The sequence below is a fragment of the Brevibacillus sp. FSL K6-6036 genome (assembly GCF_037964015.1).
Lineage (GTDB): Bacteria > Bacillota > Bacilli > Brevibacillales > Brevibacillaceae > Brevibacillus > Brevibacillus borstelensis.
Genome location: NZ_CP150173.1, coordinates 2338186 through 2568871, shown reverse-complemented (window position 1 = coordinate 2568871; position 230686 = coordinate 2338186). Strand labels below are relative to the sequence as shown.

At 51.6% G+C, this 230686-nt stretch carries 213 protein-coding genes, 4 tRNA genes and 1 pseudogene (1 of these 218 cut by a window edge); 47 read left to right on the top strand and 171 right to left on the bottom strand.

Annotation, left to right across the window (positions count from 1 at the left end):
- The 5 genes from NST37_RS12825 to NST37_RS12805 form a co-directional block, all read right to left on the bottom strand.
- A protein-coding gene (locus tag NST37_RS12825) for a putative 2-aminoethylphosphonate ABC transporter permease subunit (protein ID WP_339186747.1) crosses the window boundary here: on the bottom strand, positions 1-1326 show its 5' portion. Its footprint begins 375 nt before the window's first position; the window shows 1326 of its 1701 coding nt (coding positions 1-1326); the start codon lies at positions 1324-1326; its stop codon lies beyond the left edge, outside the window.
- The gene (locus tag NST37_RS12820; RefSeq protein WP_003386777.1) at positions 1323-2387 is read right to left on the bottom strand and encodes a putative 2-aminoethylphosphonate ABC transporter ATP-binding protein; all 1065 of its coding nucleotides are present in this window, start codon (positions 2385-2387) and stop codon (positions 1323-1325) included. The genes NST37_RS12825 and NST37_RS12820 overlap by 4 nt, the downstream gene beginning before the upstream one ends.
- Before the next feature lie 55 nt (positions 2388-2442).
- Positions 2443-3501: a putative 2-aminoethylphosphonate ABC transporter substrate-binding protein gene (locus NST37_RS12815; protein ID WP_031933028.1), complete on the bottom strand. Its 1059-nt coding sequence runs from the start codon at positions 3499-3501 to the stop codon at positions 2443-2445.
- 245 nt (positions 3502-3746) lie between these two features.
- Positions 3747-4745, bottom strand: a complete 999-nt coding sequence (locus NST37_RS12810; RefSeq protein ID WP_024984853.1) for a histidinol phosphate phosphatase domain-containing protein — start codon at positions 4743-4745, stop codon at positions 3747-3749.
- Between the two features lie 530 nt (positions 4746-5275).
- Complete coding sequence (locus NST37_RS12805) at positions 5276-5752, bottom strand: hypothetical protein (RefSeq protein WP_024984852.1); 477 nt, start codon at positions 5750-5752, stop codon at positions 5276-5278.
- 119 nt (positions 5753-5871) lie between these two features.
- Here NST37_RS12805 and NST37_RS12800 point away from each other — a divergent pair, with 119 nt between their 5' ends.
- Both NST37_RS12800 and NST37_RS12795 read left to right on the top strand, forming a co-directional pair.
- The gene (locus tag NST37_RS12800) at positions 5872-7008 is read left to right on the top strand and encodes a zinc-dependent alcohol dehydrogenase (protein ID WP_024984851.1); all 1137 of its coding nucleotides are present in this window, start codon (positions 5872-5874) and stop codon (positions 7006-7008) included.
- Between the two features lie 139 nt (positions 7009-7147).
- Entirely contained in the window at positions 7148-7357 is a 210-nt protein-coding gene (locus NST37_RS12795) for a CDGSH iron-sulfur domain-containing protein (RefSeq protein ID WP_327956167.1), read from the top strand.
- A gap of 6 nt (positions 7358-7363) precedes the next feature.
- Here the strand turns inward: NST37_RS12795 and NST37_RS12790 are convergent, their stop codons facing one another.
- From NST37_RS12790 to NST37_RS12775, 4 genes are all read right to left on the bottom strand, one after another.
- The gene (locus NST37_RS12790) at positions 7364-7927 is read right to left on the bottom strand and encodes an AAA family ATPase (protein WP_003386783.1); all 564 of its coding nucleotides are present in this window, start codon (positions 7925-7927) and stop codon (positions 7364-7366) included.
- A gap of 136 nt (positions 7928-8063) precedes the next feature.
- Entirely contained in the window at positions 8064-8855 is a 792-nt protein-coding gene (locus NST37_RS12785; RefSeq protein WP_003386784.1) for an AraC family transcriptional regulator, read from the bottom strand.
- A 315-nt stretch (positions 8856-9170) separates the two neighbouring features.
- A complete protein-coding gene (locus NST37_RS12780) occupies positions 9171-10085 on the bottom strand; it encodes an NADP-dependent oxidoreductase (protein WP_003386785.1) in 915 nt (304 codons plus the stop codon).
- 71 nt (positions 10086-10156) lie between these two features.
- The gene (locus NST37_RS12775) at positions 10157-11506 is read right to left on the bottom strand and encodes an MFS transporter (protein ID WP_227277986.1); all 1350 of its coding nucleotides are present in this window, start codon (positions 11504-11506) and stop codon (positions 10157-10159) included.
- Between the two features lie 232 nt (positions 11507-11738).
- Between NST37_RS12775 and NST37_RS12770 the strand changes: the two are divergent.
- Positions 11739-12689: pseudogene (locus tag NST37_RS12770) on the top strand (LysR family transcriptional regulator).
- Positions 12690-12761: 72 nt separating this feature from the next.
- Here NST37_RS12770 and NST37_RS12765 read toward each other — a convergent pair.
- Together NST37_RS12765 and NST37_RS12760 are read right to left on the bottom strand one after the other, a co-directional pair.
- Entirely contained in the window at positions 12762-13121 is a 360-nt protein-coding gene (locus NST37_RS12765) for a Lin0512 family protein (RefSeq protein WP_003386788.1), read from the bottom strand.
- A gap of 69 nt (positions 13122-13190) precedes the next feature.
- Positions 13191-14567: an MATE family efflux transporter gene (locus NST37_RS12760; protein ID WP_003386789.1), complete on the bottom strand. Its 1377-nt coding sequence runs from the start codon at positions 14565-14567 to the stop codon at positions 13191-13193.
- A 523-nt stretch (positions 14568-15090) separates the two neighbouring features.
- On the opposite strand from NST37_RS12760, the gene NST37_RS12755 reads away from it, so the two are divergent.
- The gene (locus tag NST37_RS12755; protein ID WP_003386791.1) at positions 15091-15321 is read left to right on the top strand and encodes a helix-turn-helix transcriptional regulator; all 231 of its coding nucleotides are present in this window, start codon (positions 15091-15093) and stop codon (positions 15319-15321) included.
- A gap of 39 nt (positions 15322-15360) precedes the next feature.
- Positions 15361-16332 carry a transcriptional regulator gene (locus NST37_RS12750; RefSeq protein ID WP_339186744.1) on the top strand — a complete coding sequence of 324 codons (972 nt, stop codon included), beginning with the start codon at positions 15361-15363 and terminating at the stop codon, positions 16330-16332.
- 333 nt (positions 16333-16665) lie between these two features.
- Here NST37_RS12750 and NST37_RS12745 read toward each other — a convergent pair whose 3' ends face one another.
- The 3 genes from NST37_RS12745 to NST37_RS12735 all read right to left on the bottom strand — a co-directional run bounded on the left by NST37_RS12745 (position 16666) and on the right by NST37_RS12735 (position 18832).
- Entirely contained in the window at positions 16666-17511 is an 846-nt protein-coding gene (locus tag NST37_RS12745; protein WP_339186787.1) for a nucleotidyltransferase domain-containing protein, read from the bottom strand.
- A 111-nt stretch (positions 17512-17622) separates the two neighbouring features.
- Positions 17623-17823 (bottom strand): hypothetical protein, encoded by a 201-nt coding sequence (locus NST37_RS12740; RefSeq protein WP_003386797.1) that lies wholly within the window; start codon positions 17821-17823, stop codon positions 17623-17625.
- Positions 17824-17911: 88 nt separating this feature from the next.
- Positions 17912-18832 (bottom strand): aldo/keto reductase, encoded by a 921-nt coding sequence (locus tag NST37_RS12735; RefSeq protein WP_339186743.1) that lies wholly within the window; start codon positions 18830-18832, stop codon positions 17912-17914.
- Between the two features lie 128 nt (positions 18833-18960).
- Here NST37_RS12735 and NST37_RS12730 point away from each other — a divergent pair, with 128 nt between their 5' ends.
- On the top strand, positions 18961-19185 hold the full coding sequence (locus NST37_RS12730) for a hypothetical protein (protein ID WP_003386801.1): 225 nt from the start codon (positions 18961-18963) through the stop codon (positions 19183-19185).
- 6 nt (positions 19186-19191) lie between these two features.
- Here NST37_RS12730 and NST37_RS12725 read toward each other — a convergent pair whose 3' ends face one another.
- From NST37_RS12725 to NST37_RS12710, 4 genes are all read right to left on the bottom strand, one after another.
- Entirely contained in the window at positions 19192-20319 is a 1128-nt protein-coding gene (locus NST37_RS12725; RefSeq protein ID WP_339186741.1) for a GerAB/ArcD/ProY family transporter, read from the bottom strand.
- Positions 20320-20339: 20 nt separating this feature from the next.
- Positions 20340-21566, bottom strand: coding sequence for a Ger(x)C family spore germination protein (locus tag NST37_RS12720; RefSeq protein WP_122958539.1), 1227 nt, complete (start codon positions 21564-21566; stop codon positions 20340-20342).
- Positions 21556-23190, bottom strand: coding sequence for a spore germination protein (locus tag NST37_RS12715; RefSeq protein ID WP_243014753.1), 1635 nt, complete (start codon positions 23188-23190; stop codon positions 21556-21558). Before NST37_RS12715 ends, NST37_RS12720 begins: the two co-directional genes overlap by 11 nt.
- A gap of 303 nt (positions 23191-23493) precedes the next feature.
- Positions 23494-23862 carry a sigma factor gene (locus NST37_RS12710; RefSeq protein WP_052259727.1) on the bottom strand — a complete coding sequence of 123 codons (369 nt, stop codon included), beginning with the start codon at positions 23860-23862 and terminating at the stop codon, positions 23494-23496.
- A 241-nt stretch (positions 23863-24103) separates the two neighbouring features.
- On the opposite strand from NST37_RS12710, the gene NST37_RS12705 reads away from it, so the two are divergent.
- From NST37_RS12705 to NST37_RS12695, 3 genes are all read left to right on the top strand, one after another.
- Positions 24104-25045 (top strand): MBL fold metallo-hydrolase, encoded by a 942-nt coding sequence (locus tag NST37_RS12705; protein WP_122958537.1) that lies wholly within the window; start codon positions 24104-24106, stop codon positions 25043-25045.
- A 119-nt stretch (positions 25046-25164) separates the two neighbouring features.
- Positions 25165-25767 carry a TetR/AcrR family transcriptional regulator gene (locus NST37_RS12700; RefSeq protein WP_024984841.1) on the top strand — a complete coding sequence of 201 codons (603 nt, stop codon included), beginning with the start codon at positions 25165-25167 and terminating at the stop codon, positions 25765-25767.
- Between the two features lie 19 nt (positions 25768-25786).
- Entirely contained in the window at positions 25787-26128 is a 342-nt protein-coding gene (locus tag NST37_RS12695) for a DoxX family protein (RefSeq protein WP_171506558.1), read from the top strand.
- 175 nt (positions 26129-26303) lie between these two features.
- Here NST37_RS12695 and NST37_RS12690 read toward each other — a convergent pair whose 3' ends face one another.
- On the bottom strand, positions 26304-28643 hold the full coding sequence (locus tag NST37_RS12690; protein WP_039071431.1) for an S-layer homology domain-containing protein: 2340 nt from the start codon (positions 28641-28643) through the stop codon (positions 26304-26306).
- A gap of 263 nt (positions 28644-28906) precedes the next feature.
- A complete protein-coding gene (infC, locus tag NST37_RS12685) occupies positions 28907-29392 on the bottom strand; it encodes a translation initiation factor IF-3 (protein ID WP_031933039.1) in 486 nt (161 codons plus the stop codon).
- A 182-nt stretch (positions 29393-29574) separates the two neighbouring features.
- On the opposite strand from infC, the gene NST37_RS12680 reads away from it, so the two are divergent.
- The 3 genes from NST37_RS12680 to NST37_RS12670 are packed head-to-tail and all read left to right on the top strand — an operon-like array spanning position 29575 to position 34341.
- On the top strand, positions 29575-31182 hold the full coding sequence (locus tag NST37_RS12680; RefSeq protein WP_339186739.1) for an SWIM zinc finger family protein: 1608 nt from the start codon (positions 29575-29577) through the stop codon (positions 31180-31182).
- Entirely contained in the window at positions 31179-34091 is a 2913-nt protein-coding gene (locus NST37_RS12675) for a DEAD/DEAH box helicase (RefSeq protein WP_339186737.1), read from the top strand. The genes NST37_RS12680 and NST37_RS12675 overlap by 4 nt, the downstream gene beginning before the upstream one ends.
- Before the next feature lie 7 nt (positions 34092-34098).
- Entirely contained in the window at positions 34099-34341 is a 243-nt protein-coding gene (locus NST37_RS12670) for a hypothetical protein (RefSeq protein WP_339186735.1), read from the top strand.
- A gap of 292 nt (positions 34342-34633) precedes the next feature.
- Here the strand turns inward: NST37_RS12670 and NST37_RS12665 are convergent, their stop codons facing one another.
- From NST37_RS12665 to NST37_RS12645, 5 genes are all read right to left on the bottom strand, one after another.
- Positions 34634-34834 carry a DUF1801 domain-containing protein gene (locus NST37_RS12665; protein WP_003386816.1) on the bottom strand — a complete coding sequence of 67 codons (201 nt, stop codon included), beginning with the start codon at positions 34832-34834 and terminating at the stop codon, positions 34634-34636.
- Positions 34835-34932: 98 nt separating this feature from the next.
- On the bottom strand, positions 34933-35793 hold the full coding sequence (locus NST37_RS12660) for a DNA/RNA non-specific endonuclease (RefSeq protein WP_031933043.1): 861 nt from the start codon (positions 35791-35793) through the stop codon (positions 34933-34935).
- A gap of 197 nt (positions 35794-35990) precedes the next feature.
- The gene (locus NST37_RS12655) at positions 35991-37340 is read right to left on the bottom strand and encodes a serine hydroxymethyltransferase (RefSeq protein ID WP_339186733.1); all 1350 of its coding nucleotides are present in this window, start codon (positions 37338-37340) and stop codon (positions 35991-35993) included.
- 173 nt (positions 37341-37513) lie between these two features.
- A complete protein-coding gene (locus NST37_RS12650) occupies positions 37514-38164 on the bottom strand; it encodes a GntR family transcriptional regulator (RefSeq protein WP_024984733.1) in 651 nt (216 codons plus the stop codon).
- A gap of 90 nt (positions 38165-38254) precedes the next feature.
- Complete coding sequence (locus NST37_RS12645) at positions 38255-39136, bottom strand: YitT family protein (RefSeq protein WP_024984734.1); 882 nt, start codon at positions 39134-39136, stop codon at positions 38255-38257.
- 282 nt (positions 39137-39418) lie between these two features.
- Here NST37_RS12645 and mqnC point away from each other — a divergent pair, with 282 nt between their 5' ends.
- The 3 genes from mqnC (at position 39419) to NST37_RS12630 (ending at position 42160) form a co-directional block, all read left to right on the top strand.
- Positions 39419-40552 carry a cyclic dehypoxanthinyl futalosine synthase gene (gene mqnC / locus NST37_RS12640; protein WP_003386821.1) on the top strand — a complete coding sequence of 378 codons (1134 nt, stop codon included), beginning with the start codon at positions 39419-39421 and terminating at the stop codon, positions 40550-40552.
- A gap of 14 nt (positions 40553-40566) precedes the next feature.
- Positions 40567-40866, top strand: coding sequence for a hypothetical protein (locus NST37_RS12635; RefSeq protein WP_003386822.1), 300 nt, complete (start codon positions 40567-40569; stop codon positions 40864-40866).
- Positions 40867-41077: 211 nt separating this feature from the next.
- Entirely contained in the window at positions 41078-42160 is a 1083-nt protein-coding gene (locus tag NST37_RS12630; RefSeq protein ID WP_039071440.1) for a nitric oxide synthase oxygenase, read from the top strand.
- A gap of 94 nt (positions 42161-42254) precedes the next feature.
- On the opposite strand, the gene NST37_RS12625 is transcribed toward NST37_RS12630, so the two are convergent.
- The 14 genes from NST37_RS12625 to NST37_RS12560 form a co-directional block, all read right to left on the bottom strand.
- Positions 42255-43760 (bottom strand): aldehyde dehydrogenase family protein, encoded by a 1506-nt coding sequence (locus NST37_RS12625; RefSeq protein ID WP_024984736.1) that lies wholly within the window; start codon positions 43758-43760, stop codon positions 42255-42257.
- A gap of 4 nt (positions 43761-43764) precedes the next feature.
- Positions 43765-44337 (bottom strand): hypothetical protein, encoded by a 573-nt coding sequence (locus NST37_RS12620; RefSeq protein ID WP_327956127.1) that lies wholly within the window; start codon positions 44335-44337, stop codon positions 43765-43767.
- A gap of 18 nt (positions 44338-44355) precedes the next feature.
- On the bottom strand, positions 44356-45780 hold the full coding sequence (locus NST37_RS12615; protein WP_024984738.1) for an APC family permease: 1425 nt from the start codon (positions 45778-45780) through the stop codon (positions 44356-44358).
- Between the two features lie 37 nt (positions 45781-45817).
- Complete coding sequence (locus NST37_RS12610) at positions 45818-46978, bottom strand: iron-containing alcohol dehydrogenase (RefSeq protein WP_003386828.1); 1161 nt, start codon at positions 46976-46978, stop codon at positions 45818-45820.
- A gap of 251 nt (positions 46979-47229) precedes the next feature.
- Entirely contained in the window at positions 47230-47706 is a 477-nt protein-coding gene (locus NST37_RS12605) for a DinB family protein (protein ID WP_172920304.1), read from the bottom strand.
- 121 nt (positions 47707-47827) lie between these two features.
- Positions 47828-49201 carry an LLM class flavin-dependent oxidoreductase gene (locus NST37_RS12600; protein ID WP_031933340.1) on the bottom strand — a complete coding sequence of 458 codons (1374 nt, stop codon included), beginning with the start codon at positions 49199-49201 and terminating at the stop codon, positions 47828-47830.
- 26 nt (positions 49202-49227) lie between these two features.
- The gene (locus tag NST37_RS12595; RefSeq protein ID WP_311068471.1) at positions 49228-50421 is read right to left on the bottom strand and encodes an amidohydrolase; all 1194 of its coding nucleotides are present in this window, start codon (positions 50419-50421) and stop codon (positions 49228-49230) included.
- A 2-nt stretch (positions 50422-50423) separates the two neighbouring features.
- Positions 50424-50948: a GNAT family N-acetyltransferase gene (locus NST37_RS12590; RefSeq protein WP_003386832.1), complete on the bottom strand. Its 525-nt coding sequence runs from the start codon at positions 50946-50948 to the stop codon at positions 50424-50426.
- 21 nt (positions 50949-50969) lie between these two features.
- Positions 50970-51722 carry an amino acid ABC transporter ATP-binding protein gene (locus NST37_RS12585; RefSeq protein WP_172920306.1) on the bottom strand — a complete coding sequence of 251 codons (753 nt, stop codon included), beginning with the start codon at positions 51720-51722 and terminating at the stop codon, positions 50970-50972.
- A complete protein-coding gene (locus tag NST37_RS12580) occupies positions 51719-52429 on the bottom strand; it encodes an amino acid ABC transporter permease (RefSeq protein WP_339186729.1) in 711 nt (236 codons plus the stop codon). Before NST37_RS12580 ends, NST37_RS12585 begins: the two co-directional genes overlap by 4 nt.
- Positions 52430-52456: 27 nt before the next feature.
- A complete protein-coding gene (locus NST37_RS12575) occupies positions 52457-53158 on the bottom strand; it encodes an amino acid ABC transporter permease (RefSeq protein ID WP_024984746.1) in 702 nt (233 codons plus the stop codon).
- Positions 53159-53191: 33 nt separating this feature from the next.
- The gene (locus NST37_RS12570) at positions 53192-54013 is read right to left on the bottom strand and encodes an amino acid ABC transporter substrate-binding protein (protein WP_003386838.1); all 822 of its coding nucleotides are present in this window, start codon (positions 54011-54013) and stop codon (positions 53192-53194) included.
- A gap of 41 nt (positions 54014-54054) precedes the next feature.
- Positions 54055-55083 carry an LLM class flavin-dependent oxidoreductase gene (locus NST37_RS12565; RefSeq protein ID WP_003386839.1) on the bottom strand — a complete coding sequence of 343 codons (1029 nt, stop codon included), beginning with the start codon at positions 55081-55083 and terminating at the stop codon, positions 54055-54057.
- A gap of 129 nt (positions 55084-55212) precedes the next feature.
- The gene (locus tag NST37_RS12560) at positions 55213-56136 is read right to left on the bottom strand and encodes a LysR family transcriptional regulator (RefSeq protein ID WP_003386840.1); all 924 of its coding nucleotides are present in this window, start codon (positions 56134-56136) and stop codon (positions 55213-55215) included.
- Between the two features lie 301 nt (positions 56137-56437).
- Here NST37_RS12560 and NST37_RS12555 point away from each other — a divergent pair, with 301 nt between their 5' ends.
- Both NST37_RS12555 and NST37_RS12550 read left to right on the top strand, forming a co-directional pair.
- Positions 56438-56917, top strand: coding sequence for a MarR family transcriptional regulator (locus NST37_RS12555; protein WP_003386841.1), 480 nt, complete (start codon positions 56438-56440; stop codon positions 56915-56917).
- Positions 56918-56934: 17 nt separating this feature from the next.
- Complete coding sequence (locus NST37_RS12550; RefSeq protein WP_035989194.1) at positions 56935-58158, top strand: multidrug effflux MFS transporter; 1224 nt, start codon at positions 56935-56937, stop codon at positions 58156-58158.
- Between the two features lie 275 nt (positions 58159-58433).
- Here the strand turns inward: NST37_RS12550 and NST37_RS12545 are convergent, their stop codons facing one another.
- On the bottom strand, positions 58434-59276 hold the full coding sequence (locus NST37_RS12545; RefSeq protein WP_003386845.1) for an aldo/keto reductase: 843 nt from the start codon (positions 59274-59276) through the stop codon (positions 58434-58436).
- A 39-nt stretch (positions 59277-59315) separates the two neighbouring features.
- Complete coding sequence (locus NST37_RS12540; RefSeq protein ID WP_327956119.1) at positions 59316-60512, bottom strand: MFS transporter; 1197 nt, start codon at positions 60510-60512, stop codon at positions 59316-59318.
- Between the two features lie 200 nt (positions 60513-60712).
- Between NST37_RS12540 and NST37_RS12535 the strand changes: the two genes are divergently transcribed.
- The gene (locus tag NST37_RS12535) at positions 60713-61084 is read left to right on the top strand and encodes a helix-turn-helix domain-containing protein (protein ID WP_003386848.1); all 372 of its coding nucleotides are present in this window, start codon (positions 60713-60715) and stop codon (positions 61082-61084) included.
- A gap of 164 nt (positions 61085-61248) precedes the next feature.
- On the opposite strand, the gene NST37_RS12530 is transcribed toward NST37_RS12535, so the two are convergent.
- Genes NST37_RS12530 through NST37_RS12520 form a run of 3 tightly spaced genes read right to left on the bottom strand, consistent with a single transcriptional unit; the run spans position 61249 to position 66074 of the window.
- Positions 61249-62484 (bottom strand): efflux RND transporter periplasmic adaptor subunit, encoded by a 1236-nt coding sequence (locus NST37_RS12530; RefSeq protein WP_024984751.1) that lies wholly within the window; start codon positions 62482-62484, stop codon positions 61249-61251.
- A 25-nt stretch (positions 62485-62509) separates the two neighbouring features.
- On the bottom strand, positions 62510-65638 hold the full coding sequence (locus tag NST37_RS12525; protein WP_031933333.1) for an efflux RND transporter permease subunit: 3129 nt from the start codon (positions 65636-65638) through the stop codon (positions 62510-62512).
- A gap of 19 nt (positions 65639-65657) precedes the next feature.
- Positions 65658-66074, bottom strand: coding sequence for a MarR family transcriptional regulator (locus NST37_RS12520; protein ID WP_003386851.1), 417 nt, complete (start codon positions 66072-66074; stop codon positions 65658-65660).
- Positions 66075-66249: 175 nt separating this feature from the next.
- Between NST37_RS12520 and NST37_RS12515 the strand changes: the two genes are divergently transcribed.
- The 3 genes from NST37_RS12515 (at position 66250) to NST37_RS12505 (ending at position 69728) form a co-directional block, all read left to right on the top strand.
- On the top strand, positions 66250-67461 hold the full coding sequence (locus tag NST37_RS12515) for a sensor histidine kinase (RefSeq protein WP_003386852.1): 1212 nt from the start codon (positions 66250-66252) through the stop codon (positions 67459-67461).
- A 12-nt stretch (positions 67462-67473) separates the two neighbouring features.
- Complete coding sequence (locus NST37_RS12510; RefSeq protein ID WP_024984753.1) at positions 67474-68166, top strand: response regulator transcription factor; 693 nt, start codon at positions 67474-67476, stop codon at positions 68164-68166.
- A gap of 335 nt (positions 68167-68501) precedes the next feature.
- Complete coding sequence (locus NST37_RS12505) at positions 68502-69728, top strand: MFS transporter (RefSeq protein WP_024984754.1); 1227 nt, start codon at positions 68502-68504, stop codon at positions 69726-69728.
- 156 nt (positions 69729-69884) lie between these two features.
- Here the strand turns inward: NST37_RS12505 and NST37_RS12500 are convergent, their stop codons facing one another.
- Entirely contained in the window at positions 69885-71621 is a 1737-nt protein-coding gene (locus NST37_RS12500; protein ID WP_003386855.1) for an amidohydrolase, read from the bottom strand.
- Positions 71622-71842: 221 nt separating this feature from the next.
- Positions 71843-73216 (bottom strand): sugar phosphate nucleotidyltransferase, encoded by a 1374-nt coding sequence (locus NST37_RS12495; RefSeq protein ID WP_339186784.1) that lies wholly within the window; start codon positions 73214-73216, stop codon positions 71843-71845.
- A gap of 242 nt (positions 73217-73458) precedes the next feature.
- Here NST37_RS12495 and NST37_RS12490 point away from each other — a divergent pair, with 242 nt between their 5' ends.
- Positions 73459-75195 carry a phospho-sugar mutase gene (locus NST37_RS12490; RefSeq protein ID WP_227277742.1) on the top strand — a complete coding sequence of 579 codons (1737 nt, stop codon included), beginning with the start codon at positions 73459-73461 and terminating at the stop codon, positions 75193-75195.
- A gap of 37 nt (positions 75196-75232) precedes the next feature.
- Entirely contained in the window at positions 75233-76444 is a 1212-nt protein-coding gene (locus NST37_RS12485; protein ID WP_024984758.1) for a glycosyltransferase family 4 protein, read from the top strand.
- Between the two features lie 181 nt (positions 76445-76625).
- Here NST37_RS12485 and NST37_RS12480 read toward each other — a convergent pair whose 3' ends face one another.
- The 9 genes from NST37_RS12480 to NST37_RS12440 form a co-directional block, all read right to left on the bottom strand.
- On the bottom strand, positions 76626-77405 hold the full coding sequence (locus NST37_RS12480) for a carboxypeptidase-like regulatory domain-containing protein (RefSeq protein WP_024984759.1): 780 nt from the start codon (positions 77403-77405) through the stop codon (positions 76626-76628).
- Positions 77406-77422: 17 nt separating this feature from the next.
- Positions 77423-78466, bottom strand: a complete 1044-nt coding sequence (locus NST37_RS12475; protein WP_024984760.1) for a glycosyltransferase family 4 protein — start codon at positions 78464-78466, stop codon at positions 77423-77425.
- Complete coding sequence (locus NST37_RS12470; protein WP_227277733.1) at positions 78463-79479, bottom strand: glycosyltransferase family A protein; 1017 nt, start codon at positions 79477-79479, stop codon at positions 78463-78465. Before NST37_RS12470 ends, NST37_RS12475 begins: the two co-directional genes overlap by 4 nt.
- Before the next feature lie 143 nt (positions 79480-79622).
- Positions 79623-81629 (bottom strand): glycosyltransferase, encoded by a 2007-nt coding sequence (locus tag NST37_RS12465; RefSeq protein WP_172920314.1) that lies wholly within the window; start codon positions 81627-81629, stop codon positions 79623-79625.
- A gap of 262 nt (positions 81630-81891) precedes the next feature.
- On the bottom strand, positions 81892-83385 hold the full coding sequence (locus NST37_RS12460; RefSeq protein ID WP_339186723.1) for a glycosyltransferase family 4 protein: 1494 nt from the start codon (positions 83383-83385) through the stop codon (positions 81892-81894).
- Complete coding sequence (locus tag NST37_RS12455) at positions 83382-84572, bottom strand: glycosyltransferase family 4 protein (protein WP_031933324.1); 1191 nt, start codon at positions 84570-84572, stop codon at positions 83382-83384. The genes NST37_RS12460 and NST37_RS12455 overlap by 4 nt, the downstream gene beginning before the upstream one ends.
- Entirely contained in the window at positions 84573-85418 is an 846-nt protein-coding gene (gene rfbD / locus NST37_RS12450; RefSeq protein WP_024984765.1) for a dTDP-4-dehydrorhamnose reductase, read from the bottom strand. It lies immediately after the preceding gene.
- A gap of 50 nt (positions 85419-85468) precedes the next feature.
- Entirely contained in the window at positions 85469-86443 is a 975-nt protein-coding gene (gene rfbB, locus NST37_RS12445; protein WP_031933322.1) for a dTDP-glucose 4,6-dehydratase, read from the bottom strand.
- A 43-nt stretch (positions 86444-86486) separates the two neighbouring features.
- On the bottom strand, positions 86487-86942 hold the full coding sequence (locus tag NST37_RS12440; RefSeq protein WP_003386871.1) for a dTDP-4-dehydrorhamnose 3,5-epimerase family protein: 456 nt from the start codon (positions 86940-86942) through the stop codon (positions 86487-86489).
- Between the two features lie 306 nt (positions 86943-87248).
- Between NST37_RS12440 and NST37_RS12435 the strand changes: the two genes are divergently transcribed.
- Positions 87249-88034 (top strand): hypothetical protein, encoded by a 786-nt coding sequence (locus tag NST37_RS12435; protein ID WP_003386872.1) that lies wholly within the window; start codon positions 87249-87251, stop codon positions 88032-88034.
- Between the two features lie 64 nt (positions 88035-88098).
- On the opposite strand, the gene NST37_RS12430 is transcribed toward NST37_RS12435, so the two are convergent.
- The 3 genes from NST37_RS12430 to NST37_RS12420 are packed head-to-tail and all read right to left on the bottom strand — an operon-like array spanning position 88099 to position 90000.
- Positions 88099-88701: an FkbM family methyltransferase gene (locus tag NST37_RS12430; RefSeq protein WP_228006726.1), complete on the bottom strand. Its 603-nt coding sequence runs from the start codon at positions 88699-88701 to the stop codon at positions 88099-88101.
- A gap of 11 nt (positions 88702-88712) precedes the next feature.
- Complete coding sequence (locus tag NST37_RS12425) at positions 88713-88868, bottom strand: hypothetical protein (protein ID WP_227277727.1); 156 nt, start codon at positions 88866-88868, stop codon at positions 88713-88715.
- A gap of 16 nt (positions 88869-88884) precedes the next feature.
- A complete protein-coding gene (locus NST37_RS12420) occupies positions 88885-90000 on the bottom strand; it encodes a hypothetical protein (protein ID WP_024984767.1) in 1116 nt (371 codons plus the stop codon).
- Positions 90001-90222: 222 nt separating this feature from the next.
- Between NST37_RS12420 and NST37_RS12415 the strand changes: the two genes are divergently transcribed.
- Positions 90223-91350 carry a glycosyltransferase gene (locus tag NST37_RS12415; protein WP_024984768.1) on the top strand — a complete coding sequence of 376 codons (1128 nt, stop codon included), beginning with the start codon at positions 90223-90225 and terminating at the stop codon, positions 91348-91350.
- 38 nt (positions 91351-91388) lie between these two features.
- The gene (locus NST37_RS12410) at positions 91389-93629 is read left to right on the top strand and encodes a glycosyltransferase (RefSeq protein WP_031933319.1); all 2241 of its coding nucleotides are present in this window, start codon (positions 91389-91391) and stop codon (positions 93627-93629) included.
- Positions 93630-94011: 382 nt separating this feature from the next.
- Here NST37_RS12410 and NST37_RS12405 read toward each other — a convergent pair whose 3' ends face one another.
- A complete protein-coding gene (locus NST37_RS12405; protein ID WP_003386877.1) occupies positions 94012-94971 on the bottom strand; it encodes a GDP-mannose 4,6-dehydratase in 960 nt (319 codons plus the stop codon).
- A gap of 265 nt (positions 94972-95236) precedes the next feature.
- On the opposite strand from NST37_RS12405, the gene NST37_RS12400 reads away from it, so the two are divergent.
- Positions 95237-96277: a glycosyltransferase gene (locus tag NST37_RS12400; protein ID WP_024984772.1), complete on the top strand. Its 1041-nt coding sequence runs from the start codon at positions 95237-95239 to the stop codon at positions 96275-96277.
- On the opposite strand, the gene NST37_RS12395 is transcribed toward NST37_RS12400, so the two are convergent.
- Positions 96217-96957, bottom strand: a complete 741-nt coding sequence (locus tag NST37_RS12395; RefSeq protein WP_194246930.1) for a sugar phosphate nucleotidyltransferase — start codon at positions 96955-96957, stop codon at positions 96217-96219. The genes NST37_RS12400 and NST37_RS12395 overlap by 61 nt on opposite strands.
- Positions 96958-97232: 275 nt before the next feature.
- Positions 97233-98333, bottom strand: a complete 1101-nt coding sequence (locus NST37_RS12390; protein ID WP_339186721.1) for an inositol-3-phosphate synthase — start codon at positions 98331-98333, stop codon at positions 97233-97235.
- Between the two features lie 195 nt (positions 98334-98528).
- Between NST37_RS12390 and NST37_RS12385 the strand changes: the two genes are divergently transcribed.
- Positions 98529-98774, top strand: a complete 246-nt coding sequence (locus NST37_RS12385) for a cold-shock protein (protein ID WP_051567420.1) — start codon at positions 98529-98531, stop codon at positions 98772-98774.
- An 81-nt stretch (positions 98775-98855) separates the two neighbouring features.
- On the opposite strand, the gene cobU is transcribed toward NST37_RS12385, so the two are convergent.
- From cobU to NST37_RS12230, 31 genes are all read right to left on the bottom strand, one after another.
- Positions 98856-99437 (bottom strand): bifunctional adenosylcobinamide kinase/adenosylcobinamide-phosphate guanylyltransferase, encoded by a 582-nt coding sequence (gene cobU / locus NST37_RS12380; protein WP_003386884.1) that lies wholly within the window; start codon positions 99435-99437, stop codon positions 98856-98858.
- A 42-nt stretch (positions 99438-99479) separates the two neighbouring features.
- Positions 99480-100262 (bottom strand): ABC transporter ATP-binding protein, encoded by a 783-nt coding sequence (locus NST37_RS12375; RefSeq protein WP_003386885.1) that lies wholly within the window; start codon positions 100260-100262, stop codon positions 99480-99482.
- Complete coding sequence (locus tag NST37_RS12370; protein WP_339186719.1) at positions 100259-101305, bottom strand: iron ABC transporter permease; 1047 nt, start codon at positions 101303-101305, stop codon at positions 100259-100261. Before NST37_RS12370 ends, NST37_RS12375 begins: the two co-directional genes overlap by 4 nt.
- Before the next feature lies 1 nt (position 101306).
- Positions 101307-102296 carry an ABC transporter substrate-binding protein gene (locus NST37_RS12365; protein WP_003386887.1) on the bottom strand — a complete coding sequence of 330 codons (990 nt, stop codon included), beginning with the start codon at positions 102294-102296 and terminating at the stop codon, positions 101307-101309.
- A 407-nt stretch (positions 102297-102703) separates the two neighbouring features.
- Positions 102704-103576 (bottom strand): ethanolamine ammonia-lyase subunit EutC, encoded by an 873-nt coding sequence (eutC, locus tag NST37_RS12360; protein WP_003386888.1) that lies wholly within the window; start codon positions 103574-103576, stop codon positions 102704-102706.
- A gap of 21 nt (positions 103577-103597) precedes the next feature.
- Positions 103598-104959 (bottom strand): ethanolamine ammonia-lyase subunit EutB, encoded by a 1362-nt coding sequence (locus NST37_RS12355; RefSeq protein WP_003386889.1) that lies wholly within the window; start codon positions 104957-104959, stop codon positions 103598-103600.
- 151 nt (positions 104960-105110) lie between these two features.
- Positions 105111-105497, bottom strand: a complete 387-nt coding sequence (locus tag NST37_RS12350; protein ID WP_024984775.1) for a response regulator — start codon at positions 105495-105497, stop codon at positions 105111-105113.
- 226 nt (positions 105498-105723) lie between these two features.
- The gene (locus NST37_RS12345) at positions 105724-106698 is read right to left on the bottom strand and encodes a biotin-dependent carboxyltransferase family protein (RefSeq protein ID WP_024984776.1); all 975 of its coding nucleotides are present in this window, start codon (positions 106696-106698) and stop codon (positions 105724-105726) included.
- Between the two features lies 1 nt (position 106699).
- Positions 106700-107587, bottom strand: coding sequence for a carboxyltransferase domain-containing protein (locus NST37_RS12340; RefSeq protein WP_339186717.1), 888 nt, complete (start codon positions 107585-107587; stop codon positions 106700-106702).
- 14 nt (positions 107588-107601) lie between these two features.
- Entirely contained in the window at positions 107602-109596 is a 1995-nt protein-coding gene (locus tag NST37_RS12335) for a sigma 54-interacting transcriptional regulator (RefSeq protein WP_327956104.1), read from the bottom strand.
- 261 nt (positions 109597-109857) lie between these two features.
- Positions 109858-110625 (bottom strand): 5-oxoprolinase subunit PxpA, encoded by a 768-nt coding sequence (locus NST37_RS12330; RefSeq protein ID WP_003386896.1) that lies wholly within the window; start codon positions 110623-110625, stop codon positions 109858-109860.
- Positions 110626-110695: 70 nt separating this feature from the next.
- A complete protein-coding gene (locus NST37_RS12325) occupies positions 110696-110950 on the bottom strand; it encodes an acetyl-CoA carboxylase (RefSeq protein ID WP_339186714.1) in 255 nt (84 codons plus the stop codon).
- 25 nt (positions 110951-110975) lie between these two features.
- A complete protein-coding gene (locus NST37_RS12320; RefSeq protein WP_003386898.1) occupies positions 110976-111944 on the bottom strand; it encodes a biotin-dependent carboxyltransferase family protein in 969 nt (322 codons plus the stop codon).
- Positions 111937-112824, bottom strand: coding sequence for a carboxyltransferase domain-containing protein (locus NST37_RS12315; protein WP_003386899.1), 888 nt, complete (start codon positions 112822-112824; stop codon positions 111937-111939). The genes NST37_RS12320 and NST37_RS12315 overlap by 8 nt, the downstream gene beginning before the upstream one ends.
- The gene (locus NST37_RS12310; protein ID WP_327927086.1) at positions 112784-113479 is read right to left on the bottom strand and encodes a nucleotidyltransferase family protein; all 696 of its coding nucleotides are present in this window, start codon (positions 113477-113479) and stop codon (positions 112784-112786) included. Before NST37_RS12310 ends, NST37_RS12315 begins: the two co-directional genes overlap by 41 nt.
- 52 nt (positions 113480-113531) lie before the next feature.
- Positions 113532-114722, bottom strand: a complete 1191-nt coding sequence (locus NST37_RS12305; RefSeq protein ID WP_339186713.1) for an XdhC/CoxI family protein — start codon at positions 114720-114722, stop codon at positions 113532-113534.
- A 4-nt stretch (positions 114723-114726) separates the two neighbouring features.
- Positions 114727-116010 (bottom strand): VWA domain-containing protein, encoded by a 1284-nt coding sequence (locus tag NST37_RS12300; protein ID WP_339186711.1) that lies wholly within the window; start codon positions 116008-116010, stop codon positions 114727-114729.
- Positions 115997-116881 carry a MoxR family ATPase gene (locus NST37_RS12295; protein WP_003386905.1) on the bottom strand — a complete coding sequence of 295 codons (885 nt, stop codon included), beginning with the start codon at positions 116879-116881 and terminating at the stop codon, positions 115997-115999. The genes NST37_RS12300 and NST37_RS12295 overlap by 14 nt, the downstream gene beginning before the upstream one ends.
- The gene (locus NST37_RS12290; protein WP_339186709.1) at positions 116878-117750 is read right to left on the bottom strand and encodes a xanthine dehydrogenase family protein subunit M; all 873 of its coding nucleotides are present in this window, start codon (positions 117748-117750) and stop codon (positions 116878-116880) included. The genes NST37_RS12295 and NST37_RS12290 overlap by 4 nt, the downstream gene beginning before the upstream one ends.
- A complete protein-coding gene (locus NST37_RS12285) occupies positions 117747-120095 on the bottom strand; it encodes a xanthine dehydrogenase family protein molybdopterin-binding subunit (RefSeq protein ID WP_171506229.1) in 2349 nt (782 codons plus the stop codon). Before NST37_RS12285 ends, NST37_RS12290 begins: the two co-directional genes overlap by 4 nt.
- A 3-nt stretch (positions 120096-120098) precedes the next feature.
- Positions 120099-120626 carry a (2Fe-2S)-binding protein gene (locus tag NST37_RS12280; protein ID WP_003386909.1) on the bottom strand — a complete coding sequence of 176 codons (528 nt, stop codon included), beginning with the start codon at positions 120624-120626 and terminating at the stop codon, positions 120099-120101.
- A 26-nt stretch (positions 120627-120652) separates the two neighbouring features.
- Positions 120653-121105: a carbon monoxide dehydrogenase subunit G gene (locus NST37_RS12275; protein WP_339186707.1), complete on the bottom strand. Its 453-nt coding sequence runs from the start codon at positions 121103-121105 to the stop codon at positions 120653-120655.
- Between the two features lie 541 nt (positions 121106-121646).
- Complete coding sequence (locus NST37_RS12270; RefSeq protein WP_003386911.1) at positions 121647-122027, bottom strand: MaoC/PaaZ C-terminal domain-containing protein; 381 nt, start codon at positions 122025-122027, stop codon at positions 121647-121649.
- 16 nt (positions 122028-122043) lie between these two features.
- Complete coding sequence (locus NST37_RS12265) at positions 122044-122442, bottom strand: MaoC family dehydratase N-terminal domain-containing protein (RefSeq protein ID WP_024984786.1); 399 nt, start codon at positions 122440-122442, stop codon at positions 122044-122046.
- Positions 122443-122598: 156 nt separating this feature from the next.
- Positions 122599-123300, bottom strand: a complete 702-nt coding sequence (locus NST37_RS12260; RefSeq protein ID WP_003386913.1) for a response regulator transcription factor — start codon at positions 123298-123300, stop codon at positions 122599-122601.
- A gap of 63 nt (positions 123301-123363) precedes the next feature.
- The gene (locus NST37_RS12255; protein WP_339186706.1) at positions 123364-125016 is read right to left on the bottom strand and encodes a multicopper oxidase domain-containing protein; all 1653 of its coding nucleotides are present in this window, start codon (positions 125014-125016) and stop codon (positions 123364-123366) included.
- Positions 125017-125074: 58 nt separating this feature from the next.
- Positions 125075-125653, bottom strand: a complete 579-nt coding sequence (locus NST37_RS12250; protein WP_003386915.1) for a VTT domain-containing protein — start codon at positions 125651-125653, stop codon at positions 125075-125077.
- Positions 125654-126106: 453 nt separating this feature from the next.
- The gene (locus NST37_RS12245) at positions 126107-126502 is read right to left on the bottom strand and encodes a DUF2294 domain-containing protein (RefSeq protein ID WP_003386916.1); all 396 of its coding nucleotides are present in this window, start codon (positions 126500-126502) and stop codon (positions 126107-126109) included.
- 28 nt (positions 126503-126530) lie between these two features.
- Positions 126531-127010, bottom strand: coding sequence for a DUF1641 domain-containing protein (locus NST37_RS12240; protein ID WP_003386917.1), 480 nt, complete (start codon positions 127008-127010; stop codon positions 126531-126533).
- On the bottom strand, positions 127010-129967 hold the full coding sequence (fdhF, locus tag NST37_RS12235) for a formate dehydrogenase subunit alpha (RefSeq protein WP_339186704.1): 2958 nt from the start codon (positions 129965-129967) through the stop codon (positions 127010-127012). The genes NST37_RS12240 and fdhF overlap by 1 nt, the downstream gene beginning before the upstream one ends.
- A 210-nt stretch (positions 129968-130177) precedes the next feature.
- Positions 130178-130477, bottom strand: coding sequence for a hypothetical protein (locus NST37_RS12230; protein ID WP_161785224.1), 300 nt, complete (start codon positions 130475-130477; stop codon positions 130178-130180).
- Here NST37_RS12230 and NST37_RS12225 point away from each other — a divergent pair.
- Positions 130467-130805, top strand: coding sequence for a histidine triad nucleotide-binding protein (locus NST37_RS12225; RefSeq protein ID WP_327985838.1), 339 nt, complete (start codon positions 130467-130469; stop codon positions 130803-130805). The genes NST37_RS12230 and NST37_RS12225 overlap by 11 nt on opposite strands.
- Positions 130806-130856: 51 nt before the next feature.
- Here the strand turns inward: NST37_RS12225 and NST37_RS12220 are convergent, their stop codons facing one another.
- A complete protein-coding gene (locus NST37_RS12220; RefSeq protein ID WP_122958610.1) occupies positions 130857-131846 on the bottom strand; it encodes a YpdA family putative bacillithiol disulfide reductase in 990 nt (329 codons plus the stop codon).
- Positions 131847-132094: 248 nt separating this feature from the next.
- On the opposite strand from NST37_RS12220, the gene NST37_RS12215 reads away from it, so the two are divergent.
- A complete protein-coding gene (locus NST37_RS12215; protein WP_172920452.1) occupies positions 132095-133687 on the top strand; it encodes an S-layer homology domain-containing protein in 1593 nt (530 codons plus the stop codon).
- Positions 133688-133762: 75 nt separating this feature from the next.
- Here the strand turns inward: NST37_RS12215 and NST37_RS12210 are convergent, their stop codons facing one another.
- From NST37_RS12210 to NST37_RS12195, 4 genes are all read right to left on the bottom strand, one after another.
- On the bottom strand, positions 133763-134725 hold the full coding sequence (locus NST37_RS12210) for an L-threonine 3-dehydrogenase (protein WP_003386922.1): 963 nt from the start codon (positions 134723-134725) through the stop codon (positions 133763-133765).
- Positions 134722-135915, bottom strand: coding sequence for a glycine C-acetyltransferase (locus tag NST37_RS12205; RefSeq protein ID WP_024984336.1), 1194 nt, complete (start codon positions 135913-135915; stop codon positions 134722-134724). The genes NST37_RS12210 and NST37_RS12205 overlap by 4 nt, the downstream gene beginning before the upstream one ends.
- A 361-nt stretch (positions 135916-136276) precedes the next feature.
- Complete coding sequence (locus tag NST37_RS12200; protein WP_024984335.1) at positions 136277-136654, bottom strand: (2Fe-2S) ferredoxin domain-containing protein; 378 nt, start codon at positions 136652-136654, stop codon at positions 136277-136279.
- 44 nt (positions 136655-136698) lie between these two features.
- A complete protein-coding gene (locus NST37_RS12195) occupies positions 136699-138045 on the bottom strand; it encodes an ATP-binding protein (protein WP_031933310.1) in 1347 nt (448 codons plus the stop codon).
- 223 nt (positions 138046-138268) lie between these two features.
- On the opposite strand from NST37_RS12195, the gene NST37_RS12190 reads away from it, so the two are divergent.
- The 4 genes from NST37_RS12190 to NST37_RS12175 all read left to right on the top strand — a co-directional run bounded on the left by NST37_RS12190 (position 138269) and on the right by NST37_RS12175 (position 140014).
- On the top strand, positions 138269-138475 hold the full coding sequence (locus tag NST37_RS12190) for a helix-turn-helix transcriptional regulator (protein ID WP_003386927.1): 207 nt from the start codon (positions 138269-138271) through the stop codon (positions 138473-138475).
- Positions 138472-138771, top strand: coding sequence for a hypothetical protein (locus tag NST37_RS12185; RefSeq protein ID WP_327956095.1), 300 nt, complete (start codon positions 138472-138474; stop codon positions 138769-138771). The genes NST37_RS12190 and NST37_RS12185 overlap by 4 nt, the downstream gene beginning before the upstream one ends.
- Positions 138772-138883: 112 nt before the next feature.
- On the top strand, positions 138884-139654 hold the full coding sequence (locus tag NST37_RS12180) for an aminoglycoside adenylyltransferase domain-containing protein (RefSeq protein WP_051925611.1): 771 nt from the start codon (positions 138884-138886) through the stop codon (positions 139652-139654).
- A gap of 33 nt (positions 139655-139687) precedes the next feature.
- The gene (locus NST37_RS12175; RefSeq protein ID WP_003386930.1) at positions 139688-140014 is read left to right on the top strand and encodes a hypothetical protein; all 327 of its coding nucleotides are present in this window, start codon (positions 139688-139690) and stop codon (positions 140012-140014) included.
- A 29-nt stretch (positions 140015-140043) separates the two neighbouring features.
- On the opposite strand, the gene NST37_RS12170 is transcribed toward NST37_RS12175, so the two are convergent.
- A complete protein-coding gene (locus NST37_RS12170; protein WP_264484516.1) occupies positions 140044-140175 on the bottom strand; it encodes a hypothetical protein in 132 nt (43 codons plus the stop codon).
- Positions 140176-140368: 193 nt separating this feature from the next.
- Between NST37_RS12170 and xerS the strand changes: the two genes are divergently transcribed.
- Entirely contained in the window at positions 140369-141481 is a 1113-nt protein-coding gene (gene xerS / locus NST37_RS12165) for a tyrosine recombinase XerS (RefSeq protein WP_003386931.1), read from the top strand.
- 150 nt (positions 141482-141631) lie between these two features.
- Here xerS and NST37_RS12160 read toward each other — a convergent pair whose 3' ends face one another.
- From NST37_RS12160 to NST37_RS12105, 12 genes are all read right to left on the bottom strand, one after another.
- Complete coding sequence (locus tag NST37_RS12160; protein WP_003386932.1) at positions 141632-142420, bottom strand: transglycosylase domain-containing protein; 789 nt, start codon at positions 142418-142420, stop codon at positions 141632-141634.
- A 162-nt stretch (positions 142421-142582) separates the two neighbouring features.
- A complete protein-coding gene (locus NST37_RS12155) occupies positions 142583-144169 on the bottom strand; it encodes an acyl--CoA ligase (protein WP_003386933.1) in 1587 nt (528 codons plus the stop codon).
- 81 nt (positions 144170-144250) lie between these two features.
- The gene (locus tag NST37_RS12150; protein ID WP_039071131.1) at positions 144251-144964 is read right to left on the bottom strand and encodes a hypothetical protein; all 714 of its coding nucleotides are present in this window, start codon (positions 144962-144964) and stop codon (positions 144251-144253) included.
- Positions 144964-145503 (bottom strand): TlpA disulfide reductase family protein, encoded by a 540-nt coding sequence (locus tag NST37_RS12145; protein ID WP_003386935.1) that lies wholly within the window; start codon positions 145501-145503, stop codon positions 144964-144966. The genes NST37_RS12150 and NST37_RS12145 overlap by 1 nt, the downstream gene beginning before the upstream one ends.
- Positions 145504-145698: 195 nt before the next feature.
- Positions 145699-146613, bottom strand: coding sequence for a C40 family peptidase (locus NST37_RS12140; RefSeq protein ID WP_003386936.1), 915 nt, complete (start codon positions 146611-146613; stop codon positions 145699-145701).
- Between the two features lie 260 nt (positions 146614-146873).
- Positions 146874-147500 (bottom strand): fumarylacetoacetate hydrolase family protein, encoded by a 627-nt coding sequence (locus NST37_RS12135; RefSeq protein WP_003386938.1) that lies wholly within the window; start codon positions 147498-147500, stop codon positions 146874-146876.
- 58 nt (positions 147501-147558) lie between these two features.
- Positions 147559-148101, bottom strand: coding sequence for a hypothetical protein (locus tag NST37_RS12130; RefSeq protein ID WP_003386939.1), 543 nt, complete (start codon positions 148099-148101; stop codon positions 147559-147561).
- Positions 148102-148291: 190 nt separating this feature from the next.
- Positions 148292-148888 (bottom strand): VanW family protein, encoded by a 597-nt coding sequence (locus NST37_RS12125; RefSeq protein ID WP_024985058.1) that lies wholly within the window; start codon positions 148886-148888, stop codon positions 148292-148294.
- A gap of 226 nt (positions 148889-149114) precedes the next feature.
- Entirely contained in the window at positions 149115-149741 is a 627-nt protein-coding gene (locus tag NST37_RS12120) for a DsbA family oxidoreductase (protein ID WP_024985057.1), read from the bottom strand.
- 119 nt (positions 149742-149860) lie between these two features.
- Positions 149861-150592, bottom strand: coding sequence for an ABC transporter permease (locus NST37_RS12115; protein WP_339186700.1), 732 nt, complete (start codon positions 150590-150592; stop codon positions 149861-149863).
- Between the two features lie 11 nt (positions 150593-150603).
- Positions 150604-151353, bottom strand: coding sequence for an ABC transporter permease (locus NST37_RS12110; RefSeq protein ID WP_339167947.1), 750 nt, complete (start codon positions 151351-151353; stop codon positions 150604-150606).
- A complete protein-coding gene (locus tag NST37_RS12105; RefSeq protein ID WP_039071133.1) occupies positions 151353-152264 on the bottom strand; it encodes an ABC transporter ATP-binding protein in 912 nt (303 codons plus the stop codon). Before NST37_RS12105 ends, NST37_RS12110 begins: the two co-directional genes overlap by 1 nt.
- A gap of 175 nt (positions 152265-152439) precedes the next feature.
- Here NST37_RS12105 and NST37_RS12100 point away from each other — a divergent pair, with 175 nt between their 5' ends.
- Together NST37_RS12100 and NST37_RS12095 are read left to right on the top strand one after the other, a co-directional pair.
- Positions 152440-153156, top strand: coding sequence for a response regulator transcription factor (locus tag NST37_RS12100; RefSeq protein WP_003386945.1), 717 nt, complete (start codon positions 152440-152442; stop codon positions 153154-153156).
- Positions 153153-154544 carry a HAMP domain-containing sensor histidine kinase gene (locus NST37_RS12095; protein WP_122958577.1) on the top strand — a complete coding sequence of 464 codons (1392 nt, stop codon included), beginning with the start codon at positions 153153-153155 and terminating at the stop codon, positions 154542-154544. The genes NST37_RS12100 and NST37_RS12095 overlap by 4 nt, the downstream gene beginning before the upstream one ends.
- 255 nt (positions 154545-154799) lie before the next feature.
- Here NST37_RS12095 and NST37_RS12090 read toward each other — a convergent pair whose 3' ends face one another.
- From NST37_RS12090 to NST37_RS12065, 6 genes are all read right to left on the bottom strand, one after another.
- The gene (locus tag NST37_RS12090; RefSeq protein WP_339186698.1) at positions 154800-155741 is read right to left on the bottom strand and encodes an aminoglycoside phosphotransferase family protein; all 942 of its coding nucleotides are present in this window, start codon (positions 155739-155741) and stop codon (positions 154800-154802) included.
- A gap of 227 nt (positions 155742-155968) precedes the next feature.
- A tRNA-Leu gene (locus tag NST37_RS12085) sits at positions 155969-156055 on the bottom strand.
- 715 nt (positions 156056-156770) lie between these two features.
- Entirely contained in the window at positions 156771-157688 is a 918-nt protein-coding gene (locus NST37_RS12080) for an NAD(P)/FAD-dependent oxidoreductase (RefSeq protein WP_122958575.1), read from the bottom strand.
- 321 nt (positions 157689-158009) lie between these two features.
- Positions 158010-158093 (bottom strand) — tRNA-Leu (locus NST37_RS12075).
- Between the two features lie 19 nt (positions 158094-158112).
- Positions 158113-158188 (bottom strand) — tRNA-Thr (locus NST37_RS12070).
- A gap of 62 nt (positions 158189-158250) precedes the next feature.
- Positions 158251-158327 (bottom strand) — tRNA-Asp (locus NST37_RS12065).
- Positions 158328-158508: 181 nt separating this feature from the next.
- On the opposite strand from NST37_RS12065, the gene NST37_RS12060 reads away from it, so the two are divergent.
- Positions 158509-159432 (top strand): C40 family peptidase, encoded by a 924-nt coding sequence (locus NST37_RS12060; RefSeq protein ID WP_243014010.1) that lies wholly within the window; start codon positions 158509-158511, stop codon positions 159430-159432.
- 137 nt (positions 159433-159569) lie between these two features.
- On the opposite strand, the gene NST37_RS12055 is transcribed toward NST37_RS12060, so the two are convergent.
- Positions 159570-160151, bottom strand: coding sequence for a LysE family transporter (locus NST37_RS12055; protein ID WP_003386953.1), 582 nt, complete (start codon positions 160149-160151; stop codon positions 159570-159572).
- 108 nt (positions 160152-160259) lie between these two features.
- Here NST37_RS12055 and NST37_RS12050 point away from each other — a divergent pair, with 108 nt between their 5' ends.
- Positions 160260-160814 carry an XRE family transcriptional regulator gene (locus tag NST37_RS12050; RefSeq protein WP_003386954.1) on the top strand — a complete coding sequence of 185 codons (555 nt, stop codon included), beginning with the start codon at positions 160260-160262 and terminating at the stop codon, positions 160812-160814.
- 223 nt (positions 160815-161037) lie between these two features.
- Here NST37_RS12050 and NST37_RS12045 read toward each other — a convergent pair whose 3' ends face one another.
- From NST37_RS12045 to NST37_RS11925, 25 genes are all read right to left on the bottom strand, one after another.
- On the bottom strand, positions 161038-162396 hold the full coding sequence (locus NST37_RS12045; protein WP_003386956.1) for a nucleotide sugar dehydrogenase: 1359 nt from the start codon (positions 162394-162396) through the stop codon (positions 161038-161040).
- 25 nt (positions 162397-162421) lie between these two features.
- Positions 162422-163246, bottom strand: coding sequence for a response regulator (locus NST37_RS12040; protein WP_003386957.1), 825 nt, complete (start codon positions 163244-163246; stop codon positions 162422-162424).
- Positions 163247-163270: 24 nt separating this feature from the next.
- Positions 163271-164686, bottom strand: coding sequence for a glycosyltransferase (locus NST37_RS12035; RefSeq protein ID WP_339186696.1), 1416 nt, complete (start codon positions 164684-164686; stop codon positions 163271-163273).
- A gap of 19 nt (positions 164687-164705) precedes the next feature.
- Positions 164706-165869, bottom strand: coding sequence for a HEAT repeat domain-containing protein (locus NST37_RS12030; protein ID WP_024985046.1), 1164 nt, complete (start codon positions 165867-165869; stop codon positions 164706-164708).
- 26 nt (positions 165870-165895) lie between these two features.
- Positions 165896-168115, bottom strand: coding sequence for a hypothetical protein (locus NST37_RS12025; RefSeq protein ID WP_339186694.1), 2220 nt, complete (start codon positions 168113-168115; stop codon positions 165896-165898).
- Between the two features lie 319 nt (positions 168116-168434).
- Positions 168435-168674, bottom strand: coding sequence for a hypothetical protein (locus NST37_RS12020; protein ID WP_003386963.1), 240 nt, complete (start codon positions 168672-168674; stop codon positions 168435-168437).
- 127 nt (positions 168675-168801) lie between these two features.
- On the bottom strand, positions 168802-170583 hold the full coding sequence (locus NST37_RS12015) for a M3 family oligoendopeptidase (RefSeq protein WP_031933293.1): 1782 nt from the start codon (positions 170581-170583) through the stop codon (positions 168802-168804).
- A 165-nt stretch (positions 170584-170748) separates the two neighbouring features.
- A complete protein-coding gene (locus tag NST37_RS12010) occupies positions 170749-171966 on the bottom strand; it encodes a M20 family metallopeptidase (protein ID WP_339186782.1) in 1218 nt (405 codons plus the stop codon).
- Positions 171967-171989: 23 nt separating this feature from the next.
- Positions 171990-172949 carry a P1 family peptidase gene (locus NST37_RS12005; protein WP_024985044.1) on the bottom strand — a complete coding sequence of 320 codons (960 nt, stop codon included), beginning with the start codon at positions 172947-172949 and terminating at the stop codon, positions 171990-171992.
- Positions 172949-173509 carry an ECF transporter S component gene (locus NST37_RS12000; protein ID WP_003386967.1) on the bottom strand — a complete coding sequence of 187 codons (561 nt, stop codon included), beginning with the start codon at positions 173507-173509 and terminating at the stop codon, positions 172949-172951. The genes NST37_RS12005 and NST37_RS12000 overlap by 1 nt, the downstream gene beginning before the upstream one ends.
- A gap of 125 nt (positions 173510-173634) precedes the next feature.
- Complete coding sequence (locus NST37_RS11995; protein ID WP_003386968.1) at positions 173635-174471, bottom strand: energy-coupling factor transporter transmembrane component T; 837 nt, start codon at positions 174469-174471, stop codon at positions 173635-173637.
- 15 nt (positions 174472-174486) lie between these two features.
- Complete coding sequence (locus NST37_RS11990; RefSeq protein WP_003386969.1) at positions 174487-175347, bottom strand: energy-coupling factor transporter ATPase; 861 nt, start codon at positions 175345-175347, stop codon at positions 174487-174489.
- The gene (locus NST37_RS11985; RefSeq protein ID WP_031933288.1) at positions 175344-176213 is read right to left on the bottom strand and encodes an energy-coupling factor transporter ATPase; all 870 of its coding nucleotides are present in this window, start codon (positions 176211-176213) and stop codon (positions 175344-175346) included. Before NST37_RS11985 ends, NST37_RS11990 begins: the two co-directional genes overlap by 4 nt.
- Positions 176214-176233: 20 nt before the next feature.
- Positions 176234-176992, bottom strand: coding sequence for an SDR family oxidoreductase (locus tag NST37_RS11980; protein ID WP_039071141.1), 759 nt, complete (start codon positions 176990-176992; stop codon positions 176234-176236).
- Between the two features lie 13 nt (positions 176993-177005).
- Complete coding sequence (locus NST37_RS11975; protein ID WP_031933286.1) at positions 177006-178451, bottom strand: aldehyde dehydrogenase family protein; 1446 nt, start codon at positions 178449-178451, stop codon at positions 177006-177008.
- A gap of 3 nt (positions 178452-178454) precedes the next feature.
- Entirely contained in the window at positions 178455-179531 is a 1077-nt protein-coding gene (locus NST37_RS11970; RefSeq protein WP_339167931.1) for a tartrate dehydrogenase, read from the bottom strand.
- A gap of 208 nt (positions 179532-179739) precedes the next feature.
- Complete coding sequence (locus NST37_RS11965) at positions 179740-181050, bottom strand: sigma-54-dependent Fis family transcriptional regulator (RefSeq protein ID WP_024985040.1); 1311 nt, start codon at positions 181048-181050, stop codon at positions 179740-179742.
- Positions 181047-181292, bottom strand: a complete 246-nt coding sequence (locus tag NST37_RS11960; RefSeq protein ID WP_003386977.1) for a hypothetical protein — start codon at positions 181290-181292, stop codon at positions 181047-181049. Before NST37_RS11960 ends, NST37_RS11965 begins: the two co-directional genes overlap by 4 nt.
- Positions 181293-181388: 96 nt before the next feature.
- Positions 181389-182060 (bottom strand): hypothetical protein, encoded by a 672-nt coding sequence (locus NST37_RS11955; RefSeq protein ID WP_024985039.1) that lies wholly within the window; start codon positions 182058-182060, stop codon positions 181389-181391.
- 24 nt (positions 182061-182084) lie between these two features.
- Positions 182085-182774, bottom strand: coding sequence for a GNAT family N-acetyltransferase (locus NST37_RS11950; protein ID WP_327956084.1), 690 nt, complete (start codon positions 182772-182774; stop codon positions 182085-182087).
- Positions 182775-182784: 10 nt separating this feature from the next.
- Positions 182785-183642, bottom strand: coding sequence for a carbon-nitrogen hydrolase family protein (locus NST37_RS11945; protein WP_003386980.1), 858 nt, complete (start codon positions 183640-183642; stop codon positions 182785-182787).
- A 250-nt stretch (positions 183643-183892) separates the two neighbouring features.
- Positions 183893-185152, bottom strand: coding sequence for a M20 family metallo-hydrolase (locus NST37_RS11940; protein ID WP_339167928.1), 1260 nt, complete (start codon positions 185150-185152; stop codon positions 183893-183895).
- Between the two features lie 75 nt (positions 185153-185227).
- Positions 185228-186844, bottom strand: coding sequence for an amidohydrolase (locus NST37_RS11935; RefSeq protein ID WP_327956082.1), 1617 nt, complete (start codon positions 186842-186844; stop codon positions 185228-185230).
- 22 nt (positions 186845-186866) lie between these two features.
- A complete protein-coding gene (locus NST37_RS11930; protein WP_003386983.1) occupies positions 186867-188363 on the bottom strand; it encodes a sodium:solute symporter in 1497 nt (498 codons plus the stop codon).
- Positions 188360-188560, bottom strand: a complete 201-nt coding sequence (locus tag NST37_RS11925) for a DUF3311 domain-containing protein (protein ID WP_003386984.1) — start codon at positions 188558-188560, stop codon at positions 188360-188362. Before NST37_RS11925 ends, NST37_RS11930 begins: the two co-directional genes overlap by 4 nt.
- 158 nt (positions 188561-188718) lie before the next feature.
- Between NST37_RS11925 and NST37_RS11920 the strand changes: the two genes are divergently transcribed.
- The 3 genes from NST37_RS11920 to NST37_RS11910 all read left to right on the top strand — a co-directional run bounded on the left by NST37_RS11920 (position 188719) and on the right by NST37_RS11910 (position 191689).
- Positions 188719-190356, top strand: coding sequence for a PucR family transcriptional regulator ligand-binding domain-containing protein (locus NST37_RS11920; protein ID WP_003386985.1), 1638 nt, complete (start codon positions 188719-188721; stop codon positions 190354-190356).
- A gap of 182 nt (positions 190357-190538) precedes the next feature.
- Positions 190539-190865 (top strand): helix-turn-helix domain-containing protein, encoded by a 327-nt coding sequence (locus NST37_RS11915; protein ID WP_024985204.1) that lies wholly within the window; start codon positions 190539-190541, stop codon positions 190863-190865.
- Positions 190805-191689, top strand: a complete 885-nt coding sequence (locus tag NST37_RS11910; RefSeq protein WP_155808033.1) for an IS3 family transposase — start codon at positions 190805-190807, stop codon at positions 191687-191689. The genes NST37_RS11915 and NST37_RS11910 overlap by 61 nt, the downstream gene beginning before the upstream one ends.
- Positions 191690-191769: 80 nt before the next feature.
- Here the strand turns inward: NST37_RS11910 and NST37_RS11905 are convergent, their stop codons facing one another.
- From NST37_RS11905 to NST37_RS11880, 6 genes are all read right to left on the bottom strand, one after another.
- On the bottom strand, positions 191770-193383 hold the full coding sequence (locus NST37_RS11905) for an ATP-binding cassette domain-containing protein (protein ID WP_003386987.1): 1614 nt from the start codon (positions 193381-193383) through the stop codon (positions 191770-191772).
- Between the two features lie 509 nt (positions 193384-193892).
- A complete protein-coding gene (locus tag NST37_RS11900) occupies positions 193893-194969 on the bottom strand; it encodes a sulfate ABC transporter ATP-binding protein (protein WP_327926287.1) in 1077 nt (358 codons plus the stop codon).
- Positions 194966-195829: a sulfate ABC transporter permease subunit CysW gene (cysW, locus tag NST37_RS11895; protein ID WP_003386990.1), complete on the bottom strand. Its 864-nt coding sequence runs from the start codon at positions 195827-195829 to the stop codon at positions 194966-194968. Before cysW ends, NST37_RS11900 begins: the two co-directional genes overlap by 4 nt.
- A 12-nt stretch (positions 195830-195841) precedes the next feature.
- A complete protein-coding gene (gene cysT / locus NST37_RS11890; RefSeq protein WP_339186691.1) occupies positions 195842-196678 on the bottom strand; it encodes a sulfate ABC transporter permease subunit CysT in 837 nt (278 codons plus the stop codon).
- Positions 196679-196766: 88 nt separating this feature from the next.
- The gene (locus NST37_RS11885; RefSeq protein WP_003386992.1) at positions 196767-197825 is read right to left on the bottom strand and encodes a sulfate ABC transporter substrate-binding protein; all 1059 of its coding nucleotides are present in this window, start codon (positions 197823-197825) and stop codon (positions 196767-196769) included.
- Positions 197826-198065: 240 nt separating this feature from the next.
- On the bottom strand, positions 198066-198731 hold the full coding sequence (locus NST37_RS11880; RefSeq protein ID WP_052259746.1) for an MOSC domain-containing protein: 666 nt from the start codon (positions 198729-198731) through the stop codon (positions 198066-198068).
- A gap of 114 nt (positions 198732-198845) precedes the next feature.
- On the opposite strand from NST37_RS11880, the gene NST37_RS11875 reads away from it, so the two are divergent.
- Entirely contained in the window at positions 198846-199148 is a 303-nt protein-coding gene (locus NST37_RS11875) for a hypothetical protein (protein ID WP_003386994.1), read from the top strand.
- Between the two features lie 101 nt (positions 199149-199249).
- Here NST37_RS11875 and NST37_RS11870 read toward each other — a convergent pair whose 3' ends face one another.
- The 4 genes from NST37_RS11870 to NST37_RS11855 form a co-directional block, all read right to left on the bottom strand.
- Positions 199250-199783, bottom strand: coding sequence for a deoxyuridine 5'-triphosphate nucleotidohydrolase (locus NST37_RS11870; protein ID WP_024985031.1), 534 nt, complete (start codon positions 199781-199783; stop codon positions 199250-199252).
- A gap of 31 nt (positions 199784-199814) precedes the next feature.
- Positions 199815-200846 carry a ribonucleotide-diphosphate reductase subunit beta gene (locus tag NST37_RS11865; RefSeq protein WP_003386996.1) on the bottom strand — a complete coding sequence of 344 codons (1032 nt, stop codon included), beginning with the start codon at positions 200844-200846 and terminating at the stop codon, positions 199815-199817.
- 81 nt (positions 200847-200927) lie between these two features.
- Positions 200928-203177 (bottom strand): ribonucleoside-diphosphate reductase subunit alpha, encoded by a 2250-nt coding sequence (locus NST37_RS11860; RefSeq protein ID WP_172921110.1) that lies wholly within the window; start codon positions 203175-203177, stop codon positions 200928-200930.
- 329 nt (positions 203178-203506) lie between these two features.
- Positions 203507-204148, bottom strand: a complete 642-nt coding sequence (locus NST37_RS11855) for a hypothetical protein (RefSeq protein WP_003386999.1) — start codon at positions 204146-204148, stop codon at positions 203507-203509.
- A gap of 276 nt (positions 204149-204424) precedes the next feature.
- Between NST37_RS11855 and NST37_RS11850 the strand changes: the two genes are divergently transcribed.
- Entirely contained in the window at positions 204425-205366 is a 942-nt protein-coding gene (locus tag NST37_RS11850; protein WP_024985028.1) for a rhodanese-related sulfurtransferase, read from the top strand.
- Between the two features lie 145 nt (positions 205367-205511).
- Complete coding sequence (locus tag NST37_RS11845; protein WP_031933281.1) at positions 205512-206960, top strand: amidase family protein; 1449 nt, start codon at positions 205512-205514, stop codon at positions 206958-206960.
- 101 nt (positions 206961-207061) lie between these two features.
- On the opposite strand, the gene NST37_RS11840 is transcribed toward NST37_RS11845, so the two are convergent.
- The 5 genes from NST37_RS11840 to NST37_RS11820 form a co-directional block, all read right to left on the bottom strand.
- Positions 207062-207511 (bottom strand): hypothetical protein, encoded by a 450-nt coding sequence (locus NST37_RS11840; protein ID WP_024985026.1) that lies wholly within the window; start codon positions 207509-207511, stop codon positions 207062-207064.
- Positions 207512-207800: 289 nt separating this feature from the next.
- On the bottom strand, positions 207801-208892 hold the full coding sequence (locus NST37_RS11835; RefSeq protein WP_003387003.1) for a YheC/YheD family protein: 1092 nt from the start codon (positions 208890-208892) through the stop codon (positions 207801-207803).
- 41 nt (positions 208893-208933) lie between these two features.
- Positions 208934-209860: an RluA family pseudouridine synthase gene (locus NST37_RS11830; protein WP_024985024.1), complete on the bottom strand. Its 927-nt coding sequence runs from the start codon at positions 209858-209860 to the stop codon at positions 208934-208936.
- Positions 209861-209897: 37 nt separating this feature from the next.
- Entirely contained in the window at positions 209898-210239 is a 342-nt protein-coding gene (locus NST37_RS11825; protein WP_003387005.1) for a thioredoxin family protein, read from the bottom strand.
- Positions 210240-210325: 86 nt separating this feature from the next.
- Positions 210326-211213: a LysR family transcriptional regulator gene (locus tag NST37_RS11820; RefSeq protein WP_003387006.1), complete on the bottom strand. Its 888-nt coding sequence runs from the start codon at positions 211211-211213 to the stop codon at positions 210326-210328.
- Between the two features lie 114 nt (positions 211214-211327).
- On the opposite strand from NST37_RS11820, the gene leuC reads away from it, so the two are divergent.
- Together leuC and leuD are read left to right on the top strand one after the other, a co-directional pair.
- Complete coding sequence (gene leuC, locus NST37_RS11815) at positions 211328-212758, top strand: 3-isopropylmalate dehydratase large subunit (RefSeq protein ID WP_339186689.1); 1431 nt, start codon at positions 211328-211330, stop codon at positions 212756-212758.
- Complete coding sequence (leuD, locus tag NST37_RS11810) at positions 212755-213345, top strand: 3-isopropylmalate dehydratase small subunit (protein ID WP_251237750.1); 591 nt, start codon at positions 212755-212757, stop codon at positions 213343-213345. Before leuC ends, leuD begins: the two co-directional genes overlap by 4 nt.
- Before the next feature lie 113 nt (positions 213346-213458).
- On the opposite strand, the gene NST37_RS11805 is transcribed toward leuD, so the two are convergent.
- From NST37_RS11805 to NST37_RS11740, 14 genes are all read right to left on the bottom strand, one after another.
- Positions 213459-215117: an AMP-binding protein gene (locus NST37_RS11805; protein WP_003387009.1), complete on the bottom strand. Its 1659-nt coding sequence runs from the start codon at positions 215115-215117 to the stop codon at positions 213459-213461.
- A 120-nt stretch (positions 215118-215237) separates the two neighbouring features.
- Positions 215238-215711 (bottom strand): hypothetical protein, encoded by a 474-nt coding sequence (locus NST37_RS11800; RefSeq protein WP_003387011.1) that lies wholly within the window; start codon positions 215709-215711, stop codon positions 215238-215240.
- An 84-nt stretch (positions 215712-215795) separates the two neighbouring features.
- Entirely contained in the window at positions 215796-216287 is a 492-nt protein-coding gene (locus tag NST37_RS11795) for a YajQ family cyclic di-GMP-binding protein (protein ID WP_003387012.1), read from the bottom strand.
- Positions 216288-216330: 43 nt separating this feature from the next.
- Positions 216331-217119 carry an SDR family oxidoreductase gene (locus tag NST37_RS11790; protein ID WP_003387013.1) on the bottom strand — a complete coding sequence of 263 codons (789 nt, stop codon included), beginning with the start codon at positions 217117-217119 and terminating at the stop codon, positions 216331-216333.
- Positions 217120-217318: 199 nt separating this feature from the next.
- A complete protein-coding gene (locus NST37_RS11785; protein ID WP_003387014.1) occupies positions 217319-220402 on the bottom strand; it encodes an efflux RND transporter permease subunit in 3084 nt (1027 codons plus the stop codon).
- A gap of 2 nt (positions 220403-220404) precedes the next feature.
- Complete coding sequence (locus NST37_RS11780) at positions 220405-221628, bottom strand: efflux RND transporter periplasmic adaptor subunit (protein WP_003387015.1); 1224 nt, start codon at positions 221626-221628, stop codon at positions 220405-220407.
- 276 nt (positions 221629-221904) lie between these two features.
- On the bottom strand, positions 221905-223716 hold the full coding sequence (gene pepF / locus NST37_RS11775) for an oligoendopeptidase F (protein ID WP_339186687.1): 1812 nt from the start codon (positions 223714-223716) through the stop codon (positions 221905-221907).
- 123 nt (positions 223717-223839) lie between these two features.
- Positions 223840-225129 (bottom strand): UDP-glucose/GDP-mannose dehydrogenase family protein, encoded by a 1290-nt coding sequence (locus NST37_RS11770; RefSeq protein ID WP_339186685.1) that lies wholly within the window; start codon positions 225127-225129, stop codon positions 223840-223842.
- A 9-nt stretch (positions 225130-225138) separates the two neighbouring features.
- Positions 225139-226215 (bottom strand): glycosyltransferase, encoded by a 1077-nt coding sequence (locus NST37_RS11765; RefSeq protein ID WP_327926306.1) that lies wholly within the window; start codon positions 226213-226215, stop codon positions 225139-225141.
- Between the two features lie 15 nt (positions 226216-226230).
- The gene (locus NST37_RS11760) at positions 226231-227181 is read right to left on the bottom strand and encodes an NAD-dependent epimerase/dehydratase family protein (protein ID WP_327926307.1); all 951 of its coding nucleotides are present in this window, start codon (positions 227179-227181) and stop codon (positions 226231-226233) included.
- A complete protein-coding gene (locus NST37_RS11755; protein ID WP_003387022.1) occupies positions 227178-228002 on the bottom strand; it encodes a glycosyltransferase family 2 protein in 825 nt (274 codons plus the stop codon). Before NST37_RS11755 ends, NST37_RS11760 begins: the two co-directional genes overlap by 4 nt.
- A complete protein-coding gene (locus NST37_RS11750) occupies positions 227999-229045 on the bottom strand; it encodes a glucose-1-phosphate thymidylyltransferase (RefSeq protein ID WP_003387024.1) in 1047 nt (348 codons plus the stop codon). Before NST37_RS11750 ends, NST37_RS11755 begins: the two co-directional genes overlap by 4 nt.
- A 125-nt stretch (positions 229046-229170) precedes the next feature.
- Entirely contained in the window at positions 229171-230349 is a 1179-nt protein-coding gene (locus NST37_RS11745) for a glycosyltransferase family 4 protein (RefSeq protein ID WP_031933277.1), read from the bottom strand.
- The gene (locus NST37_RS11740; RefSeq protein WP_024985019.1) at positions 230330-230653 is read right to left on the bottom strand and encodes a hypothetical protein; all 324 of its coding nucleotides are present in this window, start codon (positions 230651-230653) and stop codon (positions 230330-230332) included. Before NST37_RS11740 ends, NST37_RS11745 begins: the two co-directional genes overlap by 20 nt.
- Between the last annotated feature and the right edge of the window lie 33 nt (positions 230654-230686).

Here is a 230686-nt window from a genome sequence, read left to right as displayed (position 1 = left end):
CGCGTAGAAGTGGACGATATTCGCGATTACGAGGATGAGCACAGTGCCGTAAATCCAGTTCAACGGGTTGTCAGGATGGTTGAAGAAGAAAATGTACGCAAGCCCGATCACCAGCCCGGGCAGGGCGAGCGGCAGGATGGAGAGAAAGTACCCTACCTGGCGCATCCCCTTGAGAAACCGCGTTTTCTCGATGATATAAGCGTTGACAAAGGTGATCACCGTTCCCGCCACCGCACTGTAGAAGGCGACGAGCAAGCTGTTCCAAAATGGCTGCATTCCCTCCCCTGCTACTTTTGTAAAGTCGAAGTGGGTAAGCGTCATGCTCAGATCATAGGGCCAGACCTTTACAAGCGAAGCGAAGACGACCGTACCGAGCATGATGAAGATCGAAGCTGTAATCAGTGAGCAGTAGGCAAAGAAAGCATGATCCCGCCACCTTCTCGGTGTGATCTTGTACGGCGTGGACTTGGCTGTGACGGCTGAGTTTTGCTTCCTCTCCACGACCCGGTCGACGATAAATGCGAGAATCGCAGGCAAGATCAGGATAATCCCCACAGTGGCCCCCATCGTCGTATTTTGTTGGCCAATCACCTGCTTGTAGATGTCCGTGGCCAGCACGTTGAATTGACCGCCCACCACTTTCGGAGCGCCGAAGTCGGTAAAGCTCAAGGTAAAACAGACGAAGATCGCACTGACCAGACCGTACTTGACATTCGGCAGGGTCACCGTTAAAAACTGGCGGAGACGGCTCGCCCCCATCGTCTCCGCCGCCTCGTACAAATTGTAGTCGGCAAATGCCAGCGAAACGGCCATGATCAGGTAGGCCTGCGGAAACGTATAGATTACTTCCGAGATAATAATCCCGAGCGGTCCGTACAGCTCCATCTCAAAGCCGGGCAAGAGTCCGAAAAATCCCGTCGTGAGAATTCCCTGGTTGCCAAACAGATAGGTAAGTGCGATCCCGTGCATCATCGTCGGAGCAAACAGCGGCAGCATCGCGGCATAGCGAAAAAATGTCTTGCCTCTCATGTCAGTCCGCGTCAGGGCAAATGCGTACAGAAAAGCCATAGCCACAGAAATGATCGTCGTGATCCCGGACACGTACAAGGTGTTGGTAAACGACTGGACAAGAGCAGGTGTGGCAAAGTAATGGACAAAGTTGGAGAAGCCGATGTATTGGCCGCTCTCGTCGAGAAATGCTCGGCTGAACAAATCGCCCAGCGGCATCAGGACGCTGATGAACAGGACGATCACGATGCCTGTGATCAGAATTTTCTGAATCAACTCATCCCTGCCCATCTTCTGGCGGACGGTTCTTGTGCTCATCGCTGGTCACTCCCCGTCTTTTTCGCCACGGCTGCCTGATCAAACGAGATCAGACTTTCGATCGGCATTTCGAAAGCGACCCGCTTATCCCGGCTGAGCCCCAGACGGTGTGTTTGGCCCACAGGAAGGTCCATCGTGACGAGGTGGGGAAGAATGCCGTCCTGCTCGCTTGTGAGCTGCAGTGTGACACGGTAAAAGGAGCCGCGAAATTCCATGTCTTGGACGATGGCCTTCTGGCTGTACTCCGCTTCGGGTTCCATCAGGTGAATGTTTTCCGGGCGAATGGCCAGAAGGCGGTCCTCTCCTTTTGCATGACCGGAAAAAACGGACGGTTCCAAAAAGTTGATGGCTCCTACGAAATCCGCAACGAACGGGCTGTTCGGCTTTTGATATACCTCCTGGGGAGTTCCTACCTGAACCACTTCCGCGTTGTTCATCACGACGATCCGGTCAGCCATCGTCAACGCTTCTTCCTGATCATGCGTCACCATGATCGTCGTAATGCCGATTTTTTCATGCAGATTCCTCAGTTCCCGGCGCAATTTGAGGCGAACCTTGGCATCCAAAGCCGAAAGCGGCTCATCCAGGAGCAGAAAGTCCGGGGACAGGGCGATGGCCCGGGCCAAAGCGACACGCTGCTGCTGGCCACCGGACAGTTGGGAGGGATACTTGTCGCGAATATGCTCCAGATCGATCAGCGCCAATACTTCCTGCACTTTTTCCTGCACTTCTTTTTTGGAAAGCTTTTTGGCCTGAAGTCCATAGGCGATATTTTGAGCCGCCGTCAGGTTGGGAAACAGGGCGTATGACTGAAACATCATGCCAAAGTTGCGCTTTGCCGGGGGGAGGGCTGTAATGTCTCGGCCACCTACGAATATCCGGCCATCCGTTGGCTGCTCCAACCCTGCCAAAATACGGAGCAGTGTGGTTTTCCCGCATCCGCTTGGTCCGAGCAGGCAGATAAACTCGTTCTTTTTGATGTCGATGTCGATGGACGTGAGCGCTACAAACTTGCCGAACGTTTTCCTGATTCCCTTGATGGAAAGATATGGATTTGCCATACGTTCCTCCCTTCCTCCATTTCACTGGATTCGAAGCTTGCAACCACGAATAGCGTTAGTTTTTCGGCTCGCTCTTTGTGCTGAATCGTTTATCCCACTCTGCCAGGATCTTTGGCCGTTCTTTGGCCACTTTGCTTAAATCGTTCTGGATGAGCTGTGATTTGGGATCTTTCGTATAGCCCTCCGGAATCGTCCCGCCAGCGCTGCTAAGCGTAATGATGGCAAAGTTTTTATTGTATTCCTTCATGGCTTCATCCGTAATGGCCCAGTCGAGAAACAGCTTGGCTTCCGGCTTGATCTGTTTCTTTTTGACGAGGGCGTTGGCCTCTACATCCCAGCCAGCGCCTTCTTCGGGGAAGACGACTTCAAGCGGAGCCCCTTTTTTCTTTTCGGTAATGCCCCGGTATCCGAAAGAGATCCCGATCGGATATTCACCGGCTGCAGCCATCTTCGCGGGCTTGGACCCGGAATGTGTATAGAGGGCGATGTTTTCGTGCAATTTGTCCATGTACTTCCAGGCTTCTTCCTCTCCCCAGAGCTGGATCCAGGCTGAGACCGTAAAGAATCCGGTGCCCGAAGAGGACGGGTTGGGCATGACGATCATCCCTTTGTACTCTGGTTTGATCAGATCACGATATGTTTTTGGGATGGGCAGATTGTGTTTTTCCAGTTCCTTGGTATTGACGACAAAGGCGGTCTCAAAGGCATCGATGCCGACCCAGTGCGCCGGCTCTTTCGAATCTCTAAATTCCGGCAATATCCGCTCAATGCCTTTTGGCGAATACGGTTCCAGTACGCCTTGGAATTCTGCTCCCAAAAGCTCAGTCGCAGCTGTACCCCACACCACATCCGCTTGCGGATTGTCTTTCTCCGCAATCAGCTTGGCTACAATGACCCCGGTAGAATCCCTGACGATATTTAGCTTGATCTCCGGGTGTGCTTTTTTGAAGGCGTCCACGTAGGCTTTTAGCTGGTCGTCTTCAAGTGCAGTGTAAACGGTAAGCTCAGATGAGCCCCCCTTGCCCCCGGCAGCCGGACTGGAGGATTGTCCGCAACCTGCGAGAACCGATAACAGCAGAACACCAGTCAAAAATGCGCTATACCATTTTTTCATCCCAAATCCCTCCCCTTTGTTCCCTCTCCTGGCTCCCCTTCCAATCTGCATCGGTTAAGACAAGACCAATTACACATAAATTGATTTGTTTTCCCGTTTTTTAGTTGTTTTTCGTTTTTATTATATAGTGAATTGACTGAAGATTTCAAAATGTTTTTTTATAAAAAAAGAGCCGAGCTCCTTTGCTCCACTCTTTTCTTACACTTGAAATGATTCTTCTGTATGTGTGATTGCGGTACTTCTTGTTACTGAAGTGCTGCCTCACGGCGGACGCGTTTTTCAAATGTGACGATCTCCGTGTACCCTGCCGCTTTCAGCGCTTTGCGGGCTTCTGGCAAAAAGCTGCCCAAATGGTCGGGGAAATGGGCGTCAGAGGATGTTGTGATCGGAACGCCCTGCTCACGCAAAACTCGCAGAAAGCTCGGGCTCGGGCACATTTCTTTTACGGGGTAGCGATAGAACAGACCCGTGTTGATCTCTGTGGCTGTATCGTGCTGCCGCAGCAGTTGGGCAATGCGCTGATAGTACGGGAGAAGCTGCTCTTCTTCCGGCCGGTGGCCAAATACCTTGAGATTGTCCAAATGCGCGATGATGTCGAACAGTCCGGATGAGATCGCCTCCTCCACTGTCTGAAACACATCGCGATAAAGCAGCCTCAAGTCTGTCTCCGCAAACCGTGACTGTGTATCCGGATTGTCAAACCCCCAGCCGCCGACAAAATGGACAGAGCCGATGACATGATCCCAGGGATATTGCCTAATCAATGGGGCAAGCACAGCTTCTCCGCCGGAAAAATAGTCCGCTTCGATGCCTAGCCGCAAATCGATGCCGTCGGACTCCCAGATCGGTTTTTGCTCCTGAATAAAGGAGACGAACGCATCGATTGAGGTGCAGCAGACCTGATCCAGCCAAAGCTTCTGCATGCGTCCCAGCTCATCGTCTCCGAGATTTATGTTTGCTTCAAAGTAGGGCTTGAATTCCTTGAAGCGGTAGAGATGATCCACGATTCCAACGTGTGAGAGACCCAATTCTTTGGCCCGCTTACGGTACAAGTCGAGCCATACACGCGAGTAGGCTCCTTGCTTGATTCGCCTGTTCATCTGGTCCGACAGATCTTCCATCCATTCCAGCGCATGTTTTTGGCCAGCCGTTTGACGAAATGAAAGCAAAGCCTCTGCCGTCCGGGTCCACCAACGAAGGGAGTACGGCCCCTCCTCCAAATGGACATGATAGTCTACGTACATGGCATTTTCCCCTCCCGCTTTTGTTCGCCACAGTAATTCACTTGTTGGTTTGTGTGTTTTGTTATTGTTTGTTGGATTATGTTGCTTTTGTCTGTTGGTGACTATTATACGGGGAGGAAATAGGGATGTACAATTGATTTTTCAAGTGAGCAGAAATGAGCCAGGATCTTTCCTCTATTGACTGCTTGCTCAGATGATCTTCTTTCCGCCGGACTTTCGCTGCTTCGTTTTATCTGCAGGATGGCAATCTTTCATAAACCGATTCCGTGAATGTGGAGGTGTATCTACGGGGAATGCATTGCCCGTTTTTCCGAATACACAAGAAAGCAGCCGACTGTCAAGTAAGCTCGTTTGTCCCTATGGCTCCTAATGATCAATCTCATGCTGTCTCAATTCCAACGGTGGTCCCGTCATACCTACTCGGCGTAAGGATGCAGTTGATTTGACTGTTACCAAGCAAAAATATGCAAAAAGAAAACGCTGTTTTCCAGGTGGAAACAGCGTTTTTATGGTCGATCTTCTGTTGTGAGCTATTGCAGTTTAAAGCCTTCTTCTAACAAATACCGTTTCGCCTCTTTATGCGACTCGAAGGCCTCCTCCAGGTTTGGACCTGCATAAACATTCCATAGCTCATCTTCCTGTACGAGCTGCAGGGTCTGCCCGTTTGGACCCACCCAAGTTTCGCGCGTCTGTTCCTGAGCTGCATCTGTGCTTGCTTTTGGCTCTGGTTTACGGGACAAGTAATCGATTGAAGCTTGAATAATGGCTCGCAGTTCATCCGCAGAATAATCGCGAATGTTCACCATGCCCTTTGGGTCTGTCGCTTTTTTGGGCAAATGTCCGGCATATACAAAGCCATTGCCGTTCGGATGCAGGTTTTGCACGACGATTTTCTTGTCATGGAGACTCTCTTCGAAATGAAAGTTGAAACGGCCAAGCGACACCGGTTTCTTATGTAATTGCGGAAACGATTCGATAATCGCCAGTTTTTCTTCAAAAGTAAGCATGAATTCCTCCGTGATCCTAATGTCATTTCATATTGCACGATTATATCACAAGCGTTTGTTGGATAGCCAATGGGAATAGCGCCATTCCGTCAGGGGATAATACACACGGGAGGTGAATCATGAAAGCTGTTACGTATCAAGGGTTCAAAGATGTCAAGGTAAAAGAGGTCAACGATCCTAAAATTGAAAAGCCGGACGATATCATTGTCAGGCTGACATCCACTGCAATCTGCGGCTCTGATTTGCATTTGATTCACGGCATGATACCCAACATGCCCGAGGACTTTATCATCGGTCACGAACCAATGGGGATTGTCGAGGAAGCGGGTCCGAATGTCACCAAGGTTAAAAAGGGCGACCGTGTGATTATCCCTTTTAATATCAGCTGCGGCGAATGCTTCTATTGCAAAAACCAGTTGGAAAGTCAATGCGACAATTCCAACCCTCACGGCGAAACGGGCGCATTTTTCGGCTATTCGGAAACGGCCGGCGGGTATGCAGGTGGACAAGCAGAGTTCTTGCGTGTCCCCTACGCCAATTTTGTCCCTTTTCGCATCCCGGATGACTGCGAGATTGAAGATGAGAAACTCGTGTTGATGTCCGATGCCATGGCTACAGCTTACTGGAGTGTAGACAATGCAGGCGTGAAAAAGGGAGATACGGTAATCGTTCTCGGATGCGGGCCAGTAGGTTTGCTTACCCAAAAATTTGCCTGGCTCAAAGGGGCAAAAAGAGTGATCGCCGTTGACTATATCGACTACCGTTTGCAGCATGCCAAGCGAACCAATCAAGTCGAGATTGTCAACTTTGAGGCAGAAGAAAATATCGGCAATCATTTGAAGGAAATGACCAAAGGCGGAGCGGACGTCGTCATCGACTGTGTAGGAATGGACGGGAAAATGACGCCTTTGGAAATGATAGCGACAGGTCTCAAGCTGCAAGGCGGTGCCATGGGCGCCATCGTCATCGCAACCCAGGCTGTTCGCAAAGGCGGCACCATTCAGATTACGGGTGTGTACGGGATGAGATACAATGCTTTCCCGCTCGGCGACATTTTTCAACGGAATGTGAATCTCAGAACCGGACAAGCCCCTATCATTCACTACATGCCGCATTTGTACAACTTGATTGCGGAAGGAAAAGTCGATCCCGGAGACATCGTGACACATGTTTTGCCGCTGGATCAAGCAGAACACGGCTATGAGATCTTCGACACAAAGACGGATGGCTGCATTAAAGTCGTACTAAAGCCATAAGAGGATTTCCTCTGGCTGATTATAATCGATCGATCCCTTTATTTAAAAAGGGTCTGCTGGTGTAAACCGGAAAACAAATTCCGAGATGACAAGCTTGGCCGGAACAATACTCACGATCATCCTTCCGAGGTGATGAAATCTGGAAAACGAGAAAGTCACGATAAAAATCAACGATAACGGCTCCATCCGCGTCAACGGCAATGTTGACCTGGTAGATGCGCTCGGCGGCCGGTTTGAGGCAGGCTCCACGTTTTCACTTTGCCGCTGCGGTCATTCAGAGAAAAAGCCTTTCTGTGACGGGACGCATAAAAAAATCGGATTCGAGAGCGCGCCGCGGGCGGGAGGATGACTCCTGCTAGTATGGACTGTCTGTTTCTTCGATGATTCCTTGGGCCCACACCCTCCCCCATATTTCATCGAGGGTTTGCGCTGCGGTTTGGTTGGTGGTATCCAGCCACAGACCGATCTTGGGTGTCTCTTCCCGCAAGCGCCGATCAAGCTCGTCTGCCGTCCAAAGTCCGTACCCTGTTTTTGGGCGACTCTTCTCCCTCTCCATTACGGCTTCGGGACGGGGAGCCAGAACGATTACATACAAAGGCCTGCTTTGAATCCTCGTCACCGTTTCAGCGAGGAAGGAACCGATTATGACATCTTGCAAAACGACGGTAAATCCCGCACGGTAGTATCGATCAGCGGTCGAAGCCGCTATTTCATGCCGCAAGCTGAGCTGCCGGACGGACTCTTGGGATGTCTCCGGCAGCATTTCTTCTCTTCCGTTGACGATCATCTTCCGAAACGCATCTCCCCGCAGGTGGACACTCTTTTCGAATTTCTCCGCAAGCATTTGTGCGATCGTTGATTTTCCTGCAGCCATGACTCCCGTTATGAGAAATATTCCGTTTCTGTTTTCTTTTTGCATCTTGTATCCCCCTTATCTGACCGCTGCCGTTATTCCCGATCCGAATTATTTCACGCTCGTCAGAACAAGCCGGATAAAATCGATAAGCGTCTTCTCTGGAAACAGCTAAGCAAGAATGATGACCAGACAGGTCTTCTCAATTATTCTTTTGTGCAACCCGAGTAAGAAAACGATCCATCAACACGGGTAAGGAAATCAGGATGGGAGGATCGTCCAGGCGTGGCGGATGCAGCATAACCTGCTGATGCGGGACGATGGAATGAGGCCCTACAATGATCGGCTTTTTGGAGCGAGTTCGCAGGGTTGTCTGAGGCAGCAGGAAATCCACTGCTTGCGTCCCCCACGAAACGGAAGTAGCCATCAAGTAGTAGACACCCGGCTTGACGTTGGTAAAACAAAAATGACCTAAGGAAGAAAGCAGCGTTCCATACAAGGGGAGTCCTTCTGGAATGGGCTTGGCGAATAGGCCGATCAGAATGATTCCTTCGAATGGAATCTCCGCTTCGACCGTCCCCTCAATTTTAAAATATTGTTCTGATGCAGAATGCCACGCAGGCCAATGGTTAAGCTGCTGCAAAGCGCGGAGATGATCGTCGGCTTGCAGCGTCGAATTCCGGAAATCGGATGGCGTCATCCCTACCCGTTCCGTAAATCGGGTCGTAAAGGTCCCCAAGCTCTGTTGTCCAATTTCCAATGCAATATCGCGAATGCTGAGATTCGTACGCAGCAGCAAATCTTTCGCTCTTTGCAAGCGGTGGGATGAAACATAGTACAGCGGAGAAAGCCCGACTCTTTCCTTAAAAATGCGCGAAAAATGGTACGGACTATATCCTGCATATCCCGCCAGTTTGGATAGCGGAAGTGGATCATAAATATTTTCATGAATGTATTCGATCACTCCGTCGATTTCCGGATACCGGTCCGTCACCGATGCTGCACTTCCTTCCTTTTTGCAATAAAATAAGATGTTATGTACGTGAAACAAAAAGAGACTGAAGATTATGATATCAACCAAAACAAGAACAATCGTTCGCTCTCATTCTACCATATTTTTCTTGTGCATGGAATAGCTGAATCAGGTTGAACCTATGAAAATTCAGAAAAAAATCTCGGCAGTTGGCGACTAGCACCCTGCTGCGCCGCAACCTGTGCAACTGGAGGCATATGTCCGCACGTCAAAGCAAAAAAGCCCTGAAATCAATGCTGATTCCAGGACTTCCCCCATTATCCGGGCTATTGTCGCTTACTTTCCGACGGTAATGACAACCTTTCCGCGGACGTGTCCCGTTTCGACTTCGCGATGAGCCTCTGCCGCTTGCTCCAGCGAAAAAGATTTCCAAATATGGACGGCCAGCTCCCCTCGGGAATACAATGCAACGAGCTCCTGAAGCCGGGCGACAGACCGCTGGCTGCGAATGCTGCGGACGCCGAGCTGTTCCGCCCTGTCAAAATCGACGATCGTCGCGATCCGCTCCTTGTTTTCGACCAGATCTACTGAAACGGAAAGGGCCTCACCTCCCACAGCATCGAGCGAGGCATCTATGCCGCCGGGTGCGAGGGCTTTTACCCGTTCGAGAAGTCCCTCTCCGTAAGCAACAGGAATGGCCCCCAGAGAACGAAGGTACTCGTGATTGCGAGGGCTGGCAGTTCCGATGACTGTCGCTCCCCGGGCCCGGGCCACTTGCACCGCAAAGGTACCTACACCGCCTGCAGCTGCGTGAATCAGAACGGTATCTCCTGGTCCCACCCGTAATTCCTCCATTGCAGTGTGGGCCGTTTGCCCGGAAGCCGAGATCACACCTGCTGCTTCCCAAGGCATATTTTTTGGTTTTGCCGTGATCTGTTCGACATTGACGGCCACCATCTCTGCATAGCAAGACAATAGGGACCAGCCGAGTACCTCGTCACCGACGGAGTAGCCTGTTACGTTTTCCCCGACCTGATCGATCACACCAGCGAACTCGTTGCCGAGAATCTGCGGGAAGCTGACCGGAAAAAATCCATTACCCCAACCACTCCGTATGGAACAATCGAACGGCTGGACGCCCGCGGCTTTAACCCGCACTCTCACCTGTCCGGGACCCGCCTGGGGATCAGAAAATTCCATTACTTGCAAAACTTCCGGTGGACCATACGACGAAAATGCTGCTGCTTTCATGATCTTCATCCTCTCTTTGCCTTTCTTGCTCTACGATTGTGTTGCGTTCACGGGTACACGAATTCCCGTCATCAGGCATCCGCATGAAGCTTTCCTGCCTGACTCGTTTTTCTCATCAATGTGAAGTAAATCGACACCATGGCGATGTACAGACACGCCAAGACAAAATAGATGCTGCTGTAGACAGATGCCTCGCCGGATAAAGGGGCAACGATCACGTTACCGGCGGAGCCGCTCCCCAGATCGACGATTTTGCTGTAAACACTTGCAAAAACAGCTCCAGCGATAAAGTTCAAGAGAGACATCATTCCCATGCCGACCCCAACCTGATCCTTAGGCAGCAGTTTGGAGGTCGTATTGGATAGTGCAATTAAAATGAACGTCTGGCCCACATTGCCGAAGATGAGAATGACGGCGATAAGGACCGGGGAGAACCCGGCAAAGAATGACAGCAGGACAAAGCAGATAAAGAGCAATGCCGTAGCCGTATAGAACAAAAAGGGATTTCCTTTTGAATCTGCCAGCTTCCCGCCAGTCCTTCCCAGAATGGCCGCCGAGATAGCGGCCGGCACCATGACAAAACCGACGACTCCGGGAGCGAGTTGATTCAGTTGGGACAGCATCTGCGGGCTTAGAAAAGGAAGCGCGTAGCCGATTCCGCTTGCCAGAAAAGCAAGCACGAGCATGAGCGAGTAGCTTTTGTTTGCAAACAGTCTCGGTTGGACAAAAGGCTCGGTTGAACGATGGATGTGAAGCAAAAACAAGGCAAGCAAGATGGCTCCAGCCAATGCGAGCATCCATCCTCCATTCGTAACAGCCAAAAGCACCAGAGCCACCGTTCCTGCCAGCAAACCAGCGCCGATCCAATCCAGTTTGCCTTTCCGTCCGGGCTCATCGTCCAAATACTTTCGATAAAACGGGAGCGTAATAAGGGTGAGAAGAGGGATACAGAACAGCCACCGCCAATGGACAAAGCTAGCAACGAACGCCGCTACAATTGGCGCAAGCGCCCCACCCAGCGCAAGTCCCGTAGCAGATATGCCCAGAGCGCGTCCCCTGCTCTCCGGTGGAAAATAGCGGATCGGTATGATCATGCCTGTTGCCGGAATAACCGAAGCCCCTACTGCCTGTAAAATCCGTCCAAGCAGAACCATCCAAAATGCTTGTGCGGCCAGACCGATCATCGAGCCAACTGCAAAGGCTGCCAGTCCAAAGGTGAGCAAGCTTTTCAGCCTGTATGTGTCCGCCAGTTTGCCATACGTGACGCTTCCGATCGCATAAATCAGCATGTACGAGACCGACACCCAGCTGACCTGCGCGAAGGAAAGTTGAAAATCAGATCTGATCTCAGGCAGAACGATATTGAACATAGTCGCGCTCATCACTGAGATGACGAGCGTGACAGCCAATAGTCGAATCAATTTTTCTCCCGCTTGATGTACATCAATCTTGTTTATGGGTAAACTCCCCTTTCTTTCAGATTGTTCTGATGTGCGTCACCTTTGTGTGTCCTCTACATGCACGGTTTCACCAGGTTGTTTCACTGTTGTCGTCTCGCACGATTTATTCTACAATCGATACTATAGAAATAAAAATATTTATTAATATATCTCTACATATACTGGGGGATATGAATCCGGGGTGATAGATGATATGGAACTGCTGCAGCTGCACTACTTTCGGACAGTTGCCAGACTTGAGCATATGACGAAGGCAGCCCAAGAGCTGCGCATTGCATAGCCTGCCCTCAGCAAGACGATTTCACGGCTTGAAGAGGATCTCGGCGTTCCGTTGTTCGACCGTCAAGGCAGACAAATCCGCCTCAATATGTTCGGTCAGGCATTTTTGAAAAAGGTGGAAACGGCGCTGACTGCACTGGAAGAAGGGCGCAGAGAGGTGGCCGATATGGCGGGGATGGAGCGCGGCAGCATTTATGTAGCGACTCCTACCTTGCATCGCTTGTCTGAGCCGCTAGGTGCTTTTCTGGCTCTGCACCCAAACGTGAATTTTCGGATCACACAAGCTTCTCTGGAGGAAATGTCGCGTCTTATGGAAAACGGCGATGTCGATTTTTGTTTTACTGCCGTTCCTATTGAAGGTGCGGGCATTCATCAATTGCCCGTACTGAAGGAGGAGGTGTTTTTGGCGGTGCCTCCTGGGCATCGGTTGGCTTCCAGAAAAAGCGTATCGTTGAGCGAGGTGGCCCATGATCCATTTGTCGGGTACAAGGAGAGCTATCCTTTTCGGAAAATGAATGATGAGTTCTGTCTTCAGGCAGGGTTCAAACCCAATGTCGTCTGCGAGGTTGATGAGCCATCCGCGATCAGCAGCCTTGTTCAGGCAGGACTCGGCATCGCTTTTGTGGGCGCATGCAAAACCGACAAGAAATCTCCATTGATCAAGCTGGATATTGAAAGCCCGGTTTGTCAGCGAACGTACCAGCTTGCGTGGCATGAAAAGCGCTATCTCTCCAAGGCAGCTAAGAAGTTCCGGGAGTTTGTCGTGAAATATTTTACCGATATGCAGCAAGGAGCAGCTGCACCTCCCGTTTTGCAGGAAGTTGCCGCTTCACAGGCAACAAATAAAAAGAACCCGGCGGTATAACGCATCACCGGGTTCTTCCTTTCCCTTCCAAATAGGAAAATGGTTTTTCCTTGTAAGGCTGCAGGCAGCCGCTCAATAGCCTACTTCCACAGAAGCGATGACCACATAAGCGAGATCATTTTTATCCTCCTTGTCAGCAAGGACGACACCGCTGCTCGTGAGCATGCCTCCCTCGACAACGTCAAAGGTGACTTCGCCGTATGGCAATTCTGCACGAACGGCAGCCAAATCCAGCTTGTCCATGTCAGCCGGCACAGCGAGTCTGACGTTTACTTTCATCATGTTGATGTCATGATTCGGCAATACAGATCGCAGACCCGGCATCGAGTTGTGGTGGATTGCATTTTGCACCGCTCTCACGGCTGCTTTTGTCACGTTTTGGCCGTGCAAATCAACCCCCATCCCGATCTCGATAAACATTACTTTATCCATAACAGGTTCACTCCTCTATCAAACTTCGGTCGCCATCTCTATCTTACCATCTTTTCACGGTCAGCCGCTTTACGCAGATGGATGCACCAAAGACTTTTGTTCCCACGCTCTGCTTCTCCAGCGGAAAAACATGATGATTCCGCGCATCCACTCATCTGCCGCAATCGCCAGCCAGATTCCCGCCAAGCCCAGATCGAGCGAAAATGCGAGATAATAGCCGAGCGGCAGGCTCATGCAGACCATCGACAGCAGCCCCATATAAACCGGAAATTTGGCATCCCCTGCCGCGCGCAAGGAATTGATCAGGATCAGGTTGAACGTCCTGCCGGATTCCAGCAGTATGCTAAGCAAAAGGATCTGCGTCGCCAGAGCGATTATCTCCCGATCTTCCGTAAAGAGCTCGATGATCGGCACTCGGAAAAGGATAATGACAATATTAACGGCAATGGTTAAAAACAGGCCCCAGCGCAAGCTTCGCCACACCCGCTTATACGCTTCCTCGGTCCGCCCGGCTCCGACCATGCGGCCTGTGATAATCGCCGTCCCCATCCCGATAGCCAAGCTAAACAGATAGATGAACGTAGAGATGTTCATGACATATTGCCGTGATGCCATCTCGACAGCCCCGAGGAGTGTCGCGTAATAAAGAAACACCGTCTGACACGCATTGTAGGTTACCTGCTCAAACGCGGAGGGAATGCCGATCCGCAAGATTTTTTTGATGTATTCCATGGAAAAGCTGAAGTAATCCCGGACCGCGATCTTGACTTCCATCAGACGGTATAGCAGCCAGAAAAAGATAAAGAGGGAGATGAGCCGGCTTACAACGGTTGAGATCGCTGCACCTTCCACTCCCAGCTCTGGAAAGCCGAGATGGCCAAAAATCAACAGGTAATTTCCGATGACGTGAATGACATTCATCCCCAAGGATACAAGCATCGACTCTTTTGTATAGCCATACGTCCGTATAATGCTGGCCAGCGTATTGATGACTGCTTGCAGAAAAAGCCCGCCACCGACAATCGTAATGTAGGTTTGCGCGTAATGCAAAATCTCCCCCTGCAGATTGACAGACTGGAGCAGGGATTTTCCAAACAGGATGAAACAGGTGCTGATCACAACGCCGATCATCAGGTTCAATGTGACGGCAATGGCGGAAATTCTCGCCGCATCTTCCCGTCTGTTTGAGCCGATATACTGGGCAATCACGATGGAAGCTCCGTTTCCGATAACCTCCATGATCAAGATGGCGATAAAAATATATTGATTGGCCGCTCCAACCGCCGAAACGGCATTGTCCGAGACCTCGCTCAACATGAAGGTGTCGGCACTGCCCATGAGCATGAATAAAAACAATTCCAAAAAGATGGGCCAGGTCAATACAAAGAGATTGAAGTCTTTTGGAGTCGTCTGCTTGGTTGCAGCCTTGGTTGCGATTGATTTCATGATCGTACCTTTCTAACCCTTTGTCTGAGGCGACACCGCATGATGCAGGTGTTGACCAGCGGCTTTTTGAGTTGTTCTCGCATTCTTATTAAGGACAAAATGAACTGATCTACCTAGATGAAACTGTTCTTTCTTTGCAGAGATCATCTCCTTGTCTAACAGCATTGCAAATTTTAACAGCACTAACTTTTTTGCAAAACTTATTGTAAGCCAGTCCAAGAAATTAATAAATAGTTTAGCGGCGAATAAGATGATTTGCCTGCAGATATGGAATGAAAGGGCAACAAAAAGCCGGCTTAGCTCCTGTAGAGAGCTGCCGACCGCACAGGCTATCTTTCGCATGAGGTTTTTAAGCTTCTCTTTGGATTTGCTCTTTTTAACAATCCCCCTTGGTTCATCCAGAGGATTTTTTCTCTGCCATAATCGGATTTACCGAACAAAAACAGCTGATCGACAAGTATTTACAATGTTTACCATACATGGTAAGGTTTAATTGTAAATGAGTTTGATAGGTGGTGTGGAAATGTCTTTGTTATCACTTGGAGATTTGATCAACCAGTATCGGGAGAAGGCAAATATTACTTTGAGTCAATTGGCAGAATTATCAGGCGTAAGTAAGACTGTCCTTGCTAAAATTGAGAAGGGAGAAACAAAGCAACCAGCCTTTACTACCTGGAAGAAACTCAGCGGTGTTCTAGAGCTTCCCTATCCATTTATTATTAGTTCTTTCATTGAGACTGCGGACAATCCGTAAACATTAAAGCTGCTACTAGAAGAATCCATCCAAAACCAATTGGAAACTTTAGCCCAAAAGAGCGCCCAAGCTTTATTTAATTCCCCCAAAATAGATACCTTTATTGCTCTGGATTTTGTTCTCCAGCGATCAACTACTTTAGATAATGCCAAAATGAAGTTACTGCTATTAGAGACCATCATTAATTATTCAAGGAGTCATGGAATACCTCTATACCTTGCCAAAGCATTACTAGATAGATACTTACTAGAGCGAGATGATTTTGTTCGCCTTGAAGAAACTTACCAGCGTGGAATAGAATTAACACATTATACTGAGCATCTAGATCCGCACGACTACGTTCAATTCTATTATCGTATGGGAATACATGCCTACGCACTACAGAGATACGACGAATGCATAAACTTTTGCAAAATTGCCTTTGATACAGATAATCATATGAAGGCCGAAGCTTTAACTGCGGTCATCGGCTCCTACCTGTATTTAGACGATACAACTTTGGCAGAGGTTTACCTGAAAGAATACAAAAACAGTCAATTTGCTGATTTCAAACAAGACCATATACAAGCAATGATCTATTCAAAGAAGGGTCAGTATGATAAATCAATCAGTCTATACAAAGAATTGCTCCATTCTGTAGATAAGGAACGTCGAATATCTATTGTAGTCGATCTCATAGAGGATTGCTTGCGCCTCGGAGACACAAATACAGTAAACGAAATAATTGCTTCCGAGGCTACTTTCTTCCCTTCTGTTCCCATCAAGAATCCAAGACGTATTGAAAAGATGGCAAAATATTTAAGACTTAAGGGATTTTATAATTTCTCGATTGATAAGTTTGACGAAGGAATCAATCACACATTGGTTAGTGCAACTCATTTCAAACAAATTGGTCAATACAAAGAGGCAATGAATTGTGTCGGATTTGTACTGAAGTCAATTGAGGAAAGCGAAAGAAGTATTCCATCTGAGATCATAGAAAAAATCTCAGATATATGCAATCATAGTTAATAAAACAGGAGGAGTTTTTTATGCAAAAGTTCTTAACGCTGTTGTGTTCAGTTCTGCTTTTGGGATTTTTTGCTTTATCCTCTGATATTGAGCAAACATTAATTAAGGCTCCATCTGTCATCATGTCCGTAGATCCTGAATGGTAATTTTTCATTAACATGTAAGAATGGGCTACCTCAAAATAGACACCCTATTTGAGAAGTAGCCCATTTTTTTAATAAAAACCAATCAGAACCGTTTAACGGAAGAATGTGTTAGCACCCAATACCACTCCAAATTCTTGGGCGAGTACTACCATACGCATGGTGCTTTCTGCTCAAATAGCGGGTACTGTTAGCTGCCTAATAGCTGCTCCACTTCAGCTACCAGCTCCCGAAGCTGCTCTACCCCTCTTCTCGTGCTTGCCTCCTCTACAGACAACAAGGTAATGACCTGATCGATCCTGGCCTTGTAGTCCTTTGGCTTGACAGAAAAACGGTCGATCATCATTGCAGCCTTTTTCTCATTGATGCAATATTCTTCATTCTTGGCAAATAATACTTGGTTCAAGCATGCAATCGTCCGAAAGCAGCAGCCAGCCACGTAGGTCACATCATCTTTGTCAACGTTTTTATCAGCGAACATCAGAGAGAACGATGCTTCAAACATGAAATACCCGATCATTGCCTGCTGCAACGCTTTTGGATACGGCTTGGTTTTCGCTTGCAAAGCGGCTAGTCTCTTGGCCGGATCGCATAAAATCCGGCAGATCGACAGCTCGCCCATATACATCACATTCAAATAAGCATGTGGATGCCCGGTTTGGTAATTCGCGGTGACAGAACCTGACAGGCAATCATCGATTACTTGCGAGACCCTGTTCACATCGCGAAAGATAAAGTCCACATGGTACCCTTGAACGACCAGCCATCCTCCGCCGTTTACCCACAGACCCCAAGCGCCCAGAGGTGTGATGATGTTTTCTCTGTGCTCGTCATCCAGCTTCGTGGCGATTTTTCCGATCTCGGCTGCGTCAAAACCACCGGCTTCGTCATAATAAATGCCGATGTCGATGTCGGAAGTGGGGCGATGAGTCCCTCTAGCTCTGGACCCGCCTAATACGATTCCTACTACGCCAGGTACGCCTTGCAAATGTTTCGCAACATCTTCTATGATTTTTTGTACGGTCAAAAAGCTCATCTCCATTTTTTGAATCTGATCATCTACCGTTATTTGTCCATTTTTTCACCCTCCGCTGATACGGCAACCTGGCCATGCCATACCTTTATTGTTTGATCGCATGAGGCGCTGCTATATGTGATGTGTAAATAAATAGGACAAGAAGAAATAAGCGCTGATTGCGGCTCCGCCCATGAAAAGAACTCCGCTTTTCGTCTTCTTCTGAAACAGATGAAGAAAGCCAAAGCAGAAAAGAACTCCCGTTACACTAAAATACGCGATGCCCACCCAGAACACATTCCACGGCAAAAGAGACAAATCTACCGTACCCAAAAAAACACCACCTTGTTTCTACTTTTCTCTCGCTTGAAAAACAGTTTTGTTTTATTGCTTGCAAACGGGAATGGCATTGGTTTTCCAATCACGCCTTCCACGCTTGTGGATGGTCCTCGTTCACCAGCTCTGCCGCTTTGGCGTTCGCTTCCACCTGAGATGGACTCTTGCATCCCGGAATCACCGCAGTGACGGCAGGATGCTTCAAGCACCAGGCCAAAGCCCACTGTGCCATGTCCGTACCCGCAGGCACTTCGTTTTGCTTGATCTCTTCGGCCTGCTGCAGCAAAGAGCGAACGCGCTCCTGGTCGTGATTATGGCGTACGTCATTTTCGGCAAAGACGGAACCCGGCTTGTACTTGCCGCTCAGATAGCCGCTTGCCAGCGGGACGCGAGCCAGTACACCCAGGTCATTCTCCATGCACGCGGGGAAAACCTGCTCCTCAGGGGTACGATCCAACCGATTGTAGACGACCTGTATTGTCTTGGCGGTTACCTTCGGGGCCGATCCTGTCTGATGAATGTTGTCATTCTTGGCGATGGAGAGGCCGAGATGGCGAATCTTCCCTGCTTGCACCTGTTTGTCCAGCACCGTCCATAGCTCGTCATTGTCAAAGGCTTCATCGGGACCGGAGTGGAACTGATACAGATCGATATAGTCGGTCTGCAGCGCCAGAAGTGACGCGTCCAGCTGTTTCAATACATCGTCTGCACTGTAGTTGTTCGTCCGTGTAAACTTGTCGTGGAAGTGATGGCCGAACTTGGTCGCTACCACCCAGTCTTCCCGTCGATCCTTTTTCAGGAAGCCGCCGATCAACCGCTCCGACAAGTGATCGCCGTAGCACTCCGCTGTGTCGATCAGATTGATGCCCAGTTCCTTGGCTCTGTGCAGGATTCGATCCGCTTCCTCCTGGGAGAAATCCATACCCCATTCGCCGCCGAATTGCCATGTCCCGATGCCGACTACTGACACCTTCAACTCTGTTTTTCCCAATCTGCGATATTTCACGAGAAGCCCTCCTCTATCTTTGCTAAATTGCTCTGAGCCCCGGACTGTCTCCCTGCATGCTTGCGGGAATAATCCGTGGTGATTGGCAGAAAATACGCGTAATGTCTCTTCCACAAGAGGTGGACTCCATGAAAAGCTTGTTGATCTTTCTTTTCCTGACAATCCTGTCTCTGCTATTTGCAATGGCAATGGATGTTTTGATCGGCCTGGGTGCTCCGGCATCCTTGCAAAATCTGGCAAACCTGTTCTGGATCATGTCTCCCGCTGAATATATCCTCGTCATTTTCCTATTGATCGTGATTGTCTTTCACTTTGCGCACACCTTCAAGCATGCAAAAGAAACGAAGCGATAAATCGCCTTACCTCTGCTGTTCAGTGGAAAGGCCACTTTCCCCGCGATTGCCGAGAAGTCTGCGAATAAAGGAACCAACCAACAAAAACAGCGGAATGACGGTCACGAATAACTCAAGCGTATATTTCAAATAAAAGTCCCCTTCTACAGAATGCTCGGCATGACTGCCGGCGATATTCATGGAGGAGAACAGGATGATTACCCCGATCGGGAGGATCAGGCTGCGAAGCTTATCCACCTTGAACAGATCGGCAGCACCGATGACCGCCGAATAATAAAAGATGGAGATTTTAAAGAAATTGACGATGATCAGGGTAAAGACGACAAGCGCGTCCAGTCTTTGCAGGAAATTGGCAATATCCACCTTGCTGAGAGTGATCAGCAAGGGAAAGGTTGAACGCTGGACGAGGTCAGCGCCAAGAACGGAAATCTCCAGAGCGGTTATCAGGCTTAAAATGATCCCGCTTACAATCAACCCCGTCATCCCCGCCCGTCTGGCACGCCCCGGCTTTGCCAGATAGGGAAGAATCATGGCAAAGCAGATGATCTGTCCGAACGGAAAGGTGTAGGTTTGCGACACGACAGCCTGAAAGATGGGTTCCCATCCGTTCTCCAGAACTGGCTGAAGAAGCGTAAACTGGACGATCCCCGAAAATATCACCAGCAGGATGCCGACACAGACCAATATCATCACAATGCCGAAAAACACTTCCCCGGTTCTGGCCAATACCTCAAACCCTTTGTGCAGCACGTACGTAATGGCAGCAAGCATAAGAAAATGCAGCAGGAACAAAGGGGTCTCATCATACACAGAGTTAAACAGCAAATCGCCGATGTCACGTGTAATTCGAGCCGACCCATAAATGAAAAAGGCGACGTACAACAAGGAAATGGGCCACCCAAGGACATTTCCGAGGATTTTTCGTATGTAGCCTGTCAAAGGAATGGCAGGATATTGCCGATACAAATACAAGTATACCTGAAAAATAAGCAAACCGGCTATCAGCCCTGCCAAAATGGCGAGCCATGCATCTTGTCCCGCATCGGCTCCCAAGGGGATAACCAGTGAACTGCCTAATTCAAATAATACAATCAAGCAAAACAATTGTCTTGGACTGATTCTGATTTTTTCCATGTGGGATGCCCACCCCCGCTTCATTCATTCCTGACTTTCTTGTCTCGCTTTAGTAAATATGGTTCAGTGATCATCCCTGGCTGGCGGATAAACGCTTTCACCTTCACCTCCACTGGCAGTTGGGAAAAGCGGTCTGGCCAGTCCAGCTTTAAATGCCCCCATGCCTTCGGGTCTGCCCGGCGGATTACTTCTCCAAATCCAAAAATATCTGTTTTGTACTGTTGGGCTGCTTTCACGGCCGACATGATCTGAAGCATCGTTTTATCTTCCAGCTTGTTTGCCAGTTCGTAAATGACCGCTGGACTGGACAAATGAATGGCGCATTTGACATCTGCAATGCTGGCTTCTTCCGTTATCGTTACGGTGATTTGCGGCTTTCCTTGAACCACCTTTCCTTGGATATCCGTCTTGGAACGGGTAATCTCGATTCCGACTTGATCCTTTTTTCCATCGCAATCGACCATCAAAACGGAGCTTTTTAAACTGCCGTGAAGCCAATTCACACCGCGTGCTTGCTCTCCTTCCAGCCAACCCACCAGCTTCCCGGTTCTAAATGCCCCGATCCCGCCGATCTTCTCGATAACATCCGGCTTGGTCAATTGGATATTTTCCACACGCTGGCCGGCTCGCGGATTTCCAAGGAGCTCGACCGCGCTTATCATCGGTTCTCTCCCTGGGTTTCCAATAGCCCGGATTACATCATCGAACTCGATTTTGATGCTTTCTCCCCACAGCTCTTCGGAAAATTCCAATGCGCCTACCCCTGCTGTTGCTGGAATCTTTTCCATCGGTGTGACGATTGCCAGGACTTCTTGGGCAGTTCTGCCCTTGGCAATAACCAAGCGGGCCGTCAAACGGATTTCATTGGACCGCTCAAAAGAGTCTAACACCCCGTTGATGCCTTGGCGGGCTAGCTGTTCGCCAATCATGATGTAGCGAACATGGGAGAAAAAAAGCCGTCGCGGTGCTTTTTGCGAGGCTTTTCGAGCGGCCTCAAAAAGGGTTTCCCCCGTTTCCGTATAAACGGTGACTGGCCCCATGTTTTCGTCCCCTTGCCCAACCGTTCCCGAAATCACGGCGGAAGGGTTGACCACTTGAAAAGAAAAGACGTGCTCATTCTGATTCTTTCCCTTGTCCAATCCAATCGCGGTAACGATGGCCAGCGTACCAAGCTCCCGATTATTCCAGCAGCCTGTCAAAAGCAGAAGGGCCATGCACAAGATCATCAGCAGGCTTCTACTCCTCATGGCGCTCCCCCTCCGGCCTGTTATTCTGCTTTTTCAACATCGAGTGTCCGCTTGGCTCCATCTTTTTGATGTTCTTTTTGTTTATCGCTTTCGTGCGGGTGGCAAGCATCCAGAGGGGCAGCCGGACGAGCGCATCCTTTTGGTCATCCATCTGAAACGGGGCATAGGGGCTCAAATACGGAATGCCAAACGAGCGCAGACTGCTCAAATGCGCAACGAGAACAATCATAGCCAGTGTCAATGTGTAAAAGCCAAAAGTCGCCGCCAGGATCATCAGAACAAAACGGATGAGCCGTGCCGACACAGCAAGATTGTACGCAGGCGTGGAAAAGCTGGCGATTCCCGTAATGGAGACGACAATGACCATCGCGGGCGAGACAATCCCTGCCTGTACCGCTGCCTGCCCCAGGACGAGGGCGCCAACGATGGACACCGCCTGGCCCACCGCCCGCGGCATGCGGATGCCGGCCTCTCGCAATATCTCAAAGCTCAGCTCCATCAGCAGCGCTTCGACCAGCGCCGGAAACGGCACACCTTCGCGGGTAGCGGCCAGGCTGAACAGCAGTGGAGTCGGAATCATCTCCTGGTGGAAGGTGATAGCGGCGATATAGATGGACGGCGCCAGCAGGGATATCAAGAAGCTTGCATAGCGGAGCAAGCGGATAAAGCTGCTGATGTCATAGCGTTGGGCGTAGTCGTCCGATGCAACGAAAAACTGGGTGAACAATGCGGGTACCAACAATACAAACGGGGTCCCGTCTACGATGATGGCCACCCTCCCATCCAGAAGGTAGCGCGATACCAGATCGGGACGTTCGGTATTGTACACAGTGGGAAACGGCGTCATCGTCTGATCCTCGATGAGCTGCTCAATATTCCCCGCCTGCAGAATCCCGTCCACTTTTATGCCGGTCAGCCGCTGTCGTACTTCTTCTACAATTTGGTCACTTACAATCCCGTTCATGTACATAATAGCCACATCGGTATGGGTGATTTCTCCGATCCGATACATCTCCAACCAGAGATTCGGGCTTTTTATCCGTCTGCGTATGAGTGAAATATTCGTCGATATGGATTCATTAAAACTATCCTTCGGTCCCCGGATCGACAGTTCGGTCGTAGGCTTTTCGATGCCTCTCCATTCTCCGCCAGACGTGTTGCAGCCGATAGCCACCGGGAAGTGATCAATAAAAATAATTGTGTTCCCGTCCATAACGGTGTTCATGACTTCATTCCAATTTTCAACCGTGTCGACTTCTCCGACCGGCAAGGCGTGATTTCGGAGAAAATGAAAGACCTGCTCTCCGGATGCTTCGGAGAGGCGCCCCCTATCTTTGGAGAGCATCAGCGGCTGGATGACAAATTCGTTTAGCTGGGGCTGATCTACCAGACCCTCGTTATAAATGGCCGCAACCCGAATTTGCGGATTGCTCCCCAATTCAAACTGACGCACTTTCAAATCAGGGCTGTTTCCTGTTTCTTCCCGAAACCTTTTGATGTTGATGTCAAGGTCTGTGTCTAACGGGCGGTGACCGTCATCTATGGCGGAACCTTGATGGTTCTCGTCTCTGTTTCGGTTGCTGCTAGTCCTTGTCTTTTGAGTAAACTTCCTGATGAACTTCATCTTCAACACCTATATCCCCATCGTAGTATGTAAATTATTTGCAATCTATCAGGGGGATATGCACTTGAAAGACTCGCCCGACTTCCTGCAAAACAAGAAACAAGACGAAGCAGCTTCAGCTTCGTCTTGTTTCGGTTCGGCTTCGTCTTTTCTTGCCTTTGTTATCTCAGTTGATCTGCTATGGACAGCAAATCCGCTTTGGTAACATTCTTGGATGTTGAAGTAATGGTGTAGAGTACAGCGGCCCCGTCTTTTTGCTGAGTCCAGTTGAGTGCATGGGCCTCTTTTGATTCAATGAGGAAATTATTTGCAATTTTTGTGCCGCAGAAAAAGTGATTCCGAATCTGGGCTCGGCTCAGGCAGCTCCATGAGCTTGCCTCGTTCATACAATCGAAATTTGCGCCATAGCTTCCGGTTCCAGTTGCGTACCTGTCGGATAACAACACCGGTTATCCAGGATCGGAACGGTTTATCAAAGTCGTACCGGTACAGCGATTTAAACACTTCTACGTAGACCTCACTGACGACATCAGCTGCATCCTGCTTGTTGTTGACAAGCAGCGAAACGGTCCCGTACACATAGTCCTTGCTGTGTGCGTAGATTTTGCGAAAAGCGTCCTTGTTGCCGCTTCTCGTACTGCGGATACACTCATGCAATTCTGTTTCTGTCATAGGCGGCCGGCCCCCTAGTGCTTATTTCACTACATATTGGTTCCGACATCCGAAAAGGTTCGGTTATCAGTTCAAAGCAAATATAAACAAGACTCGAAAGAGGTATGTATCATCTATAAGAATTTACACTGCCTGGCACAATCACGAAAATACTGCGGCTAAAAAATGCACATCGATCTCTTTACTTCAAAGTTGGGTCGTTGCTATAGTGATTACGATGCTAAGCAAAAGGAGTTTTGGCATGCTACCTACATTGTTATCGTGGCTGGGCGGGGCGCTCGCTGTGCTCTTCGTCATCCTGCTGGCTTATATCGGGTACCGCTATTGGTACCACATGGGCCGGCTTCCGAAACCCCCATCCCGGTCTATCCGGAATAAACCGATGCCCGCAACCTGGAAAGATGAAGAGGTTACGTTTACCTGGGTGGGACACTCAACCATTCTAATCAATCTTTTTGGCACAAAAATTCTGACTGATCCCGTGCTTGGGGAAAAATTGGGGCTTCGCATCGCGGGGATTCACTTTGGGCCGAAGCGTTATACGCCACCCGCTCTGAGCTCTGCGGAAATCGGAGATGTGGACATTATTTTGATCTCTCACGCTCACATGGATCACGTCGATCTGCCCAGCTTGCGGGAGCTGGCTCGTCCATCCATCCATGTCATCACTGCAAAAAACACCAGCAGACTGATTGCCCGCATGCCTTTTGGTTCGTATGAAGAAATTGCTCCGCATGAAACCGTACGTACTGCCAGCGGAGTGAAGATTACGGCTATCCCTGTCCGGCACTGGGGCAACCGCTTTCCATGGAATAAAGATTATGGCTATAACGGCTACATCATTGAAAAAAACGGGGTACGCATCCTCTATCCGGGAGACACGGCCTACACATCATTTGAGGAACTTCCTCGTGCTTTTGGAAGCATTGACATTGCCTTTATGCCGATAGGTGCCTATAAGCCCGATGCATATCAAGCTGCCCACTGTACTCCGGAGCAAGCTTGGGAGATGTTTAAACAGAGCGGAGCCAAATGGCTCGTTCCCATCCATTGGAATACGTTCGTTCTCTCCCAGGAGCCTGTTGAGGAACCTATTCAACGGCTGCTTGCGGCAGCTAGCGATGAAAAAGACCGCATCGTCATTGAGGAACAAGGCGAAACATTTGTCCTTCCAGTCTCTTAAGCTGGAAGGGCTTTTTCTTTTTCCCCTCTATCTTCTTGACTGGAAGTTGATTCCTTTGTTACATTACTCGTAAGTAACATTACTTTTGAGTATCTTTTTGTGGAGGAGGATTGGCTATTGTGGTTCGTGAAAAGGGGTGGAAAGGGAAGGAAAGTCGGAAGCGGCTGCTGGAAGCTGCTGCGGAAGAATTTGCATTGCGGGGATTCCACGAGACAAAAATCAGTACGATCGTAAAGCAGGCGGGATTGACCCAGCCATCTTTTTACCTCTACTTCGCCAGTAAAGAAGCCATTTTCGATGAAATCATCCATGACTTTCGGTCTGGTCTGGGCGAGCTTACGGCGTCCATCCGTCTGGAACCAGGGATCGAGCCGGAGCATTTGCTGCAGCGGATCGTACAGGCGCTGGAAATGGTTTTCAGCTTCCTCGTCCGCAATCCGCATATGACTCGAATCGGGCTCTTCCTTGCTCCGCAAGCGGAACAGATCAAAGAAGATCTGACTTCTCTCCTGCTTGAAAACTTGCGTGCCGAGCAGGAAGCGGGTTACTTTCGGGCCGATGTGGAGATGGCGACGGTCGCGGAATGTCTGCTCGGGATGATTGAGCGATTGACGGTTACACACCTGTTGCCGGGTAAACAAACGCCAGCACGATTGGCGAAGCAGGTCGTCGATGTTCTCATGTACGGCATGCTGCCCCGGGAGTCAAAGGCCAAAGAATAACATAATGGAGGAATAACCGGTGGGACTGATTATCATGCAAGCCGTATTGTCGCTGTTTCTTTTGTCAGGGGGTATCATCAAGCTCGCACGCGTTCCGTTTCAAGTCGAGCATTGGAGCCATTATCACTATCCTCTCTGGTTCATGTCCGTTGTCGGCATTCTTGAGATCGTGGGAGCGCTGGCGCTGATTGGCGGAATATGGAACCGGTATTTGGCCATTGGCTCCGGGGTACTCTTTGTCGTTCTTATGGCGGGGGCGATCCACGCCCATCTGTTTCGAGCAGAGCAGCCGATTGTCACCATCCTGCCGGCGGCAATCTGCCTGATTCTATCTGTCATCGTTATCAGCTCAAGGCTCTGAGGATTCACCACAAGACAGCAGCTATAATAACCGTAGACCATTTACGCTTCCCTTGCTTTCATGAGGCAGTCGTACAACGTAAAAAAGATTCAGGATCGACTCAAAAAATGAGCCCGATCCTGAATCTTTTTGATTTCCCCTATATTCTGTTCCCTGCTGAACGGAAGGCTACCCGTTATCGCTTGTTTACAACGATCAGATAAACATGGCCGTCCGCATTCGTCCACAAGTCGACTTTATCGGAAGACTTCACTTCGTCCTCATCCATATCAGAACCGTCGTAGTATTTCACTTTTGCGTCCTTCGACAGCTTGATGCTCGTGGAGACGTTGTTGAAGAAGACGTATTTATCTCCGTTTACACGGGCTTCAATTCCAATGAACTTTTCTTCTTCCTTGGTCAGAGTGCCTTGTACAACGGCTTTCGTCACTTCGCCTTCACGGTTCATTGTCAGTGTAACCAACTCAAATTGGTCGACATCATCTACCGTATCCGCGTTCAGGACCTTGTATGTCTTGCCGTTTACTTCGATCTCGGCCGATTTGGTCGAGCCGTTTTCATTCACCACTTCTACAGAATCGACTACGCCGCTGAGTGTTTTGGCAGCACCAGTCACCGCTTTTACCTTGCCGTCGTTGTTCAGTACGAGTGTATACTCTTTGTCGTTGGTGTCTGCATTGTCATCAATCGATACTCCGGAAAGAAGCTCATAATCCTTGCCGTTCACCGTAATGGTTTTACCCGATTTCTCGGTTACATAGCCCACTACCGTCTGCTTCTCAGCAGTCAGCTCGACGATATCATTGGTTCCCAGATTGTATTTCCAACTGACGATCCGGTAATCATTCAACTGGTCGGCCTTGATTGTTGTTGCGGAGACCGAGTTTCCGTCGATAGTCAGCTTCGCGTTTGCCAAGATGTCGTAGGTTTTGCCGTCAACCTTGATCGTCGCCAGTTTCGTCTGACCTTCATATGCTGTCGTATCGTCTACCAGCTTGCCTTCCGAGACGCCTACGCCCTGCTCCACTTTGATCAAATTTCCGTCCTGGTCAAAGGTGAGAACGGCAACGCTGTTGTTTTTCAGATCATCCAATTCCGATACCTTGTCCTCGTCGACATAGAGCTTCGTATCTTGAAGAACTTCGTATTCATACCCGTCAAAGCTGATCACGTTGTCATCCGCATCGACCTTGATCGTTTGTGTCGTGCTCAGCTTCGTGTAGGTGACAGCAGACGCTTTTCCGTCAACATCCAGTGTCAGCTCAACGAGGTCCCCTTTGGCAATGTCAGCGAACGATCCCGTTGCTTCCTTGGCCAGCGGATGAGTTTTCCCCTTGATGACAGCATTTGCGGTCAATTCATACGTTTGATCGCCGACTTGAATCTCTTTCTTCGCTTTTGTGCCGCTAACGGTCGAGGTCTTTTTCACGAGACCGCTCGTTGCGTTATCCGAAATGGTAATGGAGGCTACCTTTCCGTCCTCATCCATAACGGCCACGAATTTCTTGCCGATGTGAGAGCGGGAAACCGTTACGCCGCTTTCTACTTCCAGGATGATCTCTTTCCCGTTTACGATCGCCTTGAATTGTTTTTCGTCCCCAACCGCGCTGGAGAAGTTCAGGCCTGTTTTCACGATGCCTTCGACGATATTGGTGTCAGCAGTCACTACGTTCAGGAAAGCGATTTTTCCGTTTTTCACGATGTACTCGACTTTGGCTCCTGCCACGATGCTGCCGAATACTTGCGCATTGTCAGCGATCGTCACTTCTGTTTTTTGTCCGGTCAGCTTCAGTTTTTTTGTAGATTTGTCGTAGGAATCGACAGTTCCTTTTACGACAGGAAGCTTCTGGACCGTGCCTTTTGCATTTCCGTTCTTGTCGTAATAAGCGCCATTGGCGTAAACAGGCGTCTCCATGAAGAAGTCGGTGAACTTGGCTACGACATCACGTCTTGCTGCTGCAGTCGGTTCGTCCTTTGAATCGTAAATGCCCGCCTTGTTGGCTTCGAGCAGATAGGGATAGTACCATTGTCCGGTAGTCGAAGCCGGTACGCTGATTTTCAAGCCTTGTACATAAACGGTCAAAGCTTCTGCGACTTTCACGGTATTGTTCGGTTTAAATGTGCCGTCCGGGTACCCTTTGATAATTCCCTGCGAAACGGCAAGATTTATGTAGCCTGTTGCCCAGTGATCCGCCGGCAGGTCTTTAAACGCTGTTTTTCCTTGCATCAGCTTGGCTTGCTCGTCGGTGTATCCCATTGCCAACACGGCAATTTTGGCAAACTCTGCACGAGTAACCTCTTTTTCGGGCTTGAATGTGCCATCCGTATAGCCTTTCAGGACTCCGGCATAATTCAGCTTCAGGATCGCTCCTTTATAAGCATTCGATGCAATATCGGACAATGGAAGAGCAGTTGCGGCCAAACCGGTATTCGACACCGCCAAAAGCCCGGCCATAACAGCGCCTGCCAGTCCTTTTTTTACTGTTTTTGTCGATAAAACTTTGAAATGATGCAAAATAACTCCCCCATTACTCATTTTGATTTTTGATTTTTTTCGGGATGCATGATGTTTGCGGTCACGAATCGTCCTGTTTTTTTTCTGTCACTTTCGTAAATTTTGGTCATATACGATTCTGTCAGAAATAGTCTATACGCTTCATGAGCAGGTGAATACTTGACGATGGATTGTCGAGAAAAGTTGCAAGGGAATGGATGGTAAAGAAAAAGTGCGCTGTTCAAGGCTAACTGACAATATACGACAACAAACTATACAATTTCTCAACAAGGAAAAAGCACGGCAACCACTTGCTTCCCGCTCACCTGGATGCCCTTTTCCTGTCTCCCGCAATGACCCAACTCTTTGACAAGCTGCTCGATCAATTCTTTTGCCTGCTGTGTCTCTTTTTTCTCCAAACGAACGCATAGCTGTACGGCATCTCCGGAGTGCAGGATTCGCTCCGCCTGCCTTTTTTTCGTATCGTAATCGTGCTGTTCAATATATGCACTAAGACGAATTTCCTTTGTTTTATGGCCTTGCGCCGCTTTGCGCTCCTTTTTCTTTTCCTGGACGCGCTGTTGTTGATACTCATCCCGACTGACAAGCTTGCATGGCGGCGGACTTGTAGCCAGTGACAGACAAATCAGATCGACATTCAGCTCCTTGGCCATACGCAATGCTTCTTTGGTAGAAACGATGCCCAGATTTTCTCCCTGAAGTCCGGTCAGCTCCACTTCGGAGGCTTTGATTTTTTCATTCATCAGCATATCGCTGCACCGTCCTCTTTCGATTTCGTTCCTTCCCATTTTCTTATACTTTCCTAAATAGTCAAGGCACGCAGCATGGTTTCGATGATGCCTCATACGGTTTGTGAAACGATCCGTTTTTGTTTCTGCGGCCGTTTTCGGTATAATGGAGGGATGACACTTGGCACGGAGGCATCGACTACATGTTGCAAAGAGAGTTAACGCGGGAACAAGTCAAGCAACTGGGCGAACAAATCCTCGTTAACATGGAGGAACACATCGTGGAGCAAGGATATCAGTACTTTACCGATGGCATGGTGTTTAACGTTCAGGCGGAAGATGGCGCACATCTCCGCAGCGATGTGCAGGGATCTGCGGTTTACCATGTGGAAATTGACCTGAATGCCTTTGCAAACAGCACCTGTACCTGTTCGTATGCCCGCTATTGCAAGCACATCGCCGCTACCTTTTTTCAAGCATACAGTGTGTTTGATAATCCCCGAGCCTTTATGAACGTACTGCACAAGCCGCGGAGCACTGTGTTTTCTCCCGCCATGCTTGTTCCTGCCTATAAAAAAATCGTAAAATCCGGGGCAAATCCGACTCCCTCCGCTTCGCTAGGCGCTTCCCTGCGCCCAGAAAGCAAGGTAAGCGATTGGTGGAGCTTCCTGGAGAAATGGACACGGAATCTCCCGCTGGCCATGGAAACAGCGCGCCCGTCTTCGGAGTTGTTTTCCAGCTATGAAAACGTCCTGGGAGTTACAAGCTCCTGGCCGGAAGAGCTGGCACAGCTATTTTCTGTTCACGCCAACCTGTTTCATTTGCTGAAGCTGCAAACGTTCGTAAAAGACGTGCGCTCCTCCTACTGGGCTTCCGACTTGACGCAAACGGCTGACAGGCTTGTCGAGCAGCTGGAGGCTGCCCTCTTTTATCTGGATCCAGAGAGCTTGCGGAAGCATTTCTCCTCCCACCTGGAAGAGACACACGAGAAAAGCAAGGAATGGAAGCATTGCGATTCTGCCACGATTTACTGGATACAAGCATATCGCCTCCTGTGGTGGTACCTATTGAACACCCCTGCTTGGATACAAGAGGAAATGGATGAGCTGGACCGCCTGATCAAGAACCCCGTCCTGACCGACGCCGAGCGTGAAAGGTTTTCGATCCTGCAAGCGCATTTTTTGGTTATGAAAGGGGAAGACGAAGCAGCTCTCCGGATATGGAATGGATCGCAGTCGCTTGCTTTGTCCTTCTATCTGCCTTACATGAAAGCTTTTGCGCGGCATGAAGAATGGGAACGCTTCTTGTACTGGGTCGATAGGCTGGAAACCTTGATCGGGACAGCGGATGGACCCGAATACCGCCTGGTTGCTGCCGTCTGGCGGGAAGCGATGGAACGGCTGGGCAGATCGGCCGACTCCGGCGCGATGCTGAAGCGTTTTTTGCCGGCAAGCCTGACCGACTACTGCGCCTACTTGTTTGAAAACCGGCAGTACAAGCAATATCTGGATGTACTCATGACGTACCAAAGCGCTCTGGAACAGATGAATCAGCAGCAAGCCAAGATCATTGAGGACCAAAAGCCCCTTCTTCTCCTGCCGCTGTTGATCCGTGAGATCAATCAACAGATCGGGTCGCGAAATCGCTCGGGTTATCGGGAAGCGGCGAAACTGCTGAAAAAAGTTCGGGCCAGTTATCAGAAAGCCGATCAGCTTGACGTTTGGGAGCGTTTCATACAAGGGCTGGCAACCAAGTATAGCCGTTTGCGGGCATTTCAAGAGGAGCTAAAGAGAGGGAATCTGATTTCATGAATGTTACTTTGCATATGTTTCTCACCGGAGGACTCTTGCCGGACGGTCGTTTTTTCCTCAAGGCTGAGGACTGCATGGGCAATCCCGTGCATCCGGAGCGGGCGGCAGCCTGTCTGTTCGCCTGGGATGAACACTCTTTTTATGGAACGTTTATCGAAAAAACAGATCAGGTCATCCTGCTGGAGCCGCTGGAGGCTCTCCGGTTTCTCGTGTCACCGGGGTGGCTTGAGCACGTTACCTTTACGCTGAGTGAAGACTTGGCCGGTTACCGGACAGCCGCCGGGACGATCATGGATGCCCTTGCAGCCGGCAACTTCCTACCGAGCTTTTCCGATTGGCAGAATGGCCGCTATGGCTGGAAGCTGGCTGATCCGCGTGAACCGCTGCCAGCCTCAGGAGAACGCTTGCTTTCTCTCGTTATAAACGATCTTCTCTCCCAGAGGGGCGGGGTACGGCATGCCTGGAACGGACTGCTGAGACAGTTTCCTGCGCTCGATGTGCTGGGAGAAGACATGTCGCCCCATCTGGGGGAATCGGAATGGCTGCAAACGATTGGACTTGTCCCCGACAATACTCCTTTCCGCACCTGCTTGCAGCTGCTCGAACCGAAGGGTGACGAGGCTGACTGGTCTCTCAAGCTTCTTTTGCAGGATCGGGATTTGCCCGACCGTGTCTTCGAGCTATTGTCGGAAGACCTGGAGGGCCAACTCGCGGTATTCCCGTTGACGCTCGGAAACCAAGACGAGACCGCCCCGACTGGTAACGCCATCATGACGACCGACATGCCGGACGATTGGCGAGAGTATCGCCACCGTCTGAGTCGCGACATCGAGAAGTGCAAGGAAATTCTCCCATGGATGGACAAAGGAGCAAATGACACCCCTCTTTCTGCCCGATTGTCCAATGAGCAGGCCTGGACGTTTCTGACAGAACACAGTTTGCATCTGGTGCAAGCAGGAATCCACGTCTTCCTGCCCGTTTGGTGGGAGCAGGTCAAGCGGACCAAACCTCGGGTGAAAATAAAAGTGTCGGCGCATTCTTCGGGAAGAAGCCCGTCCTTTTTTGGCATCAATCAAGTCATGGATTTTGAATGGAAGCTTGCGCTCGGTCCGCTCGAGCTGAGCGAAGCGGAATTTCGCCGATTGCTGGACCAGAAACAGCGTTTGCTGAAGGTCCAGGGACAGTGGGTGCAATTGACTCCCGCGCTGTTTGCGCAAATGCAGGAGACATTGAAGGGAACGACAGGAAAGAATGGGCTCACGCTGCGCGAGGTCATGAAGCTCTATCTGGCCGGCACAGAGGAGCCATCCGACCCGTCATGGGAGGAATGGGACCGGCCATCTGCCCTTCCCGTCGAGGTTGAGCTGAACCGGCATCTCTTTCAGTTCATGGCGAAGCTCCAGGATACAAAGCGCATACCGCTGATCGAGCAGCCAGCCGGTTTTCAGGGAGAGCTGCGCAACTATCAACGGGAGGGCAGTTCGTGGCTGCTCTTTTTGCGGCAGTTTGGGCTGGGAGCCTGTCTCGCGGACGATATGGGTCTGGGGAAGACAATCCAGTTCATTACCTATCTGCTCTTCCTGAAGGAAACCGAATCACGGCAAAGCCCTTCCCTGCTGATCTGCCCGACCTCAGTGATCGGCAACTGGCAGAAAGAGCTCCAAAGGTTCGCCCCGTCTCTTTCTGTTTATGTGCACTACGGTACGGCTCGGCATAAAAATGAGGCATTTGTCCAGGCGGCACAGGAAGCTGACCTGGTGATCACCTCCTATTCCCTTTCCCATCTGGATGAACAGGAGCTCGCTTCTCTTGGCTGGAGCACCATTTGTCTGGACGAAGCGCAGCACATCAAGAACGCCCAGACCAAACAGGCGACATCCATCCGCAGCTTGCGTGCCGGACATCGCATCGCTTTGACCGGTACACCGATCGAAAACCGTTTGACGGAGCTTTGGTCGATTTTCGATTTTTTGAATCCAGGCTACCTGGGTAGTTTGCGCGATTTTTCGCAGCGTTTTGTCCATCCTATCGAGCGTGATCAAGATCAGACATTGGTTCAGCAGGTACAGCGGCTCATCCAGCCGTTTTTGCTGCGGCGCGTAAAAACGGACCCGCATATCCAACTGGACCTGCCTGCATTAAATGAAGGAAAAGAGTACGTCACACTGACCGCTGAGCAAGGCGCGCTGTACGAGACAACGATCCAGTCGATGTTTGACCGGCTCGACCAGGCTTCGCCGATGCAGCGGCGCGGGCTGATTCTGACGACGCTTACCCGGTTAAAGCAGCTTTGCGATCACCCCGGACTGATCGACAATGGACTCGGCGCGCCGGATGAGAAGACGCGCTCTCCGAAAATCGAGCGCTTGCTTGAGCTGATCAGCGACATTCGGCAGAAAGGCGAACGCAGCCTCATCTTTACCCAGTACATCGAGATGGGCAAGCTGCTGCAGCGCGTCCTCGAAAGAGAAGGCTATGGCCCCGTCCTGTTTTTAAACGGCTCTACCCCAAAGGAACAGCGGGACTGGATGATCTCTCGCTTTCAAGATACCGCCTTGCCTGACTCGGAGCGTGCTTCGATCTTCCTCCTTTCCCTGCGGGCAGGCGGAACCGGCCTGAACTTGACGGAAGCCAACCACGTCTTTCACATCGACCGTTGGTGGAATCCCGCCGTCGAAAAACAGGCGACGGACCGGGCGTACCGGATCGGTCAGCAGCGCAATGTGCAGGTCTATAAATTTATCTCTCTCGGGACGATCGAGGAGAAGATCGACGAAATGATGGAAAGAAAGCTGAGCCTCAGCGAGCAGATTGTCGGCAACGGCGAAAACTGGATAACCGAGCTGTCCACGCAGGAGCTTCGGGAGCTGTTTCTGCTCCGCAGCGAGTGGCTTGATCTGAAAGGATAGGTGACCCATGGTCAATGCATCTGGAAAACAGCTCTCGACTGAGATCGAGCCGGGTATTTCGCTTTCTGCGAATACGGGCGGATCGCCTTCAGTCGGCAAGGACCAAAATGGCATGCTTCAGTCTGGTCAAGAGCAGGAGCGGGCAGAGGTTCCTGTCGACCGTTCCGGACACAAACGTGAACAGGCAGAGCTTCCGGAAGCATGGCTCCGGTTTTTCGAGGAAGTCAGAAAGAGAGTTGCGGAGAAGTGATAGTACACACCCACCCTCGCCCGCCCCAAACTGGATAAGGCTTTCCGTCAAGCTTGTTTCTCCGGCTGAACCTAATACAAGGAGGACATAGTACCAGCAAAGCTGCCGCCATCTGAAAAGCAGATGGTATCGTAGCGGCATTTGGGAGCCCGACAACAGATACTGCCGGCATACGTGCAAAAACAGATCACTTGATGGAACATAGATGCCATTACGTGATCTGTTTTATTATGTTGGGCTATTTTACTTTTGTTCTCCGTTAGTTGAGCGACATTAGATTACCCTGTTTATCCTATTCCCGCCAAAAGGTTGAACAGCCTGCCTTATCCAAGATATTAATAAATGTGCCGTGATCGGTAAACATAGGCTGATTCCACTTCATTGCTGGCGTTAAATTTGGAAATGTTGCAGCTACCCAAGCCAAAACCGCTTCTGTTCGGGCCCGATGTTGCGGGTTGTCTATGCGGGCTAAAAAATCCTGAAAAACTTCCATGTTGTTCCTCCAAAAAATAATGTATTCATGCAGGGATATTACTCAAACCCACGTTAAACCAGCTACTTGTCGCCAGCGACAGCGGAACCTGGCTTTTTTCATTCCGGTTCTCGGCCAAAGACAATGTCTGACGGCTGTTGAATCCGGTGCTGCTCCGGAATATTGATGGGCCCCGCCGCGGGAGAGAGTCGCTTCCAAAAATAGAGCGGATTTGCCTCGTACAAGCTGTGCATGAACAACAGCTCCGTCTCTTTTGTAATGACAGCGAGCGGTACCTGGTACGTCTCCAAGCGCTCGTACTCACAGGAATCATGCAAACGATCCGGCCTTTGCCTGATGACAAATGACAGGCTCGTCAGCTTTTGCCTGACGGTAAAAAATACGCACTTCCAAAAACCGAAAGGAATTTTGATCTGACATCCCGGCTCGCCGTGGACGCCGCAGTACTCTTCATCTTCCTCCTTGCAAATCGGTCCTGTGAAGACAAGCATTTTCTTTTCGTTTTCCAAACCGTCCAGCACCCAATCCTCCAGGCAATTCCATATTCCGGTATTGAAGTGGTGGTACTGCAGGGCGATATTGGCATAGCAAAATGAATCGTAATTGGCTTTTTCCGCCTCGCGCCGATCCCCCCAGCACACGTCTTTTCTTCGGGTCAGATGCCCTTTGTCAAAATCATTTTGGGCGTAATATTCGTGGCCCGCCTGATTCTCCTCGCCGATCCGCGGATCAAAGTGCCAAGACTTGTTATCCCTCGGAATCTGCACCATCCTGCTTTCATCCACGCAGGCTGCTGAATAAATGGCGCATTTGCGTCTCTGATTCATAACAATCGAAAAATGCGTAAAATCATACACTTTTCCATTATGCAGTGCATCCTGTGCCGTTTTGCCGATTAACAACGGCAAGGGAACCTCGTGTTTTTCTCCCAGAAAAAAAGGATCGTAGCCGGTACTCATTTCGTCCTCTCCTCCTTCTGATCACGAGAATGGTAAACCGCGGGCGGCCTTGTTCTGATTATACCTTCGTTTCCTTGTGATTTTTGTCGGTTTGTGGAACCTGCTCGCATGTAGCAAAACAAAAAGAAGCCTTCCGGCAACAGCCAGAAGGCTTCCTATTTTCCATTCGGTCCAGACTGCATTTTCCTTAGCGCTGTCTACTGTCCATCAAAGCAGTAGTGGATCTTCTGATAGGCGGAACGCATCTCGACAACGCGCTTGCGCGTAACCTCGAGCGGCTCTCTTTTTTCCAGTACAGTCACAATCAGTTCGGCGATCGACTCCATTTCCGCCTCCTTCATGCCCAATCGGGTCACCTCGGTCGTCCCGATCCGCAAGCCGCTTGGATGATTCCAATCTGTCGGTTTGTCGCAGGGAATCAAATTTTTGTTGGTGATGATATTGGCTTTGGCCAATTCCTGCGCGACCTCAAGACCGCCGCCAAAAGCGCGGACATCAAGGATGATCTGATGGGTTCGCGTGAATCCTTTATGTGCTCCGAGGACCGTGATGCCCCGCTCGCTCAATGCTTTTCCCAGTGCCTGCGCGTTGCTCACGATTTGAGCCATGTATTCCTTGCCAAAAGCCAAAAACTCGGCTGCTGCGGCAGCCAGTGCCGCGACGCGATTGACCTGATGCGTGGCAGCCAGTGCCGGAAAGACAGCATCTGTGATTGGCTTTGTGAGCTCGGGATCATCCCAGACGATAATGCCGCTTTGCGGTCCGCTAAAGGTTTTTCCGGCAGAGCCTGTCAGGACGCACGCGCCTTCTTTCAGCGGGTTCTGGAATTGCCCTCCGGCGATCAAGCCGAGCTGATGAGCGCCATCAAAAAAGATTTTGCCGCCCCATTCCGAGACGATGTCCGCCATTTCCCGGATCGGAAACGGGAACAGCGTCATCGAGGCACCTAATGCAACGAGGCGCGGCTGTACTTGTCTGGCTGCCTGGGCAAACGCCTCCAAATCGACTTCCAGCTCAACCGGGTCCATCGGAACATCGTGAATGTGCAGACCGCGAATACCTGCCGGACCATCGATCCGATTGCTTGAGTGCCCGCCGAACGGCTGTGCAATCGTCATGACAGGATCGCCGGGCTTCGTCAGAGCCGCGTATACCGTCATGTTTCCGAGCATGCTGGCTACGAGCCGATGGTCTGCGTACTTGCACTGGAAGACCTCTTTCAAGAGCTCCACGCACAGTGCCTCGATCTCGTCGATGTACTTCGTGCCGGCGAACCAACGTTCCGTCGGGCCGATATGTCCTTCCGCTGCACGGGTACCCACCTCTGATGCCAAGAGCCTGCGGACAGTCGGGCTGGTCGGCGCTTCGGGCGCAAGCAAATTCAGACATTCCTCCCCTCTCCAGACAGCATTTCTTTCCACCGCTTGTATCACTTCCGTCTGCATCACCCGCGGTGAAGAACAGCGATCCAATACATCGCGGGCCCATTTCAGCACGCTTGCGTCATGGACTTCAAAAGCTTGTGCAGGAGTCTGGTTGGCAGCCATCCACAATCCCTCTTTTCCCTGATCGAGAAACGATCGTTTTGATTTTCACAGTATAGGCTTCTCTCCATGTATAAAACCAATATATCGGATATCGGTTTTATGTTCAATGTTTTTTTCAGAAATAACTGAAAATAAAAAGAAAAAAGCTCCCGACCGTCATCTGTCGGGAGCCCTTACGATTCACGCGTAAGTATTCTTCCTAAGCTCAGCCAATTTTCCTCCATTAAATGGGCGGCTGCACTCACTTCTCGCGATTTACACGCTTGGATGATCGCGGCGTGCTGTTCTACCGAGGTCAGCCCTTCCAGAGAACCAAACTTGGCAAATTCCAGCCGTCTGATTTTGGGAATGATCCGCTCCAGCGCCAGTTCGATTTCCCGGTTTCCGGAAGCGTCCAGGACGATTTGATGAAAAGCGTCATCCGCCTCAACCGCTCGGGTCATATCCTGTACATCGAGAGCCTGCTGGAGCTTGCGGTTTTCCCTTTCCATCGCAGCAAACTCGTTGTCTGTCAACAAAGGCACCGCCAGGCGTGCAGCCAGAGCGTGCAAGGTAGCCACGACTGTAAAAGCGTGCTTCGCCTCCTTCATATCGATCGGAGTGATTCGGGTCAGCGATCCTGGCGACGATTCGACGAGTCCCTCGTCTTCCAGCCTTTTCAAGGCTTCACGCACAGGTGTCCGGCTCACGCCAAATGTCGCCGCCAAATCGCTGTCCTTGATTCGCTGCCCAGGCTCCAGCTCCAATGTAATGATGGCTTTTTTCAGATGTTCGTAAATTTGATCTCGCAGCACGGGTCGGTCCAATGGTTTTATCGTTTTCATGAAACCAATATATCGGAGCCGAGGATTGGTGTCAACCAGATGTATCCAGTCATTTGGAACCGGTGTCAGCATGTCGGACTGTGTGCGGTATCAGTGGATGTTCTTTTTCTTGAACCGCCCTCCCCTGACATCGTGAATGTTTCCGATCGCGAGAAACGCGGAGGAATCGATTTCTTCCACGATGGACTTGAGTTTTGCTTCCTCCAGCCTGGTGATGACGCAAAAAATGACCTTCTTGTACTCGCCCGAATACCCGCCCTCGCCTTCCAGGTAGGTAACTCCCCGCCCTAACCGCGCTGTCAATGCATCTCCGATCTCAGTGTACTCCTCGCTGATAATCCAGACGGACCGGGATTGATCCAGGCCTTCAATGGTAATGTCAATCATTTTGAAGGCAATGTAGTAGGCGATCAGCGAATACATCGCTTTATCCCACCCGAAGATAAAGCCGGCGCTCCCCAGGATAAAGATGTTGAAGACCATGACGATCTCTCCGACAGAAAACGGAGACTGCTTCGTAATCAAAATGGCAACGATTTCGGTCCCATCCAGGGAGCCGCCTGCACGTATGACCATCCCGATCCCGATTCCCAGGATAATCCCGCCAAATACAGCAGACAGCAGCAGATCGTGGGTCAGTACAGGGACCGGTATGAGAAAGGCCGTCCCAACCGACATGACCAGTACGCCGATCAAGGTGGAGATGGCAAAGGTCTTCCCGATCTGTTTGTACCCGATAAACAAGAAGGGAAGATTGAGCAGAAACAGGAAAATCCCGAGCTTGATGCCGGTCAGGTGAGAAAGCATAATCGAAATGCCCGTAATTCCGCCATCAATGATGTTATTTGGCACTAAAAAAATTTCCAAGGCTACGGAAACGAGAATTGCGCCCAAGCAGATGAAAAAAGCGCGTATCAGTAAATCCTTTGCGCGCCTGCGTTTGTGAATGACTTTCGGTTTGGCAGCTTCCATCTTCACCCTCCTCTTCCATCCAGTATGCCCAAGAGACTTATTTCCAAGTGACGATGAAAGCGTCTTGGCTCCATTTCTTTTCCCGTTGTCTCCATATCTACAATTTTTCAGTCTCGATTAAAAGGCGGAGGCGTTATAATGGAGTTTGAGGAAGTGACTGCAGCACCTTGACATCCGGCCATCAAATACGGGATGACGAATTTCAAGTTGTATGGTAGGATAAGTCGATTTAAGAAATTCGGAAGGATTCAAATCTGAAAGGAATTAAAGGAGGCCTGCGAAATGCAGACAGTGGACCGCGTTCTGGACAAAGCGCTGCGTGGCGATCGCATTGGGCTTGAGGAATGTATCACACTTTTGGAATCAGACGAAATCGAAAAAATGGGACATGTCGCCAACGAACTGAAGAAACGGCGGCATCCTGACCCGATCGTTACGTTCAACATTGGACGAAACATCAACTACACCAACGTTTGTGACGTATACTGCCGTTTTTGCGCCTTTTACCGGCCTCCGGGCTCCAAAGAAGGCTACGTGCTTTCGGATGAGACGATCCTGCAAAAAATTCAGGAGACCGTAGACGTGGGCGGAGATGAAATTTTGATGCAGGGTGGCGTCAACCCTGATCTTCCGTTCCAATATTATTTGGACCTGCTGCGCAAAATCAAACAACGCTTCCCGCAAATCATCATGCACTCCTTCTCGCCAGCGGAAATTCAAAAAATGAAACAGCTTTCCGGCCTGTCTCTGGAAGAAGTGCTTCGCCAGCTCCATGAAGCAGGACTCGATTCCCTGCCGGGTGGCGGCGGCGAGATCCTCGATGACCGCACGCGCAAGAAAATCAGCCGGCTCAAAGGCTCCTGGACAGACTGGATGGATGTCATGAAAGCCGCCCACAAGATCGGCATGAATACGACCGCGACGATGGTCTACGGCTTCGGCGAATCGATGGAAGAGCGCGCGTTACATATGCTGCGCGTACGTGATGCCCAGGACGAATGCAAAGCCAACGGATATTCTTCGAAAGGCTTTACCGCATTCATCGTCTGGCCGTTCCAGCCGGAGAACACCAATCTCCAGCGGGAAAAATCCAAACCGGAAGAGTACTTGAAAATGGTCGCAATCAACCGGATCATGCTGGATAATATCGACAACCTTCAAGCCTCCTGGGTCACGATGGGACCAGAAATCGGCAAGCTGGCCCTGTCCTACGGCGTCAACGATTTTGGCAGCACAATGATCGAGGAAAACGTCGTGTCCGCCGCAGGTACGACGCATAAGGTAAATATCGATCTGATCCTTCGCCTGATCCGCGAGACCGGGAATATTCCGGCGCAGCGCAACACACGCTACGAAATACTGCGTGTTTTCCACGAGAACGAAAAAGTGGACCGCGATTTTGTAATGCAAAACTAAAAGGATGACGCTGCATGGCATTTGGGATTTCCAGGGAAGAATTGAACGAGTGGAAACAGTCAGTTTCCCGGGGCGAGATTGCCTTTATCACGCATTATTGGCATGATCCCCGTTTTCCTGGCATCAGGACGGTGACCAAGGTCGGTTGTTCGGACAGGCAGCGGTTGACAGATTGGTGTGTAGCCAACGGCCTGAACCCTGTTTATATCCACGACCGTCCCCCTTTCCCCCACTTCGACCTTATGGGACCGAAGCAAAAGGAAATACTGGAAAAGGAAAACCAGTGGGAGCAAGTCACCCGTTTTCGTTTGTAAGAAGGCAAGTCTATAAAGTGAAAAGCAGACTCTTCGCTTGATATCAGGCTGAGAGTCTGCTTTCTTTATCACCGAAAGTGTCAAAAAAAGTTCGGACAACGTTCATGCTCTCTTCATTTGTGGTCGGCTTATTCCCGTGCTATCCTAAAGCTTGATTGAAAACGCTTGGACGGTACACGAAACTTTTTTTCAAGCACAAGGGGTGAGAACCATCGCGCATCAATTAGCAGAAGAAGCCCGGACGTTTATCCAGGAATGCTACTCGTTCTTGGGTAAACCCGATACAGAAAGGGAAGCACGTATACAGGAGATTGCGAGAGAAATTCAAGAAACCGGCTCTTATGAACATACATATGAAGAGCTTCACTACGGTGTAAAAGCGGCATGGCGGAACAGCAATCGCTGCATCGGCAGATTGTTTTGGAATACGATCCACCTCTTCGATGCCAGAAGCGCGTCTACGGAAGAAGAAATCCGCGATGCCCTCTACCGCCATATCGAGTATGCCACCAACAACGGAAAAATCAGGCCTGCGATCACTGTATTCCGCCCCGCAAGCAACAAGCAGCAGCAAATACGAATATGGAACCACCAGCTCATCCGGTATGCGGGCTTTGAGACGGCTGAAGGCGTGATCGGAGACCCTCATTCCGTTCCGTTTACAAAGGCTTGTCTGGAATTAGGCTGGGAAGCAAAGCGGCAGCCTTATGAAATCCTGCCGCTCGTGATCCAGATCGGGGATCGGACTCCCGCATGGTTCGAGATTCCGAAACAGCTCATTTTGGAGGTTCCCATCAAGCATCCCGAGTATTCCTGGTTTGAGGAGCTGGCCCTGCAATGGTATGCGGTGCCGATCATCTCGGAGATGCGCCTCGAGGTGGGCGGCATTCACTACTCCGCTGCCCCTTTCAACGGCTGGTATATGGAGACCGAGATCGGGGCGCGCAATTTTGCGGACGAGGATCGGTTCAATCTCCTCCCGACAGTGGCTGCTTACATGAAGTTGGACACTTCGACCAACACGTCCTTTTGGAAAGACAAGGCGCTGCTTGAGTTGAACGTAGCCGTCCATCATTCCTATAAAGAAGCAGGCGTGAGCATCGTGGACCATCATACAGCTGCCCAACAGTTCAAGCTGTTTGAACAGCAGGAGCAGGCGTCCGGACGTGCGGTCACAGGAGATTGGACATGGCTTATTCCCCCTGTTTCTCCGGCAACGACTCACATTTTTCACAAGCTGTACGACAATACGTGGCATACGCCAAACTTCTTCTATCAGGAGAAGCCGTACTAGCTTACTAGAAGACAATTCGTATTAAAGGAAAAGCCGTACTAGCTTAGAAAAAAAATCGGCCTTGTCGCCAGGGCCGATTTGCTCGTATTGCTGCTTATCTTTTCTGGAACCACCCGCTCGGTTCTACTTGCAAATTGACATTGATTTGCTTGATCTCCAAATACTCTTCAAAGCCGTACGTACCCAGCTCGCGCCCGATCCCGCTCTGTTTGTATCCGCCCCACGGCGCTTCGTTGTAGGTGGGATGGTACGTGTTGATCCAGGTAATCCCGGCCCGCAGCTTGCGAATGACCCGGTGCGCTTTGGCAACATCCGAGGTGAACACTGCCCCGGCCAGTCCGTACCGAGTGCCGTTTGCCAGCTCGATCGCCTCTTCCTCGGCAGTAAAGGTCTGGATGACCAATACGGGGCCGAAAATCTCCTCTTGCACGATCCTCATGTCAGGAGTCGTATTGGTGAAGATCGTCGGTTCGACAAAGAATCCCCGGTCCAACCCGTTTTCCATCAGTCGACGGCCCCCGCAAAGCAGAGTGGCCCCTTCCTTTATTCCCGTCTCGATATAGGAGAGAACGCGATTCATATGCTCTTCGGTGATGAGTGGCCCCATCTCCGTCTCTTCGTCCGTTCCCGGCCCCACTTTGATCGTCTTGGCCCGGGCAACCAATTCCTCGACAAAGCGGTCGTAGATGCTTGCCTCCAGCAGCAGCCGCGAGCCCGCGGAGCATACCTCGCCCTGATTGGCAAAGATCGCGTAGAGCGCATAGTCTACAGCCGTTTCAAAATCCGCGTCGGCAAACACGATATTGGGGGATTTCCCGCCAAGCTCCAGCCCCACTTTTTTGATCGTATCCGCAGCCGCCTTCATGATTTTGATGCCCGTATCCGTTCCGCCGGTGAATGCAACCTTGTCCACGAGCGGATTTTCCGCCAGCTCCGCACCGACCGTTTCCCCTGCTCCGAGCACGAGATTGATCACGCCCGGCGGAAAACCGACTTGATCGATGATTTCGAACAGCCGGATCAAGGAAAGCGGCGTTTGCTCCGCAGGCTTGATCACGATGGCGCAGCCGGCGGCAATCGCGGGTGCGATTTTTTGCGTTGCCATGACCAGCGGGTAGTTCCATGGAATAATCTGCCCGACAACACCGATCGGCTCGCGGACGACCATCGACTGCATCTCGTCCGGAACTTCGTAGGTGATCCCGTGAGGCTTCGTGCAAAGTCCGGCGTAGTAGCGGAATTGATTGACCGCGTCGCTCACGTCATAGCGGGACTCGCGGAGAGGCTTGCCGTTGTTCAGCGTATCCAGTGAGGCGAACTCTTCCACGCGCTGTTCCAGCAGATCGGCGATCTTATGCAGAAGCGCCGCCCTGTCACGCGCCTTGCTCTCTTGCCACCCGTCCTTGTCAAAAGCCCGCCGCGCTGCCTGTACCGCCTTTCTCGCATCGTCTCTTGTCCCTTCGGTGACGAGACCGATCACCTCCCCGTTGGCCGGGTTGATGACTTCTCTCGTCTGATTGTCTGAACCCAATACCCATTGTCCGTCGATGTACATCTTCTGAACGGTTCGCGGATCAGTCAAAAACGAATTTGCAGCCATCTGTTTACACACCTCTTTCTTCCTTTTTGATCAGCTTTGCCAGACGTTTGATCAAGCTCATCGTATCTTGAATTTCTTGAGGTTTTGGCTTGCGGGCATATTTCACAGGGGGGAGCAGAATCCAGATGAAGTCGCCGTAATTGGGACGCATCTCGACCCTCCAGCGCTGTTCCCGGCTACTGTAACGAAGCTCGAGCAGCTCATAGTCGATCGAATTGCAGAGCTCCTTGATGCGCTTGTCCTGATTGAGCCATTCAACGAGAGGGGCATGTGATTTCGAGAAAAAGCGGACTTGCCTGCCCGTTTTCATTTTACCAGAAAATTCGCATTTTATAACCAAATCTTCTTCAGGTCCCTTGTCGTGCAGTGTCCACATCCATGTGTAAATATAGACTCTCCCCATCCACTTGTTGATGATCTTGTAGGAAGCGCTCAGCTCCTCCACTCCGATTCTGGAACCATCCAGTTGTATGCGGCCGTTGCTGACATTCCCGATCGGCGCGTAAGATTGAAACTCGCCAGCAATCAGGTCTAGGGTTTTGAATGCGCGGTGGTCGATGACTGTATACAGCCCCATCCAGGTGTTCAGCTCCTTTTACGATGAAAGTTTTGCGTCACTTTCATGGCCGCCAATCGCTGTATCCAGCTCGCTTCTTTTGCGAATCCCGTCGTATACCTTTTCCAGTGGAACCGGTTCAAACAGTTTTTGACCCGTTGCCTTCAGGTAGATGATCCCAAACAAGATGATCGCAGCGATGACGTAAAGTGAAATCGTGAGGACGCGCGGGTCCTGATACTGCGTGTAGATCATGTACATGCAGGCGATGATGCCGACGATCTGCGGAATCGGGTAAAGCGGCGTTTTAAAAGGCCGTACAGCATCAGGATACTTGATCCGCAAGACGATGACGTCAATCTGTGTGATCATGTACGACATCAGCCAGGTGCCGCATGCCACAGCAATCATCATCGTGACAAAATCAATGTTGGCATTATTGACGAACGCATAAACAAGGACGATCAGAATCAGACCGACGACGAAAAAGATGCCGTACCAGGGCGTGCGTGTTTTCGGATGAAGCCAGGCGAATACCTTGGGCAGCAAGCCTTCCTTGGACAAGCCGTACAGCATGCGGGGTACCGCCACGAGATAGGTGTCACAGGTGGTCACGGCTGCCAGGATCGAGACGATACTCATAATGACAAGACCGGGCTTGCCCAGCATGGCCTCGGCACCGGCTACATGCGGAATCGTGGATTGTGCGAGCACATCCAGCGCGATGTACTTGGTGACGCCAAGACCAAAGAACAGGTCGACCAGCCAGATGGTGAAGCATCCGAACAGCATGGCGATCGGAATCGTTCTTCCTGGATTTTTTACCTCTTCAGCCAGCGGCGCAACAAATTCCATCCCGATGAAAAGCCAGATGGCAAGTCCCAGCGTCCCTGCCTGCTCCTGCCAGCTCAACGGCGAGAAGGGCGGCTGCACGGCCAAGGGCTCCATCGTGCCGATGCCAGTAAGTCCCCACAGCCCCAGTACGCCTAGAAGCGTCATCATGCCGATGGCCAGTACGGACTGTACTTTCCCGAACACGGCGACCCCCATCAGATTGACCAGAACGAGAAAGATCAATATCACAGAGACGCACACATACCAAGGTATCCCCGTCAGCGCCTCCAGAGATTGTCCGCCCACGATCATGTTTGTTCCTCCATCGGTGCCGACAAGCACGATATATCCTGCCAGTACAGCAAACAAGGCGGGGAGCTTGCCCAGTGCGGGGAGCGTGTACTCCCCGACCATTCCCGCTCCGGGGATCATTGCCGCCATTTCCGAGTAGGACAATGCTACGCATAAAATCACGATCAGCGCTCCAAAGGCGACTATGCTGTACGCAGGGCCGCTCACGCCGTAGCCATTTCCGAGCGCCACCATCGCAGTCCCGGAAACGACAAGTCCTACCGAAGCGGAATAAGCGGCCCAGAAGCCGAGCGTGCGATTCAATTTTAATTCACTCATAGGCAATCATCCTTCTCATCCGATTTTTGTGCAAATACTATCCCTCGTAAGCCATACGGAAAAGGCGCAAGTAATCTTCCTTCGTCGCTGGACGCGGGTTGCTCGGAGCCGACACATTCTGCGTCGCCGCTTCTGCCAGATACAAAAAGTCGTCCGGATTCACATTTCCCAGGTCCTTCATTTTCGGAATGTGCACGGTCTCAGCAAGCTTCTTCAACAGCCGGACACCCTCTCGCGCCGTCTCCTCTGCCGATCGATCTCCTCTCACCGCTCCGAGGCGTTCAGCCACGACGGCATGCTTCTCGGGATCTGCAGGGATGTTGTATTCAAATACGAACGGCAGGAGCATCGAGTTGGCCACTCCATGTGGCGTGTCATACAATCCGCCGAGAGCCTCCGCCATGCAGTGGACGCCGCCGACATCGGAGTTGCCGAAAGCGATCCCGGCGATCAAGCTTGCTGCCAGCATTTGTTTGCGCGCCTCCAGATTGGTTCCGTCAGCCACTGCGATCGGGAGATACCGGACGATCTGATCGATCGCATACAGGGCCAGCGCATCCGTGATCGGCTCAGAAATGTTGCACGTATAGGCTTCAATCGCATGCGTCAAGGCATCCATACCCGTCGATGCCGTCACATGCGAAGGAAGTGTGACTGTAAGCTCTGGGTCCAACAGTGCAATCCTGGGTGCCAGCCGCGTGTCCAAAATATTCATTTTCAGCTTTGTTTCCGTGTCCGTAATGACCGAGAAGAATGTAACTTCACTGCCGGTACCGGCGGTTGTAGGGATGCAGAGCAGTGGAGTGATCGGCTCTTGAAGCACATTCAGCCCGTACCAATCGCTGATCTGTCCCCCGTGTGTAAGCAGTGTCCCGACCGCTTTGGCTGTGTCCATGGAACTGCCTCCGCCCAGTCCGATCAGGACGTCCACGCCAGCCTCCCGGGCGATTCGATAGGCTTCCATGCAATCCACATCGCGCGGATTCGGCTTGACCTGATCAAAAACGGCGTATGCAACCGCATTTGCTTCCAACATTTCTGTAACCGTTTTCAAAATACCGGATTTGACAATCCCTTGATCGGTAACGACTAACGCCTTCGTGCCTCCCAATTCTCGAATGCATCTTCCCAATTCCTTGATTTTCCCATTCCCAAATTCGATACGTGTCGGCAAATTGAATTGAAAATCCCAGATCATCCTATTATCACACCCTTTTGAATATTCAAAAATTATCACTTTCTAGAAGACTATCATACTTCAGCGACCATTCCCGCGCATGTTATATAGTAAATAAAAGTGGGACGAACATTTCATACATTTTGTAAGTTGGCTCATTCTGTTCTAAACGATACAGGGCTCCGCAAGAAAAAAGAACCGGGAAGCTTTCCTGCCCCGGCTCCTGTCATCATCCTGTATTATCGCTCCATTTCGTTTGTGTTCTCTACCGTTCATTTGTCCTCTGCCAAGGCTTGCTTGATCCGATCAATCTGCGCCAGATGCAATTGCACATGGGCAATAAATGCCTGAACAACATCGGCCAGTCTTACAGTCTTCCCGTTTACCTGACCCCCGCTCTTCTGCCAATCATCCTCAGAAAGTCTGCCAAACAGCTCACTATTATAGGAAAGCAACGCTTGGTATACACGCAGAATCTCCGCAACTGATCCTTCATTCGCCTTCGTATTGCTTACCCACGCATCTTGCGAAAAGCCGGGCAGCCGCGCTGTTGATCCGGAGAGAATTTCCCTGATTCGAAAGGATACGACGAGGTTATGGTCGGCCAGGTGGGACAGCACTTCGGTAATGCTCCATTTTTCAGGCGACTCCTTCCATCTCAGCCCGTCTTCGGTCAACCCTTCAATCGCTTGCTTCAGTTGCTCGTATATTGCGAGGTAATGACGTATATCGATTTTTGTGAGGCTCACATTGCTCCCTCCTTATGAAAGGCATGGATAACCGTTACATACGTGACTTGTCTTTTCGCTCCTTGTCCGTCTGAATTCGGTGAGAAGCCGTTCGCCCAATACGGGTTTGATCGGTTTATAACTACTGTTTGCTCGCCTCCAGCTCTGGTGCTCTGCTTTTTTCAGAAGCAGTGCTTTGTCCCGAACGATAGCGGTTAGGAGGTACGGGAATCCCCAGATTTCCCCGCAATGTATCATGCTCGTACTCTGTGCGGAACAAGCCGCGCTGCTGCAGGATCGGCACGACGAGCTCCACAAAGTCATCAAGACCGACCGGCACGACCGCGCTGCCGATCATGAAGCCGTCCGCCGCTCCTGCCTCGAACCACTCCTGAATCTCATCGGCTACCTGCTCGGGCGTACCGATGAAGCCTTTTCGGGGGGTGGTCACGCGAAGGGCCAACTGGCGTAGCGTCAGGTTTTCCTCCCTGGCCATCCGCTTGATCCAATCCGTCGTGCTTTTGAAGCCTTCGCTGCCCAATTCGCCCAGATCGGGAAGCGGTTCGTCGAGCGGAAACTGGGAAAAATCAAAGTGGTCAAAGAATCTGCCCAGATAATTGAGCGCATCGTCAATATGCACCAGTCCCGCAATCTGCTCGTACTTGCGCTCGGCTTCCTCCTGTGTGTGCCCGATAATCGGGGCAATCCCCGGAAAAATGAGAATCTCTTCAGGAGCCCTGCCATAGCGGGCGGCTCTTGCCTTTACGTCCTGGTAGAAGCGCTTGGCTGCCTCGATGTTGTCGTGATTGGTAAAAACGGCATCGGCTTCTTTTGCTGCCAGCTCTTTGCCTGCTTCGGAGGAGCCCGCTTGAAAGATGACCGGCTGTCCCTGCCTGGACCTGCCGATATTGAGCGGTCCCTGGACAGAGAAAAATTCTCCTGTGTGATTCAGCCGATGCATCTTTTCCGGATGGAAAAAGACACCCGTTTGTTTGTCGCGGACAAAAGCGTCATCTTCCCACGAATCCCACAGTCCTTTGGTTACCTGGAGAAACTCATGGGCAATGCGGTAACGCAGCTCATGCGACGGATGTGCAGGCTTGCTGTAGTTCAGAGCGGAGCCTTCCAATGGAGAGGTGACCGCGTTCCACCCTGCGCGACCGTTGCTGATCAGGTCGATGGAGGCGAACTGTCTTGCCACGGTAAAGGGTTCGCTGTAAGACGTCGAGAGTGTCCCGACCAGCCCGATATGAGTGCTGAAACCAGCCAATGCTGCGAGCAGGGTGATCGGCTCGAACCGGTTTAAAAAATTGGGGTGGGATTTTTCCGTAATGTATAGCCCATCCGCCACGAAGACAAGATCGAACTTTCCTTCCTCCGCCTTTCTCACCAGTCTTTTGTAAAAGGCAAGGTTTACGCTGGCATCCGCGACGGCATCCGGATGTCTCCATGCAGCTACGTGCCCGCCCGGTCCATGCAGCATCGTGCCTAGCTTCAACTGTCTTTTTTGCGTCATTGTCTATTTCCTCCCCTTTCGATCAGTCAAGCGTACCGTTCCAATTGCAGCTCGTTGTCCGTCTCCCACCGCTCCAGCGCATGGATGGCAGCCAGTGCAAACAGAGCGGCACCCGGCGACAAGGCGTCTTCATTTACAGTAAATTTCGGATGATGCCACTCTTCGCTCCCGCTGGTCCCAATCCAAGCGAAGCTGCCTGGCACGACTTGTTGATAATGGGCAAAATCTTCACCGCCTGCCGAAGGCTTTGCCTCCACGACGTTCAGGCGCAGTGCCTCCGCTGCACTGTGAAACACTTCTGTCGCCGCCGGGTGATTGTCTACTGACGGTGTTCCCGCGAACCATTCCAGTTCGGCCCGGGCTCCGAAGCCTGCTGCAATTCCGGTCGCGATCCGCTCAAGCAGCTCCGGTATTTTCTGCCGCACCTGCGGATGAAACGTGCGAACAGTACCGTCCAAAGCTGCTGTATCGGGTATGACATTCCACGACGTGCCGGCGTGAAATTGGCAGACGCTGACAACCGCGCTTTCAAAAGGGCTGATGCTCCGGCTTACAGCCGTTTGCAATCCCCCGACGATCGCGCTTGCGGCCACGATCGGGTCAATGGCCGCATCCGGCACCGCGGCATGGCCCGCTTTTCCGGAAACCGTGATGTTGAAGCCGTCCACACTCGCCATCAGCGGTCCGCTTAGAAGTCCAATGGTCCCGACCGGCAAGTCCGGTTTATTGTGCATCCCGAAAATGGCGCTCACGCCTTCCAATGCTCCTGCTTCGATCATTGCTTTGGCCCCTGTGCCCTTTTCCTCTGCCGGCTGAAACAGCAAGCGAACGCGTCCAGGCAGCTTGGCCGCGTGTTTTTGCAGTAAAAGAGCAGCTCCCAAAATCACAGAGGTGTGGAAGTCGTGGCCGCACGCGTGCATCCTTCCCTTGACCAAAGAAGCGTAGGGCAGCCCGCTCTCCTCCTGAATCGGCAAGGCATCAATATCTGCCCGAAGCGCTACGGTGGGTCCCGGCGCAGCTCCTGTAATCTCTGCCAATACGCCTACCGGAATCGCCAGCGGCAATATGCTGATCCCGGCCTCTGTGAGCGTGTCGCGAATTTTCCTCGTCGTCCGGTGCTCCTCCCAGGACAGCTCCGGATAGCTGTGGAGCTCTCGCCTGATCTCGACGAGCTTGCTATGGTATTCCGCTGCTTCTCTGAGCAGATCTTCGGCTGTAATCGTCAAATGGACACCTCCTCATTGTGCGTTTCGCTTGCGGCAGTCGGGCTGTGAATGAGCCGTTTTTGCAAAAACACAAGCTTGTCATCATGACCCAAATCCCGCTCATAAAACGGGGTATATCCGTTTCTTTCGTACATCGACAACAGCCATGGGTGCTTTCTGGATGTCGCCAGCGTTACACAAGGGGCATGCAGCGTATCGCGGACAACCGTTTCTTCCACATACCTGAGCAGCCTTGAGCCGATGCCCTGGTTTTTGCAGTCAGGGTCTACCGCAAACCAGTACAAAAAGGGATATTCCGTCACCTCTACCAAGGAACGCAAAGAGATTGTCGCGAGCAGCCTGCCCTCCCTCTCCAGAACAAAGCATGTATGCTCGGACAGGTTTTCGAGGATCATCTCCATATCTGCGTGGACAGCGGTAAACTCGATTTCCAGCTCCCGGATGGTTTGATACGCTCTTTTGATCAGCTCCAGAAGCTTCTCCGCGTCCTTTACTGTCGCCAGACGAAACTGGTCGCTCATGCAAAACACCTCCCAAACGATTCAGATCACATAGCTCCATTCTGGAGTGATCCGCCTTACGAACTGTTTGGTCCGCTCTTCTTTCGGATTTGAAAAAATCTCATTCGGTGGGCCTTCCTCAACGATCACCCCGCCGTCCATGAACACGATATGGTTGGCCACTTCTCTGGCAAATCCCATCTCATGGGTGACTACGATCATCGTCACGCCTTCCCGCGCGATCTTTTTGATAACCGCCAGAACCTCGCCCACCAGCTCCGGGTCCAGAGCGGACGTCGGCTCGTCAAACAAGATCACCTCCGGACTCAAAGCCAGTGCACGAGCGATCCCGACACGCTGCTGCTGTCCGCCGGAGAGCTGGCTGGGATAGTGATGAATCTTGTCAGACAACCCCACTTTTTCCAGGACGTCGAGGCTTTTTTGCTTTGCTTCTTCTTTCGGTAGCTTTTGTGCGACGACGAGGCCTTCCATCACATTTTCCAGAGCTGTCTTGTGCTTGAACAGGTTGTAATGCTGAAACACCATCGCCGTTTTTCTGCGGAGCTTCAAAACGTTCTGTTTGCCCGGCTGCTTGCAATCGACGGTGAAGCCGCTGATCGTCACCTGACCGTCTGACGGCCGCTCCAAAAAATTGACGCAGCGCAACAGTGTTGTTTTTCCCGAACCGCTTGGCCCGAGGATGACTACAACATCCCCTTTGTTTACCGTCAGGTCGATGCCTTTCAGCACCTCATGGCTTCCGTATGACTTGCGGATATTTTGCAGTTGAATCATGCGATACCTCCCCGGTTGTACGCTGTAACACGCTTTTCCAGAAAAGCGGTGATCCTCTCAGCGATAATGGTCATCCCCCAGTAGATCAACGCGGCCGCGATGAAAGTCTCCAGAAACTTCAGATTGACGGAGGCGACGACGTTCGCCTTTCCCAGCAGTTCCATCTGCGAGACGGTGAATGCGAATGTGGAAGTGTGCAAAAATCCGATAAACAGATTGCACAAATTCGGCAAAATGATCCCGATCGCTTGCGGCAAAACAATCCTCCACAGCGCTTGGCGGGTGCTCATCCCGACGGCGTAAGCCGCTTCGACCTGGCCTTGGTTGACCGACAAAATACCGGAGCGGATAATCTCCGACATGTAGGCACCTGCCGTCAACGAAAAGGCCGTCAGCACAAAAACCAGAATCGGAATCGAAGCGGTGTCAATACCCCATCCGAATTGATCGGAAAGCTTGGCGATCAAAAGCGGCAGGGCAAAGTAAATGATCAGCACATGCAGCACAACAGGCGTTCCTCGCAGAAAGGAAACGTAAAAATCGGCGATCCGGTGGAGAAACCGCACCTTGTAGATACGCATCAGTGCCGTGACCACGCCAATCCCGAACCCGATGATCAGCGGAATGACCGTGATGACGAGCGTGAGCGGCAGAGCCGTTACAATTTCGAAGAAGCACGTAATGATAAACGGAATGTCAATTGTCATCTGATACGCCCTTTCCGCAAAATGATGTCAGGCGCTTGCCCACTTTCTCTCATGCCTCTGCAGCCTCCGCTCTGCGCGGGCAAAGCCTTTTTCCAGTACGATTACGACGAGATAATAAATGATCGCCAGCCCGATATACACTTCGAGCGCATGCGCCGTTGCCGAGATCAGTGTCTGCCCCCGCCCCATCATATCCATCACGCCGATGCTGAAAGCAAGCGATGTGTCCTTGAGAAACCCGATGACGGAATTGGCAAAGTTGGGAAAAGCGATCATCCCCGCTTGCGGCAAAACGATTCGTACGAACGCCTGCCTACCCGTCAAGCCTGCAGCGTACGCCGCTTCTATTTGTCCACGGTCCACACTGTTGACTGCAGCGCGGATCGTCTCCGAGAAAAAGGCAGCACTGCTCAAGGAATACGTCGCAATGACGAAAAACAAAGGGTTTGCCCGCGAAACGTCCAGATGAAACAGTTGCAAAAACGCCGGGAGCCCGTAAAAGACGAGAAACAACTGGATCAATACCGGCGTTCCCCGGATAAAGGAAACGTAAATCGCTGCGAGCTGGCTGAGTACCGGCACGTTGTACAACCGGGGCAGCGCGATCAAAAGAGCCAGCCATAAGCCAAAGAAAAGTGCTGCGACGAGGATGAACAGCGTCACCGGCAAATACGCCAGCAGCTTGGGGAGAAACTCAAAGATTAATGCCGGGTCAAATGCTTTGCCCATGGCGTTTGCCTCCCTCGCGACGAAAAGACTCCATTACTGCTCAACGGTGTAGTCACCGCCCAGCCATTCTGTGCTTAATTTCGCCAGCGTTCCGTCTGCCTTGATTTCCCGCAAGGCTTCATCGATTCGCTGCTTCAGCTCCGTCGCGTCTTTTCGCAAAATGTAATAGACTTTCGAATTCGAAAGCGGCTCCCCGACCGTTTTCAACTGGGCATCCACCGATTTATTGAGAAAATCGATGGCAAACTGGGTGCTGATGGTTGCGTCGACCCGCCCCGATTTGATCTGGGCATTGGCATCCTCGCCCGTGCCGGTGTAGACGATGTTGATCGGATTGCCATGCTCTTTGTTCCACTTCTCAGCGAGCACCGCGGCATTGCTCGTCGCAGTCACGATCAGCTTTTTCCCCTTCAAATCCTCGATGGAGCGTACCTCGTTGTTGTCCTGGCGAACGACAACCTTGTTGGGAAAAATATTGTAAGCCTCATCGTTGAACAAGAACTTGGCCTTTCTTTCTTCATTTACTTCCATCTGATGGGCGATCAGATCGATCTTGCTTGTCTCCAGGCTGAGCAGGAGGTTTTTGAACTCAAAGGTTTTCAATTCAAATTCGTAGTCTGGAAGCCGCCTGTCGATCTCTCTGATCAGCTCGACATCATAGCCGGTCAGCTTGCCATTTTCATCAATAAAGCAGATGTTCGGAAATGAAGTGCCCGTACCCACCACAACCGTTTTGACGCCGGAAGCCGCGCTCGCCAGACTTCCCCCTGCCCCTTGGGTTACCGGGCCGGGAGAGCAACCGGATGCAACCAGGAAGGTGCCGATCAACAAAGATAACAACGCTGTTTTTTTCATAACATTCCCTCCATTTGATTTGTGGACAAAGGCGGAGTCCCCTACCGGCTTGGTATCGACTCGTCCGCGAATGCTTCCTTTACTTGCACATACGAGTCGAGACGCCTGTGGAAATCCTTGAGCGGCACGGTGATGATCAGTTCGTCGACCTGATAGACGCGCTGAAGCTCCAGCAGCTTATTGCGAACGGTATTTTGTGAACCGGCAATGATATTTGCCTCCTTTACCTCGATCCTGTACTTTTCCCCGGATTGTACACCGAAAGCTTCGGCTGCCTCTATGCTGTTCACAGTCAACGTTCTCCCGCCTTCGAGATGGATCTTGACATTCTTGTATTCCGAAGCCCATTCCCTGGCTTCCCGATCAGTCGCCGCTACGATCACCGACAGCGCCAGAATGGCTTCTCTTTTGGCAGCCTCGGCAGGAGATTTTGCGGAAAACCGTTCTCGGTAACGGATAAAGGCAGCGCGTATCACGGCCTCATCCCCGTTGATAAACTGGGCAAAGACGTAAGGCAAGCCAGCCTGTGCGGCCAATTCGGCACTGGAGGTGCTTGTTCCGAGCAAATAGATGGGAGCCGGGGTTTGCGGGATCGGCGTCGCACGCAAGCCAAACAGCCGATGCGTCTCTTCAATCCTGTTATGCAGATAGGCATCCAGCTCCTTGAGCTTTTCCTCCAGCGGCTTTGATGTTCCGCCCTCTTGCTGCAGGGCCCTCGTGGATAAAGGGAGTCCGCCCGGCGCACGGCCAATGCCCAAATCGATGCGCCCCGGGGCCAACGCTGCCAGCACGTTGAAATTTTCAGCGACTTTATAGGGACTGTAATGCTGAAGCATCACTCCTCCGGAACCGAGCCGGATACGCTTTGTCTTGGCTGCCAAATATGCAAGCAACACTTCGGGCGAAGAGCCGACGACGTCGTCAGAATTGTGGTGCTCCGACACCCAAAACCGATGGTAGCCGAGCTCCTCCGCTGTTTGGGCCAAGGTGATGGTATGAAGAAACGCTTCTTCTGCCGACTCCCCCTTGCCAATCTGGCTTTGATCCAAAATACTTAACCGAATGCTCATGGTCGCTCCCTCCTCGCAGGCAAGCTGAACGTCAACTTTTATTATTCCGATTTGTTTAATCGGGATTTGTTGTAAAAAAATGTACCACCGCCTCCTCGCACAGTCAATCGGCTGGGTAATCAGCTTTTTCTATTCATGAATAGAGAAGTTCAATCGTGATTCATGGAAGCTGCTTTTCCAGTCGATTTCTTTCCTCAGAGACAAAAATGTGTTCCAGATTTCGCCGCCCTCCCCTTTGCGTGCGATCACATTCGTTCGCAAGGTTAACGAGGTAAGAGCTGGTATCGCAATCGGGCAAAGCTGCTTTTCCCGTACTTCCCTTCTCGCGCATGATTCGGGCAAAAAACCGATCCCCAGTCCTTTGCATATGCATTTTTTCGCGGCCTCTACATTGTCTATGTACAGATCGATGGACGGTAGTCGGGACAAGGACTCAAACAGTCGGTGAAGCTTGATCCAGTCAAGCGAGCCGCATTCAAAAAAGACCAAAGAGTAATTCCCTGCTTCTTCTATCGTGACATTATCCTGCTCCCATAACGGATGGCCTGGATACACAAAGAGACGAATCGGGTCTTCATAAAACATGACCGAATCAATCCGCGGATGTGTGATGTTTCGCACCAGTCCCAGGTCGATTTCGTTTTCCGTCACCTTTTGCAAAATCGCTTCGGATGGTCCTGTCACCAGCTTGATCTGAAGCTCGGGGTATTTTTTTCTCAAGACCGGCAAGATTTCCGGGATCAAGTAATGGGATACCGATGCTGTGCAGCCGAGGCGTATTTCCTTTATTCCCGCGCCAGTTGTCTGAAGCTGCTGTTTTCCTTTTTTATACGATTGCAGTATCTGCTGCGCATACGGAAGAAACTGCCTCCCTTTTTCCGTCAGGGTGAATTTCCTGCCTTCCCGGTGAAACAGCTTGGTGTCCAGTTCACGCTCAAGCGATTGAATCCGGGCCGTGATGGATGGCTGCGACAAGAACAAGGCATCTGCTGCTTTGTTAAAGCTGTTAAAGTGGACGACGTAAACAAAAGCTTCCAGATTTTCGATATTCATCTGTCTCTCTCCTCGTATTCCAGGCTGACTGCTGTTCTTTGCCTTCTCGCGGGCCCCACTAAAAAAAAGAGACAGAATCCCCCTGAAAGGTATTCCTGTCTCTAGTGGTCTAGTCGACATGTAGTTCTCTTATCGGAATAGTTTGGATTATTTTACGTACTTTCTCAGCTTTTGTCAATGCTTCTGGAGTGCCGTTTTGTCCTCTTTTTTCCCCCAGCAAGCAGCTTGTTCATCCATTGACAAAAAAGAGGCAAAGCTTTACACTCATTTTCATTAGTCGGCTAAACGAAGGGGGATCTTCATGGCTTTTGACTACTCCACTGCCCTAACCCATCTGATGAGCCATGTGATGAAGCTGTACCGTCACAATGTCGACCTCTTGATTCAAGCCTACGATGTTTACCCCGGTCAGCCGCCGCTGCTCATCCGTCTGGCGGAAGAGGACGGCCAGATTCAGCAGGAGCTTGCCCGCAAGCTAAACATCAAGCCAGCCACGATGACCGTCATGGTCAACCGGATGGTCAAGACAGGACTGGTGGAGCGCAGAAATGACCCCCACGATCAGCGAGTGTCCAGGGTCTTTCTCACCGAAAAAGGACGCCAAGCAGAGAAAGCGGTAAAAGAAGCGTTGCAAGAGATCGAAGAAAAGTGCTTCGCACACTTTACCCCGGAAGAAAAGGAGCTGTTCCGCCGCTTGCTGCAGCAAATGCATAAAGATTTGGAGGATGTACAGTCGTCGAAGCGTTCATCGACGGAAATTTGCACAGAAAGGTTTGAATGATACTTGTGAGTGATCCAATGATTTCGTACAACCGTACAACCGAAAAAGCGATTGGCACCAGCCGTTTGATGATGGTTCTTGTGCTCGGTTCTTTAACCGCTTTTGGACCTTTGTCTCTCGATATGTACCTGCCGTCGCTGCCAAAGATCGCCGAAGAATTGCAAACGAGCACTTCTTTGGTCCAATTAAGCCTGACATCCTGCCTGCTCGGCCTTTCTGCGGGACAGCTTTTGGCAGGACCGCTCAGCGATGTACAGGGCAGGCGCAAGCCGCTTTTGATCGGTCTGATCGTCTACATTGTCACCTCTTTGCTGTGTGCCCTTATGCCTTCGATTTGGGGCTTCGTCGCGCTCCGGTTCATTCAAGGGGTTGCCGGAGCCGCCGGCATCGTGATTGCACGGGCGATGGTTCGGGACATGTACTCCGGGACAGAAATGACGAAATTCTCCTCGATGCTGATGCTCGTCAACGGTGCTGCTCCGATTCTGGCCCCTATTTTTGGCGGCCAACTCCTGGAGGTAACGTCTTGGCGGGGTGTATTCATTGTACTTGGAGCAATCGGGGTCCTGATGCTGGTCGCGGTCTTGCTGAAGCTGCCTGAGACTCTGCCCGCAGAACGCCGCGCACCCGGCGGCTTGACACAGACGCTCTCCACCTTCCGCGGCCTGCTCACCGACCGGAACTTCATGGGCTACGCGCTGTCCTCGGGTCTCGTGTCGGCGGCGATGTTTGCTTACATTTCCGGTTCGCCCTTTGTGATTCAAAATATTTACGGGGCTTCGCCGCAAATGTTCAGCTTGTTCTTTGCCATAAATGGCCTGGGGATCATTATCGCCGGACAAATTACCGGAAAGCTTGCCGGACGCGTCAGTGAGAAAAAGCTGCTGATCATCGGACTGGGGATCGCTGTGTTCGGCGGCATCTCGCTCTTGGCCATGATCCTCATCGGCGCTGGACTTGCAGCTGTCCTGCCGCCGCTATTCCTCGTCGTATCCAGCGTCGGTATCGTCAGTACGACTGCTTTTTCACTGGCGATGCAAAACCAGGCCAAAGCGGCAGGCAGCGCCTCTGCGCTGATCGGCCTGCTCTCCTTTGTTTCCGGCGGCATCGTCGCCCCTCTCGTCGGGATCGGCGGCAGCGGCACAGCCGTACCGATGGGTGTCGTCATCGCGCTTGCCGAAATTGGAGCAATCCTGTGCTACCTTTTGATGATCAAGCGTAAAGAAACGACCGTGGATTGAACGCCATTTTCAAAAAACGCAGAGATCGGGTAACATGCAGGGCTGGATTCCTGCTGAAACCTCACCATGTGATACCGCACGTGTGCGGGGGAGGCGGCTCCATCCACCCACTGCTTCGCTCGGAACACGCAAAAAAGGGACCTCACCTCTTACCAGGCTGAACCAGGTAGAGGCAAGGTCCCTTTTCGCTGTTATAATGAAAAGAAAAAGACCGGTCCTAAACCGATTATGAAAGGAGCCCTCTTGCGATAGTCAACAAGAGGGCTTTCGGTCTATTAAAAGTCAAAGTTATCCGGATCCGGACCGACTCTGAGATTTTGATTCAAGCTGTCGATTCGCTCCATCTCTTCGCTCGTCAGCTCAAAATCGAATACCGTAGCGTTTTCGACGATTCGCTGCGCCTTTGTCGATTTGGGGATCGTAACCACTCCGTTTTGCAGGTCCCAGCGCAAAATGATCTGGGCAACCGATTTGCCGTGCTTTGTTGCGATCTCCTGCAGGACTGGATTATCCAACAATTGCCCCTGCATGAGCGGCGACCACGCTTCCAACTGAATGCCGTGCTTCTGGCAATACGCCTGAAGTTCTTTTTGGGTCAAGCGCGGATGGTACTCCACCTGGTTCACCATCGGTTTGATTTCTGCATCCTTCATCAAGTCTTCGAGGTGATGGATTTGGAAGTTGCTGACCCCGATCGCTTTGACCCGCCCTTCTTTGTAAAGCGTCTCTAGTGCCCGCCATGCCTCTTTGTATTTGCCCGCTACAGGCCAATGTATCAAGTACAGATCAAGATAGTCCAGCCCCAGCTTGTCCAGGCTTGCCTGGTAGGCGGCGATTGTCGATTCATATCCCAGATCGGCATTCCAAACCTTTGAGGTGATGAACAGCTCCTCCCTTGCGATGCGAGCTTCTTTCATCCCTTCACGGATCCCTTCTCCGACTCCTGCTTCATTTTCGTAAATCGCTGCAGTATCGACACTCCGGTACCCATGAACGATAGCGGTTTTTACGGCATTCACCAATTCCGGCCCTTCTTCTACCTTAAATACTCCCAAGCCGAGCCAAGGCATTTTTACCCCGTTATGCAATGTTGTTGTATCTTGTAAATGTTTTGCCATGATGAAAGTCCTCCTGACTATGTGAAACGGAAATGATGATTATGCGCGTTGCTCTCTTTGATCCCTTTGCTCCAATGCCCGACTCCAGCCGGACAAGACGACAGCCGCCAGTACCATGAAGCCGCCGATCCATGAGGTATGAATGAGACCGATGGAATCGGTAATGACCCCGCCGAGATAGGAGCCGATGGCGATACCTGCATTAAAGGCGGCGATATTGATCGCTGAGGCGACATCTACAGCACTGGGGACAAAACGCTCTGCCAGCATGACGACGTACACTTGCAGACCAGGCACGTTCATAAAGGCGAACAGTCCCATCAGAAAGATCGTAATCAAGCCAGCTACTTTGAACGGTGCGGTGAACGCCAAAAGAAAAAGGACTGCCGCTTGCACGATAAACATATAAAACAAGGCCACAATCGGCTTTCGATTCGCTACTTTTCCGCCAATTACGTTTCCGACTGCAATCGCGATGCCGTACAAAAGCAAGATGACCGCGACCGTTTCAGCTTTAAACCCTGTTATATCCTGAAGCAGTGGAGACAAATAAGTGAAGACGACGAACGTGCCCCCATACCCCAACGCGGTAATCAAGAATACCAGCAGCAACCGCCCATTTGTAACGAGCTTGAGCTGATCGCCAAATTTTGTGCGAATCCCTTTTGCCAAATTGCGAGGAACCAGGATGCCGTTCGCAATCAAGGCGATAGCCCCTACCGCAACAATCGCTACAAAGGCAAGCCGCCACCCGAACTGTTGACCGATAAAGGTTCCGATCGGCACTCCAGTAACGGTAGCCACCGTAAGGCCTGTAAACATGATCGAGATCGCGCTGGCTCTGCGATCCTCCGGCACCAAATTGGCGGCGATGGTAGACCCGATTGACATAAATACACCGTGCGCGAAGGCGGACAAAACACGGGCTATCAGCAGAATGCTTACGCTGGTCGCACTGGCTGCAATGCTGTTCCCCGCGATAAAGACGACCATGATCCATAGCAAAAGTGTTTTCCGGTTCATGGTGGAAGTCAGTGATGTCAGGATTGGCGCGCCGACCGTGACCCCAAGTGCATAGAGGGAAACGGTCAGCCCGGCTGTCGTGACAGAGATGTGTAAATCTTGAGCGATCAACGGCAGTAATCCCACGCTGATAAATTCTGTGGTTCCTATCGCGAATGCACTCACTGCCAATGCCAGCAATGCCCACATATTACGCTTATGATCCAAAGGCATGGTTCCTCCTCCTGTTTGTGTCTATTTCTAGGGCCCTAGTTGCCAACAGACTATCTAAATAAAAAAGTATAGTGATTTTCCGCCGGCAAATGCTATTATGGGAGTTATAAGTCAAAAAGAAAAGAACGCACTTTTTTGTGTCATAGGTACTCAAAAGTATGATAGGCACTTTTTGGTGCCTGTTTTCAGGAGGTAGCACCATGCAAAAGAAGAAGTACAACATCGCTGTCGAAGCAACGCTCGAAGTCATCGGAGGCAAATGGAAATGCGTCATCCTCTGCCATTTGACCCACGGCAAAAAGAGGACGAGCGAATTGAAACGGCTGATGCCAGCCATTACCCAAAAAATGCTGACACAACAATTGCGCGAGCTGGAGGAAGACGGGGTCATAAACCGAATTGTGTACAACCAAGTCCCGCCCAGGGTCGAATATGAGCTCAGCGAGTATGGGTGGAGCTTGAAAGGAATACTGGACTCCCTTTGTGCCTGGGGAGAAAGACATATTACCAAAGTATACGGAGATAAATTTGCTGTCCTGGAGGAAAGCATCTTAAATGAACAACTGAAATAAACGCTGTTGAGCGGAGGGCTCCTTCGTTATTTTGTTCCAAACCGCTTGATCCAAACCGACACAAAAAAAGAGCTGTGCCGCAGCCTCCTGCGATTGCACAGCTCTTTTCTGTCTTGTCAGCCTTCCCGGGAAGGTCCGTACAGGCCCATCCCGAAATGCCTTTATTACTGAATGATCGATACTTTTTTACCGTCTTGCAGCAATGTCTGTCCTTTGACGACTACCTTATCTCCCTCGGCCAAACCGGATTTAATCACGATCTGGTCGCTCGTTTCTTCACCAGTAGTGACTTCCACCTGCTTGGCGACTTCATCCTCGATACGGAATACAAATTTTTTGCCCTCTCGTTCAAACACGGCTTTGCGCGGAACGATCAGCTCCTCTTCCTTGCCGGAGACTTGACCTGCAAACGTAACGTTCACGACCATGTCCGCCTTCAGCTCGTTGGAAGGGTTCGGGATCGAAATTTCGATCGGATACGCCTTGAGCTGTGAATTCATCACAGGGCTCACCGCCGATACTTTTGCTTCCACTTCTTTGCCGAGAATCGGGATGTTTACCTTTACGGCCGTACCCACTTTGACTTTTGTGATGTCTTGTTCAGAAAGATTCGCTTTGACCAAGAGCGGGTTTGTGTTGACGATGACGACAACGGGAGTTCCCTGCGAAGCAATCTGTCCAACCGCTCCGTTTACGCTCGAAACAAAGCCGCTGATCGGCGCTGTCACGACTGCATTCGCCAGCTGCTCTCTAGCATTTTGCAAAGCGACCGCTGCTTGGTTCACGGATGCTTCCGATACTTGCAGGGTTGTTTTTTGCTTGGTTGTTTCCAACGTTTGCTTAGCGTTTTCATATGCAGTCTGTGCATTCATCAGACTTGTGTTTGCTTGCTCGAACTGCTGGGATGAGATAGCCCCTTGATCAAACAGTTGTTTCATCCGTTGCTGGTTCAGCTGGGCATCCGTCAGTGCTTGTTCAGCTTGTTTCAAGCTGTTTTGTGCCTGTACCAGGCTTTGATCCGTACTGCTTCCCGACTGCTTGAGATTCGCCAGTGCCACTTTATACGCTGCTTCCTGCTGGGCGACTGTATTGGCGAGATCCGTCTCGTCCAGTTTAAACAAGACTTCTCCCTTTTTAACAGGCTGACCCAGCTTTACCGGGAGGCTTGTAATTTTCCCGCTGACTTTGGGACTGATCTGTATTTCCTCGCTTGGAGCCAATTTGGCTGAAATTCCCGCTTCGCTGCTGACGACTCCTTTTTTCACCTGTTCAATCTGTACGGGAGTCGCCGCTTCTTCTGCCTGCGTATCTGACGGAGCAGCTGCTTCCGGCTGGGAGCAGCCAGCTACGAGCAATGCCACGGATAGCGCTAAAATAATGGGTTGTTTTCTCACGTTCACATTTCCCTCCTTATCCCACATGCACTTACGATTCGATGACTGGAACGCTTTGTTTTTGTTTCCGCTTCTCTCTTTTCCGGTTGCGTCTGTCGCGCAGTTTCTTGCCGAAATCATCGAACAATGTCGTGACAACAGGCACCAGCACCAATGTAATCAACGTGGAGAAGCTCAGACCAAAAATAACGGTGATGGCCATCGGCGCTTGAGACTCACTACCGGAACCCGTTGCGAAGGCAAGCGGTCCAATCGCAAGGATCGTGGTCATGGTCGTCATCAAAATCGGACGAAGACGAATCGGACCTGCTTCCAGAATCGCTTCGTGCAGGGAATGCCCTTTCGCACGCAGTTGATTCACGTAGTCGATCAATACGATCGCGTTGTTCACGACGAGACCGATCAAAAGAATGTAACCGATCAATACGGATACGCTGAGCGGTGTCGCTGTCACCAGCAATCCGAGAAGTACCCCGGTAACTGTCGGCGGTACCGAGAACATAATGATAAACGGCGTGTAGAAGGATTCAAACTGCCCCGCCATAACCATGTACACGAGTACGACTGACAGGATAATTGCCAGTCCGAGGCTAGCAAAGGACTCAGCCATGTCCTCCGATTGACCGCCAAAATCAACTTTATATCCATCCGGCAGCGTGAGCTTCGACAGCTTCGCCTGAATGTCTCGCGTCACCGAATTCAGATCGCGCCCGGCCAGATCGCTCGTAATCTTGATCTCGCGAGACAGATTGGAACGATTGATCGCCAGCGGAACCTCTACCTTGGAAATCGTCGCTACAGAGGAAAGCGCGACTTGCGCTCCGCCCGGCGCTGAAATCCGCAGGTTTTTCAGATAGTTGATATCTTCTTGGTAAGATTCAGGAAGTTTGATCTTTACATCGATTTCATCGTCGCCTGTACGATATTTCGTTACAGTCTGTCCTTGGAAAGACGTACGGACGCTGGACAGGATTTGCCCCGTAGTAAGTCCATACATACTAGCTTTCTCGGCATCCACCAGCACTTCGTATTCCTGCAGCGTATCTTCCATACTTGTCGCTACGTTGGCTGTACCCGGGATACTCTTGATTTGTTCCTTGATGATGCCGCCGATGTCTTGCAAGACAGCCAGATCATCACCACGGAGGGTAAGTTCTACCGGGGAGCCTGTCGCGAAGCCTTGCGAGGAGCTTACGGTAATTTCAGCTCCAGGTATCGACGCCACTTGTTTTTGCAGGTCGATGGCGATATCGCTCGACGAACGAGTCCGCTCGGTCACATCGACAAGCAGCAATGTCACTGACGCCCGGTTTGATGTTGCAGTGGCTGCAATCGGCGAACCGCTGCTGCCGATCGAGGTAGACAAGGTTTTCAGTTCCGGTACTTTCGAGGCGATTTCTTCGATTTGTTTGGCAACCTTCTCTGTTTCCTCTACAATCGTGCCGTTCGGCATCTTAATGGAAATGGACACCTGTCCTTCATCCATGGCCGGCATGAACTCTGCTCCGATCATCGGCGTCAACAGCAGAGAGCCGATCATCGTACCGATGGTCACGAAAAGAACGGTTTTCCGGTGGCCCAGGGACCATTTCAAAAGGCCGCGATAGCCGTTTTCCACTCTCTTGAATCCGATATTGAACCATTTGACAGGGTTGACGCCCCGGTACCCTTTCATATCACCATGATGCGGCACTTTTTTCAAGATGCGCGAGCTCATCATCGGCACCAGCATGAGCGAGAACACCAGTGCGGCGATATGGGAGTATACGACAGTCAGCGCCAATGGACCGAACAATTCAGAAGCGATTCCTTCCGTCATGGCAATCGGAAGGAATACGCAAATTTGCGCCAAAGCGGACGCCATTACGGCGTTTCCGACTTCTTTGGAACCGACCAGTGCGGCCTCCATCATGCTCTTGCCTTTTTCCCGCTGTCGGAAAATATTTTCCAAAATAACAACCGCAAAGTCAATCAATGAACCAAGTCCGAGAGTCAAACCGGACAGGGAGATCAGGTTGATCGTCTGTCCTGTCATGTACATCAACAGGAAGGTCGCGACGATCGAAACAGGAAGAACGATCGTGGCAATCAACATCGATTGAAAACTTCCGAGGAAGAAGAACAGCATGATGATCCCGATACCGCCACCCAGCAAAGCGTGCTCAGCAGTGGTGTAAATGGAGTCCTTGATATAGGTTGACGTATCCATCGTATTTGTGACGACGATGTTCTCCGGCAGATCCTTCTTCAGCTTCTCCATTTCTTTTTTTACGGCATCAGCGACTTCGATCGTATTGCCCCCTGATGCTTTCGTAATGGACAGGCCCAGGCTTGGCTGCCCGTTTACGTAGTTCAACTGCGTGATCGATTCCAGTGTATCTTCGACAGTCGCAATGTCTTTTAACCGGATCGAGCTGCTTCCTACCGGGATGGGTGTCATGGCGATCTGATCGACACTCGCGAACTCGCCTTGCACCCGGATGTTCATTTTGCCGTCGCCTTCACGGACAGAACCGGCAGTACCCGAGATGTTGTTGCTTCCGATGGCTTGTTGAATCTGTTCAAGCGTCAGTCCGTATGCAGACAGCTTCGCCGGGTCCAATGTCACATCGACAACCCGGCCCTGACCGCCGCCAATCGATACGGAAGCGACGCCATCAATCCGCTCCAGTCGGGATTGAATGACATCTTCGGCGATTTTCTTCAACTGGTTTACATCTTGTTCGCCAGTCAGCGCGTAGGTAAGGATCGGCTGACTGTTCGGATCAATTCTAAGTACCCGCGGAGCATGTGCCGAATCCGGCAATATCCCCCGCACCTGGTCTACCTTATCCCGCATATTCAGGGTCGCCTGGTCCAGATCTGTTCCCCAGTTGAAGAACAAAATGACCTGGGAAGCCCCCTGCATGGAGACCGATGAAATGCTGTCCAGGTCCGCTACCGTACCCAGCGCATTTTCTATCGGCTTGGTCACCAGCTTTTCTACTTCGCTTGGCGAACCTCCGTCTACAGAGGTAACGACCACAGCTACCGGAAAGTTCAGCTCCGGCATCAGGTCGATGGCCAAACGAGGCAGAGACACGAATCCAAAAATAATCATGGCGACCGTCAGCATGATCATCGTGACGGGTCGCTTAATCGAAAGTGCAGATAGGTTCACATCCACTCACCTCTTCCAGTCAACTAGTAGCTCTTTTTTTATAGGTGTACATCTCGTGAAGGACATGGAGTGATGAGATGATCTGAGCAGTTTTTCCTTCGAGTGTCCCTACGTATGATTCGTCAGATTCCACCTCTTCCCCCTTGGTTATGCGCAAAGTCGGAGAAACCCATACGATCCGGCGATCGTTTCCGTCTCTCAACCGTTTCACCAAATCTTCTCGCTCCAATCGGTTTACAAGCCCTGACGTGGTGCTGTAGGGAAGTTCGACCGCTTTGCTGATCTCGCCGATTGTTTTCGGTCCATCCTTGATTTGTTCCAAAATGAGAACCTGTTGCCAAGTCAGGTCTTGTGTATCGAGTTCTTCTTCTGAAATGGAAGAAAACACGGCATTCGCTTCACGCAACAGCTTTGCCAACTGAATCAGTTCCTTCATTCCTAGCCTCCCTTATCAAACCAGCAACGTACAACATCCTTTCTCTGGATGTAATTGTCACAACGTATATTGTAAACATAGGACTTCCGTATGTGATCTATCGACGGATTGATTATAGATTCGAGCAGGTCTATCTACAGATAGATGACACACGTGGTAGAATGGAAGCAAGAAAATGAAAATGTGTGGAAAGAAGGGTGTCGCTTTGTTTAAACGAATACTGGAAGCCTTGCAAAAGCGATACTTTACCGTTTGGTTTCTGGCTTTGATTGTCCTGATTTTAGTCCCGAATTCATATATGCATGAAACTCCGACCCAATTCGCTTTTTCGTTTGCCATTCTGGTCTGTCACTTCTGGCTGTTCTGGACGCCAAAGAGCCTGTGGACCCCTTTGCGCACCGAATGCGTTACGTTGTTGATCGGTTTGGTTACAATCATCAAAGCGCTCGCCGGAGGTTCGGAGACGATTGGGCTATTGTTCCCCCTTGTCATTTTTGTCGGCGTCAGAATGGAAGAAAAACGGGCCCTGATCTACGCCACCGGTCTTGGGTTGATCGGACTATTGCTTTTGATCAAGGACCACTCGTTCTTCTCGCCGCATTTGGTCCCCTTCGCGCTCACCTTTATTGGCTGCTATGTCGGAGCAAAAGGGTACCGGGTCCAGTTCGATGCCTATGAGCAAAACCAGCTTCATCTGGAGCAGCTTCAAAAGGCCCATGCCCAACTGAAAGAAGCCCATAACGAGCTGCAGGAGGCTGCCGTCCATACGATGCAGGTGGCCGTCCTGGAAGAACGCACGAGGATTGCCCGCGATCTCCACGATCAGTTGGGGCATTCCCTCACATCTCTGATCGTCCAGCTTCACGCCTTGCAATTCATGCTGAAAAATGGGCCTAGCGACGCACAGGAAGCGGTACGAAACATGCTTTATGTAGCCAAGCATAGTCTGGAAGACATTCGCGGATCTGTTCACACGCTGGCGAGTGACCAGTCTTCCCTTGGTTTGGCTCCGCTGCGGGCGTTCCTTTCCCAAACGGAGAAAAACACCGGGCTGCGCTGCAAATTGGTTGCAGACGATCCCGAGCTTGGGTTGACACAAACCATTTCCATCGCTTTTTACCGAATCTTGCAGGAAGCGGTTACAAATACGCTGCGCCACTCCGAGGCAGGTCAATTGGACGTAATCGTTACCCAGGATGATACCCACTGCTATATGTGCATCCGTGACGATGGAAAGCTGACACCTGGTGAAACCATTGCACCGGGATTTGGACTATCAAGCATGAAAGAACGTGTGACGGAGCTGAATGGCTCCCTCTCCTACACCGCGGTTGAACCACATGGGTTTGAAATCAAAGTGGTGATTCCGTACCAGGATATCGCTTAGGAAGGGATAACGATGGTGCAAACAGAGAACGAAGGTGCAAAAAAAATCAAAGTGTTGCTTGTCGATGATCAGACGATGATCCGACAAGGCTTGGGCTATGTCATCCAGATGCAGCCGGATATGGAAGTCGTCGGCGAAGCGGCAGACGGCGAAGAAGCGATAGAAAAAGCGGCAGCTTGCCAGCCCGATGTCATTTTGATGGATGTGCAGATGCCCAAGTGCTCCGGAATCGAAGCAACACGCCAAATCTTGAAGCAATCGCCCCGCATCAAGGTGTTGATTCTCACTACCTTCGACATCCAGAATTACGTAGTGGATGGGATTCGCGCGGGCGCTGTCGGGTATATGCTAAAGGATGCCGATTCCCAGGAGATGCTCGAACTGATTCGCAGCGCTTATCAGGGAGCTGTCCTTTTTCATACCGGTACGGCTGCCAAGGCGTTGGCAGAATTGCTCCGCAGTCAAGAGCCGGTTGCGGCAGAGCCGACTGAAAAAGGGTATGTCCTATTGGAAGACTTGACGGAAAGAGAATTGGACGTCCTTCAGCAGCTTGCGTATGGTTTCCGCAACGACCAGATTGCCCAAAACCTGTTTATTTCGGAAGGAACCGTCAAGACGCACGTCCATCGGATTTTGCAAAAAATGGGCGTTGAAGATCGTACCCAAGCCGTTGCCCTGGCACTCCGGCACAAGCTTGTAAAATAAGTGAGCTCCAATTCATCCCCCCTTGTCTGCGTTTTACAATCGCGCTGCAGATGTGAAGCCGGTCATCCTGTTTCGGGTTTCCGGCTTTTTTGTCTTCTTTCGCTTCACCCAATATGGATATACGAACAACTTGCAAAAAGATTTCACTCTATCGAGAGTTTTCTGCCGCAAAGTGCATCTTTCAGAAATCTGCCAGTGTGAGTGCGGATGAAAATCTGTTATTAAGCTTTTGCAATAGGCCTATGTATTTTCTTGATAACTCTCCACGATAAAGGAGTGTTAAAATGAACATATTGTGAACGTTGTTCTTTCTATTGAAAAGGTTGTGTTGCAGCATGTCTTTCTCGTGGAAACGGAATCTAGTCGTCTTGTGGATCGGCGTCTTCTTTTGCAGCGCTGCCTATTCCATCTCCATCCCTTTTTTGCCGATCTTTCTCCATACCTCGCTGGGGGTTAATGAGCATCTGGAAGCATGGTCGGGCATTTCTTTCGGGATTACGTTTCTGGCCAGTGCGTTAATATCTCCCTATTGGGGATCTCTGTCTGACAAGTACGGGAGAAAACCCATGTTGATTCGGTCGGGTTACAGCTTGGCCGTTTTGTATTTTCTCAACTATTTGGTGACGGACCCTTATTCGTTCCTGGCACTTCGAGTCCTGCAGGGGCTTTTGGCCGGATTTGTGCCTGCCTCGATTGCACTTGTCGCGACGAATACGCCAGACAAGCATGTCGGCTACGCTCTTGGCATCATGGCTACTTCCGGTGCTACCGGCGGGATCATCGGGCCACTTATCGGGGGCTTTGTCAGCCATCTGTGGGGAAACCGGGAAGCGTTCCTTTTCTCCGCTGTAGTCGTCTTGATCGCGGCATTAATTGCCACATTTTTCGTAAAAGAAACGAATTTCAACCGGTCCGGCGAGCGTTCGCATGTTGCAGACGATATTCGTCTCGCGATGGCTAACCGCTCCTTTGTCACCATTCTCGGCCTGGCCATGGTCGTAACGATCTCCGTCATGCTTCTGGAGCCGCTGCTCACCGTCTACGTCCTGCAGCTCGGGGCATCTCAGCAAGATGCTTCGCTCAGCTCGGGCATCATCTTTTCCGCGGTCGGAATCGCCACGGTGCTGGCCGCTCCGCAATGGGGCAAGATCGGCAACAAGATCGGCTACTCGAAGATTCTCTTTATCGGCTTGTTGGGCGGCGGAATCGGGAACCTGCTTCAGTACTTTTTCACCAGCCTGTACGGCTTTGGCATCCTGCGCTTTGTTTACGGGTTGTTTTTCGCGGCCGTCTATCCGTCTTTGAATGCGCTGATCGTGAAAGTAACAGACCCTGAATTCCGCGGCAGAGCATTTAGCCTCAATCAATCCTCTACACAGCTCGCCAACATGATCGGTCCTGTGCTGGGAGGCTTTTTGGGAGGCTGGATTCCCATCCGGACGGTATTTATTATCAACGGGATCGCATTGTTGGTCATTGCCGTACTGATGAAAACAAAATTTGCGATCCAGGCCCCCGCCAAAGAAAGCAGGGACGTAAAGGCAGATCATTCGACTGCTTGATGATTGCCACCGGCAAAAGATCACCGTTCTATAAGGTCTATCGCACTCTGAATGTTGATTGAAGGTAAAAAATGCTGCCCGTTCCAGCAGATTCGTCTACTGGAAGAGCAGCTTTTTTTTGCTTAAAGCCAATTCATTCCCTATTCACTATTCCCTTTACTTGAACGCCTCGTTTCGATACACTTCTTTGCCTTCAAACAGCGTCCAGAGAATGTTCGTTTTCTTGATCTCCGTTGCCGGAATCGCAAACAGGTTTTTGTCCAGAACGACCAGGTCTGCCTTCTTGCCCACTTCGATAGAACCGGTAATGTCCTCTACAAAATTGGCGTAAGCCCCGTCAATCGTAAAGCTGGCAATCATGTCGGCCAGTGTGGCGCGTTCATCCGGGTTGGCAATATCTTTGGGGTCCGTTTTGCCCTCTTCAATCCGGGTGATGCCTTGTTGAATGCCGTGCAGCGGATTAAACTCCTGGGTCACAATGTAGTCGCTGCCGGAAGCCATCACGATGCCTGCGTTGATCATGCTTTTCATCGGGTACTCCTCTTCGGCCCGCTCCCGGCCCAAATACGGGACCTCGATTTCTTCAAAGAACCCGGGCTCCTTCAAGAACCAGTAAGGCTGCGGGATTCCGATGACGCCCAGCTTTTTAAAGCGCTCCATATCTTTTGGATTGAACAATTGCAAATGAACAATGGAAGGACGAGCATCCCGCTGTCCGTTCTTTTTCTCCGCATATTCGAATCCGTCGAGAGTAATTCTCGTCGCTGCATCGCCGATCGAGTGGACGTGCAGCTGGAAGCCGGCTTTATCGACAGCCGCCGCCGTCTCGTTGTACACTTCCGGGTCCCAGATCAGCTGGCCCCTCGTATGCTTGTGCTTGTACGGCTCTTCCAGATAGCCGGTAGCACCCTCTACGACGCCGTCCATGAATATTTTCACCGCGTTGATCTGAAAATGAGGGCCTTTGTTCTCTTCGCGCAGCTTGATGAACTCTTTCACCTGCTCCGGACCCTTCGCCGGGTCTGCAGTAATGGCGTTGCGGAAGCGGACAGTCAGCTTGTCTTCCTCAGAGAGCTGCTTGTACGCCTCGAGCACGTTTGGATAGCGCAGCATGTCCGGATCGCGCGCTGTCGTGACCCCACGCTCGGCGGCCAGCTTCTGATATTCCAAAATTCCGTTCATATACTGCTCGACTGAAAGACCCGGAATTTTCTTCAGCACGAGGTCCATCGCCTTTTCGCGCAGTGTTCCTGAAGCCTCTCCAGTAGCCGGATCGCGCTCGATCAGACCTCCGTCCGGATTCGGCGTGCTTTTTGTGATTCCCGCCACTTCCAATGCCTTGGAGTTTACCCACAGAGAATGACCATCATCCGATGTGAGTGCGATCGGGATGTCTTTGGATACTTCATCCAGCGCCTCTTTACGCGGTCCAATTCCGGTGGCAGCCGAGTTCGTCCAGCCCCGCCCCTGGATCGCGGTTTCCTCTGGATACTTCTTCACAAATTCCTTGACAGCTTTCACGTATTCTTCGATCGACCCCAGTTCAAACAGATCGACTGTGTAAATCATGCCGGTCGTCTTGCTGGCATGGGTATGGCTGTCGATGAAGCCCGGCAGAACCATCTTCCCCTTTACATCCACCACTTTAGTCTGTGCCCCGGCGTACGCTTTTGCTCCTTCGTTGGTACCGACATAAACGATGGTATCTCCCTTGACTGCGACCGCTTCGGCCCAGTTCCGGTTCCGGTCTACCGTATAGACGGCACCGTTTTGCAGGATCATGTCAGCCGGCTGGACAGCAGATTTTGTCTGGACAACCGGTTGGGCATGTCCGATCGACGGCACCAGCAGGGATGCCAGCAGCAATGCACCTGCCGCTTTCTTTGCAAACATGCTACTCCTCCTTTTTCTGTCTGACTTATGCAGAATAATAAATGATTGCGACGGACAAATAAGCTTTTGCGTATATGTACGTTCCGCTCATCCATCATAAGGTACAATGGCGATGTTTGGCAATTCATATAGGAAAGAAAACGACATAAGTTTGGAAAGATTCATGAAAAAGCGCCCCCTGTCCTCTGGCATGGCGGCGCCTGTCTCATGATCGCTTTCTGTCATTGCCTCAAGGAGTCCAAGAGATCATCCCACGACATGAATAGGCGGACGATGTCTTCTTCGACAAGTCTTGTGCCCATTTGAATCTCGATAATCTCCAACTCTTCGATTGCCTTGATTGCATGTTTGGCATGGACAGGAATTCTGACGACATCGCCTGCCTTTACCCGAATCAACCGGTCATTCAATACGAATTCACCGATACCGGCTACAATCGTCCATACCTCACTGCGCATCTGGTGATATTGATAGCTGAGGTTTTTTCCTGCGTATAAACACAAGCGCTTGGTCAAGATGTCTGTTCCATCCGTCCTTGTTTGATAATCGAGGACTCGATACCATCCCCATCGCCGTTCCTCAAACATCGGTCTTTGGTCTATCTTTTTCACCAGATCCTTCACTCGGTGGCTTTCCGATTTTTCCGATACCAGTATGCCGTCAGGGCTTGCCGCTACAACGACATTCGGCACTCCCACTACCGCTATCGGGATATCCAATTCATTCACGACATGTGTATTGCTGCTATCGTCGCTAATGATGCCTTTTCCGATCACTTTTGTTTGAATATCCGCCGTCAGTGTATCCCACGTGCCCAAATCCCGCCAGGTGCCATGATACGGGATCGCTACAACCCGATCTGCTTTTTCAACTACTTCATAGTCAAAGCTTATTTTTGGCAATTGGTCGTATTTCTCCACAAGCTCATCAAACTCAACCGGCAGCTTTTTTTCTTCCAGCAATTGAATGAGGTAGCCTAACCGAAATGAAAAAACACCGCAATTCCACAATGCATTTTGCCGAAGAAGCTTGGCTGCCTCATCTTTAGACGGTTTTTCCGTAAAGGAATCAACAGGGATATAGCCTTCGGAGGTTTTTAGGGTATTTTGAACCGGAATAATATAACCGTACTTTTCGGATGGGGAGGTGGGCTGCACCCCGATTAATGCAATATCTGCGTCGGATTGTCGTATCGTGTCCTCCAACTCCTTGACTTTATCAAAAAATTGATAATCCGTATAAGGATCGACTGGCATGACGACGATCACTTCATTCAGGTCTACGCCCTGCTTCGAATAGAAATACGTTGCTGCCAAGGCTATAGCCGGATACGTGTCTCGACGCTCCGGTTCAATGATAAGAGGCACATTGCTCCCCAACTGGGAGGTAATCATGTCCACCTGCGTTTTGCTTGTCGATATATAGGCTGAATGGTCTATTTTTTTCGTCTTCAGTTGTTTCCATATCCTCTGTATCATCGACTCCATCTCGTCATCGGGAGTTCGTATCGTTTTTAGGAACTGTTTTGATCTGGATTCGTTGGAAAGCGGCCACAGTCGTTTCCCTGTTCCTCCTGAAAGCAAAACGAGCCTCAACGGAAAGCACCTCTCTTCTGTCTGATCCTGATGTACACATGTAATATCCATATGATCACTCGCCGGAAAAGGTATGTGTGTATCGACCAGATTAAGAGTGGAAAACCGACAACGGGCTCGTCCAAAGCCAATCTGCACATGAATATTGTGGCACTGTCTCCGGTTGCCATTTATACCGCCGCTCATACTATGTTTTATACTCGCAGATGTGTGCGAATCGATGTGGAGGTTTTCGGCTCATGATCAATTGGAGAGAGCGATATAATCGCTGGATGAATTACCCCGATCTGGACGAAAGACTACGCGAAGAGTTACAGCGCGCAAAGGATAATGAACCACTTCTAGAGGACCTCTTTTATGCCGATCTGGAATTCGGTACGGGAGGGATGCGGGCGGAAATGGGACCTGGCCCCAATCGGATGAACGTGTATACGGTGCGAAAAATTTCCGAAGGGCTGGCCCGCTTTATCGCAGAGTCTGGCCAACAGGCGAAGGCGCAGGGCGTAGTGATTGCCTATGACTCCAGAAACAAATCGTCTGATTTTGCGATTGAATCCGCAAAGGTGATAGGAAGGCACGGCATCCGTGTTTATTTGTTTGATCGGCTCTGTCCAACCCCCCTTCTGTCTTTTGCGGTGCGCCACCTGCATGCGTTCGCGGGAATCGTTATCACCGCGAGCCATAATCCGCCCGAGTATAACGGCTATAAAATTTACGGCAGCGACGGTGTCCAAATCACGCCGGCGACCGCCGAACAAATCATGGCAAAGGTAAACGAGGTAACAGACGAACTGTCCGTAGAAAGTGGTGATGAAGCATCATTGAGGCAGAGCGGCCTATTGGTGCAGATTCATGATGATATCCTGGAAGCATATGTCGAGCGACTGCAGACGATCAGGCTGAACCCTGAACCATCGGGTACTTCGCAGGTAAACATCGTTTTTACCCCTTTACATGGAACAGCATACGAACCCATCAGGCTCGTTCTGAGCCGGTTCGGCTACAATCAGGTCACTGTCGTTACCGAGCAAGCGAATCCGGACCCGCATTTCACCAATGCAGCATCGCTCAATCCGGAAGAGCCGCACGCATTCGAGCTGGCGCTGCAATACGGTAAACGGACAAACGCTGATCTGATCCTGGCAACCGATCCAGATGCGGACCGCATCGGTGTCGCAGTCAAAAAAGGTCCGCAGGGATATACGATACTGTCCGGCAATCAAATCGGTGCCCTTTTACTGGACTATCTCCTATCCGAGCGAAAAAGAAAAGGGCTTCTGCCAGATAACGGCACCATCGTCAAAACCATTGTCACATCCGAATTCGCCCGAGCAATCGCGGCCGATTACGGTGTAGATACGGTGGATACGCTGACGGGCTTCAAGTATATCGGAGAGAAGATCAGCATGTACGAGAGATCGGGTCAGTACACGTTTCTGTTCGGATTCGAAGAAAGCAGCGGCTATTTGATTGGCGACTTTGTCAGGGATAAAGACGGCATCCAAACGGCTCTGATGTTAGCAGACATGTGCGCTTTTCATAAGTCATCGGGAAAGTCCATATACGACGGACTGATCGAACTGTACAAGAGATACGGATTTTACAGCGAAGACTTGTATTCCTTATCCCTCAAAGGGAAGGCGGGAGTCGAGAAAATCAGGGCCACCCTGTCTTTTTTTCGCCAGCAAGGTTTTACCGAGGTTGCCGGCAAAAAAGTTATGGTCGTGGAAGATTTTCTGGCAGGCACTTGTAGAGAAATGGTCAACGGCACCAGTACCGCGATTCCCTTGCCGGCATCCGATGTGTTGAAGTACCGGCTAGATGACGAGTCGTGGTTTTGCCTGCGGCCCTCCGGTACCGAACCAAAACTAAAAGTATATCTGGGGACGAAAGGTGTCACTTCGGAAGAAAGCAGTCAAAAGCTTCGAGCATTGAAGAATTTTGTGCTTGAGCAGTTCAACGCGCTCGGGCTCATATGAGTACGCTGTACAAATAAAGCGCAGCGGAGGCTTATTCATGAACATTTTACTCGCTACGTACTGGATACTCCCCCACGTAGGAGGGGTAGACACGTATTTACGTACTTTAAAGCAAGGATTGGAAGAACGCGGCCATCAAGTAGATTTGCTTGGCCATCATCCGGACATGAGTCGGGTGCACTTGCTGGACGACAAAAAAAGCGTGGAAAAAAAACCGATTCACCTTCCTGTTTATGATATTTTGATGGATTATTTTGACCGGGAGTTTCCGCTTCTCGATCACTGGGCGCGGTACCGCCTTATCGAGCGGCATGTATTTGAGATGGCCACTGTCATGCTCGAACTGAATCAGTATGATCTGGTTCATACGCAGGACATCATCTCCACGCGGGCTCTATCTCGTGTCATTCCCAAACACATTCCGCATGTCGCAACGATTCACGGCATGATTCACGATGAGTTTGTTTTAACCGGGGAGATCGATCAGGCGGACTCGATGCGCTGGAAGTACAGCTATTTGGAAGAAAAACTGGGATGCTCCTCCGCAGATGCCACGATTCTCCCGACCGAATGGCTTCGCAGGGAATTCACAAACCGCTTCTCTGTGGCTCCGGAAAAGCTGACGGTCGTTCCCTATGGATTACAGGCAGAAGCGATAGCCCAACAGACGGACGCAATCCAGCACATCCCCCGGTCAGACGGCAAACAAGTCATTATTTGTCCCGCCAGGCTGGTTCCGTACAAAGGGCAGCGGTATTTGATCGAGGCTTTGGCAAAATTGGCTCGCGTCCGCGATGACTTCGTTTGCCAATTTGCCGGGGAAGGCCCGGACCGAACGGAGCTGGAAGCGTTGGTCGGACAGCACAACCTGGACCATCATATTGAATTTTTGGGCAACCGATCCGATATCTTTCATCTGCTCAAACAGGCGAGTATTTTCGTGCTTCCCTCCCTTGTCGAAAATCACTCCCTGGCGATCATGGAAGCGCAAATTATCGGTTTGCCCATCGTAACCACCCGTGTGGGAGGAAATGCGGAGCTCGTCTCGCATCACCATACGGGCTTGCTGGTCGAACCCCAAAACAGTGATGAGCTGTTTCAAGCGCTTCTGATGCTGATGAATAACAAAACTCTTCGGGAAAAGCTCTCGCACGATGCCAGGAGGTGGGCCAGAAAATACTGGCGGCACGATTTCATGGTGAACCGGACACTGGAGGTATACGAACAGGTACGCCTGCACAAAAAATAAGCCCCCTCTCCGTATGTATGTATGTATGGATGCCTTCTCTCTCTGTTGAGGGATGGCCTAAACAATGAGCATCCCGTCCACTTTTGAAAGTGAAACGGGATGCTCGTTTGTTTATGGTTCCAATTTGGCCCAAGCCGTCGACATTTCGCAAATTTCCCCTTCGGCCTGGCATTTCACCTTTTTACTGAAGCGGCAATACGGGTATGTGTATCACCATGCCGTCCCCGTTCAATGCGACGCGGATTTGCTGTTCGCCATACTGATACGATCTGCCTACAACTATATAATTTCCGTCAGACAGTTCGTCAAACTGATAGTGTCCGTGTTCGTCGACAGCCGTTGCGGTTATGAGCTGTTTTCTCTCATTCAGCAAGAGAACGTATGATAACGCTGCAGGCGCCCCTGAAAATTTATCGTATACGATTCCTTTGATAGAAGCAGAGGAGCACTCTCTCGGCTTCCCCGGTTCCTTTAATTCACGCAGCATATCCTCATCGGGCACTTTGTAATCGGGGGGCAATGCATAAGCGACCTCATCCCAAGTTTCCTCATCCAGAAAATAAACCTTTTTCGACGGCGTGAACGAAAACAAGTGATGATACGGCTCCATTAAATCTGCTACCCCAGTGAGCTTCACTTCATCCAACAGAAATGAAAGCTGCCGTACGTCTTCGTTCAACCCCACCTCCTGTGGAACAAACACATCGCTGGCCACGATCTCCAAAACACCTTTCATCATCGCCGGAAGCAACACGGTGATTGAGAATTTTTCCGTCGGATTGATTTCCTCATGAAGCAACTGGCCATTGACGTAAAAGGAGAGCGTGAGATTTTCCGGATATTCGTGGCGCCGCCCGCAAATCGTCAGAGACGCAGCTTCTTTTATATTTTTCAATGGTAAAACGAGGCGCTTTGATACCCACCCATCCTGATAGCGGTCCGTAAATACCATGTTTGTCATTCCCATCCCCCCGCTGTTTACCCAATCAACTTCTCGATCACGGAATCCCAACCAAGCTCCATATCTTCAATCAAACGCAGTCCGTTCATCCCCATCGTTTGCGCGCTCCGCTTGTTTGAGAACAAATAGTCGAGCTTTTCCGCAACAGCTTTCGGATCGGGCTCCAGCACGAAGCCGTTATCGCCATTCCTTACAAACTCGAGCGGACCGCCAGCGTCGACGTGCGTAATGACGGGTTTGCCGGACAGAAACGACTCCAGCGTGACATAGCCGTAATCTTCCTGGTACGGTCCGTAATAAACTGCCAACGCGTTCGCATAGTACTTTCTTTTCTCTTCTTCGGAGATCCAGCCGAGAAAGTGCACCCTGTCTTGCAATCCGTATGTTTCCACAGCGGATTTCATTTTGTTGATAAAGGTTTCCTTTCCTCTGCCGGCGATCACAACCTTGACTTGTGTTTTGGTATAGCGCAGGGCTTCGATCAGTACCTGCTGCCGTTTTAATTCTTCCAATCGGGAGGGACAAAAGATATAGTTTCCTATCTCTCCCGTGTAGAAGTGTTCGCATCCGAACGGAGGGTGGTAGAGAGGCATCGATTCAATCCCGTTGTACGTACGCAGCCTCTCTGACACAGTCGCCGAGATCGTGTATGTTTTGGCGCATGCAGAAAGGGCATGGCTGTCTTCCTCGACGATCATCTTTCGCAAGCGGTCGCCGCCCTCCATTTTGTCCAGACCATCGAAACCGGTTCCCCACAGCTCGTATGCTTCGCGATGCTGATGCAGCAGCCATAACACTTTGTTGTCGTGCCGGGCATAGTAGATCGGAAATTTCAGGGCAATCATCAGGTCGATCGGTCTCCCCTTCATTTCCGACAAGTCGATCAAGCGGGACATACGGATGCTGTTTTCCAGACTCTCAGCCGGATACCACTTGAAGGGGATGGTCACGACCTCCGCCTCGTGTCCCCTGAGAATAAGCTGCATTTTTAAATTGTTGGCCAATATCTCTGCTCCCCCGTATTCAAATGGCACTTGAACGGAGGCAATGGCAATCCTCATCGATCCACCTCATTTTTTGAGCAAGCGTTCATTGTTGGCCCCGGATTTTTTTCCAGCGAAAAAAACCTCCGCAAAAAATGCGGGAGCTTGTCGTGTCTGCAGCCAAAATAAGCGCCCAACCTTCTGGCGATATGCCACCGCCAGCGAAAATAAACCCAGTAATACTTTTCGTGCCGACGATAGTCGGTCTCGGAAAAAATGAATTGCGCTTCGGCTCTGGCTATTCGATAACAGGCGGGAATCAAGGTTGCAAGCGAAACATCTTCGGTGTAGCCGAAAGCCATATGCATCCCCCGCAATTCATCAAAGAAACGCTGAAAATAGCGAAAAAACGAGGAGTAACTATGGGAATGGATGACTGCCGCCTTTGGCATATATACCTTTTTCCAGCCATTGACGATGATGTCTCTGCCCATTACTTGGTCTTCCGTGTATATCACATCGCGAAATCGGATAGCAGCCCACGCCTCTTTCCTTAAAGCCGAATTGACATTTGAGTTAAATCCGTACCAGAGCGGATTCTGGTGATAGAGAGCCCGACCTTCAGGGGTATCCTCCACATATTGCACGAGAGGCTCATCCGACTTGGAAAACATTTCGAAATGGAGCATCAAATCGCGCCGTGTAAAGGGATCGCATTCAGGTCTGGCAATCTGCTTGCCAAACACACAGCCGACTCTGGGGTCGAGGCTAAAACCCCTGATCATCTCCTCCAGCCAAAACTCATCGGCCGGGGTTGCGTCTTGCGTCAAAAAAACAAGGTATTGCCCGCGGGACAATTCGGCCCCGTAGTTCCGTGTTTTTCCATGTCCGAACTGTTTCTTGTCAATGGGATAAAACCGGACGGGATATGACATCAGCACGTCGACTGTTCCGTCCGATGAGCCGGAATCAATGGCAATCACTTCAAAAGGAAAGCTTGTTTGCTGCCGATAGATCGCGCGAAGAACTTCATCGATATACCGGATACCGTTATACGTCAGAAGAATAATGGAAACATCGACCTGCCCCATTTCCATCCCCCCTTCTGTCCTCCCCGTCGCTCATCTGGTGCTGCGACACTTTTTCGCCACGTGAAACCGCGCTTTCCATCCACCCCATCTGACTCCATCCGGAGAAGCTGAGACGAGACCTGTGAGCGATCGTCACCCGCGATTCATCCGCTCGCTCCTTGCACCTCTCGTATATCCAGAATCTGCTGGTGAAACAGCCTCGCGTTGTATTCGGTTTCTACAAATTTCAGGCCGTTGGTTCTAAGGCGCTCCCATATCAGACTATCTGTGTAGCAAGCGATGATTTTATCTGCATAGTCCCGAGGATCCCTTCCGATCAGCACCGTATCTTCCGTTAAACCGAGCTGATCCGCGATGAGAGGGGACACAACAGCCGGGACGCCGTATGACATGCTTTCCAGCAATTTCAAGGGTATTCCGGCAGCAAATCTGGTAGGCACGACAAACACTTTGCTGTGATTGTAATATGGCTGCAGATCAGGGACGGTCCCGGTGACCTTGATGTGATCGGAAGCCAGGTTTTTGATCGAATCCAGCAGATTTGTGCCGGTGAGCCACAGATTGACTCCCAATTCCTTGAAGACGAGCGGATAGACTTCGTTTACAAAATAAAGTGCCGCATCCTCATTCGGCGATCCTGGCGTGAAGCTTCCGACAAATAGCAAATCTTGACGTTGTGAAAATGGATTGGGCGTTGGCTGGACTTCGATACGGTGGCCCAGCACCTGGACCTGCTTCACACCGAGACTTTGAATGGTTTTCCTTTCCCGTTCAGATACCGAAATCACCTTGTCTGCCAGGGCCATCAATTGCATTTCCTCCAGAATCAGGCTTTGTACGGTTTCTTCAGTCAGTGGGATGCCCAGCGCAGTTTGCCGGCCGATTTCCCTGTGGAAAAAGAGAGCTTCCGCATCGTACACGATCTGGGGTTTGGGGTTGGTGTTTTGCATGATGCCGGCAATTTCCCGCATGTTGTGCGGTCTGCTGACCAGCACCTGGTCATACGCATCCTTTCTTTCTTCCCAGAAGTCACGGAAGTTTATCTGTTGATCGCCCGTGTTGTAAATGACTTCGATTCCCATTTGTTGCAACTGTTCCGTGTAGGGCTGCACTGACTCCGAAAATTGCAAAGGAAACAGCGTCACGGAAACATTCGCGTCGGCCAGCCCCTGCAACAGCATCCAGCTTCGCGGATATCCGCAGCCAAGCGCAGGGATTGGAATCCGGTCATCGACTACGAGCACCTTCCATTTTTTGTCCCGCTGATGTTCTCTGGCCCGGATGCTCGCACCGGCTCCGGGTAAATGGTAATCCTGCAGCCGGTGATTCCATCGCCCGGCAAATACTTCCCTGTGTTTGGCCTGAAGCAGCATGGCCTGTTCCGGGGAACTGCTTCCAAATTCATAGTGAATGACGACAGCAGCAGGTTGATACATAATCCGATAACCGAGCTCCCGCAGCTTCATGCACAAATCTGTTTCTTCGTAGTATCCTGGGTGGTAACGCTCGTCAAACATCCCCGCTTCCATAAATACGTCTTTTTTGAGAAACAAACAAACACCGGAGCAATAATCGACCTCGCGCACATACGAATACTCCGGTTTGAAAGGTTGATCTCCCCGACCGTATCCCGCACAAGAGCCGTCTCGCCAAATGATACTGCCCGCCTCCTGGAGTTGTCCGTCGGGGAAGATGACTTTGGCCCCTACGGCTCCGCAATGTTTTGTCGTTTCCGCAGTCCGGAGCAGCGTAGACAGCAATGCAGGAGTGATCTGTGTATCGTTGTTAAGAAAAAGCAGCCATTTCCCGCGCGCAGCGGCAGCTCCCTGATTGCATCCCTTCACAAAGCCCTCATTCTGCTCATTGCGGATGATAGCTGCCTGGTGGGTCCTTTTCAAAAGGTGGACTGTTTCGTCACTTGAGCCATTATCGACGATGACAACCTCATAAGGGACATCAGCGTGGGCTTTTATCGTTTCGAGGCATTGGAACGTATACGCAGCTTTGTTGTAAGCGACCAGAATGATAGAGACAACTGGCTGTTCCCAGTTCGGATACTGCAGCGTCGAGCTGGGATTGGCAAGAAAAACGCCCAGTTTTACCTTCAGGAAAGTGGCAAGCTGTTCTTGAAGCTGACTTCTTTCATTCATTTTTTTGCCTCCGGGTGGTTACCTCCATGTTGTCGTCACGTTTGTATCAGGACAGGCCGAATAGCCATCATTACACAGTGAACCACTTATGCTTACATCTATTTTTATGAAACAAGTGACCTGATGGAAACTGGCCATTCCGACCAAAAACGCGCCTTTCACGCGGTGAACATGCTTCTTGCAAGCCGAAGCCTTTTGTGTGAACACTTGAAGGCTGCCAGGTGTTTCTGTGCGATCAAACAGAGGGGAAATGCCCCTCTTTTCATTCCGTCAATGTTTTTATAAAGGCCGGATCCGGTATCGAATAGTCGGGCGGTACCCTCTTGAGCACGTTGCTCCATTGCGCAGCATCAAATTTTGCCGGATCGATGTCGAAGGAGAAAATACTCTCTGCCTTCCCGGAGCGATCTATTCTCTTGGAGACCAAACCGTGCTTGCCAGACAAATCCGGCTGCTCCCGCCGCTCTTCCGATCCGTGCTTTTTTCTCTCGATTGCCTGAACATATATCCCTATCGTCTTTTCAAACATGGTTTTGGAAGAGAAACGGATTCGAGCCCGTCCGGCAGCGTTCATACCCAGTGTGAAACGCAATTCCTGATTGGTTAGCAGCCGAATCAGGCTTTCGGCCAGTTGGACGCTGTTGCCCGTCTGGAAGATCAGGCCTGTTTCTTCGTGGCAGACTACCTCGGGAATCCCCCCGGCATCAGATGCGACACATGGTTTTCCTGCCACTTGCGCTTCCATCAGCGTATACGGGTGCATATCCTGTATCGACGCCAGCGCGACGATATCCGATAATTTCAGTAGAGCCTCGACATCATATCGATCCCCGAAGAAAACGAGATGATCCCATACCCCTGATTTTTTCGCTTGCATCTCCAGCTCATCTCTCAACTTTCCGTCCCCGATAAGCCAGCAGACGAAGTTGCTCTCCCTTTCCTTTACGATGCGCAAAGCCTCGATCAATGTCTTATGATCCTTTTCCGGAACGAGCCGCGCAGGACAAGCGATAATCAATCTCCCTCCCGCCTGCTGATTTGCAGTCAAAGGCGGGTACGGTTCAAAGTCGAAACGGGTTAAAAACGGGGGCAAATCCAGTGCATAAGGGAGTACGGTGAGTTTGTCTGGATGGACGCCGTATTCGCCCCCCAGTATCTTCTTTTGCCATCTGGTCGGTACAATCGTCGCATCGGAGGACATGTGACCGACATACTCTTCGGCTGCGGCATACTTCCATTTCAGGCTTTCCTTGCTTGCGATTGCTCCTGAATGGATATATTCCGTTGCAAGGATGCCGTGAATGGTCGCGACGAGGGGGATATGGTGCGGCTTCGCACGAGACAGGGCGCGTGTGGACAGGATGTCTTGGGTGTGTATCACATCGTAATTCTGGAGATCGAGCAAGGCAGCCGATACTTCAAACGTGTATCGCTCGACTTCCCGCCAGCGAATGGCGGGGTCGGTGCCAGGAAGATGCCTTTCAAAATACTGAAACATCTGATGGTCAATGACATCCTTAATCGTCAAGCGCTTTTCGTGACTGTTCGTCGTTTTATCGATTTCACGCCCGGTCAGGCTCCGTCCAAACTCATCTCGGATGTGACTGTACTTGTAAATGGTTCGCATGTCCTGATGATGGGCGAGAATGTCGACGTGATGTCCATTTTCCTCAAGCTCTTTTTTTAGCGTATCTATGTAGCGATTTACTCCGCCAACGTGAGGAAAAGGAAAATAGGAAGCAAGCAGAATTTTCAAACAGGACCCCTCCCGCCTTGTTGACTGATCATCGCGTTGACCAGCCTCTTGAAGTTGTCATAATGATACAATTCAACAGCCCGTTGTCTCCCCTGCTGCCCCATAGCCGCCCGTATATCCGGTTCGTCGATCAATTTCTGTATCGCGGCGCCAAGCGAAGCGGTATCTCCTTTGTCGATCAACATTCCTGTCTTCCCGTCGATGACGATTTCCTTCAGACCGCCTGATTTGTAGGCGACAATACAGATTGAAAGTGCCATTGCCTCCAGAGCGACGTTGGGAAACGCTTCTTCGACGAGACTCGGGACGACGACCATATCGACTGCGAGCAGCAAATCCGAAATATCCGGAAGCGCACCCAGATAGTGATATTCGACCGCCTCCATCCATTTTGCTTCTTCCTGGCACATTCGAAAGTAATCGTCGTCTCCTATGTTTCCCGCCGCCAACAATACGATTTTCTCCTGGCTTTTGAGAGAACGGCAGGCTCTGATCAGCTCAATCAGTCCCTTTCCGGCATAGATAGAGCCAAACCATCCGATCACGGCATCTGAATCAGTCCAGCTCAAGGTCTGACGGACCACTTTTCTTCTCTCCCTCACAAACAAATGATCAAGAATGACAACCCCGTAGGGAAGCAGATCAATCTGCCGTTGTCCTGCTGACGCCAGAGACTGTGCTATGATCGCGGATGGAACGAGGATTCGATCGCCATGACCGTGGATCAAAGCCAAAAGAGGCAATGTCTCCGGCTTGCTCGGGACGGTTTCGTGAATATACCACCAAACGGGAATCTTCCTTTTTTGGGCGATGACCAACGGAAATGCGTTTATGGCACTGTTGGCAATGATCAGGCTCGGGGATATCTCAGCAATCGCTTGATCGAGCAAACTCCCTTCTGCTCTCATCTGAAGCATGCCGATCTCATCTCCCAAACGACCGGGACTGTAAATGAAACTCCACAATAAAGGAAAGGGGATGATGCGCGATTCCATCCCCATCTGATCCGCCCGCACTACGGACAGTCCAGGTCCCGGACTTATCCAGACTACCTTCAGCCGCATCTCCAGAAGTGCAGCGCCAAGCATAAGCAGTACTTTTTCCGCCCCTGTTACGATCTCCGGGTGTGCATGATGGCTGATAAGCATGACCACCCGTTCACTTGCAGACGGTGCGCTGATGTTCATTTAAATGCTCCTTAGCTCATCAATAAATTGGGTTAATGCGGTTCTCCAATGTCGCAAGGTCGAGAACCCGTTCAAGCGTATGGCCATGTGGTCAAGAACGGAGTATGCAGGCCTTGCGGCGGGGAGGAGAAATTTTGCCGTGTCAACCGGACGTACGGTTACCCCCAATCCCGCGGCAGCAAATATCGCTTTTGCCCATTCATATCTGGAACAAGCTCCCGTATTGGAAACGTGATAAATGCCATATTTCTCGCTCTCCAGCAGCTCTTTTATAAACCAGGCCAATTCCGGCGCATAGGTCGGAGAGCCCACTTGGTCGCAAACAACGTCGATCTCCGTGCGCGTTTCAGCCAACCGCAACATGTTCTTTACAAAGTTGCTCCCATGTCTGCCGTATACCCAGGAGGTCCGTACGATGAAATATTTGTCTGATAAAGTTTTTACCATGTCCTCGCCAGCCAGCTTCGATTTGCCATATACGTTCACAGGATTTACAAAGTCGTACTCCCGGTATGGCTTAGTACTGCGGCCGTCAAATACGTAATCCGTGCTGATATACATCATCTTTGCCCCTGCCTGCTGAGCGGCTACCGTCATATTTCGCGTTCCGTACGCATTCACGAGAAATGCGCGGTCTTGATCGGCTTCTGCTTGATCGACATGGGTGTAGGCAGCCGTGTGTACGACGATCTCTGGCCGTGCTTCCTGTACGATGTCCCGAGCTTTGGACAAATCGGTAACATCCAGTTCGTTGCGGGTGCAGCCAATCACCTGGTGATGAGCGGAAAGAACCTTGACCAACTCACGACCCAATTGGCCGTTTGCACCTGTCACCAAGATTTTCATGCTTCCCACCCTGTTTCCGGAAACCCGGGTTTTTAGACGCATGTCCATGATCAAAGCCTGTTTTTGTACCAAAGCACTGTCTCTCGGAGCGCAGTTGCAAATTCATAGACGGGGCGCCATCCGAGTTCCCTGCGTATCTTATCGGCATTGATCGCATACCGGCGGTCATGTCCGGGCCGATCCTCGACAAATTCAATGAGACTCTCCGGTTTTTGCAATACCGCCAAAATTTTTCGGACAATCTCGCTATTCTTATGTTCGTTGTTGCCGCCGATATTGTAAATTTCCCCTGGCCTTCCCGAATGAATGACGAGGTCTACAGCCGAACAGTGGTCTGCCACGTGCAGCCAGTCCCGCACGTGTCCGCCGTCGCCGTAGATCGGAAGCTTTTTGCCCAGCAAAGCATTCGTTGTCATAAGCGGAATCAGTTTTTCCGGATGCTGATAAGGACCGAAGTTGTTGGAACAGCGTGTAATATTGACGGGCAACCCGTATGTTTCATGATAGGCGCGGACCAACAGATCGGCTCCTGCTTTGCTGGCCGAATAAGGGTTGTTTGGAGAAAGCGGCGATTCCTCCGTAAAACATCCTGTGTCTCCCAGTGAACCGTACACCTCGTCGGTCGATATTTGCACGAATTTTTTCACCTTGTATGTGCGGGCTGACTCCAGCAGTACGTGGGTTCCGACCAGATTCGTCCGGATAAAGACCCCGGGATCGGCTATGCTGCGGTCCACGTGGGATTCAGCAGCAAAGTTCACAATGACGTCAACAGGAGCCGGTGCAGTCGTTCCATATGCCTCGCTTTTGCCGGACACCAGTGCATCTACCAATCGCGAGTCGCAAATATTTCCCTGTACAAATGCATAGTGTGGATGGGACTCGACATCCTTCAGTTTTTCCCTGCTCCCCGCATACGTCAGGAGATCCAGATTGACAATCTGATAATGAGGGTATTTCTCGATCATATACCGGATAAAGTTGCTACCGATAAAGCCCGCTCCTCCTGTTATGAGCAGCCTCATCTTCTCCCTCCTTATGGCAGCTTCTCTCTATGGAAAAAGCCCGTCACCTGAACTTGGTGGACCAGTCAAAACCGATTACGGGATCGTCGAAAGCAATCCGGTATTCGTCAGGTTGTTCCGGATTGTATGATCGATTGGTCACATAAAGGATCATCGCAGGTTCATTGCCGAGCACGCGATAGCCATGGGCGACCTCACGGGGAATAAACAGAGAAATCGGGTTGTGTTCGCCCATGTAGTACACCTCCGTTTGCTGAAAGGATGGAGAATGTTCACGCAGATCATGCAGTACCACTTGGGCGTTCCCCTTCGGAAAAAACCAGATATCGTCTTGCTGCTTATGGTAATGGAACGCTTTGATGACACCGGGATAGCTAAGCGAAGCGGATAGCTGACCAAAGCTGGCAAGCCACCCGTCATCATCACGCAGCATTTCCATGAAATAACCCCGATCGTCGCAATGCTTGATTAGCTTCTTCGTTTTCACACCTTCGATCAAAGGAATCCTCCCTTCTTGCCTCTGATCTGATGAAGAATCCTTTCTTTCATGTTTATCTTCTTACTTTATGCTATGTAGTGATGATGGAAAACGCTCTTGAATGCTTCGGACAAAAACGACCTAATCCCTCAAGAGGCCATCGGGATTCACGTCTAGCTACCGGTGTTATAAAGCCGTCATTTCCCCTTTTCCCTGTTCTTAAGGAGTGATATAGTCTCAAACCCCTATAACTTTTCCTGCCTGTCGGCATATAGTAAACGAGTAGTTTTTCCATCACCAATCACCAGTAAAGGGGCGATTTGCATCGTGCTGAAGTCTCAAATGTGCAAACAGCAAGACTTTGATACTCCCTGGTTCCGTCAAGCCTGTGAAAGGCTGAAGGAACCGTTTCGCTATCACAGAAAGCTGTGGGAGTTTTGCTACATTTATCAAGCCTTGCTCGAGCGGGGAATATTGGCTCCCGGTAAAAAAGGGCTCGGATTTGGCGTCGGAACAGAACCATTGATTCCGTTATTTGCCTCGCACGGTTGCGAAATCGTGGCAACTGACCTTGACTATGACAGTGCTCTCACCCAGGGATGGGTCCAGACTGACCAGCATTTCAGCAGTATGGAAAAAATAAACGAACGAGGGATATGCGATCCGGTTCAGTTTCAGAATCTGGTGACATTCAAAACGCTGAACATGAACGAAATCGGGCCCGAGTATTACAACCAGTACGATTTCACCTGGTCTTCCTGCTCGTTCGAGCATGTCGGTTCGATTGAACTGGGCAAGCAATTTATTCTGAACCAAATGAATTGCTTGAAGCCGGGCGGTGTCGCGGTTCATACGACAGAATTCAATCTCTCCTCGAACGACGATACTATCGAAAGCGGCATCACTGTTATTTTTCGCTTGCAGGACATCGAATGGATGGTGGAGGCACTGCGGGCACAGGGACATTCCATCGAGATCGATTATTCAGTAGGTACCGGAGAGATCGAATCGTATGTCGATGTGCCTCCCTACTCAAATGACTTGCATCTCAGACTGCTATTGGGACAATACGTCTCCACCTCTATCGGGCTGATCATTAAAAAGGCGGAGTAAATTTGAGAAACACCGTGCGATAGAATACCGCACGGTGTTTCTGCTTTCTGTGGCTTTCTCGGGCTCACCTGAATAGTAATAAATCTAGGTGCTCAACCGCACTATGGGCGGCAAGCTCTGCTATGTTCGTCTCAACGATTCTACCGTCATCATGCAGAATATGGAAACGGAAGCCGCGATCCGTGAACCGTCTCAGAACTGACATGGGCTCATAGCTCACAGGCCATATTTTCGGGCAATACTCCATAAAGATGAGGATCCCGGGATTGTGGTCAATGACTTCACATAAACTGTCCATAATAAGCGGTTCTGAACCGTCAATATCAATTTTAATGACATCTGCCTTCAGATTGGGCAAGTAATCAGTCAAAATGCCTTTCTCTACAGTCATGCATGTATTTCCAGTCATTTCTCCAAGGCCTTGGAATTCGATGCTTGTTCCTCCCTCGCCGGACGTACAGATCTCGGTTTGTCCTCTGCTATCGGATAACATCACTTTATTTAATTTTACACGGCCATACATGCCGTTGATCGAAACGCTTTTCAAAAAATTCTTATGGTGAAACGGATTCGGCTCAAAGGAATACACACTCCCGGTCGGGCCGACAAGCATCCCTGCCAACAGCGAGTAGTAGCCGTGATGGGCTCCGATATCAACCACTGTCATACCTGGTTTGATCACCACATAAAAGCATTGGTCAACCATTCTTCCCAGTAGCCCACTAGCATGATGACGACGTTCACCGGATCGCGGCTATCCAAAAACATGTATGGTCCATTCTTCAACCTCGTTACTACCGTATGGTCTCCCAGATAAATATGAGATCGCTCCAAATAAAACACCCCTCAATTATAGTTGTGACAGGAACATGTTGGGAATGCGAATCGTACAACTTGTGGGATCGTGTTTATGCAAGCGGACTTCCACATTTTTTTCCTCATGGTTCAAATAAATCAGATCCCTAATCACGGAGGATTTGGACAGTCTCCTCTCCCACAGTACTTTCTTGCCCGAGTCTGACATAATATACAGCGTGAATTCCCCTTCTCCTTTCATTTCAATACATACTTCAAATCGATATACCTGACGTGGCAAGTTTATAAATGGCCCGTAGAAAGCGAGGCCAGGTTGATCCACTACGAACCACCCGTTCAGATCGTATGGAAACAATTTGTAAAAAGGAGTGTAATAGTAGTTTGGGATATTAACCGGCGAACGGTAGTGCAACGGCTCTGGCCGACCTTGAATGACAGCTCTCGTTTCTGCCACTTTGTCCAGTTCGATCACGGCAATTCCGTTCGCAAACGGGAACGGACTTTGAAAATACGTGTTTTCCAGCTCCCGCTCCTCACATTGAATCCAGACTTGCTGGCAAATTGTTACGGATGTATCAGCATCCAGTTTTTTTAAAAAACTCATCGATAACGCTTCCCGCGGGATGCCGTATTTGTCAACGAGAAGAGCCACGTATTCACTGCTGAATTGTATCAACCACCCCATGTCCATCAGCTTACCAAAGGGAACGGTAATCAACGCTTTTCCCCCCGGATGAAGCAAGTTATAAATTTTCAAGATCGCTTTCAGCGGTGCTTCCCGGTCACCAGAGCTGTGTTCTCCATACGCATTTTGCCCGATATGCTCTACTGTAGAGATCGATACGATCGCGTCGTATTTTTCGTTAAAATCCATCAAATCGACGTTCATGATTCCAGGTCCCTTTTCAAATTTGTCTAGAACGTCAATCTCGCCGATCTCTGGATGTTGGGAGAGCAGTGGAGCATAATTCGACAAGACGTTGCCTACCTCGAGAATTCGCTTCTCCTTTCCTATCCGTTTAAGAAAATCAATAGCGATTGGGACTTCAACCGCTCTTTCGGAAAAGTTCTGAAAGTGGATTGGATTGTACGTAAGCTGCTTGTTCTGGTAAATGAAAAAAGGCAGGGTGTCATGTCCGATAATCCCCATTAGGCGTCCCCCCTTCCAAACATTAAGACTCTAGGAAGCATCGCTGTAATATATGCACGGTCTGAAATCAAGGTTTTACGCAACCATCACGGATAGCGAGCCTGATTGCAAGCCTTAATTTTTGCCATTTTGATACACGTACCCAACACACTCCCTGTCCGTCCTTTATATACTTGTTAATAACGCAATTGCTAGCGACTGACAAAGGGGATGTAGTTGTACATGAAGTATACAGGGGTGTACTGGATCGGCCCTGTTTATGACATGGGGGGATATGGAAATGTATCGCGAAATTATTTGCGGGCGCTAGAGACGATAGGGATTCCCGTTTATATTGACGCTTATGGTCCCAAGCACGCGGAAATCGGCGAAACGACCATGCGCTGGTTGGAAAATTTGTCCACTGACCAGATCGGCAACAGGGTCGTGTTGATCCGACACGGGTTACCCGACATTTTTCGACTTTCTTACCAAGTCCCCCACGTTGTCAAAAACATCGGCATCACACTTTTTGAAACCGATCGTCTACCCGAAGGCTGGGCATCCTCGATCAATCTGATGGATGAAGTCTGGGTTCCGTCGCGGTTTAATTTCAACACGTTTACCCGTAGTGGCGTAGCCCCTTCAAAGTTGAGGGTGGTACCTTACCCCATCGAAGTAACCAAGTACTTTCCGGGACGCCCCTACACCAAGTTTGCTCCGGCACCCTCGGTTGGATCGTTTACCTTTTTATATGTATTCGGGTTCGACTTTCGAAAGGGATACGATCTTTTGATCGAGGCTTTCTGCAAAGAATTTTCGTCCAAAGAAAACGTCTCCTTGATCTTGAAAGTATACATTCACAGCGGGCAGTCACCCGAGTTTGTCCGCAAGGAAATCTCGTCTTATATTCCTAAGAAGCGCAATAAAAACCAGATTGTCCTCCTGATCGAAGCGGTTAGTGCGGACCAACTCATCGACTTGTACCAAAGCTGTGACGTTTACATCTCAATGGATCGCGCTTGCGGATGGGGCATGCCCATCATGGAGGCGATGGCACTTGGCAAACCGGCGATTGCCCTAAATTGGGGCGGATCCACACAGTTTATGAATGATGCAAACAGCTTTCTGATCGAAACGGAGAAGAAGCTGGTGCCCGTTAACCAAAAGCTCCAAGACGCAAGGCCCGAATACTACTTGAATCATCAATGGGCGGACGTCGACGTGGGGAAAGTGCGAAAGGTGATGCGAGAAGCTTATGTCAACAAAGACAGATGCAGGCAGCTTGCCACAAAAGCCGCCTTGGATATGCATCTCCATTACTCCCCCGCCTCCATCGGCAAAGTCATAAAAGAGTTGTTTCATCAATAAAAACGAAACCTGCATTCTACAGAAGAGAGTGATCAAAGGTGAACATTGCGTTCGATATGACATTTTCACAAAATGTGAGCAATGTAAGAGGAATCGGTCGATATTCCAAAAGCTTGCTGGAGCATATCGCCCTTCAAAGTGGAGACCATTCTTTTTTTTATTTTTATCCGGACCTGAGCGTCAGTCACGAACAGCTAAGGGAGCAACTGCAGCTTTTTATCAGGCAAAATAAAATCGATCTGTTCCATATTTTGAGTCCGTTTGAATGGACCAATTTTGCCATGATGAACAGAGAATGGTATGGAAAAACGAGGGTTGCCGCTACTCTCTACGACATGATCCCTTGGATTTACCAGCATATCTATTTATCGAATCCGCAATACCGCGAATTTTATCGAAATGTATTGGAATTCGTAAAATCCTGCGATATCATTTTTGCGATATCGGAGGCTACCAAGCAGGATGCTGTCAAGCTTGCAGGCATGGATCCTGAAAAAATCCATGTAGTCATGGGAGGCATGAACGAACAGTTTACATGCATTCCTAACTGTAACCAAATGGAGGTCAACTCCCGTTACGGCATCAGAAAGCCGTATGTCATGTGTACAAGCGGCATGGATTTTCGAAAAAATACAGACAAGTTGATAGAGGGCTTTGCCAAGGCAAACCAAGCGTTACACTTTTCCTATCAACTCGTGCTGTGCTGCGATGTTTCTCCTACTGACGTCGAACATTTGAAGAAGGTCGCGCAGAATGCCGGCACGGCCGACGACTTGATTATCACCGGTTATGTGCCCGACAGTGATTTAGTCAAGCTTTACAATGGGGCCGCTCTGTTTGCCTTTCCCTCTTTGTACGAAGGCTTCGGCTTGCCTGTACTGGAGGCGATGGCTTGCGGCGTGCCTGTGGTCACTTCCAACAATTCATCGCTGGCCGAGATTGCGGGCGATGCTGCTTATCTAATCAATCCGCACAGCACAGACGAAATCGCGTCCGGAATCTACAAGATGCTAACAAGCCCGGACCTGCAAATCGAATACCGCAAAAAAGGCTTTGTTCGAGCAGAGCAATTCCAATGGAGCGAAGTTGCACGCAAAGTAATGGATGGGTACCAGCTCGTTGTCCGTAAAAAAATCGCAATCTTTTCACCTCTCCCACCGATTCACTCCGGAATCGCCAATTATATGGCAAGTATCCTTCCATCCCTGCTGAAAAACTACGATTGCGATCTGTATATCGACGATGGCTACACACCCGAGCTTTCAGATACTGCACGTACAGCAAATGTTTATCATCATCGCATGTTCCCGGAAAAAGCGGATGAATACGATGCGATTTTGTATCAGATGGGAAACAGTTTTTACCATGCGTATATCATCCCGTATCTGAGGAAATACCATGGGGTGGTCGTGCTTCACGACCTGAATTTGCACGGGCTTGGCCAGTGGTGGGCGCTTGATAAAAATGATCTGGACACTTACCTCACCATGATCAAAGAAGAAGCAAAAGACGGTGACGATTCCCTGCTCCGTGCTGTCCTGAGCGGAAATATGGGAAGTCAATTTGATCATATCATCAATAAGTTTTATATAAACGGAGCAAAGTCGGTCGTGGTCCATAATCGCTATTGTTACGACGCTCTGGTCAATGACGGGGTCGAATCCGTAATTATGGCCCGTCTCCCCGCCAGTATGCCTTTCCAATCGCCAAAGAATCGCAACAACCGGTTCGTTTTTGCCAGTTTCGGCTTTTCCGGCCCGCACAAGCGTCTGGAGTCAGCTATCCGCTGCATCAAAATGCTTGTGAGCAAAGGGCATGACAACGTAGAATACCGAATTGTCGGAAGCTTTGACTCCGATTACGCCAATACCTTGAAAAGTCTGGTCACATCGCTCAAGCTGCAATCGCACGTGACCTTCCTCGGTTACTTGCCAAATGAGGAGTACTATCAGCAGTTATCCCAAGCAGATGCCGTCATCAATTTGCGCTATCCTACTTGCGGCGAGTCCTCCGCTACATTGCTGGATACGCTAAGCCTGGGGATTCCATCGATCGTCTCCGATATCGGATCCTTTCGCGAGATTTCCGACGAGGTGGTCCTCAAGGTACCGTCGCCCCTGCCTGACGACCAGCCACTGTTTGCCGCAATGCTGAAGCTCTATCAAGACCCAGACCTCCGCCAAGGGATGTCACGGAAAGCCAAAGAGTACGTATCGAGGTGCCATTCTGTCGAACAGTATATCGAACAACTGAACAAAGCGATTGAAGCCTCCTCCTGAATATAGCAAGGCCCCAAGCAGGTAGCTTGTATAAGCAGAAGGACCCCGGTCCCCGCCGAACAGTAAACCCGTTTGGATGCATCAACCATCGCCGCTTTATTGCAAATAGGCGGGAGAACCAAAGTGAAACTGACGATGCTTGTTGTGCGGAACCGCCTTTTCAGAGGCGGTTTTTTTGCATCCCGATGCTCTCGGCTTTGATCAGCAGGCGGAAACGAACCAGGTAAGTTTTTGCGGGGCGATTGTTCCTTTTGAGGGCACAAGCCCTGTCGCTCCTGATGTCCCTGTCGCTTCTCATCCGCCTATCAACAAAAAAAGAGAGGGAAATTCTCCCCCCCCTACTTCTGTTTTCCCATCCAATTTTTCGATCAGCATTTCGCGGTCATACGCGGGCACGCCAGTAATCGAGCAGATCTTTCAAGGTTTGCTCAAAAGGAATTTCCGGTTTCCATCCCGTTTGTTGATGAAACTTGTCGTAATTCCCAAGCAGGATTTCAACGTCAGATGGCCTCATTCTGCTTGGGTCTGGCGTAATGGTAATGGCTGCCTGGCTCAGTGAAAGAAGCTTATTCAACATTTCCTCAATCGTGTAGGTAACTCCCGACGCGATGTTGTACACCTCGCCCGGGACACCTTTTTCCACGGCCAGCCAGTAGGCTCTGACGACATCTCTGACATCCGTGAAGTCCCTTTTCGCCTGAAGATTGCCAACGTACAGAACAGGAGGTTTGATCCCCTTCTCGATCTCTGCAATTTGCTTGGCAAAGTTGGAAGTCACAAACGCTTCGCCTCGACGCGGGCCTGTATGATTGAAGGTTCGGGTACGTATCGTTTTGAGACCGTAGCTCTGGTAATACTGATAGCCCAAATAATCCTGCCCTACTTTGCTTACGGCATAAGGGCTTAGTGGACGGAGCGGGTTATCCTCCTTAATCGGGACTTCATGCGCATATACTTGCCCGTACTCTTCACTGGAACAAGCGATTTGAACGGTGCAATCCAGTTGATGCTTTAGTATAGCCTCAAAAAGGTTCACTTGACCAATTTGATTGACGATTAACGTTTCCGCCGGTGCATTCCATGACGTCGGTACAAAACTTTGAGCGGCCAGATGAAAAATGTAATCGGGTTTAACCGCTTTGATCATCTCATCAACGGAGCGCGGGTCTTTCAACTCACATTCGACCATATGGATGTCATCCTGGATATGCTTGATGTGATCCATTCTGCTCCTGAGTCGATAGGTACCGTATACTTCCATATCCTTTTTGTTCGCTAACAACCATTCTGCGAGGTGGCTTCCGGCAAATCCGGTGATTCCGGTGATTAGAGCTTTTGGCATCGTGTTCCTCCCTGATCCTCAGTCAAATTATTTGGGCCATGCTGGCGGTGTTCTGGGCTGGCATGATCCCCTTTGATGTACGGTCCCCCATGAAGGGACAGAACTCATGCAGGTTGCAGCATTGGTATTGAAATATTCCACACACCCGCAATTTATGACGAACGGGACTTCTTCGCCCCTACAATCGTCAGAAACTGTTGGAAAAGCGTACTAGCTCCATTCATATGCTGTTAGAAGCGGCAAAACAATGAGTAAGAGGATCGTGATGTCTATGCAAATTGCGTTTTATTACGATTCGTCATTTGATTGGAACGACAATGATCTTGAAAATAAAGGGGTCGGTGGATCTCAATCGACGCTTATCAGAATGACTCGAGAACTGGCAAAGCGCCACGAGGTGACTGTTTTCAACAGCACAACCAAAGAGGGCCGATACAACGGCGTCACCTACCGCAACTATCAAACGTATAGGAGCGACCAATTCTGGGATGTGTTTGTCAGTTACAGATGCGCATTGCCCAGTAGCGGAGTAAATGCGGCATGCAAGCTTCACTGGTGCATCGATCCCGGTGACAATACGGTCGAAAAAGACCTTCCCTTTATTGACAAAGTCATCACCATCAGTCCATTCCATACGAAAATGATGAGCAATATTTTTCACATCGACAAAAGCAAGATATACGAGGCCCGCCTCGGGATACAGACAGAAGACTACTGGGATTGCCTCCCGAAAACAAAAAACAAACTCATATTCTGTTCAGCTCCTGACCGCGGATTGAGGCATGTTCCGCAGATTTTTTCCCTGATCAAAAAAAAGATACCTGATGTATCGCTCGTCATCACCATGGATTACAGCTTATGGGGATTCAAGCCTGAAACAGAACCGTATCGCGAATTGTTTAAGGGAATGGAGGGCGTTACCTATTTGGGAAAAGTCTCGCAGCAGCAATTGGTCCATGAGCAAAAAACAAGCATGATTCATATATACCCCTGCGACGGTCCCTATGAGATGTTTTGCTTGGCTTCCATGGAGTGCCAGGCAGCAGGAACACCGACCATCGCGACCAATCAGGGCGCCCTTTCCACTACAGTCCAAGACGGCAAGACCGGGAAATTGATTTATACATTGCCTGATTATGATTCATGCTTCTATCAGACATTCGCGGATACGGTGACTACGCTCTTGAGTGATCCCATCGAGTGGCAGAGAATGAGCACGTATGCGAGAGAAAGAGCATTTGTCCACTATTCATTAAAGGGCCTGGTGCTGGAGCTGGAAAAAAGGTTCACGGATTGGAGCCGTTGATTCACACGGTGATAGGACTGCAGCGTCCCTGCGTCCTCCCACCAGCCGGGCAAGATATGATAGGTGGCTTCTCCCGCGGAAATAAAGAGGTTATTCACATCTGTTATTTCCAGCTCTCCTTTCGAGGAGGGATGGATTTTCTCGATGATGTCAAATACGTCTGGTCGGTACATGTAAATGCCGGTTACCGCAAATGGAGATTTCGGGTTGACCGGCTTTTCTTCGATCGCTATTAAACGCTGTCCCTCGAATTCTGCAACGCCAAAATGTTGGGGATCAGCTACTTCCGCCAACAGGAGGTGCGCTTTTTCCCGCCCCTTGGCAAATTGATGGATAAAAGGGGCCAACTCGGCTTGAAACAGGTTGTCACCGAGATGGACGACAAAGGGGGAATCGCCCACGAATTCTTTTCCCAGGCTGACTGCTTCCGCTATGCCACCCGGCCGGTCTTGAACACGGTAGGTGAAACGGACCTGAAACTCGTTTCCGCTCCCGAGAAGCCGCGAAAAATAGCCCAAATCTTCTTTTCCCGTAATGATCAAGATGTCGGTGATACCCGCTTGCCTTAATTTGTAGATGGGATGGAAGATCATAGGGAATGTTCCGACCGGCAGTAAATGTTTATTGACAACATTCGTTAGCGGGTACAGCCGGGTTCCTTTTCCTCCAGCGAGTATCATGCCTTTCACGGATCTCCTCCTCCTTCCCCGAAAACACCGCTTTGCCTTCCTGTTTTCACTTGCCAGCGCTCTTGTATAAATGCCAACTGCCCGTCCAGAATCGTGACACCTATAGTTGGCACGTAATGGCACACCTGACTGTAGGCAAAAGTCTTGCGTGATTCCCTGTTATCTTTTTCATCATATTAAGCCTGCTCCGGATTGGAAACGGCGACTGTCCTTTGTCTGCATCAATCAAAATGCCCCTCCGGTAATTGGCTGGAGAGGCATTTTCACTAACGGTCTTCTTTCCCCTCGATGAAAGCTTCCAAAAGGCTGCGGGCTGCTTCGTCTGTATACTGCACGAGCGGATGTTTCATCGTATAGGCGGCGACAGAGGTCAATGCCCCCGCTATCCCGCGGTCTAACGCCAGTTTGCAGCAGCGGATCAGATCGATCACAACCCCTGCGCTGTTTGGCGAATCTTCGACCGAAAGTTTCAATTCCACACTGATTTTGTTTCCCCCGAACTGGGTTCCTTCCATCCGGACATAACAGACTTTATTATCCTGAAGCCAGCTTATATAGTCGCTGGGACCGATATAGATATCTTCCTCATGGAGAGGCGTTTCCAATTGGGATTGGACCGCTTCGGTTTTTGACACTCGTTTCATTGTCACCCGATCGCGATTTAGCATATTTAAAAAGTCGGTGTTGCCTCCGATATTGATTTGGTACGTATGGTCAATCTTGACACCTCGTTCGGCAAAAAGCCTCGTCAGGACGCGATGGATAATGGTGGCCCCTACCTGGGACTTGATATCATCGCCAATAATCGGAAGCCCGGCTTTTTCAAATTTCTCCACCCAAACAGGGTCCGATCCGATAAAGACTGGTATACAGTTGATAAAACCTGCACCTGCCTCAAGCGCTGCCTCTGCATAGAATTTGCTGGCTTCCAAACTCCCGACCGGAAGAAAGTTGATGACCATCTCCGCACCGCTGGATTTCAGTTCCTCGACAACATCACACGCGGGCTCGTTTGACAAGTGAAACCGTTTTTCCATCGGATACATGTGCATGTGCTGAGACATGCCGTCGAGGAGATGGCCCATTTTGACCATAACGGGTGATTGGTCGATTTCTCGCACAAACACATTGGTGCAGTTGGGAGGAGCGAAAACAGCTTCGTGCAGAGGTTTTCCCACCTTGCGACTATCGACATCAAATGCTGCGACAACCTCTATATCTCCAGGGAGATACCCGCCGATCGAGCGGTGGATCAACCCCTCATCTTCTCCGATGCTCCTGTGCTTGTAATAGGTAATCCCCTGCAACAGAGCAGAGGCACAGTTTCCGACCCCGACTATCGCGACTTTTATTCCAGGCACATTCATTCCTCCCTTATTTCTCAACCATCCATGTGGTTCTCCGAATTTACGCCGTACGATAACTATTGCAGTTTATGCAAGCTTTCCGCCGAAGTGAACCACGCTGTATTTACCATTTTTCCTGAATAAAATACAGAGATTGTCATATAGTATAGGGAGTACTAGAACACCACCGGAGAAAGATTAGAAATCGACCGGAAAATGAGTGTTTCAAGCTGCATTGCTACGGAAACAAGCTGGAGGTGTTTGCAGTTGTATTCAAAAAGAAATCAGGAGCCCGTGGTGGAAGAGGAAACGGCCATTTGGACCTGCAGCAAGGATGATTGCTCTTGCTGGATGAGGGAAAATCTAACCTTTGAAAAAGAGCCGACCTGCCCCATCTGCAGTTCCTCGATGATGAGAGATATGAGAATGCTTCCTCCGCTTACCTGGAACGTGTTCAAATAAGGTACAGGAAAAAGGCCTACCCGTTTTTTCAGGTAGGCCTTTCGCCTTCAAAAAATACATGCCGCTCCATCTAAATGGTGGCTATTGACAGCCCGTATCGAAGCGATACGCCCGGCTTTTTATCTCGATCGGGATTCCTGCTGTGACCAAAAATACTTGGTCACTGATGCTGGCTACCTGCTGATTAAGAATACCCGCCAAATCTCGAAACTGTCTCCCCAGCAAATGGTCCGGGACGACGCCGTACCCTACCTCATTGGACACGAGCAAGACCGTACCGGGGAAGGTCTTTACTGTGTCCGTCAATTCTCCGATCAGGCGAGTGACGTTCTCCACCGGCCGTTCGTGCTCATACCGAAGCAGCCAATTTGACAGCCAAAGCGTCAGACAATCTACGAGTATCACTGTTTCCCGGTTAATAATAGGAGGCTCGCCCTTCCATTTGTCCAAAAGGCCGCACAAATCGAACGGCTCTTCCACTGTCAGCCACGGAAATGCTGAGCGCGCTCTCTCCGCCCGATGCTGCTCAATCCTCTGCCGCATCTCTTCATCGCCAATCGTGGCGGTTGCTACGTACAACGCACTCTGCCCCAGATGGGCTGCATAGCTCGCCGCAAACCTGCTCTTTCCGCTTCTGACGCCTCCGGTTATCAATGAAATCATCGTACAGCCTCCTTGTCTGAAAAAAGCAGACGCCGGCTCGATTTATGAATCTTTTGCAGATCGGAGCAGCATCTGGGGCAAATGATGGAACGGGTGGTCGAGAATGATAGGTCTGATCCCGTAAACCTCATAAATCAAGTCCTCGCGAAGCAGCTCGCCGGGTTTTCCTACCCCGATCTGCCGTCCCTTGTCCAGCAGGAGAATCCGGTCACAGTACAGAGAAGCCAGATTCAGATCATGCAGTACCGCAACTACTGTTGCCTGCTCCGCCCTTTGCCAACGGTGAACGGTGTCCATCAACTGGATTTGATAGCCGATATCCAGGAAGGTGGTCGGCTCATCCAGCAGCAGCAGCTCTGGCTCTTGAGCCATCACCTTGGCCAGTCCGACGCGCTGTTTTTCCCCGCCGCTCAATTTTTCCAATGTCCGATGCTGCAATTCCGTCAGACCCAGCGTCTGCAAAATGCCATCAATCAGCGGAGCCGAGTCTCCCCGTTCCGTCCCAAGCCAGCTTTGATACGGAAACCTGCCCATTTCCACGACCTCTCTTACACTGAACCCGATAGAGGGCAACGGCTCCTGCTGCAGGACAGCCAGCCACGCAGCCAAGTCCTTGCGCTGATGCGCTTCGGCCTGTTTTCCCCTCAGCCAGATTTGTCCGCGATCAGCCGCCTCCACGGCAGACAGAAGCTTTAGAAGGGTAGACTTGCCGCTCCCGTTTGGACCGATAATCCCGAAAAACTCGCCCGGCTTCACTTCAAAGGCGATGTCCTGCAGCACGGACTTGCCGTTGTATGACTTCCACACATCCACGACGCGAATCAAGCTTCTCCCTCCTTTCCGGCACGCTGTTTTTTCCGCAGCAAATAAGCGAAGAAAGGTGTACCCAGAAAAGCCGTCACGACGCCCAACGGTATTTCTGTCGGGCTGAGCAGCTTACGGGCCAGAGTATCGGCCCACAGTACGTAGATTCCCCCGTAGAGCGCTGACATAGGCAGCAGCAGGCGGTAATCAGGTCCGGCCATCAGTCTCACCAGATGCGGTACAACCAGTCCGACAAATCCGATAATTCCCGATACGGATACCGCTACGGCTGTCAGCAGGGTCGACACTGTGAGTACAACCAGCTTCGTACGGTCCACTTGCACACCGAGATGCGCCGCTTGCCTCTCGCCGAGAGCGAACAAATTTAACGTCCGTCCATACCCCATCAGAATGATAAGACCGAGAAACAGACAGGGAAGCAATACGACCGAGAAAGACCACCCGCGGAAAGCCAGGCTTCCCATCAGCCAAAAGACGATCTCATTGACGACCTGGTCAGACAGGGAGACGAGAAAGGAGACAATCGACCCGAGAAACGCCTGAGCAACGACACCTGACAAGATCAGCGTTTCAATATGTATTTTGCCTTGTGAATGCGCCAGCCTGATTACCAGCCACAAGCTGATCAGACCCGTCGTAAAGGCAGCGAGCGGAACGGACCACTGACCGAGCAAGCTGAACTGCCATCCAAATAAAATAAGCGTCGCCGCTCCGATCGCAGAGCCGGATGCGACCCCGAGCGTGTACGGATCAGCCAGCGGATTGCGCAATATCCCTTGAAAGCCCGCCCCGGCCAATGAAAGGCAAGCCCCCACCAATACAGCCAGCAGAACGCGGGGAAAACGAACCTTCATGACGATTTGCTCGGCAGACTCCGGCCATTGGACAGTTATCAATGTCCCAATTCCCGGCAGCTTATGCAGGAGAATGCCCCAGACCTGTGTGAGCGGCAGTTCTGCCGAGCCCAGCGAAAGACTCATGCCGACAGACAGAAAGAGGAGCAGTACACCTGCCCCTCCGAACAACAGGAAGCGTGCTTTCATTTTATTTCAACCGCTCCGGATAAATGGCTTTGGCCATTTCGTACAATCCCTGTGTGATGCGCGGACCTGGTCGGGACAGAATATTATGGTCCAAGCCGATCACCTGGTTGTCCCGGATCGCTTTGATTTTGTCCCAGCCGCTTCTTTTCCGAATGGTTTGGTCCAACGTTTCGCCTGTCTTTTCATCTGTGAAGCCTTGCGCAAACAAGATCACATCCGGATCTTCCTTCACAATTTTTTCTTCGCTGACCGGGTTCCAGCCCTGGGTGTCGGAGGCGATGTTGATGCCTCCTGCCATCGTGATCAACTCGTCCAGGAACTCGCCCTTCCCGACTGTCCACCCTGCTGAAAACTCCAAATACACCTTCTTCTTTTCTTCCGGCTTCAAATCTTTGACAGCGTCTGTCACCTTGCCGATATCGGCTTTCATCCGGGAAACCAGTTCTTCCGCTTGAACTTGATGATCTGTAATTTGTCCCAAAAGCAAAATGTTTTCCATGATATCCTGAACCACTTTCGGACGCAGCGTAATGACCTGCAGGTCCAGGGACCGCAATTTTGTGACGACATCCTCTTTCATGGAAATACCGCCAACGACGAGATCCGGGCTTTGTGCGAGGATCGCTTCTTCATTAGGCGAGAGAACCCCGCCCACCTTCGGCTTCGATTTTGCCTCCTCGGGGTAGTCGTCGTAATCGGAAACAGCGACGACCTTATCGCCGAGCCCAAGCGCAAACAGGATTTCCGTCTCAGCTGGCGAGGCAGAGACGATCCGCTCCGGCGCCTTGGCAAAAGTCAGCTCTTGACCGGTAGAATCCTTTATTGTCAAGGGATAGCTTGTTGCTTTTTCGCTCTTTGCCTCTGTACTTTGAGAAGGTGGTTGTTGTGTGGATGCTTGCTCGGATTGTTTCGCCGGTTGGCTACCCTCCCCACATCCCGCCAGGCTGATCGCCACGAACAGTGAAAACAGGAGAAACATGCAGCGTTTCATACGAATCTTCCCTTCTTTCAAGAAATACGAGGAAACCGGTCGCTCAACCCTGTATCCCGCAGCCCGGACGCAGCGAAACGCCCTTTGTTCCTAAGTGGAAAACAGAGGGCACGTACATCAGGGCGCCTATCATTATATCATTGCGACCATGAAAAAAGAAACATATCTCCGCTCTTGTCCGCAGCAGAGGCATGCTTCTTTCCTCATTTTCCTCTGTCATTTGGTTTCGGGTCGGTTTGCTTCTGCAACCGCCCTTCCGCATCCAGTTGGTTCATTCGTTCTGTCAATTCAACTGTTCTGTCAATTCTTCTGTTCAGTCATTTCATCTATTTCGTCTTTTTCACCCGCTCAGTCATTTCATCTGGTTCATCTTCTCATCTGTCTCAGCCCCAGTGGCTCGCCCCAGCTTATCTTGATCTCAACCTGGCAAGAGTCACGCCGCTTGCCTGATAACGCAGAATATCATCGAGCAGCTCTGCCAGATAGGCCCCAGCCTCGATCGGCGGCGTCCCCCCTCGATGGATATTGGAAATAACCGTCCGGTCAGATTCCACTGTCTGTGCACTTGGCTGATAGATCATATAAGCGCTAAGGCTCTCCGCGGTAGCAAGTCCAGGTCTCTCGCCGATCAGCGATATGACCGCCTTGCACTTGACGATAGAGGCGATCTGATCCTGTACCCAGACCCGTCCCCGTTTTACAAATACAGGTTTTCCCGTGCTAATGTTGCGCAAAGCCAAACCTTGCAGGAGGGCGGGAAGCAGATCGGGAATATTCGCTTCGATCGCCGATGTGCTGAGTCCATCGGATACGACGATTTGCACATCCTTTCCTTTATCCCCGTTCTGCTCCAGCCATCGCACGGATTCATCGGATAGTCTGCGCCCCGATTCCAGATTCATGAGGTATTCCTGCATATCGGCAGATTTCGTCTGCAAGATGGGCAGACCCAACTCACGCAGAAGATCTTCGCCGATATCCTTCGTCACCGCGTCTCGGGCTGCTGCCTGATCAATCCGAAATTGCAGGTAGCTCCGCGTTTTCATTCTCGTTCCCGCGCGGCCGATCCCGATACGTGCAGGTGTCCGACTCATCGCTCTTTCCAGCGACTCCCGGTCCTTCGGCTTCTCGACCCCCATTTCTTTGTCCTCCGGAAAGTATATGGGATCACTTGAATGAGCCCCCGCCTGAAGTGGCTCTTTTTTTGCCGACGAGGAACTCTGCTTTGCCAGCTCAACCAACACGCGATCGACAAGCTCATCAAGATTAACCTGCTTCATGTTTCTTCGCCTCCCGCCACTCTAATCAAAAATCGTCAGATCTCCTGCATACTCAGTCAACCTGCCGTCCTCCATGATCCCCATCTTTTCCAGCCATTGTTCAAATTCCCGCAACGGCCTCAGCCCGAGTATTTCCCGCAGGCTCGCGTCATCGTGATAGCTCGTATCCTGGTAGCTGAGCATGACGTCATCTCCCCCGGGCACGCCCATGTAAAAATTCGCCCCTGCCAAAGCAGTCAACATGCCGGCAATTTCCTGATCATTTTGGTCTGCGTACATGTGATTCGTATAGGTGGGAGCGATGCCCATCGGCAGTCCGTGCATTTTCCCCATAAACAAGTCCTCCAGATCCGCCCGGATCATCTGCCTGCCGTCATACAGCGTCTCCGGACCGATAAAGCCGGAAACGTTATTCACCATAAACGGCTTCCAGTGCCTGCAAAAACCATAGGTTCGAGATTCCAATGTCTGCATATCGACTCCTTCGTGTGAATCCAAAGATACCTCAGACCCTTGCCCTGTTTCAAAATACATCACATTGGGACCGGTCGCCGTTCCGTAGCGAAGCATCAGCTCCATGCCCTCGTCCAAAATTTCTTTGGAGACACCGAAGGCCTCATTTGCCTTTTGCGAACCGGCCAGGCTTTGAAACATCAGCGAGATAGGAGCGCCGTTCCGGAGAGCCTGCATCTGCGTAGTAATGTGAGCCAGTACGCAGTTTTGCGTCGGGATTTGCCAGCGTTGAATGAATTCATGCGACATGACGAGCAGCTTGGTAACGCTTTCAACCGAATCGTTATTCGGATTGATTCCGATGACTGCATCGCCTGATCCGTAGGAGAGCCCCTCTTTGATCGAGGCGAGGATGCCTTCCGGGTCGTCGATCGGATGATTGGGCTGACAGCGGAAGGCAAGGCGCCCCGGCTCTCCAATCAATGTGTTGCAATAGGCCTGGTACCTCATCTTTTGAGAAGCCATGACCAGATCAATGCTGGACATCAGCTTGGCTACCGCCGCTATCATCTCGCTGGTAAGTCCGCGGCTAAGCCTGGTCAGCTCTGGCATGCGGGCTTTTCGAGACAAAATGTAATCGCGCAGTTCACCCACTGTCCAATGCTTGATTTCATTGTAGACGGACAAATTGAGATCGTCGTAAATAATGCGTGTGACCTCATCGTCTTCATAGGCAATAACGGGATTTTCATAGATGTCAGATAGCAGCATCTCGCTCAACACTACTTTGGCTGCCATCCTCTCCAGGGCCGACTGGGCGCCGATCCTGCTCATTTGGTCACCCGACTTCTCCTCGCTTGCTTTGGCCAAAACATCTTTGACAGATGAAAATTGATAGTGCTGCTTCCGGATTACGCAAGACAACTTCATATCTCGTTCCTCCCTCGCTTGACTGGCAAGCGGTCTTTATTCATGGGCAGTACAAAAAGAAAAAGCGCCTTGAATACAGGACAACATGGTTGTCCCCACTCAAAGCGCCGTCGCTTTTCCAATATCAACTTTACGGTTCGCAGGTGAATGCTCACGCCTCTGCCTGTCTGTGACGATCAATCATCATCTCTACAGCAGGCAGCAGCTCTTCTTCGGAAACCGGCTTGACCAGATAGCCGCAAACGCCGGCCCTCTCTGCCTCGACGAGCATTTCTCTTTGGCTGTAGGCCGTGAGAAGCAGAACAGCCGAGTTTGAGGTGTCCCGAATTATTTTCGTCGCCTTCAGGCCGTCCATGATCGGCATTTTTACGTCCATAATAATGAGATTGGGCTTCCACTTTTGCGTCAATTCGATCGCTTCTTTACCATTTCTGCCTTCCGCTACAACGTCATAGCCTACTTCTTGCAGCATTTCCCGGATATCCATCCGGGTGATCGGCTCATCGTCGATGACCAGTATTTTGTAGCGCTGACGCAATTCTCCTCCCCCTTTACATGAGATGGATCGTGGCCGCCCATTTTCCGTCCTTCTCCCCGAGACTTTGACGCCATTGTCGCCATCACGGTTTGCAGACGGCTGTTGCCATGAAAGACTGCCGAAATGCGTAGGGCAAGAAGCACCTAAATAATAGTTGGAATAATCATATTATACCGATTATTCATGTCGTCCGCCAGTCCTAATGTCCTCTGGCAAAAACGTGGTTTTAACGGAGCAGCTCTTGCACGGCCAAAATTTTTCGCTTTTTGGACAACCTCGCTTCGATTGCCTGGTCCACGGTGACTGCCAAAAAACGCGTTTTCGTATTGGGCCTGGATTGGGCGATCAAGTCGAGATCAGCATTGATGGCCGTTCCGATCGTGACAAAGCCCCCTCCTGTTGTCGCATCGCGCAAAAGCAGGATCAATTCTTTTTCGTTTGGCACCATGATCGCGCCAATAGGGTAGACGATATCGACGACATTGGATGAGTTGTTTCCCGCTCCAAACGGCGGATCGAACGGTTTGAACGATACGGTGGCCCCTGTATATCGGTAGGCGATATTATTTGACTCCAGCCCCACCTGCCACTCCGAGTTGAGAAATGTTTTTATCCCTTCATCACTCAAGCGGTAGCTGGATAAGCCCACCACCACCCGGATGTCCATCTCATTCGAAAATGCAGGGATGTATTCGTCGGGAATTCGCCGGCCAACCTGGTGAAAAACGCCGGGCAAAGGCTCTCCGATCTGCACCTCGTCGCCCGCCTGCAGCTTTCTGCCGTGAAAGCCGCCTAATTGACTAAGCACATAGGTCGACTTGCAGCCGAGGACATCCGGCACTTGAATGCCTCCGGATACGCATAGATAGGTTTTGACTCCCTGCGTGGTCATCCGAAATGCGAGCATATCTCCTTCCTGGATCACCAGCGATTCCCACATCGGCACCGGCTGCTCATTGAGCCTCACCTCGCATGGAGCTCCCGTTATGGCGATTACCGTCCTTTTGCAAAATTCAATCACCGGACCGAGCAGCGTAATTTCCAAGGCGGCGTAATCATGCGGATTCCCCAGCAAAATATTGCCCAGTACATAGGAGTATTTGTCAGCGGCTCCCGAAGGCGGCACCCCCAGATGATAAAACTCCTTTCTGCCCATATCCTGAACCAGTGTCTGCAAGCCGCCATCCCTGATCCGCAGCATATTAAAAGTCCTCCATTACTTGCTTGATGTACGCTTCTCTTTTCGCGAAGTATTCCTCCGGGGAAAAATCGACGTATTTCATCCGGTAACGGTACGTCCCGGCTTCTACTTGCGAAAGAATCTGCTTGTACTCCCGCTCTTCAACCGGGTGATGCTTCCAGATGTCACCGGGCCTGGCCAGGAAAACCGAGTCGCGCAAATCCTCAAGCTTGCCTGACTGATCAAAGACTGGCACCGCGGCCATTCCGATCAGCTGGTAGCTGCCCGGAGCGGACAGCGGATAAATCACCGTAAAGGCTCCTCCGAGGCCGACAGCTCTTCCGGGCCTATCCGTCCGCGGACTTGCGTATTTGGGTGTCTGGATGATCTGATCCTTCCTGAGGCCCAGCGGGTACTCCCATGCGGTTCCCGGAATAAAGCCCATCATCGAGATTAAGTATGGACTGCGGGAATGCGCCTCGATAAAGGCTTCCTTTTCCTTGAAGCCGTTCAGCTTCATCACGAGCTCAAAGTTGCTGATGTTTTCTTTGATGATGTTGCGCTCTTGAAAGCGTCTGCTGTACTCCCTCGTGATCGGATCGTCGTACCAGATTGGAATCTCGACGATACGGACTTCGAGATTCAAAGCGGCAGGGTTGCTTTTGGTCATGTCGATTTCCTTTAAATAATCGAGCAAATTCGCTGCCGGGATCACTTCCGGATCAAAACGGATCAGGTACGAAGAATTGGATGGGCAGATGTCAAGAATGCCCGGGATTTGCCTTCTTCGCAGCTCGCTCGTGATCGCCAGTGCTTTGAAGTTGCTCTCTTCGCTCATGTCTCGGGAAATTTCCGCATAGATGTATTCATCTCCGCCAAAGTCGAATCTCGTCTCGGGCAGTGTGAACATCGTCACCCCTCCTTTCAGGAAAGCAGCTTTTGCATCCGTCTGCTCAAGGTCGCGGGGCTGACGCCCAGAATCTGGGCGACCTTGGCAGCGGTCCCGTACTTTTGCAAGGCGAGACTGATCAGCTGCGTCTCTACTTCCTCGACCGCCTCTTTCAAAGGAATAATCTCACGGACGATCGGTTTTTTCTCCTGATCGCGCGGCTTGCTTTCGTACAGGTTGGACAGCACATCGCGGGCACTGATATGCTCCTCCCTCGCCGTCACCACCAGACGCTCGATCATGTTCTGCAGCTCCCGAACATTCCCGGGCCAGTGGTATCCCTCCAGGACATGCAGCGCTTCCTTGGTCAATACCTTGTCCAGCTTGTACATTTGGTTGTAAACCTGCAAAAAATGGACGGACAACGGAATGATGTCCAGAGTACGCTGGCGAAGGGGCGGAATATCGATGGGAATGACGTTCAAGCGGTAGTACAAGTCTTCGCGGAATAAATTTTTCCGTACCAGCTCGTGAATATTTTGGTTCGTGGCCGCAATCACTCTCACATCGATGGAAATTGTCCGGGTGCCGCCGACCCGCATCATCTCTCTTTCCTGCAGGACACGCAAGAGCTTTACCTGCATGTTGTAAGGCAACTCGGTTACTTCATCCAAAAAGATGCTTCCTTTGTGAGCAAGCTCAAACAGTCCCGGCTTTCCCCGCTGGTCTGCGCCAGTAAACGCTCCTTTTTCGTAACCAAACAGCTCGCTTTCCATCAAGGTTTCCGGTATCGCGCCGCAATTTACCCGAATGAACGGCTCGTTGTGTCTGTGACTGTACTCGTGGATGGCTTTGGCAAAGACCTCCTTGCCGACACCGGACTCGCCGGACAACAGCACGGTCGAATCCACTTTGGCGATATGCCTGCACTCGTCAACCAACCGTTCCATGACTTGCGAGCGAAAGATGAGCTTGCGCTGACCGTCATGTTTCTGTGTCAATAGCTGGTCCAGCTCCTGCTTGTATTCCTCTGATTGCTTTTTGGCCATTTCCAGCTCGGCGCGCAGCTCGTGAATGCTCGTAATGTCCTCCGACAGAATCACGATTTTCTCGATTTTGTCTCCGTGAAAGACTGGCGTCGCCACCGACCAGACTTTTTTCCCGTTTTTCGCCTCCTGGATCAGCGACAAACGCTTCTTTTGGGCAAGGCACAAATCGGTGATGTTGGGAGAAAAGGCGCCTTCCTTTTCCAGCTCATAGACGTTTTTCCCGATCAGTTTTTCTGCTGGCTCCTGCTGCCAAAACCCTTGCAAAAAAGTACCCGCCACGCGAATGATGGTTCCTGCCCGATTGACGACGGTAATCTGCTTGTTCGTCGATGAATACACAGCTTTCAAGTCATCGTTGAAATTGCGGAGAAACTCGAGCTCGTTGACGGCATCCCCGAGCTTCTCCCGATTGGAGAAGAGGTGAACGATCCCGATAATCTTGTCGTTTTCATACAACGGGGAAATATTGCCGCTTGTCCGTTTAAAATTGATCGAGCACTCGACCATTACCATTTGTTTCCCGGTCAGCACTTCATCGAGATCTCTTTCGACCGTGATCAGCGTTTTATAGTTGCGATAGAGAAGGACGTGTTTGGGAAGGCCGAGGATTTGTTCCGCAGTTTCATTCATGAAAGTGATTTCAAAATCGGAATCGGTCGTGATAATTCCGATCCCGGAGCTGTCAAAGATGCGGTTTACCTGCTGGAGCTTGTATACATTCAACAGATTCTTTGTATCCCTGGCTGTCGTATAGCCCGTAATCGCTCCGGATTCATTAACCCCGAGTACGACAGAGATGTTGTGATAAAACGAAATGGCCCCTTCTTCCGGCACCTTCACCATATCAGCCCGATACGCAATTTTCCCTTGCAACGACTGTTGGCTCTGCAGTTGTTTCAACAGAGAATCCTTGTCCACATACCCGATGATCTCATCGTTTTCGCTGCTGACGAAAAGCAGCTCTCCCTTTTGTTCTTCCATGGCGAGTATCGCCTCTTGCAAAGTCCGGTCTTTCGAAATTGGTGCGGAAACCTTTTGTAAAACATCTTTCCAAACGAGCACAAGGACCCCTCCGGACGATTATTTTTACTTTTCCGACTTTTCACTCATTTTACATTTTACCACACCTTCTCCGTTCTTTCACTTTTGAAATATGCTGTCCAACATAGAAAAAGCTGACCGGTTCTTCCTCCGATCAGCTTCCTGCCCCATGAAAAGATATCGACCTTCTGAAATCGTTCTTTAATGAAACAGCAAATCCCGTACCGGTGTCACTTCAATCCCGGCCTGTTCAAACGCCGCACGAATTTCCTTGATCAGATCGATTGCACCAGGCGTGTCGCCGTGGATACAGATCGTGTCAGCCTTGATTTCAGCATCCTCGCCATCCGGCGTCAGGACCCGGCCTTCTGTGACCATGCGGACGACGCGACGGGCCATTCCCTCCTTGTCTGTAATCGAAGGCCCCCGGCGAGTGAGAACAATGGAGCCATTGGCTGTGTGCTCCCGATCGGCGTACACCTCCCGGGCGATTGGCATGCCCATCTGCCGTCCCACTTCCTCCACTGCCGAACCGTTTAACGCAAAGACAATCATCTTTTCGGAGAGAGCGGCCAGACCTTCCAGAATAGCTCTGGCAATCTGCTCATCTTCCATCGCCATCATGAACAGGGCGCCGTGGGGTTTGCAATGCTGCAGCTCAGTCTTTGTCCATGCAGCGAATTCTCGCAGGGCTCCGGTTTGATACATGACGTAATCGCGGATTTCCTCCGGTGTGCATTTCATATATCTTCGCCCAAAACCCATCAAGTCTGGAAACCCGGGGTGAGCGCCAATCCCGACTCCGTTCGCCTTGGCAAGCTCCACAGTCCGTCTCATGACGTGCGGATCGCCGGCGTGAAAGCCGCAGGCAATATTTGCCGAGGAGATGTACTTCATCATTTCTTCATCTTGTCCAAGCTGATAGAGACCAAAGCTCTCTCCCATGTCGCAATTGAGGTCTACTCTCATCTACGATAGATCCCCCTTTCCCACGTTCTATATCCCGCTCAGAAAACAAGCCTATGGGTCCGCATTCCGATCAAGACGCCTGGCTTTTTACCAGAACAAGCTCCTGGCCGGCATCGACGATTGTTTCGTTCTCGACCACGAACTGCTCAATGAGGACATCCTCTTCCGCCTTGATCTCGTAAAAGTTTTTCATGACCTCGATCAATCCGACGACATCTCCTGCTTTGATGACATCCCCTTCCTTGGCGTAATCGGGCAATTCGGGGCTCGGCTTGCGGTAAAACACACCGGGAAGCGGGGAAAGAATCGCTTTTTTATCACTCATGACAAGTCCTCCTTTTTGTTCATTATCAGATCGCATCGGCAATTTTCATTAACTGGTCGCGGAGATTTCGTCTTGCACCTATCGCTTCTTCCAGCGTAACGGAAACAAATTTTACCTTTTCATTTGTCTTGATCTGCGCCATCCGGTTCAAGTCAGCACTGATCACTGTGGCAATGGTCGCATATCCGCCGCCGGTAACCGCATCATGCAGAAGCACGATCGGCTCTACCCCGTCCGGCACTTGAATCGACCCGATCGGATAGCCCAGGTCCGTCACGTTGGAAGGGTTGCTGCCTGCCCCGAACGGCTGCTGCCGCTCGACAAACTTCAGGCGCTCTCCCTTGTGCCGATACCCGATCCGGTTGGCTTCCGGCGTAACCGTCCACTCGCTTTCCAGAAAGACCGCCTTGCTCTCTTCTGTCAAACGATAGCTGCAGAGTCCGACGACGACGCGGATCTCATGTGTTTTCTGAAACACCGGGATGAGGGAAGGATCAATCCTCGTTCCTACCGGCACCTTTTTTTCATGCATATCTCCCACCGCAAGCTCATCGCCTTCCGCGAGCGCACGGCCCTGAAAGCCGCCGATCCCGATCAAGGTGTAGGTAGAGCGGGAATTCATCACAACCGGCACGTCAATGCCGCCTTCCACGGCGAGGTATGTTCTCGCTCCCGACTGTACAAAGTCAAACGACAGCGTATCTCCTTCCTGCACTTCGAGCGTTTCCCACATCGCCACCGGCTGTCCGTTGATTTTGGGCGGGATATTTCCGCCTGTGATACTGATTCGCAGTTTTCGTCCAAACTGCAGGACCGGACCGAGGTACGTGATTTCCAAAGCGGCTGCATTCCGCTGATTACCGACCAGCAGATTGCCAACCGTGTAAGAGAACTTATCCATGGCGCCGGATGGTGGCATGCCGATCTCATAGAGGCCGATGCGCCCCTGATCCTGTACGGTCGTTTGCAAGCCAGGCTTGATTACCTTAATCATGGTACAACCTCCTCAGCACCATTTCCGAGAATGCGTCCGGGTCTTCCAAAACCTCTTGCGGGGTAAAGGAAAAGTCTTTTTTCCGGTAGACAAAGGTACCATTCTCCACTTCGCTGCGGATCTGGTCGTACTCTTCCCGCGTAATACTCCTGTAACGGAAAATGTCCCCTTGCTGCGGGAACACCATCGAGTCACGGAAGTCCGGCAGCGTTTGTTCCTTTTGATAAATCGGCGCAGGGGCAATCCCGTACATCTGATACCCGCCTGCTCCCTGCACCGGGTAGATCACGGCAAACGCTCCGCCAAAGCCAAACGTGCGCTCCGGCGTAAACGTGCGCGGACGAACGTATTTCGGCACCTCGATCTGCTTTTCCCGGGCGACCATCTGGAAACACCAGGGCAGACCGGGGACAAATCCGATCATGGAGACCAGAAAGGGAGCGCTCGTGATCGCCTCGATAAACGCTTCTTTACTGTCGTAGCCGTTCACTCGGGCGGAATATTCCAGATCAGTCGATTCCGGGTCCTGGTGCCGATCGCGAAAACGCATGACCGCTTCATGTGTCCACGGGTCTTCGAACAGCACGGGAACATCCACCAATCGGGAAGCAATCGTAATGTGGTCCAGATCGGCCATCTTTTGCTCGATATCCTTCAGCTCCTTGATCAGCTCCTCCGGATGCAGCACGTCTGGATCGACGCGCACCATATAGGAGGCATTCGCCGGACAAATATCTACAATCCCGGGAAGCTCGCGCTGCTTCAACTCCCTGGTGATGGCCATACCTTTAAAATTCGCCTCCAGACTCATCTCCTCGGAAAGCTGGACAAAGACAAATTCATCCCCGCCGTATTCGTATCGCGTCTGCAACTGATTCATCGGTTTCTTCACCCCCATGTAAATTCGCGTGCTTCTCATTATTCAATGCCGCTATTTTGACCGCTCGCTCATACGCTTCCGGCGTGTCGATGTCAAAGCAAATACCCGGGTCATCGACCTGCACCGGAACACGTCTGATTTGTTCCCCAAGCCTCTGCCCGATCCGATCGCCTGGCCCAACCGACTCCAGCCCATTTTCCAGGTGTCCAAAAAATACCGGGTGTCCAGGGGTATCTCCGAAGTATGGCTGAACCATGAATGGATCAGGGGCCTGCTGCAGCTGCTCCTGACCACACTCTATGATCGTGCGGACCGTCTCTTCCCGAAGAAAAGGAGTGTCTGCCAGAAACACCATGGCTGCCGGATGTGTACCGGTCACTTGCCTGAGTCCAAGAGCCAGTGATGTTCCCTGCCCCGCTTGATAGTCACGGTTGATCAGCCACTGAAACCTGTCGTCTGCGATGTGAATCTTCTCCTGAATCAAGTCCGCCCGATGCCCGATTACGGTAAAAATACGGGCAAAGGGAAAGTCCGCCACTTGATGGATCACATGTTCAAGCAGAAACATACCCGAGAGAGGGAGCAATTGTTTTGGCCTGCCCATCCGGGAGGACGAGCCGGCAGCCAAAATGACCGCGTCGATTTGGATGTTCACAAATAACCTCCTGCCTGTATCAGGCTTGACTTTCCGACATATCCGGCCATACCTAGGAAGGCTGGTGAATTCTCTCTTTTCCGCGCAAAAAATGGCCCTGGTGTCCGTTGTGGACGGCCAGTACTTCGGTGACGATGCTCAGTGCGATCTCTTCCGCGGTTTCCGCTCCGATGTCCAGGCCGACAGGGTTGTGCAGGCGCGCAAGCCGTTCCTCCCGAAGAAGATCGCCACGCCCCTCAATCATTTTCAATATTCTGTCACATCGGCTTCTCGGACCAAGAACCCCGATGTACGGCGCTTCCGTTTGCAGGGAAAAGCGGAGAGCTTCGATGTCCCGTTCCAGATGGTGATTCATGATGATGATATAGCTGCGATTCCCAATCTTTAACCGCTCAAATCCGTTTTTGTCATCTGTCAACAGGCGTGTCGTTCCAGGAAATCTGTCTTCCGTATTGTACGCCGGACGCGGGTCGACCACCGTCGTACGAAATCCTGCGGCAACGCTTGTTTTTGCGAGTGGTACGGCATCATGCCCTGCCCCGAAAATAATCACTTCCGCAGGCGGAATATACACGTCTGCAAAAACTACAGCTTCCCGTTCTTCCGAGAAAGGAACGCGGAGCGAAGCAGACTTCGGATTTTTTTGGAGGAAAAGCTGCCTGGCTTTGGCAGTCACGAGCCGGTCCAATGACAAATCGCCGGTACTTCCAATACTCTCTCCCGCCTCAGGCACGAACAGCCGAAAAGGCGCTGGTGTCTGGCCGCTTCCAACCGTGTCCAATCGGGTAAAGAGAATTCCTGCGCGTTCATCCTCTATGGCAGACAGCCACGCGTCATAAACGGAATCGCCGTGCGTAGGCACATCCTGATTTCCAAAGCTGCCCTCCGCTGATGCTTGCCGCTCATCGCTTACAGAGCAGGCATGCAGCAGCGGTTCAATGTAGATCTCTACCGTACCGGGACACCCAAGTCCCAAGCCCCAGACCAGGTCTTCGTCCATGACATACGTTTTTACAGTTGGCGCCCCCGTCTCCAGCACTTGTTTGGCTACTTCCGCCACATCAGCTTCGAGGCAGCCGCCCGAAATCATGCCTGTGCACTTCCCCTCCTCATCGACAAGCATTTTGGCTCCCTCACGGCGATAAGCCGATCCTTTGACATGTACGACTGTTGCCATCGCGTATCGCTTCCCGGAAGTTTTCGCTTCCTTTATCATGTTTATGATCCATGCATGATCTCTCATGTACTCACCTCCAAAGACGAATGGTCTTGGCCAATGTACGATACGAGCCAAGATCTCGTGCAGATGCGAAGATATCGATGTAGGGCAGGGCCGTACGCATCCCGCGGGCAATCGGCTCATAGCCGGGCACATCTAGCAGCGGATTTAGCCAGATCACACATGCAGCTTTTGTGGAGATGGTTTTCATGGCTTCCTCAAGCCTGCTCCCATCGCCGGTATCCAAACCGTCGCTTGCGATTAGCACTACTGTATCTTTTCTAAGCAGGCGACCGCCGTATAACCGAACAAAGGTATGGAGAGATTCACCGATGCGGGTTCCGCTCCCCCATTCCGCCGACTCTGCGATGACGGTAGGGGGTGAGGTTTTGGCCGTATTGGCCGTATTGGCCGTATTGGCAGTTTTAGCAGTTTTACCTGTTTGACCTGTTTGGCCCGTTTGATCAGCTTGCCTCGCATGCCGGAGCGCTCTGCTGATCCGCCGCAGCTTCGTGGAAAAAAGAAAGACCTCTACCTGACGCGAACGGGCAGACAAGGCATAGGCAAATTGCAGGAACGTTTCTGCAAAACCGCTCATGGACCTGCTTCCGTCGCAAAAGAGCAAGAAATTGGCTTCTCGCGGCTTCCTCTTTTTCCAAGAAAGGAGGAGCGGCTCTCCTCCCGTCTGCAAACCACTGCGAATGGTACGGCGAAAATCGAGCAGCGCGCCGCGAAGCTGGCGTCGCCACGCCCTCCTTTGCCTCAACCGGAATTCCGCGATGAGTTGCTTGGCACCTTCCTCCATCAGAGGATTTCGCTTTGTCGGGATGCGCACGAGCACTTGTTTCCTTGCTTCCCAGGGCGCTGTCGGAATGACGTGTCTTCCGACCTGCCTTGTGCTTTCGGCCTCCAGCTCCTGATCAACTGGCCTCCAAACGGCATCAGCCAAGTCTGGTTGCCGTTCCTCGGACCGGGCAGAAGCTTCAGGCGGGGAAGACTGCTCTTTTTGCGATTTTCGCTTTGCCATTTCAGGAGATGGCTTTCTGTCCTCCCGGATGGCTTCTTCATGGAAGTACCGCTCGTACTCCTCGTCGAATATCTGCTGCTCCTCCGGGCTCGAACAGAGATTGAGGCGCAGTCCGTAGCGAAACAGGGCTTCATCGGAAATATCCAGCACAGCTAACGATTGGAGCGCATCGGCCGTTTGCTGCGGGCTGACAAGTACGCCTCTTCCCCGCAATATCCGGGAAAAACAAATCAGATGGTGCGACAAACTATTTTGTGCCAGGCAATTGGCATCACCGTTTTTCAACAAGCAACCTCCCCGAACGCAGCTGCTCCTCCACCGTTTCCCAATCGTCGCGGTCTTTGACAAAGCACCCCATCGTCGCTTGCACGACAGATGGATCGAGCTCGCTGCGATGCAGCTTGATCAGCGCCTGAGCCCAGTCGAGGCTTTCCGCTACGCCCGGCACCTTCTGCAGCGGGAGTGCTCTCAGATTTGCCATCATGAGCGAAATCTGCTCTGCCAAGCGCTGGCTTATATCGGGCAGCCTCACCCGCAAAATCTCCGCTTCTTTCTGCATATCCGGATACGCCAGCCATTGATAGAGGCATCTGCGCCGCAGGGCATCACTCAGCTCACGGGTCCTGTTCGAGGTGAGAATGACATAGGGACGATGCACCGCCCGGATTGTCCCCAGCTCGGGAATCGTGACCTGAAACTCGGCCAAGGCTTCCAGCAAAAACGCTTCGAATGACTCATCGGCACGATCGATCTCATCGATCAAGAGGACGGGAGCCCGGTTTTCATCCGTCAAAGCTTCAAGGATGGGCCTTTTCAACAGGAAAGCCGGGCCAAAAATTTCCTCCTCACGCTCTTCGGCCGTCCGCCCGCTATCCTCGCCGAGCTTGATGCGAATGAGCTGCCTCTGATAATTCCATTCGTATAAAGCGGATTGGCTGTCCATCCCCTCGTAGCATTGCAAACGGATCAGCCGCGTGTGTAAAACGCGAGACAACGTCTTGGCTATTTCTGTTTTGCCCACACCGGCCGGTCCTTCTACCAGCAGCGGTTTGCCGAGACAAAGAACGAGGCGGAGAGCCGTCGCAACAGACGTATCCGTCACGTAACCGTGCTGGTAGAAGTCGCGTTCGATGAGAGCGAAATCGTATCCGCTCATGCCGTTCCTTCCGGCAAGAGAATTTGCTCCAAGGCCCGTTCGGTATAGACACGGCACAGATGCCTGCGGTATTCCTCCGATGCAAACAGGTCTCCGCCGATATCCCCCTCGTCGGCAGCATGGGCGGCAGCTTGTTGAATCAGCTCCCTCGAAGGCCTTTGACCGAGCAAACGCTCCTCCACACTGATCGCTCTGTACGCTACATCGCCGACACCATTGATTCCGACACGTGCATGGTTGATCCTCCCGTCAGGATCAGTCCCCACGACGGCGCAGACGCCAACCACGGCGTATCCGGAGGCTGGATGCGCGTATTTCAGATAGACGCTCTTTGCATCAGACGGCGGAATCAGAAAGGAGACAGAAGTCACCAGGCTGGTCTCCGGCAGAGCTGTCACCAACGGTCCCAGAAAAAATCCGTCCAGCTCGAGCAATTCTTTTCCGTCCTCGCTCTGTACCTCCAGCATGGCATCCAACGCCAGAGCCACTCCCGGCAGATCGGCAGCCGGGTCGGCATGGGCCAGATTTCCGCCCACGGTGCCGCGATGTCTGACTTGCAAATCTCCAATCACACGCGCCGCATCGGCCAGCACCGGCATGGTTTCTCTTATGAGCGGGCTTGTGTGAAGCTGGTGGTGGGTAGTCAAAGCTCCGACGACCAGGCGGTTCCCCTCCCGCCGAATTCCTTGCAGCTCGCCAATCTTGCTGATGTCGATCAGAGTGCCGGGTGCGGTCAAACGGAATTTGAGCAGCGGGATCAAGCTGTGTCCGCCTGCAAGCAGCTTCGCTTCCCCATTGCTTTGCTGCAGCAAGCGAATCGCATCCTCTACGGTGTCAGCCCGAACATAATCGAATGTAGTCGGTATCATATGCCTTCCCTCCTGTTCTGCATCGCTTTCCATACCTTTTCCGGCGTCAGCGGCATATCCAGGTCATCGACGCCGAAGGGCTGCAGCGCGTCCATCACTGCGTTGACGACGGCAGGTGGAGCGGCAGTCGTCCCTGTTTCCCCGATTCCTTTGGCGCCGAGCGGATTGACGGGTGAAGGCGTTTCGGTAAAATGCCACTCTACTCTGGGGAAGAATCGCGCTTTTGGCATGGTGTAATCCATGAATGTTCCGGATAGCAGCTGGCCATTTTCGCTGTATACGGCTCCTTCCCAGAGCGCCTGACCGATTCCCTGAACGACCCCGCCATGGACCTGGCCTTCGGCTAGAAGCGGGTTGATTACCTTGCCGACATCATCCACCGCGACATATTTCCTGAGCGCTACCTCTCCGGTATCCTTGTCTACCTCGACGACGCAGATGTGTGCGCCAAACGGGTATACGAAGTTGGACGGATCGAAGAAAGACTGCGCCTCGAGCGAAGGCTCCACATCATCCGGCAAATTCCAGGCGAAATTGGCTGAGCGGGCAATTTCCTGGAACGTCTTCTCTCGCCCGGGCACTCCCTTTACGGAAAAGACGCCGCCAGCAAAATCAATATCCTCGGTTGCGACCTCCAGCTCGTGCGCCGCAATCCGTTTCGCCTTTGCCACGACTCTGTCTGCCGCGATGGCTACCGCTGCGCCTCCGACCGCTGTCGTCCGCGAGCCGTAGGTTCCCCAACCCATCGAAATGCTCTGGGTATCGCCGTGAACAAGCTCGATGTCCTCGATCGGGACACCCAATTTATCCGAGACGATCTGCGCGAAAGAGGTAGCTGTCCCCTGTCCGTGCGGAGACGTGCCCGTATAGACGGTAACCTTGCCGGTCGGATGGACGCGGACCGTGCTGTTTTCCCACACCCCGCCCTGAAAGCCGATCGCTCCGGCAACCTTTGAGGGGCCAAAGCCGCACAGCTCCACATAGGTGGAAAAGCCGATGCCGATCAGTTTGCCCTGTGCCCGCAGCTCCTCCTGTTCTTTTCGCAGCGCCTCGTAATCCACCGCCTCCAAAGCTTTTTCAAGGGTTAATTCGTAGTTTCCGCTGTCGTACAACAAGCCCATTGCAGTCGTATAGGGGAAGGATTCCTTTGGAATTAAATTTTTGCGTCTGACCTCCAGCGGGTCCATTCCCACTTTTCGGGCAAACAGATCCACGATTCGCTCAATCTGGAAGGTCGCCTCGGGTTTTCCGGCACCGCGATACGCATCCGTCGGTGTCGTATTGGTATAAACGCCGTACGTTACGACTGCTGCCTGCGGAATGTGGTAGGCTCCAGTAATCATCAGGCCGAAGTCAATCGTCGGACAGCCCCCTCCAAATGTCGAGAGATAAGCCCCCAGATTGGCGGTGTTTTTGACCCGCAGAGCGGTAAAGGTGCCGTCCTTTTTCCCGGCCAGCTCCACCTCGATAACCTCGTCTCTGGCATGGGTAGTCGCCATGAAGTGCTCCCGGCGCTCCTCCACCCATTTCACCGGCCGTCTCAATTCTCTGGCTGCATGGCCGACGACCGCTTCCTCCGTGTACGTCGCGATCTTGGCTCCAAAACCTCCGCCTACATCAGGTGCTACGATGCGAAGCTTGCTTTCCGGAATGCCGAGGACTCCCGAGTAAATCATTCGATGAATATGCGGGTTTTGCGAGGTGCACCAGATCGTCATCTCGCCGCTGCCAGGGTTGAACTGCGCCACTGCCGCCCTCGTTTCCATCGGGTTGGGGATCACCCGCTGGTTGTACAGCCGTTGCCGGACGACCACCTCCGCTTGTTCAAACGCCTCATCCGGCACCTCTCCCGCTTTCCACAAGAGAGCCAGGTTTTGCGGCACATCGTCGTGGACGAGCGGCGCTCCTTCCTGGAGGGCCTTTTCCTGATGGGTAACGGCTGGCAACTCCTCGTAGTCTACGGAAATCAGGTCGAGAGCATCACGCGCTATGTACCGATCCTCGGCGACAACGACCGCTACAGCCTCACCCGCATAAAGCACCTTTTCCAACGCCAGCGGACTTCTGTCCTTTGCTTTCAAATCTGCACCGGGCACATACCACATGGTCGGGACTGGTTTCACTTTGCCGATCAGGTCGGCACCGGTAAATACGGCGATAACACCCGGGTACTGTTTCGCTGTTTCAGTGTCGATGCGGACAATTTTGGCGTGCGCAAACGGACTGCGCAGAAAGGCGGCGTGGAGCATTCCCGGCAGCTTCATATCGTCGGTAAACATGCCGTTGCCAGTCAGCAGGCGAGGATCTTCTTTTCTCTTTACAGGGGTCCCGATCATATTTGCCATCGCTCAGCGTCCCTCCCCGACCGGCATCGTGTCAGAAACGTTTCCGCTCTCTTGCAGCTTGGCCATCTCGGCTGCTGCATGCAGGACCGCATCCACAATGAACTGATAGCCTGTACAGCGGCAAATCACGCCTTCCAATGCCTCACGCACCTCTTCTTCCGTAGGGGCAGGATGCTCCTGCAGCAAGCTCACCATCGCCATCATCACGCCCGGCGTACAGAAGCCGCATTGCAGCCCGTGCTTTTCCCAGAAGCCCTGCTGGATCGGGTGCAAATGCTCGACATCTCCAAGACCCTCTACTGTCGTAATGCTCGCTCCATCCGCTTGAACCGCAAGCATGGTGCACGACTTTACGGCCTCGCCGTTCACCAGCACGGTACAAGCTCCGCATTGACTCGTGTCACACCCGATGTGCGTACCGGTCAGATTCAGAGTTTCACGCAGGAAATGCACCAACAGCATCCGCGGCTCTACCTCCGCGGTTCGTTCCACTTCATTGACCGTGAGTGTGACTTTACAAGACTTGTTCATGCAGACACCTCCTCAGGTACATTCGTTTACGAGTGGGAAAACATTTGACCCATTTCTTTTTCCGCTGTCTTGAAAAATTGTCCAATCACCAGCTTCGCCACGCCGCCCATTACCCGTTGACCGACAGACGCCAGCACGCCCGTCACCTGAACTTCAGCCGTACAGGTCAGCTTTACCCCCGTATCCTCCTCTTCCAATTTCATTTCTGCAGCGGCGTCGATTTCTCCAGGAGCTCCCTTTCCCTTTACAAACAGGCGGTAAAAAAACGGCTCCTCCTGATCGGCTTGCCTTACCTGTCCCGTAAACATCCCCTTGACCGGCCCGACACTGATTCCCATTTCCGCATGGTAAACATTTTCTTCCACCTGGGAAAAGGCTTGGCAGCCGGGGATGGCTTTCTTCAACACCTCCTCGTCCTGAATTCCCTTCCATACTGCGTCCAAAGGCAAACCGAAATGATGGGTATAGGCAATTTTCAATCGTTCCTCCCCCTTTTCGAGCCATATTTGTCCTGCCAACGTCCAAATAAAAGGGAGGCAGGCTTTTCTTTTCTAAATGGCAATCGCAATTATCGTGCCAGTTGAAATTCGTCGAAATATTAGGAAAAGTATACACATAAAGGGGCGCGCATCTTTCAATTTTGATAGGTCGCGTTTCATTTATGAAAGGTGAGAACGGAGCGTGTGAGCGGAGTTTTTTTCTTTATTGTTTCGTGATGCAACAGGAAGAAATACCACGGGAGGTCAAGTGTGAAGAAATAACCTGGTGATGGCGATAAATGCGGAAGAGCCTTTGGCGAAGGACAGGAAGTTAACTTAATATTTTTATGGTCAACTTTTTTCATGAAGGATATGGAAGAAGTAACGCATCCTGTTAAAATGGCTTCTGCCCGCTCTGTCTCCCTAAAGCAAAAAAAGACGCCGGAGAGCCGCATTGCTTGCCCCACCGGTGTCTGCGTGATTAAGGAAACTGCCAGATTTTCGTATTCTGAAAGTCGACTAACAGCTTGAATGATACGCTTTATTTTTTGACTTCAAACTTGGCGCTAGCCTTTACCTCTCCCTGCTCATTGGCCGCCTGGGCTTCACACTGCCAGGCGTCGGCAGTCTCACCCACGACCTTTCCGGTGACAACAATCCGCTCGCCAGGCCGTGTCATCGACCGAAAGCGAGTTGAGAAGCGGAGCAGGTTTTCGACGCCGCACCACTTGCCGATCGCGTGACCGATAAATCCTTTGATCATCATGCCGTGGGCAATTACCCCGTCCAAGCCAACCTCTTCGGCATAGGGAACGACGGTATGGATAGGATTAAAGTCGCCAGAGGCACCGGCATAGCGTACTAGCTGCGTATGCGTAATTTCCCCCTTCTCCAAAGGTGGAAATTCAAAGCCGATTTGCATATAGTTTCCCTCCTCTTTACGATCTCTCGATAATGGTAGATCGGCTGATCAATACCAGCTCGCCGCGCTGATTTTTGTACTTGTTTTCCACAACGACGAAATTCATGCCGGCTCTGGTATAAGCGTCGATGACCTCGCCCTCGCATGTAATCTGGTCGCCTACGGCCATGGCGCCTACGTATTCGTACTCCTGTCCGGCATGCAGCACCTTTGCCATGTTCAGCTGGAGAACGTCCTCCATCGGTCTTTTGCTGCCCCAAAATTCAATGACAGTCGCAAATGTCGGCGGAATGCGCTTGCCTGTCTCGTAGTCTGGATTGTCGTCGCCCAGTGCCTGTGCAAATTCCCGTATCTTACCCGCCTCGATCGTAAAGGTGAACGGTTCCAGCCGCATTCCTTTCCGGGATTCATTCATCTCTATTCCCTCTTTTCCCTCAAAAATCAACAGTGCTGAGAGCAGGTGCATGTCTTTTTCCTTAAAAAGGATTCGACTCGCGCTGTTGTTCTCCCTCTAAAATGCCCACTGAAAGGTTTGAGAACGTATGTAAGCAGTACTGCCTATCGCAAGCTTTCAGGAGGAACGTGCCTCGAGATTGGGATCTTCAAAACGGTAGCCGATGCCATACACGGTTTTAATAAATGCGGGCTCTTTCGGATCGTCTTCCACTTTGTGTCTGAGATTTTTGACATGCGTATCGATTGTTCGGTCATACCCTTCAAAGTCCATCCCCAGCACTTCCTTGACCAGCTCCTCCCTCGTCCAGGTCCGCCCGGGGTGACGGATCAGCGTGATCAGCAAGCGGTATTCATTCGGCGTCAATTCCACCATCTGGCCCTTTTTCCAGACGCTTTTGTCGCCATGTGAAATCGTCAAATCGCCGAATTGCACACGGTCACAGAGGGATTGGTAATCGCCGGCTCTCCTCAGAATCGCCCGTATGCGGGCCACGAGTTCGCGGGGGCTAAACGGCTTCACCAGGTAATCATCCGCTCCCAGCTCCAGTCCAGTGATCCGGTCTGGCTCTCCGCTTTTTGCCGTAAGCATCAAAATCGGAACCCGTGATTCCCGGCGAATTCGCTCGCACACCTCTTCTCCGCTCATGTCCGGAAGCATCAAATCCAGCAAAACCAGATCGATTCCGGTGGAATGTGTCCACTCCAGCGCCTCTGTTCCCGACGCCGCCGTGACGACATGATAACCTTCCTTTTGCAAGTAGGAAGAGAGGATTTCGACAATTTGCGGTTCATCATCCACGATCAGTATGGTTGACACGCCAACTCATCTCCGTCTTCAAAAATAGAAAAAAGATCCCAGGGGACACCTGGGACACATCTGTTAATGCGCTTTGTTGCCGACAGTCGGGTCCTCCACGAACTTCTGATGTCCTTCGTACAGGACGGAGTTGACCATTCCCGCTGCGGCATGATGCAGATCATGGCAGTGGAACATCCATTCCCCCGGGTTATCCGCTTCAAACGCCACGACATAGCTTTCGCCCGGCTTGACGTTGAGCGTATCTTTCACCAGGGGAGAGCCTGTGAGGGCTTTGCCATCCTTGCTCAGCACCTGGAAAAAATGGCCATGCAGATGCATCGGGTGATCTGAGGAGCCTTTGTTCACCATAGTGACTTTCACTTTGTCCCCTTTTTTGACGTTTAGCGGCTTGATATCCGGATACGTCTCTCCATTAATCGTAAAGACCGGATCCATCCCGTCTTTCCCCATTTTTTCGCCCAGGTCCATCTGGTATTCCTGGTCGTATTTCATGTCGAGGCTGAAAACCCCTTTGCCGCCTTGGCCGTACGCCGTCAAATCGACAGGTGCCGCCTCTGCCTGGGCGACGCTGTTTTCCTTTGCTCCGGCTCCCTGTACTTTTACGGGGATCCGCATTCCTTTGGCCGCTTCGGTCTTGTTCAGGCTCTCGATGACCCAGTCCCCATCACGGCTTTCTACAAACTCGATATCGTAGCGTTCTCCCGGTGCGATCGTGAACGGCTGGTCCTTGATCACGGCCGGGTCCTTGATCGGTTGACCATCTGCGCTTACAATTTTGTACTCCTGTCCTGGCAGACGAAGCGTGTGGCTTTGGAAGCCCGCATTGACGAAGCGGAGCCGCACGCGCTCTCCTTTTGCTACCTCGAGCGGTTCGATAGCGTCTCCCGTTTTTCCGTTCACCGAAAACGTCGTGTACATCGCTTGCATCATCTGGTCGTGCATGGCTCCCGGCGGCACCTGTGAATTGCTGTGCTCCATGCCAGGCATGCTCGTGTTTCCGTGGCTTCCGTGATCCATCCCGCCCATATTCATGCTTCCATGATTCATGGTCTCAGAATTCGTCTTGCCGTGATCCATACGCTCGGAACCCATCTTGCCATGATCCATTTCTCCCATGTTCATGCCCGCATGCCCTTGGGAGCCCGTATTCCACTCGTCGAGAACCAGTGTATAGTCTCGTTGAATCTGAGCCTGGTCTGGTCCCTCAACGACAAGCGTTCCGTAAAGGCCGAGGTCCTCCTGATTGGCGCTGTCCTGATGGGAGTGGTACCAATACGTCCCGGGGACTGTTGCGGGAAACTCATAAGTAAAGGTCTCTCCCGGCCGTACTGCATTCTGCGTCGTTCCCGGGATTCCGTCCATATTGTTGGGGACGGGGTAGCCGTGCCAGTGAATCGTCGTTGGCACCTTCAACTCGTTCTTCAGTGTGACGCGGATAACCTCGCCCACTTTCGCCCGGATTTGGCTTCCGGGAACAACACCGTTGTACGTCCATACAGGTACGTTTTTATCCTTGGACAGTGCCCATTCCGCTTCCTTGGCCACCAGTTCAAAGCTGCGGACTGTTTGTCCATTCCCCTGCAGTATTTCGGGCTTTGCCATATATTGAGCATGTGCTTTTGTTTCACCGCCCGCTCCGTAGAAAAAAGCGCCGGCCGCTGCTATCGCTACAATTCCGGCACTGGCTGCGCCTATGAAGACCTTCTTTTTCATCGACCTGCCTCCTCCTGTTTGTTCTACGGTGCCAGCGTATCAAAATCTCGTGAAGAAATTATGGAGACTTCTCTTTTTCTGTCCATTTAAACAGCAGAAAAACGGAAGCTGCGAGTATGACCGCGATTATCAGACGAAATTTGTTCTCGGAGAAAAAGACAAGATCGTGACCGATAAATGTTTCCATGACGAGCGACGGCGTCTTTCCGATCATCGTAGCGAGAAAGAAATCGGCAAAAGCAATCGTGGAGAAAGCCGCTCCTACATTGACCACCCCGGAAGGCAATAAGGGATTTACACGCAACAGTATCAGCGTCAGCAATCTGCGCCCGCGCGACATGCCGGAAAGACTTTTCAGCCACCTGGCTTCCCTTACCTTTTGCAGCTTGGCCGAACGGGATATTCCCCAGCGGTACAGAACAAACGAAACGGTCGCTCCCAGGATTTCTCCCGCAAGCGAAATGAAAAACCCGCCCCATAATCCGAACACGACCGCATTTGCAGCAGACAGGAACAATGAGGGCAAAACACCAGCGACACTAATCAGCACATTGATAAGCAAGCTGGCGATAATTGCAAATACTCCCCACGAGCGAATCCAATCCGCTGTGGTTACGACCAACTCAGACCACTCCACGAAGGCAATCCTCCTCTTTCTATTTTGGACAAAACATTCTTCCGCAATCTTCTACATCCGAAAAACCAAGACCGTCATAGTCTATCCGAGCACGTATCTCCTAATCTTTCATGTCGGAATCATCAGAATACCATATCTATCTTTCTTACGAAAATGGCTGCCACGGGATTCATTTTCTCTACTCCCCGCCACTGGAACCCGATACAACCGGGGACTCCCCCGGACAATACGGACGCATCCACTCATTCACGGAACTCCATTCTTCGCCTTTTGAAGGAAGAGATTCTCACCGAATGAAGGCAAAAAGCATGGCTCCACTCAACGTAGGACCGACTCTCGTCGGCTACAGTAATCCTCAGAAGCCGGTCAGCGAAAATAAAAAAGCCGCCCTTCGCACTTTTTTCATGCGAAGGGCGGCGTAGTACACCTGTCAACTTGCCAACTTCAAGGCCGCTACATGCACATACGCTTTGCTGGCTGCAGCGGGCTTGGTTTACCGCCTTCTATCTTCCGGTCGAACACGTAAACGGTGATGGCCAAGTCTGCATCCATATTGATATCGCTGAAGAGTGTGATCAGCTTGGCACCTACCAAATTTTCGAGCTTCTCGACTACTTCAGCCCTCTTGTAGATGTCTTTCACCAGCTTTGTGCGGGTTTCCTGTATCATCTTTCTGCCCTCGTCGGAGTCGATCATCCATTTTTCTACCTCGGTCAGATTGCCTTTCATCTCGATAATCGCCCATGACCCGACAAATCTGGTCCGAATCTTTTCAGGACCATTTCCGACGTATTGCTTGCGAATCTCGCGAACAAGCCTGCTGAATTGATGCTCGACCTGATTGGACACAGATATTTCACCACACTCTAGGAATCCACTACTCTTTTAATCCTTGACCCATGCCCTTCAGGAGGTTCATGCCAAAGGAGACGGCACGGTTGATGTCAGGGTCCTGCAGCGCCTTGATCAGGTCGAATATCCCGACCTTTTCGTCCTGACGCAGGCCCTCTTCCGCTTTTTTCAAGCCCTTTGCCAGACTTCCCGCCAGCTTTTTGGTCATCTCAGGCTCAAGCTCTGTGAGCGATTCCGCTACTGCCATGGCATTGTTGATCGCTTTGGTTACCGGCGGACGGACCAGCTGGCCAACAGCGATCTTGGCTACCTCTTCTTTTGCTTCCACGAGGGAAACGACAGCTCCGAGAATGCCGCTCTGATGGAGCTCCTGCAGCAGCTTGATCGTTTCGCGAATGCCATCTGCGTTCAGGGCTGTGTCGCTTAAAACCTGCTCGAGCGCTTTGGCTCGCTTCTCTTCCTCGGTCAGTACGGGTTGAACGATCTTGGTCGTCGGCTTCGCCATTATTTCACCCCTCCCGGCTGGTTCACATCTGCGATTGGCGCATAATCGCCTCTCGCCCATTTGCGTTCCACCTGTACTCCCAGCTGCGGATTTCGCTTCGCATAGCGCGGGTTATACAACGGCAGAGGATTCTTGCCGGTCGCCTCCAGGATTTCCATGCGAACCTTCGTCTGTTTGTAAGCTGGTGTCTGGGTCCGAACGTCTACGGCATTCCCGGTTAACACGTTGATCGCATTTTCGTGGCTGACCGAGTTCATCGGAACGTACAGCTCTTTCCCCTGTACGCGGTCTGTCACGACAGCGCGCAGCTTGATCGCTCCGTATGGAGATACCAAACGGACAAGTGTGCCATCCTGTACGCCCCGCTCTTTTGCGAGCTCAGGCGACACCTCTACGAACACATCCGGCACTTTGTACTGAATGCCTTTTGACTTGTTCGTCATATTGCCCTCGTGGAAATGCTCCAACAGACGGCCGTTGTTGACGATCAGATCGAATTCTGCCGGATACTCGACGGGCGGAACGTAATCGACCAGCGAGAAGCGGGCGCGTCCGTCCGGGAAGTTGAACCTCTCCAAATACAGGAGCGGCTCGTCTGTGCCGTCCGGCTGTACCGGCCAAACCAGACTGTTCCATCCTTCCAGGCGCTTGTAGGAAACGCCGGAGAATACCGGGCTCAGAGACGCAATCTCGTCCATGATTTCGCTTGGATGCTGGTAGCCCCAGTTGAAGCCCATGCGAGCGGCGACTTCAGTGAGAATCTGCCAGTCCGGCTTGGAGCCTTCCAGCGGCTCAAATACTTTGTACAGGCGCTGAATACGGCGCTCCGTATTGATGAACGTACCGTCCTTTTCCAGAGACGGCGCAGCAGGCAGGATCACATCTGCGAACTGGGCTGTCTTTGTAAAGAAGACGTCTTGGACGACGAAGAATTCGAGCTGGCTGAGCATCTCCTGCACATGGTTGGCGTTGGAATCGATCCATGCCATGTCTTCGCCCATCAGGTACATCGCTTTCAGCTCGCCTCTGCCGACCGCTTCCAGCATCTGAATGTTCGTATAGCCTGGCTTTGGAGAGATCGATACGCCGTAAGCCTCTTCGAACTTCTTCCGGATGTTGTCATCGGCAATGCTCTGATAGCCGGGGAACCAGTTCGGCAGGGACCCCATGTCGCAGGCACCCTGCACGTTGTTGTGACCGCGCAGCGGGTATGCCCCAGCGCCCGGACGTCCAAAGTTTCCGGTAACGAGCAGCAGATTGGAAATAGCTGCAGAAGTGTGCGAGCCGCCGACGTTCTGGGTCACGCCCATGCCCCACAAGATGCATGTGCCATCTGCTTCGTGTATCATCGTGGCTGCTTTGATCATTTGCTCGCGCGGAATGCCGGTAATTTCTTCAGCGTACTCCAGCGTGTATTTTTCGAGCAGGGCCACGAATTCATCGTAATGATTGGTACGCGCCTTGATAAAGACTTCATCATGCCAGCCCTGGTCGATGATGTATTTCGCGACAGCAGAGAGCCAGACGAAATCGGTTCCCTGGCGCGGGTGAAGATACAGATCAGAACGTTCGGCCATTTCATGCTTGCGCAAATCGGAGACGATCAATTTTTGGCCAAACAGCTTTTTCGCACGCTTTACACGAGTCGCCAGAACCGGATGGCCCTCGGTCGGATTGGCCCCGACGATAATGACCAGGCCAGCGGAAGCGATGTCCTTGATCGTACCGGAGTCAGCGCCAAAACCTACGGTCGACATCAAGCCATCCGAAGCAGGCGATTGGCAGTAGCGGGAGCAGTTGTCCACGTTGTTTGTTTCAAATACTTGCCGGGCCATTTTCTGCATCAGATACGCTTCTTCGTTTGTCGTCTTCGAGGAGCTGACAAAGCCAAGCGCATTGCCGCCATATTGTTTTTTGATCGCCGACATTCTCTCGGTCATGTAGCTCAGTGCTTCGTCCCATGTAGCAGGTACGAATTCATCCCCTCTGCGGATCAGCGGAGTGGTCAAGCGCTGGTCGCTATTGACGAAATCCCAGCCGAATTTCCCTTTTACACAAGTGGAAACGCTGTTTACCGGCGCATTTTCCGATGGCTCGATCTTCAAAATTTTGCGGTCGCGGGTCCACACTTCAAACGAGCAGCCTACGCCACAGAACGTACAAACGGTCTTCGTCTTTTTCGTGCGCGTATCGCGCATTGCCGCCTCGATCTCGGAAATGGCCAAAATGCTGCTGTATCCCGGCTCTACTTCCTTCACCAGGTCGATCATCGGGGTCAAGAGCTCCTGATCCATCGAGGTCATGAAGCCCGCTTCGCCCAGCATCGATTTTTCCATCAAGGCGTTGCACGGACACACGGTCACGCATTGACCGCAGGAAACGCACGAAGAGTTGTTGATAGAGCGATCGTCATCCCAAATTACGCGAGGCATTTCACGCTCCCAGTCGATTGTCAGGGTCTCGTTCACCTGCAGATCCTGGCAAACCTCGACACAGCGTCCGCAGAGGATGCATTGGTTCGGATCGTAACGGTAAAACGGGTGGGACATGTCAACCTCGTACCCTTTTTCCCGGAACGGACGGCTTTGGTGCTCCACTTGCAAAAGCTCCGTCGTGTTGTGCACCCGGCAGTTGCCGTTGTTGTTGTCACAGACTGTACAGTACAGCATGTGATTTTCCAGGACGCGATCCATCGCTTCCTTCTGGGCTGACCGAGCCTTCTCGGAAGCGCTCAGGATTTGCATGCCTTCCGCAACAGTCGTCGAACAGGCGCGCATGATCTTCCCGTCGATTTCGCACATACAAGTATCACAAGTCTGTATCGGTCCAAGAACGGGCGAATAGCAGATATGCGGGTGCTCGATTTCCTGCTCAAGCATGTAGTCGAGAAGGCGCGTGCCTTCAGCCGCTTCGTGTTCTTCCCCATTTAATTGAAAACGCACTTTTTTCTGTTCCATGGTTCCTCCTCTGTGCCAATGCGATCAAAACTTTTTTAGAAAACATGGTCTGGCCTAGCCTTTTGGCGGCGATTTGCACCCAAAGGAGCACTAGTTTCGCTGCTTTCCATGATGTCGACAGATGAATGACAAGCATCCGCTCGACCATAAAAAAACCCACCATAAACCAACTTGTACAAACCAGGTTTGCGCAAGTCGCTTTATGGTGGGTTAACACTTAGCATCTTTCATACCAGTTATCAATCCAACCATTTGGGTCGCGGAAGCCAGAATGTGCCAGGAATAATTCATTCCCGCAGCATCGATGCACTTCCCTTTCCCATTATAATCAAACAGGTGGATTTTGCAAGAGAAAACCCTTTCATGGAACTGGCTGAGCCGCCGTTTTTTGCTGACTGGTGCTTGTAATGCGGCAAAACGGATCAGCGGCAGAACAGGAAAATGGAAGGAAGCGACGAATAGTGCTAAAGAGAAGCTATGGAAAGGAAGGATACGCCAGATGGATTGCATTTTCTGTAAGATCGTTAAAGGAGAGCTCCCTGCCAAAAAAGTTTACGAGGACGAACACGTGGTGGCTTTCCATGACATCAACCCCGTCGCCCCTGTACACGTACTTGTCATCCCCAAAAAGCACATCGCTTCTCTCCTGGACATTCAACCGGAGGACAAGGAATTGATCGGCCATCTGCACCTGTCCTTGCAAAAGGTAGCGGCAGAAATGGGTGTACAAGAATCCGGATTCCGTGTCATCACCAACACGGGCCAGCACGGTCAGCAAACCGTATTTCACATCCACTACCACTTGATCGGCGGCCGTCAGCTCGAGTGGAAGATGTAAAAAAGACAACGCCAGCGTCACGATTCAGACGCGGCGTTGTCTTTTCTTTTTTTACCCTTGCTCCTTGCTTTTTTCAAGCGAAGCGATATGCTCGGCGATCAGCTTTCCGTGGTGCCTGCCGTTTTCAATAAAAATCGCGTTTGCATGCTCGCCGGAGGCAATCACACCAGCGATGTACAAACCGGGTACATTGGTCTCCATCGTGTCCGGATTGTGGACGGGCTCGCCTGTCTGCGGATTCGTCGCTGCTCCGAGTGAACGCAGGACGCTGCGGTCAGGTCGAAAGCCGATCAAGGAAAAGACGAAGTCATTTTCGAGAGTGACTTCTCTCCCCTCTGTCACGACCACCAGATTGCGCTCGGCAATTTCCTTTACAGTAGTGGAATAGAGCACCTGTATGCGGCCTTTTGCGGCCAAGCTTTCAAAAACAGGCCTCGTCCATGCTTTTACCCGATCGGAAAGCTGCGGCTTGCGGCAAATGACCGTCACTTCGGCACCGGCGCGCTCAAGTTCCATGGCAGCATCGACCGCGGAGTTGTTGCCGCCGATGATCGCCACCTTCATCCCCGCATACGGATGCGCTTCCGTAAAAAAGGAGCTCACTTTATCAAGGTTTTCGCCAGGCACATCAAGCCTGTTCGGATTGTCAAAGTATCCCGTCGCAATCACCAGGTACCGGCATGTATATGTGTGCTTTGTCTGAAAACGGTCTACAGACTGCACAGAAAAACCGCCGTTCACCTTCTCTACATGAACGACCGTCTCATAGCTGTTGATCCGCAGCTGATTGCGGGCTGCCACCAAACGGTAGTATTGAAGAGCTTCCAGCCGTGTCGGCTTTTCGTTCGGCGTCGAAAACGGAATGTCTCCGATCTCGAGAAGCTCTGGCGTACTGTGAAAAATCATGTAGGTCGGATAGCGATAAATTGAGTTGACCAACGTTCCTTTCTCGATGACCAGCGGGTCGATTCCCTGTCTTTTCAATTCGACAGCGGCGGCAAGCCCGCACGGTCCCGCTCCAATAATCAGTACCTGCTCCATGGTTCCCATCCATCCTCCCATGTCTTCCCGTCTCTATTTTTCTTGGAGCCAGCTTTCCGTGCACGTTCACACGCAAGCGCGGCCAGAAGTTTATCTGTTTCCATCATATCATACCCGCAAGCGGCGATTGACACTCCCTTCCATAGCCATACCTGTTTTCTATTTCCAGAAAATGATGAATGAAAGAGGTTTTTCTATTCTTTACACTAGAAGAGACATAGAAAAATTACAGACGAAAGAGTAGAGCCATGCGAAAACGTAACGTACATATCATGCTTAGCTTCATATTGTGGGCAACGTCACTGTTGTCCGTCTCTGTAGGTGTCTCTGCATCGACCGCTGCTGCGCTCAAGGATATTTCGGCAAGCTATGCAAAAGAAGAGATCCGCTCGCTTTATCAAGCCGGTATCGTCCTGGGCGATGCCGATGGTTACTACCGGCCGAAAAAGGCCGTAACCCGCGCAGAGTTCGTCGCCATGCTGACCCGCACGTGGAAGCTCAAGACGGTATCAAGCCAGTTTCCTGCCTATTCCGATGTGCCAAAGAGCTCCTGGGCTTATGGCGCCGTCCAGGCCGCGGTCTCCCTCGGTATCGTAAACGGCACGACGCCAACCGCCTTCTCGCCTAATCGCACCATTTCCCGTCAGGAGGCAGCGGCACTGCTCATTCGAGCGATGGGAATGCAACCGTCCCAGCCAGCCTCCCTGCCTCTCAGTGATGCCTACAGCGTCGCCTACTGGGCAAGACCGTATGTGGCAGAGGCAATCCGCCAAAAGCTCCTGGTTGGCTACCAGGGATATTTCCGTCCAAACGCTCCGCTTTCCCGTGAAGAGACGGCGGTACTTCTCAGCAGGGTGAAGAAGAAAATCGATCAGCAAGCGAAAGGCAAGACTCCCGTCATCCTAGGCTGGCAGTACCGGTCTACCGTGCAAGAGTTCATTGATCTGGTCAAAGACACTCCGGTCAATACGCTGTCTCCCCGCTGGTTTTACTTGCAAGCCGACAGCTCGATCGCCGATCACACCGATGCCACTCTTGTCAGGTGGGCTCACCAGAATGGCAGAAAAGTATGGGCGATGTTTGGCAACCGCTTCGATGCCAACGCAACCCACAATGCGCTCTCTGTACCGGCAAACCGCGCAGCCGTCGTCAATAAGCTGGCTCAACTGAGCGACAAGTACCAGATTGATGGAATCAATATCGACTTTGAAAATATCAAGCCCGGTGACCGCGAAGCCTTTACAGCTTTTGTCAAAGAGCTGGCGCAGGCCATGCATGCGAAAGGCCGAACGGTCTCCGTCGATGTTCCGCCTGATACACAGACGGATTGGAGTGCACCGTACGATTACGCCAATCTGGCACGGTATGCTGATTATATCGTTTTAATGGGCTATGAAGAGCATTGGAGCGGAGGCCCTTCTGCCGGTTCCGTCTCATCGCTGCCCTGGCTCGTCAAAAGCTCAAACAACCTTTTGACGCAGATCCCGGCCGACAAGTACATCGTCGGTCTGCCGCTCTACACTCGCGACTGGTCTAAAGTGAATGGCGCTTGGCAATCAACCGATTTGCTGATCCTGGAGTCCTACCGGCTCATCTCGCAAAACAAACCTGCTATCAACTGGAATCCGGCAACCTCGCAGTACAAGGCGACGTACTGGAAAAACGGGACTGCTCATTCGATCTGGCTGGAAGAGAGCCGATCGCTTGGACTGAAAATGCAGGCGAGCATGGAACGGCCTATCGCCGGATTTGCATACTGGTACGTGGGAGAAAAACTGCCCGATGTATGGAACGTCATCTCCAATGTCATCACCATGCAAAAGCTGAAAAACAGAAAGTAGTGAAGCTGCAGCTTGCAATCAAGCTTTGCTCAAACAAAAACAAGCCTGGCGCATCAGGCTTGTTTTTCTTTGATCTCAACCGATTTTTTGAAGCAGCCGCCCTTTTAACTGGGCTAGCATATCCTTTGTCATTTTTTCCAGATCGTACTCTGCCGTAAATCCCCACTCTTCCCGTGCGGCGCTGGCGTCGATCGAGTTCGGCCAACTGTCGGCAATCGCCTGACGCACAGGGTCTACCTCGTATTTCAGCGTAAACGAAGGAATCAGCTTTTGAATCGAACGGGCGACGTCTTCCGGCTCAATGCTCATCGCCGTGACATTGAACGCATTCCGATGCTTCAATTTGCTCGGATCGGCCTCCATCAGGGTGATAATCGCCTTTAAAGCGTCCGGCATGTACATCATGTCCATGTACGTCCCTTTTGCGATATAGGAAGTATAGGTACCGTCGGTGATTGCTTTGTAATAAATCTCCACCGCATAATCCGTCGTTCCCCCGCCTGGAGGTGTCACATAGGAAATCAGGCCAGGGAAACGTACCCCCCTCGTATCTACGCCGAACTTGTGGAAGTAGTAGTCACATAAAAGCTCGCCGGACACTTTATTGACCCCGTACATCGTGGTCGGCCGCTGAATCGTGTCCTGCGGTGTCTGATCCTTCGGCGTGCTCGGTCCAAAGGCTCCGATCGAACTGGGGGTAAAGAATTGGCAGCCAAGCTCGCGTGCCACTTCCAAAGCGTTGACCAGACCGCCCATGTTCAAATTCCAGGCCAACAACGGTTTGGCCTCAGCGGTCGCGGAGAGCAGAGCGGCCAGGTGCATAATGGTGTCGACCTGATGCTTTTTTGCGATATCGAACATGGCTTTTGCATCCGTTACGTCCAGCTTTTCAAACGGCCCCGCCTGCAGTACGTCACTGTCTTGCGGCATTTTGATGTCAGTGGCAATGACGTTATTCGCACCGTATTCGTCGCGAAGTCTGGCAGTCAGCTCGGAACCGATTTGTCCCAAAGCCCCGGTGATCAGAATCTTTTTCATTGCAGAATCCCCATTTCTTTGCCCACTTTTTCATAGATGTCCAATGCCCGGTCCAGCATCTCTTTGGTATGGGCTGCTGTCGGCATATTGCGTACGCGGCCGGTGCCGCGCGGAACGGTCGGGAATACGATCGCTTTCGCATACACGCCCGCTTCGTACAAGCGCTTGCTGAATTCCTGCGTTTTTTGCTCATCGCCAATCACGCATGGAGTAATCGGGGTCTCGCTATGCCCGATGTCGAAGCCCAGCTCCTTTAGACCCTTTTTCAGATAGTTGCCGTTTTCCCAGAGGCGATCGTGCAATTCGGTGCTGCTCTGCAAAATATCGATCGCCGTTATGCTGGCAGCCACATCAGCTGGCGTGAGAGCAGTGGAAAACAGGAACGGTCTGCTGCGTACCTTGAGCCAGTCGATCAGCTTCTGTTTGCCTGCCACGTATCCACCGATGACACCGATCGCTTTGGAAAGCGTTCCGATTTGGAAATCGATTTTATCGGACAAGCCAAAGTGCTTGACAGTACCTGCCCCTTTGCCGAGCACGCCAGAGCCATGTGCATCGTCCACATACGTGATCAAGTCAAATTCCTCAGCCACTTCAACGATTTCCGGAAGCTTGGCAATATCCCCATCCATGGAGAATACCCCATCGGTAATGACCATCACTTTTTTATACTTGCCGGACTCGACAGCTTCCTTGGCTTTTGCCCGGAGGTCGTCAATGTCGGAGTGTTTCACCCGAATGATCTGCGCTCGGGAAAGGCGGCAGCCGTCGATGATGGATGCGTGATTCAGCTCGTCAGAGAGAATGGCATCGTCCTTGTCCATTACAGCGGAAATTGCCGCCATGTTGCAATTGAAGCCCGACTGGTAGGCAATCGCCGCTTCGGTATGCTTGAAAGCGGCCAGCTTCTCTTCCAGTTGAACGTGCAGCTCCAGCGTACCGTTAATCGTCCGAACGGCCCCTGCCCCTACGCCGTACTTTTGCGCCGCTTTGACGGCAGCATCGATCAGGCGCTGATCAGTGGCCAAACCCAAATAGTTGTTCGAGGAAAGATTGATCAGCTCTTTGCCTGAGATGGTGATTACCGGACCATTTGCACTTTGCAGAGGATCAATGACGTTATACAATCCTTTGCTTTTCAGATCCGCCAGATTTTCTTCCAAGAAAGCGTCCAAAATCTTACTTGACATATACATGCCTCCCTGCCAGGATATTTTCCGGAAAACCAGCATTTGTTGAAAAAGAATACATGCGACGAAAACAGATGTCTCCGTGGTATGTACAGTAAAATATGGCACAAACCTTTGTATAATAGCGTTTCTTTACTCATATTATCATTTTATTTCAAAAACGTCCATATGACATAGACATATTGTAAGCGGTCACATTCTCTTCGCCCTTGTCTCGGCTTTTTCTTTACACTCCCCTTTTTTCAGGTCATTTAGCCCTTTTCCTGTGGTTCTACAGGTATCTATAGCCTAGCCTTTTTGTTCTCATTCTTTGCAAAAACAAAAAAGCCGCAGCATCTTATGCTGTGGCCTGTACTCGGTCCTACTCTGCATTCTTTTCCGATTTGAATCGTCCCACGGGAGCATCGGCTGACCGTTCAAATCCGTCAGGGCTCCATTGGTGCGAGATGCTTGCCTCAAGCGGCTGGCCATTGGCCATATGCTTTTGAACAATTTCTTCGGCAAGCTGCGGGGTTACATTCCGGTACCACGTTCCTTCCGGATATACGATCAGAACGCATGAATCTTCACATCGCCCATTGCAGTACGTTTTTGTCGTATGTACCAGATCATCCAGTCCCGCTTCCTTGATCGCTGAGCGGAATGCCTTCGTTACTTCTTCTGCACCTGCCCGGGTGCAGCTTCCCCCATTGCACAAGAGTACGTGCTTCCGGGTACGCGATAAGTTCCAAGTAGCCATTTTATCTTCTCCTTCTTCCCTTTTTCTCTCTGCTGCTCGTCGCCTCAATCCACCGAATTCCGTTGCCCGGCTGCCGGGAAAAGCATCGTGACGGACGTTCCGATTCCTTCTGCACTCCGGATACTGATCTGGCCATCATGGGCTTCCACCAGCCCTTTGGCAATCGTGAGTCCAAGACCCGCCCCGCCGCGTTCCCGGTTTCGGGAGCGATCCCCCCGGTAAAAACGGTCAAAGATATGGGGAAGGTCTTCGGCAGCGATGCCGCTTCCATTGTCCGATACAACCGCAACGATTCGATCCCGTTCCTTTTTTACAGTCAACCGGATCTCTCCATGAGGGGCTGTATGCTTCCAGGCATTGGATAGCAGATTGGTGAACACTTGGGCAAGCCGATGGCGGTCCCCAAGCACCATCGCTTCACCTTCTAGCTGCTTTTTGAGCACGATGTTTTTTTGCGCCAGGGCGGCACTCATGGCGTCCGCAGTCAGCTCTGCAATCTTGCTTATGTCCACCATGTCCTGATTGATTTTGAGCGTTCCTGATTCTGCCTGAATGACTTCATCCAGATCGCTGACCAACCGGATTAAACGCAGCACCTCTGCTCGCGTCGCCTCCAGATGCTCCGGCGACGCTTCCCATACCCCGTCAATCATTCCCTCTGTCTGTGCGAGCAAAGTGTTAAGGGGCGTCCGCAATTCGTGAGAAATATCTGACGTCAAACGCTTGCGCAGCTGCTCTTGATGTTCAAGGCTCTCAATCAGATGATTGAATCTGTCGACCAACCCGGCTAGCTCATCCTTGCCGGACGTGCCCGGTACGCGCACTGACCGGTCTCCTCTCGATACAGCTATCGAGGCATCACTAATCCGTACGATCGGCTTTACCATGTTTTTGGCAATACCAATGCTGACCACGATAACGACGACAATCAGGATCAGCATCGTCCACAACAACGCGTTCGTATGGGCCCTTTGAAAATGTGTCTCAACAGAATGAGACGGAGCTTTTTCATGATGACTGATGGTCAAGTAACCGACCGTTTGGCCATCGACAGCAACCGGCAGCTTGGTGTATCCAGAGCCACGCACCGCAGACTCATCGCCGAATTGTCCAATCCGACTCTGATTCTGGTCCTGTAGCACGATTCGCAGGCCGAGCACTTTGGCAATCGCATCCATCTGGGAAAACGCACGCTCTCCCCAACGATTTTCGGCCTCATATGCCCTGCGGGCCACCTCCAGAACGTCCTGACGTTCCAGTTGTCTTGCTTCGTTCACATACATGGAAAAATGAATATCCATTTCTTTGATCGAGAGCAAGGCAGAGATGAGAATACCGCTCGCCCCTACGGCCATGAAGGCTAGAGCGAGCTTCATCCAGATGCGTTTCATCCCGATTCCTCCGCTGCGCAAGAGATAATCACCCTGTTTGAAAGCTCTAATGTCTTATTTTAGCAGAGAACGCTCAGGCTTTCACATGAAAGAGCACATTTGGGTGCGCTCACCCCGAAAGTCCAATGGTTTCTCTTTTCTTCTGCCCACAATGTAAAGCACACTTGACATATATGTAAAGTAAACTTTACGTAAAGCAGGCTTTACAGAAAGGATGTGAACCATGAAAAACCGGATAAGGGAAAAACGTTTGGCCAAAGGCTGGTCGCAGGAATACTTGTCGGAAATCGTTGGCGTCTCGAGACAAACCATTATTTCTTTGGAAAACGGCAAGTACAATGCCTCTCTGGTCCTCGGACACAAGCTGGCGCAAGCGTTTGAATGCGCCATTGAAGATTTATTCATTTTTGAGGGAGATGAAAACATATGACTGAAACAATCGGTACGTATGCAGGGCTGTTTGGCGGGATGCTATTGGGGCTGTTGAGCTTGTATTTGGGGAACCACTTCGCAAAGAAAAAACGGGCACTGGATGAGCGCCACCACTTGATCCGAACGAAGGCGAGAGCTGCTTCCTGGTTCGTCACCCTGGCTGCGATTTACCTCTTCTTTGTGCTGGTCCTGCTGAACGCCGTTAGCTCGATCACCTTCATTCTGGCAATGCTGACAATGGTCCATATCGGAAGCTGGGGATGCTTCGTCTTTTATTATCAGCACAAGCTTTGATGTAGAAGTCTTGTGAACAAAAGGCAAATTATGGTACGTTTAAAACAATAAGCAGCAAGGCGGTGATCTGCACATGCAGTCGGTGAGTGTTCCAGATGAGGTCCAACTGCTAATGGAAAGCTATAAAGAGCAGGCCCAGTCTGCATTTTCAGATCACCTGTCCGGAATATATGTCTATGGCTCCATTGCCTTGGGAGCCTTTGCTTCCGGAAAAAGCGATATTGATTTTCTGACGGTTTTTCAAAATGAACCGACGCGTGAGGATCTCACAAGCATACAAAACATCCATAAAAGACTGCAAAGAACCAATCCGCTGGCGAAAAGGATGGACGGCATGTACTTGTCGGCAGAGCATCTGGGCAAAACCAACCAGCAAATCCCTTCATATATTTACGTCGCCGACGGAAAAGTCCGGCAGGGCTATTGGGATATAAACGCTGTAACCTGGTGGACCGTCAAGCATCATGGCATCCCCGTTTACGGCCCTGAACCTGCCGAGCTTGAACTGTCCATCGGCTGGGATAACGTCGTGGATGCGATGAACATTAATTTGAACGTTTACTGGAACAAACGCGCAGAGTACGCAGCCCTTTATCTTGTCGATGAATTGCTGGCGGATGCGGTATGTACGCTCAGCAGGATTTTGTATACATTGGAGTGCAAAGAAATCGGTTCAAAAGTGCAGGCAACCCAATACGCCCTTCACACTCTGCCTGCCCATTGGCATTCCATACTGACGGATGCACTCCAGATCAGACAAGGGGAAAAGAGGAAAATCGGCCTTGTCTCCCGTTGGCGTCGAGCGAAAGAAACGCAAGCTTTTATCCGTTTTATCATTCAACATTGCAATAATCGCCATATGTTGACATCAATCAAAGCGTAAAGCGGATTCCTATTTCCGAAGGAGTAGATTCACATGTTGAACAACTGGTGGTCTGCCGGCGGGCTTTTGACCGGAATAGCCGGGTCAGCGACAGCTTTGGCAATTTCTTGCCAGTTCATCTTTGGCGATGCCTTCAGAGGCCTTGATTTCTTGCTCTTTCTATTGATTTTGCTGCCCGCTTGTTTTGCCTTGATCACATCATTTGTGCCGGCGCCGCTGATCCTGATTGCTTTTGTTTGGTCCCTGCCGTTAAGCGTTTACCTCTGGGTCGCATCCAATGTGGAGTGGTTTGCGCTCACCTGTGCCGTTTATCTTCTCTCTGCCGTCCTTAAATTCAAGGGTTCACGAGTCGCTTTTTAACCGTGCTCAAGTCCTCGCCACTCCTTCCGTCATCCCTCCTTCAGATACAATTTCGGAAACCCGTACGCGTCTCGTCCGGTCTCTTTCCTCCCTGCCATCTGTCTCGGCATCCGCAAATCGTTTTGCTCTTCTTCCATCAGCCGCTTCCGCTCGTCGTTCATCTACTCCTCTCTTTTTTTACAATCAACCAACTTCTTGATTCCGTTACTATCTCACAGCAGCATCTATTCGTCATTTCTTTATGCTCCTGCTCGAAATAGGAACAAAAATTCCCATCAACCTGCTTTTTTGATAGAATGTATGTTCGGGAACGATCCTGTTTTATTCATTGCGACATAAAGGGAGGACGGTTTGATGTCTGTCATAAAAAAACGAGATTCCATACAATTGCTGCAGCTGATTCCCGAGTTCCCCTGGTACGTGGAAAAATTCGTCGAGCATAAAAAGAGCAAGAAAAGTTCTCCGTCCACCTTGGTTGGATACCTGCGGGATTTTTCCTTTTTCTTTCGCTGGTTGATGGCTGAAGGCTTGACGACTGCCAAAGAAATGAAAGACATCCCCTTGGAGACCTTGAACGATTTAAAGAAGGAAACCGTGGAAAGCTATATGCTCTATCTGCAGGAATCGCATTTGTTTGAGCGGGCTGGCCTTTTGCAGAAGCCGACGCGCAGCGCCAAGCGTGAATACAGCGACCGGACCATCCACCGTAAAATCTCGAGTCTCAAGTCCCTGTTTACGTATCTGTCCGCACTCGCGGAGGACGAGAATGGAGAGTCTTACCTTTCCCGCAATGTCATGGCCAAAATCGAATTGGACTTTGTCGAAGCGACACCGCTTGCGCGCGCCCATGCCATCCGTGCAAAAATCCTGATTGACGATGAGATTCACCAGTTTGTCGATTTCGTCCAGAACGGGTACCAAGCCCACTGCGACACCACAAAAAAACTGCAGTACTACCGCCAAAACCGTGATCGGGATACGGCCTTGATCGCATTGATACTCTCCGGCGGCTTCCGCGTCTCAGAAATCGTCAATCTGGATTTGTCTGACGTCGTACTGGAGAAAAACCAATTAAAGATGGTGCGAAAAGGAAAAAAAGAGGATGCCCCTTTCTTCAGTGACTGGGGAAAAGCGTATTTGCAGCGGTATCTGGCAGTACGCCATACCTATAAACCGGACGAGAAGGAACAAGCCCTTTTTTTGGCTGTCTCTCCTGCCAAGCCCCATGGACATCGGATTGAGGTCCGTACTGTGCAGAAGCTGGTGAAAAAATATGCGCAGGCATTTGGCATTCCCGATCTGTCTGTCCATAAGCTGCGCCACAGCTTTGCGACCCAATTTTTGCGGCTCAATCCTGACGCCCACCAGCTTCAAGCTCAACTGGGTCATTCCAAGATCGAGACGACCATGCAGTACGCCCATGTGCTGGAGGACGCTCTGAGCAAAGCAGTCAATCGAACGACGTAATGACCAGTCAATAATGAAGGATCGGACCAGTTTGCAAAAAAGCCGATCGGCTCTTTAAAAAACCGATCGGCTGCATGTGATTCTTATCAATTAGAATGTCGCAAGCCGACAGACTCGCCTTTTGACGTCTTTTAGAGTACTCTGGCTTTTTTAAGGCTGCCTCACCTGAATCTTTTCCGCGAGGGCTTTTTCCTTTTCCTGCTGTGACAGAATCTTCAACTCTGTCATTCTCTCCAGCACCAGATGCTGTCTTGCCATCGCCTTTTCGCTGTGCTTGACAGGCGAGTAAGCCTCGGGCGCTTTCGGCAGCGATGCGAGTATGGCGGATTCGCCGACCGTCAACGTATCGATCGCTTGCGAATTTCCTTTCCCAAAGTAAAACTGTGCCGCATTTCCGATTCCGTACTGGCCGTGTCCAAAGTAGATGACATTCAAATACATCTCCAAAATCTCTTGCTTTGTGTAACGGCGCTCCAGCTCCATCGCGATCGCCATCTCTTTCATTTTGCGCCACATCGTTTTATCCTGGGTCAAAAACAGGTTGCGGGCCAGTTGCATGGTAATAGTGCTCCCGCCTTGGACATAGGCCCCCTCCTGGAGATCAATCCATACAGCCCGGGCCAATGCAGCCGGGTCTACCCCGCCGTGCTGCATAAACCGATGATCCTCGATGGCGACGAATGCCTTCCACAGATGTTCCGGCATTTCTTCTATCGGAATGTACCCGGACGAGCTGTCTTTCAAAGCTTGCAATCGGCTGTCATCGATCCAGGCGCTGCCTGCAGTCGTCATGAGGGACGGGACCAGGTAAGTCAAGCAAATAATGCATAGCGACAGAACCGCTATCCATTTTTTCCAATTGCCCACTGGGCGAATTCGCTTAGTTTCAACGCGTGGAAGCGGATTGATCTCGTTGGTCGTGAGGGTAACATGGTTCATCTGGAATCACCCCTTCTATCGTATCTATCCTTATCATACGAATGAAGAGGGGTTCTTCCCATCGAATCCACTTACACATTCCTTACATTTCCGTAATGTTTCAACGGACGGTGTCACTAAACAAAAAAAGCCCCGGCTTCATGCAGCCGGGTTTGATCGAATTTATGAGCGGTGTTGCTCTTTTTGTCTTTCCTTAAGCCGCAGCTCCACCCGTCGGATCTTTCCTGAGGTTGTCTTCGGCAGGTCGGTGACAAATTCTATTTTTCGCGGGTATTTGTAGGGAGCGGTCATTTTTTTCACATGATCCTGAAGCTCTTTCACCAAGTCATCGGAAGGCTCGATTCCTTTTTTCAGGACGACAAAGGCTTTGACCACTTGTCCGCGCTCAGGATCAGGGCTGGCTACGGCCGCACATTCCGCGACTGCCGCGTGCTTGACCAGCGCATCCTCCACCTCAAATGGACCGATCGTGTAGCCGCCGGAAATGATAATATCGTCTGCACGTCCCTCAAACCAGATGTATCCCTCTTCATCCATCCGCCCTTGGTCGCCGGTAACATACCAGTTGCCGCGGAAGGCCCTGGCCGTACGCTCCGGATCGTTCAGGTAGCCGCGGAACAGCGCAATCATCTCACGGTCAATCGCGATGTCGCCTACCTCGCCCTGCGGCAGCTCGTTGCCCTCTTCGTCGATAATTGCGACACGGACGACAGGAGATGGTCTGCCCATCGAACCCGGCTTTGGCTCCATGCCTACGAATGTTCCGACCAAAAGCGTATTTTCCGTCTGTCCGTATCCATCTCGCACGGTGAGGCCGAACACACGGCGGAACGTATCGATCACTTCCCGGTTCAGCGGCTCGCCAGCGGAACACGCACTGCGAAGCGCTTGCAGGGAGTAGTTCTCCAGGCCCGATACTTTGGCCATCAGGCGGTACTCCGTCGGGGTCGCACACAGTACCGTGATCGGGTACGCTTGGAGGTGGGCCAGATACACCTCGGGATCAAAACGTCCCTTGTAAACGAACGCTGTCGCTCCCATTCCCAGTGTTGCCACAAAGGGGCTCCACACCCACTTTGCCCAACCAGGTCCCGCTGTTGCCCAGACGAGATCGCCTTCCCGTACGTCCAGCCAAAGCTTGGCTGCTACAGCCAGATGTGCAAAAGGCCAACCGTGAACATGCATGACTCCCTTCGGTCCGCCGGTCGTACCGGATGTGTAAGAGAGAAAGGCCAGATCATCCGAACGAGTATCCGCACAGGAAAATTCGTCAGATTGTTCAGCCAACAGCTCCTGCAAGGCGATCCAGCCCTCGCAGCTCTGACCAATTGTGACAAAGCGCGAAAGCGACGGACAGTTTTGACGGATCATGTCTACTTCGGACAGGACGGCATCGAAACTGATAATCGCCTTTGCTTCGGCATGAATCGCACGGTACTCAATATCTTTGCTGCGAAGCATCTCTGATCCTGGCATGACGACTGCTCCCAGCTTCATCAGACCCAAGTAAATGGCATAAGCTTCGATCCCTCTCGGAACCAGCACGAGCACTTTATCTCCTGCTTCAATCCCCAATGATTGAAGACCATTGGCAACGCGATTGGAATAGCGGCGCAGTTCTTGGTACGTGAGAATTCTTTCTGTCCCATCGTCACTTAATTCCCAGACAGCCCGTCTTTCGGGATCACGATCGGCCCATTGGTCTACCTGTGCGGCAAAATTGTAGCGCTCCGGCATCTGTAGCTGCATGTACATTCCCCCATTTTCATCAGGTATAATAGGAAGATTCTCCAAATTTTCAATTTTTCCTTTTTCAGAAATTTTGGATTCCTAGCTCCTGCGTCTGAGCAGGATCCAGGCGCCTGCATAAACAGACGCAAGCCCCATTTCCTCACGATATGACCGCCAGCCTGTCTGTATGCTTTCGCTTGGGGTGAGCGCAACGTATAGGATAGCCCACAACCCTATGCCCATCAGCAGCAGACCGATCCGTTCTCTGCGGACAAAATGCGCTCGCGAACGCGAAAAGGTTAGCATGGCAATCAGGAGCACCATCACTCCTGCATGCAGGGCATTAACAGGGAGGTAGTAGCTTCCATTCAGTACCCATCCCCAGCCTTCGGTCTCCACCCCGTACTGCTTGACAACAATCGAATACACCGCAGCCAGAAAGGCAAAAGCACTGAGTGTCCATTCGATCGTTCTCTCTAATGGCCATTTTCCTCGAAAGGCTTGCAGAGCGAAAACCAGCAACCCGCCGACTGCGGCAGCTTCCAGACCGTACGCTCCGCCACTGTACAGCAGCCATCGGGAGGGCTGCAGCCACACCGCTTTTCCGGCTTCCAACACTGGCCACAGCTTGTACAAAAGAAGCCCAGCCAATAATGCGTTGCTGCCTGCCTGCAAAAACGACTGAACCCCTTCCAGCTTCTCTTCGACTCGTTTGATCCAAAATCCATAGAGAAGGAGTGCTAGGACGACAGACAGGACGCTGGCTGAGAAGTGCAACGGACCGATTGACAGCATTGCCCCCGGTTCCAGCATTACGGATTTCCTTTCTTCAGCAGGGGTTGTACAACCCGTTCAAATTCTTCGATCGTCACCGGACCCATTTTTTTGTACACAATCCTGCCGTCCGCATCTAGGACAAAACTCGTAGGCATGGCGATGATCTGGTACTCTTTGCTGATTTCTCCCTTGGGATCTGTGACGATGGGATAGTCTACCTGGTATAGCTTAACAAAATCCCGTGCCGCCTCCTCCGAATCATTGTAGGTCGTGTTGATCCCTATAAAGGAAACTTGATCCCCATACGTTTTATGCAAGGAAGTCAAATCGGGCATCTCTGCTTGGCAAGGCGGGCACCAGCTGGCCCAGAAATTCAGAAAAACAGGTTTGCCCCTCTGCTCTGCAAGCGACATCTCTTCTCCATGCAAGGACATCCCTTGAAAATCCGGGGCCAGATACCGGACCTCCGGTTTGGCTATCATCTCGTTTACGTTCTCCTTTTGACTGCCTGTCCCTACTGCTAAATAAGTAGACAAAGCGACAATCGCCAGAACCAGCATGTAACGAATCTTCATCGCTAATACACACCTCCTGTTCTTGCAAACAAAAACCTTCCATCATTTGTCAACCTATCTATTGTAACAAAAGCACTCCGCTTTCGTCCTAGTTAATATAGAAACAACATGGAGAGAAAGTCTGCAAAAGCGAAGAAAAAAAGACTCCCACGCATAAAGCATGAGAGCCTGTATCTTTGCGGATACGCGGATTTTTTATTCAGGAATGACGCGCTTTACTTTTACCACACGGCGTTCCCAGTTCGTACCATCGAACTTCGAGTATGTAACCCCAGGCTTACCGTACGTATGCAAAATTTTTCCGTTCCCTGCATAAATGGCGACATGCGTGATCCGGTCAGACGATGTGTTGACGGATGCTTTCATGAAAATCAGATCGCCTTTTTTCACGTTTTTCAAAGATACGCTTTTCCCTACTGTGGATTGCTGGCGAGAATCGCGTGGCAGCGTAATTCCCGCTTCTTTAAACACACGTTGGGTAAACGACGAGCAGTCAAACGTTTTGGTCGTGTTTTTGCTAGAGCCGAATTTGTACGGTGTACCCATGTATTTCTCACCGTTTTTAATTACCTGGTTGGCAATAGCGGTAGCTTCCGAGCCATTGTCGGGCGTACTTGGCTTTGAAGCAGACTCTTCTTTTACATACCGTCTGGCGCCCAAGAATTTCTTTTCATATGCGGAGTATTTTTTCACCACTACTTCATCTTGGCTCTGCGAAGAGTAGATAAATTGATCGTTCCCCACATAAATCCCCATGAAGGAAGGATTGCCTTTCCCATTGGAGGAGAAGAATACGAGATCCCCGGCTTTAACGCTTGTCCGGCTTACTTTGGTCCCGCCGCGATACAATTCAGAGATCGTATCATCAATTTTGATTCCTGCTTTGCCGTATACATACGTGGCCAATCCCGCTGAACCGAAGCTGTTCGGCCCTTCGGCACCAAATTTGTAATCTTTGCCCAGCAGCGATTTGGTCAAGCTCACGATTTGTTCAGACTTCCCGGAATCTTGCGAATAAGCGGCCGCTTGTCCAACTTGACCACCCATTAACAGGGACGTACTCAGCATGACGGCGATAGTCGATTTCATCACCCAATCTCTTTTCGTCACTCTCTTTTCCTCCTTGTCATGTTGTGATCCCTCAATCGGGTACAAGCACAGGTTACCGCAGGAGGAAACGGGAGGATAAGACCGTAAAATTTACCAATGCGTTTTTTGGTAACTTGGCCCTACACGAAAAAAGAGTCTCAAACATTGCCATGAATGCCTTTTAGTTCCCTGGGCCTAGATAGCAAAAAATACGCGAGGCCAAGCGCAAAAAAGCCATCTTCTGCCTGATAGTGTCAGAAGATGGCTTTCATTATGCGGAGTTAGACGAGTCTTGCAGTAAATTCTCCCCAGTTTTCCGATCCCCACAGGAAGCTAAAATGATCGCCGTTTTTCGTAGCTGCGACACCGGCAGGAGTGCCTGTATAAATAATATCTCCCTGGTCCAAGCCGAAGTGTTCATTTGTATAGCGGATAATGGTCATCAAATCGAAGATGACATCGCCGATATTCCCCCGCTGTGCCTGTTCGCCGTTCTTGACGAGTGTGAAATCCGTTTCCAGGCACGCTTGCAAACCTGGGAACGGCCGAAAAGCAGTGACGACAGCAGAATTCGGAAAGCCTTTTGCCAGCATCCAGGGATATCCCTTTTTCTTCAGCTCGCTCTGAACATCGCGCAGTGTAAAATCGATGCCCAATGCCATTTTGTCGACGATGTCCTCCAGCTTCGCCCCTTCGGCAAAAGGTCTGGCAATATGGATCACGAGCTCGGCTTCGTAATGCAGTTCACCGCGATTCCCCGGAAGCTCGATCTCTTGTCCATTCGCCTCAACCAGGGCATGAGTCGGCTTGCCGAAAAGCATCGGGGCCGTTGGGACCTCGTTTCCCAGCTCTGCCGCATGAAGCTTGTAGTTGCGTCCTACACAGTAAATATTCCGGATCGTTTGCATAACTTCTTCTCTCCCTCTTGCCCAATTTTCCCTCTTTTACTATATCACTGTTTGTTTTTCACGGACAGAAATCATTGCCGCCGTTTTCATCTCTTCCGCCGTACCATAAGCGCTCGTTGCCTCTGTTCTCCAGCGTCCCGATCGCTACGCAAACGGCCAACAGCATGCTGTCCAGATCTTCCTCCTCCAGTGCCTGCCAGTGCAGACGGTAAGAAAGAAGAAAGGCCTTCTCATCCAGGCAGACTGCACTTATATCGATATCCCGAATGGTTTTCAGCACGTGATATCGCGCACGCAGGGTGTCTCCAAGCGGAAACAATCCGTCCCACGTTTCGGGATCATAGCTGGAGGTGACATCGACTTGAAACGCAAGTGACTTTTCTTCCCGGCGAAACACTACATGATCTTCCTGATAAAACCCTGCCCCGCATGGAAGCGTATCTTCGAGAGAAAAGGAGACCCCCTCCGGCAGGTCTTCCGGTTTCAGTGCATGGATCAGGCGCCCGGGCAAAAGAAAGGCGCCATCTTTTCCAAGAGCAAGCTTTTCTCCCATTACGTGCACAAGAACTCCCTCTGTTTCCTCTCGAACGACAACGTACATGCAAATCCCTCCTACCAAACAGTATGTTCGCTCGGAAGGAGTCCAAAACGAGCAAGCCGCCTTTCTTTTATCATAGAGGGTGGAATTCCACTTCTGCTTGAAAGGCAAAAAAAAAGACGTGTAACAGACCTATCATCTGTCTACACGCCATAGCCATCCCTGTCAGTTATGTGTTTATGCTGGTACCGTTTTACTTCTTTAAGATGGCAATTACCACCTCTGTATCATCGTAAGTCTTGGCCTTGATCTTCAAGGTGTAGTCGTATGGATTGGAAAATCTGAAGTCAAGAAGTCCATATGCGACGGTAGCATCCTGTCCGACGGGTACATAGCCGACGGTCTTGCTGTGAGAGTGCCGTTCTACAATCGACAGCTGCGCTTCCATCACTGCATTGAACAGCGTCGAGGAGACTTGACAGATTCCTCCGCCGTATCCTTCGGTCAACTGGCCGTTTTGGATGACATGCGCTTCCTTCCAGCCATCTTCGGCCAGGTTGGAGTTGCCTACTTCCTTATTATAGGAAAACTCTTCTCCGGGCTTTATCTTTTCCCCGTTGATTTTTCTCATCGCTTTTTTGATGTTATGAATGCGACTCTCAGAGCTGCCAGCCATAGAGGTGTAGTACAGTCCCACGACATCTTCCTCATCTACTCCAAGACGTTCGATCAGCTTCTCGCGGTCAAAACCGGGCACGGCGGCAGTTGCTCCACTCGTTACCGATTGACCCGGTGCAGATGGATCAGGAGTGCCCGCTGCGCTTGCCGCCGGAACATGGATTACAGTCATCACAAGCCCTGCCAGTAGAGCGAATAGACAGGAACGAGATCGATTCTTCACTAACTCTCCCCCGCTTTTCTTCGATAAATTGAGAAAGCCGGCTTTGGTCAACGATTCACCGGTTCCTCTACCACTTTAGCAAGGTTATTGTCAAGACTCAATCTGTAAATCTTGGAGAGCGGATTCATGGGGAGGCATGAAAAAACCGCCCTCACAACGGGCGGCAATCGCTATGCTATGGGGTTTCCGACACCTGGCGGAAGGCTTTGAGAAAGTTCTCGACCGGATGCGCTCCAGATAGAGCCAATTTCCCATCAACCACGAAAAAGGGCACACCGGTAATTTGCAGTTGCTTCGCATACTCGAGGTCTTCGCGTATTTCATCCAGTTTCTCGCCCTTTTCGATGAGCAGGCGCGTTTCGATCTCGTCCATGCCGAGAAGACCCGCTATATTTACGAGCGTATCCAATTGACCGATATCCTGCCCATTTTCGAAATAAGCCCGGTATATAGCGTCTACCATTTCGGTCTGCAATTCTGGAGGAGCCAGCTTGATCAACTGATGGGAAGCAAGCGTATTGGGCCAAACGGAAACCTGATCAAACTGAAAAGGGATCCCTGCTGCTTCACCCGCATTGGCGGCATGCTGCACCATTTGTTTAGCCCCTTCGATTCCGCCTTTCATCGCCCCCATGTACTCCCAGAAGGGAACGCCTTCCTTGGGCGTGTCCGGGTTGAGCTGATAAGCCCGGTAGCGGATGGTGATCGGTTCTCCTTCCCACTGTTTGATAGCGTCAAATACATTCTTTTTACCGATCCGGCACCACGGACAAACCGTGTCCTGGAAAATTTCGATGATCATTCTGAAAGCTCCTTCCATATGTACGGTACCCTTATTGTAGCGCAGAGCTTCAGAGAATGTAAGTTAATAATCTTTTGTAAGCATTTTTTGTCTTTCTTCTATATATCATGCGACAAATATCATGCGACAACATCTCTTTTTGAAAGATACCTGATCGCAATAGCCGAGACAATGACAATGAACAAGCTGTTCATCGCCAAAAAGAGACCGTTCTCCGCGATTGTCAAACTTTCTTGGCTCAATGCGCCCATCCCGATCGTCAAGAGAGAATACGGGTAAAACATGCCGAGTTTCATCACATACATCCCCAGACCGATAAACGCTGCACAAATGCTGATGCCGATTGGGACTGCGAAGCTGCGGATGCGTATCGATAGAGCAAGCTGTACCGCACTGATCGCGATGGATGCATACAAGCCGCGGCTCATCCAGCCAACGGTTTCTATTGGAAATGGCGATGCCAATCCCAGCGCCTTCCCTGCGCAAAAATACAGCAGCAGGAAAAATGCCTGGACAATGAGCATCATTATCCCGGCGATAGCCAGTTTCGAAATGAAAATCGCAGACCGGGAAACCGGGGCCGTCATCACCTGGTACCAGTTTTTGTTGAAATGCTCGAGACGGCATAGATATGCACAGCAGATGGCAATGAGAACGGGAAGGAAAAACTCCCCGTAAAACAGGCTTACTTGTGTCCATAGGCTGTACCATCCATTGGTGAGCACGCTTTTGTTTGGGTAATAATTGGCGGTGCCAATCAAGATGCTGACAGCAGGCAGTGCCGCCAGAATGCTCCAAATGTACGACTTGCGCATTTTCAACCATTCGGCAGCCAAACTTTTTATCAACATGGTTCCCCCCCTTATTCTTCCTTGCGGGACATATGGATACTCCCGATGAGATAAACGGCTCCTCCCATCAAAACCACAGCGAGAGGCAAAGCCGGCTCGACGCTGCGGGTGACAAACTCCATCGTTCCGTTCTCGTATTTGTACGTGACACAAGACAGCCCCGTATAATAAGACCAGACAAAGATGCGCCGGACCGCTTCCGGAAAAAGATCGGCCGTCATCCCGATAAAGCCGCCAACCATCCCCAAACCGAGTCCAAAGGCTTGATTTTTGACAGCAGATGAAATCCATTGCTGCAAGGCGATGACTGCCATATTTGCCAGCATGGTGCCTGACATAAATCGGAGCAGCAAAGAAAGCGGCAGCGGCTGCGCAAAGCCGTTTGCCAATCCAAATGTTGCAATCGCTATGCTGAGCAGGATCATGGCCAACAACATCAGCAGGCAGGCACAAGCATATTTTGCGGCATAAATCCTGCTGCGTGGAAGCGATGCCGCCATTAGCAGCTTCCACGTGTTTCCTGTATGCTCCATATCGGAGATGCGAGACACAACCACTGCCGAAAGGATCGGAAGAAACAGCCCATTCATGGAGGCAATCGTGACAACTATCCCCTCCCATCCCGCTTTATCCGGATTCCGGGACATGGCCATGCTGACAGACAGGAAGGCCCAGCTTATTTCTACCAACAGAAACAGTACGATCATGAGAAATACCCGCTTGCGGCGCAGCTTATAGAACTCCAGTAGAACTGCTTTCATCAAAGGCTTTTCTCCTTTCCTGTAAGCTCAAGAAAGATGCGCTCCAAGCTTTTCCTTCGCTCTTCAATCCGAATCACATCGATGCCCGCCTGGACAAGCATTCGGTTTGCGAAAGCGGTCTGCTCGTCATTCATTTCTTTCACTATCAAGGCATCATCCTCGATAACTGAATGGAAGCCTTGCCTGTAGAGCAGGACATGCGCCGTTTCGTTATCCACCGTTTTTATCGCAATACGAGGCTGGCTCTTGCTTTGCAAAGCTTCCATGCTGCCCTGAAACAGCAGTTTCCCATCGCTGATGATGCCGACTGAAGTAGCAATTTGCTCAATTTCTGACAGCAAATGGCTGGAAAGCAATACGGTGATGCCGTAGCGCTGCGGCAATGATTTGATCAGCTCGCGAATTTCACCAATACCCGCAGGGTCAAGTCCATTCGTCGGTTCGTCAAGGATCAGGAGCTTCGGAAAAGCGATCAAAGCCATTGCAATGCCAAGCCTCTGCTTCATTCCAAGGGAATACAGTCCAGCCTTTTTGTCCTTGTGGTTTTCCAGCCGCACAATTTTGAGTGCCTCGCATACATTTTTGTCCGGGACATCGTGCAGGCGCTGCATGATCCGCATGTTCTCCAGACCGGTCAAATGTCCGTAGTACGAAGGAGACTCGATGAGCGAACCGGTCTGGCGCAAAATGGACAGCCGGTTTTTGTCAAACTCCCCTCCAAATACAACAACCTTTCCGCTTGATGGCTTGACCAGCCCCAAGAGCATTTTGAGCGTTGTCGACTTTCCTGCTCCGTTGGGCCCCAAAAAGCCGTACACCTCCCCTTCATGCACCTCGAGATTCACCTCGTTCACCCGATAAGCGTCGCCATATCGTTTGGAAAGATTATGCGTTGAGACGATTGCTTTCATCTTTTTTCACTCCACTCTGTTTGCTGCTGATTTTAGTATCGCAATTTGAGCATAACAGCGGCATCTTTCTGGATACTGACGGCAACCTTACAGCGACCTTAAATCACGGGAAACACTTCGAGTTATCGCGAAATCGCCGGAATTTTGCTGTATATTTGTAAACAGGTGATGACGAATGGACCAGATCAAGCAAAAGAAAGTGCTCATCGTGGATGATGAGCATGAAATACGCGAGATGATCGACAGTTTTTTGCGAAAGGAAGGCTTTTTTCGGATATTCCATGCGGCAAGCTGCAGCGAGGCGATCGAGGTCTGCCTGTCGGACAAGCCGGACATTGCCATTTTGGATGTCATGCTGCCGGATGGGGACGGCTTTTCCCTGTTTTCTTCCCTGCGCAGAATTTCAGACATACCTGTGCTCTTTCTTTCGGCCAGAAACAAGGATGAAGACCGGATCCTCGGGCTTGGCCTCGGCGCCGACGATTACATTGTCAAGCCGTTTTTGCCTCGCGAGCTTATGCTGCGCCTGGGAGCCATATTGCGGCGCGTGTACGCTCCGCCAAAGCAGGAGCGGCTGCCTGTTTTTGCGCTGGGGAGCTTTACTGTCGATTTGGAAGGGGGCGTGGTACGCAGCGCGAGCGGAGAACAGCCGTTGACCGCCAAGGAGCATGCCCTGCTGAAAAAGCTGTATGAAAACCGCGGGCGCATCGTCACAAGCGACGCTTTGTGCAACGCGGTATGGGGTGACGACAGCTTTGGATACGAAAATACCCTCATGGTTCACATCCGGCGCATCCGGGAAAAAATCGAGTCGGATCCCTCCTCCCCTGAACACCTGCTGACTGTAAGAGGGCTGGGCTACAAGCTGATGGCAAGCGAGGATCGGGCATGAACGGGGCCATTCATATTTTGCGGCGTTTCGTAATCTCAACCATCCTTATTTCGGTGTTTCTGCTCATCCTGAATTACGTAGTGCTCGGGACATGGTTTTTTAATGGAATGAACGTTGGAAAAACGCCTGAGGATGTCGTACGCGGGGCTTCAGAGGGACTTCATGGAAGCAGCGGCAGCTATGCGCTCGCTGAAAGGGCGGAAAAATTGCTTGTGCAGCACAATGCTTGGGCCATGCTCATCGACAAGCAGGGACAGGTGGCATGGGGCTTTAAGCTGCCGGATGAATTGCCCCGTGCCTATTCGCTAACGGATGTGGCAAAGCTCTCCCGGCATTACGTTATGGATTATCCCGTTTTCATCTGGGAGCATCCCGATGGCCTTGTCGTTGTCGGGTATCCAAAGGACAGCGTGGCAAAATACCAATTCAGTTTTCCGCTTGACTGGATCAGCAGCGTTCCCCTCCGGCTGGTCGGCATGATCTTCGGGAACATTGCCCTCGCCCTGCTGCTGTCGCTTGTCATCGGCACCCTCCTGATTAAATCCATAACCCCGCTGATCGACGGCATTCACGGTCTCGCCCACGAGCAGCCTGCCCATGTCGAGCCGAAGGGATTGCTGCGCAGCCTGGCAAAGAGCATCAATCACACTTCGGCGCTGCTGCAAGAAAAGAACGCAAAGCTGAAAGCAAGAGATGAGGCGCGATTCAACTGGATTGCCGGTATCTCTCATGACATCCGGACACCGCTTTCCATGGTGCTTGGGTATGCCAGTCAACTGGAGGAAAGCGAGACCTTGCCGGATGAACAACGGAAAAAAGCCGCGATTATCCGGCGGCAGGGGGAAAAGCTTCGTTCCCTTGTCAGCGATCTCCATTTGGTCTCCATGCTTGAGTACGAGATGCAGCCGGTAAGCTGGAAGGCTGTAAGGCTGCCGGTGCTTGCCCGGCAGGCCGTATCAGACTTTCTCAACAACCATGATGTCGGTGAGAGATTCTCCCTGCAACTGGCTGTCGAGGATGAGAACATCAAGGTCAATGGTGATGAAAGACTGCTGCAGCGGGCGATTGCCAACCTTCTGCAAAATAGCATGCTTCACAATCGAGAGGGCTGCCAGATTCTTTTGCAAATCATGCGTTCCCCCGACAAAAAAACGTGCCGCTTCACCGTCACGGATAACGGAAAAGGAATACCGCAAAGCGAGCTTGCCGATTTGCTGGAGCTGCCGTACTCGACCAAGAGAAAGAGCCCTGTACAGAACGGCCACGGACTCGGCCTCCCGATGGTCGCGCGGATTGCCAAAGCCCATCAGGGAAGGCTGATCCTGACGAGCGATACGGGGAAAGGGCTGCGAGCCGAGATCGAGCTTCCGGTCATGGCAGACTCTTGATTTTTTTGCCCCGTGCATGTCCTTTCACGCTAACAAAAGAACAGAGCGGCTGCTTTCACCCTGCTGCAGCCGCTCTGTTTCCGTTATTCCAGTGCGCTATATCGTGTGCTTCAGTCTTAAAACAGGTTTATAGGCATGCTTTAAGCCCATGGAAACGGCCAGTCTCAACACAAAAGCACTCAAATTGCCAAAGTCCCTCACAGTTCCTTCCTGCTCCTTCTACCACCGAAACGGCTATCGCAGCACTTATATGATCTAAACGAGCGTTTTTAACTCTTTCGCCAACAAGCTGATCGTTGCGGCTCTCTCCCCGGCATCCTGCTCATCGAATAAAAGCTGCTGAACAAATTCCCACATGTCTTCCAATTTCCGTTTCTCCTGATAAAACTGGAGGGCATCGGGGTTAAAGGAATAGTCTTTATGGCGTTTCCGATAGACGCTTAAAAATGTGTCGAAATGCGGATGATCAACCAGGAACATCAGATCGGCTTCTACGGGAGCCACTGTAAGTCCTTCCCAGTCAATCAGAATCAGCTTCTCTTCGGCCAGCATCAAATTCCAATTGTGGATATCGGTATGGCATAGAGCCAGTTTGGGATGACTGTTTTTCAACCTTGCAGACAGCCTGCGAATGCTATCGGACAGGCTCTTGATACGTTCCATCTTTGGTTCGATCATTTTCACAACATCCGTTGACAGCTTGTTCCAATCGTGATCCAATGCGTTCCTCAGCTCCTGCAAAAACGGAACCTCAAAAACTTCCCGGAGTCCTTCTGTTTGAACAGGGATTTCTTCCCCATACAAATGGAGCTCCGCAACGATTTCCGCGAGCTGACAAACCTGCTCCCTGCTTAACTCACGATTGCCAATCGTTTCTCCGTCAATATATTGAAAAAGAAGATAGATGGCATCTTTACTTTCGTATTTATAATCGCCATTTGTTGTGAATAGCGGCACAGGAATTTTCCCCTTCAAGCCGCTATTTTGCTGGAGCCAAACGGTGACAGGCATGTACGTATCAACGAGAGTAGTCCACTTGGAGGTAGATGCTCTGTTTTTTTCATAAACCTTCAGGAAATAAGTACACCGATCATCAAACACTTTGTAGGCCAGCGCAGACCATCCCCCCTGCTGCGGCGAAACATTTTTGCAATCGATACCATACTGCTCTCTTAGGATTATTTTTATCTCGTCCATAGTAGCCCTCTATTCATTTGTTGTTTCCAGTGGATGGGTCCACCAAGCTGAGTCTTGTGCAATAGATCTACAGCTTATCGATAATCAATGACAAATGGTTTATTTTAAGCCTCCGGTTACGATATCTACAATTGTTATTTTATCGTATATTTCCCTTTCCCTCTCAGCAATATATTCAGACAAAAAAAGACCTTTCAGAAGAATCTGAAGGGCCTTATGTTTACATATGGTGCGGTCGAGAGGACTTGAACCTCCACGGTGTTGCCACCACTAGAACCTGAATCTAGCGCGTCTGCCAATTCCGCCACGACCGCAAGCGACAAGAATTATTATATTCGCAGACGATGGAGATGTAAAGCGGACTTTGGGAAAATGGGAAAGGCACCCCGTTGCCGCTTTGCAGGGGGACTGTTCCATCCAAATCATATGGAGGACTCCGGCTCGTTAGTCTACACCTTTGTTTGATGTGAAAGGAAATCGCAAAGCACAAGAGAACAAAAAGCAATTGCAAAGACAATGCCAGCAATATTCCTGTCAACAAACCCAATGCAACGTTACTTTCAGTGGCATGATAGCAAGCGACAAACAACCCACTTGAGCCAATGGTCGCGGGCATGCCTCTCCTTGCACGGAAAGTACCCTCGGGGAGCAGCTTTCGCAAGGGCTGTATCATGATCAGCACTCCCACTTGCTGCAAGCGCCATCCCTCTCCAATCGGTTATAAAACCGCGTCCAGTCAACAGCAAACACGTTCCATCGGCCAGGAGCACCACATATCCTTCTTTGCGGCCGTTGTTGGAGGCCGCTTTCTTCTCTCACCGAAAATTTGCGAAATGCGGGAATCGTCAGCACTTCAGACAAGCCAATGAAAGAAAGCACCAGCCAAAAAACGAATCGCCAAGACAGAAACTCATCTAAAAGCCCGGCAAAATAAGGACCATTTAACGCAGGTAAAATATCTACCGTCAACTTTTTCTTTGGAAACTCCCCTCGTACCTGAATACCTGACGAAATCTGCCGCAAGAAACTTCAGCCGTTTCTCCTCCAAGCCTCCATATTCAATTCATTATTGATGGCCGCAGCGACAAATGCGCCCATAGAAGCTGCAGCAATCGCCTGATAGAGCCGCGATGCCGCATCTCCGGCGCTATAGACGCCCGGGACATTCGTTTTCCCGAACTCGTCGACAACGACCGTTCCCGCTTCCGTGATGCGGCATCCGATCGTTCGCGGCAGCTCCGATCCCGCGACCAGCACCGGTTTAAAAAAGATCCCCCTGCACGGAATGGTTGTCCCGTCTTCGAGAACCACTTGACGGACGATTCCTTCGCTGGAGTCAATGGATTGAATCGGCGAGTCAAATAGGGGGACTTGATGTCGCTTTAGCTCTTCGCGCTGTGCATCCGTCAGCTCATCGGGGCCGTTCGTGCAGATGGCAAAACGATTCGTCCATCCGGAAATCAATGGAGCGAAGTGCATAAGCTCTGCCCCCTTGTTAATGATGACTAGCGGCTGGTCGCTTAATTCCCAGCCATCGCAATACGGGCAAACGAAGGCGCTTTTTCCGTAAACTTCCGCTAGTCCAGGAATGTCCAGCGGCCGATCCTTCATTCCTATGGCAAACAGCACCTTTCTGCTTTCAAAAGTCTTACCTTGCTCTGTCATAATTTGAAAATGTCCATCTGATCCCGTGATCGAAACGGCCGTATCCGCCACGAAAGACACGGACGGATAGGCGCTTATCTCCTCCTTCGCAATTCGCCGAAATTCACCTGGACTTATTCCGTCACGGGTAAGAAACCCGTGGGTCTCGCGAGTCACCGCATTGCGGGGATGGCCTTCATCGATCACCGCCACATTTTTTCTCGCTCTCCCAAGCATGAGGGCAGCATTCAACCCAGCCGGACCTCCGCCAATAATCGCTACATCAAGCAGTTGTTTTCCCACCATTAACACTCCTTTATGGATTTGTAATATCCGTAATTAAGATGCAAAAAGCTTATCGCTTCTTGTCTGCATCGAGATTGCAATGCTTATTTGCAACTGCATGTTTCCCCTCCTCCCTACTTCATATAATAACTATTACAGACCCGCAATATCCATAATATACAGTTCGACTCCAATTTGCAATAACATACTTGGTCCGTACTCTGCTAGTAGTCTCTGCGAGGAGCAGGGCAAAACGGGTTCCCGTATCAGTCCCGCATATGCAAAAAGCTCCTGAATCGTCCATAGGACAAATTCAAGAGCTCTTCATTACTTGGTTGATGCGGTCGAGAGGACTTGAACCTCCACGGTGTTGCCACCACTAGAACCTGAATCTAGCGCGTCTGCCAATTCCGCCACGACCGCAAGCTATTAAGTTGTAAAGTGGTGCCGGCGATAGGACTTGAACCCACAACCCCCTGATTACAAGTCAGGTGCTCTACCAATTGAGCTACACCGGCACGTCCATGCTGAAAGGGTGAACCCGTTTACGGGCGAGAGACTCGTTGCTTCTTCGTAAAAATGGCGGAGCTGACGGGACTCGAACCCGCGACCTCCGGTGTGACAGACCGGCGTGAACTCCAACTTCACCACAGCTCCATTTTCCGATGGCACCGCGCTTTCTAGCGGCGACTCTTGTAATATAGCATGTCCTCAAAAAGAAAACAAGAACTATTTCTATGATTTTTCAAAAAAAGTTTTCATAGATTTACCAGCCATTTTTCGCTACAATTTAATGTAGCACAATGCGGAATCATGTAGAAAATGGAGACGATCTTCTATGAAAAAAACGACACGAATACTCGCCATCCTCTCCGTTTGCGCATTCATGCCAGTGACTGCCCACGCTTCTTCCCCTGTGTATGTGGTTCAAGCGGGCGACACACTGATGAAAATCGCCAGGGAGAATCAGACAACGGTTCAAGAGTTGATGCAAGTAAATCAGTTGTCATCTGATCGGCTGTCGATCGGTCAAAGCCTTTCCTTGCCGGGTACAGCGACTCCCCCTGTTTATGCGGCTGCTGAGTCGGCGGTAAACGAAGCTCCTGCCGATATCGTTTCCCAAGGGAAGTCATCTAGCATTGGGGCCGGGATAAAAGCACGGATTACCGGTGACATCGTAAATGTCCGCAAGTCCCCTACACTCGATTCAGAAGTGATCGGAAAGCTTCCAATGGGCGCGGTCGTAGATGTCCTGGACCCTGGAGCGGAATGGACCAAGATTTCGTTTGGTCAAGACGAATCATTTGTTGCGACCGATTATTTGGATGAGGTGTCCTCCTCTTCCGAATCCTCTTCTAAAGAAGAATCGAAAAAGCGCAAGAAAAGCTCATTCTCAACCAAAGAGTTGTATCGAGCATTCGAACCGCTGTTGAACACCCCTTACGTATTGGGCGGAACGACGACGAGCGGATTTGACTGCAGCGGATTTACTTCCTATGTATTCAAAGAGCTGGGAATCACCCTGCCTCGCACCTCCGAAGAACAATTTCAAGGCGGACAGGCAGTCTCACTGGATGATGCTCTACCTGGTGACCTCGTCTTCTACGACACCATGGGAAGAGGCCGCGTATCCCACGTAGCCATTTATCTCGGCGACGATCTGATCGTTCATGCCAATGGCGACGACGTCCGCTACGAAAAGCTGTCGAATATGCATAAGCTCTATCCGTTCTTCGGGGTCAAACGTTACTCTGATGAGTAGAAGGATAGCTGCCCGCCTGGAAGAATCGAAAAGCTTCCAAGCGTGCTAGGCATCGTTCGTGGGCCAACTGTAAGTCACCTTTTGGGATAGCTGAAGAGCTGTCCCTTTTTCTTTGGAATCAATTCTCTTTCTTTTCTTTAATGCACAAGAATCGAAATAGCGGTAAATACCAATAACAATGCCATAACTACCTGAAACTGATTCCTGTACTTGGATAAGAACCTTTGAAAAACGGAACCAAACACACTCCAACTGATCGTACCCATAAAACCAATGACCGCCAGAAAAAAGGAATACCCGATCAAGCTGAGATTCGAAGTGTGATACGGGAGAATGAAGGTTGAAACGATCGTAATGCCGTACAAGATAGCTTTTGGATTGACGAATTGCAAGAGCATGCCTGTTATGAAGCTGTTTTGGTCCCCATTATTGTCATTTTCATGCTGTTTGCTGATAATCAATTTAATAGCCAAATACACCATGTAGATTGCGCCTAAAACCGTCATGATCCATTCCATTTTCGGAATGAAGCTTTTCAGCAGGAGATCAAAGTAACTGCACAGTAACATAATGATGAAAAAGCCTGAACCAACTCCGAAACAAAACCGCAGCGTCTTCTTAAAACCGTACTTATTGGCAAATACCATTGCCATAATGTTATTGGGTCCTGGCGTAAAGCTGGAAACAAAAGCGTAGAGCAATAATGAAAAGAAAGGCATCTGGGAACCTCCTTTACCGAATGTGTTATAACGACGACAGCGACCGTTATAACGGTTTACTTTATATTGTACAAATTGGACGTCATATTGTAAATAAGGAGTGTGTGTATGGAAGAGATCAATCTGATCATTGCCAAAAACTTAAAAGCCATCCGAGAAAGCAAGAAACTGACTCTTGAAAAGGTCGGAGAACTGACTGGAGTCAGCAAAACAATGATCGGTCAAATTGAAAGAGGCGAATCGAGCCCCACGATTACAACGATCTGGAAAATCGCAAATGGCTTGAAGATCTCCTTCACTTCCCTCATCAATCATCCGCAACCCGATACGAAAGTGGTCTTGCGGAGCGAGGTTCAAACATTATCTGAAGACGATGGGAAGTATCGCGTTTACCCCTACTTTCCCTTCCAGGAGGATAAACGCTTTGAAGTTTATTCTGTTGAAATCGAAAAAGGCGGTTCCTTTCAATCGGATTCGCACGGAGACGGGACTGAGGAATTTATAACGGTTTTTGACGGGGAAGTAACTGTATGTGTAAACAACATCGAATATACGGTGAAAAACGGTGATTCGATCCGATTCAAGGCCGATCGACCGCATTCCTACCGCAATACCGGAGAAACGATGACACGGATGAGTATGATCATCTATTACCCTGCTTAAAAAACCGCTTCAAATGAGCGGTCGTTTTCACCATTTGTATAATCTTGTCGTACCGGGGCCGACTCCCAAGCAGGTGTGGTCCGACTACCGCCACGCAGCGCCGTGCCGTGTGCAGGGAGAGGCAGACGGTGCGTGCCGCTCATGCCCCTGCTGCCTCCCAACGAAAAAGGTCTTCCGCAACCTTCAGCTTGCTAGCCGAAAGTCACGAAAGACCTTCCTATTATTAAATCGCTAATGAGGCCTCAGGCGCTTGCATGGTTTTTACGGAAGTGCCCAGCTTGTAGAGATGCGGAGCTTGTATGCCGTCAAACGCATTGCGCGTATCCAGTATCGCGACTCCCATCTCCGCCAATTCCCGGTAGTTAAAGACACTGTGATTGGTCAACAGGACCATGCAGTCATAGCTTCTCCACGCTTTCGCGTCGTATGCTACACTCCTCACCTCTTTCCCGCTCTGATCCACGAATGTCTTGGCATAAGGATCATAGTAGTCAACGAGTGCCCCGGCTTCTTTGAACAACTCATACACCTGCAGCGATGGCGACTCGCGCAAATCGTCGATATCAGGCTTATAAGCCATGCCGAGCAGCAATACCTTTGAGTTGCGGATCGACTTTGCGTACATGTTGAGAATCACGGATGTCTTGTAGACCACATGATCTGGCATGCTGTTGTTGATCGACTGGGCAAGATCGATGAATTTGCTAAAGAAGCGGTATCCTTTCGCCTTCCAAGACAAATACATCGGGTCGAGCGGGATGCAGTGGCCGCCGATTCCCGGTCCGGGGTAAAACGGCATAAATCCGAACGGCTTGGTGGAAGACGCCTTGATCACTTCCCATACATCGATGCCCATTCGCTCGCACATCAAGGCCATTTCATTTATAAACGCGATGTTGATACTGCGGAAGGTGTTTTCCAACAGCTTGGACATTTCCGCTACTTTGGTCGATGATACCGGGACGATTTGATGAATGAAGTTGCCATATAGTTGAACACCGAGTGCGAGGCATCTTTCCGTCGTCCCGCCAATGACCTTGGGCGTATTCTTGGTAGAGAAACGACTGTTCCCCGGGTCTACACGCTCCGGCGAGAAGCAAAGGAAAAAGTCATTCCCTACCTGATAGCCCATCCTTTCCAGTTCCCACTGGATCAATTCTTCGGTAGTGCCCGGATAAGTCGTGCTCTCCAGCGTGATCAACGGCCCATTTTGGATATGATGCTTGATTTGATCGACGACGCGGGAAATGTACGAGGTATCCGGATCTTGGTTTTCACTAAGCGGGGTGGGAACGCAGATGCTGATGGCATCCAGCTCCTTCAGTACCCGATAATCGGTCGTGGGGATGAATTTTCCTTCCTTGACCAATTGGTCGACAGGATCATTTGGCACATCGCGTATGTAGGACTCCCCTCGCTGCAAGGTTTCAATCTTTTTCAGGTCCAGATCAATTCCGAAGACGGTAAATCCGTTTCGGGCCATCTCAATTGCCAATGGAAGTCCCACATACCCCAGTCCAATGACTCCTACCTTCGCTGTCTTTGCTTCGATTTTTTGTTGAAGTGCTGTAAATCGATCCATCTGGCATCCCTCCGGTTGTTTGTATCTAGGAAACGAGCAAACGCCTGATTCTCCAGTCCAGTTCGACAGGGGAAAACGGTTTGGTCAAAAAGTCCGCAACCCCTCGGCGAAAACACTGGGACATATCCTCTTCCAGGCGTCTGTCCGTCAATACCATGATTTTGCAACGTTCCGTCGTTTCATGCTGTTGTTGCAGCCAGTCAATCAGCTGATAGCCATTCATGACAGGAAGTGTCAGTTCGGTAATTACCAGGTCCGGCTGCACCTGCTCGACTTTTTCCTTCCCTTCCATACCGTTTTCGGCGAGATGGATTTCATAGCCGTGCCGAGCCAGACGAACGGACAAGATTTGCTGGATCACAGGGTCATTTTCGACCAAGAGAAGGCGGGGACGACGTTCCCATTTGTGATCATGGCCTTTCACTACCTGGATAGCGGAAGGCATGGCAGCCGTCTGGTACAAGCGCTCTGTCATTTCCCATAAAATGGCTTCCATAGAATCACCGCTTTCCGGATAGGAAGCTACGCATATGCCCTCGGCCAATTGTTCATTGCTTTGCAAATATTCCTTTATCGCCAGCGCAGTGTAATGCGTTTGAGCCAAACTCACATCGTCCAGCAAAATGACGAGGCGTCCGGAGCTCTGTTCGTAAAACAGCTCCGCCGCTTGTTTCGGCTCTTTCGTTGCCAGAAACTGCTGCAACTCTTTCCACTCCAAATCTCCACTGTGTCGGCATCGAATCGCAATCATCCCGCAGGACAGATCGCTTGCCTCATAATACCGGATAAAATACGCCAGTTTTTCCGGTATGCCAGGTGGCCGCATATAACGTCTGTCTTTCTTTTCCATCGGATCCACTCCTCTCTTCGGACGTCAGGATTGGCGAGTCTCTACCTGCCAGCTTTGGCGTGTCATGACGCCCCAGGTGTTGTTGTTCCGCAGAAAATCAATGTGCCCCAGCACACGCCATATGGCCCCCAACTGGTAGTACCCGAAAAACATCAGGAACCCGTACCCGAGAAGCTTCATCAGATCGCTTGGCTTTGTATATCGGCGAAAAGCAAACTCCTCCAGCAAAATCCCGCTGATCGTCAGCAAATAACCGTACAAGAGGTTGATCGCCAGGAATATCAAAACGATATGGGCGTGTGTCATATCGTATAAGCTGTACCCGACAAGGGCGAGAAATCCGGTCAGTTTAAAGTACGGGTTCAGCGTCTCGAAAAGGACGTTGTAAGGCATGGTCAACAGGCCCATGATCTTGAACTTCGGATTAAACAGCATATGCCGGTACTCAATCATGTTTTTCAGATTTCCGCGCCCCCATCTTTTACGCTGGCTCGCCAATATGTGGAGGCTATCGGGAGCCTGCGTCCAGCAGACGGCATCCGGGCAAAACGCGATGCGATATTTCTTTTTGTTTTCCAGCATGTATTTGTGAAGCTTGATGATGATGTTCATATCTTCGCCGGGGTACCCCTCCCGGTAGCCCCCGACAGCAATCACGCAGTCTTTGCGAAAGAGCCCGAAAGCCCCGGAGACAATGATCAATCCATTAATCGAGCTCCAGCCAATGCGACCGCCGAGAAAGGCTTTCATGTACTCGATTGTTTGGAACATCGGGAGGATTTTGTCTGGAAGACGCACTTCCTTGACCATTCCGTCTTCGATCCGGCAGCCGTTGGCAATCCGGACATTCCCTCCGATCGCTACCGTCTCTTCCGGATTTTCCATGTACACCTGCGCCAGCCTGATCAAAGCGTCCCGCTCCAAAAGAGAGTCCGCATCGATCGAGGCAATCAGCGGATAATGAGAAAGATTGATCCCTGCATTCAGCGAATCGGCCTTTCCGCCATTTTCTTTGTCAATCACATACAACTGCGGGTATTGCGGATTGTGGTAAATACCGGATGGCGCTGATGAAGGAACCACGCTTCGGACAGATACATGGCTTTGCCGCTTCAATCCAAACTCGCGAATCAAGACGTTCAGCGTGTCATCTTTGGAGCCGTCGTTGATGACGATGACTTCATACTCCGGATATTGCAAAGCCAACAGAGAGCGAACATTCTCGATAATCGTCAGCTCTTCGTTGTAGGCCGGCACCAAAATCGAGACCGGCGGTACTCTTTTGGAGCCAGCAAGTGATTGAAACCTCGAAAAGCGAGCACGTTTAATAATCGTGGAAATATTCAAGTGTGAAAAGATGTTGATGACAAGATAGATCGAATTGACCACGATGACGTAGTACATCGCAAACAATCCGTATCCAAGCAATAACTCGCGCATAGTTCCTCCTTTTCCATCATCAGATGGCTCGCTCCTTTTGGCGATTGAAATAGGAGTGATAGATCGTCAGCTTGTGATCCCGTTCATAAGAGCCGGGCATTCCTTGCCCTGCAGTCCTATCCTCATGCAGGGCTTCCTGAAGCTGCTGCATCGCCAGATCTGCTGTTTCCTTATGGGGGGTTCGGGAAGCGACTTCGCACAACGCTTGGAAGCCTTCCGCTCCCATTTTGACCAGGCTGCGAGCGGCATGGTATTTCACCCACCAACTCTGATCATCCATCGCCTGCTGGAGGACGGGGATATCATCCGCTTCCCGCCAAGCCCCCATCGCTTTCGCTACAATCGCACGAACTTCCCAGTCAGGGCTTGCCATGAGCACGTTGATCTGATCGGCTGAAACTCTTTCACCTGATACAATCAGTCGGACTGCCTGGATCCTCACCTCTTTCTCCTCCGCCTCGAGCAGCTTCCAGAGGCTGTCAACCAGCGGATCATCGAGATTCGCTGCCGGCAAGCCCGCCATTGCGACAAGCGCCAAACGGGAGTCACCGCTGTTTATCCACTCGCGCAGCAAAGGCAAAACATCAAGCGGCGAATCCCCCAGCACCTCCGCCAGCAGCCGTGGAGAGTCCGGAGAAGACTCCACCATTTTCTCCACCATCACGCGCAGGTCGGAAACACTCCGGGTACAACGGGCGATGGCCCTTGCGATGATGTACCGGCCAGCCTCGTCACTCTCTGCCTCAAGGATGGAAAACAGCGCCGGTGTCGCTTTCTCATATCCCATCGCTCCCAGCTTGTATGCAGCATCGGTCCGCATCGGCCCGGGAAGCTGTTTCAAGCGTCCCAATTCCAGCTCGGGCAGTCCCAGCTTTTCAAAAAGCGCTGTCAGTTGCTCGCGGTGCTTGCCTTTTACGCGCTCGGCGATTTCAATCAGTTTTTCCTCCAGAACCTGCAAATCCCGTTTTCCCAGTGGAACGGCAGGCACTTCCAACGGCTGTTTCTCATCCAAATGGGAAAGGACATAGGCAATATAGTCCTGGTGCTTTGCTGCCAATCGCTGCTTTTCCCGGGTCACGTACAAATGTCTGTATTTCAGGCAAAGCAGTACAATGATCCCTGCAACGATCAACGCCGATGAAACGATCAGAAACAAATACGCTGCTTGCAAATGCTGAAACATCCCTCTGCCAACTCTCCTTCCTCTTGCTAGCGGTAAGTAGGAATCGATTGCAAGGCTTTCTGATAGATGGAAAAGCTCTCTTTCTTCCGTTCCGAGTACCGGGGCAAGCTCCATTCGGACCATGTATAGCGCCCGATTTCGGTCAGCTTGATCATCTGCTCCGCTGAAAGCCCCTGAATCTTTCCGCTTGTTTTGTCCTGGCGCATCGCAATCGCGCGGATACCGGCAGATTTCGTCGAAGTCAAGGTTTTCCCCTTATCCTCGTAACTCATCACCTGCTTGGTGCTGGGATCGGTATATCCGAGCAGCATCCAGGGGACACGAACTTCCACCCATTCGCCACTCGCCTCCCAGTTTGCGAGCGAACTGTACCCTTCTTTTCCCGGGACGTTGGTTCCCCGCTTCATCTGGCCGACGGCAACATCCTCGAAAGGATGCGTTCCTTTCGTATCAGGCGGACTCATTTCCAGTCCGACGGCCAGCTTCCACACTGCAAACAAACCCGAATCGTCTTTTCGCTCGGCGTCTGTGTACGGAATCATGCCGTAGCGCTTCCCGTACAGCCGTTTGTGAAAGTCGTAGTTCGATGCGATTTTGACCTCGCTTTCTTCGGCTGTCCCCAAACGGATGAAAGCTTCCAACCCTTCATCCAGATGCAGTCCTGGCAGCTCTGCTGTTTTTCTGTTGCCGCCCGGCAGCGTATCGATTCCGATGACCAAGCTTTCGCGCTCCGGCTGCAGCGCCTGCTCAAGATGGATCAGAAAGTAGACATATGCTTCATCATGTGCAGCCCATATCTCCTGAACGCCGTCCAAACCTCCATTCAGCTTTGCCTTTTCTCCTTCCTTCAGCTTGTCCCAATCGTCCGGGTTCCCGTCGATCTTGATCACATTCTCCAACCCGGCATCCATTGCCAATAAGCCAAAGAACGATTCATTCGTCAGTTCATTTTTCCAATAGGCGCGGCTGTCTTCCGGGATCTCAAAGCGCATCGTATTCCACGTCCGTTTAAACCATTCATCCTGCCACGTAAACAAGATCGCTCCCGAATATCCTTCTACGGATATTTCGTGCAGCAGCTCTCCATTGATCCGGCCCTGCTCTCGTTCATCATGTCCGCCTTGGTCTCGGCCAAGTGTTCCCAGATGTGCGACTCCCACTGAAGAGGGGACGCCAAACTCGGTTACCATCACCGGTATATTCGGATGATGTGCCTTCAGCTTTCGCAGATACGCTTTGTATGTATCGATCTCTCCTTTTTCATTGCGAACATTTTTCAAAGTGTCATCGTACCGGAAGAGATCAGGATAGTACGGATAGACATGATAGGCTGCGAAATACCCGGCTTCCCACCCTACGGACTCGATATGTGTCGGATCAACACTTACCATGTCTTCGTGAATCATCGGCTCTCCCGGATGCTCCAGCGGATCTGTCGTCACCCAATTGGTGAAGGTTACCGGATGCTGCCAGCCGTGTCTGGATTCAAGTTCGGCTGTATAGTCGAGCATTTCTGCCAGCCAGTATTCAAAAGGAGCTGCTTTCTCTGTCGCTTGAAAATGCTTTCCTTGATAGCGCGGCTCTTCCTTTCGAATCCGGTTGGTGTTCTTTACCATTTCGGGGTCCCACTCTGTTCCGATATGCCAGGCCAATAGATACTGACCCGCATTCGCTGTATAGGTCCCGCTCGCCTTCCCCTTTCGCTCTGGTATCGTCGCATCTCCGTATACAGCACTAACAGCCGCTTCGATTTCATCGCGAAATTCCTTGCGTATTTCCGGCAAAAACGCGTCTTTTTTTTCAATCAGCGCTTCTTCGGGAGACCAGATCCCCTGGATTAAATAGAGGGGGTCTTCCGCATGCTTTTGATTAAATTCGACAAGCGCTTCATAAAAGACAGGCTGATGGATCGTGTAAATACGGACCGCCTTCACACCCAGTTCGTGTATCATTCCGAACCAACGAAGGTAATCTGCTTTCTGGATCGGCAGCTCTCCCGGGTAATGACCGGGCAGCGATGCTCCCATATTGATCCCTTTTACAAAGTAAGGCTTCCATGTTCCTTTCTCGTACACCTGAAACTGATCTTGGTTCGTACGGAATTTCAGGCTGTAGCCTTCCTCTGTTTTCAATGTTTCGACACGGGCGAGGGTCGGATTCCCATAAATAAAGTACGCGCATAACAAGCCCGCAAAAACCGTGAGAAAGAGCCACCCGATCCGTTTGCGAATCACTGTCTTCCCCATTTCGATTGCTCCATTCCTGTTATTGTCAGACACGCTTGTCGGTCATTATAAGCAAGAATATCGCCACCGACCATAGTCACTGGGTACCTGCTTCCTTTTGCTGACCTTTGTCATGAAAATGTAATCAAACGGCATATTTGTACCCATCTTCCCACGTTTTTTATGTGGAGAGTCCTGCAACATGATCAGAAGAGTTCGGAAAAAACGCACAGCTTTCCATACCAGCGGATGAAAAAATGGGTCCTGATCCCTTCAAAAAAATGGTAGGTTGCTCCCAAAAAAAAATGCCTCCCATATCCGATTGGAAGGCATTTCATATCTAGTGCTGCGTGTTTTCATGCTGTCCGTTTTGATTTTGTTGATGGCTGATTTCAATGTTGCGCAGCGCATGCTTCATTTTGTCCAGCTGCATCTGATAATCGCGCACTACAACCGTCAACACACTGACCGTCTCTTTAAAGTCCGGTTCGCTGCTTACTCGGTCGATTGCTCTATGTAAATGCAGCATTTTGTTTTCCGTTTCCCGTAACATGTCCAACAACTGCAATCCGTTCAACACAGTATCACCTCGTCGCCAATTCTTTGATGATTCCCGTTGCTTCTCTTATGCTCTCCTGACAGCGCCAACCCTATACAAAAAAAGAAGAACCCGATCCATCAGGCTCTTCTTTGTCTATCGTACATATTTAACGCCGGGATGCAGCCAGGCTGACAAAGTGGTCAATATCCTCGGCAATCAATTGCAGCGAACCGCGCCAAAAATCAACGGAACGCACATCGACATCCATGATCGCTGCCACATCCGCGATTTTCTTTTTGCCGGTAACGGCCAAAAGCTCGTCGTACTGTTGGACGAACGACTGCCCGCGCTTGCGATACTCGGCGTACAGCCCTTTCGCAAACAAGAGGCCGAATGCGTATGGGAAGTTGTAGAAATTGTAGTCGCCATAGTAATAGTGAGGCTTGCACACCCACATATACGGATGCAGCACTTCGTGGTCCAACCCGTCCCCATAAGCGTCTTTTTGCGCTTGAAGCATTATTGCCTTCAGCTCGTTTACAGAGAGGGAACCGTCCTCGCGCCGTTTAAACAGTTCGGACTCAAACAGGTACCGGCTGTAAATGTCGACGATGACCTGACCTGCTCCGGAAAGGTCGTTTTCCAGGATCGCAAATGCTTCTTCCTCGGATGCCTGTTCCAATGCGGCCTTGGCGATAATCGTTTCGCAGAAGATGGATGCCGTCTCTGCAATCGGCATCGGATAATCACTGTTGAGGAAGGCCTCGCCAACGAGACATTCCCCGTGATAGCCGTGGCCCAGCTCATGGGCGAGCGTGCTGACGTCGTTGTAGCTTCCCGTAAAATTGGACATGATACGGCTCTCTTTGACGACGTGAAGGTTGTAGCAGAATGCTCCGCCGCGCTTTCCTTCTCTTGTCTCTGCATCAATCCAGCGGTTGTCAAAGGCCCTCGCCGCGTACTGTGCCAGCTTTTCGCTGAAACTGCCAAAATGCTTGACGATGAAGTCGCGCGCTTCCTGATACGTAAATCGCATGTCAGCTTCTCCTACCGGCGCGAACATATCATAAAACGGAAGTCCGTTTTCATGCCCCAGCAGCTTGGCTTTTGCCCGATAGTATTTGTGAAACGCAGGCAAACTTTCGCGCATCGCCGTCAGCATCGCATCCAGCGTTTCTTTGTCCATGCGGGAGTCCTGCAGCGTCTTATCCAGCGCAGACTCATAGCCGCGCAGCTTGGTTATGGTGATCACTTCTCCTTTGATTCCGTTCAAGCTGGCAGCGGATGATTCCTCAATTTTTTTATAAGCGGCAAGCTCCGCCTCGTAAGCCTTTTTCCGCAGCTCCGGATCTTTTTCAAAGGCCATATTGCGGACGACTGGCAGAGGTAGCTGTTTTTGTTCGCCATCGACCGTAATCTCGACCAAAAGGGTAGAGGTGAGCATCTCCTGCAGTTTTGCCCAGGCATTGGAGCCTGTGTTTTTCATTTTGGCCAGAATGATTTCTTCTTTTTCACTTAGCAAATATTTGCTCTTCTCTGCCGTTTCAGTAAGGAAATAACGATGGGTTTCAAGCAGAGGTGATTTCGCGATCAACATATCCAACTGTTCGAGTCCACCCAGCCACTTTTGAAAGAGAACGCCAGGCTCCACGAGCTCGACAGCTTGATCCTGAATCCGTTCCACGAGCTGCAACGCCTTTTCATTTTTCGCATCTACGCTTGCCGTCAGCTCGGCGAAGCCGTAAAGACGGGACTGTGTCTGCAGGATTGAGGTCAGCTTGGTTATGTACGCTTCCATTTTCTCGACTGCGTCGGCCTGCGATTGCAGGTTTTGCTTTGCCCATTTCTGCAGCTCTTCGATGGCCGCAGAAAGCTTCTCCCAGTCTTGTTTTAATTCAGGTGCTTCGAAAGACGTATACAATACGTCCAGATTCCAACGCATATCCATGCGGACGTGCCCCCTTTATCTTGGTCAGCCTTCTTTCTATTGTAAAAAAAATCTTATGGAGAGAGCAAGTTTTACCAATATATTTTTTCGATCCGCTCCTTCTGCAGTCGCAAGAAAACCTTGCTCTTGAAAAGAAGCAAGGTTCGTGTCCCGCTGTATCGCCATTCACGCATTGACGGGCTGTTTTAGAAACATTAGCGCGGACAAGGCGAATAACTGTGTCGATTCGACCAGCTGATCAATATCCACGTATTCATCGGCATGATGCGGGATGTGGCGATCCCCAGCACCGGTAGTCAGGATCGGGATTCCCGCCTGGTGCAGAAAGGTGCCATCGGTCGCGCCGGGAACGCCGTTGTACACCGGCTCCTTTCGCGTTAGCTCCCGATATGCCTCGCTGACCGCTGTCACGACCTCGGCATCCATCGGAGTCAGCGTCCATGGCCTTTCTTCGATGACCTCCAACGTCGCTTTGAAGCGGTCGTCCTCACGGGCAAGCTGCTCCAGTATTTGATTCATTTCCTGCCGCAGGGCTTGATGGTCCTGTCCCGGGACGGTACGGATATCCAGTGTCGTCATGCATTGGTCCGGGACGACGTTGATCTGCGCTTCTCCCCTGACGGGAGCCTGCAGAATCGTCGGCGTGATGCTGGGCCATCCTAACATTGGATGATTTCCCAACCGAGCCATTTCCTTTCTTTCCAGCTCCTCCAGAGCCACGATGGCTCTGGCCATCCGCGTGTTCGGATTGATGCCAGTCAGCGGCATAGCACCGTGAGCCATTTTCCCATAGGTACGGAGGATCGCTCGCATGGCGCCCTTCTGGGTAATGCACAACTGATTTTCCTCCGGCTCGCAAATGATCGCGGCATCTACGCCCCTGGCCCATCCCCTGCGAATGAAATCCTTGATGCCGATCATCATTCCTTCTTCGTCACAAGGAATGCAGAGCAGGATTTTTCCGTAAAACGGCAGCTCCGATCGCTGGATGGCCTTTACGGCGCAAATGACCGCCGCCAGATTGCCTTTTGTGTCACATGAGCCCCGGCCGTAGATGCGGTTGCCCGAAATATGGCCCCCAAACGGATCATAGCTCCAGGCATCGCGGTCTCCTTCGGTAACGACATCCGTGTGAGCTTCAAAGAGGAGCGTTTTGCCCGGACGGCCGGAGTCATAAAAGGCAATGACATTGGGCCGTCCCGGCACCACTTCCTCATAAAAAACCTGAAGTCCCATCTGCCGCAAATAATCAGCCACAAACTGGGCGACCCGCTCTTCATTGCCATCTGCCTGCCCGGGTCGATAGACGCTGGGGATGCGGATCAAATCCTGTGTCAAGCGCACCACTTCTTTTTCATCGACACTCGATATGACTTGATTCATCATGATTACGCCCCTTTCCGATGTTAGCTTTTGATCGAATCGCATGAAGGCAGTCCGCCTGCAGGCTTTGCCGCTCTGACAGCACGAATGACTGCCTCAGCCAGTATCTCGGCCGAAAGAGCTCCGATCACATCTGCAGATGCTTCTATTTGACCGGTCCCCATCGCGAACAGCGTATCCCCGTCGTACATGGTGTGGATGGGACAAATGGTGCGGGCCAGCCCGTCATGTGCCATTTGCGCGATTTTGTTTGCTTCCGCTTTCGTAAGGATGGCATTGCTGGCGACGACCCCGATCGTCGTATTCGTGCCCGGGGGTATGAGGGAAAAAGCTTGTTTCTGCATGACATCGAGGCTGCTCAGAATCGTTCCGTCCTCATCCCGAGGTCCGGCCAGAATACGTCCTGTATCCGGCTCTTGGACATGGCCAACTGCATTTACAGCGACTATCGCACCGATCAAAAGTCCCCCTGGATATTTGCGAGAAGCAGAGCCGATTCCGCTTTTCATCGCATGGGCAAAGCCATTCAGCTTGCCGACAGTGGCCCCTGTTCCAGCACCGACGTTTCCTTCCGGGACAAGCTGCCGGCTCGCCCGAGAAGCAGCCAAATATCCCATCTCCCGTGTTGGCCTGATCCGCGGGTTTCCGACAGAGAGATCAAACAAGACGGCCGCAGGGACAATCGGCACAAGCCCAAAGCCTGTGTCCAGTCCCACTCCCTTCTCCTCCAGGTACTGCATCACACCGCTTGCCGCATCCAGACCGTAGGCGCTTCCTCCTGACAGACAAATCGCATGCACGCTGTTTACGAGGTTAATCGGGTCAAGCAAATCGGTTTCGCGGGTGCCCGGAGCTGAGCCCCGGACATCCACCCCGCAAACGGCAGGACGTTCTGCCAAAATAACCGTGCAGCCTGTCAATGCTTCGGTATCTTCCGCGTGCCCGACGAGAATGCCGGGGACATCTGTAATCGTTCCGTTCATCACTTGAAATCTCCAGAAATTTTTGACTTCTGTTTGCCCGAGGAGCCAATCTTTTTCCATGCAACTACGACGGCCAATGTCACGATAACGGAAACAATGGCCTCTGGAATCCCGCTGGTCACGGCGACAGTCGCTGCCACCCCCGCCGGCATGTAGCCGCGGATGACCGCCATGACCAGGACGAGGATCGTATTGGTCATGGAACCGACAAAGCCGGCGACGCCAATCGCTGCATACTGGTTGAATTGCCGCAAGCCCACGTAGGTGAAGTACGCGACCACGCCGATGAACAGGCGAGGCAGTATCGCTACCAGCGGATCTTTGAACAGAGGGACAGTTGCGTTTAAAAATGAAGAGACACCAAAAATAAGGCCAATGATGAGACCAACGCCCCAGCCCTCCATGATTCCGCCGATAATCGCCGGAATGTGCAGGATCGTCGCATTCCCGGCTGCCGTGGGCACAGGGATAAAGCCGAGACGGGTGACTCCGAGCAGAATTGCGATGGCTCCGAGCACACCAGCGATGACAATCTTTCGCACCGTCAACCCTTTTTCCATGCTTTCTCCTCCTTCGTTCGCTTTTTTATTGGATTCCCCGGTAGGGAGGACTCCCGTCGCAGCAGACCGAAACCCGATCCCCCGCGCACTTTACCCGCAGAAGACGGGCCAGCCCGATTTGTTCCTCACCACGGAATGATGAGCATGACAATAGCGAGAATCATACAGATCCCGACCGCCGCAAAGTCCTTTGGTGTCGCTCGGTAATGGGCATAGCGAGTACGAGCGGCACCAGGCGTATAGCAACGCGCTTCCATAGCGAGAATCAGGTCTTCTGCCCGGGAAAGAGCGACGTTAAAGAGCGGGATGATAATCGGAAACATATCTTTTGTCCGTTTCACGATCCTCCACCACTCGCCTGTGCCAAAATCGGCTCCTCTGGAGGCTTGCGCTTTCATCATCTTTTCCATTTCCATCGCAAAGGTAGGGACGAAGCGGATCGCGATGGTGATGATCAAAGCGAACGCATGCACGGGGAATTTCACCTTCTCCAGCGGCCCCAAAAGCCGCTCCATCCCATGGGTCAGCTCAGTCGTCGAGGTGCTCAGTGTAAGCACGCTGGACAGAAAAATGACTTCCACAAAGCGCATCGCGGAAACGACGACCAGCCGGATGACCTCGCTGGATATGGTGACAAAGCCGTATTGGAAGTAAATGGTCCCTCCACGGGCTATTTCACCGTAAAACAGCAGCTGCATGATCGCCAGAATAATGATGAATGGCACCGCTGGCTTGACCCCGGAGATCCCGTAGTGAAGCGGAATATGGGAAAGCCGAAACATGACCAGGCAAACCGCAAGCGCAAACAGGTTGCCGAGATACGTATTGCACACCGCGATCGCCAAGATCATGATGACAAACGCTGTCACTTTGTATCTGGGATCGAGACGATGGATGACTGAACCCGTGGGAAGGTACTGGCCGATCGTTATATTGCGCGTCAGTTCAAATTCTGCTGACATCCTGCTCCCCTCCTCTCATCGCCCGATCAGATGGGCGATCTGGTCTGCTGCCTCGTCCACCGAGTATGCTCCCGGGTCGACCTGATAGCCTTCTGCACGAAGCCGATACAAAATATCGACACTCTCGGGTGTCCCGATATGATGCGTGTGGAGAAGCTCCTGATTGCTGAAAATAGACCGCGGGGTGCCTTCGCAGACCGCTCGCCCATTTGCCATCACATAGACACGATCCGCCAGATGGGCCACTTCCTCCATATTGTGGGAAACAAAAATAACCGTAAGGCGCTCCTCTGTGTTCAGCCGTTTGATCCTCTCCAGCAGCTCATTTCGGGAACGCGGGTCCAAGCCTGCAGTCGGTTCATCCAGCACGAGTATTTTGGGCTGGAGAGACAGTACGCCGGCCAAAGCGACCTTTCTCTTCTGACCGCCGCTGAGGGCAAAGGTCGGGCGGTCTTTCATCTCTTCAAAAGAGAGGCCTACCAGCTCCATCGCCCACTCGACGCGCCGCCGGACCTCTTCGATCGGCAGCCCCATTTTAAACGGACCGTAGGCAACATCGTCGCCGACCAGCTTTTCGAAAATTTGGTCTTCCGGATTTTGAAAGACGAGTCCGACTTGCCTGCGCAGAGCTTTTACGTCCAGTTTTGGATCGGAGACGTTCATGCCGTTTATGATCACCGACCCTGACTGAGGACGCATCAAACCGTTGAAGTGCTGAATCAATGTCGATTTGCCGGACCCGGTATGCCCGATGATCGCGATGCATTCCCCTCGATCAATCTGAATGCTGACGTCATCCAGAGCCCGGTGTTCCATCGGCGTTCCCTGCATGTACACATGTGACAGATGTTCGGTAACCAGGATGGGCTGTTTCAAGATCCGCTCGCCTCCGCCGTTCTGATGTGCAACCGCTTTACTTCCTCGACGATCTCATGGTTGTGGATGAGCGAAGAGGAAAAAGCGGGATGCTGCCTATGGACCAGATGGGCGATTCTGCTGGCATCCGGGACGTCCAGATGAAGCTCCTGCAGCCGCTCCTGATGGGCGAATACCTCACGGGGAGTGCCTTCCATCACGATCTGCCCGCCCTCCATGACGAGCACTCGATCCGCTTCCGCTACCTCTGACATATGGTGAGTAACCGTTACGATCGTCATTCCTTGCCTGTGCAGCTTGCGGACAACCCCCAGAATTTCCTGTCTTCCGTAGCTGTCGAGCATGCTCGTCGCCTCATCCATGACGAGGCACTGCGGCTTCATCGCCAATATGCCGGCAATGGCCACCCGCTGCTTCTGGCCCCCTGACAAATGATGGGGAGGGCGGTGTCGAAACGCACTCATCCCAACCGCTTCCAGAGCAAAATCAACCCGTTCCTTCATCTCAGCCGGAGCGACGCCGATATTTTCCAGGCCGAACGCCACATCATCCTCCACAATCGTCGCGACGATCTGGTTGTCAGGGTGCTGAAAAACCATTCCGACCCGGCTGCGAATCTCGTGAATGCGTGCTTTTTCCCGCGTATTGATCCCGTGTACCCAGACATCTCCCTCACTCGGTGTCAAAATGCCGTTCAAATGCTTGGAAATCGTGGATTTGCCCGACCCGTTATGGCCGATGATCGCCAAATACTCCCCCGAATACACCTCAAAAGAGACGCCATGCAATACAGGGATGGCCTGTTCCTGATTCATTTGATAGGAAAACGAGACGTTCTCTACACGAATGATTGCTTCCTTCGACACGCCGTCCCCTCCTTTACCCGTTAGATTCCGCGTCCTCCATCGATGTTGACGATCTCGCCGGTAACGATTTTGGCCAGATCACTGCATAAATAGAGAGCCGCCTGTGCAATGTCGTCCGGTTGAATCAATGCGCCCAGAGGAACGCTGCTCAAAAAGATATCCTTGGTATCCTTCTCGATCTGTTCCGCATCGCCGTGCATAAATTTGCTCAGCATGGGAGTCTCGGCAGGCCCCGGGTTGATCCCGTTCACGCGAATCCGATAAGGCGCAAGCTCGATCGCCAATGCTTTCGTCAGCATGATCGCCGCCCCTTTGGAAGCACAGTACGCATTCAGTCCCGGACGAGCGCGTACCCCTGCAATCGAGCAAATATTCAGAATAGAACCGCTCCCCTGCTGCTTCATTCTAGGCACAGCGTACTTTGACGTGAGATAGATCGATTTTACGTTTACATCCATTGTCCGCTGCCACTGTTCCTCCGATACTTCCTCAACCGGCGTGAACGCCATCGGAACGCCAGCGCAGTTGACGACAATATCGAGAGAACCGAATTGTTCCACCGTTCGGTTAACGGCGGACTCAACTGAACCGGCATCGGCTGCGTTTGTCTGAAGAGCCAGAGCCAGAGGACCGCATTCACCGGCTGTAGCCCCGGCAGATTCTCCGTTCAAGTCGACGACCGCTACCTGTGCTCCCTCTTTTGCAAAAAGCCGGCATATCGCCTTTCCCATCCCCGATCCGCCGCCGGTGACAAATGCCGTTTTTCCTTTCAGCAACATCTGCTCCCCTCCTTTACGGCTTCAGATTCATGACGACCATCTTCAGATCGGTCATCTCTTCGATGGCGTAATGGGGCCCTTCCTTGCCAAGACCGCTGTTTTTGATTCCCCCGTAGGGCATTACATCGTTGCGGTACGTGGAAACATCATTGATAATGACGCCGCCGTACTCCAGCACCTTGGCCGCCCGCATCGCCAAATTGAGATCATTCGTGAAAATGCCCGCCTGCAAGCCGTATGAAGAATCGTTGGCTGCAGCAAACGCTTCCTCAATCGTCTGGTAGGGAATGATTGTGACCACGGGTGCGAACACCTCCAGACAGTTTACTTTCATCTCTGGCCTCGTTCTCGTCAGGACAGTCGGATAAACGAGCGAGCCTTCCCGAACTCCGCCGTGCAAAAGCTCGGCGCCCTGCTCGACAGCTTCCTTTACCCAGCTCTCGGCCCGAATCGCTTCCGCCTCGCTGATCATCGGGCCGACGTCTGTTTCGGCGTCCTCTGGATCGCCGACGCGCAGGGCCCGCACCTCTTCCAGGAATTTTTGCGTAAACGCTTCGCGGATCGCTTCTGCTACAAATATGCGCTGCACCGCGATACATGCCTGCCCCGCATTGTGAAAACTGCGCTGAGCGATCTGTCTTGCCGCCAGCTCAAGATCGGCATCTTCGTGGACGATGTTGGGCGAATTGTTTCCCAGCTCCAGAGAGACTGGGCGCAATCCGCTGCGCTGCTTGATATACGTGCCGACCTCAGCCGAGCCGGTAAAGGTGTACATGGCGATCCGGGGATCGTCGAGCATCCAGTCGCCTACCTGGCTGCCTGAGCCTGTTACGATATTGACGTGTCCCTTTGGCAGGCCCGCTTGCTCCAGAATTTCCACCAGCAAAAAGGCAGAGATCGGGGTTGAAGTGGCCGGCTTCAGGACAACGGTATTGCCCCCTGCTAGTGCGGGTGCTACCTTGTGTGTACTGAGCAGCAGCGGATAGTTGAAGGGAGTAATGGCGCCGATCACGCCTTTGGGTACGCGAATGGCGAAGCCCAGCCGATTTTCTGAACCCGGTGTGGCAGCCAGCGGGACCATCTCGCCGGAAAGCCGTTTGACTTCTTCAGACGACAGACGGAGCGTGTTGATGACCCGATCCAGCTCCCCACGGGCGTCCTTTCTCGTTTTTCCGACCTCCCAGACGAGGGAAAGCTCCAGCTCTTCCCTTCTCTTCTCGGCGATCTGACTTGCCGCGAGCAATATATCGCTGCGTTCGGAAGGTGTCAGCGTACTGGTACGGAACGTCTGCAGCGCGTGGGTGACGGCATCCTCCACGTGCTGCTTGCCCGCTTTCGCAATCGTGGCGATCACCTTGCCGGTGTACTTATGGGTGACGGGAATGCTCTCCTCTGTCTCGATCCACTCGCCGTTGATATACAAACGATAATGCTGCACTTGAGCTGTCGTCCCTTCCATCTGTCATCCTCCCCTTCTGTACAATTGTTCACGGATCGCGTCGCCAAGCTCTCTCGTGGTGGCCTTCCCCCCAATGTCCGGGGTTCGGACCTCTCCGGCGATCAGGACATCCTCGATGCTGTCCAGCACCAGTTTGCCCAGCTCCCGCTCTCCCAGGTGATCAAGCATCATGCTGATGCTCCACAGCGTCGCGATCGGATTGGCGATGCCTTTTCCGGCGATGTCAGGCGCAGACCCGTGAATCGGTTCAAACATGGACGGATACTGCTTTTCCGGATTGATATTGCCGGAAGGTGCCAGCCCCAATCCGCCGACTACCGCTGCCCCCAGGTCTGTCAGTATATCGCCGAACAGATTGCTGGCGACTACGACATCAAAGGATTCAGGCCTGCTGACAAAAAACGCAGACAGGGCATCAATATGTGTGAGCTGGGTTTCGATATCCGGATAGTCGCTGCTGATCTCTTTGACGATCTCATCCCAAAACGGCATGGAGTGATTGATTCCATTTGATTTGGTGGCCGCCGTGAGCCTCGTCTTTCCGGACGCTTTGGCAAGCTCAAACGAAAAGCGGACGATCCTCTCGATCCCGTAGCGGGTAAAGACGTTGTTTTGCACTGCCAGTTCATACGGCGTACCGACATGGAGACGTCCTCCCATGTTCGAATATTCGCCTTCCGTATTTTCCCTGACTACGACAAAATCCAGATCGTCGTGCTGCTTGTAGCGCAGCGGGCTTTCCAAACCGCGCAGCAGCTTGATCGGGCGAAGATTGACGTACTGTTGAAAGCTCCGGCGTATCGGCAGGATCAGCTCCCAGACAGAAATATGGTCGGGTACGCCCGGTGCCCCGATCGCTCCCAGCAGGATCACGTCAAACGGCCGCAATCTCTGCAAGCCATCCTCAGGCATCATCCGGCCGTGCTCCCGATAGTACTGGCAATTCCACGGAAAAGATTCCGTTTGAAACGAGATGCCGCCATGAATGTCAGCGATGGATTGCAGCAGCGACAATCCTACCTCCATTACTTCAGGTCCAATTCCGTCTCCTGGAATGACCGCAGCCGAGTAATGTTTCATGAAAGCGACTCCTTTGCAATGAAGTTTTGTTACACGAACTTCTTGCAAGGCTCATGCCAAATCAGTATGTTTCAAATATTCCGTCAATTATTGGCCGGATATCGGCCGTAATGTTTCATCGCTGTTTCATACCATCGATTTTTGTTGCAAGCTTGTTGCAAGTGCAACAGCCAAATTCCATAAACTGGTTTCCCTCATTCCCCATCCACTAAGGCAGCATCACCCCGTATTTTTTTAGCTTCCGCCAAAGCGTTGTCCGATCCATCCCCAGTATTTTCGCCGCCTCCGCCCGATTTCCTTTTGTCTCTTGCAAAACGCGGCGGATCAAATCTGCTTCGTCAATGGCTGGCTGAATATCCTGCACCTTCCTGCCGCGCTGCACTTTCTTCGCAAAAAAAGCAGCATCGGATAAATCCAGGCGGCCTCCCTTGCAGAGCAGCACCATTCTCTCCACTACATTGCGCAACTCCCGGACGTTTCCAGGCCAATCGTGTTTGGCAAACAGCTCAAACACCTGCTCGCTCACTTCTACGATGCATCTGTCATCTCTCTCTTCGATCTCGCGGATCATCGACCAGACAAGGGCGGGAATGTCATCGGGCCTCTGGCGCAGGGGCGGGAGCTCCAAGGTCAGGACATTGAGCCGGTAGTACAGGTCAGAGCGAAATTCCATCCTGCCGATCAGCTCCTCCAGGTCGCGGTTTGTCGCTGCAATGATCCGGACATCTACGGGAAAAATTCGCTCTCCCCCAATCCGGCGCACTTTTTTCTCCTGCAGTACGCGCAATAGCAGCGCCTGGATAGGCAGGGACATCTCGCCGATTTCGTCCAAAAAGAGCGTTCCTCCGTGAGCCAGCTCAAACAGTCCCGGCTTGCCGCCTTTGCGGGCCCCTGTAAAGGCCCCATCCTCATAGCCGAAGAGCTCGCTCTCCAGGAGGTTCCCCGGCAGCGCCGCACAGTTGACAGCGACGAACGGCCCCGTTGCCCGCTGGCTGCAGAGATGCATTCCTTGTGCAAACAGCTCCTTCCCGGTTCCGGTCTCACCGAGTATCAGAACGGTCGCATCGGTCATTCCGAAGGTCTCCGCCAGCTCCCTCGCTTCTCGGATCGCGCTGGACTGGCCGACGATGTCTTCGAGTCGGTATTTTGCTTCCAGACCGCTTTCCATGCTCTGCTTGCGGATGCGGAGCTCCATTTTCTGAATATCGGTGATTTCTTTAAACGTACTGACAGCCCCGACAATGTCACCGTCTATGGAAATGGGCAAACGGTTGATGATGATTTGGCGGTTCAACACGGTTGCGATATCGCCGATCTCCCGCTTTCCTGTAGCCAGAATGCGGAGCATGTCGGAATGGGGAATGTACCGCGTGATCTTTTCCCCGACGATATGCGGCGGCAGGCCGAGAATTTCCAGGGCGTTCTTGTTCACCCAGATGACCGTCGAGTTTTGGTCTACCGCGATAATTCCGTCATGAGAAGCGTCCAGAATCGCCTGTATGAGCGTGTGATCCTTCATTTTTCGATGCCTCCTTCCTGCGCCCGATCCAGCATCAGGTCTACTTCCGCAGGAGGCTTCCCGGCAGCTTTTTTGCGCTTCCGTTTCTTTTTGCGCAAAGTCAGGATCGCGGTCAGCATGAGAACGAGCGTGGCGAGCTGTACAGGCTGTGTCAGCGAAGCGTCCAGCCACCCGCTCATATCGAGCAATTGGAAAAGGACCGCCAGATAAAGTATAATCGATGCCCAATTTTGCTTTTTCACCGTTTTTCCCCTTCTATCCGCTAGAATCCCGCATGTTTATGGAAAAAGACTCCCGGGAAGCATGATCGCTTTCCAGGAGTCGATGCAGCGCGTTGGCTAAATCGGACGAAGCGCCAGGGTTTCGCGTCCGGCCAGGTCTTCCACCATATCATGCCACGCTTTCGGTTTTTGCGGCAGCACAGCGTAGTACCTCGTCAAAAAGGTCTTCACGAGAGACGCTTCCAGCTCCTGCTGGTCCTCATTTGTCGGCATGAAGCACAAGTCCAGGCCTGCAACGGCTTCGCCATCGTTTTGCCAGGACGGGTGAACATAAGGGAAATCAATCCGCTTGTAGCCTAGGTGGGAGAGCACCTCCCGGCGTACGAACGGGTCCATCGGCTTGATCCCGCCAAACGCATGCTCTTGTACCCGATACGGGTCGTAAATTTCGGCAAACATGCCGTACAGCTCTTTTCCGTTTTCCTTAGCCAGATTCATCAAATCCTTCTGGCGCTCGCGGGCGAGGAAACGGCCAATTCCCAAACCTTCACGGCCGATGATCGTGAAGTCGGTCATTGCTACGTTCAGGTCCGTATAGTAACGATATTCGGTGGCGCCAACCACTTCTCCGTTCACTACAGCGACAAACACACGGATGCCCGGGTCCTCAAGCGGCTCCTTCCACAGGTCAAAGTCCAGCACTTCCTCTGGCGGAAATACTTCCTGCATGAGCCGGTGCATGCTTGCAAATAGCGGGTCCGAAATGTTTTGAATGCGAACATACTGCATGTGTGCTTCCTCCCAATTTCTCTCCTATTTTATGAACGGGTCCGCTGGCCGAGAACGAAATGGATTTTTCCATTCCATCAACGCGGCATAGTTATGCGATTCCTCGTCTTCCAAATAATTGGCCACTACTTTTACAGGCGTACGGCCGCAGCGCATCAAAAAGCTGATCACGGGGTCCTTTAGCTCGCCCTTCACTACTTTTTCCAGGTACGCTTCCGCCGACATCCCAGACGCATGCCGCCCATATCCGGGCATGCGGCCACCCCCGAGCAGCCGCTCCAATCCTCTGTGTACGACCAATTCATACATCGCCTGCATCATGCTCATCCCAAGCCGCCAGTTGCGGTAAGCCGGGCGGATGCAAATATCCACGACATACAGCGTATTTCCGTCAGGATCGTGATTGCGGATGTACCCGGAGTCGGTTACTTCCTCCCAGGTGTGGTCCGGATGCTCCGGATCGTAGGAAACGAGCAGACTCGTCATCGAGCCTGCCAGTACGCCCTCCACCTCGATGCAGATCGCACCTTCCGGAAACAGTGTGACATGATTGGTTAGCTGCTCTTCGTTCCACCACAGCTCGGAGGGAAACGGCGGAGGAAAGCTCTCCTGCTGGATGCGGATCAGCTCCGCATAATCCTCTCGTGTGTAGTTGCGAATCACGGCTTTGGCCGGCTTGTCCTCGTGAAACACAAAAAGTTCTTTCCGATACACGGCTGCACCTCTATTTCCAATCGGGATACAAATCGATCCTGCGATCGCGCCAGGTCGTGACAGAGCCTTTTTCCCTTACGTCATACAACAGCTGCAGGTCCAAATCCGCCGTCACCAGCATATCGTTGTTGAGCTCGCCCTCGACAAGGACGCCCCGCGGCGGGAACGGAATGTCGTTTGGCGTGAGCACTGCCGCCTGGCCAAAATTCGCCCGCATGAAGTCGACTGTCGGGAGAGATCCTACGGTTCCCGTCACAACCACGTACACCTGGTTCTCGATGGTGCGGGCATGGCTGGTGTAACGGACGCGGTGAAATGCGTGGCGGTCGTCCGTGCAGGATGGACAGAAGATGACGTCGGCACCGCGGGCTTTCGCCATCCGCACCAGCTCGGGAAACTCGATGTCATAGCAGATGATCATCGCCACTTTGCCCTTGTCTGTCTCAAAAATGTGCAGGTCGTCGCCGGCGCCCATATTCCAGCCTTTGATCTCCCAAGGCGTGATGTGAACCTTTTTTTGCTGGCCGACGCGGCCATCGGGGTAAAACAGGAACGCCGTATTGTACAGACGTCCGTTTTCCCGGATAATGTGCGTGCCTCCGATGATGTGCATCTGATGACGCTGTGCCAGCGTGGTAAACAATTGTATGTACGCCTCCGTAAACGACGGGAGGTCATTGATCGTCAGCGCGTTTCCTTGCGCGTCTCCGATGGACATCAACTGGGTCGTAAACAGCTCGGGAAACAGCAAAAACTCGGTTTCGTACTCCTCGGCCGTCTTTACGTAATGCTCAACCTGTTTGGCAAACTCCTCAAAGCTATGAATGGTATGCAGATGATACTGCACGGCAGAAACGCGCATCTTCATGGGAAACCTCCTTGCAGCACGCAGCTAAGTACGTAGATATACGGTAAATGATAGCAAAAAAAGCGGGTAAAGTCTCTCTTATTTGCAGGAAAAATGCAAGTCGATGCCTTCGCTCACATCTTGGCTCACAACTCTCTTCCGGATCGGTTCTCTCGTACCAAATTTTCAGGTTCACACAAATAAACCAGACTTCTTTTCTGGCAGCAGAAACGGCCTTCTCTTTTGTCAGAAGGCCGTTTGAACCGGGTCGTTATTTCTTTGCCGCCATTCGAACAACGGTCCGGTACAGCAGCTCGGTGCCAAGCGCAATATCTTCATACGTCGAAAACTCCTGCGGATTGTGGCTGATTCCGTCTTTGCAGCGGACGAAAATCATGCCGTAATCACAGACGTACGAAAGCGCCAGGGCATCGTGGAAGGGGCCGCTCATCAGCTCGGGAGGATTGAGTCCCAGCGCGCTGCTCTCTTCCCGCATGATCGATTTGATCCAGTCGGCGCAGTACCGGGGTTCGCTGTTGGTATCCTCCGTAATCGTATAACCAAGTCCACCTTCTTGTGCGGCCTGCTCGATCGCGGCCCGCAATTCCCGCTCCCGCTGATTGCGTCTCAAAAGGTCGATATCCCTGAGATCGATGGAAAAGCGAACGCGCTCCGGGATGATATTGCGCGAGTCGGGAAATACCTCCAGATGGCCGACGGTGCCCACTGTTGGAGCATCCGGGTCGGATTTGGCAATTTCATGCAAGGCCGTGATGACTTTGGCCGCCCCTACCAATGCGTCCTTTCTCATCCGCATCGGTACCGAACCGGCGTGACCGGCAAAGCCCTCAAACTCGACCGTCCACCAGAGCGGACCGGAGATGCCGCTGACGATGCCTACCGGCTCCTCAAGCTGATCGAGGATCGGTCCTTGTTCAATATGAAGCTCCAAGAAAGCGCCGATGCTGCCTTCGGGATAGACAGACTCCTGCAGGCGCTCCGGGTCACAGCCGAATTCCTGCAGCGCCTGGCGCCGGGACACTCCGTTTTTGTCCGTACGCCCAAGCTCGCCTTCCTCCAGCTTTCCGAGTATGCCCCTCGACCCGAACAAGCCCTTTTGAAAACGACAGCCCTCCTCATCGCAGAAGGCGACGACCTCAATCGCCTGCTCTGGCCGCAGTCCCTGTTCCTTGAGCGTCTGAACAGCTTCCAGCCCGCCCAATACGCCGATCGTCCCGTCGAACCGCCCCCCGTACGGCTGCGAATCGATATGGGAGCCGATCATCAGCACGGGAGCAGCCGGGTTTTGTCCCTCAAGCCGACCGATCAGGTTGCCGAACTGGTCGATTCGGGCGGAAAGTCCTGCTTCCTCCATCCAGCTTTTGACCAATTCGACTCCCGCCCGGTCCTCCGGGGAAAGGGCCAGACGGCATACTCCTGTTTCCCCGATCTTGCCGATCCGCGCCAACGCCTCAATCCTTTGCTTCAAGCGCTCCTGATTGATTTGGAGCTGTCTGGTCTCCACGCTCATTTTCCGCGACCTCCTTTTCATTCTCGCAAAAGAACGGTTTGCCTTTTTTACGAAAGGAATGGACGACAGAGGTGCTTACTTCGCCATGGCTTCCTGACTGGCATACACGACCTCTCCGTCGATCATCGTAAGGCTCACTTGCAAATCCTTGATGGCTTCCTTCGGCACATCCAGCATTCTCCCGTTGACGACGACGAGATCGGCCAGCTTTCCCGCTTCGATGCTCCCTTTCAGCCCTTCTTCAAAGCTGGCGTACGCACCGTGAATGGTAAACATTTTGATGGCGTCCATGACGCTGACTGCTTGCTGCTCTCCTACCGTTGCCCCGTTTCTGCTCTTGCGATTGACAGCGGCATGGATGCCGACGAGAGGAGAATAGCCTGTTACCGGACAATCGGATGCACCCGCGGCGATGATGCCATTCCGGAAGAAATCACCGACCGGATACATGTATGCCGAGCGCTCTCCGAGATTTTTCAGGTAGCTCTCCCCGTACTCGTACAAAAAGGCCGGATTCGGTGTCGGAATGACACCCAGCTTTGCCATCCGCTGCACCAGATCAGGGGCGGATACGCCAGCATGCTCGATCCGATGGCGATGGTTCTGGCGAGGATGCTTTTCGAGCGCTTCTTCAAAGCAGGCGAGCAGCAGCTCAATGGCCCGGTCTCCCTGAGCGTGGGCTGTAATCTGGAATCCCTTTTCATGTGCTTCTATTAAAATCCTATTCAATTCGTCCTGGGAATAGTAGAGGATTCCACTGTCCCCCGGCCTGCTGGCAAACGGCTCGCGCATCGCCATTGTCGGCGCGATGCTGGCACCGTCGACGAACACTTTTGCCGGTCCGATTCGGAAGCGCTCGTCCCCAAGACCGGTGACAATCCCGGCATCGATGACTTTGCGGACAAAGGCGTCCGATTGATTTAGCGCGCAAATCATCGCATAGATGCGCACCTTGACATCGCCGGCCTGTACGGCCTTTTGCATGGCCCGCAAATTGTCCGGCCCGTACCCGCCTGCATCGTGCACGCTCGTGATTCCCGCGGCGACAAAGTCTTCGGAGGCGAGTCGAAGCCCTTCCCGGTACTCCTCCTCCGAAAAGGCAGCAGCCTCAAACATTTGCATATGCGCCGTCTCCACAAGCAGCCCTGTTAGTACTCCTTGTTCATCACGGTCCAATCTGCCCCCCTGCGGATCGGGCGTATGCTCGTCAAACCCTGCCCTGCGCAGTGCTTCCGTGTTGACGATGGAGTGATGGGCACAGGTCCGCATGACAAAGACCGGATGCTTTTCCGAAACGCTGTCCAGCTCCTGGCGAGTCGGGAACCGCTTTTCGCGCATACGGTTCTCGTCAAAACCGCAGGCCCGCACCCACTTTCCTTCCGGTGTGCGGGATGCTTGCTCCCGCAAGGCTTCCAGCAGGTCTTCGATCGAGTCGATTCCTCTTGCCTTGCAGTCGACGCCCAGCTTGTTGGTCCCGTAAATGGTGATGTGCAGATGGGAATCAATAAAACCGGGCAGCAAGCTTTTGCCTTCCAAATCGATTACCCGTGTCAGCGGGCCTATGTATTTGCTGACTTCTTCATTCGCGCCCACTGCCGAAATACGGTTGCCGCTGACAGCAACCGCCTCCACAATGCGTTCGTACCGATCTACCGTGATCACTTGTCCGTTGAGAAATACTGTATCTGCCATAAAAAAGTCTCCTCCTTTTTGCTTATACCGGCTGGTGTGTTTCGTCTCCGGCGATGGCATCTTTCTCTCTCGCCTGAACGATACGCTGCGTAATGACATGCACCGCGAACATGACAACCAGGTTGATAAAAAGAGCGATTACTCCGACGTTCAGGTCTTTGACAACAGAGGGCAGCGAGGGAAACAGCGTCCCGACACTGACCTGGGCGATAGTCACATAAGCGACGGTCAACACCCCGCTCGCGATTCCGGCGAAAGCGCCGTATTTGTTGACGAGCGGACGTGCAGGCACGCAGAACAGCAGAGCGGGAAATAGCTGTGTAACGAGGCTGTACCCCATCAGCAGCAGGGTGACGAGCGTATCTCCTCCGCTGAGCGTAAAGTACAAGCTGATCAGCGATAAAACCGGCACCAGGCTTTTGGCAAGCCAGGGAAGCTGCTTGTCGCCCACACTTGGCAGCAGAACCTTGATCACGTTTTTCGAAAGAAGGGTCGCCGCCGTCATCAAAAGCATCGAGCCCGGAACGAGCGCTGTCAGCAAACCGGCAGCGCCGATCAGTCCGACGATCCACGGGTCAAAGGTCTGGATCGACAGCCGGAGAAGCGACAAATCGCCGTCTGCTCCTTTCAGGCCTGGCACCTGCAGGATTGCGGTAAAGCCGACGAAAAAGACGAACAGCAGCATCAGCGTATAGAGCGGAAGCATGACGGTGTTTTTTCGGAATACACGGGCGCTTTTCGCCGAAAAAATGGAACCGAACGTATGCGGCCACATGTAAAAGCCCAGCACCGTCAACAGGACGGTCGAGATAAACCAGGAAATGCTCATTCCTTCTTTGGGAAAAGTCAGGAAACCGGGATTGGCAGCGTGAACGGCTTCGAACATCGGCCTGATGCCTCCATAGTAATGATACGGCAGGTACAGACCGAGAAAGACCACGACAAAGAAGATCATGATGTCCTTGATGGCCGCAGTCCAGGCCGAGCCGTGTATGCCCGAGATCATGACGTAGGCGGTCACGGCGAGCACGCCGATCCATACAGCCGCAGAGGGAGAGATCGAGCCGTATGATGCTTCCGAGACGATGATTCCCAGCCCTTTAAACTGGAGGACCAGATAAGGAATGATCGCGAGTACGCCGACAGTCGCAACGAGGATGCCGAGAACCGGGCTTTTGTATTTGCTTACAAAAAAATCGGACTGGGAAACAAGCTTGTGTTCCTTGGCGTACCGCCAGATGGGAGGAAGCAGCCAATAGGAGAGGACGTATGCGAGCGAGATGTAGGCAAGCACATAGTAAGCCGGAGCTCCCTTGGAATAGGCCCATCCGCTGCCCCCGAGGAAGGTGAAGGTCGTATAGATTTCGCCTGCCACCAGCAAAAAGATGAAGATCGTGCCAAAGCCGCGTCCGCCTACGGTCCACTGCTCCATGTTCATGTCTTTTCCCTTTTGGGCGCGAATGCCGAAATAAAGAGCGGCAAGCAGGGATGCGAAGATGATTAACAGCGCATGGTTCATCCTTCTTCCTCCTCTCTGTTGACCGGGTCCAGCTTGTTGACAAGGGCCATGATGCCCGAGGTCAAAACGACCCACATCACGATCCAGAAAAGAACGAAAGGCATCCCCAAAACATAAGGCTCGACGCGGTTCACAAACGGGATTCCGCCGAGCATCCCAACGAACGGTACGAACCCCAACCAATCCTTCGCTTTCACTCACCCTACCCCCAATCAAATGGATGTTGGTTGCTTGCCGATCGGCCGATCGAACATGTATGGTATTATTATCGAAAGATTCAATCTTTTCCTTTGTCCACGTTTCCAGAAAGCGGATGGTTTTTTTGTTCCATTTACTAAACATGTGGAGGGATCGCATGATAACCGTACGTGAACTCATCTCTGTCGTCGGCTGGGGACCCAATGCCGTGCTGGCAGGCGAATCCTTTTTGGACAAAGAGCTTATCGCCGTTACGTCGTTTGATTCCCCCGACGGATACAAGTGGCTTCACAAAGGCGAATTTGTCCTGACAACCGGCTATCCGTTTGTCACAGACAGGCAGACGCGCGAAGCAAGGCTGCTGCGGCTAATTGACGAGCTGGCCGAGATCGGCACCCCCGGCTTTGCCATCAAGCTGGGCCGATACATCGACGAGCTCCCCGCCCGCGTCATTGAGCGGGCCAACGAAAGGCAGATGCCGATCCTCTCCTTTCCGATGGACAAGGCCTGGTCGGACATCATTATCCCTGTCGCGCACTACATAAACGCCAAGCAGCGGGAGGAGCTGGATCGGACCCATGCCATCTACGAGGTGTTTCACCGCCATCTCACCAGAAACGGCAGTGTCGAAAATTTGGCCGAGCTGCTCCACGATATCCTGCAAACGCCTGTCAGTATTTACGCCAGAACCCCCAAATGGAATTGGCATGTGCCTGCCCCTATCGAACATTCGCCCGGACTGGAAGAATTGCTGACATCGACCCGAAACGCCCGGATGCACTCGCAACTGTCCCGTTATCGCGACCAGCATCTCATTCGCTGGCTTGTACATAACAATCGCCGGGAGGGAGCTGTTGTCCTGTGGAACGTCACACGCGAGCTGTTTCCCTGGGAAAACGTTGCGCTGGAACAGACAGCTGCCCTGCTTTCGCTGGAAATCGAGCGTCACTACACCGTCGTATCGACGTACCAGCGTTTTCGCAATGATTTTCTCCAGCTTCTTGTATCCGGAAAAGAGCAATCGACTGACCTGCTCATACGCAAGGCGGAGGAGCTCGACTGGGAGCTGGCGGACCGCTATGTAGCTGCTGTCATGCAGGCTACAGCCGGTTCCGCCAGCGACATGAAGGCCTGGAGTGAGCATGAAGCTGTGCTTGAGACAATTCGGAACCACTGGGAAACCCATCGGCCCCCGATCTTGTGCGGGCTGGATCGCGAGCATCGGATATTGCTGCTCTTTCCGGTGCAGGCTGATACGGTGGTTCAGCCTTCCGAAGAGCTGCTCGCCAGCCTGGAGATGTTGATACAGAAAAACAGGCAGCGCTCCATGTCCATCGGTATTGGCCGTTCCTATCCCGGCTTGGGTGGCATTGCCCAGAGCTACCATGAAGCGGTGATCAGCTGTCGGGCTGCGAGAGAAGGTGCCCCGCCCAATTCCGTCGCGGGTGCAAAATCTGCCCTGACGATCCGCCAATTTTCGTCACTCGGCATCGAGCGTATTTTGTTTGCCGAGTCCCCCGATCAAGAAGCCCGCCAGTTGGCTGATGAGTGCCTGTCCGCGCTGGCCGAATACGACCGGGAGCGCAAGGGCCAGCTGATCGACACCCTCCGTATGTTTTTGGCCTGCGATGGCAATCACGCCGAAGCTGCCAAGAAATTGTACGTCCATAAAAACACAGTCAAATACAGGCTGCAGATCATCCGGGATTTGACTGGACTTCACCCCGAGAAAGGTCATGATCAACTGTTATTTCGTATCGCTTTGACCGCTTACAAAGACAGCCCGGTGGTGTAAAGATGCCGTCCGTTTCGCGTTCTGGAATAACTGACAGGTTCACACGATGAAATGACAAGGCTCTGCAATGAAACCTTCCGGAAAATCAAAAAACCTCTGGCCTAACTTGAAGTGCACCCCTTAGAATGGACATTGGATTAAACCCCTGGTAAATCCGATGAAATTTAAGGGGTGCATTTTTTATGGTGAAAAAGGGGCAAACGTTTAGAAGTTATTCTCACGAATTAAAGGTGGAAGCCATACGACTGCATATCGAAGAAGGATGGACATACCGTCGAATCATGGAGCATCTGGGGATTCCGGACCGCCACCGGCTTAAAGTATGGATGAAAAAATATAAACAGTTAGGCGAATTTGGGTTGATGGATCAACGAGGTAGACGTGAAGAATATGTTGATCAAGATCGATATGTTAAAAAGCTAAAACGAGAGAACTCGATGCTAAAAAAGTGTTTGAAAATCTGGATGCGGGAGGTGCAGCCCATAAGTATGAGGCGATCAAGCAAGTAGCTGGTGAGTATACGACTAGTGAACTTTGCAAGCTGTTTGGAGTCTCAAGAAGTGGATACTATGCATACTTGAAACGGCAACAAGCGGACCGGGACAAGCCCGTGAAAGACCTCATCAAAGTAGTTTATAAGAAGTATGATGGTAAATATGGGTATCGACAAACCCAGCTGTTTCTCTTACGAGATCACGGGGTATGGGTCAACCATAAGAAGGTACTACGTCTGATGCAAGAAATGAAGCTCCGTTCTCGAATACGCCGCAAATATCGAGGTCACTATGCTTCAACCGAAGGTGGACGAGTCGCTGAGAATGTGATGCAGCGGAATTTCAAAGCGGATGCACCTAATCGAAAATGGGTAACCGATGTCACACAGTATCGTGTCGCGGATACGTGGCTCTACCTGTCTGCTATTAAGGATTTGTTTAATAATGAGATTGTGGCTTACCACATTGGAGTTCGCAACGACAATCAGTTGGTCCTACGGACCTTTGAGAAAGCCTTTAAAAAGACGAAAGACGTGACTGGACTGATCGTTCACAGCGATCAGGGATTCCAGTACACGTCCTACGCTTACCACGACATGTTGCCGAAGGTTGGCGCCCAAATCAGCATGTCTCGGAGAGGCAACTGTTATGATAATGCCTCGATGGAGAGCTTCTTCTCGCATCTCAAAACGGAAGGGCTCTACCCTTATGATATCCGAAGTGTGGATGAGGCACAAAGGCGAATTGAGGAATATATTCAATTCTACAACCAAAGTCGACCACAACGAAAATTAAAAAGGCTGACGCCTGTTGAATTCAGACGTCAGCTGTCGGTCTAACGGTCGGGTTTTTTCTTACTGTCCACTAAATGGGGTCTTGACCAACTCAGACCAGAGGTTTTTGCATTTGCTCAATCGTCTTACGCGTAGTGTTGCTCGCGAAGCCGCTGGATTTCTTCGCTTTCCAGGTATTCATCGTACGTAATCATCTTGTCGATGATGCCTTTTGGCGTAAATTCGATAATCCGGTTTGCAATCGTCTGTACGAATTGATGGTCATGGGAAACGAACAGAAGTGTTCCGTCGTATTCGATCAAGCCATTGTTCAAAGCCGTAATCGACTCCAGATCCAAGTGGTTGGTCGGCTCATCCATGATCAACACGTTGGCCTGGGCCAGCATCATTTTCGCCAGCATGCAGCGGACTTTTTCTCCACCGGACAGGACGTTCGCTTTCTTCAGCGACTCGTCGCCGGAGAAGAGCATCCGGCCCAAATAGCTGCGGATAAACGTTTCATCCTGCTCTTTGGAGTACTGGCGCAGCCAATCGACCAAGGACAGGTCCGTATTGAAATACTCCGAGTTGTCTTTCGGGAAGTACGCCTGGGAGGTCGTCACTCCCCACTCAAACGTACCGCTGTCTGCTTCGACCTCTCCCATCAGGATGCGGAACAAGGTCGTTTTGGCCAGCTCATTCGGTCCGACGAACGCGACTTTGTCCCCTTTGTTGATGGTCAAATTCAGATTTTCAAACAGCTTCTCGCCTTCGAGCGTTTTGCTGAGGCCTTCGATCATCAGGAGATTCTTGCCCGCCTCCCGCTCCGGCTTGAAATTGATGTACGGATAACGGCGGCTGGACGGCTTGATGTCTTCCAAAGAAATTTTCTCCAGCAGCTTTTTCCGCGAGGTCGCCTGCTTCGACTTGGACGCATTGGCGCTGAAGCGTGCAATAAACTCTTGCAGCTCCTTGATTTTCTCTTCTTTTTTCTTGTTCTGTTCGCGGGCCATTTTCAGCGCCAGCTGGCTGGATTCGTACCAGAAGTCGTAGTTGCCGACGTACAGCTGGATTTTGCCGAAGTCGATATCCGCGATGTGCGTACAAACCTTGTTCAGGAAGTGGCGGTCATGGGATACGACGATGACAGTGTTCTCGTAATCGGCCAGAAAGTTTTCCAGCCAGCGGATCGATTCGATGTCCAGGTGGTTCGTCGGCTCGTCCAGGAGCAGGACGTGCGGATTGCCAAACAGGGCTTGTGCGAGCAAAACCCGTACTTTCTCGTTGCCCTGCAGGTCCTTCATCTGCTTGTCGTGCAGTTCTGCAGGAATTCCGAGACCTGTCAGCAACTCAGCCGCATCCGCTTCGGCCATCCACCCGTTCAGCTCTTCAAACTCGCCTTCCAACTGGGATGCGCGCATGCCGTCCGCTTCAGAAAAATCCTCTTTCATGTACAGCGCGTTCTTTTCTTCCATGATTTCGTACAGACGGCGGTGACCCATAATCACTGTTTTGAGTACTTCAAATTCATCGAATTCAAAGTGGTTTTGCTTCAAAACGGCGATCCGCTCTCCCGGCGTGATCGAAACATGTCCGCTGGTAGGCTCGATTTCACCGGAGAGGATTTTTAAAAAGGTTGATTTGCCGGCACCGTTGGCACCGATCAAACCATAACAGTTGCCGGGCGTAAACTTGATGGTTACATCTTCAAACAATGCGCGTTTTCCGTAGCGCAATGTAACATTCTGAGTACTTATCATCACAATACCTGCCTTTTTTCACTCATTCAAACACTAATCATATCAGAAAAGAAGACTTTTCGCAAAATATCGCAAGTTGAGAAGGGACCGCCTCTCCCCGTTTGTTTTACAGCTTTTCAAGACAATCCGGAAAAGGAGGTTTCCGTTGATAGAGATGGCCTTTCTCGGGAAAGCTATGCATGGACCCACAACGGTTTTTCGAAAGGAGGACCTAAGTCATGTCAAAGAAAAACGGCGTAAAAAATGAAATGGGAAACAAGGAAAATCCTTCTCAGACACGAGCTTCGAATACGATCAGCAAAGAAGAGACTCGTTCCAAGCAGCGCGGAGAGTAGCAATCTCTGCTGCCTGGCCTAGCAACGCTCTGCAAGCAGAACAGGAAAAGCCGGTCTATCAAAAAAAGACCGGCTGACTTTTGTTCGGGTGTCATTTTTTCTAATCGTCGGTACCGTTCGTTTGTTGCCCATTTCTTCATGGCTTGTGTCATTGTCTGTCCCTTCATTTCATGTCTACGCATGGATCAGATGTCCGCCCACGTAAAAGGCAACATGCTTCAGGTGTACATACAGCAAATCGCCGGACTGGAGGGAAAGTTCTGCAAAGCGGCGCCGGCTCATTTCGGCTTCGAAGATTTCCCCCGTATCCATCCGTCTTAGCTCAAGGCGGACTACAGAGCCCAGATTGTAAACATAGATCAGCTCCGCCGCCACGGACTGCGGATATTGCGGAGACCGGCTTACATCTACATCGTGCGGCCTTACGTAGCCGACCGCCGGCACATTGTCATCCTCTGATGCCCAATCCACAGGAAATTCCGCCTCTCCCAGCTTCACCTTGCCGTCTGCAATCCGCCCGCGAAAGAAGTTGACGCGCCCGAGGAAGCTGTACACAAACGGATTTGAGGGATTATTGTAGACCTCCTGGGGCGAACCGGTCTGCTCGACTCTTCCCTCGTTCATCACCACGACCCGGTCCGCGAGCTCCAACGCCTCTTCCTGATCGTGCGTGACAAAGACAATCGTCAGTCCCAGCTTTTCGTGCAGCCGTCTCAGCCAGCGTCTGAGCTCCTGTCGCACTTTTGCATCGAGGGCACCGAACGGCTCATCCAGCAGCAAAAATTTTGGCTCCACGGCCAGCGCTCTCGCCAGCGCCACTCGTTGTCTCTGCCCCCCGGACAATTGCGAAGGGTACCGATGCGCAAGCCCTTCCAACTGCACCAGACGCAGCAATGAGTGAACCCGTTCTTTGATCTCCGCCTTGGTCGGCCTCTGCTTGCGCGGCCGGACAGTCAGTCCAAAGGCGATATTGTCAAAAATATCCATATGCCGAAACAGGGCGTAGTGCTGAAAGACAAATCCCACTCCCCGTTCCCGCACGTCACGATGTGTATGGTCCTCTCCGTTGAAAAACACCTGGCCTGAATCGGCTGGCTCCAGCCCCGCGATCAATCGCAGTAGCGTTGTTTTGCCGGAACCAGAAGGCCCCAAGAGAGCGACCAGCTGTCCTGTCGGAATCTCCAGCTGAACGTCGCGCAGTGCAGTAAAGCTTCCATATGACTTGCTGATGCCGCAAATTTCAATACTCATGCGCTGGCCTCCCTTATGATTTCCGGCATCGCCTCGTTTTCTCGCTGCTGTCCTTCCGTTTTCCACTCGATCAGGCTTTTCAAGACGAGCGTGACCAACGCCAGGACAGCGAGCAAGGTAGCGGCAGCAAACGCGGCGACAAACTGATATTCGTTGTACAAAATCTCCACGTGGAGCGGCAGTGTATTGGTCATGCCCCTGATGTGCCCCGAGACGACGGATACCGCTCCAAATTCCCCCATCGCCCGGGCATTGCACAAAATGACTCCGTATAACAGCCCCCACTTGATATTGGGCAGGGTGATCCGCCAAAAGGTCTGCCAACCGCTTGCTCCAAGCGAGATCGCCGCTTCCTCCTCATCCTTCCCTTGCGCTTCCATCACCGGTATCAACTCTCTCGCCACAAAGGGAAAGGTCACAAAGGTTGTCGCCAAAACAATTCCCGGAACAGCGAAAATAATCTTGATATCATGCGCTGCAAGCCAAGGGCCGAGAACTCCTTGCGTGCCGAACAGCAGAACAAATATCAGGCCGGAAATGACTGGAGACACGGCAAAAGGCAGATCGATCAGCGTCAAAAGCAGGTTTTTGCCTCGAAAGGAAAACTTCGCAATGGCCCAAGCCGCGGCCACGCCGAAAACAACATTGGCAGGGACACTGATCGCCGCAGTCAGCAGCGTAAGCTTGACGGCAGAAAGGGTATCCGGCTCTTTTACAGCCTGGAGAAACAAGCCGATTCCCTCGCTGAAAGCTTCGGAAAAGACGGCAATCAGCGGAACGACCAGAAACAATCCCATGAAGATCAAGGCTACTGCAATCAAGAGCCAGCGAACATACCCGGGTTCGCTCGTATCAGTCAATCCATATCCCTCCTATCGTGCAGCATCCAATTTGTTCGTCTTCCACTGAAAAAAGTTGATCACCAGCAGCATGAAAAAGGACGAGACGAGCATGACCGAAGCGATCGCCGTCGCTCCTGTATAGTCGAATTGCTCCAGCTTTGTCATGATCAAAAGCGGAACGATTTCGGTCTGGAACGGCATGTTGCCCGAGATGAAGACGACGGAGCCGTATTCGCCCAAGGCGCGGGCAAAGGCCAGGGCAAAGCCGGTCAGGATCGCCGGGAGCAAATGAGGAAGAATCACGCGCAGGAACGTTTGCAGCCGGGATGCTCCCAAGGTGGCAGCGGCTTCCTCTACCTGGCGGTCCCAATCCTGAAGAACAGGCTGTACCGTCCGGACGACAAAGGGGAGTCCGATAAAGGTCAAAGCGACAAATATCCCGACAGGCGTATACGCGATTTTCATCCCCCACGCCGCAAACAACTGACCGATCCAGCCGTTCTCCGAATATATCGAGGCAAGGGCGATACCGGCTACTGCTGTCGGCAGGGCAAACGGCAGATCGACGATACCGTCAATGAACCGTTTTCCCGGGAAGTGGTACCGTACCAGCACCCATGCGACCAGCACCCCAAATACTGCATTCATGCAAGCTGCAAAAAAGGCGGTCAAAAAGCTGACCTGAAAGGAAGCGAGGACGCGCTGGTCCGTCACCGTCAGCCAAAACTGCTCCCAGGTCATGCTGGCTGTCTGGAGAAAAAGGATCGAAAGAGGGATCAAGACAAGCAGGCTCAGGTAGACCAGCGTGTACCCAATGGTAAGCCCAAAGCCCGGTAAGATTCCTTTTGATTTCATACGTTTTCCCATGGTTGACTCTCCCGCAGGTTGACAGTTTGTTTTCTTTGCAAAGCAGCCCCCTTGCAGCAACGGAAGTGAAGGATCAATAGCTGTTCCGTCACTCTTTTTGGGCCTGATAAATCTGATCAAAAACGCCTCCGTCTGCGAAATGAACCTGCTGCGCTTTGGCCCAGCCTCCGAATACTTCCTGGATGGTAAACAGCTCAATTTCGGGGAACGGCGGCTGGTGGGCCGCTTTCACTTCGGCTAAGCGGGGCCTGTAGTAATGCTTGGCGGCAATTTCCTGTGCTTCTTTTGTATACAGAAACTGAAGGTATTCCGTCGCCAGCTCACGAGTTTGACGCTTGTCGACGTTCTTGTCGACTATGGCGACAGGAGGTTCGGCCAGTATGCTGAGCGAAGGATTGACGATGTCAAACTTGTCTTTCCCCAGTTCATTGATGGCCAGATAGGCTTCGTTTTCCCAGGCGATGAGGACATCTCCGATACCCCGCTCGACAAAAGTGGTGGTCGAGCCGCGTGCGCCGGAATCCAGGACGGGAACGTTTTTGAACAGGCGGTTCACGAAGTCCTTGGCCTTCCCTTCATCCCCATTGTTTTTCTTCAAGGCATAGCCCCATGCTGCCAGGTAGTTCCAACGGGCCCCGCCTGAGGTCTTGGGATTGGGTGTGATGACGGACACGTCCTGCTTGACCAGATCATCCCAATCCTTGATCTGCTTGGGATTCCCTTTTCGCACAAGAAACACGATCGTGGAGGTGTATGGAGAGCTGTTATCCGGCAGCCTGCTCTGCCACTCCTTGGGCATGTATCCCCGCTCAGCGATGGCATCGATATCATAGGCCAGCGCGAGAGTGACCACATCCGCTTCCAATCCGTCGATAACAGACCTCGACTGCTTGCCGGAGCCGCCATGCGACTGTTTGATGGTGACGGTTTGCCCTGTCTTTGTCTTCCAGTACTCGGCGAATCGCTGGTTGACCTCCTGATACAGCTCACGCGTCGGATCATAGGACACATTGAGCAGCTCGACCTGTGTCTGTTGTTTGCTGTCTGTTGCCGAATTCGAGGCTGTGCATCCAATCAGACCAAGACACAAAACAATGGCTACTGCATACACAGAAACGGGTCGCAAAAACCAATAACGTCCACTCATCTGACTTTCTCCTTTTCTAATTCTCAGTAAATGCATCGGAATATAATTCATTGTATTGTGGCTACTGCCTACTTTGTGTCAACTTGTTTTGGTCCAATCGCCCAATCTTTGTGCTCTCAGCCCGCCAATGTGTTCGCAGCCCGCCAATTTTACCGTATGTCTGACGCTTGGGCGCCGTTCATCGGACCTAGCCCGAAAATAAAAAAAAGCCGGCAAATGCCAGCTTTGTTCATGAACCACTTATGTTGTTAAACGCTTTTCCAGCGAAGGCCGCCAGCTGTCAGCCAGCTCTTTCACCGCCAAAATCCGCCGAATGGCCTCCAGATTGTCCTTTTTGTGGTACTTGATCTGATTGATAAAAGCGACCGTCACGTTATGACTGCTATTCTCCAGCAGACGAAACTCCATATCCTGGCCGATCATTCCCGTCTCGAGCACGCGCATATAAAAGCCGCTGTACCCTGTCTGTTGAATGAGCGAGACCATGTCGCTGCGCTGCAGCCGTACATCCAGTTTGAAACAGGGCTGCCTCGGCTGGCTTACCTGCACGACTGCCTCACCCAATTGAAAAATGTCGCCGATAGACACGGTGGACTCGTCCAACCCGCGAACTGTCACATTTTCACCAAATGCACCGGGAGCCAGCTCCTGACCAAGCTTCTCCTCCCAGAACGAATAATGATCGTAGCTGTACACCATCAATGCTTTGTCCTTGCCGCCGTGAAAGCGGCGATCGGCTTGTCCGTCCCCGTCGAGCTGTTCCCAATCCAGAAATCTGCGATCCGTGACGGGGTATTTCCAAATTGCCGTACTTACTTCTTTGCCATTATGCATGACCGTTTGCGGCTTGCCCACATTGATGGATACCAGTTGCATCTCTCTCGCTCGTCCTTCCAGTTTTTTCATTATTGTACCACAGATGACGGTTCAGGCCCTTTGTCTGAATCTACCGATAATTACTCACTCTCGCTTCCATCAGCCGCATCGTTTATGATGATAGAAAGAAGGAGTTGATTGGTTGTGATTACCGTTTTGATCAAACATCCCCACGAGGATGTCGCCCCGATACAAATCAAGGATACCGACGATGTCACCCGGCTCGTCGGCGGCGACTTCGAGGTGCTTGCGGATGATCGTCTGGACGGAGTATCTCTGCTCGTAAACGAGGACTTGCGCGGAGTGGCAGCGAACAATTTTCCGGTCACGACAGACGGTTTCCTCGACTGGGTGTATGGTCCCTGCGTATTTGTAAAAGCGGATGGCACCTCTCTGACGGACGAGGACATGGAGAAGATCCGGAAGTACCTTGCCTCGCACGTATAAAGAACAACACCCCGAGGGAGAAAAAGACCCTGGAGCAGGCAGTGATGTCCAATAGGCATCCTGCCGTCTTCAGGGTCTTTTCATCTATCTATTCTTTCCTCCTACTGTACGCCGCTGCTGCCGAAGCCGCCCGCTCCGCGTTCAGTTTCGTCCAGCTCCTCCACTACCTCGAAGTCAGCTATCGGCACAATCGCCAGCACTCCCTGCGCGATCCGGTCTCCCTTGCGGATGAGATAGGCGTGGCGGTCCACTTCCCGATCTACTTCAACCGGCTTGTCGCTGACGTCCATACACGTTTTGCCGCTCTCGCCAGACGGTGTGCGGATATTGTCGATCAGGACGCATACTTCCCCGCGGTAGCCGGCATCAACAGTACCTGGAGCGTTGCTGATCCGCAGCTTTGACTTTGCGCTGATTCCGGAACGCGGGCGAACCTGCAGCTCATATCCATCGGGCAGGGCAAAGGCCAGCCCGGTCGGAATTTTGGCTGTCTCCCCTGGCAGAATAATCACATCTTCGACTGCTACAAGATCAAATCCCGCGTCGAAGGCACGGGCGTATTTCGGAATGACGGCATCTGCATGCAGTTGTTTGATCTTCACAGGAGCCACAGGCCGTTTAAACGTGTTTGTCATTTCTCGTCTCTCCTTTGCTGACTGGTGCGGATTAGAGGTCGCCCAGGTTCAATCCGCTCGATTTAGTATAATTGGTCACCTTTTGCTCGAAGAAGTCGGTCTTGGTTTGATTCAGGTTGGCGAAGCTGTCTACCCATTTCATCGGGTGCTCCAGGTGATCAGGGTACAGAATCTCCAAATCGAGTCCTTTTAGACGCTGGTTGGCCAAATATTTGATATAGCGCTCCAAAATGTCGTTGTTGATTCCGAGAATTTCATTGTTGGTCACATACTGTCCCCAGCGGATTTCGTGAGAGGCAGCCGTATGGAACATGCCGCGCAGCTCTTCGATCAATTCAGGCGTAAAGATATCCGGGTTCTCTGCCCGCAGCTCGCGGAACATGTTCTGGAACAACACCACGTGTGTAAGCTCGTCCCGCTGGATGTATTTGATCATCGTCGCGGTTCCCGTCATTTTTCCTTGACGCGCCAGCGTGTAAAAGAAAGAGAAGCCGGAGTAAAAATAGAGCGATTCCAGCAAGTAGTTGGCGATTACGGTTTTGACGAAGTTCACGTCATTCGGATTGTCGACGAACTGCTGGTACAAATCGGCGATGAACTTGTTTCGCTCCATCAGGTGAACGTCATTGCGCCATTCGTCGTAAATATTGTCTCGCGTTTGCGGGGAACATACCGAATCCAGTACGTAGCTGTACGACTGCGCGTGAATCTCCTCCTGGAATGTCTGGATATTCAATAGGGAGCAGACCTCCGGCGCCGTCACATAGTCGGAGATGTTCGGCAAATTGACCGATTGGAGCGAGTCCAAAAAGTTCAGGAACGAGATCGTCTTGTCAAAAGCCCTTCGCTCGGCCGGAGAGAGCGAGTCGAATTGCTTGGCGTCGTTTGCGAGCGGCACCTCTTCCGGAATCCAGAAGTTGTTGAGCATCGTCCGATACAGCTTGGCAGCCCACGGATACTTGATCCGGTTCCACTCTCTTAGGTTGGTGGTGTTTCCGCCGATCATGCGCTGCGTGCCGCGCTGGCCTTCTTCATTGAATAAACGCTTTTTTTCCAGTTGCATGCGTGTTCACACTCCTATGAGCAAGTAACGTCCCCGGCCTGTCGGACCGGGGAGTCAGGTTTGCTCTTTTGATTTTGTTTGTTATGCCGAGCAGCTTACACAGTCCTCTACTTCAACAGATTGATTGCGGACGTAGTAAATCGTCTTCAATCCGTTTTCCCACGCCTGTATGTACAGGTCGAGAAATTCGGGCGCTGTGATTTGCGGCGTGATGTACAGGTTGAACGATTGGGCCTGGTCAATGTGGACCTGTCTCGCTCCGGCTGCACGGATCGACCACTGCTGATCGATGCGATGGGCCTCCTTGTAGTAAAAGAATGTGTTTTCATTCAGATTCGGCGCCGTTTGCGGGATGTTTCCGCTGCGCTTTTCCTCTACGAAAAACTTTGCGTAAACCGGATCGGTAGACGCTGTGGAGCCAGCGATCAGGCTGGTCGTGCCCGTCGGCGCCACGGCAAAGGTCCAGGCATTGCGCATGCCGTACCGGGCGACATCCTCTTTCAACGAAGCCCACCGTTCATCCGTGTAGCCTCTCCGTTCGAAGTACTCTCCGGTCTGCCATTCGCTGCCTTCAAATACGCGATACGTTCCCTTTTCGCGTGCCAGCTCCATCGATGTTTTAATCGCTTGATAAGCAATTTCCTCGTACAGCTTGTCGGCCGCCTCTATGTGCTCTTCGCTCTCCCACTTGATTCCGTTTTGTGCCAGGTACTGATGGTAGCCGCTCGTTCCGAGACCCACCGCACGGTATTTCTGGTTGGTGGCTTCCGCCTGCTTTACCGGATAGTAGTTCAAATCAATCACATTGTCCAGCATCCGCATCTGGATCGGGACGATTCGGGCAATGTCCTCTGTTGATTGCAAGCGTCCCAGATTCAGCGAGGAAAGGTTGCAGACGACGAAATCGCCCGGTCTGTAACGGTATACGACCTCTCCGTCCTCCAGCTCTTCGCTGACGAACACGGTCGGGCTCATGTTCTGCATGATCTCCGTGCAGAGGTTGGAGGAGTACACCATGCCTGCATGCTTGTTTGGATTTGCTCTGTTTACCGTATCGCGGAAAAAGATGAACGGCGTTCCCGTTTCAAAAGCGCTGGCCATGATGCGCTTCATGATCTCAATGGCCGGTATCTCCGTCTTGATCGTCAGCTTCTCTTCCTGGACGCACAGCTCGTAGCGGCGGGCGAACTCTTCACCGTAGGAGTCCTCCAGAGAGAAACCCATCACCTCGCGAACCTCATGCGGATCGAACAAATACCACATGCCCCGCTCTTTTACGCGCTCCATGAACAGGTCGGGAATGCACACGCCCGGGAAAATATCATGGGCTTTCATCCGGTCGTCTCCGTTGTTTGTTTTAAGCAAGAGGAAGTCGAGGATGTCTGCATGCCATACATCCAGGTAGATAGCGAATGCTCCTGCCCGTGTACCGAGCTGATCGACGCTGATCGCAATCTGGTTGTAGAGCCTTGTCCACGGCACAATGCCGCCGGAAGCTCCCTTGTGTCCGCGAATGGACGAGCCGCGGCTGCGCACTTTCCCCAGATAAATGCCGACACCGCCGCCGAATTTGGAGACCATGGAGGTCGCACCGGCCGTATTCATAATTCCTGAGAGAGAGTCATCTACCGTGTCGATGAAGCATGACGACAGCTGGTGATGTGGCGTTCCCGCGTTGGCGAGCGTCGGCGTGGCGACGGTGATCTCCAGCTTGGACAAGATGTCGTAGAAGTCCTTGGCGTGTTTCAGCTTGTCCTGCTCCTTCATCGCCAGGTGCATCGCAATGATCATGAACCGCTCCTGGGGCAGCTCCATGACCCCTTTGTCGTAGTCTTTGATCAAATAGCGGTCAGCCAGCAGGCGAAGTCCGGCGTAGTTGAACAGCTCGTCCCTCTCCGGCTTTAGATAAGCCTGCAGCTCTTGAATCTCTTCATCACTGTACGTTTCCAGCAAATACGAACCGTACAGTCCTTTTTCAGTCAATGTATGTACCAACTCAGTAAAGTCGCCGTAGCCAAAATGGCCGCGGTATCCGCGATTGATCGCTGCGTCCTTGTACAAATCGTAAGCGAGCAGTCTGGCTGCCACGAATTGCCATTCCGGAGTTTCCACGCTGGTCTTTTCCACAGCGGTCTGCATCACGATCCGCTGAATCTCTTTGGTGGTCATCCCATCGCGAAATTGAATGCAAGCATCCATCTCCAGCTCAAGCGGATCGCATGCCGGATAGTCCTTGCAAGCATAGCCGATCACTTTTTTCAGCTTGTCGATGCGCAGGTCTTCCTGCTCTCCGTTTCGTTTCACTATTTGAATGGTGGTAACAGCGTTCATGCCGCAACTCCTTACTCCCCCGTAATTTTCTCTCTGGTAGAATTGGGTATAATGACGGGATCAATATTTGGTAGATTTTGAGTCTCAAAACCTTTTATCAGTGTACAAGAGACCACTATATATAGCAAGGGATTAAATTTTTCGACAAATCAAATACTATATATTGATTACATCCATCTCTGCGTGTATGTACCACAAGACGAAGAAAAAAGATACAGGACAAGAGTCTCATTTCTGGTTGACTTGTCATCGCTATGCTTGAATGTCCCTTTCGTTTCAGGAGCAGACAATAAAACCGCCTCTACCAAAAATGTAGAAGCGGGTTCGATTTACTCACTGATATACTTACGCGATCCGTATTTCTGTGTCCACTTTTCCCTCCACTCCGGGAACGAAAGCCCGGTCACTTCCTCCAGCGTCTTCCCGTCGAGGCTGTAGGGACCGCCTGCCAATGGTTCTTTTGAGTCCGGCATAGAGGTGCCGCCGATTACTTCAGTGCCGCTGGTCATCAAGACGATGACTGTCTTGTCGTATTCGTCATTCGGAAGCTCCAGATCGAGCGGATGGTTGGATACGATGAACCTGTACAGGCTGATTTCTTTTCCCAGATAATCATCGGGGTTTACTGCCTGATAAGCCCATGCGTGGCTCCCGTCATTAGCCAGATAATCCTTTGTTAAGGTGTACGAGGAGACCAAGCCTTGGCTGGCTTCGATCTTGTATCCTTTGGCGTTGAGAAAGTCGACGGCAAACGTCGGAGCATCCGCTAGAGGAGCATTTGTCGCTTGCGCTTCGTCCTCCTTGTTTGCGATCGATGAAAAAGCGAGATTCGCCAGTGCCAGCAGGACGATGATTGCGAGCGCATAGAGGATCGGCTTTATCGTCCTCTGCCGCTTTGCCGTTACTTCCGGCTCATCCTGACCAAGTCTCCCTCTCTTATTTTCCGTGTTTTCCTTTTTGTCTGACTTCATGTGCGCTATCCCCCTACATGTACGAAAAAGTATCGCCGGCTTATATTTCTAAGCTTTCCAATGGCTTGCAATTGCCTTCATAGGCTTAGACGCAAGCCACCCTCCTTTTCGTTTCCACATGCTGCCAAGTTTTCCTCTCCACTTTCACAATCAGAGTCGATTGTCAAAAAAAAAATCACTTCCATCCAGCCTTTTTCTCAGCAAAATCTTTTTACCTGTGCTATAATCACGGTTGCACCATTAAAATCAAATAGACTGGAAAGGGTGAATTGTACATTGCAAGTACAAAAACCGTATCGCGTTTTGCTTTACTACAAGTATGTCCATCTCGACAATTACGAGGAGTATGCAGCTGAGCATCTCGCTTTTTGCAAAGAACTCGGCCTGAAGGGACGCATCATCGTTGCCCCTGAAGGATTGAACGGAACTGTTTCCGGAACCGTGGAACAAACCGACGCTTACATGGAATTTGTCCGAAAAGATCCGCGTTTTGCGGACATCTGGTTTAAAATAGATGAAGCCGACGGACACGCTTTCAAAAAGATGTTCGTTCGTGCGAAAAAAGAATTGGTAACCTGGCGTCTCAAGGATGATTTCCATCCGACTGAACTGACCGGAAAATACTTGAGCCCGAAAGAATTTTATGAAATGCTCCAGCGTGACGACGTCGTCGTACTGGACGGCCGCAATGAATACGAATACGAGCTTGGCCACTTCCGCGGAGCGATTCGTCCGAAAGTCGAATCTTCCCGCGAGTTTCCCGAGTGGATTCGCGAGAACATGAGCCAATTCAAGGACAAAAAGGTTCTCACCTACTGCACAGGCGGTATCCGCTGTGAAAAATTGACCGGTGTTCTGATGAAGGAAGGCTTTGAAGAGGTGTACCAGCTTCATGGCGGCATTGTCACTTACGGAAAAGACCCTGAGGTGAAGGGACGTCTGTGGGACGGCAAGTGCTACGTATTCGACGAGCGCATCTCCGTCAAGATCAACCAGACAGAAGAAGATGTCGTGATCAGTTCCTGCTACTACTGCGGGAAGCCGGAAGACCGCTATGTCAACTGTGCCAACCCGTTCTGCAACAAGCAGCACTTCTGCTGCACCGAGTGTGAAGTCAAATACAAGCGCTCCTGCTCCGACGAGTGCCGCGAGCATCCGCGCAACCGATACGTCGAAGAAGAAAAAGCCAACCTGCAAGCGGCTGGCGCAAAGGAATAAATATGTGAGGCTGATTGTCGAAAAGATGATCAGCCTTTTCGTTTTTTACAGACCTGCCCTCTTTCCTCTCTCTCAAAAAGGTTTTCTGACCTTCCGTCCCGAAGATTTACATAATACAAATGACCTTATGAAAGGGGGAGTTCCAATGAATGATCTGCTGGAAGCCGGTATTCGAACACTGCAAAAGGCGCTTGCCGGCGGCTTCACGACAAGCAGAGAACTCACTCTTGCCTATTTGGAGCGCATAGCAGCCCATGATAAACGAGGAGCGGGCCTGAATGCCATTTCTGAGCTTAATCCCGATGCCTTGCATATCGCCGACGCTTTGGACAGAGAGCGGCTGATCCGCGGACCACGCAGCCCGTTGCATGGCATTCCCGTCTTGATCAAAGACAATATTGCGACAGCCGATCAGATGCATACGTCAGCAGGCTCGCTTGCCCTCGCAGACTCCTACGCCGGACGCGATGCATTCGTCGTGCAGCAGTTGCGATCAGCCGGAGCGATTATTCTCGGCAAGACAAACATGACCGAGTGGGCCAATTTCATCTCGACTGCCATGCCCAACGGCTACAGCTCGCGCGGTGGACAGGTACGCAACCCATACGGCCCCGGTCGATTTGACACGGGAGGCTCCAGCTCCGGTTCGGGAGCCGCCATCGCAGCAGGCTTTGCTGCCGCTGCAGTCGGGACAGAAACGTCAGGCTCGATCCTCAATCCATCTGCCAACCACTCGCTTGTCGGAATCAAACCAACATTGGGTCTTGTCAGCCGAACAGGAATCATCCCGATCGCCACGAGCCAGGATACGGCTGGACCGATGGCCCTTTGCGTTGAAGATGCAGCGATTCTGCTTGGTGCATTGACAGGAGTAGACAGCGAGGATCCTGCTACGGGAGCAAGCGCGGGACGCTCATATACGGACTACACCCCGTTTTTGGACAAAAGCGGCTTGCGCGGCGCTCGCATCGGTGTCGTCCGTACTTTTGCCGACGACGTGATGACAGATGACCAAAGGCCATTATTTGAAGCGGTCCTTCGCATTCTTCAGGAGCAGGGAGCAATATTGGTCGAGAATATCCGCATTCCCTCCGAACAGGAAACATGGGACTCTAGTGTTCTCTACTACGAGTTTAAATCAGGCGTAAACGCTTATTTGTCCCGACTTCCCGCCTCTTTTTCCATACGAACGCTTGGCGACATAATCGAATGGAACAAGGAAAACGCTGATGCAGCCTTGCGCTACGGCCAAGACATCCTGGAAAAAGCGGATCAAACGGGCGGCAGCTTGACTGAAGCGGAATACTTGGACAGTCGCCTCCGGGATCTGAGGCAATCCCGCACGGAAGGATTGGACGCTGCTTTTGACCAGCACCAATTGGACTGCCTGCTCTTCCCCCATGATTTTGGCGCGGATATCGCTGCCAAGGCCGGATACCCCTCCATCTCCCTGCCTGCCGGCTATGAACCATCAGGGAATCCATTCGGCATCATGTTTACGGGCAGAGCGTACAGCGAGCCTCTTCTGATCCGCATCGGGTACTCGTTTGAACAGGCGAGCTTGCTGCGGGTTCCGCCTCAATTACAAGGGTAGCCAGCAACTGCCTAAAAAACAAACAGGGCTTGTCTGGACGGTCTTATGACCCTGTCCAAACCAGCCCCGTTTTGTTACTCACAAGAACAGTCCTATCTGTTCTACATCGTTTTTAGCGAGGATTCCGCCTTGTTCAGCTTGTCCTGGAACAATTCCCCCAGAATGCTGACATCCGCTTCCCAGCTGTTGTCACCGTATTGGATCGTCGCCTTCGAATCTCCCTTTTTCCCCGTAATCTGGATGCTCTTTGTCTTCATTACATAGCTGCCGTCCTCGTGGAACGTGATCGCCGCATCCTTCAGCTCCTTCTCCAGCAACGGAACGACGGTCTTCTCCAAGGCGCCCTGCGTCGTCTGAACGGCAGACCGCCCCATATCGATCACCTGTTCGGGGGAAAACTCAAAAACGAGTACGAGTATGACACCGATCGCGACCACGACTGAGACGATCCGAAACAAACTCTTCACAATCATTTGTAGGATCACAATAACCAGTACAGCGCCTACCGCGATCGGCCAGTAATCTGTTGCCAATTGGATCAGCTGCTCCATGTCGATCAACTCCTTCTTTCCCATTCTGTCCAAAAGGGAGCGCGGCTAAATCATCTTTTCGAAAGCTTGCTGGTCAAAAGCGAATCTAAGCTGCACGTTCTGTTATCAATTACGAATAAGAGGCCTGTTTGTTACAAAAATACGATTCCACGCCCCATTTTTTGCGAGAAACAGAAGCAAGCACCGGACAGTCGTTCTCCCTTTTGCCGATGCTCTCATACCCAAGGACGCTCCTCATAGCCAGGGACGCTATTCAATGGAAAAACGGCGCTGTGATCGCGCCGCTTTGTCAGTTGGTTGCCGCTCTTTTTCCCGACTGGGTCTTTGCTAGATGCATGGCGTACTGGATCGGTCTTTTGATTGCGTCCTTGTATTGGCCAAGCATGCCCATTTCGCGGAAGATTTCTCTTCCCGGCTTCGGATTTACCTCAATCAACCATGCGCGTCCCTTGACATCGATCCCGATGTCCAATCCCATCTCCATCATGCGCCCAAAGTGATTTTCCAGCGTCTCGACTGTCTGGTACGCTAGCTGCTCACAATCTCGTATAATTTCATTCGTCTTTTGCTCGCCAAATGTAGCTGCAAGGAACGACTTTACGGGAACCGCCCTGCCGCCGCCGTGGAGATTGGAGGTGGCGCTCTTCGCTCCGCCGACCCGCATCCCCGCGCCTGTAATGCTCCACAAGCCCTCTCCGTTTTTCTGGATCAGAAGCCTCATGTCGACAGCCCTGCCGGGTACCAGATTAAGATAAAGCCCTTGCTGTACGATATACTTGTCGCGGGTTGCCCAGCTTTTCACTCTGGCTTGGACAGACTCCAGCTGCTTGATCACCATGGACACCTTGGCCCGCTGCTTATCCCTTCCCAGCAGATGGTAGCCCTGCGAGGTCTTTTCGACACTGAGGATATTGCGTCCGCCCGTTCCATTTGCCGGCTTCACATAGAGCAACGGGTGGCGCGCCAACATTTTCTGCAAGTTAAGCCGATTGTACAGAACCGTTTCCGGCAGCCACCGGTGCATCCGGCTGTCTTTCACCAGTACCTCGTGAACCTTCCACTTGTTCGCGAGCCGATTGTTTGTATACAACAGGTCGCTTGTTCGGCGGAATGCCACATACCGTTTGAAAGCGTCTGTCGGCGTGTAGCGATACCGGTCGATCACGGCATCCGGTCGGGGAAAGATTCGCGCCTGCCAGCCGCGAGCCGCAGGGATGAATCCGCGAATTTGCTTTCCGTTTGCCGATACGTCCGGGGGCGAGAACAAAAACACGGTACACCCGAGCTCCTCCCCTGCCCGAATCATTTTGCGAAAATAGCTCGGTTCTGCAAAAGACTTGCCCTCCCGCCAGGTCAGTATGCCAATAATGGGTCGTTTCATCTCAACACCCTTTCTGCTTCCTTCCCTGGCAGTTTATTCAGCTACCCTTGCATTGGCGAATGACGAAGCCTGGACTCCAGCTGCTGCAGGTCGGGCGGCAGGGCTGCAGATACTTCGAGCGTCTCCATTCCGAACGGATGGGAAAACCTGAGAATTGCTGCATGCAGCGCTTGCCGTTTCACGAACATTTCCTTTCCGCCATAGAGCGTATCTCCGATCAACGGAAAGCCCACATAGCTGAGATGGACCCGTATCTGATGGGTTCGTCCCGTCTCCAGCTCGCATTCCAGCTTTGTCGCCGTTTCGAAGCGCTCTGTTACCCGATAGTGAGTGACTGCAGCATCCCCGGTGGGAGTCACTCTCCTGCGGTTGGAGTAAAAGCGATCCTTACCGATCGGCTCGGAGATCGTGCCGCTTTCCTTTGACAGCCTCCCGTGAACATAGGCAATGTAGTGCCGCTTGATTTTTCGCTCGCGCAGATGTTCGTCCAATAGAGCAGAGGCGAGTGCATGCTTGGCGTACATCACAACCCCTGACGTCTCCTGATCAAGCCGATGAACATGGCGGACACGCGCCGCGACGCCAGTCCGTTCAAAATGGCCGGCGACAAGATGATCCAACGTTTTTTTATGGAATTTCTCCGTCGGGTGCAGCAGCATCCCTGCCGGCTTGTTTACGATCAGCAGATGATCGTCTTCATACAGTACCTGCAGCTTTTCAGGCGAGGGGTCCAGACCAAAAGGTTCCGGCGCACAGGCCCTGACCTTGATTTCCTGCCCGGCCGCTACCTTGACGTGTTGGGCAGCCGGATTTCCTTCCAGCCAAACCTCTTTATGCTGAAAAAGCAGATGAACCTGCTTTTTCGGCCACTTCCAGTGTTCCCGGAGCAAGCTGCCGATTCCAAGTCCGTCGACTTCATCGGGGATCGTCCCGATCAGCCATTCTCCTTGTTTTTTCATTGCTATCATCAGAGGTTATCCCCCACAGCCGATCTCTTCGTCTCGGTTATTCCAGCGTCTCGCTCACCTGAATCGCCCGATCGAGGAAATGCTCGATCTCTTCGCGGCTCTTGCCGAGCTTGCTTACGAATCTGACGAGTTCTTTTCCTTTGGAGAACGCGATAAAGCTCGGGATGCCAAACACCTCCAGCTGCTGTGACAGCTCTGGCAATGTATCCCGATTGATTGCTACCATATCCAGCTTGTCCTTATACGCCTCTTCGACAGCAGGCATGAACGGATCGATTCGATGGCAATCCGGGCACCAATCCGTATAAAATTTCACGACAACCGGTTTTTCCTGAGCAATTTGTTCTTGAAATTCAGCTTCTGTCTTGATTTCTTTCATCGAACTTGCCCTCCTCTGGTTTTATCTGGCTATAGTGTAGCACAGCTAAACATGTTTGTCTTTTTTCTGGAAGCGTGAAGTGTCGTTTAAAAATGGTTTTTTTGTTCAACCAGGCATTTCACAAAGGCTTCCGCCGGTCGGGACAACGGTCGGTCCTTGCGGTATGCCACGACGAGCGTGCGAAACGGCCTTCTCGCCAACCGCACGTAAACAGGATGCTCGGTCGTTCCGGGAGCGAGCGAAATCATCCGTGGCGCAAAAGAAAGTCCCATGCCCGCTGCTACGAGCGACTGTACCGTCTGGATGTTGGTGCTTTCAAAGACGATTCGCGGGCGGAATCCCGCCTCTTCGCAAAGCCTGAGCGAAATCGTGCGAAAACCTTGACCTTCCTTCAGCAGGATAAACGGCTGTCCCGCAAGCTCTGCCAGATCCACTTCCTTTTGCCCTGCGATCGGATGCTGCGGCGGGACGGCGAGAAATATCTCTTCGTGAATCGCCGGTATCGTCTCCAGTGTAGGATCAGTGATCGGCATCGTCAGCAGACTGATATCTATCTTTCCCCGTACGAGCAAATGCTCGAGATGGCTGGAGGTTTCTTCAATCAATTGAAGCTCTACGCCGGGAAACTGGCGGGTAAAATCGGGAATGACTCTCGGCAAGACATACGCCCCCGTAATCGGCAGGCTGCCGACCAGCAGCTTCCCGCTCTCTCCTACAGCATAGGAGCGCATTTCCCTCTCCAGGCCCTCCGCCATGTCGACCAATGTTTGGGCAACCTGGACAAACCTCTGTCCGGCATCGGTCAGCTCTACGTGCTGAGGCAGGCGGTGAAACAGGGGAACTCCCAGTATTTTTTCCAATTTGGCGATTTGCTGGCTAAGCGAAGGCTGTGCCAAATGCAAACGGCTGGCAGCGCGTGAAAAGCTCCGTTCTTCCGCGACTGCGAGCACATAACGAATCTGTCGTAACTCCATGAGGACCTCCCAATAGGCAAAAACTATCCATCTCATAATAATTATATCTTTGAACTATTTCTATTGCCATGATACAACCTTGATAAGAGTTTTGAACGAAGGAGGATTACCCTTATGAAACCTCGCACTATGTTTGAGAAAATCTGGGACTCTCATGTAATCCATGAGGAAGCCGGCAAACCAAGTCTTCTGTATATCGACCTGCACCTCGTACACGAAGTGACTTCGCCCCAAGCTTTCGAGGGTCTCCGCCTCGCCGGACGAAAAGTCCGCCGCCCGGATCTGACATTCGCTACGATGGACCACAACGTCCCGACAGCGGACCGCTTCAATGTCAAAGATCCGATCTCTCGTCAGCAAATGGAGACGCTGACCGCAAACTGCAAAGAATTCGGAATTACGCTCGCCGACCTGAACAGCCCTGATCAAGGGATTGTGCACGTCATCGGTCCCGAGCTTGGCCTGACACACCCGGGAAAAACGATCGTGTGCGGCGACAGCCATACCTCCACGCACGGCGCGTTTGGCGCACTCGCTTTCGGGATTGGCACCAGCGAAGTAGAGCACGTGCTGGCCACGCAATGCCTGCAGCAGTCCAAACCGAAAACGCTTGAAGTCCGTGTAGTGGGCGATCTGCCGTATGGAGTAAGCGCAAAAGACTTAATTTTGGCCATCATCGCAAAATACGGAACAGATTTCGCGACCGGATACGTCATCGAATACACCGGCGATGCCATTCGCAAGCTGACGATGGAAGAGCGCATGACTGTATGCAATATGTCTATTGAGGCCGGTGCCCGCGCTGGTCTGATCGCTCCTGACGAAACCACTTTTGCCTATCTGAAGGGCAAGCGCCACGTACCGCAGGGAGAAGATTTCCTGGCTGCAGTCGAACAGTGGAAACAGCTCTGCACAGATCCGGGAGCGACTTACGATCACTGCGTGGAAATCGACGCGAGCCAAATCGCCCCGCAGGTCACTTGGGGAACCAGCCCGGGAATGGGTACAGACATCACCAGCACAGTGCCGCATCCTGATTCTTTTGAGACGGCAGCACAGCGCAAGGCTGCTCAGGACGCCCTCTCCTACATGGGGCTGACGCCTGGGACTCCGATGAGTGAGATCAAGATCAACCGCGTCTTTATCGGTTCCTGTACGAACGGCCGTATTGAAGACCTGCGCCGTGCAGCTGAAGTGGCAAAAGGCCGCAAAGTCTCTTCCCACGTACACGCGATGGTCGTCCCCGGCTCCCAGGCCGTCAAGCAGGCAGCCGAGCAAGAAGGACTCCACCTGATTTTTCAAGAAGCTGGCTTTGAATGGCGCGAATCCGGCTGCTCCATGTGTCTTGCGATGAACCCGGACATTTTGCAAGAAGGCGAGCGCTGCGCTTCCACCTCCAACCGCAACTTCGAGGGTCGTCAGGGACGCGGCGGCCGTACCCATCTGGTCAGTCCGGAAATGGCTGCCGCTGCGGCAATCGCCGGCCACTTCGTAGACGTACGCGAATGGAAGCGTGAAGGCGTGAACAAGGAGGTATTCCAATGAACCCATTTGTCATCCATACAGGACTGGTAGCACCGCTCGATCGTGTAAACGTGGATACAGACGCGATCATTCCGAAGCAATTTCTGAAGCGCATCGAACGCACTGGCTTTGGCCAATTCCTCTTCTACGAATGGCGCTTTACTGCTGACGGCCAGCCTATTGATTCTTTTGTGCTCAATCAACCGAAATACGCAAACTCTACCGTGCTTTTGGCCCGGAACAACTTCGGCTGCGGCTCTTCCCGGGAACATGCCCCCTGGGCTTTGCTCGACTACGGCTTCCGCGTTGTCATCGCGCCGTCGTTTGCTGATATTTTCTACAACAACTGCTTCAAGAACGGCATTTTGCCGATCAAACTGAGTGAAGAGCAAGTGCAAGAGCTGTTCTCCCGTGCGCAAAGCAAGGACAACTACGAACTGACAATCAACCTGCAGGAGCAAGTGGTCAAGGATAGCGACGGCCTGTCCTATCCGTTCGAGGTGGACTCCTACCGCCGTTACTGCTTGCTGAACGGTCTTGACGATATCGGCATCACGCTTCAGTACGAAGACAAGATTGCTGCATACGAAGCGAAAAAACGCGCATAATCGCGCAAAAAAACAGTGCGAAGGCAAAGGATACTCCTTGCCTTCGCTGTTTTTTTACCATCATCAATCATAGAAGAGTCTTGCGAGAAAGTAAAGTCCGCTCCCCTTCCCCGTCAGGCAGTCTCGATCCCGTCCTCCGTTTCCAGACCGAATGCGGAAATCGCCTGTTCACGCAGCTTATACTTCTGAATCTTGCCTGACGCCGTCATCGGGTATTCCGACACAAACTGGATATAGCGCGGCACCTTGAAACGGGCTATCTTCCCTTCGCAGTAGGCGAGCAGCTCTTCCTCCGTCAATTCTTCTCCCGGCTTCACCTTGATGCAGGCCAACACCTGCTCTCCGTACTTGGCGTCCGGGACCCCGACAACCTGCACATCCAGCACCTTTGGATGTGTGTACAGGAACTCCTCGATTTCCCGCGGGTAGATGTTTTCCCCTCCGCGGATAATCATATCCTTTAACCGGCCCGTGATCCGATAGTATCCGTCTTCATCCACGGTAGCCAAATCTCCCGTATGCAGCCAGCCCTCGTGGTCGATCGCTTTTGCGGTATGCTCGGGCATGTTGTAATACCCCTTCATCACCAAATAGCCCCTCGTGCAAAGCTCTCCCTGCACACCGGGCGGCACAGTTTCTCCGGTGACCGGGTCGATGATTTTGACCTCTACTTCATCATGGGCCCGCCCGACTGTTGTAACGCGACGCTCGATGGAATCATCCGGCCTCGTCTGTGTAATGACCGGCGAAGATTCCGTCTGTCCATAGGCAATCGTAATTTCGCGGATTCCCATTTTCTCTACCACATTTTTCATCACCTCGATGGGACATGGCGAGCCAGCCATGATGCCGGTGCGAAGCGAGCTCAAGTCGCGCCCGGGAAAAGAAGGATGATTCAGTTCGGCGATAAACATCGTCGGAACCCCGTACAACGCCGTACACCGCTCCTGCTCTACGACATCCAGCACGATTTCCGGATCAAACGCGATGACAGGAACCATCGTCGCTCCAGTCGCTACGCTCGCAAGCGTTCCCATCACGCAGCCGAAGCAGTGGAAAAAAGGCACGGGAATGCAGATACGGTCTGTTTCATCCAGCCGCTGGCATTCCGCCACCTTGATCGCATTATTGACAATATTGACGTGAGACAGCATGACGCCCTTCGGAAAACCTGTCGTTCCCGAGGTGTACTGCATATTGATCACGTCATCGGGATGAAGCGACTGCTGGCGGGCTATCCTTTCCTCGTCGGAGGCTTCGGCTCCGAGACTCAGAATATCGCTCCACAGGAACATGCCCGGCTGGCGCTCCTCGCCCAAATAAATGACGTTTCGCAGATGGGGCAGGCGTTCCGACCGCAGCTCCCCTGGCTTGCAGTGATCCAGCTCCGGACATATTTCCTTGATCATTTCCAGATAGCTGGCATCTCGGTACGAATCGATCAAAAGCAAGGTGGTGGCCTCTGATTGATGCAGGAGATACTCCAGCTCGTGCACCCGATAGCTGGTGTTTACCGTCACCAGGACGCCGCCTATTTTCGCCGTCGCAAATTGAGAGATTACCCACTCCGGGACATTCGTCGCCCAGATCGCAATATTCTCCCCTCTGTTGATCCCGAGTGAAAGAAAGCCTCTGGCAGCCTGATTGCAAATCTCCTGAAACTGGGCGTAGGAGTAACGGAGCCCCTTCTCTGGGTAGACGACGGCATCCTTTTGCGGGAACCGTCCTGCCGTCTCATCCAACAGGTCGCCAATCGTGATGGAACGCAGCATTCATAGCCCTCCATTCATTTTTTCTGACTATTCCGCATTATTTTTCATTTGATTCGCTCTCCTCCCAGCTTATTCCTTCTCGGGCGCAAAAAGAAAAGCGTCCCCTGGCGGAACGCTCCCTTATTTGACCTCGAATGTTTTGACTGCTTCGATCTTGTAGGGCAAGTGATTGCTGTAATTCAGCTCTACCCGGAGCTCGTGCGTGCCTTTGGGGAGTTTTTTCAGCAGAAATTCCGGCTGATAAATCATTCCCTTGGCTTCTCCGTTCAGATAGAGATGAGCGTGGCCTTGGCCAAAAACCGCCTGCGGTTCCAGCTCCCCTTTATCATCCACGAATTGGAAGTTCTGCGTCAGGAGCGAAACTTCCGCTGTGTTCCCCTCTACCTGGATATCCAGATTGAGCGATGGTTTTTCTGTACCTGCAGGCTGGGTTATGGGCATAGCAGAAGCAGGGATACCGGGATCTTGCATCCTGTAGGAATCAGAGACATTAAGCGGGTCCTTCACCAACAGTACAATGCCGGCAACCAGTACGATCAGAAATACAATGCCGCCCAAAATAAGGTTTCGCAAACTGACGATAAAGACCTTCATATTCTACTCTCCCTTTCGCAAATGCTTGTCACCACCAATTAGTACATGCATACGCAGAAAGAAAGAGAGATAGAAGCGAAACTTTTAGCGGTAATTGATAAATTGCACCTCGATAGGCAGATCCGCCTTGCGAATCGCAGCGATCACCAGTTGAAGCTCGTCCTTGCTTTTTCCGACGACGCGGACCTGGTCATCCTGAATCTGGGACTTTACCTTTACGCCCGTTTCTTTGATAATGCTGGCGATCTTCTTGGCATTGTCCTTGTCGATGCCCTGCACAAGCTTGACACGCTGTCGAACCGTCCCCCCTGCCGCCGGTTCCATTTTTCCGTACTCGAGATTTTTCACCGGAACATTGCGCTTCACCAGCTTGCCGATGAGAATATCTTTGACCTGGCCGAGCTTGAACTCGTCATCAGAGATGAGAACGATCTCTTCTTTCTCCAAACTGATGCTGCTTTTGCTCCCTTTGAAATCAAAGCGCGTCTCAATCTCTTTCAAAGCGGTATGGATCGCATTCGTCACTTCTGCCAGATCTACTTTGGAAACAATATCGAAAGAGCTCTCTTTACTCATTCGGATTCCCCTTTTTCACAAAATTCCTACTACCAAATGACTATCAAATCGCTTTTACCAAACCTCCGTCTACGAGAAACGCTTGACCCGTCACATAGCTGTTGGCGGGAGAAGCGAGGAACGTTGCCATCCGCGCGAATTCTTCGGGATCGCCGTAGCGTCCCAGCGGGATCATCGCTTCCATGCTCTTTTTTACGTCTTCCGGATCAATCTCAAGTGACTGCGCCCGCAGCTTATCCAGGGAAGCGACACGGTCGGTGGCAATGCGGCCAGGGCCGATCGTATTGATGAGAATACCGTCCGGCCCAAGCTCGGATGCCAAGCTTTTGGCCAAGCCGAGGACTCCCGTGCGAAAGGTGTTGGACAGGATCAAATTCTCCAACGGCTGTTTAAACGACGAGGAGGCGAAATTGACGATCCTGCCGAATTTCTGCTGGCGCATATGCGGCAAAACGGCTCTGATTGCGCGAACAAAGCTGAGCAGGTTCAATTCAAAAGCGGCCTGCCAATGCTCATCAGTCATTTGATCAAACGTGCCTGCTGCAGGGCCGCCTGCGTTGTTGATCAGTATGTCCACCGTTCCAAAGCGGGCGACTGTCTCCTTGACCAGGTGCTCGATGTCCTCCGATTTGGTCACGTCGGCGACGACCGCCAGCGCTTCTTTTCCGGTGGCCTCCCGAATTTCTTCGTATGTAGCGGATAATGCTGCTTCATCCCGCCCGCAAATCGCAACATGGGCGCCTTCAGCGGCAAGACAAAGCGCTGTCGCTTTTCCCAAACCTTTCGTCGAAGCCAAAACAATCGCTGTCTTTCCTTGCAAATGAAGATCCATGAAACCTTTCCCCTCCCAGCTACAATTTGGCATGCTGCCATTTTCTTTCTTCATTCTACAGAAATATCTGACAAACGCCTAGTACAGGAAACGCAGGAACTGTACTTCCGAAAAGAAGAAAAGAAGCGGAACTGTCGCTCCGCTTCTTCACTGTTATTCGTTTCTTTTTTACATCCATTTCTTTTTCACATCCAAGCAGCTAAATGTCCGTCGGCTGTATTTCTGCCTTGGACAGTCGTTTGGCCAAGCGTTTGGCCTCACGAGTCTGCTTGCGAGCCAGGCGCCGCGCTTTCGCGTTCTCGAACAGCGAGTAGAGCACCGGCACCAATACGAGTGTCACGATCGTATGGAAGACCAAACCGGATATGACCGCTGTGGCAAGCGGCGCTTCCAGATCGGAGCCCTCCGCTACTGCCAGCCCCATCGGCAGCATGCCCAGGATGGCAGTCAGCTTGGTCATGATAACGGGACGCACCCTGTCTTTTGTCCCTTGGACGATCGCTTCTCCCAATTCCATTCCCCGCTCGCGAAGCAGATTGATCCGGTCAATGAGCAGGATGGCGTTGGACACTACGATACCGACCAGCATGATCATCCCGATCATGGCCATCTCCCCAAAGACGCGCTGGGTCAGCACGAACCCGAGAATCACACCGACTAAGGCCATCGGAATGGTCAGCATAATAATGAACGGTTGAGACATGCGGCCGAACTGGGCCACCATGATCACGTAAATCAGCGCGATCACACCGAGGAAGACAAAGAGACCTTGGGTCATGGTAGAGCTTTGCTCCTTCAGTTTGCCGGCAATCTCCACTTGATACCCTGCCGGGACGGCAAGCTGCGGAAGCTTTTCGTTGATCTGCCGGCCGACCGTACCCAGGTCGCTGCCCAGCAGCTCCGCGGAGACAGTGACGATCCGCTCGCCTTTTTCATGCGTGATCGTAACCGGCGATTTGCTGTAACGCCATTCTACCAGATCGCCCAAAGGCACCTCTGCGCCTGTTTTGGACGTGATCATGATCTGATTGAGCTGCTCCGGATGCTTTAGCCAGCCCTCCGGCATTTTGGCTACCACATCTACTTCAATGCCATCTGTCGTAATGGTCGTCACCGGCTGATCCCCGATCAACATGCTGATCTGCTGCAGAAGCGAGCGATGATCGACCTGCATCCGGGCCAACGCCTCCTGCTTCGGGAGCAGAGTGACTTTTTCTTTGCCTTCTTTAAAGTCATTGCGGATATTGGAGACGCCTGGTATCGTCGCAAGCATGCCTTCCACTTCGCCTGCGATTTGACGCATTTTCTCCATGTCCTCTCCGGTAATATCGAGCTGTACCGGTGCAGCTCCTCCCTGGCTGCCAAAAGAGGTGGTAATGCTCTCGATTCCCTGAATCGCTTGAAGCCGCTCATTTATCTCCAGCGTCAGCTCGTCTTTCCCTTGCTGTCTCTCTTTTTTTCCTTTCAGCATCAAAAACAGCTCTGCGTTTTCTTTGCTTGCGAAAAAGAAGACATCCTTGACGTCCGGCAGCTCGCGAAGCGTTGTTTCCGCGTCCAGAGCGGCTCTCTGGGTGTTCTCCAGCGTCGAGCCTGTCGGCATGGTGATCGAAGCGAACACCATATTTTCATTTGGATTGATGCCCTGCCCCATCTTCATGAACGGCATCAAGAAAAAGGAACCGACAAACAGGCTCACGGCAAGCATGATCGTCTTGATCCGGTGACGCAGCGCTTTTCTCAACAGATTCGTAAACGCCCGGACAATGAAGTGCTCCTTGCCTTCTCCTTCCAAAGATACCTTCTTGTCGTTCTTGAGGAAACGGTCAGAGAAGACAGGAACAAAGAAGAACGCGGCCAATGTCGAAGCTGTGATTGCAGCCGTAACCGTAAAAGCGATGGCACCTAAAATCGGCTTGAGCCAGCTTTCAAAATCCGCCAGCACGAGCGGCAAAAATACGACAATGATCGTCAGCTGGGAGGTAAACACGGGAGTCATGACCTCGCGAGTCCCTTTTACAATCGCCTGGGTGATGGGCTCCCCTTTTTCCCGAAACTGATAAATGGATTCCAGAACCACGATCGCGGCATCGACGATCAGACCTACGGACAAGCTGAGCGAGAGCAAGCTGATCATATCGATATTGTAGCCGCCTGCCTTCATCGCGATAAAGGTCATCATGGCCGACAAGGGCAGGGTCGTGGCGATCACCAATGTCACCCGCCAATTGCGCAGAAAAACGAGCAAGACCAAAATGGCCAGAGCACCGCCGATGATCACATCACGGCTCAAATTGGTGACAGCGTGATCGATATAGGAGACAGCTTCGATCATCACCTTTAGCTGATACTGCCCGTTTGCTTCGGCGTTGATTTGTTTGACAACCTCTTCCACTTTTGCCTGCGTGGAGATCAAGTCGCTGCCTTCCGCACGTTTGACGCTGAGGTTTACAAACACCTGTCCATCCGTCAAGGCGACGAAGTCCTTTACTTTTCCGCGCATGTCATCGATTATCGCCAATTGGTCCAACGTAACGGTTCCTTTTGGTGTATCGATCGCAAGTTGACTCAATTCCTGAGCTGTCGTGTACGAGTTGTCAATCATTACGACTGTATCGAACCCGGTATTTTCGAGGGTCCCCACCGCTTGCTTCCAGTTGGTTGCCTGGAGCTGGTCAATTACCCCCGACGGAGTGGCGTGATAAGCAGCCAAGCGCTCTGGTCGCAACGTGACCGTAATCTTGTTTTCAAAGCTTCGATCCGATACTTCGACTTCCTTTACCCCGGGAACATCCTCGATCCGATCCTTGATTGATGTTTTTGCCAAACTGAGCATCGCCTTCGGTTCTGCTCCGACCATGGCGTATTCAATCAACATCTCGTCACCCAGGTTGTCTTGCATGACATTTACGGTATCTACGTTTTTAGGAAAATTATTGCGAAGCCTGTTAACGGCGTTTTGAACGTCCTGCTTGACGCGTTCTCCTTCCCCTTCCTCGGCGGTAACCCGGATTGTGACCGAGCCTGTGCCTGTTGTCGAGGAGTATTCTTTCACGCCTGCCATTGACTTGATCTCCTGCTCGACCTTCTTGGTGATCTTTTCCTCCATTTCTTCAGGAGGCAGCGACCCGCCGGATATCCGGACGGAGATCTGCGGCAAATTGGTTTTCGGTACGAGCTCGATATTAAAGCTAAACAAGGCGCCGAGACCGGCAATAGTGATGAGAAAGGTGAACAGATAGACAATCAGCCGTCGTTTCAGCAAAAAGAGAATAATCTTTTCCATGCCTATTCCCCTTTCGCCTCCACTTTTTGCCCTTCTACATAGAACGTGATGCCGGAGCGCAGAAGCTGGTCGCCATCATTGACTCCCGACAGCACCTCGATCCGATCTCCCACCATCTGGCCCGTTTTGACCGGCCGCTTAACGGTCAATCCATTTTCAACAGCCATGACGTAATACTCGGATTGGGAGACCCCGACGCTTTCAAGCGGTACGAGAAAGCCGTTCAGCTTGCGGGGAATTTCAACCGTTGCCACCATTCCGCCCTTCCATTGGCCTTGCGGGTTGGGCACAGTTACCTCGACACGGTATTTTCCCGTCTGTTTGTCAACGACAGGTGATACAAAGCTGATCGTTCCTTCACTTTTTTTGCCGTCCTCTCCCACGACCTGGACTTTCGCGTTTTCCTGGTACTGGCCGATGACGTCGTTCGCGACATCCAGCGTGACTTTCACATCGGACAGGTCGACGATCTGAATCACTTGCTCGCCCGGAGATGCCAGCTCCCCGACTTGCTTGGAAACATCCACAACCATGCCTGCGAACGGAGCGACAATTTTTGTATCATTAAGCGTCTTTTTCGCCCGTTCTACTTGCCCCGCAGCCTGCTTGATGGAGGCATTGGCGACAATCACATCCTCCGGCTCTGCGCCACGCAGGAGCTCTTCCAGAGCGAGCTTGTCGTTCTGCAATTGTATTTGCGCCTGGTCTTTGGCCCGTCGACGATCGTCAAGCTCACTTTGGGAAATGGCTCCTCCGGCGAACAGCTTTTCTCCCAGCAGGACATCCTGGCTGGCTTTGTCAAAATCCTGCTGGGAGCTTTGGACCTGCAGCCGCTGTTTTTGAATGGATTCTTCCGATGCGCCTTTCAGTGTTTTTACCTTGCGGGCATTTGCTTCTTCCACCTGGCCGGCAGCCGCTTCCACTTCTTTCTGGTAATAGCGGGTATCGAGGCTGGCCAGCAACTGGCCTTGCGAAACTTTGCTCCCCTTGCCAACTGGCAGTGAAGAAACGGTTCCTGAAGTGCCGAACTGCAGAATCGCCTCTCTTTTGGCTTCCACCAACCCCGTCGTCGTCAACAGTACGGGATCTGTCGACTTCCTGACTGTAAATACTTCGACTACTTTTGCTTTTGTTTCTTGCTGTGCTGCCGGTTCGGAAGCTCCCGGCCCGCACCCGGCGGTCGTTAGTACAACGATGGCCAGTAGAATGGATGCGCGTCTCTTCACGAAAATTCCTCCAAATCGTAACAATCATTCCCAAGGGTATTGTGCCAGTTTTTCCATCCTTTTCAAAACAGCCAGCGGATGGAACTTCGTCTCCGCCTTGAGACGGAGGGGCTCTGGTATCCTTTCCCCTTCAGTCATTACGAAATAGATACTTGAAAAATTACCTCTTCTCTCCAAAAATGTGTCTGATTTGTGTCGTTTCGCGTTAAGAAATAAAAAAACCAGGGACAATTCCCTGGTTTTACACTCGTTTATCGACTTGCTGCCTAATAGCGGTTATGCTTGGCCGATGAGCTGTTCCATCTCTTCCAGTCTCTTTGCGAACACAGCCAACGCTTCGCGGATCGGTTCCGGAGACGTCATGTCCACGCCAGCTTTCTTCAACAATTCCAGCGGATAGTCGGAGCTTCCGCTTTTGAGGAATTGCAGATAGCGGTCTACAGCGGGCTTGCCCTCCTCAAGAATTTGCTTGGCGAGGGAGGTCGCTGCCGAGAAGCCGGTAGCGTACTTATAGACGTAAAAGTTGCGATAGAAGTGAGGAATTCTCGCCCATTCCAGATCGATTTCCTTGTCAACGATCATATCTGAACCGTGGTAGGCGACATTCAGCTCTCTGTACAATTCGCTCAAGCTGTCTGCGGTAAGCGGTTCTTCCTGCTCTGTCTTGGCATGCACGAGCTTTTCAAATTCGGCAAACATCGTCTGCCGGAACACAGTCCCGCGGAACTGCTCCAGGTAGTAGTTGAGCAAATACATCCGCTGCTGCTTGTCAGTCGTCGTTTCCAGCAGATGGTCCATGAGCAGAGCTTCATTCAGCGTGGAAGCCACCTCTGCGACAAAAATCTTGTAGTCCGAATAGGTGTACGGCTGTTCCTTATGGGAGTAGTAGCTGTGCAGGGCATGCCCCATTTCGTGGGCTAGCGTAAACATGTTGTTGACGTTGTCCTGGTAGTTCATCAGGACGTACGGGTGAGATGTGTACGCACCCCAGGAGTACGCTCCGCTCGTCTTTCCTTCGTTTTCGTAGACATCGACCCAGCCATTTGAAAACCCTTCAGCCAGCACGCTGCCGTACTCATCTCCGAGCGGCTTGAGCGCTTCCTTGATCGTCTCCACGGCTTGCTCGTACGGGATCTTCATATCAACCTCAGGGACAATGGGAACATACAAATCGTACATGTGCAGCTCATCTACCGCCAGCATTTTCTTTCTCAGCGCGATGTAGCGATGCATGAGCGGCAGATGCTCGCGAATCGTAGAAATGAGGTTGTCGTAGACGGACAGATCGACGTTGTCGGCAAACAGGGCCGCGTAAATGGCCGACGGGTACTTGCGCGTGCGGGCGTAAAACACGTCAGCCTTGACTGCGGACGTGAGGGAGGCTGCAATCGTATTGCGATGCTTCCCGTATGTGGCATACAGAGCCTCGAACGCTTCACGGCGGACGCGGCGGTCCTTGCTTTCCATAAACTGCACATAGCGGCCTTTGGTCAGTTCGACTTCTTCCCCGTTTTCATCCGTGATCATCGGAAATTTGATGTCTGCATTGTTCAGCATGCCGTAAATTTTGGAGGGCGCGGAAGCAAGCTCGCTTACATTGGCCATAATCGCCTCTTCTTCAGCCGAAAGCGTATGCGGTTTGAACCGCGTGATTTCCTCCAGAAGAATGCGGTAATGCTCGAGACCTGGCACTTCTTTCAGCCATTTCTCCAGATCTTCTTGCGGAATGCCCAAAATCTCCGGCTGTATGTACGAAATGGCTCCGTATACTTGCGTACTGAGCGTCGTCGCCCGATCCGTCAGCGCCTGGTAGGTGCTGTTCGTATTGTCCTCGTCGCGGCGCATCCGGGCGTAAACGTATACCTGGTCAAGCGTCTTCAGCAGTTCATCCTGGAGGCGCAGCGTTTCGAGCAACTGTTGTCCGGAGCTGCCCAGCTTGCCTTTTTGGGTAGCGATTCTCTCGGCCAGTTGCTTCACTGTTTGCACGTCTTTTTCCCAATCGCTGTCGCTCGCGTACATATCTTCCAAACGCCATTTGAATTCCGCAGGCACCTCATTGCGCTTTGGCAACGTTTTGCTTTTATTCAATATCACTCACTCCTCGCATTCGTTTCGGGTGGCAAAACAATCCATATGTATTATCGTAGCGTATTCTTGCACCGGGTTCAAATCAATATACGAGCAAGAAGCCGACTTTCCATGGAGGCAAAGTCAGCTTCTTCCCACTCCCTGATAGGCAAAACCGTACTGCTTGACAAGCTCCGACGGCCAGGCATTCCTTCCGTCGAATAGCACCGGTTTGGCCATCACGGCTTTTGCTTTTTGCCAATCGAGGTTCACGCATTGCTTCCATTCCGTAGCGAGCAATGCTGCATCTGCACCAGTCAGCGTGGCGTAGATGTCGTCTGCATAGCTGACCTGTGGATACAGCTTTGCCACCGTCTCCATCGAGATCGGGTCATACGCGGAAACGATTGCCCCTTCGTGCAGCAGCTGCTTGATGATAGGGAGTGACCGCGATTCACGGATGTCGTCCGTATCCGGCTTAAAAGACAGCCCCAAAACGGCAACCCGTTTCCCATGCAAGCCGCCCAATTGTTCACGGATAAGCTGAACGCACCATTCCGGCTGTGTGCGGTTTACTTCTCGCACCTGTTCGAGAATGCTCAATTTCACTCCGTTTCTTTTTCCCACTTGCAAGAGGGCTATGGTGTCTTTCGGAAAGCATGATCCGCCATAACCGATCCCGGCTCGCAAAAACTCGGGGCCGATCCGGCTGTCCAGCCCCATCCCGCGTGCGACCGTCTCGATGTCCGTGCCCAATACCGTACTGAGCCGGGCCAATTCGTTCATGAAGGAAATGCGTGTGGCAAGAAACGCATTGGACGCGTACTTGATCAGCTCGGCAGTTCGGCGGGTCGTTTTTACCATAGGGCAAGAATAGCCTTCGTAGAGTTCATCCATCAAGGAAAACGCTGCCGCCGACTCTGCTCCGATCACGATGCGCGACGGGTTCAAGGCATCCTGCAGGGCACTTCCCTCGCGCAAAAACTCCGGATTCGAAATGACGTGGAGCTCCTTGCAATCTCCGAGAAGCTCCGCCACCCGGTCTCCCGTCCCCACCGGTACTGTGCTTTTGATGACGACTCCTCGTCTCACCGGATTGCTGGCGTACACGGCCCTCACATCTTCTACCACGGCAAACAGATACCCGAGATCAGCCGAACCGTCTGCCGATTCAGGGGTCCCCACGCAGATAAACAAAATGTCCGCTTCCTTGGCTTCCCCATTCAATGTAAGGTCAAAGTGAAGATTCCCCTGATCCATCACGGATCGCATGGCCTCTTCCAGCCCCGGCTCATAGATGGGGCAGTGTCGCTGCTTTAATTGCTTTACTTTTTCTTCGTCCACGTCGATTCCGACGACTCGATGACCGTGCAAGGCAAGGGAAACAGCCGTGTTTAATCCGACATAACCCGTTCCAATGACGGCTACATTCATTCCTTCACCTCATCGTTTTTTCAGCACGCTCACATATAAATCTTCCAGCCTGGCGCGCTGTTTTTGAATGTCGTGATTGCTTTCTACCTTGGCTCTGGCCCTTGCGGCAATGGCTGGCCACTCATCCGTTCGGCCCAACACATGCTGAATCATCTTTGCCAAACGGCCGGGGGACTTTTCCGGCACCAGATAACCGGTAACCTCGTGCTCAACCAATTCCGGAATACCGGCATGATAGGTCGAGATGACCGGACGTCCGCTTGCCATCGCTTCCATCAAAACATTGGGAATCCCCTCTTGATTGCCGTTTTTGGCTGTCTTGCATGCGATCACGAAAAGATGGCAGTTCGCCAGCTCCCGCTGGACCTCCCGATGGGGCATCGCGCCGCGAAGCTTGACGCTCCCGCCGAGTTTTCGCTTTTTAATCATCCGCCGCAGCTTTTGTTTCTCTTCGCCGTCTCCGACAATCGTCAGCGTCGCGTTCGGGTATTGACGCACCACACGGGAAAACGCTTTGATCAGCGTATCCATTCCCTTCTTCTCCGTCAGACGGCCGACGCTCAAAAGACGAAAAGCCCCATTTTTTACAGGATGCTGCGGTTGCATCGGGAATTTATTGAAGTCAATGCCGGAGCGAATCAATGTGATCTTGTGTTTCGGACAACCGAGCCGAACGAGACGTTTTTTCATATGGTCGCTGACGACGGTAAAAGCTGTTCCTTTGCGAAACAGCTTTTTTAATTGACGGCGGTAGGAGCTGCTTTCCCTGACGCGCTTCGTTGCATCGAAGCCGTGAAAGGAGGTGATCAACGGCAGCTTTGCCTTGCGGGCATAGGGAAGTATTTCCACTCCAGCCGGACCGAACCTGGCGTGCAAACAGCCGAATTTCTTTTTTTTCAACCACTGGGCAAGTCCCTTGAACCGCTTTTTCACATATACCGGGGAATACGGAAACTGCTTTCGGTTAAAGTGCTTTTGCCGGGCCAATACGGCAGTCTGTACGCGCTTGTGTCCGATCAATTGCTCATAAATAAACGTTTCGCTTTTAGGGAGAAACTTGCGGCGGTAGACTAGTACCCGTTGCATGTCAAACCTCCCGTTTTACCCTTTTAACTGGGCTCGAATATCTTCCAGCTGCAATCGCAATCCCTCTTCCAGTTTCACCTTCGGGTGGTAGCCGAGTTTGGATTGGGCCAATCGGATGTCGGCGCTTGTTCGCCGGGAATCTCCCGCGATCGCAGGCAAATGCACAACAGCCGGTACTGTAGAGGTCAATTGGCCCATCAGCTCCAGCACTTCCATCAGCTTGATTTCCCTGTCCCCGCCAATGTTGTACACGTCGCCTGGTCCAGCGTATTTTTCCGCCAGCAGATTGGCCTCGACCGCATCCGAGACAAATGTAAAATCGCGGCTCTGAAGACCGTCCCCGTAAACGGTTATCGGCTCACCGCGCAGCAATTGCTTGAAAAATCGGTGAAAAGCCATATCCGGCCGCTGTCTCGGGCCGTAGACGGTAAAGTATCGCAGCATGACGACAGGAAGACCGTACGCCTCGACGTAGACACGACAAATCTGCTCCATGGCCGCCTTGGTGACGCCGTAAGGGGAAATCGGATGAATGGGGGATTGCTCATCGGTCATTCCTTCCCGCATCGTTCCGTACACAGAGGACGAGGAGGAAATGATCACCTTTGGAGCAGTCTTTAGACGCGTACAGGCATCGAGCAATTCTTGTGTTGCAAGCAGGTTGTGTGCCAGATAGTCGGAAAATGCCTTCCCCCAACTGGTACGGACGCCGGGAAGAGCAGCCAGATGGAATACCAGATCAACCTCATCCAGCCATTCCTCCCAGCGCTTTTCCGATAGCAGGGCCGAGTGAAACGTAAACAGGGAATGTTGACCGATCAGCGAGAGATTGCGTAATTTACAGGCCACATCATAGTTGTCGATAAAACCGTCGACTCCGACGACACGATGACCCTCCTGCAGCAGGCGCTGAGTCAAATGGGACCCGATAAATCCAGCACAGCCTGTAATGAGCACCTTTCTCATCGCCGCCGTCTCCTCCTTCCCTTTTTCTTTTTCAATCGCTTGATAATCAAGTACCCGTTCTTATAACCGTATACGGCCTTGTACTTGTTGCCCCAGCGTTTCAGATAATACCGGAACGTTTTTCTGCGCAGCTCGTTGCGCTTCCGCTTCATCTTGTTGTCTGTCAACTGGCCTCTGTGTTTGGTCCGATTGTACAGCTTTCGATTAATCCACTTCACCCGATACCGCTCGATCAGGCGGAGGATAATCCTTCTGTCCTCCATGATCCTGCCTTCATACTTGTCGGAAGTATCCCAGCCCCCCACCTTTTGCAGGGCCGAAACGCGGTAACAGCGGGGAGCCACCATCCAATGGTTGTATTTGAGAAATTGATATTTCGTGTTGAACTGCTTGTGTTTGACCAAAAATGGATTGACGTACTTGCCTCTTCTCACCCGCCAGATTTTGACGTTTCCATAGAAGAGTGCGCGCTTGTTCTTCTTGTCGCGCAGGATATGCTTTTTCAAGATCGCAAGGGAGCGTTTCGGAAGCCAGTCATCAGAATCAAGCTGAACCAGAAAAGGCGTATCAACCATTGTCAAAGCCTTGTTCATCACTTTGGAGATGCCCGAGTTCTCTTCCATCCGGTAATATTGAACGTTTGGATTGAACAGATAGCGTTCTACCTTATGTCTTGTTTTGTCTGTCGACGCATCATCCATGATCAGCAGCTTCCAGTCCTTGCACGTCTGCTTCATGACACTGGAAATTGCTTTGCGAATGTATTTGGCGCGATTGTAAGCGGGAATCACTACGGTAAACAACGGAGTTGGATTGGTCATTCACTGTCACCTCCCGTAGAGGGAAGCTGGATGGAGGATTTGTCACTCAAAATAAACATACTGGCTTTTCGATCACTGCTTCCTTTGAAAAAAGACTCGCGTCCGAAGACACTGTCTTTCATTTGCCATGACACATCATGAATAGAGCTGTTTTCCAATAAAATACTGTTCTCGATGTGCGTACAATTCGATATCTGGACACCATCCTGAATGGAAACGTACGGCCCTAGCCGACAGTTCTCGATATGACATCCTTTCCCTATTAAAACCGGACCGACAATCTCGCAATGTTGTACGACGCTGCCCTCTCCGATTGCCAATTTTTCTCCCAACTCCCGGGAAAGCATCCACCGATTCGCCTCCAGCCAACGCTCTATCGTCCCTACGTCGGTGTATTTCCCGTTTGTTGTCGTATGCGCAATGAAAGATCCACGATCGATCATCGTCTGGATCGCATCCGTAATCTCGTACTCTCCGCGAGAAGAAGGGCTCAGCGAGGCGATCGCCTCGAAGATCGGCCTTGTAAATAAGTAAGCACCAATCACTGCGAGATTGCTTTTTGGCACAACAGGTTTTTCCACCACGGAGATAAGACGCCCCTCGTGTACCTCTGCGATCCCGTAGTCCTGCGGCTTTTCTACCTCGCTCAGCATGACGATTCCGTCTGCACGATTGTCCTGGAATCTGCGAACGAGATTGTGCAAGGAATCCATAAGCAAGTTATCGCCTAACAAAAGGATAAACGGTTCGTCTTGGAGGAATGGCTGTGAAATATTCACTGCATGAGCAATCCCAAGCGGCGATTCCTGCTCGATATAGGTAATGGTAGCCCCAAATTGACTACCATCGCCTACGTATCCTGAAATCTGCACTTGGGAAGGGTGAATGACGATTCCGATGTCACGGACACCCACTTCAATCAGCTTGCGAATGCAGTAGAATAGAACCGGTTGATTAGCCACAGGGAGGAGGGTTTTTGGTTGCGAATAGGAAAATGGATGGAGTCTCGTGCCACGTCCGGCGCATAAGATTAACCCTTTCACAAAAATCACTCCCCAGTTGTGCTTCTAGCGATACTTATAAGGTATGCGTCCCGCCGTATCTGGACAGGGCAGAAGTCCACAACCGGGGCAGAAAGGGCGACCACCCAGTCTGATTCGCGCCCGATTTATCCGACCTTTTTGTATGCTGCTGCGACTCTTGCGCGTTTGTCAGCCCCCTTTTCAAAAGCCTGTAAATAGCCTTGGGCTGTGGCGTACCAAGAAAATTGCTTCGCCCGGACCAATGCGCGTTTTCCCATCTGATTTCGCAGGTGAGGAATGCTCCACAGCTCATCCCAAATCCTGGGCAGTTCCTTTTCCCATTCCTTGGGAGAGATCACGTAACCCGAGTCCTCGTGTGTGACGACCTCCCCGATCCCGCCTCTCGGTGTCGTAATCACCGGCTTTCCGGATGCCATCGCTTCCAGGTTGACCCGGCAAAACGGCTCTTGCCAGACGGAAGGCGTTGCCACAATATCGCCGATCTGGTAGTACAGGGGCATCTCCTGGCTCGGGATAAAGTTCACAAATTTCACCCGGTCGCCCAGTGGTTTCGCCAGCTGGTGCAAATACCGGACATACGGGTTCATTCGATTGCTTCCATAGCCAGTTCCTCCCACGATGATGAGCTTGGCCTTTGGATCCTGTTCGCACACCTTCCGGAATGCCTTGAGCAGGACGTGGACGCCTTTTGCCCTCATCAGCCTGCCTGCGTAGAACATGATCCGATCATCATGTCTGAGTCCCAGCTTCCGCCGCAAATTTCTTACTCCGAAATTGATTTTTGCTAGCTGATAAGGCGTCACGTCTACCCCCAGGTGAACCGCATGGACTTTGTCTGGGGGGATACGATGCTTTTCTATAAAATGCTGACGCAGATATTCACTGTTGGTGATAAACCCATCTGCGAGCCGTACGATTTGTCTCATTTTCTCCGGACTGATAAACCATTTGGCGGCGTATACGTGAGAGTGCATATTCACATAGATCGGAACTGATGGAAATTTTCTCCGCAAAGCAGGCACGAAATTGGGGCGATTCTCCACCAGGATCACGTCGGGACTTCGTCTTTTCAAATCGCCGATGATTCGCTTGAGATAAGGGCCGGGACCCTTATAAGGAAAACGGATAATGTCTCTCCCCTCTTCAAAGCTCGAACGAGGGTAGGTCGGGCACGTTCGCGTGTAGATGGTCACTTGATGCTCCGGCCCAAACATCTTGCTCACTTCATCGATATCATGCTCTACTGAGCTGCCCTTGACCGGCGGCACAGAGAAGGGGCCGGGACTAATGATGGCGATTTTCATTTCGCTCCCGCTCCCACTCCTGTTTTAAAGAAAGAACGACCTGGTACAGGTACTCTCGCTCGCGCTTCTGCTCTTCCTGCAGCACCTTAAACCGTTCTTCCCAGCGTGACACCGCTTCTTTGAGAGCCGCAAGCTCTTTTTGAATTTCTTCCGCCCTCTCTTTCCACAGCGCTTCCGCGGCGTCCCGTTGGTCTCCCAGTTTTTTCAATTGAACGCGTTCAACAGCTTCATCCACCACGAATTCGCCAGAAAACACTCCCGGCATAATCCAATGTGTGGTCTCACCTTTTTTTCGCTTTTCCATGCTTCATGACCTCCAGACCAATCCGACATCAAG

What these genes read in the sequence shown, in the direction of transcription:
- NST37_RS12820 (WP_003386777.1), bottom strand. Translation starts at nt 2,387, where the DNA reads ATGGCAAATCCATATCTTTCCATCAAGGGAATCAGGAAAACGTTCGGC.
- NST37_RS12815 (WP_031933028.1), bottom strand. Translation starts at nt 3,501, where the DNA reads ATGAAAAAATGGTATAGCGCATTTTTGACTGGTGTTCTGCTGTTATCG.
- NST37_RS12810 (WP_024984853.1), bottom strand. Translation starts at nt 4,745, where the DNA reads ATGTACGTAGACTATCATGTCCATTTGGAGGAGGGGCCGTACTCCCTT.
- NST37_RS12805 (WP_024984852.1), bottom strand. Translation starts at nt 5,752, where the DNA reads ATGCTTACTTTTGAAGAAAAACTGGCGATTATCGAATCGTTTCCGCAA.
- NST37_RS12800 (WP_024984851.1), top strand. Translation starts at nt 5,872, where the DNA reads ATGAAAGCTGTTACGTATCAAGGGTTCAAAGATGTCAAGGTAAAAGAG.
- NST37_RS12790 (WP_003386783.1), bottom strand. Translation starts at nt 7,927, where the DNA reads ATGCAAAAAGAAAACAGAAACGGAATATTTCTCATAACGGGAGTCATG.
- NST37_RS12780 (WP_003386785.1), bottom strand. Translation starts at nt 10,085, where the DNA reads ATGAAAGCAGCAGCATTTTCGTCGTATGGTCCACCGGAAGTTTTGCAA.
- NST37_RS12765 (WP_003386788.1), bottom strand. Translation starts at nt 13,121, where the DNA reads ATGGATAAAGTAATGTTTATCGAGATCGGGATGGGGGTTGATTTGCAC.
- NST37_RS12760 (WP_003386789.1), bottom strand. Translation starts at nt 14,567, where the DNA reads ATGAAATCAATCGCAACCAAGGCTGCAACCAAGCAGACGACTCCAAAA.
- NST37_RS12755 (WP_003386791.1), top strand. Translation starts at nt 15,091, where the DNA reads ATGTCTTTGTTATCACTTGGAGATTTGATCAACCAGTATCGGGAGAAG.
- NST37_RS12745 (WP_339186787.1), bottom strand. Translation starts at nt 17,511, where the DNA reads ATGAGCTTTTTGACCGTACAAAAAATCATAGAAGATGTTGCGAAACAT.
- NST37_RS12730 (WP_003386801.1), top strand. Translation starts at nt 18,961, where the DNA reads ATGAAAAGCTTGTTGATCTTTCTTTTCCTGACAATCCTGTCTCTGCTA.
- NST37_RS12725 (WP_339186741.1), bottom strand. Translation starts at nt 20,319, where the DNA reads ATGGAAAAAATCAGAATCAGTCCAAGACAATTGTTTTGCTTGATTGTA.
- NST37_RS12720 (WP_122958539.1), bottom strand. Translation starts at nt 21,566, where the DNA reads ATGAGGAGTAGAAGCCTGCTGATGATCTTGTGCATGGCCCTTCTGCTT.
- NST37_RS12715 (WP_243014753.1), bottom strand. Translation starts at nt 23,190, where the DNA reads ATGAAGTTCATCAGGAAGTTTACTCAAAAGACAAGGACTAGCAGCAAC.
- NST37_RS12710 (WP_052259727.1), bottom strand. Translation starts at nt 23,862, where the DNA reads ATGACAGAAACAGAATTGCATGAGTGTATCCGCAGTACGAGAAGCGGC.
- NST37_RS12705 (WP_122958537.1), top strand. Translation starts at nt 24,104, where the DNA reads ATGCTACCTACATTGTTATCGTGGCTGGGCGGGGCGCTCGCTGTGCTC.
- infC (WP_031933039.1), bottom strand. Translation starts at nt 29,392, where the DNA reads ATGCTGATGAATGAAAAAATCAAAGCCTCCGAAGTGGAGCTGACCGGA.
- NST37_RS12680 (WP_339186739.1), top strand. Translation starts at nt 29,575, where the DNA reads ATGTTGCAAAGAGAGTTAACGCGGGAACAAGTCAAGCAACTGGGCGAA.
- NST37_RS12675 (WP_339186737.1), top strand. Translation starts at nt 31,179, where the DNA reads ATGAATGTTACTTTGCATATGTTTCTCACCGGAGGACTCTTGCCGGAC.
- NST37_RS12670 (WP_339186735.1), top strand. Translation starts at nt 34,099, where the DNA reads ATGGTCAATGCATCTGGAAAACAGCTCTCGACTGAGATCGAGCCGGGT.
- NST37_RS12665 (WP_003386816.1), bottom strand. Translation starts at nt 34,834, where the DNA reads ATGGAAGTTTTTCAGGATTTTTTAGCCCGCATAGACAACCCGCAACAT.
- NST37_RS12660 (WP_031933043.1), bottom strand. Translation starts at nt 35,793, where the DNA reads ATGAGTACCGGCTACGATCCTTTTTTTCTGGGAGAAAAACACGAGGTT.
- NST37_RS12655 (WP_339186733.1), bottom strand. Translation starts at nt 37,340, where the DNA reads ATGGCTGCCAACCAGACTCCTGCACAAGCTTTTGAAGTCCATGACGCA.
- NST37_RS12650 (WP_024984733.1), bottom strand. Translation starts at nt 38,164, where the DNA reads ATGAAAACGATAAAACCATTGGACCGACCCGTGCTGCGAGATCAAATT.
- NST37_RS12645 (WP_024984734.1), bottom strand. Translation starts at nt 39,136, where the DNA reads ATGGAAGCTGCCAAACCGAAAGTCATTCACAAACGCAGGCGCGCAAAG.
- mqnC (WP_003386821.1), top strand. Translation starts at nt 39,419, where the DNA reads ATGCAGACAGTGGACCGCGTTCTGGACAAAGCGCTGCGTGGCGATCGC.
- NST37_RS12635 (WP_003386822.1), top strand. Translation starts at nt 40,567, where the DNA reads ATGGCATTTGGGATTTCCAGGGAAGAATTGAACGAGTGGAAACAGTCA.
- NST37_RS12625 (WP_024984736.1), bottom strand. Translation starts at nt 43,760, where the DNA reads ATGGCTGCAAATTCGTTTTTGACTGATCCGCGAACCGTTCAGAAGATG.
- NST37_RS12620 (WP_327956127.1), bottom strand. Translation starts at nt 44,337, where the DNA reads ATGGGGCTGTATACAGTCATCGACCACCGCGCATTCAAAACCCTAGAC.
- NST37_RS12615 (WP_024984738.1), bottom strand. Translation starts at nt 45,780, where the DNA reads ATGAGTGAATTAAAATTGAATCGCACGCTCGGCTTCTGGGCCGCTTAT.
- NST37_RS12610 (WP_003386828.1), bottom strand. Translation starts at nt 46,978, where the DNA reads ATGATCTGGGATTTTCAATTCAATTTGCCGACACGTATCGAATTTGGG.
- NST37_RS12600 (WP_031933340.1), bottom strand. Translation starts at nt 49,201, where the DNA reads ATGACGCAAAAAAGACAGTTGAAGCTAGGCACGATGCTGCATGGACCG.
- NST37_RS12590 (WP_003386832.1), bottom strand. Translation starts at nt 50,948, where the DNA reads ATGAGCGACCAGTTTCGTCTGGCGACAGTAAAGGACGCGGAGAAGCTT.
- NST37_RS12585 (WP_172920306.1), bottom strand. Translation starts at nt 51,722, where the DNA reads ATGATTCAACTGCAAAATATCCGCAAGTCATACGGAAGCCATGAGGTG.
- NST37_RS12580 (WP_339186729.1), bottom strand. Translation starts at nt 52,429, where the DNA reads ATGACAATTGACATTCCGTTTATCATTACGTGCTTCTTCGAAATTGTA.
- NST37_RS12575 (WP_024984746.1), bottom strand. Translation starts at nt 53,158, where the DNA reads ATGGGCAAAGCATTTGACCCGGCATTAATCTTTGAGTTTCTCCCCAAG.
- NST37_RS12570 (WP_003386838.1), bottom strand. Translation starts at nt 54,013, where the DNA reads ATGAAAAAAACAGCGTTGTTATCTTTGTTGATCGGCACCTTCCTGGTT.
- NST37_RS12565 (WP_003386839.1), bottom strand. Translation starts at nt 55,083, where the DNA reads ATGAGCATTCGGTTAAGTATTTTGGATCAAAGCCAGATTGGCAAGGGG.
- NST37_RS12560 (WP_003386840.1), bottom strand. Translation starts at nt 56,136, where the DNA reads ATGAATATCGAAAATCTGGAAGCTTTTGTTTACGTCGTCCACTTTAAC.
- NST37_RS12555 (WP_003386841.1), top strand. Translation starts at nt 56,438, where the DNA reads ATGGCTTTTGACTACTCCACTGCCCTAACCCATCTGATGAGCCATGTG.
- NST37_RS12550 (WP_035989194.1), top strand. Translation starts at nt 56,935, where the DNA reads ATGATTTCGTACAACCGTACAACCGAAAAAGCGATTGGCACCAGCCGT.
- NST37_RS12545 (WP_003386845.1), bottom strand. Translation starts at nt 59,276, where the DNA reads ATGGCAAAACATTTACAAGATACAACAACATTGCATAACGGGGTAAAA.
- NST37_RS12540 (WP_327956119.1), bottom strand. Translation starts at nt 60,512, where the DNA reads ATGCCTTTGGATCATAAGCGTAATATGTGGGCATTGCTGGCATTGGCA.
- NST37_RS12535 (WP_003386848.1), top strand. Translation starts at nt 60,713, where the DNA reads ATGCAAAAGAAGAAGTACAACATCGCTGTCGAAGCAACGCTCGAAGTC.
- NST37_RS12520 (WP_003386851.1), bottom strand. Translation starts at nt 66,074, where the DNA reads ATGAAGGAACTGATTCAGTTGGCAAAGCTGTTGCGTGAAGCGAATGCC.
- NST37_RS12515 (WP_003386852.1), top strand. Translation starts at nt 66,250, where the DNA reads ATGAAAATGTGTGGAAAGAAGGGTGTCGCTTTGTTTAAACGAATACTG.
- NST37_RS12510 (WP_024984753.1), top strand. Translation starts at nt 67,474, where the DNA reads ATGGTGCAAACAGAGAACGAAGGTGCAAAAAAAATCAAAGTGTTGCTT.
- NST37_RS12505 (WP_024984754.1), top strand. Translation starts at nt 68,502, where the DNA reads ATGTCTTTCTCGTGGAAACGGAATCTAGTCGTCTTGTGGATCGGCGTC.
- NST37_RS12500 (WP_003386855.1), bottom strand. Translation starts at nt 71,621, where the DNA reads ATGTTTGCAAAGAAAGCGGCAGGTGCATTGCTGCTGGCATCCCTGCTG.
- NST37_RS12485 (WP_024984758.1), top strand. Translation starts at nt 75,233, where the DNA reads ATGAACATTTTACTCGCTACGTACTGGATACTCCCCCACGTAGGAGGG.
- NST37_RS12480 (WP_024984759.1), bottom strand. Translation starts at nt 77,405, where the DNA reads ATGACAAACATGGTATTTACGGACCGCTATCAGGATGGGTGGGTATCA.
- NST37_RS12475 (WP_024984760.1), bottom strand. Translation starts at nt 78,466, where the DNA reads ATGAGGATTGCCATTGCCTCCGTTCAAGTGCCATTTGAATACGGGGGA.
- NST37_RS12470 (WP_227277733.1), bottom strand. Translation starts at nt 79,479, where the DNA reads ATGGGGCAGGTCGATGTTTCCATTATTCTTCTGACGTATAACGGTATC.
- NST37_RS12465 (WP_172920314.1), bottom strand. Translation starts at nt 81,629, where the DNA reads ATGAATGAAAGAAGTCAGCTTCAAGAACAGCTTGCCACTTTCCTGAAG.
- NST37_RS12455 (WP_031933324.1), bottom strand. Translation starts at nt 84,572, where the DNA reads ATGAACATCAGCGCACCGTCTGCAAGTGAACGGGTGGTCATGCTTATC.
- rfbD (WP_024984765.1), bottom strand. Translation starts at nt 85,418, where the DNA reads ATGAAAATCTTGGTGACAGGTGCAAACGGCCAATTGGGTCGTGAGTTG.
- rfbB (WP_031933322.1), bottom strand. Translation starts at nt 86,443, where the DNA reads ATGAGGCTGCTCATAACAGGAGGAGCGGGCTTTATCGGTAGCAACTTT.
- NST37_RS12430 (WP_228006726.1), bottom strand. Translation starts at nt 88,701, where the DNA reads ATGACAGTGGTTGATATCGGAGCCCATCACGGCTACTACTCGCTGTTG.
- NST37_RS12420 (WP_024984767.1), bottom strand. Translation starts at nt 90,000, where the DNA reads ATGGGGATTATCGGACATGACACCCTGCCTTTTTTCATTTACCAGAAC.
- NST37_RS12415 (WP_024984768.1), top strand. Translation starts at nt 90,223, where the DNA reads ATGAAGTATACAGGGGTGTACTGGATCGGCCCTGTTTATGACATGGGG.
- NST37_RS12405 (WP_003386877.1), bottom strand. Translation starts at nt 94,971, where the DNA reads ATGCCAAAAGCTCTAATCACCGGAATCACCGGATTTGCCGGAAGCCAC.
- NST37_RS12400 (WP_024984772.1), top strand. Translation starts at nt 95,237, where the DNA reads ATGTCTATGCAAATTGCGTTTTATTACGATTCGTCATTTGATTGGAAC.
- NST37_RS12395 (WP_194246930.1), bottom strand. Translation starts at nt 96,957, where the DNA reads ATGATACTCGCTGGAGGAAAAGGAACCCGGCTGTACCCGCTAACGAAT.
- NST37_RS12390 (WP_339186721.1), bottom strand. Translation starts at nt 98,333, where the DNA reads ATGAATGTGCCTGGAATAAAAGTCGCGATAGTCGGGGTCGGAAACTGT.
- NST37_RS12385 (WP_051567420.1), top strand. Translation starts at nt 98,529, where the DNA reads ATGAGTGTTTCAAGCTGCATTGCTACGGAAACAAGCTGGAGGTGTTTG.
- cobU (WP_003386884.1), bottom strand. Translation starts at nt 99,437, where the DNA reads ATGATTTCATTGATAACCGGAGGCGTCAGAAGCGGAAAGAGCAGGTTT.
- NST37_RS12370 (WP_339186719.1), bottom strand. Translation starts at nt 101,305, where the DNA reads ATGAAAGCACGCTTCCTGTTGTTCGGAGGGGCAGGTGTACTGCTCCTC.
- NST37_RS12365 (WP_003386887.1), bottom strand. Translation starts at nt 102,296, where the DNA reads ATGAAACGCTGCATGTTTCTCCTGTTTTCACTGTTCGTGGCGATCAGC.
- eutC (WP_003386888.1), bottom strand. Translation starts at nt 103,576, where the DNA reads ATGAAGCAGGTTAATCTTGATGAGCTTGTCGATCGCGTGTTGGTTGAG.
- NST37_RS12355 (WP_003386889.1), bottom strand. Translation starts at nt 104,959, where the DNA reads ATGAAGTTGTCTTGCGTAATCCGGAAGCAGCACTATCAATTTTCATCT.
- NST37_RS12345 (WP_024984776.1), bottom strand. Translation starts at nt 106,698, where the DNA reads ATGCTGCGGATCAGGGATGGCGGCTTGCAGACACTGGTTCAGGATATG.
- NST37_RS12340 (WP_339186717.1), bottom strand. Translation starts at nt 107,587, where the DNA reads ATGTTCACACTGCCCGAGACGAGATTCGACTTTGGCGGAGATGAATAC.
- NST37_RS12335 (WP_327956104.1), bottom strand. Translation starts at nt 109,596, where the DNA reads ATGGAAGAACAAAAGGGAGAGCTGCTTTTCGTCAGCAGCGAAAACGAT.
- NST37_RS12330 (WP_003386896.1), bottom strand. Translation starts at nt 110,625, where the DNA reads ATGAGAGTAGACCTCAATTGCGACATGGGAGAGAGCTTTGGTCTCTAT.
- NST37_RS12325 (WP_339186714.1), bottom strand. Translation starts at nt 110,950, where the DNA reads ATGAGTGATAAAAAAGCGATTCTTTCCCCGCTTCCCGGTGTGTTTTAC.
- NST37_RS12320 (WP_003386898.1), bottom strand. Translation starts at nt 111,944, where the DNA reads ATGATTAAGGTAATCAAGCCTGGCTTGCAAACGACCGTACAGGATCAG.
- NST37_RS12315 (WP_003386899.1), bottom strand. Translation starts at nt 112,824, where the DNA reads ATGAATCAGTTGCAGACGCGATACGAATACGGCGGGGATGAATTTGTC.
- NST37_RS12305 (WP_339186713.1), bottom strand. Translation starts at nt 114,722, where the DNA reads ATGAGAGATCATGCATGGATCATAAACATGATAAAGGAAGCGAAAACT.
- NST37_RS12295 (WP_003386905.1), bottom strand. Translation starts at nt 116,881, where the DNA reads ATGAGCGGATACGATTTCGCTCTCATCGAACGCGACTTCTACCAGCAC.
- NST37_RS12290 (WP_339186709.1), bottom strand. Translation starts at nt 117,750, where the DNA reads ATGATACCGACTACATTCGATTATGTTCGGGCTGACACCGTAGAGGAT.
- NST37_RS12285 (WP_171506229.1), bottom strand. Translation starts at nt 120,095, where the DNA reads ATGGCAAATATGATCGGGACCCCTGTAAAGAGAAAAGAAGATCCTCGC.
- NST37_RS12280 (WP_003386909.1), bottom strand. Translation starts at nt 120,626, where the DNA reads ATGAACAAGTCTTGTAAAGTCACACTCACGGTCAATGAAGTGGAACGA.
- NST37_RS12270 (WP_003386911.1), bottom strand. Translation starts at nt 122,027, where the DNA reads ATGCAAATCGGCTTTGAATTTCCACCTTTGGAGAAGGGGGAAATTACG.
- NST37_RS12265 (WP_024984786.1), bottom strand. Translation starts at nt 122,442, where the DNA reads ATGAATGAATCCCGGAAAGGAATGCGGCTGGAACCGTTCACCTTTACG.
- NST37_RS12255 (WP_339186706.1), bottom strand. Translation starts at nt 125,016, where the DNA reads ATGAAAAAGAAGGTCTTCATAGGCGCAGCCAGTGCCGGAATTGTAGCG.
- NST37_RS12240 (WP_003386917.1), bottom strand. Translation starts at nt 127,010, where the DNA reads ATGGCGAAGCCGACGACCAAGATCGTTCAACCCGTACTGACCGAGGAA.
- fdhF (WP_339186704.1), bottom strand. Translation starts at nt 129,967, where the DNA reads ATGGAACAGAAAAAAGTGCGTTTTCAATTAAATGGGGAAGAACACGAA.
- NST37_RS12225 (WP_327985838.1), top strand. Translation starts at nt 130,467, where the DNA reads ATGGATTGCATTTTCTGTAAGATCGTTAAAGGAGAGCTCCCTGCCAAA.
- NST37_RS12230 (WP_161785224.1), bottom strand. Translation starts at nt 130,477, where the DNA reads ATGCAATCCATCTGGCGTATCCTTCCTTTCCATAGCTTCTCTTTAGCA.
- NST37_RS12220 (WP_122958610.1), bottom strand. Translation starts at nt 131,846, where the DNA reads ATGGAGCAGGTACTGATTATTGGAGCGGGACCGTGCGGGCTTGCCGCC.
- NST37_RS12215 (WP_172920452.1), top strand. Translation starts at nt 132,095, where the DNA reads ATGCGAAAACGTAACGTACATATCATGCTTAGCTTCATATTGTGGGCA.
- NST37_RS12210 (WP_003386922.1), bottom strand. Translation starts at nt 134,725, where the DNA reads ATGAAAAAGATTCTGATCACCGGGGCTTTGGGACAAATCGGTTCCGAG.
- NST37_RS12205 (WP_024984336.1), bottom strand. Translation starts at nt 135,915, where the DNA reads ATGTCAAGTAAGATTTTGGACGCTTTCTTGGAAGAAAATCTGGCGGAT.
- NST37_RS12200 (WP_024984335.1), bottom strand. Translation starts at nt 136,654, where the DNA reads ATGGCTACTTGGAACTTATCGCGTACCCGGAAGCACGTACTCTTGTGC.
- NST37_RS12195 (WP_031933310.1), bottom strand. Translation starts at nt 138,045, where the DNA reads ATGAAACGCATCTGGATGAAGCTCGCTCTAGCCTTCATGGCCGTAGGG.
- NST37_RS12190 (WP_003386927.1), top strand. Translation starts at nt 138,269, where the DNA reads ATGAAAAACCGGATAAGGGAAAAACGTTTGGCCAAAGGCTGGTCGCAG.
- NST37_RS12185 (WP_327956095.1), top strand. Translation starts at nt 138,472, where the DNA reads ATGACTGAAACAATCGGTACGTATGCAGGGCTGTTTGGCGGGATGCTA.
- NST37_RS12180 (WP_051925611.1), top strand. Translation starts at nt 138,884, where the DNA reads ATGGAAAGCTATAAAGAGCAGGCCCAGTCTGCATTTTCAGATCACCTG.
- NST37_RS12175 (WP_003386930.1), top strand. Translation starts at nt 139,688, where the DNA reads ATGTTGAACAACTGGTGGTCTGCCGGCGGGCTTTTGACCGGAATAGCC.
- NST37_RS12170 (WP_264484516.1), bottom strand. Translation starts at nt 140,175, where the DNA reads ATGAACGACGAGCGGAAGCGGCTGATGGAAGAAGAGCAAAACGATTTG.
- xerS (WP_003386931.1), top strand. Translation starts at nt 140,369, where the DNA reads ATGTCTGTCATAAAAAAACGAGATTCCATACAATTGCTGCAGCTGATT.
- NST37_RS12160 (WP_003386932.1), bottom strand. Translation starts at nt 142,420, where the DNA reads ATGAACCATGTTACCCTCACGACCAACGAGATCAATCCGCTTCCACGC.
- NST37_RS12155 (WP_003386933.1), bottom strand. Translation starts at nt 144,169, where the DNA reads ATGCAGCTACAGATGCCGGAGCGCTACAATTTTGCCGCACAGGTAGAC.
- NST37_RS12150 (WP_039071131.1), bottom strand. Translation starts at nt 144,964, where the DNA reads ATGCTGGAACCGGGGGCAATGCTGTCAATCGGTCCGTTGCACTTCTCA.
- NST37_RS12145 (WP_003386935.1), bottom strand. Translation starts at nt 145,503, where the DNA reads ATGAAGATTCGTTACATGCTGGTTCTGGCGATTGTCGCTTTGTCTACT.
- NST37_RS12135 (WP_003386938.1), bottom strand. Translation starts at nt 147,500, where the DNA reads ATGCAAACGATCCGGAATATTTACTGTGTAGGACGCAACTACAAGCTT.
- NST37_RS12130 (WP_003386939.1), bottom strand. Translation starts at nt 148,101, where the DNA reads ATGTACGTTGTCGTTCGAGAGGAAACAGAGGGAGTTCTTGTGCACGTA.
- NST37_RS12125 (WP_024985058.1), bottom strand. Translation starts at nt 148,888, where the DNA reads ATGACTGTAATCCATGTTCCGGCGGCAAGCGCAGCGGGCACTCCTGAT.
- NST37_RS12120 (WP_024985057.1), bottom strand. Translation starts at nt 149,741, where the DNA reads ATGATCATCGAAATTTTCCAGGACACGGTTTGTCCGTGGTGCCGGATC.
- NST37_RS12115 (WP_339186700.1), bottom strand. Translation starts at nt 150,592, where the DNA reads ATGTTGATAAAAAGTTTGGCTGCCGAATGGTTGAAAATGCGCAAGTCG.
- NST37_RS12110 (WP_339167947.1), bottom strand. Translation starts at nt 151,353, where the DNA reads ATGAAAGCAGTTCTACTGGAGTTCTATAAGCTGCGCCGCAAGCGGGTA.
- NST37_RS12105 (WP_039071133.1), bottom strand. Translation starts at nt 152,264, where the DNA reads ATGAAAGCAATCGTCTCAACGCATAATCTTTCCAAACGATATGGCGAC.
- NST37_RS12100 (WP_003386945.1), top strand. Translation starts at nt 152,440, where the DNA reads ATGGACCAGATCAAGCAAAAGAAAGTGCTCATCGTGGATGATGAGCAT.
- NST37_RS12095 (WP_122958577.1), top strand. Translation starts at nt 153,153, where the DNA reads ATGAACGGGGCCATTCATATTTTGCGGCGTTTCGTAATCTCAACCATC.
- NST37_RS12090 (WP_339186698.1), bottom strand. Translation starts at nt 155,741, where the DNA reads ATGGACGAGATAAAAATAATCCTAAGAGAGCAGTATGGTATCGATTGC.
- NST37_RS12060 (WP_243014010.1), top strand. Translation starts at nt 158,509, where the DNA reads ATGAAAAAAACGACACGAATACTCGCCATCCTCTCCGTTTGCGCATTC.
- NST37_RS12055 (WP_003386953.1), bottom strand. Translation starts at nt 160,151, where the DNA reads ATGCCTTTCTTTTCATTATTGCTCTACGCTTTTGTTTCCAGCTTTACG.
- NST37_RS12050 (WP_003386954.1), top strand. Translation starts at nt 160,260, where the DNA reads ATGGAAGAGATCAATCTGATCATTGCCAAAAACTTAAAAGCCATCCGA.
- NST37_RS12045 (WP_003386956.1), bottom strand. Translation starts at nt 162,396, where the DNA reads ATGGATCGATTTACAGCACTTCAACAAAAAATCGAAGCAAAGACAGCG.
- NST37_RS12040 (WP_003386957.1), bottom strand. Translation starts at nt 163,246, where the DNA reads ATGGAAAAGAAAGACAGACGTTATATGCGGCCACCTGGCATACCGGAA.
- NST37_RS12035 (WP_339186696.1), bottom strand. Translation starts at nt 164,686, where the DNA reads ATGCGCGAGTTATTGCTTGGATACGGATTGTTTGCGATGTACTACGTC.
- NST37_RS12030 (WP_024985046.1), bottom strand. Translation starts at nt 165,869, where the DNA reads ATGTTTCAGCATTTGCAAGCAGCGTATTTGTTTCTGATCGTTTCATCG.
- NST37_RS12025 (WP_339186694.1), bottom strand. Translation starts at nt 168,115, where the DNA reads ATGGGGAAGACAGTGATTCGCAAACGGATCGGGTGGCTCTTTCTCACG.
- NST37_RS12015 (WP_031933293.1), bottom strand. Translation starts at nt 170,583, where the DNA reads ATGGATATGCGTTGGAATCTGGACGTATTGTATACGTCTTTCGAAGCA.
- NST37_RS12010 (WP_339186782.1), bottom strand. Translation starts at nt 171,966, where the DNA reads ATGAATCAAGTCATATCGAGTGTCGATGAAAAAGAAGTGGTGCGCTTG.
- NST37_RS12005 (WP_024985044.1), bottom strand. Translation starts at nt 172,949, where the DNA reads ATGAACGGAACGATTACAGATGTCCCCGGCATTCTCGTCGGGCACGCG.
- NST37_RS12000 (WP_003386967.1), bottom strand. Translation starts at nt 173,509, where the DNA reads ATGGAAAAAGGGTTGACGGTGCGAAAGATTGTCATCGCTGGTGTGCTC.
- NST37_RS11995 (WP_003386968.1), bottom strand. Translation starts at nt 174,471, where the DNA reads ATGTCAGCAGAATTTGAACTGACGCGCAATATAACGATCGGCCAGTAC.
- NST37_RS11980 (WP_039071141.1), bottom strand. Translation starts at nt 176,992, where the DNA reads ATGTTGCTGAAAGGAAAAACGGCATTTGTCACCGGCGGCGGATCGGGG.
- NST37_RS11975 (WP_031933286.1), bottom strand. Translation starts at nt 178,451, where the DNA reads ATGGAAGGGACGACAGCTCAAGTGCAGCATTATCGTTTGTATATCAAC.
- NST37_RS11970 (WP_339167931.1), bottom strand. Translation starts at nt 179,531, where the DNA reads ATGAAACATTACTCGGCTGCGGTCATTCCAGGAGACGGAATTGGACCT.
- NST37_RS11965 (WP_024985040.1), bottom strand. Translation starts at nt 181,050, where the DNA reads ATGAAGGATCACACGCTCATACAGGCGATTCTGGACGCTTCTCATGAC.
- NST37_RS11955 (WP_024985039.1), bottom strand. Translation starts at nt 182,060, where the DNA reads ATGCAGTATGTTCGCATTCAAAACATTTCGGACCCGCTATTTGCAAGC.
- NST37_RS11945 (WP_003386980.1), bottom strand. Translation starts at nt 183,642, where the DNA reads ATGAAGATGCGCGTTTCTGCCGTGCAGTATCATCTGCATACCATTCAT.
- NST37_RS11940 (WP_339167928.1), bottom strand. Translation starts at nt 185,152, where the DNA reads ATGAGCGTGGAGACCAGACAGCTCCAAATCAATCAGGAGCGCTTGAAG.
- NST37_RS11935 (WP_327956082.1), bottom strand. Translation starts at nt 186,844, where the DNA reads ATGGCAGATACAGTATTTCTCAACGGACAAGTGATCACGGTAGATCGG.
- NST37_RS11930 (WP_003386983.1), bottom strand. Translation starts at nt 188,363, where the DNA reads ATGAACCATGCGCTGTTAATCATCTTCGCATCCCTGCTTGCCGCTCTT.
- NST37_RS11920 (WP_003386985.1), top strand. Translation starts at nt 188,719, where the DNA reads ATGATAACCGTACGTGAACTCATCTCTGTCGTCGGCTGGGGACCCAAT.
- NST37_RS11915 (WP_024985204.1), top strand. Translation starts at nt 190,539, where the DNA reads ATGGTGAAAAAGGGGCAAACGTTTAGAAGTTATTCTCACGAATTAAAG.
- NST37_RS11905 (WP_003386987.1), bottom strand. Translation starts at nt 193,383, where the DNA reads ATGATAAGTACTCAGAATGTTACATTGCGCTACGGAAAACGCGCATTG.
- NST37_RS11900 (WP_327926287.1), bottom strand. Translation starts at nt 194,969, where the DNA reads ATGAGTATTGAAATTTGCGGCATCAGCAAGTCATATGGAAGCTTTACT.
- cysT (WP_339186691.1), bottom strand. Translation starts at nt 196,678, where the DNA reads ATGGGAAAACGTATGAAATCAAAAGGAATCTTACCGGGCTTTGGGCTT.
- NST37_RS11885 (WP_003386992.1), bottom strand. Translation starts at nt 197,825, where the DNA reads ATGAGTGGACGTTATTGGTTTTTGCGACCCGTTTCTGTGTATGCAGTA.
- NST37_RS11880 (WP_052259746.1), bottom strand. Translation starts at nt 198,731, where the DNA reads ATGAAAAAACTGGAAGGACGAGCGAGAGAGATGCAACTGGTATCCATC.
- NST37_RS11870 (WP_024985031.1), bottom strand. Translation starts at nt 199,783, where the DNA reads ATGACAAACACGTTTAAACGGCCTGTGGCTCCTGTGAAGATCAAACAA.
- NST37_RS11865 (WP_003386996.1), bottom strand. Translation starts at nt 200,846, where the DNA reads ATGCAACTGGAAAAAAAGCGTTTATTCAATGAAGAAGGCCAGCGCGGC.
- NST37_RS11860 (WP_172921110.1), bottom strand. Translation starts at nt 203,177, where the DNA reads ATGAACGCTGTTACCACCATTCAAATAGTGAAACGAAACGGAGAGCAG.
- NST37_RS11855 (WP_003386999.1), bottom strand. Translation starts at nt 204,148, where the DNA reads ATGAAGTCAGACAAAAAGGAAAACACGGAAAATAAGAGAGGGAGACTT.
- NST37_RS11845 (WP_031933281.1), top strand. Translation starts at nt 205,512, where the DNA reads ATGAATGATCTGCTGGAAGCCGGTATTCGAACACTGCAAAAGGCGCTT.
- NST37_RS11840 (WP_024985026.1), bottom strand. Translation starts at nt 207,511, where the DNA reads ATGGAGCAGCTGATCCAATTGGCAACAGATTACTGGCCGATCGCGGTA.
- NST37_RS11835 (WP_003387003.1), bottom strand. Translation starts at nt 208,892, where the DNA reads ATGAAACGACCCATTATTGGCATACTGACCTGGCGGGAGGGCAAGTCT.
- NST37_RS11830 (WP_024985024.1), bottom strand. Translation starts at nt 209,860, where the DNA reads ATGATAGCAATGAAAAAACAAGGAGAATGGCTGATCGGGACGATCCCC.
- NST37_RS11825 (WP_003387005.1), bottom strand. Translation starts at nt 210,239, where the DNA reads ATGAAAGAAATCAAGACAGAAGCTGAATTTCAAGAACAAATTGCTCAG.
- NST37_RS11820 (WP_003387006.1), bottom strand. Translation starts at nt 211,213, where the DNA reads ATGGAGTTACGACAGATTCGTTATGTGCTCGCAGTCGCGGAAGAACGG.
- leuC (WP_339186689.1), top strand. Translation starts at nt 211,328, where the DNA reads ATGAAACCTCGCACTATGTTTGAGAAAATCTGGGACTCTCATGTAATC.
- leuD (WP_251237750.1), top strand. Translation starts at nt 212,755, where the DNA reads ATGAACCCATTTGTCATCCATACAGGACTGGTAGCACCGCTCGATCGT.
- NST37_RS11805 (WP_003387009.1), bottom strand. Translation starts at nt 215,117, where the DNA reads ATGCTGCGTTCCATCACGATTGGCGACCTGTTGGATGAGACGGCAGGA.
- NST37_RS11800 (WP_003387011.1), bottom strand. Translation starts at nt 215,711, where the DNA reads ATGAAGGTCTTTATCGTCAGTTTGCGAAACCTTATTTTGGGCGGCATT.
- NST37_RS11795 (WP_003387012.1), bottom strand. Translation starts at nt 216,287, where the DNA reads ATGAGTAAAGAGAGCTCTTTCGATATTGTTTCCAAAGTAGATCTGGCA.
- NST37_RS11790 (WP_003387013.1), bottom strand. Translation starts at nt 217,119, where the DNA reads ATGGATCTTCATTTGCAAGGAAAGACAGCGATTGTTTTGGCTTCGACG.
- NST37_RS11785 (WP_003387014.1), bottom strand. Translation starts at nt 220,402, where the DNA reads ATGGAAAAGATTATTCTCTTTTTGCTGAAACGACGGCTGATTGTCTAT.
- NST37_RS11770 (WP_339186685.1), bottom strand. Translation starts at nt 225,129, where the DNA reads ATGAATGTAGCCGTCATTGGAACGGGTTATGTCGGATTAAACACGGCT.
- NST37_RS11765 (WP_327926306.1), bottom strand. Translation starts at nt 226,215, where the DNA reads ATGCAACGGGTACTAGTCTACCGCCGCAAGTTTCTCCCTAAAAGCGAA.
- NST37_RS11760 (WP_327926307.1), bottom strand. Translation starts at nt 227,181, where the DNA reads ATGAGAAAGGTGCTCATTACAGGCTGTGCTGGATTTATCGGGTCCCAT.
- NST37_RS11755 (WP_003387022.1), bottom strand. Translation starts at nt 228,002, where the DNA reads ATGACCAATCCAACTCCGTTGTTTACCGTAGTGATTCCCGCTTACAAT.
- NST37_RS11745 (WP_031933277.1), bottom strand. Translation starts at nt 230,349, where the DNA reads ATGAAAATCGCCATCATTAGTCCCGGCCCCTTCTCTGTGCCGCCGGTC.
- NST37_RS11740 (WP_024985019.1), bottom strand. Translation starts at nt 230,653, where the DNA reads ATGGAAAAGCGAAAAAAAGGTGAGACCACACATTGGATTATGCCGGGA.